This is a genomic window from Enterobacter cloacae complex sp. IR5428 (assembly GCF_049238585.1).
Taxonomy (GTDB): Bacteria; Pseudomonadota; Gammaproteobacteria; order Enterobacterales; family Enterobacteriaceae; genus Enterobacter; species Enterobacter intestinihominis.
On sequence record NZ_JBMKHV010000006.1, the window covers coordinates 112,951 to 333,028 of the forward strand.

Sequence of the window (220,078 nt, forward strand, 5' to 3'; positions counted from 1 at the left end):
CAGAATGGTCATCTCGCTGGCACCCAGATCTTTCGCCGCTTCCAGCATGCGTACGTCGAACCCTTTCAGTCGCGCGTAGACGGTTACCACCACAAACGGCAGGCAGAAGGTGATATGCGAAAACAGCAGCGACCAGAAACCGAGCTGGACGCCCAGCAGCATAAACAGCACCAGCAGTGAAATGGCCATCACGATGTCCGGGGACATCATCACCACAAACAGCATACCGCTGACGAATGGCTTACCGCGAAAACGGTAGCGGTACAGCGCCACGGCGGTCAGCGAGCCAATCAGCGTCGCGAAGGTGGCAGAGAATACCGCCATCGTCAGCGAGTGCTGTGCGGCCTGTAGCAAGCTGTCATTGTTCATCAGCAGGCCATACCATTTGGTGGTAAACCCTTGCCAGTTGATCCCGAAGCGTGAACTGTTAAAGGAGTTCACGATCAAAATGATTATTGGAATATAGAGATAAGCATAAATGGCGGTCATAAAACCGCCGCGAAGCAGTCGACCGATCATTCCAGCTCCACCTTCTTGTTCAGCAGGCGTGAGGCACGCCAGTAAACCAGCAGCATCAGCCCCATTACCACCGTCAGCGTAATGCTGGTGGCCGAGCCGAACGGCCAGTCGCGGATGTTCAGGAACTGGCTCTTGATCACGTTGCCGATCAGCAGGTTTTTCGCCCCGCCCATCAGGTCCGACACGTAGAACAGGCCCATCGCAGGCAACATGACCAGCAGACATCCGGCAATAATGCCCGGCATGGTCAGCGGGATAATGATGCGGATAAAGGTTTGCAGCTTGCTGGCCCCCAGGTCTCTCGCGGCTTCCAGAAGTGGTTTATCAAGCTTTTCAATGCTTGAGTAAAGCGGCATCACCATAAACGGCAGCAGGATATAGACCAGGCCGACGATCACCGCGCTCGGAGTGAACATAATGCGGATCGGCGTATCAATAACCCCAAGCCACAGCAGAAACTCGTTCAGATAACCTTTGGTGCTGAGGAAGATTTTCAGCCCATATATGCGGATTAACGAGTTGGTCCAGAATGGCACAATCAGTAAAAACAGCAGCAGCGGACGCACTTTTTGCGGCAGGCGAGCCAGGAACCACGCGAACGGATACCCCAGCACCAGACAGGCAACGGTGGCAATCAGCGCCATATTGAGCGAGTGCAGCAGCACGTCAAAGTAGAGCGGATCGAGCAGGCGTGCGTAGTTGTCCAGCGTAAAGACCATCGCGACGAAGTTCGCGTCGTCGCGGGTCAGGAAGCTGGTTACGATGATCATCAGGTTGGGAAGAAAGACAAACAACACAAGCCAACCGACGATCGTGGCAATCACCACATTCTGGAACTTACTTGTGTTCTTCATCAGCCAGTACAACCTCCCAGCTTTCTACCCAGTTGATGACCATCTTCTGATCCAGCGAGTGGTCGAAGTCCGGATCGTCCTCGTTGAAGAACTCACTAACCATCACCATTTTGCCGTTTTCCAGTTCCACAACGGACTCGAGGGTCATCCCTTTGTAGTTTCGTTCGCGAACGTAACCGATCAGACCTTCGGCGTCAGCCGTGTCGTGGATCTCATCGACGCGAAGATCTTCCGGGCGCAGCAGAACGTTGAGCCTTTGACCCTTTTCCACGGCAAAGTTTACCGTGATGTTGCATTCGCGGCCTTCCACGTTGGCGCGCACGCGCTGCTCGTTCAGACGCTCAATCACCGTGGCGTTGAAAATATTGATTTCGCCAATGAAGCTGGCGACGAACAGGTTTTTCGGCTCCTCGTAAATTTCACGCGGCGTGCCGTCCTGCTCAATCTTACCCTCACGCATCACCACGATACGGTCTGACATAGTCAGGGCTTCTTCCTGATCGTGAGTGACAAACACGAACGTGATGCCGAGCTTACGCTGAAGCGCTTTCAGCTCGTTCTGCATCTGCTTGCGCAGCTTGTAGTCCAGCGCGGAGAGGGATTCATCCAGCAGGAGCAGGCGTGGTTTGTTGACCACGGCGCGGGCAATAGCCACACGCTGCTGCTGACCACCAGAAAGTTGATGCGGCTTGCGCTGGGCGAATGCCTCCAGCTGCACCATGCGCAGGGCTTCGGTAACGCGCGGCGGGATCTCGCTGGCGGGTGTTTTTTGCATCCGCAGGCCAAACGCCACGTTCTCAAACACGGTCATGTGCGGGAACAGGGCATAGCTCTGAAAGACGGTATTGACGTGGCGATCTTCGGCAGGGACCTGGGTAATGTCCTGGTTCTCAAGATGGATATGGCCGTTATCGACGCTTTCCAGCCCGGCAATAAGGCGCAGGACGGTGGTTTTGCCGCAGCCGGAGGGGCCAAGCAGCGTGAGAAACTCACCGTCATTGATGGTCAGATTAAGATCGGAAATGACATCTTTGCCATCGAAACTTTTACGAATTCGTTCCAGTTGCACCAGCGGTGAAAGGGAACGGGGTTGTGTATTCAATTTTCGCGCTGTCCCATATAGACGCCTCAGGCAGCAGACTGAAGCGGGGTTTGTGTGTAACCACCTTGGTGACTCGTAATGAGGGCGGACATTCTACGGCAAACCCATTGAATCGCCAATCCTTCTCACTTATTCATAAGCTACATTTATTAACGCAGAACGATATAAACGTAAAAAGTTCTCGTTTGCGGGATAAAAGTGACCTGACGCAATATTTGCGTTTTGCTGCTTAATGATAATGTTGTCACAAAAAGTGAGGGTGACTGCATGGATAAACTACTTGAGCGTTTCTTACATTACGTTTCGCTGGATACCCAATCTAAGCCGGGGGTCCGACAGGTGCCAAGCACCGAAGGCCAGTGGAAGCTGCTAAATCTGCTGAAAGAGCAGCTGGAGGCCATGGGGCTGGTTGATGTCACGCTCAGTGAAAAAGGGACCGTGATGGGAACGCTGCCGGCCAACGTTGAGGGAGATATCCCGGCGATTGGCTTTATTTCTCATGTCGATACCTCACCTGATTTTAGCGGTAAACACGTTAATCCGCAGATTGTTGAAAACTACCGCGGCGGAGATATTGCGCTGGGCATTGGCGACGAAGTGCTGTCGCCGGTGATGTTCCCGGTACTGCATCAGCTGCTGGGGCAGACGTTAATCACCACCGACGGCAAAACCTTGCTGGGGGCCGATGACAAAGCGGGTATCGCCGAGATCATGACGGCGCTGGCGGTGCTGAAGGGCAAAAATATCCCGCATGGCGATATCCGCGTGGCCTTCACGCCGGATGAAGAGGTAGGAAAAGGCGCGAAACATTTTGACGTCGAGGCGTTTAACGCTCAGTGGGCCTACACCGTCGACGGTGGCGGCGTGGGTGAACTTGAGTATGAAAACTTTAACGCGGCATCGGTGACGATCAAAATCGTCGGGAATAACGTGCACCCGGGCTCTGCGAAAGGGGTGATGGTGAATGCGCTGTCGCTGGCTGCGCGTATTCATGCGGAAGTTCCTGCCGAAGAGAGCCCGGAGATGACGGAAGGGTATGAGGGTTTTTATCATCTGACCAACATCAAGGGGAACGTGGACAGCGCGCAGATGCACTATATCGTCCGCGATTTTGACCGCAAAGCCTTTGAAGCGCGCAAGCGTAAGATGATGGAGATCGCGAAAAAGGTCGGCAAGGGGCTGCACCCGGATTGCTATATTGAGCTCATCATCGAAGACAGCTATTACAATATGCGCGAGAAGGTGATGGAGCATCCGCACATTCTTGATATCGCCCAACAGGCGATGCGCGATTGTGATATCGAGCCGGTGATGAAACCGATCCGTGGTGGAACCGATGGTTCGCAGCTGTCATTTATGGGCCTGCCGTGCCCGAACCTGTTTACCGGTGGATATAACTACCACGGCAAGCATGAGTTCGTGACGCTGGAAGGGATGGAAAAAGCGGTGCAGGTGATTGTGCGGATAGCAGAGTTAACCGCGAAGCGGTAATGTTTCATGCCGGGTGGCGGCTACGCCTTACCCGGCCTACATTTCGATCGTAGGCCCGGTAAGCGAAGCGCCACCGGGCAATGGGCAAGGAGTGCCAATGTCAAACTACCGCCGCCACTACATCCCCGGTGGGACCTGGTTTTTCACCGTCAATCTGCAAAACCGCCAGAGCGATTTACTTACCCGCCACATCGACAGCCTGCGTTCCGCTACCGCCACGGTTAAGCATGCGAAGCCCTTCACCATTAACGCCTGGGTTATCCTGCCTGAACATATGCACTGTATCTGGACCTTACCGGAAGGGGACAGTGACTTTTCAGCGCGCTGGCGCGACATCAAAAAAATGTTTAGCCGCAACATTGAGATGCGCCACGTCTGGCAACCGCGTTTCTGGGAACACACCATTCGCAATGAACAGGATTACCGGCGGCATATGGACTACGTCTACATCAATCCGCTGAAGCATGGCTATGTCGGGAAAGTCGTCGACTGGCCCTATTCAACGTTTCATCGGGACGTGCGGGAGGGGTTATTTCCGGCAGACTGGGCGGGTGAGATTGAGGATTTTGCGGCGGGGGAGCGGAAGTAAAAAAAGCCCGGTGGCGCATCGCTTACCGGGCCTACGGGAACGGCTTTTGTAGGCCGGGTAAGGCGTAGCCGCCACCCGGCAAACATCATGACTCAGTCCTCAAAAAACCAGTACCCGCTGTTAACCAGCGCGGCCAGCATGGCGAGGAAGGAGGGATCGTCCAGCGCGTCGCCAAAGGTATCCGCAGACAGCACCATATGGCTGGCAATCGCTTCCAGTGCCGGACGGTGTGGAGAGTCCAGGCGCTCGCCGTTGACAAATACCTCTTCGCCAATGCGCAATACACGTAATCCGCCCAGACGAACCAGCTTATCGCCCTGCTGGAGGGCATCATAAATTTCATCTGCCTGATACGGCGGCTCTGGCGGTGCGACGTCCAGTTCGTGACGCGACTGGCTGATAAACTCGCCAAACCACTGTCTGAAGTGCTCCGGTTCGTTGATCAGATCCAGCATCATACCGCGCAGCTTATCCAGCTCCTCTGGCAGAATATCGGCCGGGTGCTCACGCGCCAGAACATCCGGATCGCTGTAACGATGGCTGCCCAGCTCGCGCTGTAAAACATAGTCAGCAAATCCGCTGATCATCTCGCGGCCGCTTGGCGCGCGGAAACCAACCGAATAGTTTAGCGAGTTTTCCAGGGAATAACCTTCATGCGGGAAGCCTGGCGGGATATACAGAATGTCGCCTGGCTCCAGCTCTTCATCAATGATCCCTTCAAACGGATCAACCTGAAGCAGATCCGGGTGCGGGCAGTGCTGCTTCATTGGCACTTTTTCGCCCACTCGCCAGCGACGGCGACCGGTACCCTGAATGATAAACACGTCGTACTGATCAAGATGCGGACCCACGCCGCCACCGGGAACAGAGAAGGAGATCATCAGATCGTCCATTCGCCAGTCTGGGAGGGCGCGGAAGGGACGCATCAAGGCTGCGGTGGGTTCGTGCCAGTTGTTGACCGCCTGCACCAGTAAAGACCAGTTGCTTTCGCCCAGGTGATCGTAGCTTTCAAAGGGACCGTGGCTGACCTGCCATTTCCCGTCCTGATGGCTCACCAGACGGCTGTCTACCTCGTTTTCCATCGCCAGACCAGCGAGTTCGTCAGGAGAAATAGGGTCGATAAAATTGCTGATCCCGCGTTTAAGAACGACCGGGCGTTTTTGCCAGTAACGTTCAATAAATTCGGGCCAGTTAAGCGTTAATTGATAATCCATATTTTTGTATTCCGCAGGCTCTTACTGAGACGGATTATAACGGAAGCACCGACCCCTGGCTGCGAGATCCGCGTATTTTTCACATTTCGGGTTAACTATCGTTCAATCCGGGTTGTTGGCGGCCAAAAATGACTTCCATACGGGCACCGCCCAGCAGACTTTCGCCGGTTTCAATCTTGCCCTCGTACTGATCGACAATTTCCCGGGCGACGGATAATCCGACACCCTGGCCCGGGCGCAGCGTATCGGCGCGCTGACCGCGATCGAATACCACTTCGCGTTTATTATGGGGAATGCCAGGACCATCATCCTCAACGATAATATGCAGTTCGTTATCCGTTACGCGCGCGGACACCTCGACAAACTCCAGACAATATTTGCAGGCGTTATCGAGCAGATTACCCATCACTTCCATAAAGTCATTCTTCTCGCCAACAAAGCTTATTTCCGGTGAGATATCCAGACTGATGTTTACCCCTTTACGCTGGTAAACCTTGTTCAGCGCAGAGGTGAGGTTATCCAGCAGCGGGGCTACCGGGTGCAGTTCACGGCTCAATAAGGCGCTTCCGGAACGCATGCTCGCGCGGTGCAGGTAATAACCAATCTGCTGTGAAATACGGCTGATTTGCTCCAGCATTACCGGCTCGGCGTCATCCACGCTCATTTTCGAACTGCGCATTGAACGCAGTGTACTTTGCATCACTGCCAGCGGGGTTTTCAGGCTGTGCGTAAGATCGGTGAGCGTCGTGCGATACTTGTCGTAACGTTCACGTTCGCTTTTCAGCAGGCGGTTGAGGTTGCGCACCAGGCTGGTCAGTTCGCGCGTAGTTTCAGGGTTAAGCTTCTCGCGGTGATGTTCCTCCAGCTCGCGCACCTCTTTGGCAAGGGATTCAATCGGGCGGAGGCTCCACCACGCAGCAACCCACAGGAGAGGGATCACCAGCAGCAGGTTGGCAGCCAGAACGTACACGAACCAGTTCCAGACCATATACGAACGTTTTAGCTCAACCGGTATGGTATCGATCACTACAATGGTCAGCTGCGGCATGTTCAGAGTGGCGGGATACAGGTTGATGGCCACCGAGTGGGTCATCTCCGTGTCGTCATCTTCAGCGCGGATCTCATTGAGCTTGTTCTGTAACGCCCGATCGTCACGCAGCAGGATGCTGGTAGAGTTGAGGTCGGCTTCTATTTCGTGAAAACCATTGGTTTTAAGCCATTCCGGACGGATGCGCTTTTTCAGCCAGGGGACGTCGCGCTGCGCCCACAGCAATTTTCCTTTTTCATCGTAAATGAGTGCCAGCGTTGGGCTCTGCTGGTTCAGGTTTTCCGGCATCTCGACGGTGATTTGGTTGTTCTCCCATTTCGCCAGGGTATAGAACAGATTACTTTCGCCGCGAAGCAGGCGGAAGGTGGTTTTATCGAAGCTTACGCTGTACCCGACCAACGCCACCATTCCGTAAGAGAGGGACAGCACGAGCACGACGGCGGCGGTTGCCAGCAGAAAGCGAACCCGCAGTGAAAGGGGTAAAATGTGGCGCAAAATCCCTTTCATTTAGCGTAATTCGAACAGGTAGCCCTGACCACGCACGGTGGTAATCACGTCGTGCGGGTACTGTGCCTGAATTTTTTTGCGCAGGCGGCCCATCAGCACGTCAATGGTGTGGCTTTCGCGCAGTTCGGCATCCGGATAAAGCTGAAGCATCAGGGAATCTTTGCTCACCACTTTACCGTTGTTACGGATCAGCGTTTCCATGATGGTGTATTCGAATGCGGTCAGCTTGATTACTTCATCATTTATTGAAAATTCGCGGCGGGAGAGATCCACCTGGAACGGCGGCAGAGAGATCACCTGTGACGCCAGCCCGCTGTTGCGGCGCAGCAGCGCCTGCATACGCGCGGCGACTTCTTCAATATGGAAGGGTTTGGTCACGTAGTCATCTGCGCCTGCGCTCAACACTTCAACCTTGTCCTGCCAGCCTTCGCGAGCAGTCAGCACCAGTACCGGCAGGGAAACGTCATGGCTACGCCAGCGGCGGATAAGAGATAATCCGTCTTCATCCGGCAGCCCTAAATCGACAATGGCGATGTCCGGCAGGTGTTCATTGAGATAATAATCGGCCTCTTTTGCGTCTTCAGCATCGTCCACCTGATGACCCATCTCCTGAAGTTGAACTTTCAGGTGATGACGTAGCAATGCGTTATCCTCAACAACCAGTACGCGCATCATCATTTCTCCCTTTATAAATGGTATGAATAGTTTAACGCTGATTATCCAGGTTGACACCAGCGTTATGAAATTAAATGATTTTTTTCATGCTTCTGAAGACAGGTGGCATTACGCCAGGCATCTGATTATTAAGTATGTTGACCTGATCCTGTTTCATATCGCCCACCCACCTCACATAAGCCTCATACGCCCCCAGAAGGCGCGGGTAATATAAACTGACTTGTTTTCGCACGCTTTCGCTATCCGGATAAAACATCCATCCGTTTATGAACGGTTGAAGGCGAGTCGCTTTTTTGACAGAACGGGCACGCCAGTTTTGTAAAGATTGCCCTTTTTTTTGTAAGGATGTTCTCACTATGTCTGTCTTTGTCTACGCTTATTTTATGGTGCGAAATTAGATTTGCATAAGATGTGCCAGAAAATCAGCATTTTTACACAACAAAACAGCAATATAGCGAGTAAAGAGGATTCTATGGAATGGAAGGTTGTTGAGACTATTGCGAGCCCGGAAAGTGGAACCATCTTTTGCAAAGTTGAAACACAATATGGCCTGAATTATATCCTTTGGCTAAAAGGGGATTATTACGTTCGTGCCGGTGAAATCATCACCACCTCAAACCAGGGTATCCTGATTAACGATCGGCGGCGTAGGGTATGGATAGTGCAGGCAATGCCCTATACATCAATAGGCTGGATGGGGTTCAAACAGAAAAATGCGTGTCCAGGTAACCGGCAGGAGATGGATCGGCCATGCACGGTTGAGACCCCGTGCCAGTTCAGGCTGTGCCCGTTCGGCTTAAAACGATATATTCCGGAAAGTTATTCCACGGCGAAAAATAACAACCAGCCTGACAACAGGTTGTAATCCCGGAAGAGCCTGTAACGGGGTGTGAACGTCGACACGATGATGAAAAGCAGCCCCCTTTCCGGGTGGAAAGGGGGAGGGTGATTACTTCAGCTCGTCAACCATAGTAATGGCGCGGCCAATATAGTTTGCCGGGGTCATCTCTTTCAGGCGCGCTTTTTCTTCTTCGGGCAGCGCCAGACCATCGATAAACTGTTTCATACCCTCAGCATCAACGCGTTTACCGCGGGTCAGTTCTTTGAGTTTCTCGTACGGTTTTTCGATGCCATAACGACGCATCACGGTCTGAATCGGCTCCGCCAGCACTTCCCAGTTGTGATCCAGCTCGTCCAGCAGACGGTCGCGGTTCACCTCCAGCTTGCTCGCACCCTTCAGGGTGGACTGGTAGGCGATCAGCGCGTAGCCAATACCCACGCCCAGGTTACGCAGCACCGTGGAGTCAGTCAGGTCGCGCTGCCAGCGGGAGACCGGCAGCTTACTCGCCATATGCTGCAACACGGCATTCGCCAGGCCCAGGTTACCTTCGGAGTTTTCGAAGTCGATTGGGTTCACTTTGTGCGGCATGGTGGACGAACCGATTTCCCCGGCGATGGTTTTCTGCTTGAAGTGGTTCAGGGCGATGTAGCCCCAGACATCACGATCGAAGTCGATCAGGATGGTGTTGAAACGCGCAATGCAGTCAAACAGCTCGGCGATGTAGTCGTGCGGCTCAATCTGGGTGGTGTACGGGTTCCACTGGATCCCCAGAGACGTCACGAACTCTTCACTGAACTGGTGCCAGTCCACTTCCGGGTACGCCGCGATGTGGGCGTTGTAGTTACCCACCGCGCCGTTGATTTTGCCGAGGATCTCAACCTGCTCCAGCTGACGATACTGGCGTTCCATGCGGTACGCCACGTTTGCCATCTCTTTACCCATGGTGGATGGGGTTGCTGGCTGGCCATGAGTACGGGACAACAGCGGAATATCGCGGTACTCCACGGACAGCGCTTTCACCGCATCGATGATTTTACGCCAGTAAGGGAGTACCACCTCTTTGCGTGCGGTAGAGAGCATCAGCGCGTGAGACAGGTTGTTAATATCTTCAGAGGTACAGGCGAAGTGAATAAATTCAGATACCGCGTGCAGGGCAGGGACGCTTGCCACTTTCTCTTTCAGGAAGTATTCAACCGCTTTCACGTCGTGGTTGGTGGTGCGTTCGATGGTTTTAATACGCGCGGCATCTTCTTCGCTGAACTCAGCAACGATTTTATCAAGGTAATCGTTTGCCTTTGCGTCAAAAGCAGGAACTTCCTTGATTGCTGTCTGGGCGGCCAGCTTTTGCAGCCAGCGCACTTCAACCTGAACACGGAACTTCAGCAGGCCATATTCGCTGAAGATCCCGCGCAGCGCGCTGACTTTATCGCCGTAGCGTCCATCGACAGGGGATACGGCGGTCAGTGAGGATAATTCCATAATTCGCAACTCCGGGAGGTTAACAATGAGCAAGAATTTGTTTTGCCTGAGTCGTCAGGCGATGACGAGAAAACATGAGCTGTAGGCGGCCACCGCCGACCTGTTGCCACAGCACGGCGGCACGGATGCCTGCCAGCAGCGAAGCGCGTACCTTCGCCTGTACCTGTGGGCTTTGCAATACGGCAGGCGAACCGGTGACCTGAATACGCGGGCCGAGCGGGCTAATTACGTCGACGTAGATACCGGCCATCGCGCTCAGCAGGGTCTCAGACTGGAGATCAAAGTGGTCGAGCTGGCGCTGTAGCCCGGCGATGCGATCGCCCAGGGTATTCATTGCGCCTTTCGCCGCGTTCAGCTTACGTTCCAGCACCATCAGGCTTAAGGTGTAGCGTGTCAGTTCCGCGTTCAACCCCTGACGGTTGCTGGCGTTGAGCACGCCGAGCAGGGTTTCAAGACCGAGACGAAGATTGGTTTCACTGCCGCCAAAGACGCCCAGCGTGGAGCCTGGGTTAAGATCGATAACGCTGTTGAGTGAAACGTGCAGGGCATCAGCGTCGCAATGACCCTGATGCGCCAGCTGTTGCACCAGACGGGCTGACTGGCAAATTCCCGCCAGCGCCAGGGTGATGTCGTAATAGTTCTTCGCCACACGGTCTCCTTTATGTGTGCAAACGGTTTAAACAGCAGGCAGCGGCAGGCGCTGTTCAATGATCCCACCGCCGAGGCAAATTTCGCCGCTGTAGAAAACAGCAGACTGGCCAGGGGTAACGGCGGAAACCGGCTCGTCGAAACGCACGTCAATGCGATCGTCATCCAGTGGGGTGACGGTGCAAGGGATGTCGGTCTGGCGGTAGCGCGTTTTCACGGTGCAGCGCAGCGTGCCTTTCAGCGGCTCGCGATCGACCCAGTGCAGCTGTTGCGCGATAAGTCCAACGGACATCAGGCGCGGATGGTCGTGACCCTGAGCCACCACCAGAATATTGTTTTCGACATCTTTGTCGACCACGTACCACGGATCTTCGCTGCCCTCTTTGGTGCCGCCGATACCCAGACCTTTACGCTGGCCGAGAGTGTGGTACATCAGCCCCTGGTGCTGACCAATCTCATCACCGTCAACGGTGACGATTTTGCCCGGCTGTGCAGGCAGGTAGCGCCCCAGGAACTCGCGGAATTTACGCTCGCCGATAAAACAGATACCGGTGGAGTCTTTTTTCTTCGCGGTGATCAGATCCAAATCTTCAGCAATCTTACGCACTTCCGGCTTTTCCAGCTCGCCGACCGGGAACAGACTTTGGGCAATCTGTTCATGGCTCAGCGTGTAGAGGAAGTAGCTCTGATCTTTATTGCCATCCAGACCGCGCAGCAGCTGGCTTTTACCATTCACATCCGCGCGACGCACGTAGTGGCCGGTCGCAATGTAGTCTGCGCCCAGATCTTCCGCGGCGAATTCCAGGAAGGCTTTGAATTTGATCTCTTTGTTACACAGGATATCCGGGTTTGGCGTGCGGCCCGCTTTGTACTCTTCGAGGAAGAGTTCAAAAACGTTGTCCCAGTATTCTGCGGCAAAGTTAACGGTGTGCAGTTCGATGCCGAGCTTATCGCACACGGCCTGCGCATCGGCGAGATCCGCAGCGGCAGTGCAGTATTCCTCGCCATCGTCTTCCTCCCAGTTCTTCATGAACAGGCCCTCCACCTTATAGCCCTGTTGCTGCAACAGGTAGGCGGAAACGGAGGAATCGACACCGCCGGACATGCCGACGATCACTTTTTTCTGGCTGTTATCTGACATGGAATACTCACGACATTGAACTTCAAGGCGGCGTATTCTATCACGCCCCCCCACCATTGACACCCTCTGTAAACGGCCAGTTAAATTCTGCAATGACATCCAGCGGCAGGCGCGCCGCAGACTGCCAGCAGCGGATGCTTTCCGCAACCAGCGGCGAGCGCAGGTTTGGCGCGCTCAGGATCTCGTCTGCGGTCACCCACAGGCAGCGATCGATATCGTCGTCGTGCGGTTCAGTGGCGCACGTTTCGTTAAGCTCAACGGCGAATAAAAAGCGCAGGAAAGGTGTCTGGTCAGGCGCTATCCACTGATGCATACGGATAAAGTGCTGCGGTTCGGCGCGGATACCCGTCTCTTCCCAGAGCTCGCGTTTCGCTGCCTGCAATAAGGTTTCGTTGGCTTCAAGATGCCCGGCTGGCTGATTCCAAAGCGCTTTGCCGTTGATGGTCTCTTCCACCACAAGGAATTTCCCCTGCGCGTGGACCACGCAGGCGACCGTAACATGGGGTTTAAACATCAGTTCTCCTTAGGGGTAACATCCCGCCATTCCCCGTTAGCCAGCGAGTCCAGCGTGTAGCTGCCCATGGCGTAGCGAATGAGTCGCAGGGTAGGGAAGCCCACATGCGCAGTCATGCGCCTGACCTGTCGGTTGCGGCCTTCATAAAGGGTGATTTTAAGCCAGCTGGTGGGAATCGATTTGCGCTCACGAATCGGCGGGTTGCGCGGCCACAGCCACTCGGGTTCATTCACGCGCTCAATACCAGCTGGCAGGGTAGGACCATCGTTCAGCGTTACGCCGTTGCGCAGCTTTGCCAGCGACGCGTCGTCCGGCTCGCCTTCAACCTGCACATAGTAAATTTTTCCGGTACGTTTGCCCGGCTGAGTAAGCCTGGCCTGGAGCACGCCGTCATTGGTAAGCACCAGCAGCCCCTCGCTGTCGCGATCCAGACGCCCGGCCGCGTAGACCCCCTGAACGGGGATAAAATCCTTCAGCGTGCTGCGCCCGGCCTCGTCGGTAAACTGCGGCAATACATCGTAGGGTTTATTGAACAGTATGACCCGCGTTGGCTGGGGTTCTGGCGTTCTTCTGGTGGCTTGTCGTGAGCTGAATCGCTCAACCCGGTGTTTTCTAAAAGAAGTTTTCGTCATGGTATTTTCAGGCGTTATCAATTGCCGCATTATAGCCTAATAACGAAGACCTTTCATGGCGTCGGACAATCAGGTACTATCGGAAGGCTCATTACAATTTATTAACATAAGATCAGTAACAACCAGAAGCGCTCGAAGGAGAGGTTAATGGAAAGCAAAGTAGTTGTTCCGGCGGAAGGTAAAAAGATCACCCTGCAAAACGGCAAGATTAACGTTCCTCACAACCCGATTATCCCGTTCATCGAAGGTGACGGTATCGGTGTAGACGTTACCCCGGCAATGCTGAAAGTGGTTGATGCCGCTGTTGAGAAAGCCTACAAAGGCGAGCGTAAAATTTCCTGGATGGAAATTTACACCGGTGAAAAATCGACTCAAGTTTATGGCCAGGACGTCTGGCTGCCAGCCGAAACGCTGGACCTGATCCGCGACTATCGCGTTGCTATCAAAGGCCCTCTGACCACGCCAGTTGGCGGCGGCATTCGCTCCCTGAACGTGGCGCTGCGTCAGGAACTGGATCTGTATGTGTGTCTGCGTCCGGTGCGTTACTACCAGGGCACTCCAAGCCCGGTTAAGCACCCGGAACTGACCGACATGGTCATCTTCCGTGAAAACTCTGAAGACATCTACGCCGGTATCGAATGGAAAGCGGATTCTGCTGATGCAGAAAAAGTGATTAAATTCCTGCGCGAAGAGATGGGCGTGAAGAAAATTCGCTTCCCTGAGCATTGCGGCATCGGCATCAAGCCGTGCTCCGAAGAAGGGACCAAGCGTCTGGTGCGTGCCGCCATCGAATACGCTATCACCAACGATCGTGACTCTGTGACCCTGGTTCACAAAGGCAATATCATGAAGTTCACCGAAGGCGCGTTCAAAGACTGGGGCTACCAGCTGGCGACCGAAGAGTTCGGCGGTGAACTGATCGACGGCGGCCCATGGCAGAAAATTAAAAACCCGAACACCGGTAAAGAGATCATCATTAAAGATGTGATCGCCGATGCGTTCCTGCAACAGATCCTGCTGCGTCCTGCTGAATATGACGTGATCGCCTGTATGAACCTGAACGGTGACTACATCTCCGATGCGCTGGCAGCGCAGGTCGGTGGTATCGGTATCGCCCCGGGCGCGAACATCGGTGACGAGTGCGCCCTGTTCGAAGCAACTCACGGTACTGCACCGAAATATGCAGGCCAGGACAAAGTCAACCCAGGCTCTATCATTCTGTCCGCAGAGATGATGCTGCGTCATATGGAATGGTTCGAAGCCGCAGACCTGATCGTTAAGGGTATGGAAGGCGCGATTAACGCGAAAACCGTCACCTATGACTTTGAACGTCTGATGGAAGGCGCTAAACTGCTGAAATGCTCAGAGTTTGGCGACGCGATTATCGCGAACATGTAATCCACTCGCTGGGTTAAATGACAACGGGAGCCTGAGGGTTCCCGTTTTTTATGCACACAAGACGGAAAACAACGCTATGACCCATGATATCCCGCTCAAGTATTATGACATCGTCGACGAGTATGCGACTGAAACGGCAAAACCGCCAGAAGAGGCGGAGCGTACGCCACTGGCACACTATTTTCAGCTGCTGCTCACTCGCTTATACAACAATGAGGAAATCAGTGAAGAGGCGCAGCGGGAGATGGCTGTCCAGGCGGAGATAGATGAAGCGCGCATTGACGATATTGCGAACTTCCTGAATCAATGGGGCAATGAATAACGCTTCATCGCGCTGAGTAAGCCAGCAGGCTGGCGAGGTCGTGCCGGGTTAGTGATTTTGAAAAGTACCAGCCTTGCACGAGGGCATCGGGGTATCTCTGCGCGATGAACTGATATTGCGTTTCGCTTTCGACTCCCTCAAACACCAGGGTTTTGTGCAGTTTAGCGAGCGCGTCGCTAAAGATCACCAGGATATCCTGTTTATAATGCTCGTTGATGCCATCCACTAACGACTTATCCACTTTGATTTCGTCATATTTGAGATTGGACAGCCTTGCCAGATTAGAGTTTTGCACGCCAAAATCGTCTATTGAAATTTTGACGCCTGCCGATTTAAGATCCTCACAAAACTCTTCAAGGATGGCCGAGGTGGAAACGCCATTCTCGGATAACTCAACTTTGATTAACGATAAGGGAATAGCGTTCTCTAAGCATGCATGACGTAATACCGCCAGAAATTTGCCGTCTTCAATTTCCGTCCGGCCAACGTTCAGTGAAATCATTAACTGATGTTCGGCCGCCAGCCCGGCAATTTCCGCCAGGGATTTCTTTATCATGTTCTGATAATAAACGTTATACAGACCAATTTTTTTAATTAACGGGATAAACAGCTCAGGAGAAACCTCTTTGTGATTGTTATCCTGCCATCTTGATAACACTTCAACCCCGACGATTTTCTTATCAGCAACCCGAATTATGGGCTGAAAATGAACGCTGATAGTATTCGCTATCACCGCCTTGACCAGCGTTCGCTCAAGAGAAAGTCGATCTTCATAAAGTCGAAGAGAAAACAGCGTCAGGGATACCCAGATAAAGTATAAAAACAGGCACAGGAGCACCATCACTACGCGGGAGAGCGATGCCAGTCCGGCATTGTGGTGGGTGACGGTAACGCACAAATCCCAGCGCGTGCTGCACTGCGTCACGGTCTGCGTGAATAACAGTGACGACAAGCGGCTAAGGTTTTCTGTAGGTGACGTAACGGTAAAAAAGGTTCGGTCGAAATCTTTCGTGGTAGAACGAAGTGAATAGTTGGCGGTGACCGGAGAGAATTTATCGTAGGCTGAACGTGATGTGAAGATAATAAGATGGTTATAAATTGTCGCATTGCCTACAAAAAAATCTTTCTGTGAAAATTGCGCCAGACTGAATCCGTTCAGGGTGTTGTGAAGCTCAGAGGGAAGAGCGATGGGATTTGCCAGCTTGCCCCAAAATGCGGTGCAGGTGATTTTCCCATTTTCAATAAACCCCACATCGGCGAAATAGAGACTCTGCATCTTTAAATTACGGTAGACGTTCAGGCTGGCGTTATCGCATCCCTTCGCGGAGGTATTTTTAAGCGTACTGGCGATATTTTGCGTCAAGTCTTCGGAATAGCGTAAGAGCGTGTGGGAGATCTCCCTCTGCCGGTCCTTTTGCTGCTCAACGATAATGGCGTTAACCGCATACAGCGACAGGACGACCATAAAGGTTGAGATGATAGCAACGGCAATGGCCTTGTTCATTTTCCTGCTGTCCCGCCACGTCCTGAGGTGCAGGGATCTTAACACAGGTCATTAAAGCTACAAGTATGCGCGTTGAGCCCGCACGTAATTGAAAGGAAAGCCACCATGCCGACTCATTACATCTCAGAACCACTCAAACCGTGTTGAGAGCAGTAACAGTAGCGTACTGGCAGAAACAAGATTAAGGCAGATGACGAACTTGCTCGATACGTTCATGTTATCAGATTCACTTTGCTGTTCAGTAGCCACAGAGAATAGCGGTTCACCTCATGGGAAAAAACGCCAGATTTTGGTGGGGTGAGGCAAAAAAAAGCCCACTAAAAAGTGGGCAAGAAATACTGGAAGCAATGTGAGCAATGTCGTACTGAATACCTGAGTGATTTGCTCAACTATTCAGTAATGAGAAAGATAATCTTTCTCAGTAAAAGATGCAACCCCACGATGAGTGTGGAACGGCAATTTTTATTGCTCAGATTTTACTCAAACGAACCGTGTGATTCTTATCACAAATTTCCTTTCTCAGATCCTGTGCTATCCTTTTCTGTGTCGTTGATTTAATGACAAAAACCATACAGAGAGGAAAGCTATGGGAATTTTATCCTGGATTATCTTTGGGCTGATTGCGGGGATCCTGGCGAAGTGGATTATGCCGGGCAAAGATGGCGGCGGTTTCATCGTCACGATCGTTCTGGGGATTGTGGGTGCAGTCGTCGGTGGCTGGATCAGTACCCTGTTCGGCTTTGGCAGAGTTGATGGCTTCAACTTCGGCAGCTTTGTCGTCGCGGTGATTGGCGCGCTGGTTGTTCTGTTTATCTACAGAAAAATCAAAAGCTAAATCTGACCTGTGTTAAAAAAGGCTGCCTGAGGGCGGCCTTTTTACTTTGGGCGTTACCACCAGCCAAACTGCGTACCGGCGACGGCCACGATGGCGACAATCAGCATGATGAGGGTCGTTTTTCTCATTTATGCCCCCGGCGCGGCGTAACCGCCAAGGAAAAACCAGCCTAAAAACACGACTGCCGTGATAAAAATAACCACCGGAAAGAGGATCCCTATTCTCATGCCATCACCTGTTTGAGTTTGTATAAGGCCGTAGAGTGTACGGTTTTAATCTAACGCGACAAAGCCTGTTTTGTTTTTTCCTTTTTTATCCTGATACATCGCGAGGTCTGCGGTGCGCAGGGCACTATCTTCATCTGTGCAGTGAGGATCAACAATAACGACGCCATAGCTTGCACCGGGATAGAGAATAGTGACATTACCTAACCCATATTCACCCGTGATACGGCCGTTGAGGCGGGTTTTGATAGCGTTGACCTCTGTGCTGGCGTCGCCATCATCGCTGTGACTCAGGCTGGCAACCAGAAATTCATCGCCGCCGAGCCGGCCGATAATTTCGTCCTGCGTTTGCTGGTGAGTCAGTCGATTGCCGACCTGAACGAGGAACCGATCGCCCGCTTCATGACCGTACTGATCATTGATTCGCTTGAAATCATCGAGATCAATAAAGGCAATCATGACGTTGCGGTTAAGATGGCGCGCCAGTGAGAACAGGGTGGTAAGGTTTTCAAAAATGGCGCGACGATTCGGCAGGCCGGTAAGGGCGTCGGTGTAAGAGTGGGCAATGAGCGCCGCATTTGCTTCACGAAGCTGAAGCACAAGCGACTCTTTCTGAATGTACTGACCAATTAACCCGGCAAAGAGCCTGATCACCTGCTCGCCACGTTCGCTGAACTGTTTCTGTGCGGTGCTGGCAGCGCAAAGCGTGCCGTACAGAGAACCGTCAGCCAGGTGAACCGGCACGCTCATATAGGTTGTAATACCCAGTGCTTTTGCCGCTTCACACTCCGGCCAGCGGTCGGGCACCTCGTTACTGAACAAGGTGTCGCTATCCATGGCGCGCTTACAGAGCGTTTCGTCCCAGGGCACGCTGAACCCTTCCGGGATCTGCATTTGCTTGCTGTTACGGGCATATAAAATGTGCTGCAAACGCGCGTTGATATCGATTTTGGTCAGGTAGGTTGATTCCATATCCGTCACAATTTCCAGCATTTCCAGTAGCTGACGCACCAGACTGTCGAGAGATTGCTCGGTGGAGAGGGTTTCTGAAACACGGGCAAGAATGATATCTGACATGAGGCAGGTTGACTCCCATGCAGAAGACCTCTGTATCTGCATGTTATGCTGAAAATATAGACTCCGGTCATAGTAAAACATGAACTGGATTAATTTTATAGATTCTTCTGAAAGCGGATGAAGGAGAGGCTAAAAAAAAGCCCCGATGTTGAGATCGGGGCAAAACATCTTGATTACGGAATGATGTTCTCTGGTCAGAGTGAGAACAGACACCACTATAGGGATGAATCGTGCAGGTTTAATGGAGAAATCATGGAGAAAACGGCGATGACCCGTTACTCTGACGTTTTCAACACCCTGAAGGATCATGATAATGAAATATCTTCTCCTGGCGCTGGTTTTACCGCTGGCCGCATGCTCAACAAAGACACCTCCTCCCGATGCGCCTCAACCGCCGCACGCTATTGGTATGGCAAATCCGGCGTCAGTGTACTGTCTGGAAAAAGGGGGAGAGCAAATCCCTGTTCAAAGCCCGCAGGGTGTACGTACCGAGTGTAAATTGCCAGGCGGGGAAGTGATCGATGAATGGGATCTCTATCGACGCGATCATCCGCAACCGACCAGATGACAACGGCAATAAAACTGCGATACACTTCTCTTTAGGATTATTCTTAGCCAGTTTCTGGCGGTACGTTTGCGAGAAGAAGTATGTTTCAGTTAAAACCGGGCAGCATGGCGATAATTGTGGGTGCGCGTACGACGGCGGGCCGTCGAAATATCGGTAAATCCGTAGAGCTGTTTGGCCTTTGTCAGCCGGGCCAGCGTTTTGTTAACCCGGTTAACGGCGTCATGACGCAATTACCTGATACATCAGCGCGTGCGCTGTGGCTGGTCACCGGTGATGTTTACGCCTTTGATAATCAGCACGGTTTTGCGTTTGTTCGCCCGGAACATTTGATGCCGCTTACTCCCGACGAGATGCCACACAACGTGGATGAGCTGGCAATCGGTTAATCACAGTTCACGCAGCCAGTCCGCCAGTACCCGCGCGTGATTCTGCTCCGTATTTTTCGCCCCATAGAGTAGCGTCACGGTCTGCTGTCGGGCGAGGGCCGCCAGGCGTTTGCCTTCATCCTGCTGCTGCGCCAGCTCTTTACGATAGGCTTCACTGAACGCGGTGAAATCGATCGTTTCATTGTGAAAGGCTTTCCGCAGTTCGCTGGACGGCGTTAGCGCTTTACACCACTCATCACAGGCGAGGTCGGTCTTTTTTATCCCTCGCGGCCAGAGTCTGTCTACCAGCACCCGGTAACCATCGTCTGACGTTGCCTGCTCATAGACGCGCTTACATTGAATCATCCGTTTTCCTCCTACCGTTCGACGTTCGGCAAGAACACTATAGCACCCGGCGTTTAACCACCCAATTTAAGGTATTGTGATAATTGCAAAAGATCGGTAGTCTGAGGTTCCTTATGTTATCTGAAAATCCTCCGGCATAAGGAATCTCTCATGGAACTCTCCCCGGTTAAAACGACGCTGCGCATTGCGCTGGTTGGTGATTACAATCCCGATGTTATTGCGCACCAGGCGATCCCGCTGGCGATTGACGACGCCGCTGCGGTTCTGGATCTCACCGCTGATTATGACTGGCTCGCCACGCCTGAGCTGACCAACCCCGAAGACCTGGTCGGGTATGATGCCATCTGGCTGGTACCGGCAAGCCCGTATAAAAACACCGAGGCGGCGTTTATTGCCGCGCGTTACGCGCGTGAAAACAGCATCCCTTTTCTCGGCACCTGCGGCGGGTTCCAGCATGCGCTGATTGAGTATGCCCGTAATGTGCTGGGCTGGCACGATGCAGGCCATGCCGAAACCGATACCGAGGGGAGGATGGTGATTGCGCCGCTGGCCTGCTCGCTGGTGGAAAAAACCGACGCGATTGAGCTGCGGAACAACACGCTGATTGCCAAAGCGTACGGCAAGCCGGAAATTCAGGAAGGTTATCACTGCAATTACGGCGTCTCGTCTGAGTTTGCCAGCCAGCTTGAGCGGGGCGACATGCGCGTAACGGGCTGGGACGAGCAGGGCGAGATCCGCGCGGCAGAGCTGCTGACCCATCCTTTCTTTGTCATCACCCTGTTCCAGCATGAGCGGGCTGCGCTTCAAGGGCGCCCAGTCGTGCTGGTACAGGCCATGCTGCGGGCGGCGCAGGGATAAAAAAAGCAGACCGTCAGGTCTGCCTTGAATGTCAGCGGGGTGTGATCTCCCGGTCACGCCCGGCCAGCATGCCGCACAGGGCCATCACTACCGCTGCCAGCGCGCAGGCCAGCAGCGGAATGCGCCAGTCTCCGGCGGTATCGTGAATTTTCCCCATCAGCGGTGGGCCACAGGCCGCCAGCAGATAGCCAATCGACTGTGCCATGCCGGAGAGCGCGGCGGCCTGATGGGCCGAGCTGGCCCGCAGTCCGATAAACGTCAGGCCGAGGATCATGGTGGCGCCGGATCCAAAGCCAAACACCAGCGTCCAGACGACGGCCAGCCCCGGCGCGAACCAGAACCCGGCCGCACTGACGGCGCACATCAGAGCGACAAGCCCGGCTATGCCACGCTGATCGTTAAGACGGTGCAGGATCAGCGGAATGGCGAGACCGGGAACAGCGGTTGCCAGCTGGAGAAGTCCGTGCATGGAGCCAGCCTGCGTTTCGCTGTAGCCGTGGCTAAGTAAAATCGCGGGTAACCAGCCGATAATGACGTAGTAAATCAGCGAGTTAATGCCCAGAAAAAGCGTCACCTGCCAGGCGAGTGCCGAGCGCCAGATTGCCCGATTGTGCAACGCGCCCGCGCCGGTCAGGGTGGCGGCCGGCCTCTGGCGCCATTGCGGTAACCACAGCAGCAGCGCCACCAGCGGGAAGAACATCAGCATCAACAGCGCCCCGTGCCAGCCACCACTCCCCAGCGACAGCGGGACGATCAGCGCAGACCCTGCGGCAGCGGCGGCCCCCATCGTCAGCGAATAAGCCCCCGTCAGTTTTGCGACCTGGCCCGGAAAATCACGCTTGATTAATCCGGGTAACAGGACATTGCCCAGCGCAATCCCACAGCCCACGATCGCCGTACCGATAAACAGCAGCGAGGCCGACGGCAGCGAACGTACGCCAATCCCGATGCAAATCAGCAGCAGAGCGATAAAAAGGCTGCGCTCCATGCCCAGGCGCCGGGCGACGCCTGCGGCAAGGGGAGAGATAAAGGCGAAGGCCAGCAGAGGCAGCGTTGTGAGCAGGCCGGTTTGCGCCGTGCTTAAGCCATAGTCCTGTCGGATGGTGTCGAGCAGGGGGGCGACCCCGGTAAAGGTGACGCGCAGCGTCGTGGCGATCATCAGGATGCCTGCAACCAGCAGCGCGCCCTGTTTCCCGGAAGGTTGAATAGCAGTAGTCATTATTGTCTCTTACGTTCAGGCGAGCGCATACCATACCGATTTAAGTCGTGGTTGAAATCAGGCTAAAATGACAGTTTATCGCTAATATCGGACAACTTTATGTATGGACTGGGACTCGACGGCTACGATCCCGATAGCCAGCACGACGCGGCGGTGGCCTTTCGCATCCGCGTGGTGGCACAAGAACAGTACATTCCGCTGCATCAGCACCGCAAAGGGCAGCTGATTATGGCGTTGGGAGGAGCGATCACCTGTGAAGTAGAGAACGCGATGCTGATGGTACCGCCCCAGTATGCGGTGTGGATCCCGGGTCAAACGCCGCACAGCAACAAGGCGACGCCCGGCGCGCAGCTCTGCCTGCTGTTTATTGAACCCGGTGCGCTCGAATTGCCGACCCGTACCTGTACGTTGAAAATATCACCCCTGGTGCGGGAGCTGGTGCTGGCGCTCGCGGACAGGTCACAGGCGGAACTGCCTCTTCCCGCTACCGGAAGGCTGGTTGACGTCCTGTTTGATGAACTGCCCCTGCAACCGCAGGAGCATCTCCAGCTGCCGGTATCTCCGCATCCGAAAATTCGTCTGATGAGTGAGACCATGGCAAACGAACCTGCCGCCTGGCAGACGCTGGCGCAGTGGGCCAGCCACTTTGCCATGAGCGAGCGCAATCTGGCGCGACTGGTGGTGAAAGAGACCGGCTTAAGCTTTCGCCGCTGGCGACACCAGCTCCAGCTGATTGTCGCATTGCAGTTTTTGATCGGCGGAAAGTCGGTCCAGCAGGCGGCGCAGGCGCTGGGGTATGACTCCACCACCGCCTTTATCACCATGTTCAAGAAAGGACTGGGACAGACGCCCGCCCGCTATATCGCCAGCCTGTCTACGACTTCCCGATAAACAGCGAAACCAGTCCGGCAGCAATCAGCGGGCCAACCGGCACGCCACGAAACAGCGCCACGCCTAACACGGTGCCCACCAGCAGCCCGGCCACCAGAGAAGGCTGGCTGCTCATCAGCGTCACGCCGCGCCCGCCAAGCCATGAGACAAAAACGCCCACTGCAATCGCCACCAGCGATTTCCAGTTCACAAAGGAGTGCAGCAGCGTTGAGGCCGGTAGCGTTCCGCTGGCAATCGGGGCCATCACACCGATGGTCAAAATAATGATCCCGATGGTAAGCCCCTGTTTTTCTATCCACGGGAAGAAGGTGTTCAACGGTGTGACGCGAACGATGATCAGGACCAAAATGGAAATCGCGACGGTGGTATTGTGGCTGACAAAACCCAGAGCAGCCAGGGCCAGAAGTATGAGTAGTGTAGGGTCGAACATGACGGGATCCTTGCCAAAAATAGTAAGCCTGCTTACTTTACGCGCAAACGCGACGGCAGGCAGGCTTTACTGAAAAAATTGTCTATTTTTGGGCACTTGCCTGACGTCAGTCCACCAGTTGCTGGATAAGCGGACTCCCTTCGCGGATAAACACCGGGATGGTTTCCAGCGCCGCAGGCACCCGGATATGCTCCCCACCGGCGTAGCGCTTACCGTTGAGGGCGATCCAGCTATTGCCCGTCGGCAGCCAGACATCGCGCTCACGCTGACCGGCCTGCATAACCGGCGCCACCAGAAGATCTTCACCAAACAGATACTGATCTTCACACGCCCAGCTCTGCTTATCCTTCGGATAGTGCCAGAACAGCGGACGCATAAGCGGGTCTCCGTGCAGATGAGCCTGCCGGTACAACGCGTCAATATACGGGCGCAGGGTTTCGCGCACGGTAAGCCAGTGCTGCATGATGGCGTAATTCTCTTCTCCGTAACTCCACAGCTCATTAGGCGAACCGCTGTTACACTGAGGAATGCCGTCACGGTAGCGCTCCGGGGGCTGGATCTGCGGTTCGCGATAGCCGTGCATGCGCAGAACCGGTGTAAACACCGCCCACTGGAACCAACGGATCAGCAATTCATGGAACGCCGGGTCGTTAACGTTCCCTCCCTGGAAGCCGCCGATATCGGTCGTCCACCATGGGATCCCCGCCAGCCCCATATTCAGTCCTGCGGCGAGTTGATTGCGAAAAGCATGGAACGATGAGTGGACATCACCCGACCACGCCAGCACGCCGAATCGCTGGCTGCCTGCCCAGGCGCAGCGTACCAGGTTAACAATGTCGGTTTCGCCGTTTGCCTGGAGCCCATCGTAAAAGCCCTGCGCAAAGTCACGCGGGTAGCGATTGCCCACTTCCAGTACCGGACCGGCGTGGTAGCGATAGTTGTCAAAATCATAGGCGCGATATTCCGGCTCCGCTTCGTCCAGCCAGAACAGCTTAATGCCCATGTCGTAGTAATTTTTCTTCACCGTATCCCAGACGAATTTCCGCGCCTCAGGATGGGTCGCATCAAAGAAGGTGGTATTGCCCATAAAATCGAGGTTGACCTGCACGCCGCGCTCACTGCTGACCAGCCAGCCTTTGGCTTTCATCAGCGGGTAGAGGGGGCTGCGCGCCTCTACCGTTGGCCACACCGACACCATCAGCGCAATACCCATTTCGCGCAGCTCGTCGACCATGCCTTCAGGATCGGGCCAGTCTACGGGGTCGAAGCACCAGGTGCCCTGATTCGGCCAGTGGAAAAAGTCGATGACCATCACCGACAGCGGCAGATTACGGCGGCGATACTCCCGCGCAACCTCCAGCACCTCCTGCTGGGTGCGGTATCGCAATTTGCACTGCCACAGCCCGCTGATAAACGCCGGGGCGGGGGGCGGAGTACCGGTGGCTTTCACATACTGGCGGGTGATATCCGCCACCGTGTCAGCGGCGGTGATCCAGTAGTCCATCTCTCCTGTGACGCGGGCGAGCCATTCCGTCTGATTTTTTGCAAAGCTGGCTTCACCAATCGCCGGGTTGTTCCACAGCAGGCCATAGCCAAGGCTGGACTGCATAAAGGGCACGCTGGCCTGGGAGTTTCGCTGAGCCAGCTCCAGCGTACAGCCTTTCAGATCCAGCCACGGCTGTTGATACTGACCCATGCCATAGATGCGTTCATCCGGACGCGATTCAAACCGGACGGTGAGCTGATATTTGCCGCCCATCAGCGGTTTAAATTCGCGGCCATCCAGCTTCAGAGCGCTGACATATTTATCCTGACTCTTCTCGCTGGCACCGATACCCACCGTTGAACGCTGGCGCCACATCTCCTCCAGCAGCAGTTCGCCGCGCTGATTGTAGAAGGCCAACTGACCTTTAAGGTTCAGGGTCGCGGTAATATTGCCGTTGCGCAGCGTCAGGCTTTCCGCTTCGGCGACAATCTCGGCCTGGCAAGGGGTGGCGGGTAACAGTGCCTGTAAGGCGTCATCAAATGCCGGGGAGCAGGTGGCCCTGACGCGAAGACTGTTTTCTCCCCAGGGTTCGATGCGCAGGATCTGGCGTTCAAAACGCCATTCGATACAGTTGGAATGTTGAATCAGCTCACTCATGGATAATGCGTCCTTCTAAACAGGGTGTTTGGCGAGATGGATGGATTGCATTGTGCTGTCGTCGAGCTTGTACCAGCGCAGCGTGGCAAACGCGCAGAGCGACAAGATGCCAGGTACGACGGTGAAGAGGGCGATGATGCAGTACATGGCCGTGGTAGTTTGTTCCGGGGCATTGGCAACATAGCCGCTTAAGCCCAGCGTCCAGCCAACAATCGCGCCGCTGATCGCCATCCCCAGCTTGAGTACGGCGAGGAAGGTGGAGAAGATCACGCCGTCCATGCGTTTGCCCTGTTTCCATTCGCCGTAATCGGCGACATCCGCCATCATCACCCACATTAGCGTGGTGGTGGCCTGGTAAAGGGTGGAGACGATAAACGTCATGGGCACCAGAATAAGCACCGACTTAGGCGCAAAGAACAGGGCGATGCTGAGTACCCCCGCCAGTACGGAACAATATCCAAACATCTGCACTTTGCTGACGTTCTGCGTCAGACGTTTGGCCAGCGCGCTGCCTGCGGCTTTCCCGAGAATATGCGCGCCGAGCATCCACATAAAATAGCTTGCGCTACCGAGATAATAAGTGACGAAATACATCATTGCGCCAAGGCGAATAACGCCAAAACCAATATTGGTTAATACCAGGACGGCGACAACTCGCCATTGGTCGTTTCGTAATAAATCCCGCAGTTCCGCAAGATAATTATTGTGGGTGGCGGGAGCCTTAATACGTTCACGCGTATTCGCGAAGCAGATCCAGAACATGATGACCGCGACGGTCGCCATAATGGCCATCGCCCAGCGGTAGCCCAGTAATTTATCGTCGCCGCCTAAAAACTCTGCCAGCGGCATCATAAAGAATGTCGACAACGCGCCTCCCAGCGTGGCAAGGAAAAAGCGATAAGACTGAAGGGAAATTCGCGCATCGTTGTCGGGCGTAATTACCGCGCCCATGGAGCAATAGGGAATATTGATTGCGGTATACATCAGCATCATCAGGGTATAGCTGACGGTGGCGAAAATCATTTTACCGTGCAGGTCGAGCGACGCCGGCACGGCGTAGGTCAGCAGACAGCTTGCGCCAAAGGGCAGCGCCAGCCACAGCATCCAGGGGCGGAATTTTCCCCAGCGGGTACGCGTCCTGTCTGCGATATAGCCCATCGCCGGATCAATTATGGCATCGGCGGTTCTCGCCAGAAGAAACATAGTGCCCACGAATGCGGCAGGTAACCCCACCACGTCCGTATAGTAAAACGTCAGAAAAATAATGACGTTATCCAGCCCAATATGGCTCGCCATATCGCCTAACCCATAACTGATTTTTTCTTTACGGGTAATTATCTCGGTCATTGTATTCACCTTGCCAGTGTAAGGTTTATTTATGAGGTGCTCCGTAAACAAGGTTAACCATCATGAAAAGGTTAACAATTGCGAGATCTGGCATCGGGGTTACGTAAATTTCTTTTCGTGATACCGGTAACAAATAAAGTATTTAAACAGTGACTTTATACGGGGGAGGGGAGTTAACAGCGAATCGTTTCAGCGAAAAATTGTCATTTCGCGGACGCGTCATTGTCATTTAACTGTCATTTTGCGGGAGTAAAAAAAAAGGGAAATGGGCAAGGCAGAGGGCATCATGAACGATCCTATGTTTGTCGAAACGCTGATTATCTCCTCATCGTTTTTTATCATCGCGATTATTTTGATTGCTTCCGTGCTGCTGCTGGAAAACGGCTGACCGTTAGCCAGCCTCTGTATTTATTGTTTACGGAACGACACCAGTTCAGGACGGGCGATACGCAGATAGTCCTGGGTATCCATAATCACCGATTTTTCCAGCAGACCGGCGTTAAAGGCGATCTCGTCAAAGCGCTCAAACAGCAGCGGATCGGCGACCAGCGTCAGATCCGGGTGAAAGCTGAAGGGGGGAATGGCGCCGAAAACGCAGCCGGTAAGCGCATCCACTTCGGCCGGACTGGCGAGAGATGCCTTAAGCCCTCCGAAATGGCTGGCCAGCAGGCTCAGATCGGCCTGCCGATCGGCGGCGAGGATTGCCAGAATATGTTTCTTAACGCCGTTGCCTTTTACCTTACAGACCAGCGCTTTTGCTCCCTGGCGGAGATCGGTCCCGCGAATTTCACTGACCGCTTCGCATTTCCCTACGGCCTCATGCGCCACCACACGAAAGCGCACCTCCTGCTCGGTTAATAAGCTGATTAGCTGCTGATGGGTTGTCGTCCCGGTCACGTCATCAGACATAACGATTTCACCTGTGATTAGCCAATACGTAGCTTGCTACATTAGCACGGGAGGGAGAGGGCTGAAAGAAAACAGCCAGCGGGAGCGCTGGCTGTTGATTCATGCGTTGCTGGTGGAAGACTGTTTCTGGAACAGTTCCCGGAAGACCGGATAGATGTCATCCTGGTCACGAATATGCTGCATCGCAAAGTTATCAAACATCGCTTGCAGATGCTCATACTCGCGCCACAGCGTCTGGTGGGCGCGACGGGTAATTTCAATGTAACTGTAGTAGCGCACCACCGGCAGGATCTTCTTCGCCAGAATTTCATGACACAGGGGCGAGTCATCCGCCCAGTTATCGCCATCCGATGCCTGGGCGGCGTAGATGTTCCACTGCGCCGGGTCGTAGCGCTCCTTCACCACCTCATCCATCAGCTTCAGGGCGCTCGACACGATGGTGCCACCGGTCTCCTGCGAGTAGAAAAACTCATGCTCATCCACCTCTTTCGCCTGAGTGTGATGGCGGATGTAGACCACCTCCACGTTCTTATACGTTCTGCTCAGGAACAGATAGAGCAGAATATAAAAACGCTTAGCCATATCCTTGGTGGCCTGATCCATTGAACCTGACACGTCCATCAGGCAGAACATCACCGCCTGGCTGGAAGGCTCCGGACGTTTTTCGTAGTTCTTATAGCGCAGGTCGAACGTGTCGATAAACGGTACCCGGTCGATCTTCGCCCGCAGTTCGGCGATCTCTTTTCGCAGGCGCTCCTCTTCCAGTAGTTGCGCCGGTTCGGTGTTTTCCACCACTTTCAGGTTGGTTTCCAGCTCGCGCAGTTCGCGCCGTTTGCCTGCCGTCATCGCCGTGCGTCGCGCCAGCGAGTTTTGCAGTGAACGCACTACGCTGATGTTGGCGGGCACCCCGTTTGCGGTATAGCCCGCACGATGGGTTTTGTATTCGTTGAGCTGACGGTGCTGATTCTTTCTCAGATTCGGCAGGGCCAGATCCTCAAACAGCAGGTCGAGATATTCGTCTTTTGAAATCTGAAAGACGAACTCATCCTGGCCTTCACCGTCCTGGCTGGCTTGTCCCTGACCGCTGCCAGAACCGCCGCCTCCGCCTTGTGGCCGCTCGATTCTGTCATTCTGGACGAAGTGGTCATTACCTGGGTGCACGCGATGGCGAAGACCGCCACGCCCCTGATGAAACATCGGTTCGCTGATGTCATCGTTGGGAATGGAGACGGATTCGCCGCTGTCGACGTCGGTCACCGAGCGTTTGTTGATGGCCTCGGAGATCGACTGTTTAATTTGCGCTTTATAACGGCGCAAGAAGCGCTGGCGATTCACCGTGCTCTTGTTTTTGCCGTTAAGACGCCGGTCAATAAACCAGGTCATATATCCCCCGTACTGCATTTGCCAACTTGCAGCGTCCGTAAGTGCCGGACATTTTGTTGGCCCGGTAAGCGCGTTACCGGGCACTTGTTTTAAGACGATTTACGCACGCGCAGATACCATTCACAAAGCAGGCGGACCTGTTTGCGCGTATAGCCTTTTTCCATCATACGGTCGACAAAATCGTCGTGCTTTTTCTGCTCGTCGGTTGAGGTTTTGGCGTTGAACGAGATAACCGGCAACAGCTCTTCCGTGTTAGAGAACATTTTCTTCTCTATAACCGTGCGCAGTTTTTCGTAGCTGGTCCAGTTTGGATTGCGGCCGTTGTTATGCGCTCTGGCGCGCAGCACGAAGTTCACAATCTCGTTTCGGAAGTCTTTCGGGTTGCTGATCCCGGCCGGTTTCTCAATTTTTTCCAGCTCTGCGTTCAGGGATTCACGGTCAAACAGCTGGCCGGTATCCGGGTCGCGGTACTCCTGATCCTGGATCCAGAAGTCAGCGTAGGTGACGTACCGATCGAAAATGTTCTGGCCGTATTCGGAATAGGATTCCAGGTAGGCGGTCTGGATCTCTTTGCCGATAAACTCGGCGTATTTCGGGATCAGGTAGCCTTTCAGGAACTCCAGGTAGCGTTCAGCCTGCTCCTGTGGGAACTGTTCACGTTCAATTTGCTGTTCCAGCACGTAGAACAGATGAACCGGGTTGGCGGCCACCTCCGCGTGGTCGAAGTTAAAGACGCGGGAGAGGATCTTAAACGCGAAACGTGTCGACAGGCCGTTCATCCCTTCGTCGACCCCGGCGTAATCGCGGTATTCCTGGTACGATTTGGCTTTCGGGTCGGTATCCTTCAGGCTTTCGCCGTCATACACGCGCATTTTGGAGTAAATGCTGGAGTTTTCCGGCTCTTTCAGGCGCGACAGAATCGAGAAGCGCGACAGCGTTTCCAGCGTTCCCGGTGCGCAAGGGGCATGGACCAGCTCACTGTGGTTGAGCAGTTTTTCGTAAATCTTGATCTCCTCGGAGATCCGCAGGCAATAAGGCACTTTGACGATGTACACGCGGTCAAGGAACGCCTCATTGTTTTTGTTGTTACGGAAGGTCACCCATTCAGATTCGTTCGAGTGGGCGAGGATAATCCCGTTAAACGGCAGGGCGGAAATACCTTCCGTCCCGTTGTAGTTCCCCTCCTGGGTGGCGGTCAGCAGCGGATGCAGCACTTTGATCGGTGCTTTAAACATCTCGACGAATTCCATAATCCCCTGGTTGGCGCGGCACAGCGCACCGGAATAGCCGTAGGCATCCGGGTCGTTTTGCGCGTGATGTTCCAGCTTACGGATATCGACTTTACCCACCAGCGCCGAGATGTCCTGATTGTTCTCGTCACCGGGTTCAGTTTTAGCAATGGCGATCTGCTCGAGGATAGACGGCCACACTTTCACGACGCGGAATTTGGTGATGTCCCCACCAAACTCGTGCAGGCGTTTTGCCGCCCACGGCGACATGATCGTACCGAGATAGCGATGCGGAATGCCAAACTCTTTTTCCAGAATTTGCGCATCCTCTTGCGGATTAAACAGGCACAGCGGATGGTCATTGACCGGGCTGCGCTCGCCGTTGGCGCTCAGCACATAGATCGGCACGCGCTGCATCAGCGCTTTCAGCCGTTCAGCCAGGGAGGATTTACCCCCGCCGACGGGACCCAGCAGGTAAAGGATCTGTTTCTTCTCTTCCAGCCCCTGAGCGGCATGCTTCAGGTAGGAGACGATCTGCTCAATGGCATCTTCCATACCATAGAACTCTTCAAACGCCGGGTATCGGGCGACTACCCGATTCGAAAAAAGACGGGAAAGCCGTGGCTCCAGTGCAGTATCAACCATGTTTGGCTCACCGATAGCCATCAATAGCCGTTCTGCCGCATTGGCATAGGCACTGCGATCTTGCCGACAAATGGTAAGAAACTCCTGCAGTGTGAACTCTTCGTCCTTGGCAGCTTCGTAGCGCTGGCGATAGTGATCGAATATATTCATGGCATGCCGTCCTTTCGTTTTTTAGCACAGGATAAGAGCCGTTCGTATGAGTAGTGGAGGCTCCCGGAAGAGAATCTTTCGCACCTCACTGCCAGAGCAGCAACCTGTGTGCCAGGTCGAAGGCTATGAACCGCAGGGTGTTCAGCAAAACCTCTTCTTAAATTAAAGCGTAGATGGCAATTGCAAAACTTGCATACGGATAAAATCTACTTTCAATGACATATCAATAACTCATCCAAAAATTTCCACTGCGGTTATAAGCGAAAAGGGGGTTTTTCATTTATCGGTCACATAAATGAAAGCGGGATGTCATCTGAAAAATGAAAAATAATGGGTTAATCAAATGGATTCGCGCGCAAAAAATTTTGGGATGTACGGGAATGGCGGTTACACTTCACCCGCTGATTATTTGACTACAGGAAAGAATGGATTGTGACCAAACTCAAACTTCTGGCATTGGGCATCCTTGCCGCTACCGCAGCGAGCACCGTACAGGCTGAGAGCCAGTGGACTGTTGGCGCGGGTGCTGGCGTGATCAACAGCCCGTACAAGCAGTATGACCGCGACGTTTATCCTGTCCCCGTTGTCACCTATGAAGGCGATAACTTCTGGTTCCGTGGATTGGGCGGCGGCTACTATCTGTGGAACGATACGGCCGATAAGCTCTCCATCATGGCCTATTACGACCCAACGTACTTTAAACCAGGCGACAGCGACAGCAATGCGCTTCGTCAGCTGGACAAGCGCAGAAGCTCACTGATGGCCGGGCTTTCATATGTGCATAACACCCAGTATGGCTTCCTGCGCACGGCGCTGGCGGGCGATACCCTGGACAACAGCAATGGCTTCATCTGGGATCTGGCGTGGCTTTATCGCTATACCAACGGCGCGGTGACCCTGACGCCGGGTATCGGTGTGCAGTACAGCAGCGAGAATTACAATGACTACTACTATGGCGTGTCTAAGGCTGAGTCTCGCCGCAGTGGTCTGAAGAGCTACAGCGCTGATGATGGCTGGGATCCGTACCTGGAACTCACCGCCTCCTATAACTTCCTCGGCGACTGGAACGTGTACGGTACTGGCCGTTATACCCGTCTGAGCGACGAAGTGAAGGACAGCCCGATGGTCGACAAGTCCTGGTCCGGCATCTTCTCCGTGGGTGTGACCTACAAGTTCTGACCAGAACGTGATGTCTTAAAACGGGGCGCTTGCGCCCCGTTTGTTTTTTATGGTGCCTGATAAATATTAGCGCTTCACAATCTTGATCGTCTGGCCTAAGCGGGACGGTTTTTCTTCGCTGGTTTTCTGCGGGGCGGTCACGCACGCGGTTTCCACACACACGAAGGTCTTGTAACCGTCATCCGGGATATCTGCCATGCTGACGGAAAGGGCAGGGCCCGGGTTCCAGCCCACCACGTTGCTATGGTGGTGGTGAACCACGTCAATGCCGCGGTTCAACGCGCTGTCGTGGATGACGCTACAGGCTTCCGGGTGCAGATACACGCGATCGGTACGGTCCGGGAAGCTCTGAACGCCGTCGTCCAGCCTGCCTTCTTTCGCGTTGTCCACTTTGTCGATAAAGGTATCGCCAAGTCCGCTCACCTTAACGGCCTGAATGTCGCCTACGTTGAAATAGGTGTGCAGGGCGGACGTTGTTTCGAATTCGCCGTGCGCTTCCAGTTCTATCTCGCAGGTTTTACCCAGCTTGAAGCGGGCATAGAGGGTGAATTCATGTGGCCACAGGGCGCGCGTTTCATCATTTGCCTGAAGTTCAAAGGTCAACACCGCGCCGTTATCATCTTCGTTGTGGGCTTTCAGCGTCCACTGCTGGTTACGGGCGAAACCGTGAGACGGCAATCCCTGCTGCGCTGACGGACCAAACCATGGCCAGCAGATCGGTACGCCGCCACGGATCGCCGCCCCTTTTTTGAACGAGGTGGCCTCGCTCAGCCACAGGCCTTCTTCTTCGCCTTCTGGTTTCCAGGAGAGCAGGTGGGCGCCATTGAGCGCTACGGAGGCTTTAACGCGCGGATGATCGACGACGATGATATCGGCGCCGTCAATCTGACGGCGGGAGAGCACAGGGGTAAGTTGTTCGACTACCGGAAGTGCAAAAATTTTATTAATCATTAAGCAATCCTCTGTCTAAAAACAATAAAAAAGGCGACCGAAGTCGCCTTTTAGGATCAAGCACTCATCTCAACTTATTTGGAGATGTGAGCGATCAGGTCCAGTACTTTGTTAGAGTAGCCAGTTTCGTTGTCGTACCAGGAAACCAGTTTCACGAAGTTGTCGTTCAGTGCGATACCTGCTTTAGCATCGAACACGGAAGTGCACACTTCGCCGTTGAAATCGGTAGATACAACGTCGTCTTCGGTGTAACCCAGAACGCCTTTCATCGGGCCTTCGGAAGCAGCTTTAATTGCTTTCTTAATTTCTTCGTAAGAAGCAGCTTTTTCCAGACGAACGGTCAGGTCAACAACGGATACGTTAGGAGTTGGAACGCGGAACGCCATACCAGTCAGTTTGCCATTCAGTTCTGGCAGTACTTTACCTACTGCTTTAGCAGCACCGGTAGAAGATGGGATGATGTTCTGAGCCGCGCCACGGCCGCCGCGCCAGTCTTTGTGAGACGGGCCATCAACGGTTTTCTGAGTAGCGGTGGTAGCGTGAACGGTAGTCATCAGACCTTCGATGATGCCGAAGTTGTCGTTGATAACTTTAGCCAGCGGTGCCAGGCAGTTGGTGGTGCAGGATGCGTTGGAAACGATATCCTGGCCAGCGTAAGTTTCGAAGTTTGCACCGCGAACGAACATTGGGGTGTTGTCTTTGGAAGGACCAGTCAGAACAACTTTCTTCGCACCCGCAGTGATGTGTTTACGTGCAGTTTCGTCGGTCAGGAAGATACCGGTAGCTTCAGCTACAACGTCAACACCGATTTCGTTCCATTTCAGGTTAGCTGGGTCTTTCTCAGCAGTAACGCGGATGGTTTTGCCGTTAACAACCAGGTGGCCGTCTTTCACTTCAACGGTGCCGTCGAAACGACCGTGAGTTGAGTCGTACTTCAGCATGTACGCCATGTATTCAGCGTCCAGGAGATCGTTGATACCAACGATTTCGATGTCAGAACGTTTCTGAGCAGCACGGAAAACAATACGGCCGATACGGCCAAAACCGTTGATACCTACTTTGATAGTCATATATTCCACCAGCTATTTGTTAGTGAATAAAAGGTTGCCTGTAAAATTACAAAAACCTTACGCAGCGTCAAGCGGAATCGTGTCAATCATTGCGACAAATCAATCCTGTGACTAACGTTTGTGCGACTGACTCGCCTCACTTTCCCTTTGAGCTAGCAACCACATGGGGGCTGCGCCCGGAATTTTAAAGGCCTCGCAGGATTAAAATGTGAAATTGATCACAATTGCCTGACCGCCTTTTCGCGACACATAAGTTTAGATCAAAAGTGCACGCGCGGGTGTTAATGTTTTGTTAGAATCTGGGTTAAAAGATGTCTGTTTCAACAGCGAGATGTAAGCATATGTCGAACCAACATAACCCCGACGATTTGAAAAAAAACCTTACAGAGATGCAGTTTTACGTAACGCAAAATCACGGCACGGAACCGCCGTTTACCGGGCGTTTGCTGCACAATAAACGGGAAGGCGTCTACCACTGCCTGGTGTGTGATGCACCGCTGTTTAACTCCCAGACTAAGTACGATTCTGGCTGCGGCTGGCCAAGCTTTTACGAGCCTGTCAGCGATGATGCGATCCGCTATCTGACGGACTCCTCGCACGGCATGGTGCGCACCGAAATTCGTTGTGGGAATTGCGACGCCCATCTCGGGCATGTCTTCCCGGATGGCCCGCAGCCGACGGGGGAGCGTTTCTGCGTAAATTCGGCTTCGATGAGCTTTACCGATGACGAAAACGGCGACCAGACCAAGGGTTGAAAAAACGATTCAGCAAATTATTCCTTTGAAAGGGAGAGATCGTGAATATTGATGACATGATTGCAGGCATGACCCCGGAGGTTTATCAGCGCCTGGTGACGGCCGTTGAGCTGGGAAAATGGCCGGACGGTGTGGCGCTCACACCTGAGCAAAAAGAGAACAGCTTGCAGCTGGTGATGCTGTGGCAGGCGCGTCACAATACCAACGCCCAGCACATGACCATCGACACTAACGGTCAGATGGTGATGAAAAGTAAGCGCGAACTGAAAGAAGACTTCGGCATCACGCCGAAGCCGATTGCAACCTTCAAATAAATCTCCTATGTAGGCCGGGTAAGGCGAAGCCGCCACCCGGCACACTACACCTTAGTGCGGGATCCCAAGCGACTCCGCCAGCTGCTTCGCTAACTGGTTGTTGTCATCCGCGCCATACTCCCAGAACATCGCCCCGGCGAGACCTTTCTCCTTGATATAATCGGCTTTAATCGCCACGGAACGCGGGTTCTCATAGGAGATCGCAAACAGCGCCTTCCCGTCGGCGGATTTTACCGACAGCCACGGCACCTTCGCCTGTTCGTCCCAGTGCTCGGTAAAGCGTTTCTGCGGATCGTTTAGCAGTTTGCGGACGATATCGTTGTATTTCACGTAGGTATCTTTGGTCAGGTCATAGCCAAGCGATTTGAACAGGCCCAGTTCCTGCGGCCCGAAGTAGGGCTGGGTGACCGGATTGTTTTGCGCGTCCGGTTTACTCCAGTCGATACCCGGTTCAACGGCGCGCTTCGGTACACGACCGTAAAAACCGATTCCGAGGTTCATTTGCTGCGGCTTAAGGCCGGCGGCCAGATAGTTATTCACCACAAAATCAACGCTGTATTTGTCTGCGGCAGCCACCGTTGGCCAGGCGCTGGAGTCATACAGATTCGCGTTAAAATACTGCGTCCCGTACGCCATGTCGTAGGTCATCAGGTTGATGTAATCGAGCAGGGGGGCAATGGCCTTCACATCCACCCAGCTTTTCGGACTTTCTGCATTTGCGCCCACCGCAATCGTGACCAGTTTTTTCATACCAAACGCGTCACGCATCTCTTTTAACAGCGCGGTGAAATTATCCCTGTCGGCTGGGGTGCTCTCGACCAGTCCCCACGCGCCGTTGACCGGGAACTCCCAGTCGAGATCGATCCCGTCCAGGCCGTATTGACTGACGATCTGCTGCGCGGAGCGAATAAACACCGCGCGGCTCTCTTTGGTAGCCGCTGCGCCAGAAAAACCACGTGCGCCCCAGCCGCCAACGGAAAGCAGCACTTTTAAATTCGGGTTTTGTTTACGAAGCTGAGGAAGTAACGCCAGGTCGGATGCCACCTTGGGTGATAACCAGATTTGATGCAGTTTTGCCGGATCTTTCAGTGCAGGGTTGGTTTCGTCTTTCTCGTTGTTATAGACCAGACCAAACGAGTAGTTGAGGTGTGTGATCTGGCGGACATCGAGTTTATTGATATCGCCACCCGGTCCGGCGGTAACATCGCCACCGCCATTGAAGTAGCCCACGGACATCAGGGGCGCGGCGGAAGCCAGTGACGCGCAAAGCAAGGGTAATGCTGCCAGCAAGGGCAAACGTTTCATATAAGTTCCTCTTTGACTGAATAAAAATAACCACGCCACAGAAAAGGCGTGGCGAAAAAACAGCCTGAAGAGAATACCATCTCCGCTTCGCTTGTGATGCGAGGGAGTTCACTTTATGGGAGATCGGGGAGGGGGTTTTGCCGGGTGGCGCTGATGCTTACCCGGCCTACAAAACCAGAGAAAGTAGGCCGGGTAAGGCGAAGCCGCCACCCGGCTAACAAAGCTTACGCCTGCGTCTCCATCCAGTCAGCCAGCGTATACAGCGTTGCGCCTTCTGCGGCCATATCCATAAACGCCTGGGCGCTGTCATGCGGCTGAATATTCACCCCGCGACAGCCGTCGGTAATGACATTCACGGTATAGCCCAGCTGGAGCGCATCCAGCACGGTGAACTTCACGCAGTAATCCGTCGCCAGGCCCAGCACAATCAGCTCGGTGATCCCATGATGGCGTAACCATGCGTCCAGCGCCGTCTTCTGGCGGTGACCGTTATCGAAGAATGCGCTGTAGCTGTCGATGGTTGGGTTTTCACCTTTGTGGAACACCGCGTCGATGGCCTTCTGGTTCAGCAGCGGATGCAGCTTAGCGCCTTCCGTCTGCTGCACGCAGTGATCGGGCCAGAAGGTTTGCGCCAGTCCGTCCAGTTCGCCCTGGCTGTAAGGCTCAACGTTGTGCTGGCTGGCAAAGCTGCCGTGGTTTGCCGGATGCCAGTCCTGACTCGCCACCACCGCTTCATCACGAGCCTTACACCACTCAATCAGCGAATTCGCGACGTCTACGGTGCTGTCGCCTTCCGCGACGGCCAGCGCACCGCCCGCACAGAAATCATTTTGCAAATCGACCAGTAACAGGGCGCGTTGCTTCATGGGAACTCCTTATTCGTCCGGCGTAAGTTCACCGCGCAGGTTTTGCATCATGGCGCGGCGAATGGAATCAATATCCAGATCCTGACTCAGTAAATAGTGAAGTTTAGTCAGCGTTGCCTCAACGGTCATATCGAAACCACTGATCACGCCAGCGTGCGCCAGGGCGTTGCCGGTGGCGTAGCCGCCCATATTGACCTTTCCGGACATACACTGGGTGAGGTTGACCACCACAATCCCGCGATCGCTCGCCTCCTGAAGCTCTTTCAGGAACTCACCGTTCTGCGGGGCGTTACCCACGCCATAGGAGCGCAGGATCAGCGCCTTCACCGGTTGGCGCAGGAAGTTGCGCACCACGTCGGCGGAAATACCCGGATAAATCGTCACCACGCCAATCGGCTGCGGGGTGATCGGGTGAACGATCAGCTCGCCTGCAGTATTTGGCGCGGGCGGCGTGCCCAGACGACGGATATGGATCCCCGCTTCCAGCAGCGGTTGCAGGTTAGGTGAGGCAAACGCGTCAAAGCCGTCAGCGTGCGCTTTAGTGGTACGGTTCCCGCGGTACAGTCGGTTGTTGAAGAACAGCGTTACCTCGTTGATCGGGTAATTAGCGGCCACGTACAGGGAGTTAAGCAGGTTGATCTGCCCGTCTGAACGCAGTTCCGCCAGCGGGATCTGCGAACCGGTCACGATGACGGGCTTGCCCAGGTTCTCCAGCATGAAGGAGAGCGCCGAGGCGGTGAACGCCATGGTGTCGGTGCCGTGCAGGATCACGAAGCCGTCGTACTGGTCGTAATGGGCTTTAATATCGTCCGCAATATGCTGCCAGTCTTCCGGCGTCATGTCGGAGGAGTCCATCAGCGGCTCATATTCGTGGATGGTAAAGTCCGGCATTTCCGGACGGTGGAATTCAGGCATCAGCGCCAGCTGGCGCTGCAAGTGGCCAGAAACCGGAATATAGCCATTTTCTGAGCGCTGCATACCGATGGTACCGCCGGTATAGGCGACATATATTGATTTCTTCTGCATGGTAATGAGTTCTTGTTCTTCAAAAGAAAAAATCCCCTCTTAACGGGAAGAGGGGACGGTTTTTAACGCACGTTCGCACAGGTCAGGCAAAACGCGTAACGGCTTTGCGGATCGTTGAAAGTCGCGAGCTTATCGCTCTCCGCTTTCATGGCTTTAGCCGCCGTCGCCACCGGCGCCGGCAGATACGCCTGAAGCGCTTCCGGCAGCATGGCGCGGACGGAGCCGGACATGCTGTCCATGACCATATCGAAGAACGTCGGTTCGTCCTGATAATAGTCAACGTGCCACTGCTTGAGCTTCGCCAGTTCCGCCGCTTTCTTCACGGCATCGTCGAAGTCACCCAGGCTGTCTACCAGACCGTTGCTCTTCGCATCCTGGCCGGTCCAGACGTGGCCCTGCGCGATCTGGTCAATCTGGTCTGGCGTCTTTTTACGGGAATCCGCCACCAGCGTGATGAAGCGCTTATAGCCACTCTCAATGCTGAGCTGCATCATCTCGGACACCTCAGGCGGCAGAGATTTAGTCACGGACACATCCGCCAGCGGCGAGGTGGAAACGCCGTCGGTATGAACGCCGAGATAATCCAGGCTGTTCTCTACGGTGTTGATCACGCCGAAGATGCCAATCGAGCCGGTCAGCGTGCTTGGGTTAGCCACAATGTAGTTGGCTGGCGTCGAGATCCAGTACCCCCCTGAAGCCGCCATGCCCCCCATCGAGACCACGACCGGCTTGCCCGCGGCACGCGCGGCGGCCAGCTCAGCACGGATCACCTCGGAGGCGCTGACGCTGCCGCCAGGGCTGTTCACCCGCAGGACAATCGCCTTCACTTTCGGATCCAGACGCGCATCGCGGATCTGCGACGCGGTGGTGTCCCCGCCGACGTTCCCCGGCGTTTCTTCACCGTCCATAATGGCCCCGTTAGCAAACACCACGGCGATGCTGTCACCGCTGTCATCCGGCTTTTTCGCGGCGTAGTCATACATGCTGATGGCGCTGTAGTTCTTGTCCTCTTTACTCCAGCCGAACTGTTTGGTCAGCGCTTTTTCGATTTCAGCGCTGGAACCCAGCCGATCGACCAGTTTGTTATCAAGCGCGTATTTCGCTGTATCGCCGTCCACTTTGCGCAGGCCCTCCAGCACACCGCGCGCGCCCGGGAAGACCTGCTCAGCGGTCATTTGACGGTTAGCGGCAATGGTGCCGAGATAGTTCTGCCACAGCTCGCCAATCCAGCGGCTGTCCGCTTCACGGGCGGCAGGGGACATATCATCACGGATAAACGGCTCCACGGCAGATTTATAGGTCCCGACGCGGAAGACGTGGGTAGTGACCTTCAGCTTGTCGAGCAGCGATTTGTAGTACAGACCATTTGTGGCGAAGCCATGCAGATCGACCGTGCCCTGCGGAGAGAGCCAGATTTTGTTAGCAAAGCTCGCCAGATAATATTGCCCCTGGGTGTAGCTGTCGCCGACGGCAATGACCGGTTTACCGCTGTCGCGGAATTCCCGCAGCGCTTTCCCGATGTACTGCATCGAAGGCTGATCGGCTCCGGCAAAATCTTTCAGATCCAGCACGATACCGGTAATGTTGCGATCGTCTTTGGCCTGACGGATCGTGTCGACGATATCAAACAGGGAGTTTTCCTGCAGGCGGTCTGAAGTCGCGCCGAACAGCTGGCGGCCAATCACGCCCAGACGGTTGCTGGTCGATGGCTTATCAACAATCACCCCGGTGATATCGAGGAGCAGTGCGCCGCGCGTCGAATTCTGCGCCTGGCTGGCGCTGCTGAGATGCATCCAGATACCTGCGCATACCAGGACCAGGAAGATGAAGAAGATATTCATCACCAGGTTGCGGACGAAGTTGAGCAGTCGCCACGTCCATTTAAAGAAACCGGCAAAGATTCGCCAAAGGGTTCGCATGTATTCTCCCTAACCAGAAAAGGACTGTTTCCGTCGCCACAGGACGGTAATGTGCGGTTATCGTAATGACCCAACCGCCACTTGTCAGCAGGAATCGCCTGCCACGCTGTAACAAATTCTGCTGTCGTGTTAATTTTGTGAGTAAATTTCACGAAAGGAGTTAACCAATGGACGCACTTGAACTGCTTGTTAACCGTCGTAGCGCTTCCCGCCTGGCCGACCCGGCCCCCGTCGGCGAGCAGCTGGAAAACATTCTGCGTGCCGGAATGCGTGCGCCGGACCATGGCACATTGCAGCCGTGGCACTTCTTTATTATTGAAGGCGAAGGGCGCGACCGCTTCAGCCAGCTGCTGGAGCAGGGGGCGGTTGCCGCAGGCCAGGATGAGAAGGGGATTGATAAAGCCCGCAACGCGCCGTTCCGTGCGCCGATGATCATCGCGGTAGTCGCAAAATGCCAGGCCGACCATAAAGTGCCGGTCTGGGAGCAGGAGATGTCTGCCGGTTGCGCGGTAATGGCAATGCAGATGGCCGCCGTCGCGCAGGGCTTTAACGGCATCTGGCGTACCGGGCCGCTGACCGAGAGCGCCGCCGTGCGGGAAGGCTTCTCCTGCGGTGAACACGATAAAATTGTCGGCTTCCTCTATCTCGGCACCCCGCAGCTTAAAGCCTCCAGCACCATTAGCGTGCCGGACACCACGCCTTTCGTCAGCCGTTTTTAATTACACGCGCTAAACTGTCTGGATTCTGAGCATCCGCCGCAGAATTCAGACAGTCATACTTACCTCTTTATGGAATGAGCGCTACCATAGCGCGATTGAGATGACAGGAGACGTCCATGAGCGAGCAAACCATTCGTTTAACGCAATACAGCCACGGAGCCGGTTGCGGTTGTAAAATTTCCCCGAAAGTGCTGGAGACCATCCTGCACAGTGAACAGGCGAAGTTTGTCGACCCGAACCTGCTTGTCGGTAACGAAACGCGTGACGATGCAGCGGTTTATGACTTAGGTAACGGCACCAGCATTATCAGCACCACTGACTTCTTTATGCCGATTGTCGACAACCCGTTCGACTTCGGACGCATTGCGGCCACCAACGCCATCAGCGATATCTTCGCGATGGGCGGTAAGCCGATTATGGCGATCGCCATTCTGGGCTGGCCGATTAACACCCTCCCGCCGGAGATTGCCCGCGATGTCATCGAAGGCGGACGCTTTGCCTGCCAGCAGGCGGGTATTGCCCTGGCCGGTGGTCACTCTATCGATGCGCCGGAGCCGATCTTCGGCCTGGCCGTCACCGGCGTGGTGCCGACCGAACGCGTGAAGCGCAACAGCACCGCGCAGGCGGGCTGCAAGCTGTTCCTCACCAAGCCGCTGGGCATTGGCGTACTGACAACCGCCGAGAAAAAATCCCTGCTGAAGCCCGAGCATATTGGTCTGGCAACGGCAGTGATGTGCCAGATGAACCTTGCCGGTGCGGCATTCGCCAGTATCGACGGCGTGAAGGCCATGACCGACGTGACCGGCTTTGGTCTGCTGGGACACCTCTCTGAAGTCTGTCAGGGCGCGGGCGTGCAGGCGCAGGTCTGGTATCAGGATGTGCCGAAGCTGCCGGGCGTGGAAGAGTACATTGCTCAGGGCGCCGTTCCGGGCGGGACGCAGCGCAACTTCGCCAGCTACGGCCATTTAATGGGCGAAATGCCGGAAGCGTGGCGCAATCTGCTGTGCGATCCGCAAACCTCCGGCGGCCTGCTGCTGGCGGTGACGCCGGAAGCAGAAGCTGACGTTCAGGCAACGGCGGCCGAGTTTGGCATCACCCTGACGGCCATTGGCGAGCTGGTGACCGCCCGCGGTGGCCGCCCGATGATTGAGATCCGTTAATTCGATGCGGTTGTTTATTGCCGAAAAGCCGAGTCTGGCGCGAGCCATCGCCGACGTGCTGCCCAAGCCGCATCGCAAAGGTGATGGCTTTATCGAATGCGGTAACGGGCAGGTGGTCACCTGGTGTATCGGTCACCTGCTTGAACAGGCGCAGCCGGATGTCTACGACAGCCGCTACGCCCGCTGGAACCTCAACGATCTGCCGATCGTGCCGGAAAAGTGGCGTCTGCAACCGCGTCCTTCCGTCACCAAACAGCTCAACGTCATTAAGCGCTTCCTGCATGAGGCGACGGAAGTGGTCCACGCGGGTGACCCGGACAGGGAAGGGCAACTGCTTGTCGACGAAGTGCTCGACTACCTGGAGCTGGCACCGGAAAAGCGCCAGCAGGTGCAGCGCTGTTTAATTAACGACCTCAACCCGCAGGCGGTGGAGCGCGCGATTTCGCGCCTGCGCGCCAACAGCGAATTTATTCCCCTGTGTGTCTCCGCGCTGGCGCGTGCGCGTGCCGACTGGCTGTACGGGATCAACATGACCCGCGCCTACACCATCCTGGGACGCAATGCGGGCTATCAGGGCGTACTCTCTGTTGGGCGTGTTCAAACCCCGGTGCTGGGGCTGGTGGTGCGTCGCGATGAAGAGATCGAAAATTTCGTCGCCAAAGACTTCTTCGAAGTCAAAGCGCATATCGTCACGCCGAAAGACGAACGCTTTACCGCCGTCTGGCAGCCGAGCGATGCCTGTGAGTCATATCAGGACGAAGAGGGGCGGCTGCTGCATCGTCCGCTGGCGGAGCACGTGGTTAACCGCATTACCGGCCAGCCCGCGATCGTTACCAGCTATAACGACAAACGGGAATCAGAGCCCGCACCGCTGCCGTTCTCCCTTTCGGCGTTGCAGATCGAGGCCGCGAAAAAGTTTGGCCTGAGCGCGCAGAACGTGCTCGATATCTGCCAGAAGCTCTATGAAACCCACAAGCTGATCACCTATCCGCGTTCGGACAGCCGCTATCTGCCGGAGGAACACTTCGCCGGACGCCACTCGGTGATGAATGCCATTGGTGTCCATGCGCCGGATCTGTTGCCGCAACCGGCGGTAAACCCGGATACCCATAACCGCTGCTGGGACGATAAAAAAGTCGATGCCCACCACGCGATAATCCCGACGGCGCGCACCAGCAACGTCAACCTGACCGACAACGAAGCAAAGGTCTATAACCTGATCGCGCGTCAGTATCTGATGCAGTTCTGCCCGGACGCGGTTTTCCGCAAGTGCGTTATTGAGCTGGAAATTGCCAAAGGCAAATTTATCGGCAAAGCGCGTTTCCTCGCGGAAGCGGGCTGGCGCACGCTGCTCGGCAACAAAGAGCGTGACGAAGAGAACGACGGCACGCCGCTGCCGGTCGTAGCCAAAGGCGATGAACTGCTGTGCGAAAAAGGCGAAGTGGTTGAACGTCAGACCCAGCCGCCGCGCCACTTCACCGATGCGACGCTGCTTTCGGCCATGACCGGGATCGCCCGTTTTGTGCAGGATAAAGATCTAAAGAAGATCCTCCGCGCCACCGACGGTCTGGGTACGGAAGCAACCCGCGCGGGGATTATCGAGTTGCTGTTTAAGCGTGGTTTTCTCGAGAAAAAAGGGCGCTATATCCATTCGACAGAGCCGGGCCGGGCACTGATTCACTCCTTGCCAGAGCTGGCCGCCAGACCGGACATGACCGCGCACTGGGAGTCGGTGCTGACGCAGATCAGCGAAAAGCAGTGCCGTTACCAGGACTTTATGCAGCCGCTGGTGGGGACGCTTTATCAGTTGATTGATCAGGCGCGCAGCACGCCAGTGAAGCGATTCCGGGGGATGGTTGCCCCGGGTGGCGGGGCGAAGAAACCGTTCAAAAAGAAAAAAAGCGCAGCCAAAAATACCACCGCTTAAACCGTAGGCCGGGTAAGGCGAAGCCGCCACCCGGCAAAAAGCAGCTCTGCGGCCTGAAAAAAGCCCGGTGGCGATAACGCTTACCGGGCCTGCAAGGGCGAGAATGCAGCGAAACTAAATCACACCCTGCCCGATCATCGCATCGGCCACCTTCACGAACCCGGCGATGTTGGCGCCGCGCACGTAGTTGGTCTGTGAAGCCTCACCGCCGTACTCCACGCAGGCATGGTGAATATCAAGCATAATGTGGTGCAGACGGGCATCCACTTTCTCCGCCTTCCAGCCCATTCTCGCGGCGTTTTGTGCCATTTCCAGACCGGATGTTGCCACCCCGCCCGCGTTCGCCGCCTTGCCTGGCGCAAAGAGTACGCCCGCGTCCAGGAACAGATCGGTCGCTTCAATGGTGGTGGGCATATTTGCCCCTTCCGCTACCGCCTTCACGCCATTGCTAATCAGCGTCCGGGCGGCATCCACGTCCAGCTCGTTTTGCGTCGCGCACGGCAGGGCGATATCCACCGGCACACCCCACGGCTGTTTACCTTCCAGATAGGTCAGGCCAAACTCTCGGGCATAATCCGCCACGCGGCCGTCACGGCTGGCTTTGATTTCGCACAGACGCGCCAGTTTTTCTGCTGTGAAGCCAGCTTCATCCACCACGGTGCCGCTGGAGTCGGAGGCGGTCACTACGCGCGCGCCAAACGCCATCGCTTTCTCGATAGCGTACTGCGCCACGTTGCCGGAGCCGGAGACCGCCACGCGCATCCCCTCGAAGCTCAGCCCGTGACGCTTAAGCATCGCTTCAGTGAAATAGACCAGACCGTAACCCGTCGCTTCCGGACGAATCAGGCTGCCGCCAAACGACAGACCTTTGCCGGTAAAGACGCAGGCGCTGTTGTTGGAGAGCTTTTTCATCATCCCGGCCATAAAGCCCACTTCACGACCACCCACGCCGATATCCCCGGCAGGAACGTCGGTGTCCGGCCCAAGGTGGCGATAGAGCTCAGTGACCAGCGCCTGGCAGAAGCGCATCACTTCGCCTTCGCTCTTGCCTTTCGGATCGAAATCACTCCCGCCTTTACCGCCGCCCATCGGCAGGGTAGTGAGCGCATTTTTAAAGGTCTGCTCGAAGCCGAGGAATTTCAGAATCGACAGGTTCACCGAGGGATGGAAGCGCATCCCGCCCTTAAACGGCCCAATGGAGGAGTTAAACTGCACGCGCCACGCGCGGTTGACCTGTACCTGATTGCGATCGTCCACCCACGCCACGCGGAACTGGATGACGCGCTCTGGCTCCACCAGACGTTCAAGCAGCGCCATCTGGCGGTAGCGCGGATTTTCCTCAAGGAAGGGCCACAGGGTGGTCATGACTTCACGAACGGCCTGGGCAAACTCGCTTTGGTGCGGGTCGCGCTGCTGTACATGGGCAAGAAAGCTTTCCAGAGAGCGTGTCTGATCCATAGATATAAGAACCTCTTATAATAATTTGTGCGTGTGGCGGAGATGTTTTGTGTCGTTTTTTTGACTATACCACCCGCACCGCTTTGAGAGGCAAGCAGAAATTTAGGCCGAAAGGGAAATTAATGACAAGCCGCGCGTCATAACCAAAAGCGATGACGAGATAAATTAAAGATCCCGTCAGGATCTACCGTTATAGATATAAACGATGCAAAGGAAATTAAGTCTATGAACCGTTTCGCAATGGCCGCGTTATGTTTGATGGTGTCCGCCGGGGCACAGGCTGATCGCATTCGCCCGGATGTCGAAGTTAACGTGCCGCCAGAGGTTTTTAGCGCTGGCGGACAGCGTGCGCAGCCGTGTAATCAGTGCTGTATCTATCAGGATCAAAACTATTCCGAAGGCGCAGTGGTCAGGGCGGATGGCGTGCTGTTGCAGTGCCAGCGTGATGAACGCACCCTCAGTACAAACCCGCTGGTCTGGCGTCGCGTAAAAGAATAAACGCTTCCAGCAGCGGTATATCCGCCGGGGCTAAATCATACGTGAACGCGTCTTCTGGCGTGCACCACACCAGCGACGAGTGATAATGCGCCTTCAGCTCACCGCTAAATTCAGGCACATGCCAGGCGTGGAGGTGAATCAGCCGCTGCGACACCTCTCGCTGGTGGCTTGCCACATACCGCGCGGGCACGGCTTCAATGCCGAGCTCTTCGTGCAGTTCGCGGATCAGCGCTTCCTGCTGGGTCTCACCGGCTTCAACCTTTCCGCCCGCAAATTCCCACATTCCTGGCTGATCGGCATGTTCGGGACGCTGCGCCAGCAAAATTTTGCCCTCTTTTTCGAGGATGGCCGCAACCACATCGAGTGTTTTCAGCATGTTCGTCAATAATTAATAGCGAAAAACGACATATTATCGTGCCCTGCCAAAGAGTCCAGTCATCAGGAGAATCAGGTGAAAGAGACAGCCGCCTGGGTTGCGCCCATGGAAACCCTTCCCGTCAGCCTCAAGCCCATTGCTGCCATGCAGAAAAAACACTTCGGCGCGGTGCTGAACCCCACGCGCTGGTGGGGGCGTATGCCGCGTCTTTTCTGGCTGGTAGCGCTATTTGTCGGCTATCTGGAGCGGCGCAAGGCGCGTTTGACGCCGGTTCTGCGTTCGTTACTAATGACGCGGGTCTCGCAGATCTGCCACTGCGCATTTTGTATTGATGCCAACAGCCTGCGTCTGGCCGAGCGGAGCGGGGCGCTGGATAAAGTGCAGGCCGTCAACGACTGGCAAAATTCCACCCTGTTCAGCGAAGAGGAGCGCGCGGCGCTGGCCTATGCGGAAGCGGTCACCGCCACGCCGCCTCAGGTGGATGAAAATATCAAAAACCAGCTGAAGCGCCACTTTAGCGAAGAGACTATCACCGAAATGACGGCTCTGATTGCCTTTCAGAACCTTTCCGCCCGCTTTAACGCCGCGCTGGATATCCCGGCTCAGGGCCTGTGTGCCACGTTTAAAGGTAAACCGCATGCTGGATAAACATCTGCATCCACGGCTGAAGCCCGGGTTAAATCAGCTGGCCGCCGCGCTGGATAAACCGTTTATTACGCCTGATGGGTTAACGCTCGCCGGGTTTGCGATTGGCGTACTGGCGTTACCGTTTCTGGCGCTGGGCTGGTATCTGCCAGCGCTGGTCGCCATTGTGCTGAACCGGCTGCTGGATGGTCTGGACGGTGCGCTGGCGCGTCGCCGTGGCCTGACGGACGCGGGAGGATTTCTTGATATCGCCCTCGACTTCCTGTTTTACGCGCTGGTACCGTTTGGCTTCGCGCTGGCCGCTCCGGCTGACAATGCGATTGCCGCCGCCTGGCTGCTGTTCGCGTTTATGGGGACGGGCAGCAGTTTCCTGGCCTTTGCCGCGCTGGCGGGGAAGCATAATATCGACAACCCCGGCTACGCGCACAAGTCGCTTTATTACATTGGAGGATTAACGGAAGGAACGGAGACCATCGCGCTGTTTGTGCTGTGCTGCCTGTTTCCGGCACACTTCACGCTGTTTGCCTGGGCGTTTGGCGCGTTGTGCTGGCTGACCACCACAACGCGCATCTGGAGCGGTTACGTGACGCTGAAGTCACTCCCCCGCTAGCGTGTACTCTCCGGTCCACGCTCCCCGGTGGAGACCGGGTTCTGCGGATGGCTGCTCCATTCGTACCAGCCGCCGTCGTAGACGGCAACGTTTTGCCAGCCCATGGCGCGGGCGTACATGAAGGCTTCAGACGCGCGCCAGCCGGTGCCGCAGTAGAACGCAACGTGCTGCTCCGGCAGGATATTCCACGTCTTCCACATGGCGGCAATATCATCGGCGCTACGCATGGTGCCATCCGGATTGTGGAAATCTTCCATGTGGGTCGCGTCGCTACCCGCATGGCCCCAGCGCGCACCGGCAATGTCACCTTTTGGCTTGATATAACTGTAGCCGCTGGTTTCACCGATAAACTCTGGCCAGGAACGAATGCTCACCAGTGAGGCGTCCTGACGGTGCAGCATTCCCCGGGCCTGTTCCATATCCACCATCAGCCGGGGCTGGCCCGGGATCGGCGCGCCAAAATCAGGGGCTGGCTTCACGTTCTCAGGTGTTCCGCGCTCAACGGGCAGGCTGGCGTCTGACCATGCCTTCCAGCCGCCGTCCAGAATACGCACATCCTTCACGCCCGCGTAGAGCATGATCTGCGCCACGCGCGCGGCGGCATATACGTCGCGACCGTACAGAATGACGGTGGTATCGTGACGGATCCCGTGCTTCGCCAGCATCGCTTTCAACTTTTCGTCAGCGACCTTATTCCACAGCGGTTCGCTTTCCACTTCATTGGTGTCGATGTAGCCCGCGCCGGGAATGTGGCTCAGGAGATAAAGCTTCGGCGCACCCCAGCCAGCCTCGATCACCTTCCACTCTCCGGCTGGTGCGGCGGTAACGGGTTTGCCCTGCTGCAACAGGTGGATCCACTGCGGATAAACCAGCTGTTCAAAATGTGCCAGACGTTGCAAACGGTCGGATTGTTGCAGGGCATCGCTCAGGATGGAAACGTGGGTAAAACCCGCTTTTTCCAGCCGCGTTTTGACGGTCTTGTTGTCATCATCGTTGCCATAGAGCGCAACCGGCATGTCGGGCGTAATCCGATGCTGTTTTGCCCAGCCGCTGAGCTGTTCATCGCTCATTGCCCCAAGCCAGCCTGCAGAGAGATTAAGCGCGGCGGGTTCATGCCCGGACGTTCCGCGCAGCGTCTGCGGCCAGCCGTTAAAGAACGCACTGACGCGCGTATCAATTACCGCGCCGTTTTGCGCCTGGAGCTGGTCCAGCGTGAGGGAGTGGGGCATATCAGCCGCCATGGAGGAGAGTGAGGCGAGGCCGCAGATCAGAGCTAGCGCGGTCAGTTGAGAAACACGTTTCATCGAAAAACCTGACGTCATTAAAAGAGGGTGGCATTGTCGTCTCTCCTGAAGCCAAAAACATTGCGTTAGCACATTATTGCCAGCGAGAAATCTCAAACACCTCTCCGCCGGGCGGGATATCTTCCTCATCATGCGTGACCAGCACCACCGGGATCTTGCGCTGGCGAGTGGTTTCGAATACCCACGCCCGGAATGAGGCGCGGAGCGTTTTATCCAGTCGGCTGAACGGTTCGTCGAGCAGCAATGCCTGCGGCTGGGCGAGAAGGGCGCGCAGCAGGCTGACCCGGGCGCGCTCGCCGCCGGAAAGGGTCGCCGGATCGCTGACATAGTGGTTTGCCAGCCCGGCAGATTCAAGAGCCTGCTCTACCGCGTCGCGCCGCGCGCGTCCGGCAATGTGCGCCGGCAACGCCAGCATCAGGTTTTGCCCCACGCTGAAGGCGTCAAACAGCAGGGCGTCCTGAAACAGAATGCCGATCCCGCGCGTTTCCACGGGGAGCATATCGCAGCGACGATCGTTCAGCCACAGCTCGCCGTGCGCCTTAAAATCAGTGGATAGCGCCCCCACCATCCAGGCGAAAAGGGTCGATTTCCCGCTCCCGGAGGGTCCCATCAGCGTGAGAATCTCCCCTGCCGGGACGCGGAAGTTGACCTCACGTAAGAGTGGCGCAATGGTGAGATTTTTCACGTTCAGCATTAACGTAATCCTTGTCTGTGACGGCCCACGAGCCGGGCGAGCAGCGCGGCAAGGGCAAATACGCTGCTGGTTAACAGCAACAGACCCAGCGCCCGGCTGGCGAGGATCGGAACGCTGCCGCCGCTGCTGAGGGCGACCGCCTCCGTCGTCAGAGTAGTAAAACGACCCGCTCCCAGCCAGAGGGTGGGCATGTACTGGGCCATGCTCACGGAAAAGCCGGTGGCAAAGGCCAGCAGGGCCGGACGAACCATCAGGGGACATTTCACTAACCAGAAAATTTTCGCCTGTCGCCAGCCCAGCGTTCTGGCGGTGAGGATAAGCCGGGGATCGAGCCTGCGCCAGGCCGGTTGCAGCACCAGGAGCATCCACGGGAGAACCCAGAGCATATGGCTCCAGAGCACCGCAGCGTACTGGCCGTCGATGCCCAGCCACAGCGCCACGGCATACTGCCCGGACACGAGGGGCAGCGCCGGGAGGGCAAGCGGCAGCCAGATCCACACCGCGCCGCGCTGGGGTCCCCACTCAAGCCAGATCATGAGGATGGCCAGCGCTGTCAGGCTGGACAGCAGTCCCAGTGAAAGGCTGTCGCTGACGGGGCCGGTGTCGCCCCGGCGTGCCAGCATCAGCAGAACCAGCGCACAGAGCACGCCGCACAACGGCAGTAACCCGCCCAGCGTCCGTGCGGGCAGCGCCGTATGCGAAGCGCGACGTACCCCGGAGGGGTCAGGCTGGGCGCGCCGCCATGCCGTCCAGAGGCTGTATCCCACCGCGGCAAGTGCGGCCAGCAGCAGGAGCAACACCAGACATAGCAACGTTCCTTTTGCCTGCTGCTGCGCATCGCCCTGGGTCAGCCACTGCCAGGCCAGCACCGCCAGCGTAGGTGGGTTGCCCGGCCCGAGCACGATCGCCACATCCACTACGGAAAGCGACCAGGCGAGCACCGCCAGCATCACGGCGCCCAGCGCGGGGGCGATAGCCGGGAGGACGAGCCAGTTAAGCGCCTGCATTCGTCCGTAGCCGAAGGTATGCAGGACAATTTTCTGCTGTGCGAGGCGCTTTTCAGGCAGCGCGGCGTAGATTGCCCACAGAACGAACGCGCTCTCTTTGACCGCAAGCGTCAGGCCAAGCCCGATACCGTAGCGGTCAAGCTGCGGCGAACAGACTGTACAGATCCGGTAAAACTGACCGCCTTCCGCAAACAACAGCAGCGCGCTGGTGGCGAAGGCGACGTGCGGCACGGCTAACAGCCACGGCAGACGGGTGCTCAGGCGCTGCCAGCCATCACCCGGCCAAAGAAGCGCAAGCAGGCTCAGGGCGATAAACAGTGAACCCAGCGTCGCGATGAGGGTTGACACCAGCGTAGCGGCCAGCGCCTGCGGCAGCTGCGGGTCGGCAAACAGCGCCGCCCAGTTACTGAGAGAAAACGCCGGGGCCAGCAGCATGCCGCTGGCGGGAAGCAGTGGCAGATAGATGACCGCCATTGCCGCCCAGACCAGCCCGCTTAGCGGGTTCCGTAGCGGCGAAGCCATTCCTGCTCCAGGGCGTTAACCCAGGCGGCGTGCGGTTCGGGAAGCACATCAGGCGTGCCTGAAGGGGTAAAGGCATGAAGCTGTTTTGCCGCTTTCGCAGGTAGTTTGGCACCATCCAGCACGCTCGGGTCACCCCAGACGGCAGGATCGGCTTTGCGGATCTGCGCCTGCGGTGACAACAGGAAATTTGCCACCACTTTCGCCCCTGCGCTCGCACTGGCATTTGCCGGGATAGCGACAAAATGGACGTTGCCGATCATGCCTTTGAGAAAGCCGAAACTGTAGCTGTCGGCAGGCAGTTCACCGCTCGTCACCTTTTGCATCGCATGGGCGGGGTTAAAGGTGAGCGACAGGTTCAGGCTGCCGCTGGCCAGCAGCGTATCCATGCGCGCAGGCGATGGCGGAAAATCGTTCCCTTCGCGCCACAGCAGGGGATGCAGCGTATCAAGATAGTTCCACAGCGGCGCGGTGATCTCTGCAAAGGTGCCGTCCGGCGCGTTTTTTAACGCCTCCGGATGGGCGGTCAATGCCAGCAGAAGCTGTTCAAGAAACGCCGTGCCGGTAAAATCCGGCGGTCGCGGATAGCTCACCTTGCCAGGGTGCTGCTGAGCGTAAGCCAGCAGCGCGTGGGGATCTGCCGGAGGCGTCGGCATACTCGCTTTACGGGCGATGAAGGTTAACTGCGCGCCGCCCCATGGGGATTCCGCCCCATCGGTCGGGATGGCAAAATCTTCCGTGACCGGTTTACGGGTATCGACGTAACGCCAGTTGGGCAGGGTTTGCGCCCAGCCGGTGAGCAGCAGGTTTGCCTCCTTCAGCGTGCGGAAGTTTTCCCCGTTTACCCAGAGTAGATCCACCGACCCGTTACTGCTACGTCCTGCGGCCTGTTCCGTCTGGATCCGCTTCACCGCATCGGCGGCATCGGCCAGATGAACGATCTTCAGGTTAATGGCATAGTGCGTTTTCATCTCGCCGCTCACCCAGTCGAGGTAGCGGTTAACGGCCTCGTCACCGCCCCAGGCGTTAAACCAGACGGTCTGCCCGGTGGCCTGTTGCTGAATGGATTGCCAGCTTTCTGCGGCGAAGGCAGAGGTTGCCAGCAGCAGACTCGTCAGAAACGCGCAAAAACGCACCCGGCGCATAATGCCTCACTTTTTAATCGAAGGGATGTAACGGGAAAACAGCCAGCGAGTGACCAGCGGTAATAACCCTAATAGTGTAAAGGCGAACAGCAGTCCCGGCGACACAATATCGCGCAGCGTGGTGAGTTTTCCCAGCTCGCGTCCGGCGTTCAGATAAATGACGGTGGCAGGTAGCATCGCAAGCTGGCTGACCCACCAGTAGTGACGCACCTGGATACGTGTTAGCCCCATCAGCAAATTGACCAGAAAGAACGGAAACAACGGCATCAGGCGCAGGGCAAAAAGGTAGCGCGCGCCATCGCGAACCATCCCCACATCGATCGTGTTCATCTGTGCGGCAAAGCGCCGTTGCACCCAGTCACGCAGCAGATAACGGCTGACGAGCATGGCAAGCGTGGCGCCGAGCGTCGAGGCCAATGACACCAACAGCATCGCCTCCCACAGGCTGAAAATCGCCCCGCCGAGCAGCGTCAGAAGCGCGGCCCCGGGTATCGACAGCGCAGAGACCAGAACGTAAACCGCAAAATAGATCAGCGCGCTCTGAAGGGGCGCCTGCTCCACACGATCGAGCAACGTTTGCTGGTGTATTTTTAGCGTGTCGAGGGAGAGCATGCCCGGAGGAAGCAAAACAACGATTAAAAGAAATGCGCCCAGAAGGGCGCACAGGAGACTGATTTTTTTTATATTCACTGAGGATTACAGCTTGAACGTTGCCCATACCGGCGCATGGTCGGACGGTTTTTCCATGCTGCGAATATCATAGTCGATACCGGTTTCGATGCAGCGTTCGGCCAGGGGGGCGCTCGCCAGCAGCAGATCAATACGCAGGCCCCGGTTGTCATCGAAGCCTTTAGAGCGGTAGTCAAACCACGAGAAGCGATCCTGCGTCTCCGGGTTAGCGGTGCGGAAGGTATCCACCAGCCCCCAGTCAAGCAAGCGCTGCATCCACTCGCGCTCTTCCGGCAGGAAGGAACATTTCCCGGTGCGCAGCCAGCGCTTGCGGCTGTCTTCGCCAATGCCAATGTCCAGATCAGTCGGGCTGATATTCACATCCCCCATGATCAGCACCGGATTATCTTTGTTGAGTTCGGTCGTAAGGTAGTTTTGCAGATCCTGATAAAATTTGGCTTTGGCCGGGAATTTGGTCGGGTGGTCGCGGCTTTCACCCTGCGGGAAGTAACCATTAATCACAGTGATGTTACCCAGCGGGGAAGGCAGCTCAGCCATGATGAGACGACGCTGTGCTTCTTCACCGTCACCCGGGAAGCCACGACGCACCGACACCGGCGTATCTTTGGTCAGCAGCGCAACGCCGTAGTGGCCTTTCTGACCGTGGTAAAAAACGTTATAGCCCAGCTTCGCTACCTCTTCGAGCGGGAACATATCGTCGTGAACTTTTGTCTCCTGCAAGCCGATCACATCTGGCTGATGTTGCTCAACAATCGCTTCGAGCTGGTGAGGGCGGGCACGCAGGCCGTTGATATTAAAAGAGACAAATTTCATAGTCGCTGCCAATGCAAGGTGAATAGTGCAAGGATGGTAGCAGAATTTACGTCGTCTGTTATCCGCTTCGCCCAATTACTGCGACAGATAATGCCGACGGTGCAATATTTGCACCATTTCGACGCGTTTTGCCCTCGAACAGGGCGTAAAGGACCGATAAATTTCGCGAGCGATCACAATTCCAGAATTATATTTGGCATGTGCATACTCTTTCTTGTTTTCGTGCGGCAAAGCGCCGCTTGCTGTAAAAATATTCACTATTTATGCATTAACAGTGAATAACTCCATATTGTAACTCATTGATATTCTGTTACCCAAATCCGTTTATGCATTTTTATCGCTGGCTGGCACGAACGCTGCAATCTACATTCACAGTGCAAACACTCAATTATTTAACATTTAAACAACCTTTTATTTACCGGATGAGGTCGCTATGTCTCTGTCAGTTACGCGTGAAAAATTTGATGAATGGATGATGCCGGTATACGCTCCGGCGGCTTTTATTCCGGTACGTGGGGAAGGCTCTCGCCTGTGGGATCAGCAGGGCAAAGAGTATATCGACTTTGCGGGTGGGATTGCGGTGAATGCGCTGGGGCATGCAAACCCGGCGCTGCGGCAGGCGCTGAATGATCAGGCGGCGAAATTCTGGCATACCGGCAACGGTTATACCAACGAACCGGCGTTGCGTCTGGCGAAGAAGCTGATCGACGCCACTTTCGCAGAAAAAGTCTTTTTCTGTAACTCCGGCGCGGAAGCGAACGAAGCGGCGCTGAAGCTGGCGCGCAAATATGCGCACGATAAATTCGGCCCGCACAAGAGCGGCATCGTAGCCTTTAAAAATGCCTTCCATGGCCGCACGCTGTTTACCGTCAGTGCGGGTGGTCAGCCCTCATATTCTCAGGATTTTGCGCCGCTGCCGCCGGATATCCGTCATGCGGCGTATAACGATTTACACTCTGCCAGCGAGCTGATTGACGACACCACCTGTGCGGTGATTGTCGAGCCCATGCAAGGGGAAGGCGGCGTCATGCCCGCCCAGAAAGCGTTCCTGCAAGGGCTGCGCGAGCTGTGCGATCGGCATAACGCGGTCCTGATTTTTGACGAAGTCCAGACCGGCGTGGGCCGTACGGGTGAGCTGTACGCCTACATGCACTATGGCGTGACCCCGGATGTGCTCTCAACAGCTAAAGCGCTCGGCGGCGGCTTCCCGGTGGGGGCGATGCTGACCACCGATACATTCGCCAGCGTGATGACCGTGGGCACCCATGGCACCACTTACGGCGGTAACCCGCTGGCAACCGCTGTCGCCGGACAGGTGCTGGATATCATCAACACTCCTGAGGTGCTTAGCGGCGTGAAGCAGCGTCACCAGTGGTTTGTTGAGCGTCTTACCGCCATCAATAACCAGACCGGCATGTTCAAAGAGATCCGCGGTCTGGGGCTGTTGATAGGTTGTGAGCTTGCCCCTGAGTTTGCTGGCAAAGCGAAGCTGATTTCACAGGAAGCGGCAAAGCAGGGCGTGATGGTGTTGATTGCCGGCGCTAACGTGGTGCGGTTTGCCCCTGCGCTGATCGTCAGTGAGGAAGAGGTCAGAACCGGGTTAGATCGTTTTGCGCTGGCCTGCGAACAGGTGAAGTCCGGGGTGTCATCATGATGGTCATCCGTCCCGTTGCGCACGGCGATCTCGCCGGGCTTATGCAGCTTGCCGGTAAGACAGGGGGCGGGCTGACCTCGCTGCCTGCCGATGAAAAAACGCTGTCGGCGCGCATTGAGCGCGCCCTGCAAACCTGGCAGGGGACGTTGCCAAAAAGCGAACAGGGCTATGTGTTCGTGCTGGAAGAGACCGACACGGGAACCGTGGCGGGGATTTGCGCCATCGAGGTGGCTGTCGGGCTCAACGATCCGTGGTACAACTACCGCGTCGGCACGATGGTCCACGCCTCGAAAGAGCTGAACGTCTACAACGCGCTGCCGACGCTCTTTCTCTGTAATGACCATACCGGCGCCAGCGAACTCTGCACCCTGTTTCTCGATCCGGACTGGCGCAAAGAGGGTAACGGTTATCTGCTCTCCAAATCGCGCTTCATGTTTATGGCCGCCTTTCGCGACCGCTTCAACGAAAAAGTGGTCGCGGAGATGCGCGGCGTAATTGATGAGACGGGCTACTCGCCGTTCTGGGAGAGCCTGGGCGAACGCTTCTTCTCCATGGAATTCAGCCGGGCGGATTACCTGTGCGGTACCGGTCAGAAGGCGTTTATCGCCGAGTTAATGCCGAAGCATCCTATTTATACCCATTTCTTAACGCCGGAAGCGCAGGCGGTGATCGGCGAAGTTCACCCGCAAACCGCCCCGGCCCGTGCAGTGCTGGAGAAAGAGGGTTTTCGCTACCGTAATTACGTCGACATCTTTGACGGCGGTCCGACGCTGGAATGCGATATTGACCGCGTACGCGCCATCCGAAAAAGCCGCCTGGTTGAGGTTTCAGAAGGCCAGCCCGCGCCGGGCGAGTGGCCAGCCTGCCTGGTCTCGAACGAGAATTACGCCAACTTCCGCGCCATGCTGGTGCAAACCAACCCAACATGCGAGCGTCTGGTACTGACGGCTGCGCAACTGGATGCCCTGAAATGTAACGCTGGCGACACGGTTCGCCTGGTGCGGCTCTGCCCTGAGGAGAAAACAGCATGACTCTATGGATTAACGGTGACTGGGTAACGGGCGAAGGTGATGCGCGGACAAAAACTAACCCGGTCGGCCAGGAGGTGCTCTGGTCGGGGAGCGACGCCAGCGGCGGGCAGGTTGAGCAGGCCTGCCAGGCTGCACGCCGCGCGTTTCCGGCATGGGCGAAACGGCCATTCTCCGAGCGCCAGGCGCTGGTTGAGAAATTTGCTGCGCTGCTGGAGGCCAATAAAGTCGAGCTGACCCGCATCATTGCCTGCGAAACCAGCAAGCCGCGCTGGGAGGCAACAACCGAAGTGACGGCGATGATCAATAAAATCGGTATATCGGTGAAGGCGTACCATGCCCGCACCGGTGAGCAGCATACCGGGATGCCGGACGGCGCCGCCACGCTGCGCCACCGTCCGCACGGGGTGTTGGCGGTGTTTGGCCCGTACAACTTCCCCGGGCATCTGCCGAACGGGCATATTGTGCCTGCGCTGCTGGCGGGAAATACCGTTATCTTCAAGCCGAGTGAGTTAACCCCCTTAACCGGAGAAGCGGTGGTAAAACTCTGGGAGCAGGCAGGGCTGCCGCCGGGCGTGCTGAATCTGGTGCAGGGCGGGCGTGAAACCGGTCAGGCGCTGAGTGCGCTGAGTGACATTGACGGTCTGCTGTTTACCGGCAGTGCCGGAACGGGTTATCAGCTGCATCGTCAGTTGGCGGGGCAGCCGGAAAAAATTCTGGCGCTGGAGATGGGTGGCAACAACCCGCTGATTGTGGAAGATCCGGATGATATCGATGCTGCGGTCCACCTGACCATTCAGTCGGCATTCATTACCGCCGGACAGCGCTGCACCTGCGCCCGCCGCCTGTTGGTTAAACGCGGCGCGCAGGGGGATGCGTTTCTTAAGCGTCTGGTGGAGGTGAGCGGGCGTCTGGTTCCCGCGAAATGGGATACCGAGCCGCAGCCGTTTATCGGCGGGCTGATCTCCGAGCAGGCGGCGCTGAACGTGCTGAAAGCGTGGCAGGAGCACGTGGCGCGCGGGGCGAAAACCCTGCTGGAGCCAAAGCTGGTTCAGCCGGGCACATCGCTGCTGACGCCGGGGATTATTGAGATGAGTGCGACGAGCAACGTGCCGGATGAAGAGGTCTTTGGCCCGCTGCTGTGCGTCTGGCGCTATGACGATTTTGCATCGGCGATCGAGATGGCCAACAACACCCGCTACGGCCTGTCGAGCGGCCTGATATCCCCGCATCGCGAGAAATTCGACCAGCTGCTGCTGGAAGCGCGCGCCGGGATCGTGAACTGGAACAAACCGCTGACCGGCGCGGCGAGCACCGCGCCGTTTGGTGGCGTAGGGGCATCGGGCAACCATCGCGCCAGCGCCTGGTATGCCGCCGATTACTGCGCGTGGCCGATGGCAAGCCTGGAAACCCCGGCGCTGACGCTGCCGGAGACGTTGAATCCGGGGCTGGATTTTACAGAGGGTGACGCCCATGAAAGCGCGTGAGGTTAACTTTGACGGACTGGTGGGGCTGACGCACCACTATGCCGGGCTGTCGTTCGGCAATGAAGCTTCGACGAAGCACCGTTTCCAGGTCTCGAACCCGAAGCTGGCGGCCAAGCAGGGGCTATTGAAAATGAAGGCGCTGTCCGATGCCGGTTTCCCGCAGGCGGTAATCCCGCCGCAGGAGCGGCCGAACGTGGCCGTGCTGCGCCAGCTGGGCTTCAGCGGTACGGATGAACAGGTGGTTGAAAAAGCCGGTACGCACTCCCCACAGCTGCTTTCCGCGGCCAGTTCAGCCTCTTCAATGTGGGTAGCGAATGCCGCCACCGTCGCGCCGTCGGCGGATACGCTGGACGGCAAAGTGCATCTGACCGTCGCTAACCTGAACAACAAATTCCACCGCGCCAGCGAAGCGGAGACCACCGGGCGCGTGCTGCGCGCCATTTTTAATCATGATGCGCATTTTGAGGTGCATTCAGCGCTGCCGCAGGTCGCGATGTTTGGCGACGAAGGGGCGGCAAACCACAACCGTCTGGGTGGCGATTACGGCGATCCAGGCTTGCAGCTGTTTATCTATGGACGGGAAGAGGGCGGCCACGCCGCGCCGGTTCGTTATCCGGCGAGACAAACCTTAGCCGCAAGCCAGGCGGTTGCACGGCTGAACCAGGTTAATCCTACTCAGGTGATTTTTGCCCAGCAAAATCCGCAGGTGATCGACCAGGGCGTGTTTCATAACGACGTGATTGCCGTTTCCAACCGTCAGGTGCTGTTCTGCCACGAGCAGGCGTTTGCCCAACAGGAAAAGTTGCTGGCCACGCTGCGCGAACGCGTGCCGGGATTTATGCCGATTCAGGTGCCCACGCAGGCGGTAAGCGTGCAGGATGCGGTCGAAACGTATCTGTTCAACAGCCAGCTGCTGAGCCGGGATGACGGCAGCATGATGCTGGTGCTGCCGCAGGAGTCCCGCAACCATCAGGGTGTCTGGCGCTATCTCAGCGAACTGGTGCAGGCGGATAACCCGATTGATGAACTGCGCGTGTTTGATCTGCGGGAAAGTATGGCCAACGGCGGGGGACCGGCGTGCCTGCGACTGCGCGTGGTGTTAACGCCGGAGGAAATGCAGGCCGTGAATCCGTCGGTGATGATGAACGACACGCTGTTCAATACCCTCAATGACTGGGTGGACCGCTACTATCGTGACCGTCTGGTTCAGGCCGATCTGGTTGATCCGCAGCTGCTGCGCGAAGGCCGCGAGGCGCTGGATGCATTATCAACCATCCTGCAACTGGGATCGGTTTATCCGTTCCAGCGCTAAGGAGACGATATGGAAAACTTTCTGGCGCTGACGCTGGCTGAAGAGACACCGGAGCGGCACGAGGGGGAAGGCCCCTCGTTCCACTGGCGATGGCTGGGGCCGGGCGTGCTTGAACTGACGCCGACGGGGCAATATAACCTGTCGCTGCTGCTTTCTACCGGCATTCACGGGAATGAAACCGCGCCCGTGGAGATTGTCGATCTGTTGCTGCGAGCGCTGTATCGCGCAGAGATCACGCTGCACTGCCGTCTGCTGGTGGTACTGGGAAATCCGCCTGCGCTGGCGCAAAACAAACGGTATCTCGTGAGCGACATCAACCGAATGTTTGGTGGCCGCTGGGCGCAATTTCCACAGAGTGATGAAACGACACGTGCGCAATGGCTGGAGAAGGTGGTCACGGCGTTTTTTGCCGGGGCGGGGGAAACGCGCTGGCACCTCGATCTGCATACCGCCATCCGCGCCTCGTACCACGTACGTTTTGGCGTGTTACCGCAGCGCCATCAGCCGTGGGATGAGGCGTTTCTGACCTGGCTTGGCGACGCGGGACTGGAAGCGCTGGTTTTCCACCAGACGCCGGGCGGCACGTTTACCCACTTCACCTGCGAGAATTTCGGCGCGCTGTCCTGCACGCTGGAGCTGGGAAAAGCGCTGCCGTTCGGGCAAAACGACCTGACGCGTTTTGCCCCTACGCATCAGGCGCTTCGGGCGTTGTTCGCAGGGGTTGCACCGGAACCCACCCGGGAACCCGTCGTGCGCTATCGGGTCGTACAGCAGATCACGCGTCAAAGCGAAGCTTTCCAGCTTCATATGGCGCCCCATACGCTGAACTTCACGCCGTTTCGCCAGGGCGTCCTGCTGGCGGAAGATGGTGAGACGCGCTATGCGGTACAGAACCCCACGGAATATGTTTTATTTCCTAACCCGTCAGTCGCGTTTGGTTTACGAGCCGGGTTGATGCTGGAAAAAATGCCCTGATCGTCTCCCCTCGCGCAGACCGGAGGGGAAACAAAGAATTAATTTCTTAACGTTAAAAGCGCTCTGGTAGTGTTTGCGGAATATTCCTGGAGAATTGCTTTATTATTAAACGGCACTTCGCTATACTCCTCCATAATCTCTTTAAAATCATCCTGTTGAATATTGTTGTTTCATCTCTCCACGCTTTTTCCTTAATTTCTCCATATTTGGCGAAAACGTGTTTTTTATACTTTCATTGTTTTACCGTTGCTCTGACTAATTGACGATAAACCCCGTAAAGTTAATCTCGTCAACACGGCATAGCGCCGAAGAATAACTGAAAGTAAGGAAAGACATTATGCGTAAATTAACTGCACTGTTTGTTGCCTCTACCCTGGCTCTGGGCGCTACCAGCATGGCGTTCGCCGCCGATACCGCGACCACTACCGCCGCGCCGGCAGAAGGCAAAATGATGATGCATCATAAAGGCAAGCCGGGTATGCATCATGAGATGATGATGTTTAAAGATCTGAACCTGACCGATGCGCAGAAGCAGCAGATCCGCGACATCAGGAAAAGTCAGCGTGACCAGATGAAACGTCCTCCGCTGGAAGAGCGCCGCGCGATGCATGACATCATTGCCAGCGACAGCTTCGACAAAGCAAAAGCAGAAGCGCAGATCGACAAAATGGCCGAGCAGCATAAAGCGCGCATGCTGGCCCACATGGAAACCCAGAACAAGATTTACAACATTCTGACGCCGGAACAGAAAAAGCAATTTAATGCCAATTTTGAGAAGCGTCTGACAGAACGTGCAGCGCCGGAAGGTAAAATGCCTGCACCAGCCGAATAATCGGTTCACTCTCTTAAGACCGCCGGGCTCCTGTCTACACAAGCGAAAACGCTGTGGACAGGACCGGCGGTTTTTCTTTTGCCCCATGCCTAAGGTCTGGCCTTACCGTTGCCGATAATACGTCTGTGAAATGCCCTGGCGCACGGTGCGTCCTTCAGGAGTGGTCATGGAATTCTTTGATATCCGTAAAATACCCGTCAGTCTCTGGCGTAACGGCGCGGGCGAGACGCGTGAGATTTGCTGTTTCCCTCCCGCGACGCGGGATTTTTCCTGGCGGGCCAGCATCGCCTCCATCGCCAGTAACGGCGAATTCTCCGCGTTTCCGGGCGTTGACCGGGTGATTACGCTGCTGGAAGGCGGCGAGGTGACGCTGGATGCGGGGAGGGCGTTTTGCCATACCCTGAAACACCATCAGCCTTACGGCTTTGCGGGCGATTTGACGGTGAAAGCCGTGCTCACGGAGGGGCAGATGTCGATGGATTTCAATGTCATGACCCGACGGGAGCACTGCCAGGCAAAGGTGCGAGTTGCTACCCGAACGTTCACTACCTTCGCATCACGCGGTGGCGTGGCGTTCGTATTAAGCGGCGCCTGGCAACTGGGCGATAAATTACTGACCGCCGATCAGGGCGCCAGCTGGCAAGAGGGCAGCCATACCCTCCGTCTACTGGAAACGAAGGGGTCGCTGCTGTTCAGTGAAATTACCTGGCTGCCGGGTCATTGAGCATGACTATCTCATATTTACCGGTTAACAGCGGCTTACAGAGAATTTTGTAGCCATCCTGATCGAACCCGGCAGGTGTGCGCAGCAGGGCGGCAGCGTCATCCAGACTTTCAACCGCGCCAAGCCAGAGCCAGTTGCGGATGACGTGATAGTGCGTCATCGCATCGCGGGTCTCTTTCAACGCCACCGCGCCTTCCCACGGCCAGCAGTTGACGCTGATTGAGGCCAGGCCAGCCATAAACCGGGCATGATGTTCTTCAACGCTCTCTTTTCCACAGCACGCCCCGGCGCAGCGTTTCAACGCGGAGCGGAAACAGGCGCGACCGCGGGTAGTCGCTTCCAGTCCTAACAGGCCGTAACAAAGCTGTAATTCATCAGCAAGGGATTGCAGAGTTTGCAGTGCGGCACGTTTGTTGGCAAACAGACCGTAAAGATTCGGTTCATGCGAAAAATCCACTTCCCGGGCATAAACGACCTGCGGTTTTCCCGCGTTAACCTGCAAGGAACACAGCTGGCGGTTGCGGCGCAGGCGTTTGTTAAACAGCGGCTGTTGTTCCTTGATGAGCCGGGCTTCGAGCAGAAGCGCGCCCAGTTCACCTGCCGTCTCGATCCAGGTGATCCGCCGGGACTGTCTGAGCATCGACGCTTCGTCCGGCGTACGCAGGTGCGACATCACCCGACTGCGGATATTTACGCTTTTGCCGATATAGAGCGGCATGGTGTCGCTGTCGCCGTGGAAGAAATAGACGCCAGGCTGTTTAGGCAGCGCCTCAAGCCAGGGGCGAAGATGCTCGGGATATTCGTAGATAGCCGCCGCTTCAAACTCAAGACGCGGGGCGGATTGACGCCTGCTCACATACTGCTCCATATACTGTTCAGGCATACAGTGTAGCAGGTGTTTGGTGGTTAAAAAAGAGCCGGGTGGCGGCTACGCCTTACCCGGCCTGCAAAACTGAGTTACCGTTTTGCTTTTACTTTTTCCAGAAATCATCAAACACCGTAATGGGTGGACGGCGTTTGTGCTCGGTTTTCAGATACCAGCCTTCAATAATTTTTGCGGTACCTTCGTCGAGCATTTTGCCTTCCAGATAATCATCGATGTTGTCATAGGTCACACCCAGCGCGGCTTCATCCGGCAGGGAAGGGCGATCGTCTTCCAGGTCTGCCGTTGGCGCCTTCTTATACAGGTGCTCCGGGCAGCCCAACGCCGCCAGCAGTTGCTTACCCTGACGCTTGTTCAGGCGGAAGAGGGGGTTGATGTCCGTGCCGCCATCGCCGTATTTGGTGAAGAAACCGGTGATGGCTTCCGCGGCGTGGTCGGTGCCGACGACGACCCCTTTGGTCATCCCTGCGATACTGTACTGCGCTTTCATGCGCTCACGGGCTTTCTCGTTGCCACGAACAAAATCGCTCAGTTCAATACCGGCTTCACGCAAGGCCTGCTCGCTTGCCAGTACCGAACCTTTGATGTTTACGGTAAGAACACGGTCCGGCTGAATAAAGGCGATCGCATCCTGACAGTCCTGCTCGTCGGCCTGCACGCCATACGGCAGACGTACGGCAATAAATTGCAGTGCGATGTCACCGGTCTCGTCACGCAGCTCGGTGATGGCCATCTGGCTTAGTTTACCGGCCAGAGTGGAGTCCTGACCGCCGCTGATACCCAGTACCAGCGTCTTCAGGAAAGGGTGTGCGGACAGGTAAGCTTTCAAAAAATCAACGCTACGACGGATCTCTTCTTTGGCATTAATCGCAGGTTTCGCGCCCAGCGCCTGAATAATTTCTTGTTGCAGAGCCATTACGCCCTCCCTATGCAGAACCAAACAGAAAGTGTGATCTGTTAAAACTAACCCTTTGTCGGGGAAACGACAAGGATCACAGTTTTGAGTGTACTGTTTTACAGCGATTTAGCAGCTTATCGTTGTTTTATTAGAATTTTCCGAAATTCGTCTGGCGTAACTCGCAAAGTTGAACAATAGTAATTTTTATCCCATGCTTAGTTAACACGCTGATAAACAAGAGGACGGAATATGAACAAGAACGTAGCAGGAATTTTAAGCGCAGCGGCGGTACTGACTATGCTGGCTGGGTGTACAGCTTACGATCGCACCACAGATCAGTTCACACAGCCAGTGGTAAAAGACGTCAAAAAAGGCATGACGCGTTCCCAGGTTGCAGCCATTGCCGGTAAACCTTCTTCAGAAGTCACTATGATCCACGCGCGTGGCACCTGCCAGACCTATATTCTGGGTCAACGTAATGGTAAGGCAGAAACCTACTTTGTCGCCCTGGATGATACCGGTCACGTGATCAATTCGGGCTACCAGACCTGCGCTGAATACGACACCGATCCACAGGCACCTAAGGCGCAGTAACCGCGCTTGCCTGAAAGTGTTAACAAACCGGCCTGATGGCCGGTTTTTTTATGCATACGTAAATCTTATTTCTTAGCGCGAAATATTTGCCTGAAATGTGAAGGTAGTCAACAAGCCAGGTCAATGAGAGACAATTTGAGTCTATCCAGAATTATCCCCTCCCTGTACCATTGCGTATACTCACTTCAACGACAAACAATGTTCAGCACACTGCCCGTCAGCCAGGATAGCGAGTCGATTGATAGCGCGACGGCGGTCAGTCCAATAAGAGGGAAATTATCATGGAAAAGAAACATATCTACTTGTTCTGCTCTGCGGGCATGTCCACTTCGCTGCTGGTTTCAAAAATGCGCGCGCAGGCCGAAAAATATGAAGTCCCTGTGGTGATTGAGGCGTTTCCGGAAACGCTGGCGGGCGAAAAGGGCCAGACAGCAGATGTAATTTTACTCGGGCCACAAATCGCTTATATGCTGCCAGAAATTCAACGTTTGCTCCCTAATAAGCCGGTCGAAGTGATCGATTCCGTTTTATACGGCAAGATTGATGGTTTAGGTGTATTAAAAGCTGCTGTTGCGGCGATTAAAAAAGCTGCTAATTAATTTTTTATTTTTCCCGTCAAAGAGTTATTTCACACACAATACGCCGTAACGGTCGTTGCGGCATTTAAGGGTATTTTCCTATGAGTAAAGTCATCGCTTCACTTGAAAAGGTACTCCTTCCTTTTGCTGTTAAAATAGGAAAGCAGCCTCACGTTAATGCCATTAAGAACGGCTTTATTAAATTAATGCCGTTGACATTAGCCGGGGCAATGTTCGTTTTAATTAACAACGTTTTTCTCAGCTTTGGAGAAGGTTCCTTTTTTTATTCATTAGGAATTAGGTTAGATGCTTCCACTATTGAAACCCTTAATGGTTTAAAAGCCATTGGCGGCAACGTATACAATGGTACGTTGGGTATTATGTCGCTAATGGCGCCTTTCTTTATTGGAATGGCGCTGGCGGAAGAGCGTAAGGTGGATCCGCTGGCGGCAGGCTTACTGTCCATTGCCGCGTTTATGACCGTCACGCCGTACAGCGTGGGCGACGCTTACGCCGTGGGCGCCAACTGGCTGGGTGGGGCAAACATCATTTCCGGTATTATTATCGGACTGGTGGTGGCCGAAATGTTCACCTTTATTATTCGCCGCAACTGGGTTATCCGCTTGCCGGATAGCGTTCCGGCCTCCGTTTCTCGTTCATTTTCCGCGTTGATACCGGGCTTCATTATTCTCTCCATCATGGGGATTATTGCCTGGGCGCTCTCTCACTGGGGGACTAACTTCCACCAGATCATTATGGACTCTATCTCAACGCCGCTGGCGTCGATGGGTAGCGTGGTCGGTTGGGCGTATGTCATCTTTACCTCCCTGCTGTGGTTCTTCGGCGTGCATGGTTCACTGGCACTGGCGGCGCTGGACAGCGGTATTATGACCCCGTGGGCACTGGAAAACGTCGCGCTTTACCAGCAGTACGGCTCCGTCGATGCGGCGCTGGCGGCCGGTAAAACCTTCCATGTGTGGGCGAAGCCGATGCTTGACTCCTATATCTTCCTGGGCGGTACCGGGGCGACGCTGGGTCTGATCATCGCGGTCTTTATTGTCTCTCGCCGCGCCGACCATCGTCAGGTTGCGAAGCTGGCCCTGCCGTCAGGCATCTTCCAGATTAACGAGCCGATCCTGTTTGGTCTGCCAATTATCATGAACCCGGTGATGTTCATTCCATTCATCCTGGTTCAGCCGCTGCTGGCCGCGATTACGCTGACGGCGTATTACCTGGGCATTATCCCGCCGGTGACCAACATTGCGCCGTGGACGATGCCAGCTGGTCTGGGCGCGTTCTTCAACACCAACGGTAGCGTGGCCGCCTTCCTGCTGGCGATATTCAACCTCGGGATTGCAACCCTGCTCTACATGCCGTTCGTGGCGATTGCGAACAAGGCTGCAACGGTTATCGATGAAGAAGAGAGCGAAGAGGATATCGCCCTCGCACTGAAATTCTAAAATTGCACGGCGCGGGGCAACCCGCGCCAGCGTAAAGGAGCTTAAAGATGTTAGATTTAGAGAGTATCGTTGTCGAAGAAACCGCAGTGAACGATCTGGAAGAGGTGGTGATGGGGCTCATCATCAATTCCGGGCAGGCGCGAAGCCTGGCGTATGCGGCGCTTAAGCAGGCTAAGCAGGGCGATTTTGTTGCCGCGAAAACCATGATGGAGCAGTCCCGTACGGCGTTAAACGAAGCGCATCTGGTGCAGACGAAACTCATCGAAAGCGACCAGGGCGAAGGAAAGATGAAAGTGAGTCTGGTGCTGGTACATGCGCAGGATCACCTGATGACCTCCATGCTGGCGCGCGAGATGGTAGCGGAGCTCATCGAGCTTCACGAGAAGATGCAGTAAGTCTGAACAGGCACCAGGAGGTCAGCACGATGGAAATCAAAACCGCACATGAGCAGCAGCTGTTTAATGGCAAGAATTTTCACGTGGTGATTTACAACAAAACGGAGAGCGCCAGCGGTCTGCACCAGCATGACTACTACGAGTTCACGATTGTTCTGACCGGCCGCTACTATCAGGAGATTAACGGTAAGCGCGTCCTGCTTGAGCGTGGCGATTTCGTCTTCCTGCCGATGGGGTCCTATCACCAGAGCTTTTATGAGTTTGGTGCGACGCGCATTCTTAACGTAGGGGTGAGCAGGCGTTTCTTCGAGAAGCACTATCTGCCGCTGGTTCCGTTCTGCTTTGTGGCGTCACAGGTCTATCGCGTTAAAAATGAGTTTATGACCTGGATTGAAACGGTTATCGCCTCGCTGAATTTCCGCGACAATGAATTTGATGAATTTATTGAAACCGTGACGTTCTACGTCATGAACCGTCTTCGCCATCACCGTGAAGAACAGCAGGTGGTGGATGATATTCCTCAGTGGCTGCGCAGTACCGTGGAGCTGATGCACGACAAAGGACAGTTCAGCGATAACGCCCTGGAAAACATGGTGGCGCTGTCGGGTAAATCGCAGGAATATTTAACGCGTGCCACGCAGCGCTATTACCGTAAAACGCCTGTTCAAATTATTAATGAAATCCGCATCAATTTTGCCAAAAAACAGCTGGAAATTACTAACTACTCTGTCACCGATATCGCTTACGAATCGGGTTACAGCAGCCCCAGCCTGTTTATTAAAACCTTTAAGAAAATGACTTCATTCACACCGAACAGTTACCGCAAAAATTTAACGGTAATTAATTAACTTTCGGCGGTTATCCGCCAGGAATATTGACGTAATGGCTTGCCCAAATAGCGGGAAGAGTACGCTATACCTTGCAGGCGATTACCCTGATAAGCTAAGGGAGAGTTTATGCAAAAGAAATTAAAAGTCGTAACCATTGGTGGCGGCAGCAGCTATACCCCGGAATTACTTGAAGGTTTCCTGAAACGTTATCATGAATTACCGGTCAGCGAATTATGGCTGGTGGATGTTGAAGAAGGTCAGGAGAAGCTAAATATTATTTTTGAACTGTGCAAACGCATGGTTGAAAAAGCAGGCGTGCCTTTAACCGTGCATAAAACGCTGGATCGCCGCCTGGCGCTGAAAGATGCTGACTTCGTGACCACCCAGCTGCGCGTCGGCCAGCTGAAGGCGCGTGAGCTGGACGAGCGTATTCCGCTGAGCCACGGTTATCTGGGCCAGGAAACCAACGGGGCTGGTGGCCTGTTTAAAGGCCTGCGTACTATTCCGGTCATTTTTGACATCATTAAAGACGTGGAGGAGATCTGCCCGAACGCGTGGGTGATTAACTTTACCAACCCGGCCGGGATGGTCACCGAGGCAGTCTATCGTCACACCGGTTTCAAACGCTTTATCGGCGTCTGCAATATTCCGATCGGCATGAAGATGTTCATCCGCGATGTGCTGGCGCTAACCGATAACGATGAATTGTCCATTGACCTGTTCGGCCTGAACCACATGGTCTTTATCAAAGATGTGATTGTGAACGGGCAATCGCGCTTTGCGGAACTGCTTGATGGCGTTGCCTCTGGTCGCCTGACCGCGGCCTCGGTGAAAAACATCTTCGATCTGCCGTTCAGCGAAGGGCTGATCCGCTCCCTGAATCTGCTGCCGTGCTCGTATCTGCTTTACTACTTCAAGCAGAAAGAGATGCTGGCGATTGAAATGGGCGAATACTACAAAGGTGGCGCACGCGCTCAGGTTGTACAGAAAGTAGAGAAGCAGCTTTTTGATTTGTATAAAGATCCGAACCTGAACGTCAAACCGAAAGAGCTTGAGCAGCGCGGTGGGGCATACTATTCAGATGCCGCGTGTGAAGTGATCAACGCCATTTACAATGACAAGCAGGCCGAGCACTATGTGAACGTTCCGCATCATGGGCACATCGACAATATCCCGGCAGACTGGGCCGTGGAGATGACCTGCATCCTTGGGCGCGAGGGTGCAAAACCGCATCCCCGCATTACCCACTTCGACGATAAGGTGATGGGCCTGATTCATACCATCAAAGGCTTTGAAGTGGCGGCGAGCAATTCGGCCCTGAGCGGCGAGCTGAATGACGTGCTGCTGGCGCTGAACCTGAGCCCGCTGGTGCATTCTGACCGTGACGCTGAAAAACTCGCGAGTGAGATGATCCTGGCGCATGAGAAATGGCTGCCAAACTTTGCTGCAACGGTTGAGAAACTGAAACTCACACACCGTTAAGAGGAGGCGCGATGGAAAACCTGCTGATCGTCAATGCCGATGATTTCGGCCTGTCAAAAGGGCAGAACTACGGCATTATCGAAGCCTGTCGCCGGGGCGTCGTGACCTCTACAACAGCGCTCATCAACGGTGAGGCGGTGGAACATGCGGCGCAGCTAAGCCGTGAGCTGCCCGAACTGGGCGTGGGCATGCACTTTGTGCTGACGCTTGGGTTGCCCCTTTCACCGATGCCGGGGCTGACGCGCGACGGGCAACTGGGTAAATGGATTTGGGAAATGGCGGAGCAGGACGCTTTGCCACTTGATGAGATTGCCCGCGAGCTGGATTGCCAGTTTAACCGCTTTGTGGATGTGTTTGGCCGCGAGCCCACCCATATCGACAGTCATCATCATGTGCATATGATCCCGGCGATTTTCCCGCTTGTGGCAGAATTTGCCAAACGTAAAGGCGTGGCGATGCGCGTGGATCGGGAGGTGCGCGGACTGCCGGACGTTGCGGTGACGTCAACGGAGGGGTTCAGCAGCGCATTTTATGGCGACGATATCGACGAAGCGCTGTTCCTGAAGGTGCTGGATGCCTCCGCCGCAAAAGGGGAGCGCTCGCTTGAGGTAATGGCGCATCCGGCGTTTGTCGATAACATCGTACGTAAGAGCGCCTACTGCTGGCCGCGTCTGGCGGAACTGGACGTGCTAACGTCGGCGTCGTTGAAGTATGCGATTGCCGAGCGTGGGTATCGTCTGGGGACGTTCAGGGATTTGTGAGCAAAATAAAGCCCGGGGACGGCTTCGCCTTACCGGGCCTACAACATCAGTCGAAATATAGGCCGGGTAAGCGTAGCGCCACCCGGTTTTTTTTACGCCGGTATCTGGTCAATCTTGCTGCTGCGCGACCACACGCGGTGCGCGGCGAGCAGGTCAAACAGCCGGGTCATAAACGCATCGTCAATGTTATCACCTTCGACAATGCCTTCTTCCCCTTGATCCGGTACCTTCAGCAGCGATTTAAACTTCCGCGCATCGCCTGCGAGGGCGATTGGCTTCAGGTGCTTATAGGCTTCCAGCAGATAATAGGCGGCATCACCGTTACCGAGCAAACTCTCAACGTCGCCGCACGGCATAATCACCGCATCAACCGTCAGGGACGGTGCCCCGGCAAAGGTCGCGGCAATCGGCAGGACGGAGCCATCATCGGCCGTCACTTCACCCATGCGTGAGTAAAGCAGTTTGGCATGTACGCCCTGAGTCTTGAGCGCCCTCATGATCCCCAGCACGTCGCTGGCGCGCGGTTTATCGTTCAGCAGGATAGCCACTACGCGGCCTTTGATCGACCCGCCAGGTACCGCGTACAGGCTCAGGGACGGATCCTTCTTCAGCCCGTTCACGTCTTTAGGCGGTGCAGCATGGCATTGCTCGTCAGTCAGCGTAATGCCGAGATTATTCGCCACGCCCTGAGCAAGCTGGATATCAATATGCGCCAGATGGTCGACCACGCGCTCGCGAATGTAGGTACGCACCACTTTGCTCAGCTCGAAGCTGAAGCCGCCGATAATGTGCTGCTGTTCGATCGGGGTCTGGCTGTTCCAGAACAGGCGAGGCTGAGCGTAATATTCGCCGAATGACGGGCTGCGCTCGCGAATTTTTGTTCCGTCCACGCGCTCCTGATACGACTCGAATCCGCCACGTTTAGGCCCCGGCGGGGTTTCACGCGGCCAGTTATCGTTAATGGAGTTCGGCTCGTAGTTCGCCGGGTTGGTATCGATATCCTGGCGATGCATCCCGTCACGCTGGAAGTTATGGTACGGACAGGTCGGACGGTTGATTGGGAGCTCATGGAAGTTAGGTCCACCAAGACGGCTGATCTGCGTATCGGTGTAAGAGAACAGACGACCCTGCAGCAGCGGATCGTTGGTGAAGTCCAGCCCCGGCACAATATGGCCCGGGTGGAACGCTGCCTGCTCATTTTCCGCGAAGAAGTTATCCGGGTTGCGGTTAAGCACCATTTTACCCACCAGCTGAACCGGCACCAACTCTTCAGGAATAAGCTTGGTCGGGTCGAGCAGGTCGAAGTCGAATTTGAACTCGTCTTCTTCCGGGATCAGCTGTAACCCCAGCTCGTATTCCGGGAAATCACCGGCTTCAATGGATTCCCACAGTTCGCGACGGTGGAAGTCCGGATCGCGTCCGGTCAGCTTCTGCGCTTCATCCCACACCAGCGACGCTTTCCCCGCGACCGGTTTCCAGTGGAAACGCACAAACGTCGCTTTACCTTCAGCGTTAATCAGACGGAAGGTATGAATACCAAAGCCTTCCATGGTGCGATAGCTGCGCGGGATCCCCCGGTCAGACATCGCCCACATCACGTTGTGAAGGGTTTCCGGTTGCAGGGAGACGTAGTCCCAGAATGTGTCATGCGCACTTTGTCCCTGCGGTATGGCCCAGTGTGGTTCTGGTTTTACCGCATGGACAAAGTCAGGGAACTTATGCGCGTCCTGTATGAAGAAAACCGGGGTGTTATTCCCGACGAGGTCGAAAATGCCCTCTTCGGTATAGAATTTGGTGGCGAAGCCGCGGATATCACGCACCGTGTCGGCCGAACCCGCGCCGCCCTGTACGGTAGAGAAACGCACAAACACCGGTGTGATTTTGTTCGGATCGGAAAGGAAATCTGCTTTGGTGAGCTCCTTCAGGCTCTTGTACGGCTGGAAATAACCGTGCGCCGCGGAGCCGCGAGCGTGGACGATACGCTCAGGGATACGCTCATGGTCGAAATGGGTGATTTTTTCGCGCAGGATGAAATCTTCCAGCAGCGTCGGGCCGCGCGTTCCGGCGCGCAGGGAGTTCTGATCATCGGCAATGCGAACGCCCTGGTTCGTGGTCAGCGCATGGCCTTCACCGCCCTTGCGGTGAGGATCGAGCGATTTCAGCTTTTCGTTTTCCGTTTCCGGGGCTTTCATGCTGCCCGGGGCGGTAGGCTGTTCACCCGGTGCGGAAGGACCCGGTGATGGTTTGTGTGAGCCGTCGGCTGGGGCAAGTGAGTCCATTCCCGGTTGAGATTCTTCAGTCCCATGAATGGGTGACTGATGTGGTTTATCATTGTTCGACATTGCACGCTTCTCCTTTGTTCATTCCTAAAAACCCTATTAAGGATAGAACAATGTTAAGAATTAGCAGGCGAACTAAGCGTTTTCAGATATTGATTAGCGAAAGGAGCCATCTGCGATACGTCAGGCGCGACGGGCGGGGGGAGAATCGGCTATGATAGAAATTTCCTGCTTTAAGAATTTGCTTTAGTGAACCCGTCGCTTATGAAACCTCTTCGTCAACAAAACCGCCAGGTTATTAGCTATGTACCCCGCGTTGAGCCCGCGCCGCCAGACCATGCCCTGAAGGTGGATGGTTTTCGCGATGTCTGGATGCTGCGGGGTAAATACGTTGCCTTCGTGCTGATTGGCGAGCACTTCCGTCGCTCACCTGCGTTTACGGTGCCGGAATCGGCGCAGCGATGGGCAATGCAGACCCGCCAGGATGAAGAGGTTGAAGAATAACAGCCATAAAAAAACCGCCCGATGGCGGTTTTTTTATTTCAGCAGTGATTAACGATGTGCCAGTTCGGCATCATCTTCACTGTCGAGAATCGTTTTGTCGGTCTGCTTCAGCCACTGGCTGGTCAGGGTACCGGCGGTCATTGAACCACTCACGTTCAACGCGGTACGACCCATATCGATCAGTGGTTCAACAGAGATCAGCAGGGCAACCAGCGTTACCGGCAGCCCCAGCGCAGGCAGAACGATCAGCGCAGCGAAGGTCGCGCCGCCGCCCACGCCCGCAACACCGGCGGAGCTAATGGTCACGATACCGACCAGCGTCGCAATCCAGACCGGATCCAGCGGGTTAATACCTACGGTTGGGGCAACCATCACGGCCAGCATCGCCGGGTAGAGACCCGCACAGCCGTTCTGCCCGATGGTGGCGCCAAAGGAGGCCGAGAAGCTGGCGATAGACTCGGGTACGCCCAGACGACGTGTCTGTGCTTCCACGTTCAGCGGAATCGATGCCGCGCTGGAACGGCTGGTGAAGGCGAAGGTCAGCACCGGCCAGACTTTGCGGAAATATTTCAGCGGGCCAACGCCGTTCACCGCCAGCAGGATGCCGTGCACAACAAACATGATGCCCAGACCGAGGTACGAGGCAATCACAAAGCTGCCAAGCTTGATGATGTCTTGCAGGTTAGAACCTGCCACGACTTTGGTCATCAGCGCCAGGACACCGTACGGCGTCAGCTGCATGACCAGACGCACCAGCTTCATTACCCAGCTTTGCAGGGTATCGATGGCAGTCAGAACCCGCTCGCCTTTCGGCGCATCGTCCTTCAGCAGCTTCAGCGCAGCCACGCCCAGGAACGCAGCGAAGATCACTACGCTGATAATGGAGGTTGGGCTTGCACCGGTCAGGTCAGCAAACGGGTTTTTCGGAATGAAGGAGAGCACCATCTGCGGAACGGTCAGATCGGCCACTTTACCCACGTAGTTGGTCTCAATCGCCGTCAGACGCGCGGTTTCAGCGCTACCCTGCACCAGACCTTCAGCAGTCAGGCCAAACAGATTGGTAACCAGCACACCCACCAGCGCCGCAATCAGCGTGGTGAAGAGCAGGGTGCCAATGGTCAGGAAACTGATTTTACCCAGTTGAGAAGCATTATGCAGGCGGGCTACGGCGCTCAGAATTGAGGCGAATACCAGCGGCATAACGATCATTTGCAGCAGCTGTACATAGCCGTTACCGACAATGTTGAACCACTGAATGGAATCTTTCAGTACCGGGCTGTCGGAGCCGTAAATAGCGTGTAAGGCCAGGCCAAACACCACGCCCATGACCAGACCAACCAGTACCTTTTTCGCCAGGCTCCACTGTTTGTGGCGAGCCTGGGCGAGAAGCAATAGCAATACGACGAACACAACAATGTTCGCGATGAGTGGAAAATTCATCCCCGTTCTCCTGATTTATTATACGGTCGGTTTTTACCGAACCTGTTGGCGCAAGGTTATCAGAAGTGTGATGTGGCGCTTATATCCATATGGAATGGTTTATGACAAAAGTGATTGTATTGCCGGTTTAATGCTCAATCTGGTGATTAATAAAACGATTGAACTGAAATTGCAGCGAGTTGATCATCTGCGATGACCAGCGCACTGCACCATTTTCGGGCAATGTCTGCGGCATCCAGACGGCATAGGCAAACAGCGCCATGCACAGAACGCGCTCCAGCTGGTTGCCTTTTTGCGGCACGAGGATTGGCAGGCGGAAACGCCAGCGGCAGGGCCAGAGCAGCGGAACGCCCGCTGGCGTCAGCATATCGGCGAGGATATGGCTTAAGTAGCCGAGCACCATGCCCTGAATGGCATCCGCCGGGACTATCCAACTCTCGGGAACCTTCAAATAGAAGAGTGTAAGCAGGCCAAATACGGCCAGCAGGCTGTGGGTAAACCCGCGATGACCAAAGGCTCTGGCGATGGGTTTTGAAATCCACTTCAGCCGCTGACCAAGGAATGATTTTGGATGATCGATGTCCGGCAGCAGGCAGGTCAGCACGGCAGAAGGGACAATATGCCACCAGTCCCCCTGGGCCAGCACAGGGGTCAGTTCAGCGTTTTTAGCAAACACTGCACAGGCAAGTGAAAAAAGCAGGTGGCCTTCCGCCGTCATGATAAAACCCGGTAAACTGTCAATCCATACAGTATAGGGTTTTTATACAGTGTGTGAAAGAGGTGACGGTGTAACTCTTTGTCACAAACCGGCGGTTAGCGCGCCAGCCAGCCACCGTCTACGGCAAGGGTATGGCCGTTAACGTAATCCGACGCCGCCGAGGCCAGAAACACCACCGGACCCTGTAAATCCTCCGGAAGTCCCCAGCGGCCCGCCGGAATACGGTCGAGGATCGCCTGGCTGCGCTGCTCATCATCGCGAAGTTGTTGGGTGTTATTTGTCGCCATATAACCCGGCGCGATAGCGTTCACGTTAATACCTAGCGGCGCCCATTCGTTTGCCAGCAAGCGGGTGAGCCCGAGGACGCCGCTTTTCGAAGCCGTATAGGACGGCACCCGAATGCCGCCCTGGAAGGAGAGCATGGAGGCAATGTTAATGATCTTGCCGCCCTGACCCTGCACGATAAACTGTTTCGCTACTGCCTGAGAGAGGAAAAAGACCGATTTCAGATTGAGATCGATGACCTCGTCCCAGTCCTTCTCGCTAAATTCCAGCGCATCGCACCGACGAATGGTGCCGGCATTGTTAACCAGAATATCGATGCGGCCCATCTCTGTGACGGCGGTATCCACGACGCTCTGAATACTCTCATGCTTGCCGAGATCGGCGCGAATTGCGATAAAGCGCCGTCCCAGCGCCGTGACGCGCGCTGCCGTTTCGTCAGGAACCTTGCGGTTTACCCCCACGATATCGCATCCTGCCTGGGCGAGGGCAATGGCCATGCCTTGCCCCAGACCGGTATCGCACCCGGTCACCATCGCCACTTTTCCTGCCAGAGTAAAAGCATCCAGTATCATACGCGCCTCAGAAGTCAGGTTATTGTCATTCTGCACGTAAGGATAGGAGTCTGGAATGAGAAAAGCAAATAAAGTAAAACGTTGTTTTGATTTTGTGATACAGGCAGCCGAAGCTGCCTGAAAGAGCGTTACTCTCCGCGCAGATGGCGGGCAGTCAATTCTTCAAGAGACGTCAGCCTGACATCCGCGAGGGCAAAGCGGGGATCGTGTCGGCCTTCTTCAGCCGGCACAACGATGGAGCGCATACGTGCGGCTTTGGACGCCACCATGCCGTTAACCGAATCTTCCAGCGCCACACAGGTAAGCGGATCCAGCCCCAGTTTCGCGGCGCAGTCCATATACACCTGCGGATGTGGCTTGCTGTAAGGAAGCTTTTCGGCCGAGGCCAGCGCGTCGAAGCTGTCGCGCAGCCCGAACATCGTCAGCACTTTTTCCAGCATATGCAGAGGTGAGGCAGAGGCAAGCCCCACTTTCAGCCCTTGCGCCTTGCACAGGGCGATAGCGTCGCGTACGCCCGGTAACAGAGGCTTATTCTCTTCTACAAGGGAGATAGCACGGTTGATAATGCGCGCCGTAACTTCGTCGCGATCCGGGCCAACCCATGGCTGGTGGGCATACCAAAGGTCAACCACCATATCGATGCGCAGCCCCAGGGTATCGGGAAGCTCATTACGACGACTGATATCGACGCCGAGGCTGGCCATCACGTCCAGTTCAGCCCGATCCCACAGGGGTTCGGAATCAATCAACAATCCATCCATGTCAAAAATAGCGGCAAGTATCTGGCGCGGTGTCGACATTACAACATCTCCTTATCTTGGGGGTAAGACGAACGGTGCTAAGCACAAGCAATTTAGCATATTGCATTCAAAGATCGGGCGAAAATGACCGACAGCAGGTAGACTTAGGCACAAATAACGCGTCTTTATGAAGAGGAACTAATGACGTATCAACAAGCTGGACGCATCGCAGTCTTAAAACGTATTGCTGGTTGGGTTATTTTCATTCCCGCCCTGATTTCAACGCTGATCTCCGTACTTAAATTTATGTACGATCACAGCGAAAAACAGCCGGGCATTAATGCCGTCATGCTTGATTTTGCCCACGTCATGATTGAGATGATGCGGTTTAACACCCCATTCCTGAACGTCTTCTGGTTCAACTCGCCCACCCCGGATTTTCACCACCAGCTGAATGTCGGGTTCTGGATAATCTATGCGTTGATCTTTATCGCGATGGCGTTGCAGGCCTCCGGCGCGCGCATGAGTCGCCAGACCCGCTTTTTACGCGAAGGGGTGGAAGATCAGCTGATACTTGAGAAGGCGAAAGGCCCTGACGGGATGAGCCGCGAGCAGATCGAATCGCGCATTGTCGTTCCGCGTCATACCATTTTTGTGCAGTTTTTCCCGCTCTATATCCTGCCGGTTATTATCATTGTGGCCGGGTATTTCTTCTTTACGCTGCTCGGCTTCCTGTAATGTCAAAGGGGGCGTATTGCCGCCCCCTCCCGCTATGCCGCCAGGATACGGTCCAGCGCCCGCTGGGCATTCACCAGATGACTCCCGTCAAACAAAATCGCCCGGTTTAGCAAGGTGTACAGCTGATAAACCGGCTGACGTTCAAGGAAACCCGCAGGTAACGGCGAGACAGACTGATAGCCATCATAAATTTGCGGCGGCTGTTCAGGGTGCAACGGCAGCATCGCCAGGTCACATTCTCTGTCGCCCCAGTAGCAGGCCGGGTCAAATATATAGGGACCATCAGGCCCAAGCGCGCAGTTGTTCGACCATAAATCACCGTGCAGAAGGGAAGCCTGAGGCTGATGCGAAGCCAGACGCTGCTGAATGTGTTCAACAATCGCGTCGATGTTGCCGAACGCTAGTCCCTTTTCAGCGGCCAGCTCCAGCTGCCAGCCTATGCGCTGCTCGGCAAAAAAAGTCGACCAGCGGCGTTGCCACGCGTTTGGCTGTGGGGTGGTTGAGAGGTCGTTATCGAAATCGAGCCCAAACTGAGGTTGATCGCTCCACTGGTGCAAACGGGCGATCTGTTGGCCGAGAATAAAGGCGTTGTGCGCATCCAGAGGGCGCGCCGGAAGATAGTTCATCACCAGAAAGCTGTAGTCACGATCGCTGCCAACGGCTAAAACCTGTGGAACGTTGACTGTTTTACTGCGCGATAACAACTCAAGCTGATCGGCTTCGGCCGTAAAAATGGGGAGCAATTCGCGCTCATCACATTTTACGAAGAGATCGCGCCCGGCGTAACGTAAATGCCATGCGGCATGGATCTCTCCGCCTGGCAGTTCGTTACGCAGTTCAATTTCACCTTCACCCAGTTGCTCACTTAAAAGATGACTGATAGCCTGCCACATGATGTCTCTCCCATGTTGTCTGCCAGATCATAAAGTTAGCGCAAAACGGCTATAAAAAAACAGGAACTAACGCACAACTGAGCGGTTTAATTTTGTACAGGGCACTTATTGTTCTTTTTTATGCCAGTTTTCCCAGCTATCCACATCAATTTCCGTGGCTTTGTCAGTCACGCTTTCCACCAGGCTACTGGCCAGCGCCTTCACCTCCTCCTGACTCAGCGGGCTTATCAGGCCAAAGGCCAGCGAGCCGAGATCGTGAATATTGCCCTCATCGTCCGTCAGCGTGAGCAGAAAATTCGCCCGCGTGAAAGCGTTGTTGAGTTCATTCAGTTCGGTCAGCGATGCTTCATGAATATTGACGGTTACGACGTAGCGGGTGATATCACCACTGCTCATAATTCACCTCGTTGTTATCCTGAAAGTTTTCTTAGCATAGTCGATAAGCCATATTTGGCGACTTCCCCCTCCACGGGAAGGGGAAGCACGTTCAGCTTCTCGCCAGGTAATCGACAATTTTCTGAGTATCCGCAAGCGAACACAGACGGGTTCCCTGATTGATGGTGGCAGCGCTCCCTGCCGCGACGCCATAGCGTGCCATCTCCAGAAGCGAAGCGCCCTGCGCCAGCTTCAGCACCATCGCGCCAACCATACTGTCACCGGCACCCACGGTACTCTGACTTTTCATCGGCGGTGGAACAACCTGCACGCAGCCCGTCTTGTCGACGGCCAGCGCACCCTGAGGACCGAGAGAGACTACAACGCGATGCGCTTTGCCCGTGCGTACCAGCTCTTCTGCGGCAGTACGCACGTCATCAGGCTGGTTGAGCTCGCGATTGACAAGTGCACTGAGCTCTTTCTGGTTAGGTTTGACAAGTTCAAGTTGTCCGGGCTCTAACGCCGCCTTCAGGGCATCGCCTGAGCTATCGACAATGCAGCGGATGCCGCGCTGGAGCACCGCCTGAACCAGTGCCGTCAGCTTTTCTGTTTTGACGCCCGGCGGCAGGCTACCGCTGATCACCAGCAATGAGCCGCTTTCAATGGTCAGCACTTTCTCTTCCAGTTGACGAAACTCATCATCGCTCAACTTCGCCCCTGGCATCACAAAACGATATTGCTCGCCGCTGGATTCAACATGAACATGCAGGTTTTGCCGGGTCCAGTCTCTGGCGTCAACGGTATCTACTGCAACCTGTTCATCTGCCAGCAGCGCAACCAGATGCTCACCCGTGGCGCCGCCAGCGGGGAAGATGGCGGTTGCTTTTCCGCCGAGATGGGTAATTGCGCGCGCCACGTTAATGCCGCCGCCGCCCGGCTCAAACACCGGCGCGCTACAGCGCAGCTTACCTTCCGGATAGATTTGCGGCGTCATGGTCGCAGAGTCGAGGGAAGGGGAGAGCGTCAGCGTGTAAATCGAAGCCATCATGACCTCCTTTTATCATGGGTTATTTTAAGCCTGGCACCGTTTGGCAGGAAGGCAACGTAAATAACAGTATGATTTTAAAAATGAATGCTGACAAAAAACCTTGGCCGGGTATATACATTAAATCGCGTTTTGGGATCGTTCTTATTCAAAAAATGAAAGAAGAAATTATTGCTATGTTATTTGCGGCTTTTTATAATTTGTTACCTTTCTATGGTCGCCTTGTCATTGATCCGCAAGAAAGTTTCCGAGACCGTGACGGTCTCTTTTTATGTTGTACGGACTCCTAAAATAAATGAAGCTTTTGAAGACAGTACCCGCAGCACTGATGCTGGCGGGTGGCGTATTTGCGTCACTGAATGCAACCGCCGATGATACCGTTTTTACTGTCATGGACGATCCCTCCACTGCCAAAAAACCCTTTGAAGGTAACGTGAATGCCGGGTATCTGGCGCAATCCGGTAACACGAAAAGCTCCTCCATGACCGCAGACAGCACCCTGACCTGGTACGGCAACACCACGGCCTGGTCGCTGTGGGGCAATGCCAGCAACACGTCTGCTAACGATGAACGCTCCTCTGAGAAATACGCGGTAGGTGGGCGTAGCCGTTACAACATGACAGATTATGACTACCTGTTCGGGCAGGCGAGTTGGCTTACTGACCGCTACAACGGCTATCGCCAGCGCGATGTCATGACTGCGGGTTATGGTCGTCAGTTCCTGAATGGACCGGTGCACAGCCTCCGTTTTGAATTCGGTCCGGGTGTCCGTTACGACGAGTACACCAACGGCGAAGATGAAACCCAGCCGCTGGGTTATGCATCGGGCACCTACGCATGGCAAATGACTGACAACGCTAAATTCACCCAGGGTGTGTCGGTGTTTGGTGCTGAAGATACAACGCTGAACTCTGAAAGTGCGTTGAACGTGGCTATCAACGAACACTTTGGACTCAAGGTGGCGTACAACGTAACCTGGAACTCTTCACCGCCTGATTCCGCGCCGGAACATACCGATCGCCGAACCACGATTTCTTTAGGTTATAAAATGTAATTTCTTTGGGCCGGGACTATTTTCGGCCTGTTTTTTATTTTTTGAAACTGTGCTTATTTATATTAAACGGCGTTTTGAAATAATAGGCATGGTTTCGTCTTCATAATTTCTCCATAATTAGGCGGCCAGGCCTTATTCAGTTTATTTGACACGATTTGATAAATAATTTGACTAGGCAAAAGTGTGATCCAGATCTACACTTACGGCACAGGCAAAAAACTCGCCTCAGGCATTTCTGCATTAATTAAGTATGAGAACAGAATTATGAAAAAAATCAAAACCGCTACAGCAGCGATGGTGCTTTCCGCACTTTCATTTGGCGTATTTGCTGCTGATAATATGACGCAACCTGCCAGTGACGTAAACAGCCCAGTCGGGATCGCTAAAGCCTCTGATGTTGAAGCAGGCTCCAACATTGCCCCTGGCTCCCAGTCTACCGGCCAGTCAATGAATGATGCATTTGATGTACACAAGCTGGTGGCGGGTGAGTGGTCCTGATATTTCAACTGCCGCATGTGATGGAATATATACGCTGTCACAGCCTGGCGAAAACCGGATTATGACGTACCGGTTTTGGACCATAAATTATCGTAAAGATAGTTAAGATTTATTCAGTAAATTCACGGCACGTTTTCGCTGACATAATATTAGCCCCAGATCATCGCGGCCCAACGCAGCAGCAACATCGCGCCGCAAATAGCGATTAACACCACGACCATTTTCCAGTGCTTAACGGCAAATCTTTTTGTTGGCATAACCCAATCCTTGTCAGTTGATACCCTTAGTCTACCAAAGTCTGCGCCAGAAAGCGCTTTACCCGGGACAACAGGTTATGCCAGAACAGCGGTTCGGCTTAAAACCAGTGGAATCTGTCGGCCAGTATCAATACCAGACCAGCAGCGGAAAGTAGATTCAATATCACAACGGTTCTGCTCGATACATTCATGTGATACCCCTTCGATGTTTAAGGACCAGATCAAGAATAGCTCAGCACTTTCGGATTGCGAGCCCCCGTCAACAAAAGTTCATGAACGCAGACATAAGGATGAGCGGTTCAAATCGGTCGCGGGAAGGTGCATTCGCCCTGTTAATAGTGTTACCATTACGCTGCTTGCCGTAAATCCGCATTTATCTGAATCGGCAGGTGCATGATGACGAACCAATTTGACGATTGTTGGTCAGATGGTTTCGTAATCTACTGTTTAATCACGATTATTTTCTTTGTATATGCTCTTATGTGTGGGGCATCACTGCAAATAAGGATATAAAATGCCTGTAATTACTCTTCCTGATGGCAGCCAACGCCATTTCGACCACGCTGTAAGCCCAATGGATGTTGCACTGGATATCGGTCCTGGACTCGCAAAAGCAACCATTGCAGGCCGCGTAAACGGTGAGCTGGTAGACGCGTCCGATCTGATTGAAAGCGATGCAACGCTTGCGATCATCACCGCGAAAGACGAAGAAGGTCTGGAGATCATTCGTCACTCCTGTGCGCACCTGTTAGGTCATGCTATTAAGCAGCTGTGGCCCAACACCAAAATGGCGATCGGCCCGGTTATCGACAACGGCTTCTACTACGACGTTGACCTTGACCACACCCTGACACAGGAAGATATCGACGCGCTCGAAAAACGTATGCATGAGCTCGCCGAAACGAACTATGACGTCATCAAGAAGAAAGTCAGCTGGCATGAAGCGCGTGAAACCTTCGTGAAGCGCGGCGAGAGCTATAAAGTCTCGATTCTTGATGAAAACATCGCTCATGATGACAAGCCTGGCTTGTACCATCACGAAGAATATGTCGACATGTGCCGTGGACCGCACGTGCCGAATATGCGCTTCTGTCATCACTTCAAACTGATGAAAATCGCAGGCGCCTACTGGCGTGGCGACAGCAACAATAAAATGTTGCAGCGTATCTATGGTACCGCGTGGGCCGATAAGAAAGCCCTGAACGCGTACCTGCAACGCCTGGAAGAGGCGGCTAAGCGTGACCACCGTAAAATCGGTAAGCAGCTTGACCTGTATCATATGCAGGAAGAAGCGCCGGGGATGGTGTTCTGGCATAACGACGGCTGGACAATCTTCCGTGAACTGGAAACGTTCGTGCGCTCCAAGCTGAAAGAGTACCAGTATCAGGAAGTGAAAGGCCCGTTCATGATGGACCGTGTGCTGTGGGAAAAAACCGGCCACTGGGACAACTACAAAGATGCGATGTTCACCACTTCGTCTGAGAACCGTGAATACTGCATCAAGCCAATGAACTGTCCGGGCCACGTTCAGATCTTCAACCAGGGTCTGAAATCCTACCGCGATCTGCCGCTGCGTATGGCGGAGTTCGGTAGCTGCCACCGTAACGAGCCATCAGGTGCGCTGCACGGTCTGATGCGTGTTCGTGGCTTTACTCAGGATGATGCGCATATCTTCTGTACTGAAGATCAGGTACGTGATGAAGTTAACGCCTGTATTCGTATGGTCTACGATATGTACAGCACCTTTGGCTTCGAGAAGATCGTGGTCAAACTCTCAACGCGTCCGGAAAAACGTATCGGTAGCGATGAGACATGGGATCGCGCAGAGGCGGATCTCGCCGTGGCGCTGGAAGAGAACGGTATTCCGTTCGAATACCAGCTGGGCGAGGGCGCATTCTACGGTCCAAAAATTGAATTTACCCTGTATGACTGCCTCGATCGCGCATGGCAGTGCGGAACGGTACAGCTGGACTTCTCCCTGCCGCAGCGTTTAAGCGCCTCTTATGTTGGCGAAGACAACGAGCGTCAGGTGCCGGTTATGATTCACCGTGCGATTCTCGGTTCACTGGAGCGCTTCATCGGCATCCTGACTGAAGAGTTCGCGGGCTTCTTCCCAACCTGGCTTGCGCCAGTGCAGGTAGTTGTGATGAACATTACCGATTCTCAGGCGGATTACGTTAAAGAATTGACGCAGAAACTACAAAATGCGGGCATTCGCGTAAAAGCAGACTTGAGAAATGAGAAGATTGGCTTTAAAATCCGCGAGCACACTTTACGTCGTGTCCCGTATATGTTGGTCTGTGGTGATAAAGAGGTGGAAGCAGGCAAAGTTGCCGTTCGCACCCGCCGTGGTAAAGACCTGGGGAGCCTGGACGTAAGTGAAGTGATTGAGAAGCTGCAACAAGAGATTCGCAGCCGCAGTCTTCAACAACTGGAGGAATAAGGTATTAAAGGCGGAAAACGAGTTCAAACGGCACGTCCGAATCGTATCAATGGCGAGATTCGCGCCCAGGAAGTTCGCTTAACAGATCTTGAAGGTGAACCACTGGGGATTGTGAGTCTGAGAGAAGCGATCGAAAAAGCTGAAGAAGCTGGAGTAGATTTAGTTGAAATCAGCCCTAACGCCGAACCGCCAGTTTGTCGTATTATGGACTACGGCAAGTTCCTTTATGAAAAGAGTAAATCTTCTAAGGAACAGAAGAAGAAGCAAAAAGTTATCCAGGTTAAGGAAATCAAATTCCGTCCTGGTACCGACGATGGCGATTATCAGGTAAAACTCCGCAGCCTGATTCGCTTTCTGGAAGATGGCGATAAGGCCAAGATCACGCTGCGTTTCCGCGGTCGTGAGATGGCCCACCAACAGATTGGTATGGAAGTGCTTAACCGCGTCCGTGAAGATCTGAGTGAACTGGCAGTAGTCGAATCCTTCCCAACGAAGATCGAAGGCCGCCAGATGATCATGGTGCTCGCTCCTAAGAAGAAACAGTAAGGCCTTCAAGCAGCAAAATCTGTGGAGCCTTCGGGCCCCATAGGTTTTGTTCGCCTATGTTTCGTTTATTTAACAATGCGAAGTGGAAGTTATTAAAATGCCAAAAATTAAGACCGTACGCGGTGCTGCTAAGCGCTTCAAAAAAACCGGTAAAGGTGGTTTTAAGCACAAGCACGCTAACCTGCGTCACATTCTGACTAAGAAAGCTACCAAGCGTAAACGTCACCTGCGTCCAAAAGCCATGGTTTCTAAAGGCGATCTGGGCCTGGTCATCGCGTGCCTGCCGTACGCATAAGTCGTTAACGTTTAACTTTTTTAACTTAGAATAGATACAGGAGAGCACACATGGCTCGCGTAAAACGTGGTGTAATTGCACGTGCACGTCACAAGAAAATTTTGAAACAAGCTAAAGGCTACTACGGTGCGCGTTCACGCGTATACCGCGTTGCCTTCCAGGCTGTTATCAAAGCAGGTCAGTACGCTTACCGTGACCGTCGTCAGCGTAAGCGTCAGTTCCGTCAACTGTGGATTGCGCGTATCAACGCAGCAGCACGTCAGAACGGTATTTCTTACAGCAAATTCATCAACGGCCTGAAAAAAGCCTCTGTTGAAATCGACCGTAAGATCCTGGCTGACATCGCAGTATTCGACAAAGTAGCGTTCACCGCTCTGGTCGAAAAAGCGAAAGCAGCACTGGCATAAGCCAGTTGAAAGAGGGGGCTTTGCTCCCTCTTTTCATATCGCCTTATCAGAAGATTGACATTTACCCGTCCAGGCTTTTCAATAAGGTCTTAACGGTTTTTACCCTACAAGGTAACGCAAGCATGAATGCTGCTATTTTCCGCTTCTTCTTTTACTTTAGCACCTGACTTCAGGAGGCTAGCGCGTGAAAGATGAAACGAAAAACAGCGCCAGATAAGCCTCCCGATGGAGGCTTTTTTTGTGCCTGAATTTGAGAGATTACGTCCAACAATTCGGTGTCTGCACCGACATAATGAGGAAAACCATGTCACATCTCGCAGAGCTGGTTGCCAGTGCAACGGCCGCCATTAACCAGGCCTCAGATGTTGCCGCGTTAGACAATGTCCGCGTCGAATATCTGGGCAAGAAAGGGCATCTGACCCTTCAGATGACTACCCTGCGTGAACTGCCAGCAGAGGAGCGCCCGGCAGCAGGTGCAGTGATTAACGAAGCCAAAGAGCAGGTACAACAGGCGCTGAACGCACGTAAAGCCGAGCTGGAAAGCGCAGTATTGAATGCGCGTCTGGCGGCAGAAACGATTGACGTTTCTCTGCCGGGTCGCCGTATCGAAAACGGCGGTCTGCATCCGGTTACCCGTACTATCGATCGTATTGAAAGTTTCTTCGGTGAGCTCGGCTTTACCGTGGCGACTGGCCCGGAAATTGAAGATGACTACCACAACTTCGATGCCCTTAACATTCCTGGCCATCATCCGGCACGCGCTGACCACGACACTTTCTGGTTTGACGCCACCCGTCTGCTGCGTACTCAGACATCTGGCGTTCAGATCCGTACCATGAAGGAGCAGGCTCCACCGATCCGCATCATCGCGCCGGGTCGCGTATACCGTAACGACTACGATCAGACCCACACCCCAATGTTCCACCAGATGGAAGGTCTGATTGTTGATAAAAACATCAGCTTCACCAACCTGAAAGGCACACTGCACGATTTCCTGAACAACTTCTTTGAGGAAGATTTGCAGGTTCGTTTCCGTCCGTCCTACTTCCCGTTCACTGAACCTTCTGCGGAAGTTGACGTGATGGGTAAAAACGGTAAATGGCTGGAAGTGCTGGGCTGCGGCATGGTGCATCCAAACGTACTGCGCAACGTAGGTATCGATCCGGAAGTATACTCCGGCTTTGCGTTCGGTATGGGCATGGAGCGTCTTACCATGCTGCGCTACGGCGTAACCGACTTACGTGCGTTCTTCGAAAACGATCTGCGTTTCCTCAAACAGTTTAAATAAGGGCAGGAAAGAACAATGAAATTCAGTGAACTGTGGTTACGCGAATGGGTTAACACCACGCTGGACAGCGACGCGCTTTCTAACCAGATCACCATGGCGGGTCTGGAAGTTGATGGCGTGGATCCTGTTTCTGGCGCCTTTACCGGCGTCGTGGTAGGTGAAGTGGTTGAGTGTGGTCAGCACCCTAACGCCGACAAACTGCGCGTAACAAAAGTCAATGTGGGCGGTGACCGTCTGCTGGATATCGTCTGCGGTGCGCCAAACTGCCGACAGGGCCTGAAGGTAGCCGTGGCGACCGTCGGCGCGGTACTGCCGGGCGATTTCAAAATCAAAGCGGCTAAGCTGCGCGGTGAGCCGTCTGAAGGCATGCTGTGCTCCTTCTCCGAGCTGGGCATTTCCGACGATCACTCCGGGATTATCGAGCTGCCGCAGGATGCACCAGTGGGTACCGATATCCGCGAATACCTGAAGCTTGATGACAACACCATCGAAATCAGCGTGACGCCAAACCGTGCCGACTGCTTAGGTATCATCGGTGTAGCCCGCGACGTGGCCGTGCTGAACCAGACCGAACTGAATGAGCCGGAGATCGCTCCGGTTGAGGCAACCATCAGTGATGTGCTGCCGATTCAGGTTGACGCGCCTGAGGCCTGCCCGCGCTACCTCGGTCGTGTGGTGAAAGGTATTAACGTTAAAGCGCCAACCCCGCTGTGGATGAAAGAGAAACTGCGTCGCTGTGGTATCCGTTCTATCGACGCTGTGGTTGACGTGACCAACTATGTTCTGCTGGAGCTGGGCCAGCCAATGCACGCCTTCGATAAAGATCGTATCGAAGGGGGTATTGTTGTGCGCATGGCGAAAGAGGGCGAAACCCTGGTTCTGCTGGACGGCAGCGAAGCGAAACTGAACGCCGACACTCTGGTAATTGCCGATCACAACAAAGCGCTGGCGATGGGCGGGATCTTCGGCGGCGAGCACTCTGGCGTCAACGACGAAACGCAAAACGTCCTGCTGGAATGCGCGTTCTTCAGCCCGCTCTCCATCACCGGCCGCGCACGCCGTCACGGTCTGCACACTGACGCTTCTCACCGCTATGAGCGTGGGGTGGATCCTGCGCTGCAATACAAAGCGATGGAGCGTGCGACTCGCCTGCTGATCGACATCTGCGGCGGCGAAGCGGGTCCGGTTATCGATGTGACCAACCAAGCGGCGCTGCCGAAGCGTGCGACCATTACTCTGCGCCGCAGCAAGCTGGATCGTTTGATTGGTCACCACGTTGCCGATGCGCAGGTGACCGACATTCTGACGCGTCTGGGCTGCGAAGTGACTGAAGGTCAGGATGAGTGGAAAGCCGTTGCGCCATCCTGGCGTTTCGACATGGAGATCGAAGAAGATCTGGTGGAAGAAGTGGCCCGCGTGTACGGCTACAACAATATCCCTGACGAGCCGGTGCAGGCGGGTCTGGTGATGGGCAGCCATCGCGAAGCCGATCTGTCACTGAAGCGTGTGAAAACCATGCTGAACGACAAAGGCTACCAGGAAGTGATCACCTACAGCTTCGTTGATCCTAAGCTGCAACAGCTGATCCACCCGGGTCAGGAAGCGCTGATCCTGCCAAGCCCGATCTCCAGCGAGATGTCAGCGATGCGTCTGTCCCTGTGGACGGGACTGCTGGGTACTATCGTTTATAACCAGAACCGTCAGCAGAACCGCGTGCGTATTTTCGAAAGCGGTTTGCGCTTTGTACCGGATACTCAGGCCAATTTAGGCATCCGTCAGGATCTCATGCTGGCCGGCGCCATCAGCGGTAACCGCTATGAAGAGCACTGGGACCTGGCAAAAGGGACGGTTGATTTCTACGATATGAAGGGCGATCTGGAAGCGATTCTCGATCTGACCGGTAAATTATCCGAAATTGAATTCCGCGCAGAAGCGATTCCAGCCCTGCATCCGGGCCAGAGTGCGGCGATCTATTTAGACGGCAAACGTGTTGGTTTTATTGGGGTTGTTCACCCGGAGCTGGAACGTAAGCTGGATCTGAATGGCCGTACCATCGTATTCGAGCTGGAGTGGAACCCGGTTGCAGACCGCGTCATTCCTCAGGCAAAGGACGTCTCACGCTTCCCGGCAAACCGCCGTGATATCGCGGTTGTGGTCGCTGAAAATGTGCCCGCAGCAGATATTTTGGCCGAATGTAAGAAAGTTGGCGTAAATCAGGTAGTTGGCGTAAACTTATTTGACGTGTACCGCGGCAAGGGCGTAGCAGAAGGTTTCAAGAGCCTCGCTATTAGCCTTATCCTTCAGGATACCAGCCGTACACTCGAAGAAGAGGAGATTGCCGCTACCGTCGCCAAATGTGTAGAGGCATTAAAAGAGCGATTCCAGGCATCATTGAGGGATTGAACCTATGGCGCTTACAAAAGCTGAAATGTCAGAATATCTGTTTGATAAGCTTGGGCTTAGCAAACGGGATGCCAAAGAGCTGGTAGAGCTGTTTTTCGAAGAGATCCGTCGTGCTCTGGAAAATGGTGAGCAGGTTAAACTCTCCGGCTTTGGCAATTTTGATTTGCGAGACAAAAACCAACGTCCGGGCCGTAACCCGAAGACGGGGGAAGATATTCCCATTACAGCCCGCCGCGTGGTGACCTTCAGACCCGGACAGAAGTTAAAAAGCCGTGTCGAAAACGCAACGCCCAAAGCAGAGTAATATGAACTAACTAAAAAGGCCGCTCACGCGGCCTTTTTTCTTTGCGCTATTTGCTAAACCCGCCGTAAAATCAATGATATCTCAACCGGATAACCTATCGTCTATGCTTGATCTTGCCCGTCTTCAGCACCGCTCCGATCTCCGCCGCCTGTGTCTGCTCGGGGTGCTGATGATTGTCGCCACCACCGTCAGCCTGTGTGCGGGCGATCGGTGGCTGGGACCGGAAAGCTGGTTTACGCCTGAGGGACAGCTCTTTGTCTGGCAGATCCGCCTGCCACGGACGCTGGCTGTGCTTTTAGTCGGCGCTGCGCTGGCGCTGTGCGGCACGATCATGCAGGCATTATTTGAAAACCCTCTGGCGGAACCCGGACTTCTCGGGGTGTCGAATGGCGCAGGCGTCGGGCTTATCGCCGCCGTGATGCTGGGGGGAGGCGAGCTCTCCGCCTGGGGGATTAGCCTCAGCGCCATCCTTGGCGCGCTGTTGATAACCCTTATCCTTCTGCGCTTTGCTCGTCGCCATTTATCCACCAGCCGGCTGCTGCTTGCCGGGGTAGCGTTGGGGATCATCTGTAGCGCGCTGATGACATGGGCCGTCTACTTCTCCACCTCTTTCGATCTGCGCCAGTTAATGTACTGGATGATGGGGGGATTTGGTGGCGTTGACTGGCGTCAGGGGTGGCTGATGGTGCTCCTGATCCCGGTCATCCTGTGGACGGCGTTCCAGGCGCAGCCGCTTAATATTCTCGCGCTGGGCGAAACGTCTGCTCGCCAGCTCGGGATGCCGATTGGCTTCTGGCGCAACGTGCTGGTTATCGCTATCGGCTGGATGGTGGGCGTAAGCGTGGCGCTGGCGGGGGCGATTGGCTTTATTGGGCTGGTGATCCCGCATATGCTGCGCCTGTGCGGTATTACGGACCACCGAACCCTGCTTCCTGCCTCGGCGGTTGCCGGGGCGGCAACGCTGCTGATTGCCGATATTATCGCCCGGCTTGCGCTGACGGCCGCTGAGTTGCCGATAGGCGTGGTGACCGCAACGCTGGGCGCACCGGTCTTTATCTGGCTACTATTAAAAGCTGGACGTTAAAACACAACCTGTAAGTCAACCTGAGGGAATGCTATGCAGTCTGATATTCTGAATACCGAAGTGACTACCATTGACGGCGAGAAAACCACGCTGGAAGGCTACAAGGGCAAGGTACTGCTCATCGTGAACGTGGCATCGAAATGTGGCCTTACGCCGCAGTATGAACAGCTGGAAAACATTCATAAAGCCTGGGAAAAAGACGGCTTTACCGTACTCGGCTTCCCGTGCAACCAGTTCCTGGGCCAGGAGCCGGGCAGCGAAGAGGAGATTAAGACCTTTTGCAGCACAACCTATGGTGTGACGTTCCCGATGTTCAGCAAAATTGATGTGAACGGGGAAAATCGTCATCCGCTGTATGCCAAACTGGTGGCTGCGGCGCCGACCGCCGTTGCGCCTGAAGAGAGTGGTTTCTATGAGCGTATGGCGAGCAAAGGTCGCGCGCCGCTCTATCCGGACGATATTCTGTGGAACTTCGAAAAATTCCTGATTGGCCGTGACGGTCAGGTCGTGCAGCGTTTCTCGCCTGACATGACGCCTGAAGATCCTATCGTGATGGAATCAATCAAGCTGGCGCTGGCGAAATAATGACGCTGCTGATGCAGCTCACAGGCGTTGCCGGGAAGGGACGTCTTGAGCCTGTTACCGCCGCAGTCAACGCAGGTGAAATCCTTCACCTGGTTGGGCCTAACGGCGCCGGAAAAAGCACGCTGCTGGCGCGCATGGCGGGGCTGACCCGCGGGGAAGGGGAGATTACCTTTCTCGGGCAATCGCTCGTCAACTGGCTACCCTCTACACTCGCCTCCCGTCGAAGCTATCTGGTTCAGCAGCAGGTTCCGCCCTTTGCAATGCCCGTCTGGCACTACCTGACGCTGCACCTGCCTGATAAAAATCAGGTAGCATTGCTCCATGACGTTGCTGCGGCGCTCGGGTTAGACGATAAGCTCACCCGACAGGCCAGCCAGCTTTCCGGTGGCGAATGGCAGCGCGTGCGTCTGGCCGCCGTCATCCTTCAGGTTCATCCGGTGGGAAATCCTCACGGGCGGTTGCTGCTGCTGGACGAGCCGATGAGCGGACTGGACGTTGCCCAGCAGGCAGCGCTGGATACTCTGCTCAGCGCGCTGTGTCGCAAGGGCATCGCCATTGTGATGAGCAGCCATGATTTAAACCATACGTTGCGCCACGCGCATCGGGTGTGGTTGCTGGCGCGTGGCAAACTGATTGCCAGCGGAACGCGCGACAGCGTGCTGACGGCCCCCAATCTTGCGAGTGCTTACCACATGTCGTTCCGGAGGCTGGATATTGAAGGCCACAAGATGCTCATTTCCACGACGCAGGAGTAACCTTTCTTGCACAGCCGCATAGATGCACGCTAAATTACCGAAAGAACAAAAAAAGCAGAGGATTCGTCTGAAATGCGATTCTGGTTTCTCCTTGTTGCGGCGCTATTTCTTGCAGGATGCAGCAGCCATCGTGCACCTCCGCCTAACCCACGGCTTTCTGACTCCATTACGGTCATTGCCAGCCTGAACGATCAGCTCAGCAACTGGCGCGGCACCCCTTATCGCTACGGCGGGATGAGCCGGGGCGGGGTGGATTGCTCGGGATTTGTGCTAATGACTTTCCGCGATAAATTTGACCTACAGCTTCCGCGTGAAACGCGTATGCAGGCGAAAATCGGCACTGAAATTGATAAAGACGAGCTCCTGCCCGGCGATCTGGTCTTTTTTAAAACAGGTTCCGGTGAAAGCGGCCTTCATGTCGGCATTTATGACACCGATAATCAGTTCATTCATGCCTCGACCAGCCGCGGCGTGATGCGCTCCTCTCTCGATAATGTTTACTGGCGTAAAAATTTCTGGCAGGCCAGGCGTATTTAACCGCTGCATAAAGATGCAGTGCGGAGGGCCTGGCGGTGAAAATAGACGTCAGGCTTTTCTTGCGGGTGGATTAAAGTAAAATTTTTGCCCACTTATTTTTGTCAGCATGTGCCTGTTTTATCTAAAACTGGCTATTATTCAATAACCAGGATAAGATTATTTTAGATTCAGGGAAAAATCTGAAAATTAATACGGAAAGAATGAAATTAATCTTATTAAAATCAAGACAGTGGAATTGTGCCTGCAATTGCTCCAGGATGTTCTCTCTCATCTTTAATGCAGGACAAGGGCGATGATTATTACGCTAGATAATGCTTACCAGTCTGAACTTTTACTCCTTCCGGCGCGTGATAGTGCAGGTTTGCTTAAAGGTTTAGAGATTTTGGTTAACTTTACTGGCGTGGGTACGGACGTACGAATCCCGACTGAACTGGTTATCCCTCATCTTTCTCAGGAAGATGAATTAGTGCTGTTTCAGGAAAAACTGCAATTACTCGATACCTGTAAGCTATTTTTTATTCAGCATCAGTTAATTGCATGGATCAATATTACACCTGCAATTGTTGAGTTTTTATTAACTAATGAGAACGCTGTTTCAATCCTTGATCGTTATCCGTTTCTTGAGTTTACTGTTAATGAGAACTATCCAGGTTTAAATAACGGGAAAGACGATCTTACGCTTGCAAGAATGGCGATCCATTTCCCCTTAGTGCTGGCTAACTTTGGTGCAGGGGCTGCATCCCTTAAACCGGTTTATGATGGTCTGTTCAAACGGGTGATTCTGGATAAAAACTTTATTCATCAGCGCGTCTCGGCGCTCTCTTACGAGCCATTTATGCGCGCCATTCTCTGGCAGATCGCGCCGCATTGTCAGTCGGTCATGGTCTCGGGAATTGACGATCACGGCATCTTACAACGCGTGCTGCCCTTCAATTTTGGCGCAATGCAGGGAACCCTGTGGCCTGCCGTCCCGGCAGAACGCGTAACGACCCTCGTTCAGCAATAACCCCTTTCTTCGCCCGTGTTTACGTCAAGGGAAACCCTCTACACTTAAAGCAGGAGGACTTATGACCCTGTCTTTTACTGCTCACTGGCACGATGAATTACCCGGCTTTTACACCGCGCTTAAGCCCACGCCTTTACAGAACGCGCGTCTTATCTGGCATAACGATGCATTAGCGGATTCGCTTGGCATCCCTTCGACACTTTTTCAGTCAGAAAAGGGCGCCGGTGTCTGGGGCGGCGAAACGCTGCTTCCGGGCATGAAGCCTCTGGCTCAGGTCTACAGCGGACATCAGTTTGGCGTCTGGGCGGGACAGCTCGGCGATGGTCGCGGCATCCTGCTGGGTGAACAGGTTCTGCCGAATGGCGAAACGCTCGACTGGCACCTGAAAGGGGCAGGGTTAACACCGTACTCACGCATGGGGGATGGCCGCGCGGTGCTGCGTTCAACCATTCGTGAAAGTCTGGCTTCCGAGGCGATGCATGCCCTGGGGATCCCCACCTCACGCGCGCTGTCCATTGTCACCAGCGACACGCCGGTGGCCCGTGAGACGATAGAGCAGGGGGCGATGCTGATCCGCGTGGCGGAAAGCCATCTGCGTTTTGGCCATTTTGAACACTTCTACTATCGCCGCGAGCCGGATAAAGTCCGCCAGCTTGCCGATTACGCCCTTCGACGTCACTGGCCGCACCTGCAAAACGAACCGGACCGCTATGTTCTCTGGTTCCGTGATATTGTCGCGCGCACCGCCTCAATGATTGCCCGCTGGCAGGCCGTCGGCTTTGCCCACGGGGTGATGAATACCGACAACATGTCCCTGTTAGGGCTGACGTTTGACTACGGTCCGTACGGCTTCCTTGATGACTATCAACCGGGTTACATCTGTAACCATTCGGACTATCAGGGGCGTTACCGTTTCGACAACCAGCCTGCGGTGGGGCTGTGGAACCTTCAGCGGCTTGCGCAAAGCCTGTCGCCGTTTATCGACGTCGATGCCCTGAACGATGCGCTCGACACCTATCAGGAGGTCTTGCTGCGGGAATATGGTGTGTTAATGCGCAACAAGCTGGGGCTGATGACGCAGGAAAAAGGCGATAACGCGCTGCTGAATGGGCTGTTTGCCATCATGGCGCGTGAAGGCAGCGACTATACCCGAACCTTCCGTATGCTGAGCCAGACTGCGCAGCAGAGCGCCGCTTCACCGCTGCGTGACGAGTTCATCGATCGACAGGCGTTTGATGACTGGTTTGCCACTTACCGGGCGCGTTTACAGCAGGAACAGATTGATGACGATACCCGCCAGACGCGGATGAAGGCGGTTAACCCGGCGATGGTGTTGCGCAACTGGCTGGCGCAGCGGGCTATTGAGCAGGCAGAGCAGGGGGATTATGCCGAGCTGCATCGGCTGCATATCGCCCTGCGCACGCCGTTTGCTGACCGGGAGGATGACTATGTCAGCCGCCCGCCGGACTGGGGCAAGCGACTGGAAGTGAGCTGCTCAAGCTAAGGGGCGAGAAAAACCTGCGGCGCGGCGTGCGCCGGATGTCTGCCGACGTGCACCTGCGCACCGTACCAGCGCGCCAGCGCGTCGGCCTGCAATACCGTCTCCGGTATGCCCTGAGAAACAATCCTGCCGTTGTGTAACAGCAGGATCCGGTCCGACCATAACGCGGCGAGATTAAGATCGTGCAGCACCACGCAGACGTGAAGATGACCCAGACGGGTCAGCGATTTCAACAGGCGCAGCAGATGCTGCTGGTGGTAGAGATCCAGCGCTGAAGTGGGTTCGTCGAGAAACAGCCAGCCGCGCGGCGTTCCCTCACGCCACAGCTGCGCCAGCGCGCGGGCGAGCTGGATGCGCTGCTGCTCGCCGCCCGAGAGGGAATGGTAACGTCTGCCAGCCAGCGGCAGGCAACCGGTCAGCTGCATCACCTCACGCACAATCGACGGTTCAGGTTGACGCGACCAGGGCGCACGCCCCATTCCAACGATCTCCTCTACCAGCCAGTCAAATCCAGGCTGAGTATGCTGACGCATCACTGCCCGATAGCGGGACAGCGTCTCCGGGTGCCATTCATCCAGCGCTTTCCCCGCCAGCGAACAGCCGCCGCTGTCGGGTTTCAGGTAGCCGGTCAGCAGTCGCAGCAGCGTGGATTTCCCCGCGCCGTTGGGACCGATCAATGTAACCAGCTCTCCCTGCGACAGTGACAGCGAAACGTTATCTGTCAGCGTGCGGCCAGACCGGGTAAAAGTCAGATTTTCAGCCGTATAACGTTCAGCCATGCTGTTCTCCACGACGAAAAATGAGCCATAAGAACCAGGGGGCGCCAAGGATGCTGGTGAGCAACCCGACCGGCATTTCTGCCGGGGCGACCAGAGTGCGGGCTACCGTATCCGCCACCAGCAGCAGAAAAGCGCCCGCGAGAACCGTGCCGGGGAGGGTTGCCCGGTGATCGGCGCCCAGCCACATGCGCATCAGGTGCGGCACCACGAGTCCGACAAAGCCAATCACGCCGCTGACGGCGACAGCCGCAGCGACCAGCAGAGCGCTGCATAACAGTAATATTCGCTGTACAAGGGCAACGTCCACGCCGAGGTAATGCGCTTCCTCTTCACCCAGTTGCAGTAAATTTAATGCACTGGCACAACGCCAGATCGCCAGAGCGGCAGGCACCATCAGCGAGATCACGGCGAGCAGCGTTGACCACTGCGCCTGACCGAGACTTCCCATTCCCCAGAGTGAAAGCTGACGCAACTGGGCGTCATTGCTGACCCACGAAAGCACACCCACTGCCGCACCGCACAGGGCATTGATGGCGATACCCACCAGCAACAGACGTGACAGAGAGGTGTCACGCTGCTTGCTGAGCAGGAAGATCACACCTGTGGCTGCCAGCGCCCCAAAAAATGCCGCCAGCATCGGAGCATAAAGCATCACCAGCGCGGGCAGCGAGAGCGGGAGCACCACCCACAGGGCGACGGCCAGCGCCGCACCGCTGCTGATCCCGAGCAGACCCGGGTCGGCCAGCGGATTGCGGAACAGCCCCTGCATGACGCAGCCGGCGAGCGCCAGCGACCCGCCAATCACCAGCGCCAGCAGCACGCGGGGCAGACGGATGGTGAGCCAGATCTGGCGTAGCGTCTCATCGCTGCCGCTCCACAGCACGTTCACCGGCAGGCGTAACGCCCCAAAACCGGTAGCCATGAACGTCATGACGGTAAGCAACCCCGCCAGAAGCCATAACGATAACGTGATGCGCCGGGACATCAGGGCAGTTGCTCCGCTCTGGCACGCAGCTGTTGTATGGCTTTCGGCGTGCGGACGCTGAAGCCCAGCAGGGCCATGTCATCAATAGCCAGCACCTGCTTGCTTCGCCCCGCTGGCGTTTGCGCCAGGCCGGGCAGTTTCCACAGATTTTGTTCGCCGCCCAGCGCGTTAAGGCCGTCCTGCGAAATCACCACCAGATCCGGCTGGCTGGCCATTACCCCCTCCTGGGAGAGCGGCTGATAGCGGGTAAAGCCCTGCATGGCGTTCTGCAACCCGGCGGCGCGTATTGCCGCATTCGCGCCGGTCTGTTGCCCGGCCGCCATTGCGGTCATTCCGCCGTGGCTGAGGATAAACAGCACCCGCTTGTTGAGCGGTGTTGAGGGCAGAGCCGCCAGCGCCTGACGCAGCGAGTTGCGCAGGGTTTCCCCTTGCACCTCATGATGCGTCGCCTGAGCTATCACTCGCACTTTTTCGTCAATCGTGCGCAGGTCAGGCGTGCCGGGAACGGTAACTACCCGGACGTGGCTCTGTTCAACCTGTTTCAGCGCCAGAGAGGGTTGCGCCTGGTCGCTTGCCAGCACCAGCGTCGGGCGTACGGACAGAATTCCCTCCGCATTCAGCTGGCGGAGATACCCCACGTCAGGCAGCGCGTTTGTCGCCTGCGGCCACTGGCTGGTACTGTCGCGCGCAACCAGAGAAGACTCCGCGCCGAGGGCGTAGACGATCTCCGTCACGTCGCCGCCGAGGGCGACAATTCTCTCCGGCGCGGCGACGGTGACCAGCGGCAGGGCGCAGAGCAGGGCAAACCAGTTTTTCATGCGGCCAGCCCTTCTGGCGTCAGAGCGTCAATCTGGCGGCGCCACTGGCTCTGCTCCGGCTCGCCTTCGGTACGCTGCCCATAGAGCTGGGCGATCTGAGTTCCATCCGCAGCAAACAGCTCCAGGCTGGTAACGTGTCCGTCTGCCGTGGGCTTACGCGTAACCCACGTCTCCGCGATAGTCTCCTCCAGCAGATGCAGGGTAAAGGTTGGGTTGAAGATGTTCAGCCAGCCCTTCATGGGCGTCAGTTTTTCCACCACACCGGTGAAGATCTGCACGCAACCGCGGTTGCCGACGAAGATCATGATTTCGTTTCCGTCCTGTTGCGCCCTCTCCAGCAGTTGTGCCAGCGCGCTGTTATCCACCTTACAGGCCAGATCGTCACTCACCAGACGAAACGCCTGCTGGCGGCTCAGGTTATGGCGCTTCAATAAGCTAAAGAATTGATGCACGTCGGTCATGGCGCGCCACTCTTTCTCCACCGAGCCTGCATCTGCACCGTCGGAATGCGCGGGGGCTTCGACAGCCTTCAGCGCCAGAGCGGGGTTATCGGCAATGATAAAACGGGTCAGGACGTCGCCCCAGGCAGCAACGTCGGTGTGATCCGTGGTGTAGACCTTCAGTAAAGCGTCGCCCTGATGATCGAAGAACTGAATGCTCTGACGTTCGCCGCGGGAGGTCGTTTCGCTAATGTGAAACGCGCTCGCCCACTGGTTGAGGAACAAACGCAGATCCAGCGCGCGCGGATTCAGCACCAGCCCGGCATGACCGCCGAGGTGCTGGTGAGTAAACGCTCCAACCTGTTCGTGAACGGCGTATTCGTTACGGCAGATGCATTTGGTTTCCCCCACGGACTCCAGCGCTGCCAGAATCTCGCGGATTTCACCGCGCAGCCGCCAGGCGTCGTGTCCAACGCGCGCAAATGCCAGCTCTGCTTCGCTGATGTGCATTAATCCGGCGATATCACGGGCGTACTTACCCGGATGTTCTTCTTTAAGCTCAAGCCAGCGTGTGTAGTGACCCATAATCTTATCCTTCTGAATCGTTGCCCCGAAGGGAATTACCATTGATAACTGACGAAGATCTTGCCGTTGCGGCCATCCTGCGGGATGCCCTGCGGTGACCAGTAGGCTTTGTCGAAGGCGTTCCCCAGCACGAGGGTGGTGGTGATGCCTTTGAACTGCTGCTGGCCTTTATAACTGACGTAGAAATCATTTACTGCGTAGCCAGGCTGCTCGCTGTAGCTGCTGCTGATGTGCGTTGAACGTTCGACGAAGGTGCCGATCCAGCCCACGGAGAAGCCGCTTTGCGCCACCGGGATATCCAGCTTGCTGGTGACGGTGTCCGGGTTGATGCTGGAGATATATTCACCCGTGTCGGTATCTTTCCCGCGCGTGCGGTTGTAGGCCACGTCGAGGTTGAACAGGCTGGTCGAGTAGGTCGCCATCATGTCCCAGCCCCAGATTTTGGCATTTGGTACGTTATAGGACATGGTAGTGGCCGCCGCAAAATCGACGGTGGTAGAGATGTAATCTTTCGCTTTGGTGTCGAAGTAGCTGGCTTTGAACTCCAGCGCGTCGTTGGCGAGTAGCAGATCGTCAAAACGCAGCCCAAAACCGAACTCCTGGGTTTCGTTGGTCTCCGGACGCAGGTTCGGGTTCGGCACCCAGTAGTTAGTGTAGAAGCTGCCGATAGAGAAGTGCTTTGAGTCGTTATACATCTCGCCCATCGTTGGCGCGCGGAAGGCCTGGGCGTAAGAGCCGAAGAGCATCAGCCAGTCGGTTGGACTCACGGTTAACCCGGCGCGTGATGACCATTTATCCGCATCCACGTCGTCGTAACCGTCGCTGCTGCCGCGGTAGTTGTCGTAACGCGTCCCGCCGAGAAGCGTTACCGGCAGGTCGCGCAGGGTGATCTCATCCTGCAACCAGCCGGAGCTGAAGTCGATTTTAGCGTCCGGGAAGCCGGTGGTCGCGCCGCCAGGGTGTTGCTCCTGACGGTAGTATTCCCCGCCGTAGGTCAGCAGGTGCGAGGCGAAGGAGTCGCTGAACAGGCGGGTGCGGTTTTCCACTTTGCCGCCTTTGGTGGTCTGCTTACGGAACTCGCCGCTGGCGTCGATGTTCTGGGCGTTGATCCGCGCTTCGGACCAGTAAATTTTCGCATCGGCGTTCAGCCAGTCGTTTCCGGCTGGCGCAATGCGGTAGCCAAGCTGGGCATCGCGCTGAATGGTGGAACGATCGGTCATCGGGTTACTGCTGCTGGCATCCGTGGTCTGCGGGTTTTTCGGCTCCTGCGTGTCGTTGTTGTAGTAGCGCAGGGAGCCGCTCAGCGTCTGAGCCGGATCAATTTTCCAGCTGCCTTTCGCCAGCATATTGTTGATGGATTCGTCGTTTGGCGCCCTCGCGCCGTCACTCTGGCGAATGTCGCCGCGATCGCGACTGGACCAGGAGACCACACCGTCCAGGGTATCGGTGCGGCCATAGGCGCTGGCGCCCATCCCGATGCTGTGATCGCCTGTTGCACCGGTAGCAAATACGCGATAGCCGCTATTTTTACCTGCGTCCAGCAGATCGCTGGCGTCGACGGTGTCATATGAAATTACGCCGCCCAGCGCGCCGCTGCCGTACAGCAAGGCGGAAGGGCCACGTACCACTTCGATACGTTTGATCAGCGCCGGATCGAGGAACGTGCTGTTCAGGTGTCCGGTATCGGTGCCCTGGCGTACGCCATCCACCAGCACCAGCACGCCACGTCGGTCGTAACCGCGCAGGTTAACGTCCTGACCGTTGGTGCGCCCGGTGCCGTCCAGCGTCAGGCCGGGCACCTTGCGCAGCAGGTCGGCGGCGGAGCTGGCGGTCTGGTTTTCCGGCGCGGTGGCGTCAATCACGCTTACCATCATGGGGGCTTCGAAGGCGCTGCGGGCGTTGCCGGTGGCGGTAACGGTGATATCGTCTGTGGCGGCAAACGCAACGCCCGGCAGGGTGCTGACAATTGCCAGCGCCAGAAGAGACGGGCGTAAAGACACGGATTGCAGGTGTGGCATAGCAACTCTCCATAAGAATTGAAAAGCGCTGGCTGCCTGGGGATCACCTGGGTGGCTGGCGAATGTGTTGTCTGGATTATTTAGTCAGGATCAGTTTTCCGGCATTGGTCTGGCGCAGCAGGTAGTGCTGGCCGTCATGCTCGATAATGACCCGTCCCTCCTCACCCAACAGGCTTTTGCTGTCGATTCGGCGATCGGTGGGAGCAGGGGACGGCGCTGTGTGTGTTTTTACTGGCGTTGCCGCGCTGTTATCGGTCGGTGACATAATGTTTATAAATAACAATCAATGTAACAATGATAATCATTATCAATAAACTGCAAATTCACGGCAAGCGTTTTTATGAAAATTGTGTGAGGGGATCAAATTTGGGGGAGAGGTGCGGTCTGATGCCCTCACCCCAACCCTCTCCCACGGGGAGAGGGAGAAGGGCACGTACCGTAGGCCGGGTAAGCGCAGCGTCACCCGGCAGGATTTTAAAAGCGCGTGTCCACGGCTGAAGCCAGCTTCTCCAGCAGCAGCTCGCTGTCTTCCCAGCTCAGGCACGGGTCGGTAATCGACTGGCCGTACACCATTTGCTGTCCGGCGACGATCTTCTGCGTGCCTTCTTTGATAAAGCTCTCCGCCATAATTCCTGCAATGGCGGTCGAGCCGCTGCGGATCTGCTGGCAGACTTCATCGCAGACGTCCAGCTGGCGGCGGTGCTGTTTCTGGCAGTTGCCGTGGCTGAAATCCACCACCAGATGCTCCGGCAGGTCAAATTCCGCCAGCGTTTCGCAGGCGGCGGCAATATCTTCTGCATGGTAATTCGGTTTTTTACCTCCACGCATAATGATATGTCCGAACGGGTTGCCGCTGGTCTGGTAGATGGTCATCTGGCCGTTTTTATCCGGGGAGAGGAACATATGGCTGGCGCGTGACGCGCGGATGGCATCAACGGCGATGCGGGTATTGCCGTCCGTTCCGTTTTTGAAGCCCACCGGGCAGGAGAGCGCCGACGCCATTTCACGGTGGATCTGGCTTTCGGTGGTACGCGCGCCAATCGCGCCCCAGCTAATGAGGTCGGCAATAAACTGTCCGGTCACCATATCCAGAAATTCGGTAGCGGTCGGCACGCCCAGCTCGTTAACCTGTAGCAGCAGCTTACGCGCCAGCGCAATGCCGTGATTCACCCGGTAACTACCGTTCAGATCGGGATCGGATATCAATCCTTTCCAGCCCACGACGGTACGCGGTTTTTCAAAGTAGGTACGCATCACGATCTCCAGGCGATCCTGATACGTGCCGCGCAGCGTCTGAAGGCGTTGTGCATAATCCATCGCCGCGTCCAGGTCGTGGATGGAGCAGGGGCCAATTACTACCAGAAGACGTTTGTCTTCACCATTGAGAATTTTTTCGATGCGGCGACGGGAGGCCGTCACATGGTCCGCCACCTCGGCGGAAACGGGGTGCAGCCGGGCCAGCTCAGCCGGGGTGACCAGGCTATCAATGCGCGCGGTGCGCAGTTCGTCGGTTTTGTTCATGGAATGTCTCAGAAATTTTTTGCTTCATCGGCAGACTACCGGGAAGTGATGGGCATCACCTTAAACCAATCCCTGCTGATTTCAAGTTCGGGGCACGTCGCCCCGAGGATGGCATGATAATAACTGAAACTGGATTAATGTACTAGCATATTAGTACATGCGGCGATTCAGTCCCATGATATCGAGGATCTTGGTGGCAATTTCTTCTACTGAATAGTTGGTACTGTTCAGCCAGGGAATTTGATTTTTCCGGTACAGCGCTTCGACTTCGGAGACTTCCATTCGACACTGGCGCATCGAGGCGTAGCGGCTGTTCTCGCGACGTTCTTCGCGGATCGCCGCCAGGCGTTCCGGGTTGATGGTCAGCCCAAACAGCTTATGCTGGAGCGGCTTGAGCGCGGCGGGCAGCACCAGGTTATCCATATCATCGGCAATAAAGGGGTAGTTGGCGGCGCGAATGCCAAACTGCATGGCCAGGTAAAGGCTGGTGGGGGTTTTACCGCAGCGCGACACACCTAGCAAAATGACCTGCGCCTGGTCCAGATTGCGCAGCGAGATCCCGTCGTCGTGCGCCAGAGTGTAGTCAATGGCGGCAATACGCGCATCGTATTTGGTCAGGTTGCCGGGGTTCAGCCCGTGGGTACGGTGAGCGATCGGCGTCGGGTCGAGCTTCAGCTCGCTTTGCAAGGGAGCAACCAGCGCCTGCACGATGTCCTGACAGAAGCCCTCGCTTTGCAAAATGATGTTGCGGATCTCAGGGATCACAATGGAATAGAACACCAGCGGACGAACGCCGGTCTGCTGGTAAATGGCGTCGATCTGGTCCTTGACCGCTTTGGCCCGGCTCTCATTTTCCACGAACGGCAACGTGATGCTGTTTATCGATACCGGAAACTGCGACATCACCGCGTGTCCCAGCACCTCGGCGGTAATCGCCGTCCCATCAGAAATATAAAAAACGTGGCGATCGACAGCATTATCCATTTTATCCACCCTGAATAGCGTACGTAATTGCCTGAAAGCATAAATTAAAAAAGTTAATTGCACAGCAAAGAACTTATCTGAATTTAAAATGAAATGGTGTTTTTGATTTTCCTGAAAAGTGGATTTCATTTTCTGATTAGCGGCGTTATTTCTATGGTTTTTGACGGAATCTATAGGAATCATCGGGTTAGCGAGTGCGGGGAAACTGTCCGAAAAGTTGAAAATTTAAATTGCTTACACGATTCACCGTTTTTTTAGCGGAAATAAATATGCCAGTATAAATACGTAGTCAGGTGTTTCTTACTCCGATCAAATATCACAAAAGGATTGTTTCGATGTCCAACAATGGCTCGTCACCGCTGGTGCTTTGGTATAACCAACTCGGCATGAATGATGTAGACAGAGTTGGGGGCAAAAATGCCTCCCTGGGTGAAATGATTACAAATCTGTCCGGTATGGGTGTCTCCGTACCAAACGGGTTTGCCACAACCGCCGATGCGTTTAACCTGTTTTTAGACCAGAGCGGTGTAAACCAGCGCATTTACGACCTGCTGGATAAAACGGATATTGATGATGTCACCGAGCTTGCCAAAGCCGGCGCGCAAATCCGCCAGTGGATCATCGACACACCTTTCCAGCCGGAACTGGAAAAAGCCATCCATGACGCCTACAACCAGCTCTCCGCTGACGACGCGCAGGCCTCCTTTGCCGTGCGCTCTTCCGCTACCGCGGAAGATATGCCGGATGCCTCTTTCGCCGGACAGCAGGAAACCTTCCTCAACGTCCAGGGTTACGAGGCGGTACTGGTGGCGGTGAAGCATGTGTTTGCTTCCCTGTTCAACGACCGCGCCATCTCCTATCGCGTGCATCAGGGCTATGACCACCGCGGCGTCGCGCTCTCCGCAGGCGTACAGCGCATGGTGCGCTCCGACGTGGGCTCTTCCGGCGTGATGTTCTCTATCGATACTGAATCCGGCTTCGACCAGGTGGTGTTTATCACCTCCGCATGGGGTCTGGGCGAGATGGTGGTGCAGGGGGCGGTGAACCCTGACGAATTCTACGTGCACAAGCCTACGCTGGCGGCTAACCGTCCGGCAGTGGTACGCCGCACCATGGGCTCGAAAAAAATCCGCATGATCTATGCCCCGACGCAAGAGCATGGCAAGCAGGTCACCATTGAAGATGTGCCGCAGGAGCAGCGGGATCGCTTCTCGCTCACCGACGCCGAAGTGGAAGAGCTGGCAAAGCAGGCGGTGCAGATTGAAAAACACTATGGCCGTCCGATGGACATCGAGTGGGCCAAAGACGGACACACCGGCAAGCTGTTTATCGTGCAGGCGCGTCCGGAAACCGTCCGTTCGCGCGGTCAGGTCATGGAGCGCTACACCCTGCACGCGCAGGGCAAAATTGTCGCGGAAGGTCGTGCGATTGGTCACCGCATCGGTGCCGGTCCAGTGAAAGTGATCCACGACATCAGCGAGATGAATCGCATTCAGCCTGGCGACGTGCTGGTGACCGACATGACCGACCCGGACTGGGAGCCGATCATGAAGAAAGCGGCTGCTATCGTCACCAACCGCGGTGGCCGTACCTGTCACGCGGCTATCATTGCCCGTGAGCTGGGGATCCCGGCGGTAGTCGGCTGTGGTGACGCGACCGAACGCATGAAGGACGACCAGAACGTGACGGTCTCCTGTGCCGAAGGCGATACCGGTTACGTGTATGCCGATATCCTCGACTTCAGCGTGAAGAGCTCCAGCGTGGATACCATGCCGGACCTGCCGCTGAAAATCATGATGAACGTCGGTAACCCGGATCGCGCGTTTGACTTCGCCTGCCTGCCGAACGAAGGCGTGGGCCTGGCGCGTCTGGAATTCATCATCAACCGCATGATCGGCGTTCACCCGCGCGCGCTGCTGGAGTTTGACGACCAGGACGCGAAGCTGCAAAACGAAATCCGCGAGATGATGAAGGGTTACGACTCGCCGAGAGAGTTCTATGTCGGTCGTCTGACGGAAGGCATCGCCACGCTCGGCGCGGCCTTCTACCCGAAACGCGTGATCGTGCGTCTGTCGGACTTTAAGTCCAACGAATATGCCAACCTGGTGGGCGGCGAACGCTACGAGCCGGAAGAAGAGAACCCGATGCTGGGCTTCCGCGGCGCCGGACGCTACGTGTCGGAAAGCTTCCGCGACTGCTTCGCGCTGGAGTGCGAGGCGGTAAAACGCGTGCGCAACGACATGGGGTTGACCAACGTGGAAATCATGATCCCGTTCGTCCGTACCGTGGATCAGGCGAAAGCGGTGGTGGATGAGCTGGCGCGTCAGGGGCTGAAGCGCGGCGAGAACGGGCTGAAGATCATCATGATGTGTGAAATTCCGTCCAACGCCCTGCTGGCCGAGCAGTTCCTGGAGCACTTCGACGGCTTCTCCATTGGTTCGAATGATATGACGCAGCTGGCGCTCGGCCTGGACCGCGACTCCGGCGTCGTCTCTGAGCTGTTTGATGAGCGTAACGAGGCGGTGAAAGCGCTGCTCTCCATGGCCATCCGTGCGGCGAAGAAACAGGGTAAATATGTCGGGATCTGCGGGCAGGGTCCTTCTGACCATGAAGACTTTGCGGCCTGGCTGATGGATGAGGGGATTGATAGCCTCTCCCTGAACCCGGACACCGTGGTGCAAACCTGGCTGAGCCTGGCAGAGCTGAACAAGTAAAACCTGCATAACCTGAAAAAGGCGAGGATATCTGTCCTCGCCTTTTTTATTTTCCTGCGAATATGCTCACCATCACAAATAAAGCAAAAAACCAAATATCATAATTTATCTGTTAATTTAGACAATTGTTAGTGGGCAGGGCGTTGCTAATACTTGAGCCTTACCGCGTACATCCGTCGGGATGATGCGCGACTGGTTGAAATACGTTTTAACCTGAAAAAAAGGCAAATAACAATGACAATCTCCTCTGTATTACGTACCAAAGATAAAATAGGTTATGGCCTCGGTGATATGGCCAGCGCGCTGGTCTGGCAAACGGCAACGTTATTTCTCGCGTATTTCTATACGGACGTATTCGGTTTGCCGGCGGCCATTATGGGCACCATGTTTTTAGTGGTGCGCGTGATCGATGCGTTTGTCGATCCGTGCATTGGCGCGCTGGTGGATCGCACTCAGACCCGCCACGGTCGTTTTCGTCCCTGGCTGCTCTGGTTTGCCATTCCGTTTGGCGTGAGCTGCCTGATTACCTTCTACGTACCGGATGCCGGGCAGACGGCGAAAATTGTCTATGCCTGCGTAACCTATGCCATCCTGAGCCTGATCTACTCCGCGATTAACGTCCCATACTGCGCCATGCCCGGCGCGCTGACGCTCGACCCGCGCGAGCGCCACTCGCTGCAATCCTGGCGCTTTGGCCTGTCGTTTATCGGCGGGTTGATTGTAACGGTCATCGCGCTGCCGCTGGTCTCATTATTAGGTCAGGGGAATGTGCAAAAAGGTTATTTCTATGCCATGAGCCTGATGGGGCTGCTGGGTATTATTTTATTCTTCTGCTGCTTCTTTATGACCCGGGAGCGTTACTCGCCACGCAATGTCACCTCCGGCTCGATGCTGACGGATTTAAAACTGCTGGCCGCCAACAACCAGTGGCGAATTGTTTTTCTGTTTAATATTTTACTGTTAACCGCCGTCGTGACGCGTGGCTCTGCGACCATGTATTACGTTAACTATGTTCTGTTACGTCCTGAACTGGTCTTTGCCTTTATTGTTTCCGGCATGGTGGCATCCTTAAGCGGCGCATTATTATCTGAACGCCTGCTGGGGAAATTTGATCGCGTACGTGCCTATCAGTGGACCATTATTTCTTTCGTTATTTTTGGCGCGTTGATTTTCTTCATTCCTCCTTCGCAGGTGTGGCTGATATTCGGTCTGAATATTGTGTTTAGTTTTATTCAGAACCTGACCACGCCGCTGCAATGGACCATGTTCTCCGATGTGGTGGACTACGAAGAACACCGCAGCGGCCGCCGTCTGGACGGGCTGGTCTTTTCTACCGCCCTGTTTGCCATCAAGTTTGGGTTGGCGCTGGGTGGGGCGGTAGTCGGTTGGGTGCTGGGCATGGTGGATTACGCGCCCGGACAGGCAAACCAGGCGCCTCACGTCCTCGCAACCATCAATGCCCTGTTCACCCTGATCCCCTGCGGGCTGTTCCTCTGCATGGTGGCGCTCCTTGCTATCTACAAACTCAACAGCCGACTGGTGGATTCCATTGCCCGTGAGCTTGCCAGCAAGCGACACATTCGAAACGATGCGGGGCAGCTCAGCCCGGTAACCCAATCCGCACTACAGGAGTAAACCATGACTGTGATCTACAAGGACGCGGGACGTCCCGTACACGAGCGTGTCGCTGATTTACTGGCGCGTATGACGCCGGAAGAGAAATTTGCCCAGATGCACGCGTACTGGCTGATCCTCGATGAACACGGCAACCACCGCGAGCGTAGCGATTTGAGCGATGAGTTCGCCGGCGTGAGCGAACAGGCGTCCCTCAGCGAAAGGCTGAAGCTGGGCGTCGGGCAGATCACCCGTCCGCTCGGCACGCACATTGTTGATGCAAAAACCGGCGTGCGTGCCGCTAACCGCCTGCAACGTATGATGATGGAGGAGACCCGGCTCGGCATTCCGGCGCTGTTTCATGAGGAGTGTCTGGTGGGGCTGCTGTGCAAAGATGCAACCCTGTTCCCGTCGTCGCTGAACTACGGTTCCACCTGGGACCCGGCGCTGGTGCAGCGCGCGGCGGAGCAGATTGGCAACGAGGCCCGGTCTGTCGGGTGCCAGCAGGGGCTGGCCCCGGTGCTGGATGTCTCGCGCGATGTGCGCTGGGGACGGACGGAAGAGACCTTTGGGGAAGATCCGTGGCTGGTAGGGGTGATGGCGACGGCGTACGTGAAGGGGTTGCAGGGCGATAAGCGCGATCTGCTGGCGACCCTGAAACATTACGTGGGGCACTCCTTCAGCGAAGGGGCGCGCAATCATGCGCCGGTCCATCTGGGTTTCAGCGAGCTAAACGATACCTTCCTGCTACCGTTTGAGATGGCGGTGAAGCTGGCCAACGCCGGTTCGGTGATGCCAGCCTATCATGACATTGATAATCAGCCAGGGCACAGCGACCATTTCCTGCTCACCACCGTGCTGCGTGATCAGTGGGGCTTCGACGGCATTATTGTCGCGGATTACGGCGGCGTCAGCCTGCTGCACCAGCACCACGGGATTTCTCACGATCCAGCAGAATCGGCGGCGCTGGCGTTTAACGCCGGGCTGGACGTGGAATTGCCGAAGGATGACTGCGCGCGTCATCTGGCGGAAGCGGTAGAGCGTGGGCTTATCTCCATGGCGAAGGTGGATGAGATTGTGGCGCGCGTGCTAAGTGAAAAATTCCGTCTCGGGCTGTTTGAAAAACCGTACGCCGACGAAAAAGGTATCGATTTGCAGAATGAGGCGACCCGGCAGGTGGCGCGCGAGGTGGCAACAAAATCGATCACGCTGCTGGAAAATAACGGCATTTTGCCCCTCGGCGGAAAACCCCGTGTAGCGGTAGTGGGGCCGACGGCGGACGATCCGCTGGCGTTGCTGAGCGGCTACAGCTTCCCGGTTCACCTGATCATCAGCGATATGGTTGAAGAGACCTCGCAGGTGACAACCCCGCGCGCAGCGCTGGAACAGTACCTTGGTGCATCGCAGATACGTTACGCCAAAGGGTGCCACATTATCGAAAAACGGATGGCGGGTGCGCCGGTGTTCCCGGGCGACAGCGGCGGTAAACCGATGCAGCAATCGCCGGTTTCACAACGCACGGATTTGATCCCCGAAGCCGTGAGCGCGGCAAAAGAGAGTGACGTGGTGGTGGCCTGCGTGGGCGACCTCGCCGGGCTATTCCAGAGCGGCACCGTGGGGGAAGGATCGGATACCGATTCGCTGAATCTGCCGGGCATGCAGCAACAGCTGCTGGAGGAGCTGGTGGCAACCGGCAAGCCGGTAATTGTCGTCATGACGGGTGGGCGTCCTTATAACCTTCAGGGGCTGGAAGAGAAGGTGGCCGCGCTGATGATGGCCTGGGCGCCGGGGCAGGAAGGGGGCTGGGCGATTGCCGATATCTTAACCGGCCGCGCGGAGCCGCAGGGCAGGCTGGTAGTCAGCGTGCCGAAAAACGCCGGGGCGATGCCGTACTACTATAACCACAAGCTGAAAAGCGGCGGCACGCCGTTTGCGTTCCATTTCGGCGCACTTTACCCGTTCGGTTACGGTCTTGGCTGGACGCAGTTTCACTGGAGTGCGGCGCGTCTCGCTGAAAGCCACGTCCCGGTCGACGGAGAGGTGGTGTTAAGCGTCGATGTCAGCAACATCGGGGAGCGCAGCGGCAGCGAAGTAATACAGGTGTACGTGCGTGACAAAGTCGCGACGCAGGTTCGTCCGCTTCAGGAGCTGAAAGCGTTTCAACGCGTTACGCTTTCACCGGGAGAAACCGCCACCCTGACCTTTACCTTGCCGGTGGAGATGTTTAATTTCACCCGCCGGGACGGGAAGCGGATTGTCGAGCCAGGTGAATTTGAGCTACAGGTTGGCGCGTCCTCGGCGGATATTCGCGAGGTGGTGAACGTGCAGGTGACCGGGGAGACGCGGGTGCTGGAGGGGGAATGGCAGATGTTGAGTAGGAGTGAAATTTGTAAAAATTAATATTCAGGACTCGCCTGGCCACAAAGGCGAGTCCTCTTTCAAGCAATCAAAAGAGGAAAATGAACTTACAAAGCACTAATAACTTAAAAAAATAGTTCGCATAAGAATAGTCTTAGCCGCCTTGCTCTGAGCCTGGAACTGATATAGCTACTCCTCACCGTCTGCTGGTTGCAGGACTGCGCCAGATAGCCTGATAGGTTTGATGAGCTATAAAAGATGAAATTTAAATGAATATACGGACTCTGTCTGATTTAAGTTCCCTGTGCAACGGCTACATGACAACGCAATGCAGGGAAAACGAAGAACTACAGTGCATAGCGTCAGAACTCAGGATTCAATAAGTAACTGGAGAGGTTAAGTGGTTGTAGATATTTCGGTGTTATTCATTATTCTTTTAATGATTGTGTGCGCCCTGATTTATCGCCTTTCTGTCATGGAAGATAAGTTGTTAGCAATGGAGTTAAGACACGCTACGGAAGTCAACGCAGCGCGTAGAGAAGGGTATATAAACTGCATGAATCTTCATGCTCAGGTTGAAAAAAGTATAAAAGATAAAGCTAAATGATGGCGTTTTTAGGAACGCCAATTGGCTGTTGGTACGAGAAAGATATTCAGTTGATAGTGAAATGGCATATGCTTATGACGAATGGAACTAAACAGTAAAACTCTTTCATCGCTATTCATCCGTCTGTAATGAACGGTTGTTTCGTTTAAAACACGCCTAAATCCTGTGCGCTCAGCATAAGGTAAATAAAAAAAAAGCCCATCGTGGGAGATGGGCAAAGACTACACACAGCAATTCGTTGTTTCACTCAGGGGATTTCCATGCTTATAAATCAAGGTGTTGATTTATAACCGTGTCTTAATAGTAGGCATGCCAACTTTATGAGTCGATCGGATTCGTCTCAATAGTTAAAGGGAGGTAAAGATTTCTTGAAGAGAATGACGGTTTTAGGCATGAAAAGGCGGGTCTGACCAGTGCGCAGAGAATAAATAGTTTAGCAACGTTTAAGTATTCCTGCGAAGAGTGTAGGCCGGGTAAGCGTTAGCGCCACCCGGCAAAGGTTATTACTGCGCGTTCTTATCTTCCAGCTCTTCAAGTTCGCTTAAGATGAGGTCCGGATCGGTTCCGGGTGACGGCACTTCATGCACCCAGGCAGAGAAGAGACGCCAGGTTACCGCAAGCAGCACCGGACCGATAAACAGGCCAATCATGCCGAAGGCAATCAACCCCCCGATCACCCCGGACAGGATCAGAATCAGCGGCAGATCAGCGCCCATGCGGATGAGGAGAGGACGAATCACGTTATCCATGGTGCCCACCACGCAACTCCAGACCAGCAGCACCGTGCCCCAGGTCGTGTCCCCCGTCCAGTAAAGCCAGATAATGCAGGGAACCAGCACCAGCAGCGGACCAAGCTGTGCCAGACAGGTCATCAGCATGACAACGGTGAAAATGGTGGCATAAGGTACGCCGGAAACCGCCAGCCCGATACCGCCAAGCACCGCCTGCACCAGCGCTGTGACCACCACGCCGAGCGCCACCGCGCGAACGGCCTGGGCTGCCAGCAGCACGGCCGCATCGCCGCGTTTACCTGCCAGCCGGGTGGCGAAATGGCGTACCCCCAGCGCAACCTGCTCGCCGCGCCAGTACAGCAGGGCGCTGAAGACCAGCATCAACGTACAGTGCATCATGAAGCGACCAATATGCGCAGCCTGCCCGACAAACCAGGTGGTAGTTGTGCCGATGTACGGGCGCACTTTGGCCATCAGGGCGCTACCGCCCATCTCCAGCAGGCTGTGCCAGCCGCTGTATAGTTTTGCGCCCACAACAGGAATGCTGTTCAGCCACGCGAGATCCGGCAGCGTCATGTCACCGCTGGTGACCGCGCGAATAACCGGGCCGCTGCTGTCAACCAGGCTGTTAACCAGCAGCGCAATGGGAATAATAAACAGCAGGAACAGCAGCAGCGTCATCACCAGCACGGCAAGGCCGCGGCGACCAAACAGCAGTTTCTGCAAACGTAAGAGTAAAGGCCAGGTTGCGACCACGACGGTCGCGGCCCAGGCAAATCCGAGCACGAAAGGACGAACAATCCACAGACACGCAATAATCATAATGGCTAAGAACAGCACCGACAGCAGTATCTGTGCGACATCCCTGGGCTGACGAAGATTGACCATAAACGAAACTTTCCTTAAATGAACACCAGCAAGGCTGATGGGAATATAAACCGCATCTCTCTAATCATTAGTGATTTCAGCGATTTTTGACAGGCGGATTTTGCCCGTAATTCTACGAAGCACATAAGAAAAAAATGTGATAAAACTTTCCAGACACAACGCAAACGATTTCACACTATTCTCATTAGGGTCGACAGCAATGATCCCACAGATTTCTCAGGCACCGGGCGTCGTTCAACTGGTGCTTAATTTTTTGCAGGCACTGGAGCAACAGGGTTTTACAGGTGATACCGCCACCGATTATGCCGACAGGCTGACGATGGCAACCGATAACAGTATTTACCAGCTTCTTCCCGATGCTGTCGTTTTTCCGCGCTCTACCGCCGATGTGGCCCTCATCGCCCGTCTGGCGTCGCAGGAGCGTTTCAGCTCCCTGGTCTTTACCCCGCGCGGCGGCGGGACGGGCACCAATGGGCAGGCGCTGAACCAGGGCATCATCGTTGATATGTCCCGCTATATGAATCGCATCATTGAGATCAACCCGGAAGAGGGGTGGGTGCGTGTGGAAGCGGGGGTAATCAAAGATCAGCTGAATCAGTTTTTAAAACCGTATGGCTATTTTTTTGCGCCCGAGCTTTCCACCAGTAACCGCGCAACCCTTGGCGGGATGATCAACACCGATGCCTCAGGGCAGGGCTCGCTGGTCTACGGCAAAACCTCCGATCACGTCATGGGTGTGCGGGCGGTGCTGCTGGGGGGCGATATTCTCGATACCCAGCCGTTGCCGGTCGAACTGGCTGAAACGCTGGCAAAAGAGAGCACCACCAGCGGACGGATTTATCGCACCGTGCTGGAGCGCTGCCGCGAAAATCGCGAACTGATCCTCGACAAATTCCCGAAGCTCAATCGCTTCCTGACGGGCTACGATCTGCGCCATGTCTTTAATGACGATCTGAGCCAGTTCGATCTTACCCGCGTACTGACCGGGTCAGAAGGGACGCTGGCCTTTATCACCGAAGCGCGTCTGGATATCACCCCGCTGCCGAAGGTGCGCCGTCTGGTGAACGTCAAATACAACTCCTTTGACTCCGCGCTGCGTAATGCCCCGTTTATGGTGGAGGCGCGGGCGCTGTCGGTGGAAACCGTTGATTCAAAAGTACTGAACCTGGCCCGGGAAGATATTGTCTGGCATTCGGTGAGCGAACTGATTACCGACGTGCCGGATAAAGAGATGCTCGGTCTGAACATCGTCGAGTTCGCCGGGGATGACGCAGAGCTGATTGAGAGCCAGGTGAGCACGCTCTGCCAGCGTCTGGATGAGCTGATTGCACAGGGGGAAGGCGGCGTCATTGGCTGGCAGCTGTGTAACGACCTCTCCGGCATCGAGCGAATCTACGCGATGCGTAAAAAGGCGGTGGGGCTGCTCGGTAACGCGAAAGGGGCGGCGAAGCCGATTCCGTTTGCGGAAGATACCTGCGTGCCGCCGGAGCATCTGGCGGATTATATTGTGGAGTTTCGTGCGCTGCTCGACAGCCATGGTCTGAGCTATGGCATGTTCGGGCACGTTGACGCGGGTGTGCTACACGTGCGCCCGGCGCTGGACATGTGTGATCCGCAGCAGGAGATCCTGATGAAGGAGATCTCCGACGAAGTCGTGGCCCTTACGGCCAAATATGGCGGTTTGTTATGGGGAGAGCATGGCAAAGGATTCCGCGCCGAGTACAGCCCGGCGTTTTTTGGCGAACAACTCTACGCCGAGCTGCGTAAGGTGAAAGCCGCTTTTGATCCTGATAACCGTCTTAACCCGGGTAAAATCTGCCCGCCAGAGGGCGTTGATGCGCCGATGTTGCAGGTAGACGCCGTCAAGCGCGGCACCTATGACCGACAAATTCCGATTGCGGTTCGCGCTTCCTGGCGCGGCGCGATGGAGTGCAACGGCAACGGGCTGTGCTTCAACTTCGATGTGAAAAGCCCGATGTGTCCGTCGATGAAAATCACCAGCAACCGCATCCACTCCCCAAAAGGACGTGCGACGCTGGTGCGCGAATGGCTGCGCCTGCTGGCTGACCGCGGCATTGACCCGCTCAAGCTGGAACTGGAGCTGCCGGAAAAACGCACCAGCCTGCGCAGGCTCATCGAACGGACCCGCAACAGCTGGCATGCGAATAAAGGCGAATACGATTTCTCGCATGAGGTGAAAGAGGCGATGTCCGGCTGCCTGGCGTGCAAGGCGTGTTCAACCCAGTGCCCGATTAAAATTGACGTGCCGGAATTCCGTTCCCGCTTCCTCCAGCTGTACCACACGCGTTATCTGCGCCCGATGCGCGATCATCTGGTGGCAACGGTGGAGAGTTACGCGCCGCTAATGGCTCGTGCGCCAAAAACCTTTAACTTCTTTATCAATCAGCCGCTGGTGCGCAAACTGTCTGAAAAACATATCGGCATGGTGGATCTGCCGCTGCTGTCGGTGCCATCGCTCCAGCGTCGGCTGGTGGGGCACCGCTCGGCGAACATGACCCTGGAACAACTGGAAGCATTAAGCCCTGAGCAGAAAGCGAAGGTGGTGCTGGTGGTGCAGGATCCGTTTACCAGCTATTACGATGCGCAGGTGGTGGCTGATTTTGTCCGTCTGGCAGAGAAAATTGGCTACCAGCCGGTGGTACTGCCGTTCTCGCCGAACGGCAAGGCGCAGCACATTAAAGGTTTCCTGACCCGCTTCGCGAAAACCGCGCAGAAAACTTCAGATTTCCTGAATCGCGTGGCGCAGCTCGATATGCCAATGGTGGGCGTCGATCCGGCGCTGGTGCTCTGTTACCGGGATGAATATAAGCAGACGCTCGGCGATAAGCGCGGTGATTTTCAGGTCTTACTGGTGCATGAGTGGCTGCCTTCGGTGCTGAAGCAAACGGCCCCTCAGGAGGTCAGCGGAGAATCCTGGTACCTGTTTGGGCACTGCACTGAAGTGACCGCGCTGCCGACGGCGCCTACCCAGTGGGCTTCTATCTTCGCCCGCTATGGCGCGAAGCTGGAAAGCGTCAACGTGGGTTGCTGCGGTATGGCCGGAACCTACGGTCATGAAGTCAAAAACCACGCTAACTCGCTCGGCATTTACGAGCTGTCGTGGCACCAGGCAATGCAGCGCCTGCCGCGTAACCGCTGTCTGGCGACGGGCTACTCCTGCCGCAGCCAGGTGAAACGGGTGGAAGGTAACGGCGTTCGCCATCCCTTGCAGGCTTTACTGGAGATTATCGGATGATCTGGAAACGTGCGGTCACTCTGCAGGCCTTAAATGCCATGGGTGCGGAAAACATGGTCGGTTTGCTGGATATCCAGTTTACGCGCATTGGCGATAATGAACTTGAAGCGACGATGCCAGTAGACAGTCGTACTCATCAACCGTTTGGCCTGCTGCACGGCGGTGCGTCCGTCGTGCTGGCCGAAACGCTGGGGTCGGTCGCGGGTTACCTGTGTACGGAAGGGGAGCAGAAGGTGGTCGGGCTGGAGGTCAATGCCAACCACATCCGCTCCGTTCGCAGCGGACGCGTGCGCGGTGTTTGCCGCGCACTGCACGCCGGAAGTCGTCATCAGGTGTGGCAGATTGATATACTGGACGAGCAGGATCGCCTGTGTTGTTCATCCAGACTGACGACGGCCGTTGTGTAAAGTTTCCGAATGTCTTGCTTTTGGTCAAAAATTAGCCGCCTGATTGTGATATACTGGTCACGTTTTGAACATAAGCGAGGACATCATGGATACTGAAATAACCCCAACACAGCTGGCAATTGAATATTTACGTCGCGATAAAAGCAATCTGTCTCCGGCGCAGTACCTGAAAAAGCTGAAACAACTTGAGCTGGAATTTACGGATTTGCTGGCGCTCTCTTCAAACGAGCTGAAAGAAGAGATCTACTTTGCCTGGCGGTTGGGCGTTCACGTCCATTGAGCAGTGAAGAAAAGGCCGCCCGCGCGGCCTTTTTTGTGTCTGAAACTCAGTATTTGGCAGGCAGTTTGTTAATTTTAATGAGCCGGCCTTCTTCCATTTCGATGAACCCGCCCGTTTTCAGGTCAGCCAGTATCCGCATTACGCCGCTGCGGGAAAGCCGGGTTTTATCCCGGATGTACCTTTCCGCCGTCACGCTGCGTCGGTAGCTGTCATCTTCCTGCATCAGCATCATGAGCTGCTGACGAATCATCTCGTAAGCCGTTGGCGCACCTTTCGGCATGACGTTATGATAAAGGCGGTTATAGACAAACATCAGATGATTAGAAAGCAGCCCCCATAACGCCTTCTCTTTGATAACTTCTGCCACCCGATCGGTTGGTAGCACGCCGATCAGGCATGGCGTCACCGTTTTGAGATAATCGTTAAAATATATGTCCGTCAGATTAGCGAGACCAAACAGGGCGGGGCTGCGCGCGGTGGTAAGCATCATGTCGTCGCTTCTTCTGTATATCGCGATTGTGCCCTCGAGAATTAAATAACACATACTCTGCCCGTTAACCTGCAGATCAAGTTGCTCACCGGGATCGGTTTTATACGTGGCGCAGTGCGGCTGTAAGTGGGAAATCAGTTCCTGGGCATAGGGAGAGCCGCGATGCGATGGTTTGTCAGAAGACATAGCGTTAACCTGGAAAGAGACTGTACTTTCTATAGTGTCGCTCTTATTTTCCACCTTCTCCAGAGATAAAAACAGCCTCAGTACTTGCGGGGTAAGTGATGGATCTCGATTAGCACGCCGCGCTCCATAGTGATGTATTTCCCCGTCCGCAACTCCGCCAGGATCCGCATAATGCCGCTGCGTGAAAGATAGGTGCGGCTTTTGATATAGGCTGCGGCGGTAATGCTTTGTCTTATGGCTTCCGGCTCCTGCATCAGTTCTACCAGCTGAAAGCGGATAATGTCGTAAGCCGACATCTGCGATATCTGGGCACAATGTTCGTAAACGCGCGATGCGGTATAGATCAGCAGGTTCGAGAAGGACTCCCATAAATTCTGTTGTGCGACTACGTGATTAAAACGCTCCAGCGTAACGCTAGCCACCTCTGAAGTTTCCAGCGCTCTTACGTAGAGGTGCTCAGAAGAAAACTGGCTGCTCACGCCGAGTATAAAAGGTGCGGATTCGGAATTTAAGACGATACCGTCACCTCGACGATGCAATGCCACGCTGCCATGTAACAGTAAAAAGCACTGGCGGATATCACCGGAATAATAATGGATGACTTCACCTTTAGCCATGATGCATCTTTCCGTATGCGGCAAAACATTATCGATTATTTTTTCAATGTGCTTAAGAGGCTTAGCGCCAAGCACTGTTGTTATTTCATTGCCTGAAACGGGCGCAATACGGGTGTTCATAAGAGGCCTCATACACTGACGCGATCATTTTTTGATCGACATAAAGAATTATCTTAAAAAACAGTTAGTCAGGGAATATTTTCGTCGAGTCTAATTATAGACTTGCCTATTAATGAGTGTTAATTAGTTGAATTTGAAACATTTTTGACTTAGGTCTAAAAGTAGACCGGGGACTTTATTGTTAAGATATTTCCAAAGTAATTTGTTTTGTTTTTGTTAAAAGAGAGTCTACAGCTAGACCCTAAAATCGATTGTGCGTAGAAAAAGAGTTGTATAAATTTTGATTCGTCGAAAGGGGTTTTATTTCTGCAACTGAATATCGGTAATAAATAAAGTAATACAGGAAAGAGAATTATGAATAAAAAATTGATGATGGCAATGTTAGCGGCAGGTTCTGTACTCACCATGACCAATGCATTTGCAGCGGCAGGTACCGTTAATTTTAACGGAAATATTCTGGATTCTGCCTGCGACGTAGATGTGGCATCTCAGAACCAGGTGGTGGTATTGGGCGATTATTATAAAACGGAATTCCCGACGGCGGGAGCCAGAACGGCTGCGACGCAGTTTAATATTATTTTGAAAAACTGTCCTGTGACGGTCACTAATGCAAAAGTCCGTTTTGACGGTACGCCGGATTTAACCAACGCCAGCCTGCTGGCGATTGATACGTCCGTGGCGGGGGCGGCCACAGGGGTAGCGATTAACCTGATGACTGCAGATAAAGCCGATCTGCCGCTGTACGGCAGCAACAGCTATACCTACGCGCTCAGCAGTACGGCTGATAATACACTGAACTTCTACGCGCAGTATATCTCCACCGCAGCGTCCGTGACCGCGGGCCCGGCTAACTCGGTCGCGAACTTCTCAGTGGTTTACAACTAAGTCATTGGCAGTAATTAGCAGGGGGCTTCCCGGCCCCTTGTTTTATGAGGTATTGAAATGCGTTTTATAACGACAACTGGCCTGGCGATGGCGCTGTTATCGCTGACGTTAACATCCGCCAGTGCTGGAGTAGTTATTGGCGGCACCCGCATTATTTTCGATGGGGCAAAAAAAGAAGCGTCAATAAGTATCACCAATCCTGATGACGTTCCTTATTTAATCCAGTCGTGGATTGATGTTCAGGATGGGCAATCCGGTAAAGCGCCTTTTATTATTACGCCTCCGCTGTATCGGCTGGATGGCGGGCAAAAAAACCTTGAGCGTATTGTCATGACAGGCTCGCTGCCTCAGGGGCAGGAGAGTTTATTCTGGCTGAACATTAAAGCTATTCCATCAGCTTCAAAGCAGATGAACTCGCTGCAAATTGCCGTCAAAACGCGCATTAAACTTATTTATCGGCCAGAGAGCCTTCGTGCGTCTACCCCTGAGGAACAAACCAACAAATTAACCTGGCATCGTGCGGGAAATGCTCTGCAGGTAAATAACCCAACGCCGTACGTTATCAATTTCAATGAAATAACGGTCGGGGGTAAAAAACTTGACGATGTCACGTACGTAATGCCTTCAGGCTCAGTTCGTTTCCCGTTACCGAATGGGACCAATGGCAATACGCTGACGTTTAAAGTCATTAACGATTATGGCAATCCTGGCGAATTACACCGGGCCAGTTTGTGATCCCTTTGCATTAATCGGGTGCTCGTCATGACAACGGCATTTAATACAGTGCAGCCTGCGCGCCTGGCAATATTCATTGCCCTCGCGCTTGCGGGTTTCTCTCCCACACTGTGGGCCAGTGAGACGTTTAATACGGAACTGGTAGAACTGGATAATCCCGGAATGGGAAAAGCGGATTTATCTGCCTTTGAATCCGGCTCGCAGGCGCCCGGGACGTACCTCGTTGATATTATTCTTGACGATCGGCTGCTGGAAACGCGGGATATTCGTTTCATGGCAGTGAAGGATGCTAACGGCAGTGAAACGTTGCAGCCGTGCCTGAGTATCAGGCAGTTAAAAGCGTGGGGCGTGAAAACGGCGCTTTTCCCGCAGCTCGACGCCGGGCAAGGAGAATGCGCCGATCTCAAGGCGATTCCACAGGCCAGCGCGGACTTCCAGTTTGGCGCCCAGCGTCTGGCAATCAGCATCCCACAGGCTGCCATAGATCTGCCAGCGAGAGGTTACGTTCCGCCGGAGATGTGGGATGAAGGCATTACCGCGGCCATGCTCAACTACAGCCTGAGCGGCGCGAACAGCCGGGCAAGAAGCGGGGCAGGCACCCGCAGCGACAGTCAGTATGCAAACCTGCGACCGGGGATCAACGTCGGTCCCTGGCGGTTACGCAACTACACCACCTGGTCCCGCGATGCGTCCGGCCAGGATAAGTGGGACAATGTCTATACCTTGATGCAGCGCGCGATTATTCCCCTGCAAGCCCAGCTTACGCTCGGAGACAGTTCCGCCCCTGCCGATGTCTTTGACAGCATGCCTTTTCGCGGCGTCCAGCTGGCGTCCGACGACGACATGCTACCGGATTCCCTGAAAGGCTATGCGCCGGTGGTGCGCGGTATTGCGCGAACTAACGCGCAGGTCGTGGTGCGTCAGAATGGCTATCAAATCTACCAAAGCTATGTGGCGCCGGGCGCGTTTGAGATCGCGGATATGTATCCCACCGGCGGCGCGGGCGATCTTGAAGTCACGATCGTCGAAGCCGATGGCAGTGAGCAACATTTCACCCTGCCGTACGCTTCGCTGCCGGTCCTGCAACGGGAGGGGCGCCTGAAATATGCCCTTACCGCCGGGCAGTATCGATCGTATAACCGTAGCGTGGAGAAAACCCCCTTCGGGCAACTGACCGGAATCTACGGCCTCCCTTACGGCCTCACGCTCTATGGCGGCGTTCAGGGGGCAGATAAGTACCAGTCGGCGGCTCTGGGGGTGGGCAAGAACATGGGCGATTTCGGGGCGATATCCGCAGACCTCACCCAGGGCTGGTCAACGCCGGAGCATGCCGCGAAAACAAGCGGTCAGTCGTGGCGGGCCCGATACAGCAAGAATTTTATTAATTCCGGGACGAACTTTTCGATTGCCGGGTATCGCTACTCGACCCGCGGCTATTACGGGATGCAGGAGGTCCTCGATTCGTACGGCGACAGCAGCGCGCTTCAGGACAGGCGACGTAACCGTGCCGAGCTGACAATGAGCCAGACGCTGGGGGACAACCTGGGCGCGCTTACCCTCAGTGCGGCGCAGGAAGATTACTGGAATGACGGTAAGTCGATGGCTTCGTGGAGCGTCGGCTATAGCAACTACTGGCACAACATCAGCTATGGCCTGACATGGACCTACAGCAAAAATGTCCGCTCAGCGTCAGAAACCCGCGACAACCAAAAAAACGCTGATCACGACCAGCTTCTGGCGTTCAACATCAGCATTCCGCTGGATAAATTTTTGCCGCAGACATGGGCGAACTATGGCATGAACGCCAGCAGGAATAACGGGACGACACACAGCATCGGTCTGAACGGGGTGGCACTCGAAAACCGAGCCCTGAACTGGAACGTGCAGCAGGGATACGGCACAGAGGGCGTGGGCTATACCGGCAACGTTAACGCGAACTACAGAGGCACCTATGGCGAAGCCACGGCGGGGTATGGTTATGACAAAAACAGTGAACGCCTGAATTACGGGCTACAAGGCGGCATTCTCGCCCATGCTGATGGCATCACGCTTTCTCAGCCGCTGGGGGAGACCAACGCCTTAATTAAAGCTCCTGGCGCCCACGGCGTGGATATCCGCAATCAGCCCGGTGTACGGACAGATGTTCGCGGTTATACGGTCGTGAGCAACCTTTCGGTCTACCGAAAAAACGATCTCACTCTCGATCCGGAAAATATGCCGGAGGATGTCGAACTGGAGATCAACACCCGCACGGTAACGCCGACACGGGGAGCGGTGGTGAGAGCCGATTATTTGCCGAAGTCAGGTCGCCGGGTGCTGATGACCTTGACCGACAACGAACGCGCCGTTCCGTTTGGGGCGGTGGTCACCCTTGTCGGTGATGAGAGCAGCAGTTTTATTGTGGGCGATCGCGGTCAGGTTTATTTAACCGGTATGCGCGAGGAGGGGACGTTAGTCGCGACATGGGGGAGTCAGCCCAGCCAGCAATGCCGCGCTGATTTCAGCCTGCCGACACACTCAACATTCGGTGGGATCGCTGACATGCGCGCCTCCTGCCGTCAGGAACGTTAACATGAAATGGCTTATCGTGATTTTGCTTCTCTGTTTGCTCGCGGCGGGAAACCTCGCCCGTGCCGGTACGTGCACCACCATCACGCCGCAGCTGTCAACCCTGTCCGTGGGGACGATTAACGTGCAGCGTGATGCGCCTGTCGGCACGGTGGTCTTTTCCGGCGCGGCGACAGCCACCGGTTCCTATCTTACTGGATGTGCTAATCCGCTGATGCTGGGATTCAGCATGCGCTACAACAGCGCCACGTTGAGCAGCTACGGCAATCATGTTTACAACACTAACGTCAGCGGGATAGGCATACGCTTTTCCTCCAACGCCTATTTTGAAAACCCGAGCAATACGTTCTCGTACAATGCGCAGACCTCCTATGTCGACTGGTATGGCGGGAGGATTGAGCTGGTGGTGACTGGCCCGGTCTCATCGGGGGCGTTAACCCCGGGGGCGATCGGCGTCGTGACGCTTCAGGGGAGCGACGGCATCTATCGTGACGGCCTGACCACGCAGCTCACCGCCGGAACCATTAATGCCATGGCGTGCACGGTGAATACGTCACAGCTGACGTTTCCGATCGGGGATATCCCCGCCTCGGCGTTCGGCACTGTGGTGGGCACCACGCCAGCGGGAGCACAGAACACGCAAAACCTGGGCTTAACCTGCGCCGCCGGAACCAATATTACGGTCTCGCTCAGTGGAATACAGAATCCGGACAGCGCCAATACCAGCGTGATGGCCTTAACCGGGCAGGGAAATGCCGGCACCGCAAAAGGGGTTGGGGTGCAGCTTATCTATAACGGTGCGCCGCTGGTGATGAACAGCCGACTATTCTTGCGGCAGTCTGCCGGCGGGCAAGAGACGTTGCCGTTAACGGCCCGATATTACCAGACGTTGAACCGCGTGGAGTCAGGTTCAGCAAATGCCTCCGCCACCCTTAATTTGACCTATCAGTAGCAGGTACGAAGATGAAAATAATATACGGGACACTGCTGTTACTGGCTTTACTCAGCGGGAAGGCTTTCACCGCTGATAGCGTCAACATCGGTGTGACGGGAAATATCGTTGCGTCGCCGTGCATATTTAATGGCGGGAGTAACAGCCTCGATGTCAATCTGGGCAATATTCAGGCATCCAATATGGCGACGCCGGGCTCAACATCGGATCCGGTGCCATTTAGTCTGCTGTTCACCCAGTGCCCAACGGGAACGCAAAGTGTGACCGTCTCTTTTACCGGCAGCCCCGATCCCGCGGCGGGCGCGGACTATTTTATGAACAGCGGTTCGGCCACGCACGTGGCGATAGCCATGCGCGATGCCCAAACGGGTACGCTTAAAGGAACAGGCTCTGGCATGACTCAAACTATTGGTGCCGACAGAACCGCGACAATGGCTATGCAGGCCTCGGTTAAATCCGTGACGGGTGGCGTCACGCCGGGAAGCATCAGTGCAGTTGTGGTGATGACGATGCAGTACAACTGAGCGCCGGTGATATGCCTTTTTTAAAGACGTTGGTATGAGCTATGTTAAATATTCTTATTCAGGAAACCGATCTATTTTTTCAGGCTGGGCTACATGAATTTTTCGAGGATTTTTTTAAACATAACTTTCATCGTGCCATCACATTTAACCTGGCGCTGACCCATGAAAACGTCAGTCAGGCCGATATTATTGTCCTGTCATTATGCCAGGGTGAAACACTGACCTGTTTTCCCGAGTTACTCGCCCGGCAAAAAGGGATTGTGCTAGGGTTTGTCGACGATGAACTGCGCTTTTCGGCGTTGCCCTCCTGCTTTCAGGACATTATTTTTCTCCCTCGCCGTGCATCGCTTGATCGTATCAGTGGCGTATTGTTTATCGCGTGGTTCAGGACGCAATTACCGGGTTATACATGGACTAAACATAACTGCTTCGACTGCCAGCATAAAGGGTTATCCCGGCAACAAATTCGTATTCTGGTCAATTTTTACCGAGGGCTGTCGGTAGTGCAGACCGCTCAGACGCTGGAGATGAGCCAGAAAACGGTCTTTACCCATAAATATATGCTGATGCAAAAATTTAATCTGCGAAGCGATTACGAGCTGATCGTACTGTTGAGAAGGTTGATGGAGAAAAAGAGCCGTCCGAACCTGCTTCGCGATTACCTGGAAAATAATTATGCAGAACAGATAGCGTAAAACGCCAGCGGATAGCTGGCCGGGCAGTGATAGCCACCACCCGGCAATGCATTTAAACGTTAACCGCAGCGATCAACCTCGTCTTCATGGTCTGGTACGCAGAAGCCGCAAAATCCTCCGCCCAGCGCTGGTCCTCGATCGCCTCCATCTGCACGGCGCAATATTTCGTTTCAGGCGTTCTGGAGATCGGGTCTAGATTATCCTGCGTCAGCTCATTACAGGCGCCAATCCACCACTGGTAGGTCATATAGATTGCTCCCGCATTGATGCGCTCGCTGATGCTGGCGCGCGTGATCACTTTACCCCGGCGTGAACGTACCCAGACCAATTGGCCGTCGGCGATCCCACGCTCATCAGCGTCGGCCGGGTTCATTTGCACCCGGCCCGGCTCGTCGGCCAGGCTTTGCAGCGCCGCGCAGTTCCCGGTCATTGAGCGACAGGAGTAGTGACCGACTTCGCGCACCGTGCAAAGTACCAGCGGGTAATCCGTATCCGGTGTCTCGGCCGGAGCGCGCCAGGGGGCAGCAAACAGCTGGCCTTTGCCAGTGGGTGTGTCGAACTGATTATCCCTGTACAGATAGGGTGTGCCGGGATGATCAAGGGTTGGGCAGGGCCACTGGACATGGCCCATCTCGCCCATTTTTTCGTAGGTCACGCCGTAGAAGAGGGGGCACAGCTCGCGCATTTCGTCCCAGATCTGCTGGTTATTCTCGTAATGCATGGGATAGCCCATCTCCGTGGCCAGCAGGCTGATGATCTCCCAGTCGCGCTTGACGTTGCCGCTGGCCTCAATGGCCTTGCCAAAACGCTGGAAGCCGCGATCGGCACAGGTGAACACGCCAGCATGTTCTCCCCATGACGTGGCAGGGAGCAGTACGTCAGCCACCTCTGCCGTTTTGGTCATAAAGATGTCCTGAACCACCACAAAATCGAGGGACTCAAAGCCGCGGCGGACCAGGCCCAGATCGGCTTCTGTCTGAAGCGGATCTTCCCCCATGATGTAATAGGCTTTGATCTTACCTTCCAGCGCGAGATGCGGCACTTCGGTGATACGCGTCCCGACGCGATCGTCCATCCGGCTGACATTGATTTTCCACGCATCGGCAAATTTCAGTCTGACTGCCGGGTCAGTGACATCCTGGTAGCCGGGGAACATATTGGGCAAAACGCCCATATCGCAGGCACCCTGAACGTTATTTTGCCCGCGAATCGGACCTACGCCGACGGCAGGGCGGCCCAGGTTGCCGGTGAGCAGCGCCAGGCTGGAGAGACCTTTCACCACATCAACCGCCTGACCAAACTGCGTAACGCCCATTCCCCACATTACCGTTGCTGAAGGCGCCGCCGCGAACATGCGCATTGCCTGACGAACATCCCGCGCGGGAATGCCCGTCAGATGTTCAACCTGCTCGGGTGCGTAATCTTTTACCGTCAGTCGGTAAGCCTCAAGCCCTTCTGTGAAGCGGGCAACGTAGTTTTTGTCGTACAGTTCCTCTTCAAGCAGGACATAGCCAAAGGCATTGACCAGCGCCATGTTACTGCCGTTTTTCAACTGAAGATGAAGATCGGCAATGCGTGCCGTTTCAATATGACGCGGATCGCAGACGATGATTTTTGCGCCATTTTCACGTGCTTTAAGCACGCGTCGGGCGACGATGGGGTGAGAGTCGGCGCAGTTATAGCCGAACACCAGCAGGCATTTTGAGTTTTCAATATCGTTAATGGAATTGCTCATGGCACCGTTGCCGAGGGTCTCCTGTAAACCGGCAACGGACGGACCGTGACAGACGCGGGCGCAGCAGTCGACGTTGTTAGTGTTCAGCACCGCACGGGCAAATTTTTGCATCACATAGTTGGTCTCATTGCCCGTTCCCCGCGAGGACCCCGTGGACATAATGGATCGAGGGCCGTACTGATCTTTGATGCTTTTAAGCATGTGAGCAGTATAGCGAATGGCCTCTTCCCAGGTAACAGGGGTAAAGGACTCGCCTTTGCTGTAGCGGATCATGGGCTGCGTCAGACGGGGGGTAAGCAGCCGTGTGTCGTTAAGAAAGTCCCAGCCGTAGAATCCTTTCAGGCAAAGCGTGCCCTGATTGGTTACGCCATCAGCGGCTTCGGCACGGATAATCCGGTTATTTTTAACGACGAGGTTTAGTTTGCAGCCTGCACCACAGTAAGGGCAGACGCTGGCGATTTTTTTCATCAATAACAGACCTGTTAAGAAATGAAGCAATGTTTACTGGAAAGCCCAGTCCCTTAGCGGACTAAGCAGGATCCATGCCACATTCAGCGTGCTTGATTAACAGGGCGTCAGGGAAGAGAGGATGTGTCATCGTCAGTCTGTTCGTCAGTATTGACGATGACACGCTATCCGTAAGGATGGGAAGGGAGAGGCGTTAAAGATCGTCCATGGTATAACCGACAACAATTTCCAGCGTCTTGCGGATCACATCCGCCTTAACGACATCGTCGGTAGTTTCCAGCGTCTGGATCAGCCAGAGAATGATCGCTTTGTTGGTCAGATGACCTTCAGAAGCGAGAACACAACGAACCGCAGTCGAAAAAATGGCAGACTCTTCAGCAAAGCGATCGCCTGCGTGACGGAAATACTCCGACAACGCGCTATCTAAAAAGGCGGAGTGGTATTCGGGTTGAAGCTGAATATTTTGTCTCATTTGTTCTCACCGTTGCTGTAAAGTTGTAGTCAATGCATCTTTTTGGGATCGGACGGTTTTCCATTTCCAAATAACGGCACTACATTGTCTCGATTATTTTTGAGAGATCCCTCTCTCTGTATTCGTCCTTGTGCGGTTCTGCGACCTTTAAAAGCGACAGTGCCTGTGCTGATTTCAGCTATCACCCTCGCTAATGTCTCCCGCCGCTGGGGATCCGTCTCACAGGCTTGCATGTTACGCAGACGCTGAACCAATCCCTCGGTCGTCACGGGACCGCGCTCCTTCAAAAGTGAAAGAGCGGCTTCTCCAATAAGCTGGTCGATCAGTCGGTCCGCATCACTGCTGTTCATAACATTAACGTTCGAAGAGCAGACCAAGAAGCAGGTGATAATGATGTTCCTCTTCCGGACCATTGGCCCTTTCAAGGCGACTCAACAGTTTTGTGCAGAGCGATTTGCGATTCAGATTCCGCCCATCGCTAAGGATTTCAACAACAACCTGACCCAGGGTTTCCTGTTGGGTTGGAAGCGCGGCTTTTTCGAAGTATTGCGCAATCGCTGTTGCTGAGTCTGCGAGGTTTCCGTTCTGCTGCATGTTTCGCTCCTGTAAAATTCTGTAATCAGTAACGTTACATTTAAGGTATACATAATTTTCAAATCTGTACATTTAAAATGTACAATTTTTTAAATATTTTATAATATATTTTATAAAATCATTATTTATCAGATGCTTATTCTTATACGATTTACTGCGGTATTCACAAGATATATTGTACAATCCGAAGCGGCGTCGCAGAGTTGTACAAGCCCGTAAATGACGCAAAAAAGCCGTGTAAATCGTTGAGATGTAAATTATTTGTTGGGCAATTAATGTGCTATAACAGAGTTTTCCCCACGTGTTTTCGTGGTCACCCCCTCAATCTTCAGGATTAGCATGCTCACAACCATCATTTACCGCAGTCATATCTGCGAGGACGTTCCAGTGAAAGCGCTGGAAGACATGGTCGCTGCTGCAAATTGTAGAAATCGCCAGTTCGATGTGACGGGGATTTTGCTGTTTAACGGCACACACTTTTTTCAGTTACTTGAAGGGCCCGCTGATAACGTTAAGGAGATCTATGAGCTCATCTGCCGTGACCCACGGCATCACAACGTGGTCGAATTGTTAAGCGATCACGGGCCTTCAAGACGTTTTGGCAACGTGGGTATGGAGCTCTTTGACCTTCGTCAGTACGACACCAACGAAGTGCTGCAACAGGTTCTTGATAAAGGCACAAGCCGCTATCAGCTAACCTATAACGATCGCGCCCTGCAATTTTTCCGCACCTTCGTTGAGGCCACTGAAAAAGCCAACTACTTTGAGCTGCCTCCTGCTGACGCCTGGGAGTTTGTCACCGAAAACACGCCGTTATCCTCCCAGCCGACGGTAGTGGCAAAGGGCGCGGACTGTAGTTTCGCGTTTCAACCTATCGTCGATCCGTTTATGCAGCAGGTTGTTTCCTGGGAAGCCCTGATCCGCACGCCGTCCGGTGAGTCTCCGGAAAGCTATTTTGCCAACCTGTCGCGTGAGGCGCTGTACGAATCGGATCTGAAGAGTAAACAGGTGGCTTTGTCGATGGCCAGCGCGCTGGGCCTACAGACTCAAACGTTGTCCATTAATCTGCTGCCGATGACGCTGGTCAATGTTCCTGGCGCCGTCGATTTTTTACTGACGGCAATTGAGGCGAACGGTTTTGTGTCGGAGCAAATTGTAGTCGAGTTCACCGAGAGCGAGGCCATCTCGCGCTTTGAAGAGTTCACCAGCGCGGTCAAACAGCTTAAAAGCGCCGGGATCAGCGTGGCCATCGATCACTTTGGCGCGGGATTCGCCGGTCTGCAACTGCTGGCCCAGTTCCAGCCGGACAGAATCAAGATCAACCGTGATTTGATTGCCAACGTGCACAAGAGCGGCCCGCGTCAGGCGATCATTCAGTCGATCATTAAATGCTGTGCGTCCCTGGAAATTCTGTTCTGTGCGGTTGGCGTAGAGCTGGCTGAAGAGTGGATGTGGCTGGAATCCGCCGGGATTTCTCAGTTCCAGGGACACCTTTTCGCCAGCCCGCGTCTGGGGGGCATTCCGGCGATTGCCTGGCCCGAGAAAAAGTACGATTTATAAAAACCTGTACGTAACTCTTAATAGTGACCTGTACGTACGGCTAAATTTATACAACAATATATTAACGAGTGAGTGGTTCTTTGAGCCATTCACTTGTCTCAGAACGAGGAGTTAGTTATACAAATGATTTGTACAATCTGATAAGGTTGGTTTGGTTAGGTATGGAAGTATTGTGCGTGAGGGAGTTAATGGCCTATTACAGTATCGGCGAAGTGGCCGAACGATGCGGTATCAACCCCGTTACGTTGCGTGCCTGGCAGCGCCGTTATGGATTGTTGAAGCCGCAGCGAAGCGAAGGGGGCCATCGTCAGTTTGACGATGAAGATATCCTGCGTATCGAAGAGATCAAACGCCTGATGAAAACGGGTGTTTCGGTCGGTAAAGTAAAAGCGCTTCTTGAAAATACAGAAGTGATGACGCATGGGAACTGGGCATCGTTTCAGGAAGAGATGTTAACCGTTCTGCGCTATGCCAATCCGGCAAAACTGCGCGCCAAAATCAGTGAGTTCCGCCGCGACCATGCGATGGATGTTCTGATAGATAACATCATCACCCCTGTGCGTCAGCGAATGAATCAGGATCAGAATACGGTGCGTCATATGGCGAGCCTGCTCGACGGTGTCCTGATTGAGTTTGCCGTTACTAGCCTGGTTGAATCACGAAAAAAAGCAGGTAAAGATGCGCTACTGGTTGGATGGGAGTGCGACGACCGTACGCATTTGTGGCTGGAAGCGGCCCGTCTTGCCTACAAGGGCTGGCATATCGACGTGCTGGCTGAACCCATTGATTCTCCACGTCCGGAACTTTTCCCTGGACAAAAAATTTTCGTCTGGACCGGTAAAGCACCTACGCCTCGTCAACAGGAGCAGCTCGACCACTGGCGTGAACAGGGTTTCGCCGTTTCGTTCCATCACTGATGTTAAGGGGGCCAACGGTAAACCGCCAGCGCGGGTTTTTAGCCTTCTGGCGATACGACAGGGGTATCCGCGAAGATGCATAGCATCAGTACCCCTGTCATATCGTCGGTTTATTCCATCATCAGGTTGTCTGAAATATTCATACTGGCCACGGATTCAACTTTCCACACGCCATCTTCCTTGACCATGCAGTCAATTACGGTGTGATCCCGCTTTTTGCCGAATGAGATATAAACCTGCATACAGGCGGCATCGTAATCCAGCGCCCGGGCACTGACGATGTCCCAGTCATCTTCATATCCCTGAGCCTTGATGAACAAATCGACGTCAGGCACGTCATATTCATCTGGATCCAACTTATCCATGGCTTTGAGTTTGCTGATGGTTTCGCGGGTCACATATGGCCTCAGCGCTTCATAGTTTTTCAGGGGCTCTTTCCCGGTAATAATTTGCGAGATGTACCACTTATTAAACTGAAGGGCAGCGGATACCTCAGGGGGTAACTTCTGTGCAGCGGATGCGAGAGTGGGCAGAAGCAGGATCGCCAGAATTAAATTGCTTTTCATATCCTTAGCATAATGTGTGTTCTGTAGATTAGCACCGCCGGCGCGAATGAATTTTGAAACAAATTCTGCACATCTTTTCTGGCTATACTGACCTGCATGCTGGCGAGCATGAACTGCGGCTTTATGGGCACTCCACATAATTTAATCCCTTACTGAATAAATGGTTAACAAGGGAAACATTACGCCGAAAAGGGACGAGTTTATGTAATTAATCATGATCGGAATTTAACCACTATCAGACTGATAAATAATGGTTAACTTATCCATCAAACGTCTTTATGCGCGCCCAGGTAAGGCAAAAAAGAATTAAAAAGAACCTGGCTTAAGGGGGAGGCATACGTAAAAAATGTATATGATGCCTGGGCGTACTTTAGCTATCTCAAAAATAGGTATTTTCAATACAATTTTTATTATTGCCCGCCACCTTACCGCCTTTCTTATGAAATGCATTATTTATCAATGCATTGAACAAAGCTAACCCTCCCATCCGCATCCCGTCACAGGGTCTATGCTTAATGAAAGTAGCCAAAAAGGGCGGTTTAGCCCAAAGCCCCTGCTCGCAGGGGGTTGAAGTGATAATCGTTATCACTAACATGGTGTTATGCCCTGGTGGCTTATCAGATGAGGTGGACCTATGGAACTGCATTCAGAAACCTTCAATCCGGCCGATTTTGCCTGGCGTGGCTTAACGCTGACGCCCGCGGCGGCGGCGCATATTCATGAGCTGGTGGCAAAAAATCCCGACATCCTCGGCGTACGCTTAGGCGTTAAGCAGACGGGCTGCGCGGGATTTGGCTACGTGCTGGATACCGTAACCGAACCCAAAAAGGACGATCTGGTCTTTGAAACCGACGGTGCAAAGTTATACGTCGCGCTACAGGCTATGCCGTTTATTGATGGAACCGAAGTCGACTACGTTCGGGAAGGTTTAAACCAGTTATTCAAATTTCATAACCCGAAAGCCCAGAACGAATGCGGCTGCGGCGAAAGCTTTGGGGTATAGGCGGTACTATGTCTCGTAATACTGAAGCAACGAGTGATGTAAACACCTGGAGCGGCGGACACCTCAACTATAAAGAGGGTTTCTTCACGCAGCTGCAAACCGATGAGCTGGCGAAAGGCATCAATGAAGAGGTCGTACGCGCCATTTCGGCCAAACGTAACGAGCCGGAGTGGATGCTGGAGTTTCGTCTGAGCGCATTCCGCGCGTGGCTGGAGATGGAAGAACCTCACTGGCTGAAAGCGCATTACGATAAGCTGAACTATCAGGATTACAGCTACTACTCCGCGCCCTCATGCGGCAGCTGCGATGATACCTGTGCCTCGCAGCCCGGCGCGGTACAGCAAACCGGTGCCGAGAACAGCTTCCTGAGTAAAGAGGTGGAAGAGGCCTTCAATCAGCTCGGCGTGCCCGTGCGCGAAGGTAAAGAGGTGGCGGTGGACGCCATTTTTGACTCCGTCTCGGTGGCAACCACCTACCGTGAAAAGCTGGCGGAGCAGGGGATAATTTTCTGCTCCTTTGGGGAAGCCATTCACGATCACCCGGAGCTGGTGAAAAAGTACATTGGCACCGTGGTACCCAGTAACGATAACTTCTTCGCGGCACTGAATGCGGCGGTGGCGTCAGACGGCACCTTTATCTACGTGCCTAAAGGTGTGCGCTGCCCGATGGAGCTCTCGACCTATTTCCGCATCAACGCGGAAAAAACCGGCCAGTTTGAACGCACCATCCTGGTGGCCGATGAAGGCAGCTACGTCAGCTATATCGAAGGCTGTTCGGCGCCGGTGCGCGACAGCTACCAGCTGCACGCGGCGGTGGTAGAGGTGATCATCCATAAAGACGCGGAAGTGAAATACTCTACGGTACAGAACTGGTTCCCGGGCGATGGCAACACCGGTGGTATTCTGAACTTCGTCACCAAGCGTGCGCTGTGCGAAGGTGAAAACAGTAAGATGTCCTGGACGCAGTCAGAAACCGGCTCTGCCATTACCTGGAAATACCCGAGCTGTATTCTGCGCGGCGACAACTCCATCGGTGAGTTTTACTCCGTGGCGCTGACCAGCGGTCATCAGCAGGCCGATACCGGCACCAAGATGATCCACATCGGTAAAAACACCAAATCGACCATCATCTCCAAAGGGATCTCTGCCGGTCACAGCCAGAACAGCTATCGCGGGCTGGTGAAAATCATGCCGACAGCCACCAACGCACGTAACTTTACCCAGTGCGACTCCATGTTGATTGGTGCGGACTGCGGGGCGCATACCTTCCCCTATGTCGAATGCCGCAATAACAGCGCCCAGCTCGAGCATGAGGCGACTACGTCACGTATTGGTGAAGATCAGCTGTTCTACTGCCTGCAACGCGGGATCAGTGAAGAAGATGCGATTTCAATGATTGTTAACGGCTTCTGTAAGGACGTGTTCTCTGAACTGCCGCTGGAATTTGCCGTTGAAGCCCAGAAACTCCTCGCCATTAGTCTTGAACACAGCGTCGGTTAAGGAAAGCACATGTTAAGCATTAAAGATTTACAGGTTAGCGTGGAAGAGAAAGAGATCCTTCGTGGGCTCAATTTTGACGTCAAACCGGGTGAAGTTCACGCCATCATGGGGCCAAACGGCTCCGGGAAAAGTACGCTTTCAGCGACGCTGGCAGGACGCGAAGATTATGAGGTCACCAGCGGCTCCGTTGAGTTTAACGGCAAGGATCTGCTGGAGATGTCGCCTGAAGAGCGTGCCGGTGAGGGCATCTTTATGGCCTTCCAGTATCCGGTGGAAATCCCGGGCGTCAGCAACCAGTTCTTCCTGCAAACCGCGCTGAACGCGGTGCGCAAGTATCGCGGACTTGAGGCGCTGGATCGCTTTGACTTCCAGGATCTGATGGAAGAGAAAATCAAGCTGCTGAAAATGCCCGAAGATCTGCTCACCCGCTCGGTGAACGTGGGTTTTTCTGGCGGTGAGAAAAAACGTAACGATATTCTGCAAATGGCGGTTCTTGAGCCGGAGCTGTGCATTCTCGATGAAACCGATTCAGGGCTGGATATTGATGCCCTGAAGATCGTTGCCGACGGCGTAAACTCTCTGCGTGACGGTAACCGCTCATTTATTATCGTGACTCACTACCAGCGTATTCTGGACTACATCAAACCGGACTATGTCCACGTGCTTTATCAGGGGCGCATTGTGAAATCCGGTGACTTTACGCTGGTTAAACAACTGGAGGAGCAGGGTTATGGCTGGCTTACCGAACAGCAGTAATGCACTCCAGCAGTGGCACCGACTGTTTGAAGCCCAGGGTGGAGCGCGCTCTGAACAGGCTCAGCACCATCTCCAGCAGATGCTGCGTCTCGGTTTACCGACGCGTAAGCATGAGAACTGGAAATATACCCCGCTGGACGGCCTGCTGAACGGCGAGTTTGTCACCCGTCTGGCGCAGGTTAGCCCCGGCCAGCGCGATGTGCTGGCGCTGAGCGTGGATGCCGTGCGTCTGGTGTTTGTAGACGGGCAGTTTCGTGAGGAACTCAGCGACAGCGTACAGGAGAGCGGGTTCGATATCGCCATTAACGACGAGCGCCAGTCGTTGAGTGCTCCGGTCCAGCCTGACGTCTTTCTGCACCTCACAGAGAGCCTGTCTAAGTCTGTCACCCATATTCACGTTAAGCGTAACCAGCGCCCGGCGAAACCGCTGCTGCTGATGCATATCACCCAGGGTGTTGAGGGCGGCGAGATCAACACCGCCCACTATCGCCACCATCTCGAGCTGGCAGAAGGGGCAGAAGCGACGGTAATTGAACATTACGTTAGTCTGAACGACACCCGCCATTTTACCGGCTCGCGTCTGACGATGAACGTGGCGGCCAACGCCCAGCTGCACCATATCAAGCTGGCGTTTGAGAATCCGCTCAGTCACCACTTCGCCCACAACGATATTCTGCTGGGCCAGGATGCCGCGGCTTACAGCCACAGCTTCCTGCTTGGCGGCGCGGTGCTGCGCCACAATACCAGCACCCAGCTGAACGGTGAGAACACTACGCTGCGTATTAACAGCCTGGCGATGCCGGTGAAGTCAGAAGTGTGCGACACGCGCACCTGGCTTGAGCATAACAAAGGCTACTGCAACAGCCGTCAGCTGCACAAAACCATCGTCAGCGACAAAGGACGTGCGGTGTTTAACGGCCTGATCAATGTGGCGCAGCACGCCATCAAAACTGACGGGCAGATGACCAACAACAACCTTTTGCTGGGACGTCTGGCAGAGGTGGACACCAAACCACAGCTGGAAATTTATGCGGACGACGTGAAATGCAGCCACGGCGCAACGGTCGGGCGTATTGACGATGAGCAGATGTTCTACCTGCGCTCTCGCGGGATAGACCAGCAGGCCGCGCAAAAGATGATTATTTACGCCTTTGCGGCTGAGCTGACGGAAGCGCTGCCCGATGGCGGACTTAAACAGCAGGTGCTGGCCCGTATCGGTCAGCGGCTGCCTGGAGGCGAAGCATGACATTTCCCGTAGAGAAAGTCCGGGCAGATTTTCCGGTACTGACCCGTGAAGTGAACGGTCTGCCGCTGGCCTATCTCGACAGTGCGGCCAGCGCGCAAAAACCGAATCAGGTGGTGGATGCGGAAGCCGAGTTTTACCGCCACGGTTATGCTGCGGTCCATCGCGGGATCCACACTCTGAGCGCCGAGGCGACCCAGCGCATGGAAAACGTGCGCACGCAGGTTGCGGCGTTTCTCAACGCGCGTTCGCCGGAAGAGCTGGTGTTCGTGCGTGGCACCACCGAAGGGATCAACCTGGTGGCTAACAGCTGGGGCAATGCGCAGGTGCACGCGGGGGATAACATCATCATCACCCAGATGGAGCACCACGCTAACATCGTGCCCTGGCAGATGCTCTGTGAGCGTGTGGGGGCGCAACTGCGGGTGATCCCGCTAAACGAAGACGGTACGCTTCAGCTTGAACAGCTGGACGCCCTGCTTGACGACAGAACGCGGCTGGTAGCGGTGACCCACGTTTCAAACGTGCTGGGGACGGAAAATCCGGTGGCGCTGATCGTCGACAAAGCCCATCAGGCCGGTGCGAAAGTGTTGATTGATGGTGCCCAGGCGGTGATGCACCATGCGGTTGACGTTCAGACCCTGGACTGCGATTTCTACGTCTTCTCCGGGCACAAGCTGTATGGTCCGACGGGCATCGGCGTGTTGTATGTGAAGGAGGATATTCTCCAGGCCATGCCGCCGTGGGAAGGGGGCGGGTCAATGATTGCCACCGTCAGCCTGACGGAAGGCACAACCTACGCCCGGGCGCCCTGGCGCTTCGAGGCGGGCACGCCAAACACGGGCGGGATCATCGGGCTGGGCGCGGCCATTAGCTACGTCTCTGAAACGGGGCTGGCGGCGATTCAGGAGTACGAACAGCTGCTGATGCAATATGCCTTGCAGGAGCTTGCCGGCGTCCCGGATCTGACCTTATATGGCCCTGCTGACCGTCTGGGTGTGATAGCCTTCAACCTCGGCAAGCATCACGCTTATGATGTGGGCAGTTTCCTGGATAATTACGGCGTCGCCGTACGTACCGGGCATCACTGCGCGATGCCACTGATGGCGTATTATCAGGTACCGGCCATGTGCCGCGCATCGCTGGTGATGTACAACACAACGGAAGAGGTCGACAGACTGGTGGCGGGACTAAAACGTATTCACCAGCTGCTTGGCTAACGGAGAGGCGAGAGATGGCAGATTTGCCGGACAGAGATAAATTGCTGCGTAACTTTGGGCGTTGCGCAAACTGGGAAGAGAAATACCTTTATATTATCGAGCTAGGTCAGCGCCTGCCGCCGCTCAGCGAAGAGGCGCATAACCCGGACAACATCATTCAGGGCTGCCAGAGCCAGGTCTGGATCCAGATGCAGCAGACGGATGATGGCGTAATCGATTTACAGGGTGACAGCGATGCGGCCATTGTGAAGGGGCTTATTGCCGTCGTATTTATTCTTTATCACCAGATGTCGGCGCAGGATATTGTCGCCTTTGACGTTCGCCCGTGGTTTGAAAAAATGGCCTTAACCCAACACCTCACCCCGTCCCGCTCCCAGGGACTGGAAGCGATGATCCGCGCCATACGCGCCAAAGCCGCAATCCTTAGCTAAACTGACAGAACAGCATTCATTCTGTTTCGCGGGGTGGTTTCCACCTCGCTGGTTTTTCAGCTTTCTGACGTTTGGTCAGTGAATAAGGAATCTCAGCATGAAGCGCGCGTCTCTAATAACTCTATTACTCCTTGGTTCGCTCAGTGCTGTTAATTCAGCCAGGGCGGTTGATTATCCTTTACCGTCCGCAGGCAGCCGCCTGATTGGGCAAAATCAGACATACACCATTCAGGAAGGCGACAATAAGCTCCAGGCTATCGCTCGTCGGTTTAATACCGCCGCACAGCTTATCCTTGAAACCAATAATACCATTGCACCTGTAAACCCTGCGCCAGGAACGGTCATTACCATTCCTTCCCAGATGCTGCTCCCGGACACCGAGCGTGAGGGCATTGTGGTGAATCTGGCGGAGCTGCGTCTTTACTTCTATCCGCCTGGCGAAAATATCGTGCAGGTCTATCCGCTGGGTATTGGTCAGCTTGGGCTGGAAACACCGGTAAGCACCACCCGTGTGAGTCAGAAAATCCCTAACCCTACCTGGACCCCCACAGCGGGCATCAGAGCGCGCTCACTGGCGCAGGGCATTAAACTGCCGCCTGTGGTACCCGCAGGGCCAAATAACCCGCTGGGGCGCTTTGCGCTGCGTCTGGGCATCGGGAATGGGGAATATCTTATTCATGGCACCAGCGCGCCGGACAGCGTAGGGCTGCGGGTCAGCTCGGGCTGTATGCGAATGAACGCGCCGGATATCAAAGCGTTGTTTGAACAAGTGCGCGTCGGCACGCGGGTGCAGATTATCAATGAGCCGGTTAAGTTCTCCGTCGAGCCGGACGGCAAACGTTATATCGAGGTGCACAGGCCGCTGGCGCAGGCTGAGGGCGAAAACCCACAGACGGTGCCGTTCACGCACTCGGCGGCGTTTACTGCCTTCGCAGCGGAATCAGGTAGCGATAAAACGCTAATCGACAAAGCTCTGGCGCGCAGAGCCGGGATCCCGGTTGCCGTTTCAGCAGGCAATGGTTCGTCAGCCAGCAATTCTGTCCTGTCGGTTCAGAACAGTCGTGTCTCAGCGGCGGTGACGGAAGGCGAGGGAGAGAAAGCGCTTCAGTAGAGGTTTGACGAAGGCAAAAAAAATGGCGCACAATGTGCGCCATTTTATTAACAGGTACTATTACTTACGGTATTTAGTAGCCTGGTTGTCCAGACGCTGGTTAGCGCGAGCTGCGTCGTCTTTAGCAGCCTGAACGTCGGAACGCATTGCGTTCACGTCGTTGCTCAGCTGGTCAACTTTAGCGTTCAGAGTCTGAACATCAGAAGACAGCTGATCGATTTTAGCGTTGCTGGAGCAACCTGCCAGCAGAGTAGAACCCAGGATTACCGCGCCCAGTACCAGTTTAGTACGATTCATTATTAATACCCTCTAGATTGAGTTAATCTCCATGTAGCGTTACAAGTATTACACAAAGTTTTTTGGGTTGAGAATATTTTTTTGATGGGATTACGCCTATTTTTGATCGTTCGCTCAAAGAAGCAACGAAATCGGCAATTTTGACGAAAAAGCTATGTTAAAAAAGGCATTTTTCATCGGATTCATCTTAGATAAATCGCGATTAAATAGAAAAACCCGATTTGCTTTTTGAATAGTTCTGGTTAATGGCGGGAATAAAAAAAGCGCCCCGAAGGACGCTTTTTAACAAAACAATAATTTGTTCGTGAAATATTACAGTACGTGGACAGATGCAGTGTTGGTTGTACCGCTTGGTACCAGTGCACCAGAAACCATAACCACCACGTCGCCTTTCTGAGCCAGGCCACAATCAACCAGTTCCAGAGCCACTTCTTTACCCAGACGATAGAAATCATCGGTAGAGGCAATCTCTTTCACCAGGTGTGGGATCACACCTTTGCTCAGCACCAGCTGACGCGCGGTAGTTTCGTTGGTGGTCAGCGCCAGAATGGTCGCATCCGGGAAGTATTTACGGACGGCACGCGCAGATTTACCGCCCTGGGTCGCCACGACAATCAGTGGGGCTTCCAGTTTCTCAGCGGTTTCTACCGCACCACGGCACACGGCTTCGGTGATGCGCAGTTTACGGCTGTCGTTGTTGTAATCCAGACGGCTTTTCATCACGCGGTCGGTACGCTCACAGATGGTCGCCATGATGCCGACCGCTTCCAGAGGGTATTTCCCTTTTGCAGATTCGCCAGACAGCATAACGGCATCGGTACCGTCGAGGATGGCGTTTGCTACGTCGCCTGCTTCAGCGCGGGTAGGGCGTGGGTTTTTGATCATGGAGTCCAGCATCTGCGTTGCGGTGATAACCACTTTACGCGCGCGAACACATTTCTCGATCATCATCTTCTGCGCGAAGATCACTTCTTCAACCGGGATTTCAACGCCCAGGTCGCCACGCGCTACCATGATACCGTCAGAAGCTTCGAGGATTTCGTCGAAGTTGTTCAGGCCTTCCTGGTTTTCGATCTTGGAGATGATCTGAATGTTCTCGCCGCCGTGCGCTTTCAGGTGCTCACGGATCTCAACCACGTCAGAACGTTTACGGATAAAGGAGGCAGCAACGAAGTCCACGCCTTGTTCGCAGCCGAAGATCAGGTCTTGTTTGTCTTTTTCAGCCAGCGCTGGCAGAGCAATGGACACACCCGGCAGGTTAACGCCTTTGTTTTCGCCCAGATCGCCGTTGTTCAGCACTTTACAGATAACCTTGTTACCTTCGATCGCCGTAACTTCCATGCCGATCAGGCCGTCATCTACCAGCACGGTGTTGCCAACGGACAGATCGCTGGTGAAGCCTTCGTAGGTCACGGCAACGATTTCGTTATTACCTACAACGGATTTGTCGGTGGTGAAGGTGAAGGTCTGGCCCGCTTTCAGGGAAACGTCGTTACCGCCTTCCAGTTTGATGGTGCGGATTTCAGGACCTTTGGTGTCGAGCAGAATTGCCGCTTTTTTCCCGGTCTTGCTCATCACGTTGCGCAAGTTCTGAATACGCTGACCGTGTTCAGCATAGTCGCCGTGGGAGAAGTTCAGACGCATCACGTTCATGCCGGCATCCAGCATTTTGCTCAGCATCTCTTCGGATTCGGTTTTCGGGCCGATAGTACAAACAATTTTCGTCTTTTTCATGACAGTCTTAGTCTTTAAGTTGGGAAGGATATGGAAATCTCGCTCCGGGGGCGCACCGCCGCGGAGTCAAACCTGTGTTGCGAAAGAGTATATGACACGCACTAAGAATAGGTGACATCAAATGAGCGTGCAGAAGAAAGTGTGCCTGAGTGCCAGCCCAACGAAGGAGAGGAGAAGTTGTACGTTGTTTTTTGTATTCCAAGCGCTGAAACCATTCACCAGGGATTTGGCGCGCATTATACGCTGATTCACAGTAAAAAGGAAAATGGAAACAGCGTTTCAAAAACATTCTGTGCAGATTCACATAAGTTTGTTATCAAGGCGTTAAGGCCTAATGTCATCTTATGACGGCAGGCGCAACGCCCGCCGTTTTTTGCTCACTTTTCCAGCGCCTGTTGAAGGTCGGCGATCAGATCCTTCGCATCCTCAATCCCCACCGACAGGCGTATCAGCTGCGGCACAATGCCGTTTGCAAGACGCTGCGCCAGTGGAATGGAGGCGTGGGTCATGCTGTAGGGCTGGCTCACCAGACTCTCCACCCCGCCCAGGCTTTCCGCCAGGGTAAAGAGCGCAAGATGACGAATCACCTCTGTCGCGCGTTGCGCATCGCCTTTTATCACGACAGAGATCATGCCTCCCGGCAAAGCCATTTGTCTGCGGGCAAGCGCATACTGGGGGTGTGACTCCAGCCCGGGATAGAGCACGCTCTCTATCTGCGGATGCTGCTCCAGCCATTGCGCAATCTCCAGCGCGTTGGCACTGTGCTTCTCAACGCGCAGGGAGAGGGTGCGAATCCCCCGTAGCGTCAGGAAGCTGCTGAACGGATCCAGAACGCCGCCAACCGCGTTTTGCAGATAGCCCAGACGCTCCGTGAGATCCTTATTTGCCCCGACAACAGCCAGCCCGGCAACCACGTCTGAATGACCGTTGAGATATTTGGTGGCGGAGTGAACCACAATGTCGAACCCCGCCTCCAGCGGCCGGTGAATGACCGGGGAGGCGAAGGTATTATCCGCCACGCTGATCGCATTATGGCGCCGGGCAATGTCTGCGATGGCCTCCAGGTCGGCCAGTTTCAGCAGCGGGTTCGTCGGCGTTTCCACCCAGATCATGCGGGTGTCCGGGCGAATGGCGGCCTCAAGTCCGGCTACATCGTCCGGCTTAACCCAGCTCACCTGTAACCCGGTGCTGCGCTTGCGCACGTTTTCGATCAGGCGATACGTACCGCCATACACGTCGTCAATGGCAACGATATGGCTGTCTTTATCCAGCAGTTCGAGCACGGTGGAAATGGCCGCCAGCCCTGACGCGAAGGCGTACCCGCGCGTGCCGCCTTCCAGTTCGGAGATGGCGGTCTCCAGCGCATGGCGGGTTGGGTTGCCGCTCCGGGAGTATTCGTAGCCGGTATGTTCACCCGGTGCCGGTTGCGCAAACGTCGACGTGGCGTAAATTGGCGGCATCACGGCGCCGTGCGTGTCGTGATACTCACCGCTGTGAACGCTGAGGGTGGCCAGGTTTTTCATCTTTTGCTCCTTTTATTTCGTCAGGCGGTTACGCCAGGTGGTGAGTACGTCACTGCGTGTGATCAGACCCAGAAAGCGGTCTTCGTCATAAATAATCGCCACCAGGCCACGGTCAAAGATGGTGTACAGGGCGCTCTCCGGGGCCTGCTTATCCAGATATTCGACCTGACGCGTCATGGCCGCCGTCACGGGGAGAGAGAAGCGATCGGCATCTCCCTCAATGTGTCGCAGCAGGTCCCACTCGTCGATGATGCCGACGACCTTGTTGTTATCGAGCACCGGCAGCTGGGAGATGTCGTACAGGCGCATGCGGGCCAGCACGGTGGAAAGCGTGTCGTCCGGGGCGGCAGTCACCGTCGCGCCTTCATCGTGGCGCAGGGCAATATAGTCCGAGAGATCACCTGCCTGCGGACGCGAAATCAACCCCTGCTGGCGCATCCAGTCGTCGTTGAACATCTTCGAGAGGTATTTATTGCCGCTGTCGCAGGCGAAGGTGACCACACGTTTTGGCGTAGTCTGCGCCTGGCAATATTTCAGCGCCGCCGCCAGCAGCGTGCCGGTGGAGGAGCCTGCCAGGATCCCTTCCGTTTTTAGCAGATCGCGGGCGGTGGTGAACGCCTCGCGATCGGTAATGCGCCAGGCGCGGTTAACCCCTTCGATGTGCGCCAGCGGAGGGATAAAGTCTTCGCCAATCCCTTCAACCAGCCACGATCCGGCATCGTGATGGCGTCCGGTCTCAACCTGGTCCGCCAGCACCGACCCGGCCGGATCGGCAAGCACAAATTCCGTCTGCGGCGAATGTTCTGCAAACCACGCCTGTAAGCCACCCAGCGTACCGCCGGACCCCACGCCGACGACGATGGCATCGATATGGCCGTCAAGCTGTTCAAACAGTTCCGGTGCGGTAGTGGTGCGGTGCGCCAGCGGATTGGCCGCGTTATTGAACTGGTCGATATAAAACGCGCCTGGCAGTTCGTTCGCCAGCCGCCGGGCATAATCCTGGTAGTAGGCCGGATGCCCTTTATTCACATCTGAACGGGTCAGCACGACCTGCGCTCCTAACGCGCGCAGGTGGAAAATCTTCTCGCGGCTCATTTTGTCCGGCACAACCAGGATCAGCGAGTATCCCTTTTGCGCCGCAATCAACGCCAGCCCCAGGCCGGTGTTCCCCGCCGTGGCTTCAATAATGGTGCCGCCGGGCCGTAGCTGCCCCATACGCTCGGCTTCGTTAATCATCGACAGCGCGACGCGGTCTTTAATCGAGCCGCCTGGATTCTGATTTTCCAGCTTCAGAAACAGCGAGCAGGGGCCGGTATCCAGCTTGTGCAGCTGGATGAGTGGCGTATGGCCAATTAGTTCGGTGACGGAGTGGTAAAGCGTCATGGTCATGTCCTGTGAAGAGGTGATGACCGGATGATAGGACCATGAAATTTTCTCAATAAAGAACGTTTCACTGGGTTTTAGAACAGAAAGGAATAATCCTTATGTTTTTGGATTGAAAGACAGCAAGACGTAAAGGTGCCCGGATGTGAGGATGGCTATATCAGTACATAGTGCTGAAAAATTAACCAATTTCGTCGGATGAATGAGACCTGATATGCAAAAGGCAGATAATTATTGCAGATATTCATCTAAATGCTTTTCACCCGCCAGTTCGCTGCTTATTCCGCCGCATTATAAGAAATTCTTTTTTGGTCATTTAAAAGCTGATAACGGCTGTTTACTATCTTTTGGACATCCATACTGCTAAACCGCTATATGCGTAACGGATAACGAATAAGAATGATCGTACTCAGTAATATTTCGAAGGTTTTTGACAACGGGAAGCTGGCGCTGACAGCCGTTGATAACGTCAACTTGACGATAGAGCAGGGACAGATTTACGGGATCATTGGTTACAGCGGGGCCGGGAAAAGTACGCTTATCCGTCTGCTGAACGGTCTGGAAAAGCCCAGCGCCGGCAGCGTCACCATTAACGGTCAGGATATCTCCGCCGCGAAAGGAGAAGCGCTGCGTCAGGCACGCCTGAAAATCAGCATGGTGTTCCAGCACTTTAATCTGCTCTGGTCGCGCACGGTGAAGGAAAACATCGCCTTTTCAATGCAAATTGCCGGTGTGCCAAAAGCGCAAATTCAGGCTCGCGTTGCCGAGCTGGTGGAGCTGGTCGGCCTGAAGGGGCGCGAGAATGCCTACCCGTCGCAGCTGAGCGGCGGGCAAAAACAGCGTGTGGGCATTGCCCGCGCGCTGGCCAATCATCCGGACGTACTGCTGTGTGACGAAGCCACCTCGGCGCTGGATCCGCAGACCACCGATCAGATCCTCGATCTGCTCCTGGACATTAACCGTCGTTTTAACCTGACCATCGTACTCATTACGCATGAGATGCACGTGGTGCGCAAAATCTGTGACCGCGTGGCGGTAATGGAGAACGGCAAGGTGGTGGAAGAGGGGGAGGTACTCAGCGTGTTTACGCATCCTCAGCAGCCGATCACCCGGCAGTTTGTCCGCCAGGTGAGCCAGTACGCGGAGGAAGAGACCTTCAATACCGAACTGGCAAATGAGCTGGAGGGCGCGGTCATCAAGCTCACCTTCACCGGGCACAGCACGCACAGGCCGATCGTCGGTGAACTGACCCTGCGCTACGGCCTGCCGTTTAACATCCTGCACGGCAAAATGACGCAAACCGCCCACGGTGTTTTCGGGCAGCTCTGGGTGCACGTGGTGGCATCGGATGAACAACTGAACAATATCCTCGCCGACCTGAAGCAAAGCGATATTGAAGGCGAGGTAATCAAGCATGGCTGAAGAACTCTTTCCGCACCTGAAGTGGGATCAACTTTGGGCTGCAACCCAGGAGACGCTCTACATGACCGCGCTTTCCGGCGTGGCGACGTTTGTTCTGGGGATCGCGCTCGGTCTGGCGCTGTTTTTAACCGCCCGCGGCGGGTTATTCCACAACCGCACGGTCTACAGCGTGATGTCGATTGTGGTGAACGTGTTCCGCTCGATTCCGTTCATCATTCTCATTGTTCTGCTGATCCCGTTCACCAAGACCGTTGTGGGGACCATTCTCGGCGCTAACGCTGCGCTGCCCGCCCTGATTGTGGGCGCCGCGCCGTTCTACGCCCGTCTGGTCGAGATTGCCCTGCGGGAAGTGGATAAAGGGGTAATTGAAGCCACGCGTTCGATGGGCGCGCGGCTGAGCACGTTAGTGTTTCGGGTTTTACTGCCGGAATCTTCACCCGCACTGGTTTCAGGTATGACGGTGACGCTGATTGCGCTGGTGAGCTACAGCGCAATGGCGGGGGTGATAGGTGCCGGCGGTTTGGGAAATCTGGCTTATCTGGAGGGTTTCCAGCGCAACCATGGTGACGTCACGCTGGTGGCAACGGTGACCATTCTGATCATCGTGTTCATTATCCAGTTCTGCGGCGATGCCATTACTTCACTGTTAGATAAACGCTAATAAATACACACAGGAACCACATCATGAAAAAGACACTGACACTGATCGCCGCAGCCACCCTGAGCGCCCTGAGCTTTGCCTCCTGGGCGGACACGCTCACCGTGGGGGCGTCCAACACCCCGCACGCGGAAATTCTGGAGCAGGCTAAGCCGATTCTGGCAAAGCAGGGGATCGATCTGGAGATTAAACCGTTCCAGGACTACATTCTGCCAAACACGGCGCTGGCAGGGCATGACATTGATGCCAACTATTTCCAGCACATCCCTTACCTGAACAGTGTGCTTAAAGACCATGCGGGCGATAAGGATTATGATTTTGTCAGTGCAGGCGCAATCCACATTGAGCCGATCGGTATCTATTCAAAAAAATACAAATCGCTGAAGGATCTGCCGGAAGGCGGCAAAATCATCATGCGTGATGCGGTTTCCGAGGAAGGGCGTATTCTCTCCATCTTCGAAAAAGAGGGCGTGATCAAGCTGAAGCCAGGCATCGATAAAGTGACCGCGCGCATCAGCGATATTGTGGAGAACCCGAAAAAGCTGCAATTCACCCCTAACGTCGAGGCATCTCTGCTGCCGCAGATGTACAACAACGACGAAGGTGCTGCGGTGGTGATCAACGCCAACTACGCAATTGATGCCGGTCTGGATCCGGTCCACGATCCAATTGCGGTTGAAAGCGGTGAGAATAACCCGTACGCCAACATCATTACCGTTCATCGCGGTGATGAGAAGAAGAAGGATATCGTCGCGCTGGTGAACGTGCTGCACTCCAAAGAGATTCAGGACTGGATCCGCACCAAATACAAAGGCGCGGTCATCCCGGTAAACAACTAATCGCCTGATTTTCCAGACGAAGCCCGGCGAACAACACGCCGGGCTTCTTTTTTGTATCCAGCCGACGAATGATTTAAGCTGACGGTTTAGGGCAACGGAGTGATGGCAATGGGCAATGTGACCAAAGACGAAGCGCTGTACCAGGAGATGTGTCGGGTGGTAGGCAAGGTCGTTCTGGAGATGCGTGACTTAGGGCAGGAGCCCAAGCATATCGTGATTGCCGGGGTACTACGTACCGCGCTGGCGAACCAGCGCGTTAAGCGCAGTGAGTTGACCACCAAAGCGATGGAAACGGTGGTTAAAGCGCTGGCCGGTTAGGACGAAGCGTCTCGCGAGTTTTTCAGATCCCGCATATCAACAGTCATTATTGTTATTTCCTCTTCATGATGAAGGCGTGTTTAACTGAGTCCAGGTTAAGCGAGAAGGGTAATGACGATGAAAAAATGGATAAGCACGTTACGGCGGTTTTTTGCGCCCCGACCAGCGAATGCGAAGAACAGCGCGCAACGTGTTCTTGAGTCAATACTGCCTGTCGCCAGCCTCTATGGCGTGGACGTAGCCAACATCGACCCGGAGTGGTTCTATGTTAAAACGTCACGCTGAACTTCGCCGGACGCGCGAAATGTACTGGAATGAGCTGTGCGTGATGCGTGTAAAGTGAGAATGAAGGGAAAAATGCCCTGGCTAATCCTCGGTAAACGATAGCCGTTTTGTTACCACTATCTCCTTTCTCAGATGGAGATGATAATGAAACGGACAGTATTAACCCCCGCGCTTTCTGCCACCGTGCTATTGCTTGCCATGCAGGCGGCACACGCTGGTCCACAGGCGCATGTTGTATGCAGTTATTCCCATACCCTCGGCGATGATGCCATTATGATGTACGGCATGCCCAACGAGGCCATGCTGCACGATTTTTTTGGTAACGTGCAAACGGATGCTTACTCCAGCCATGAATCGCTGCGTACCCAGGAAAAGACCACCTGCGATAACAAAGCAGACAGCTCGGCCTACTGGGCTCCGTCGCTAAAATTACCGGACGGAACGGTGGTCAAACCCGCCTATCAAAAAAACCTATTATCAGGCATCGAACGTTGACGCCTGGCCACTGCACCCGTTCCCGGCGGGGCTGTCGCTGCTGGCGGGCGATCATCACGGCACCGCGCCAAATCCACATATCACCTTTTTATGCGCCAACGGCAAGGGCTACACCACCAGAACGGGTGAAGTCTGCGGTTTACGCAAGGCGAAGGATGCCGTGCAGTTTAATATCGGCATTCAGTTCCCGAACTGCTGGGACGGGGTCAACCTGAAGCCCGCCCACGGCCTGGCTAACGCCACCTACGATACGAAAGGACAGTGTCCGTCCGCCTTCCCGGTGAAGATCCCGACGGTGAACATGAATATTGCGTACGTGCTTCCGACAATTAGCTCTCTGGATACCAGTAAAGTCCAGCTTTCCCTCGACCCCACCATGCATGGCAGTGAACGTGAAGAGCGATGGGGGAGCCTGTATACGGCGCATGCTGACTTCATGAACGGCTGGACGGAAGATGCCGCGCGCTTTATGACCGACCTGTGCATGAACCGCGGAATGGATTGCGGCACCACCGTGCCGTATGGTTATTCAAAAGCGAAGGCCAACGTCTGGCTCAGCAGCATGGAACCCGCACTTTCACAACCCGATCCCCAGGTCTTACTGGTGCAGGACAACTGGAAGAACGGCGGAAGGATGAAAAACAGCGAAACATTGTCGCTGGTGAAGTTCAACATTCCTCCGCTGCCTGCCGGACAGGATCCTGCCCAGTTTAAATACCGCGTGAGAATTTATGGCGGGAAAGTGGAAACCAACGGCGCGGATCAAATCTTCTTCTATCCGGCGAGCAACGACTGGGATCCGGCCACCGTGAGCTGGCATTCACGGCCGCGCTGCAACTATCGCTCAGATGCGGTGCTTTACCTGAACCACTCCCGCGAATACCGGATGGTGGACGTGGATAAAGCGGTGCGCAAGGCGCTGGCAGAAGGGAAAACCGAAATTTCGTGGTATATCGGCGGCGATCGTCAGGGAAACCACTATCAGTTTGAGACGGGGTCATCTCAACAAAGCCTGATCCTGATGCTGACCGGGTTTAGCAAAACGCCGGAGATCTGATAACGCCCGCGTTTTTTTGTTCTCAACAGCGTTAACTGGTAATGTCGACAGCCTGAATGACTGCGCCCGTTAACGCTATGAGCTTAAATAAGATGATAAAGCGCAGCATCGCTGCATGGGTGGCGGTCTGCCTGATAAGCGGTATGCTGCTTTATGCGGAACAGATACGTCGCCAGTACTGGGAGCGCGATCGCGAGTTTACGGCACGCTATTCGGCGATCGGCGCGGTGCTGACGCAAAACGAATCGGTGCTTCCGCTTCTGAGCGGCGATGAAGATATTACCGCGTTACGCAAAAAGTTTCCTTCTGTCCTGGCCCTGGAAAAAACCGCGGGGCGTGCGCTGGACGCCCCGCGTGTGGAGCCGTTTCGCGGGGTGCAGTACTGGTTATATAATCCCTGGCGGCAGATACGCGTGCTGGTCGATCTAAGCGCGCTGATTCCCGCGCGCCATAGCTTTGCGCAGCTGCATCTTAACGTCACGAACGGCGATGGTCCGCCATCCTCCGGCGCTTTCTGGCGCTGGCAGCGCGCTTTCCCGCAGCATACCCAGCCCTTCGTTCTTACAGCCGAGGCAGAGCCTGACTGGTTCAGCGTTTCCCTGCTGCCTTACCTGCTGCTCTTTCTGACGTGGGGGGGAGCGATTGCGGGCGTGGGAAGCGTGCTCTGGCAGCGCAAACAGCGGCAGCAGGCCGAGCAGCGCGCCCGCTATTATCAGCATGCCAGGCTTAACACGCTGGGGGAGATCACCGCGGGCATTGTCCATGAAATTAACCAGCCTCTTACCGCCGTGCAAACCTGGATCCAGGGGGCGCAGCGACAGCTCGAGGCTAATCCGCAGGCCGTGCCGCAGGCGCTTGCGGCCGCGCTGCTGCAAACGCAACGCATCAGCGCCCTGCTGACGCGCTTTCGCGAGCATGTGGTACAGGAGAAGGTGACTCTGCGCGAAACCGATCTGGTGCAGTGCTGGCAGCAGGTTGAGAGCCTGCTGGAGCACGAGCGCAAATCGAACCGTATCGCGGTCATCCACGCGTTTGCAGCGGACGCCACGACCGTGCTGGCAGACAGGCTCTGGCTGGAGCAGATACTGCACAACCTGCTCAGCAATGCGATTCAGGCTCAGCAGGAGAGCACGCACGGCTGGGTGCGAATCGACAGCCAGAAAAACGAGAAGGGCATTCTGGTCACGCTTACTGACGGCGGGCCGGGATTTAGCCCGGAGGCCCTGCAAAACGCTTTTATGCCCTTCTTTAGCGGATGCCCCGGCGGAACGGGGCTGGGGATGACGTTAACCGAAACGCTAATAACCCGCATGACCGGCTCGATTGCCCTGGGCAACGCCCCGCAGGGTGGGGCGCAGATCCGGTTGCAGCTCGCAGAAGGTAAGGAGACAAAGCATGGATAAGGTGGTCTGGCTCATTGATGACGATGAGTCCATCAGGGAATCATTGACGTTTTTACTCTCCGGAATGGGCTGGCAGGTTAAGGCATTCGAGAGCGTCGATGCCTTTACGCTGGCGCACGGCGGCGAAACGGCGCTTGTCGGCTGTCTGCTTCTGGATATGCGCATGCCGGGCAAGAGCGGGCTTGCCTGGCTGGAAGAGGGTGAATGGCCCTGGCCGCTGCTGCCAGTCGTTATCATGACCGGGCACGGAACGGTCGACGCCTGCCGTCGCGCGTTTCGCAACGGCGTGTTTGAGTTCTTCACCAAACCCCTGGATGCCGACAGGCTTATCGAAACGGTTGGCATGGCTTTCGAAGAGAGCCTGCGGCGATCTGCCGCCTGGCAGGATATCTCGCGGATTAAAGCGCGATTCGAACAGCTAACCGCGCGGGAGCACGAGGTGTTGACCGTGCTGATGGAAGGATGCAGCAATAAAGAGGCGGCTGCGCGTCTTAACCTCTCCCCGAGGACCGTGGAAGCGCACCGCGCGGCGGCGTTTGCCAAGCTTGGCGTCAGCAGCCTGGTTCAGGCGAGCCGGGATTATGACAAATTGCAATCCGTATAACTACCAGGTGAAGTGCGTAATCAACCGAATTACGCGTAAACGCGCGCTTCAGTAATCTCGGGTTGTCTCCCAACACTCGAGGAAGTGCAATGAAAAAAGTATTGATGGTGGCAGCGCTGGTTGCAGGTAGCGTAAGCCTGGCTGCACGGGCGGATGCGCTGAATCAGAAAAGCCTCTCTCTGGCACAGGCTAACGCGCTGGCAACGTCTGCTGTTAAGGCCTGTATGGCAAAGAACTATCAGGTTACGGTGACCGTGGTTGACCGCGCAGGGGTAGTTAAGGCGGTGCAGCGCACGGATAACGCTGGTCCACATACGGTAAAAGCCAGCGAAATGAAGGCATATACCGCGCTGAGTACGAAAAACGCGTCAGGCAAGGTAATGGAAGCTGCACAGACTAACGCGGGCGCGCAGAATATGCGTGATGTTCCCGGCTTCCTGCTGCTGGCGGGTGGTTTACCGGTAAAAGAGGGCGATGAGGTGATTGGGGCGATTGGCATCGGCGGTGCGCCGGGCGGTCATCTTGATGAAGCCTGTGCCCAGGCGGCCATTAACGGGGCCGGACAGTAATTCATAAAAAAAGCACCGGCATGGCCGGTGCTCTGTATTCAGATCTTGCAGGCATCGCCGCAGTCGTCATCGGCGACAATCGCCTGGGCTTTTTTATCCGCATCGTCGAGACGTTCCGCGTTGCGCTCTTCTGCTTCATCCAGCCCGTTAAAGACTAAGTTATCGAGATCAATTTCCATGTGCCACCTGCGTTATTCAGTTTTTGATACTGGCACAGTATAAGTCAAAAAAAGCGGGCCAGGCACCCCTCAGCACATATGGATAATCCCTGCCATACTCAGTGCTTTATTGCTGAGGAAAGCCGATGATTACACTCTGTAAAACCTGCGGTACCGCTTACGATGAACAGCCCAAAAACTGCCCGATTTGCGACGATGAGCGCCAGTATGTCCCGGTGACGGGCCAGGCATGGACGGACTTCGACAGCCTTACGACCACGCACACCAACAAATGGCAACAGCTGGAGCCGCAGCTGTTCAGCATCAAAACCGTTCCCGCTTTTGCCATCAACCAGCGGGCGCTTCTGCTGAGTACGCCGCAGGGCAATGTTCTGTGGGACTGCATCGCCAATCTTGACCTGGCGACCAGAGCGTTAGTTGACGCGCTCGGGGGCATCAGCGCGATCGCGATTTCGCACCCACATTACTACACCACCATGCAGGAGTGGGCCGCCGCGTTTAACGCGCCGATCTATCTGCACGCCAGCGATCGGCAGTGGGTGATGCGTGACAGTCCGGCGATACGCTTCTGGGAGGAGGACGCCCTGGAGATTATGCCGTCGGTGACGCTGCTGCGTCTGGGCGGGCATTTTGCAGGCGGCACGGTGCTGCACTGGCAGTCAGGCGACGGCGTGCTGCTGGCCGGTGATATTTTGCAGGTTACGCCTGGTAAGGACGCCGTGTCGTTTATGTGGAGTTATCCGAATATGCTGCCGCTGCCTGCCCGCACCGTTGAGGCGGTGATCGGTCGACTGACCGGGAAAACGTACCAGCGACTGTACGGGGCCTTTGAAGGGCAAAACATCCCGGCGAACGCAGATGAGATTGTGCAGCGGTCGGGCCAGAAATATATTGCTTGTCTCCGCTAAGGCACGGTGGTTAAATTTTACGAGTGTGATCGCGATCATACCTAAACTAAAACAGATAAAAGAGAAATGGCTATGCAACATATCATTGAAGGTTTTCTCAGCTTTCAAAAAGAGATTTTCCCGCAACGTAAAGAGCTTTTTCGTAGTTTAGCGTCCAGTCAGAATCCCAAAGCGCTGTTTATCTCCTGCTCCGACAGCCGTCTGGTTCCGGAACTGGTCACGCAGCAGGAGCCAGGACAGCTCTTTGTCATTCGAAACGCGGGCAACATTGTGCCACCGTTCGGGCCGGAGCCTGGCGGTGTCTCTGCAACCATCGAATACGCGGTAGTGGCCCTTGGCGTGACCGATATTGTTATTTGCGGCCACTCCAACTGCGGCGCGATGAAGGCGATTGCTGACAACGCCGATCTGGAGCCGATGCCAGCCGTTTCCCACTGGCTGCGCTATTCTGATGCGGCAAAAGCGGTGGTTGAGAAGAAAACCTGGGATCAGCCAATCGATAAAGTGAATGCGATGGTGCAGGAGAACGTCTTTGCTCAGCTGAGCAACATCAAGACCCATCCGTCGGTGGCGGTAGGCCTGCGCAACAACGCCATTCGCCTGCACGGCTGGGTGTATGACATCGAAAGCGGCAAAATCCTTGCCCTGGACAAGAACACTAAATCCTTCGTGTCGTTGTCGGAAAACCCGGAAGTCTTCTTCGAGTAATCCGACACCGCAGGGCAGGGAAGCCCTGTTAAAACTCCGTGTAAGGTAACTTCCGTCGCACGCCAGATGCAGGATTCCCCGCCGCTTTCGCCATCGCTTTACCAATTTCAGCGCACTCAGACAAACCCTGAACAAACGGATGATCGTGCATCAGCCAGGGGATCGCCCCAAAAGCGATACGTCCGCGCAGAGACGCAGGTGACAGCAACGTGTAGTCTTCCCCCACGTCCGGTATCTCATCCCCCGTTTCCTCAAGCTGTTTGCGCAGCGTCGGGAAGGGAATATCCTTATTTTTGAGCGGTTTCTGCCCGCGGGCATCGATAAAGACGTCGAAGCGATAACGCTTTTCTTTCGTGGTGATGACGGTCTGATCGCTGCCGATATCCAGGTCGTAATCATCACCGAGTGCGACTACGCTAATGATCCCTGCCTCGCGCAGTGCCAGTAACCGGCGGATAGACTGCGGTGGAATGGCGGCATAGTTATCAATAAACACACGCTCCAGCCCGGATTTAAACCGTTCTCTGTCACGTTCATTGAGTGAAGGGACAATGGCCTGAACTACTTCATGCAGACGAAGCACGGTATAGCGCCAGGCAACGGTGCGTTTCTCGCACTTGTTGCGCTCCACTTCTTTCAGATTCGCTTCGGCCCAGGTGAAAGGACCATGCTTTTTACGATCCTCAAACCAGACATCACGAAGCGTGTCAGCATTCAGCGTGCCGATCGCTATCGCCTGGCACCAGCGCGGATCGGCCAGCTCAAGCTCTTTCACCATCAGCGCAAAGATGCGGTCAAGCAGCCCGTCAGGGCCTTTGGCAATTTCGCTTTCTGCCACAGACTCCGTTAACACCGACAGCGGTTCATAAGGGATAGGGCAGTAAAAGTCGGCCTCCGGGAGAACGCCCGAGCGGGACATCAGCGTGATGTTTAGCCCCTCACTACCTTTATTGACAACGAACTGCTTCCCGCTAAACCGACCATGCTGCATTACTACCGCCATAGCAGCGTCCAGTCCGCTGAGGGAGGTACCCATAATCCCCACCTCACAGGCTCGGATATCCGCGTCCATCAGCCCCGACCATGGGCTTGGGAAATAGTCGCGGGTGGATTCATCTTCATCAGGCCAGACGTGACCGGTGGCGACCACTGCAAGATCAAACCGCCTTGAGAAAGGGGCATCGTTCACTGACAGGGCCACGCCGTCTGCATCAGCCTTAATATCAGTGACTTCTGCGTTGGGGTGAACCTCGATATGAAACCCAGCCTTTTTCGCCTCGGCAACGACGGCGAGAAAACGGTCGTGAAAATATTCACCCAGCAGAATACGCGGCAGAAACTGCCGGTCATTCAGTCTGTCTTTGTCGACGTTATAGCGGGCAAGATGGGCTTCACTCTGCTGTTTGAGCCAGTCGAGGTAGGTGATAAAAATGGGCGGGATTTCGATACTGGCGATATTCGCCAGCATCAGCCGGGAGTTATCCTCGTCGCTGTAGGGCATCCCTACGCCGGGTTGGTCTGCTTTTTCGAACACGGTGACCGACAGCGGTGCTGCGTTGTTAAGAAGTGAGTAAAAGGTGTAAATCCCTGTTGGGCCTGAGCCGATAATGGCGATTTTTTTCATCGAAAGCGTTCCTGCGTTTCTGAACCATAGAATAAGCGTAGCAGGAGAAAGGTTAAGTCATTCAATGAAGGGAAAAATTAAGACGTTCAGAAGAGGATTTTTGCACCATTTCAGGACTGAAATGGTGCGTCCGAGTGGACTCGAACCACCGACCCCCACCATGTCAAGGTGGTGCTCTAACCAACTGAGCTACGGACGCAGAATGGTGCGTTCAATTGGACTCGAACCAACGACCCCCACCATGTCAAGGTGGTGCTCTAACCAACTGAGCTATGAACGCATTGTGTTGTCGGTGACAACGGGGACGAATATTAGCGGCACAGCACCAAGGTGGCAAGAGGGAAAATGCATTTTTCTCTCTGATTTCACGCGATTGCTTCATTACCGCGCAAAGTGAAGAGAAAGTAGCCGCCAGCCGGCGGCTACTGTGTCATTAACGCGCAGCGCGTTGCAAAATGACCGCAGACGACTGACGTTGCAGGAAGCGCATGCGCAGCATCATCATAATGGCTGCAGACGTTAAGCCGATGATAAAGCCCATCCAGAATCCGGCTGGCCCCATGCGATCCACCACCAGATCCGTGAGCGCCAGAATATACCCACTCGGCAGGCCCAGAACCCAGTAAGCGATAAAGGTGATAAAGAAGATGGAACGCGTATCTTTATACCCACGCAGCACGCCGCTGCCAATTACCTGGATGGAGTCAGAGATCTGGTAAATGGCCGCAAGCAGCATCAAATGCGAGGCCAGGGTCACTACTTCCGGGTTGTCGTTATAGAGCAGGGCAATTTGCTCACGCAACAGCACGGTAAAGAGCGCGGTACAGACTGCCATGCAGACGCCGACGCCCAGCCCGGTGCGGGCTGCCGTTTGCGCATCCAGCGTCGAGCCTTGCCCCAGACGGAAGCCCACGCGAATCGTCACCGCAGCAGCCAGGGACATCGGCAGGACGAACATCAAAGAGCTGAAGTTCAGGGCGATCTGGTGGCCTGCCACGTCAATAATCCCTAACGGCGAGACTAGCAGGGCGACAACGGCAAACAGCGTCACTTCAAAGAACAGCGCCAGCGCAATGGGCAGACCCAGTTGGGTAAGGCGGCTCATCATCGACCAGTCAGGCGTGCTAAAGGCGGTGTCGTTACGAATGTCGCGCATGGATCGCGCATGTTTAACGTAGGTGAGCATACAGCCGAACATCACCCAGTACACCGCAGCCGTCGCCACGCCACAACCCACGCCGCCGAGTTCCGGCATGCCAAAATGACCGTAGATGAAGATGTAGTTCACGGGAATGTTCACCAGCAAGCCGATAAAGCCCATCACCATGCCCGGCTTGGTTTTTGCCAGCCCTTCACACTGGTTACGAGCCACCTGGAAGAAGAGATAACCGGGCGCGCCCCAGAGCAGGGCGCGCAGATAACCGACTGCTTTATCTGCCAGCGCCGGGTCGATATTATGCATGGCGCGAATAATATACCCGGCGTTCCACAGGACGATCATAATCAGGACGGAGACACCCCCGGCCAGCCAGAAGCCCTGGCGCACCTGATGGGCTACGCGGTCGCGTCGACCGGAGCCGTTAAGCTGCGCGATAACGGGCGTCAGCGCCAGCAGCAGGCCGTGACCAAACAGAATGGCCGGGAGCCAGATTGAGGTTCCGATCGCCACGGCGGCCATATCGGTGGCGCTGTAACCACCGGCCATTACCGTATCCACAAATCCCATTGCGGTTTGGGCTACCTGAGCGACGATCACCGGTATGGCCAGTGCCAATAACTGACGCGCTTCGATCATATACTTCTGCACGTGAACACCTTTGTATTGTAGTTATTTGAGAGACTAAAAAGGCCGCCGTTACTGGCAGCAAGAAGAAAAAACAGAGGGATGCCAGCTATTGTAGCGGGGTTTAACTAATTATCTAGTGAAAAAATCGCCAGAAATTGCGCATCACTGGCAACCTGTTTTTTCAACTGTTATTGTGGTGGGATTATACGGTGTCATCGCCGTTCGGAATGAACAGGAGCTGTAAGCATGTTTACTGGTATTGTGCAGGGCACTGCCAAAGTGGTGTCCATTGATGAAAAACCGAATTTCCGCACTCACGTAGTTGAGCTGCCTGAATATATGCTCGACGGCATTGAAACCGGGGCGTCGATAGCGCATAACGGCTGCTGCCTGACGGTGACCGAAATTAACGGTAACCAGATAAGCTTTGATTTAATGAAAGAGACGCTGCGCATCACTAACCTGGGTGAGCTGGTGGTGGGGGATACCGTCAACGTTGAACGCGCGGCGAAATTCAGCGATGAGATTGGCGGGCATCTGATGTCGGGCCATATTATGACCACCGCAGAAGTGGCGAAAATCGTGACCTCGGAAAATAACCGTCAAATCTGGTTTAAGGTGCAGGATCCGTCATTAATGAAATACATCCTTTATAAAGGATTTATTGGCATCGATGGGATTAGTCTGACCGTCGGTGAAGTGACGCCAACGCGTTTTTGCGTGCATTTAATTCCTGAAACGCTGCAACGTACTACGCTTGGCGCAAAAAAACTGGGGCAGCGCGTAAATATCGAAATTGATCCGCAGACCCAGGCGGTCGTGGATACCGTTGAGCGCGTGCTGGCGGCGAAAGAGGCGGCGATAATAAAGGCCGTGGAAGAAGAATAAAAAAAAATAACCCCGGTTACCCGGGGTTATTTTTCAGCGGGCCACGCGCAGGCCGTGCTCAATCCCACGACTAAACACCACCTGCCACAGCTGTATATCCCGCGCGCGGAACGCACCCGCGCAGGCATTAAGATAATAGCTGAACATCCGTTTGAATCGTTCCGAATAGTTGTCGGCGATTTCAGGCCATGCAGCCTGGAAACGTTCATGCCAGGCCATCAGCGTGGTGTCGTAATCTGCGCCGAAGTTATGCCAGTCTTCCACAATAAAATGCGGTTCGCTGGCGTTCGCAATCTGGCGAACAGAGGGTAAACAACCATTCGGGAAGATATATTTGTTGATCCAGGGATCCACATTGTTATCGGTGCGTTTAGAGCCGATGGTGTGTAGCAGGAAAATTCCGTCAGGCTTCAGGTTATGGTCGGCGACGTCGAAATAAGTCTTGTAGTTCTTTGGCCCCACGTGCTCGAACATACCCACGGAAACAATCCGATCGAACTGCTCATTCAGGTCGCGGTAATCCTGAAGCCGAATATCGACATCCAGACCCAGACACCGTTCCTGTGCCATCTTCTGCTGTTCAGCTGAAATCGTGACGCCGACTACGCTGACACCGTAATGTTTCGCCATAAACCAGGCAAGGCCGCCCCAACCACAGCCGATGTCCAGCACGCGCATGCCGGGCTGCAACTGCAACTTATCGCAAATCAGCTGTAGCTTATCCTGCTGCGCCTCTTCCAGGGTTGTCGCTTTTTTCCAGTATCCGCAGGAATACTGCATTAACGGGTCGAGCATACGGCTGAAAAGATCGTTGCCCAGGTCATAATGCTCTTTACCGACGATCCACGCGCGCTTTTTACTTTGCAGATTGAACAGGCGGGCGGAAGCGATACGTAACGTATCTTTGAAATGACGAGGGAGCTGATTTTCAAGACCGGCGCGTAAAACGCTGGAGAAGAACATATCCAGCCGCTCACACTCCCACCAGCCGTCCATATAGCTTTCACCCAGCCCTAACGATCCCTCCTGTAACACGCGTTTGAAAAAATCGGGATGTTTAATCTGGGGGTCGGAGGGGGATGAGCCATTAATCGTAATGCCCGCACGTCCCAACAGTTCACTGACGATCCGGGACCAGTTATCGTCCGGAACGCTGACTTCTTCTATACACGATGAACTCATAGCTTCTCCATCACCTTGCTGTGATCAGAACCTTAAAACAGCGTAGACGCTTTTTTGGTTTGTGAGAAATCTCACGGTAAATGCCCGCGAGGCTAATATCCGACGTAGAACAGAGGAAGGGAGATAACCCTTGCCGAAATGCCTTCCATGGTAAAACGGGAGCGCTCCGGCTCCCGTTAACACTTAATATTTATCGTATTTAATCGAACCAAATTCAGTATAGGCCGCAAAATTTGGTGATTCAACAGAAAATTGTTAGCAACCTAATCACTGGTTTTTAACATAGTTTCCCGCGTAATCAGGCGTGCGACGTTTCTGTCTGCGCGTTTTCACTCTGCTCGCGATGGGCGGAGGACTGCATGCGATAACCCAATCCTGCCAGCACAACGGTGACCAGCATCACGCTGGTGGTGGTGAGCAGCGGGGTTGCAATCAATGCAGAGACCACGAGACTTGCCAGGAAGCACAGGCCAAGTTGCAGGGTATTTTGCAGCGCGGCAGCGCGGCCTGTCGCCTGAGGGAATGGACGCAGCGCCTGGGCTACAACAATAGGGTAAATGGCCCCGTTAGCGATCGCCATGACGCAGAACGGAATCAAAATTTCTGCAAGCCCGGCGCCGGGAATAAAGCCGACAGCCCAGGTCGCAATCACGCTTAGCGCATACAGCACCAGCAGCCAGGGCAGCATCTGCTGGCCTTCCCATTTTTGCAGCGCGGCGCGACAGCCATAGCCACCCACCAGGAAGGCGATGGTCTGTGGTACATAGCTCAGGCCGATAGCCGCCGGGCTGTAGCCCATGTCATGCAAAATGAACGGCGAACCGGTCAGCCAGGCAAAGAAGCTGGCAGAGCAGGCGGCATAAATCAGCACGTTACCGCGATAGGCTTTCGACCGCAGTAAAGAGGTAAAGGTGATGGGCTTCGCGTCCGGATGCGTCTCTTTTTTATGCGCAGGTTTAAGCCCGAACGCGGGCAGCATCAGGACCAGCGTGATCGCAAAGAGCGTGGCGAAAATGGCCTGCCAGTCGAAATGCGCCAGGATCCAGCTGCCCAGCAGCGGAGCGAGCGCCGGAGACAGGCCGACCAGCGGCATGATGGTGGCGAAAATGCGGTTAGTGCGTGAGGCGGGGTAGTAATCGGTCACCAGCGCCTGCCAGGTGACCGCTGCGGCACAGACGCCGACCGCCTGAATAAAGCGCAACACCAGTAACCAGGCGGCATCGCGGACCCACAGCATGCCCAGACAGCCTACGGCAAAAATCGCCAGTCCCAGCAACAGAACGGGCTTACGGCCAAAACGATCAGAGAGCGGTCCCCAGAGTAGTTGCGCAAAAGCAAAACCTGCAAGGAATAAACTCAAACTGGCGCTGATGGCGGCGGCAGGAGTTTGCAAATCTTCCTGCATCGCGGCGAAGGCGGGCAGATACATGTCGGTCGCCAAAAAGCCCAGCACGCTTAAGCCGCCGAGCCAGACTAAAAATCCTTTCCTGGGTTGCACTGTTTTTTCTCCTGAGGAGGCAGGTGTACGTTGGCGCAGAGTGTAGGGAGTGCAAAGCGGCTTGTGAAACGCTAATATTTGGCGGGTGCATTCAAAAAATTTGCAGGCTAAAGATGTGGTCAGATTATTCCCTTGAAGTGGTTGATGCGGTGGCGCGTAACGGCAGCTTTACTGGTGCCGCCCAGGAGTTGCACCGCGTTCCCTCGGCTATCAGCTATACGGTGCGCCAGCTGGAAGCGTGGCTGGCGGTCCCGCTGTTCGAGCGGCGTCATCGCGACGTGGAGCTCACGCCTGCCGGCGCGTGGTTTTTGAAGGAAGGCCGGTCTGTTATCAAAAAAATGCAGATCACCCGTGAGCAGTGCCAGCAGATCGCCAACGGCTGGCGCGGGCATCTCGCTATCGCGGTGGATAACATCGTTAAGCCGGAGCGGACCCGGCAGATGATCGTCGATTTCTATCGTCATTTTTCCGACGTCGAACTGCGTGTGTCGCAGGAAGTGTTCAACGGCGTATGGGATGCGCTGGCGGACGGCAGGGCGGAGATGGCGATTGGTGCAACCCAGGCGATCCCGGTTGGCGGGCGCTACGCGTTTCGCGACATGGGCATGCTGAGCTGGACCTGCGTGGTCGCGCGCGATCACCCGCTGGCGGCGCTGGACGGGCCGCTGAGTGATGACACCTTACGCAACTGGCCCTCGCTGGTGCTGGAAGATACCTCCCGCTCGCTGCCCAAGCGCATTACCTGGCTGCTGGATAATCAGCGCCGCGTGGTTGCGCCGGACTGGGAGTCGTCAGCCACCTGTCTGAGCGCGGGGCTGTGCGTTGGCATGGTGCCGGTGCATTTTGCGCGCCCGCGCATCGACGCGGGAGAGTGGGTGGCTCTGACGCTGGAAAATCCTTTCCCGGATGCTGCATGCTGTCTGACGTGGCAGCAAAACGACGTCTCGCCCGCCATGGCCTGGCTACTGGATTATCTGGGAGACAGCGAAACGCTTAACCGGGAGTGGTTGCGGGGACCAGCGTAGCTGGCCCCGTAAAGAGATTAACGTCGGTAGTCGCGGAACGGACCGTCGGCAACGGAACGGCGTTCAATCAGGCGCGGGTGGACCTCAATGGACTGGGACTGTTCTCGCTTGTTGACGATCCTGTCCATCAGCATATTGAAGGCCGTTTCACCCAGCGAATCTTTCGGCTGGTGAATGGTGGTCAGCGCCGGGGTAAAGAAACGGGCGTTGCGAACGTTATCATAGCCGATCACCGAGATGTCCTGCGGAACGCGCAGGCCGAGTTCATCCGCCGCGCAGAGCGCGCCCATTGCCATGATATCGCCGCCGCAGAACACAGCGGTAGGGCGATGCGGCTGGGAGACGATCTGCTGCATGGCGCGATAGCCCGACTCCGGCTCGAAATCGCCCTGGACAATCCAGTTTTCTGGCACGGTAATCAGCGCCTCTTCCATCGCTTTCATGAAACCGGCCAGACGGCCAGCACCGGTGTTACGCTCCAGCGGGCCCGGGATCACGCCAATTTCACGATGCCCGCGTTCTACCAGATAACGCCCGGCCATGTAGCCGCCTTCAAAGGCGTTATCAATAACAGAGTCGGTGAAGTCTGCGCGCGCCTCGCCCCAGTCCATCACTACCATCGGAATGTGGCGATACTCTTCCAGCATGGAAAGCACCGACTCAGGGTATTCAGAACACATGACCAGCAGGCCGTCGACGCGCTTTTGCGCCATCATCGACAGGTAAGCGCGCTGTTTTTCAATGTTGTTCCACGCGTTGCCCAGAATCAGGGTATAGCCTTTCTGAAAGCAGTTTTTTTCAACGGCTTCGATGATTTCAGCAAAGTAAGCCGCTTCACTGCTGGTGGCCAGCAGGCCAATCGATTTGGTGTGATTAACCTTCAGGCTACGGGCGACCGCACTTGGCGAGTAGTGCAGTTCTTTGATTGCCGCCCAAACGGCATTACGCGTCTCTTCTGCGACGAAACGCGTTTTGTTAATAACATGTGATACGGTTGTAGTGGAAACGTTTGCGCGTTTTGCTACGTCTTTAATTGTTGCCATTAAATGTCACTCCAGACCATATCCTAAGCTCCTGAAAAAAATGAAGGTAAACGTTTGCCTTCTCTCACCCTTATTACGCAAACATGAGTTGCGACACGCCGGGAAAACGACACAGGACGTCAGGAGGGGGTCAGTGGCCGGTACGCTAATAAATTTAGCGTGGAATTTTGTCCTATCTTGATGAAAAGGGGAAGAGGTAAAGTGGATATCCGTTTAAATCCTGGAAGATTTTTGACCTGAACTGTGTAAAAATGAGCAAGCTCACTTTTCGTAGGGTGAATAAAAGGAGAAAAATTGATGAGTACCGATCTGAAGTTTTCGCTGTTTACCACCATTGTTGTTCTTGCCCTGATTGTTGCGGGTGGTTTAACCGCTGCGCTGCACTGATTTAGGTGGAGGGAGAGTCTTCTCCCTCCCTTGCCGCTATTGTTACCTCTCCGGCAAAAATCTTTTGCCAAAATGTTAACTTCTCATTTTTTGTGATTAATGTCATGCTTTTGCCTTCTTAGTCTGTGCCGGGTAACGGCACGGTATCCGGAGTCTTTTCATGAAAATCAATTTTCCCCTGCTGGCCCTGGCGATTGGCGCCTTTGGGATTGGCACCACTGAATTCTCCCCGATGGGGTTATTGCCTGTTATCGCCCGGGGTGTGGACGTCTCTATCCCTGCGGCCGGTATGTTGATTAGCGCCTATGCGATCGGCGTGATGGTGGGCGCACCGCTGATGACGCTGCTGCTTTCGCACCGCGCGCGACGCAATGCGCTGATTTTCCTGATGGCAATTTTTACTCTCGGAAATGTGCTTTCCGCGATTTCGCCGGATTACACCACGCTGATGCTTTCCCGTATTCTGACCAGCCTGAACCACGGCGCTTTCTTCGGGCTGGGCTCGGTTGTTGCCGCAAGCGTAGTGCCAAAACATAAGCAGGCCAGCGCGGTAGCCACTATGTTTATGGGCCTCACTATCGCTAATATCGGTGGCGTTCCCGCTGCCACCTGGCTCGGAGAAGCCATCGGCTGGCGTATGTCTTTCCTCGCAACCGCCGGACTGGGCGTGGTCGCGATGGTCGCGCTGTTCTTCTCGCTGCCGAAAGGAAGTGCGGGAGAACGTCCGGAAGTACGTAAAGAGCTGGCGGTGCTGATGCGTCCTCAGGTGTTGTCCGCGCTGCTCACCACGGTGCTGGGGGCAGGGGCGATGTTTACGCTCTACACCTATATCTCCCCGGTGCTGCACGACATAACCCACGCAACGCCACTCTTTGTTACCGCGATGCTGGTGCTGATTGGTGTCGGGTTCTCGATTGGCAACTATCTCGGCGGGAAATTTGCCGACCGCTCCGTCAGCGGGACGCTGAAAGGTTTTTTAACGCTGCTGATTGTCATCATGGTGGCGATCCCGTGGCTGGCGCGAAACGAAGTGGGCACCGCGATTGCCATGGTGGTGTGGGGCGCCGCAACCTTTGCCGTGGTGCCACCGTTGCAGATGCGTGTAATGCGCGTTGCGCACGAAGCACCGGGGCTTTCTTCGTCCGTGAATATCGGTGCGTTTAACCTGGGCAATGCGTTGGGGGCCGCAGCGGGCGGGGCGGTGATCTCCAGTGGTTTGGGTTACAGCTTTGTGCCGGTGATGGGGGCGATCATTGCCGCACTCGGCTTGCTGCTGGTGTTGATGTCCGGGCGTAAACAGCCAGAAGCGGTGTGTACGGCGGAATAAATAAAAACGCAGAAGGGTTGCCCCTTCTGCGTGTCCCTTATGCGGCGAAGTTCTTCGCAACAAATTCCCAGTTAACCAGTGCCCAGAAATGTTCCAGGTAGTTCGGGCGCGCATTACGGTAATCAATGTAATAGGCGTGTTCCCATACGTCCACGGTCATCAGCGGCGTTGCGCTGGTGGTCAGAGGGGTACCCGCATTAGTGGTGGAAACGATAGCCAGTTTGCCATCAGCCTCTTTTACCAGCCAGGTCCAGCCGGAGCCAAAGTTTTTAACGGCTGCGTCAGTAAATTTCGCTTTGAATTCCGCGAATCTGCCGAACGCGGCGTTAATCGCTGCGGCCAGCTCACCGGTAGGTTCTCCGCCTGCATTTGGAGCCAGGCAGTGCCAGTAGAAGGTGTGGTTCCACACCTGAGCGGCGTTGTTGAATACGCCACCGTCTGAACTGCGCACAATCTCTTCCAGCGTTTTGCCTTCAAAATCGGTGCCCTTGATCAGGTTATTCAGGTTGGTGACATAGGTCTGGTGATGCTTGCCGTAATGATACTCCAGGGTTTCCGCGGAAATGTGCGGAGCCAGGGCGTCTTTTGCATACGGTAGTGCAGGTAATTCGAACGACATTGCTACTCTCCTTATAGTTTTATACGTTGCCAATAACCCTACAGACAACAAGGACAGAATAGCAAATTGAAAGGGTATGCAAAAGAGGAACTTACCCCGCCACGGAGGCGGCAGGGCAGGGTCTAGCGAATGGTTTTTGGCGTCATCACTCGGCGCGCACCCACATAGTGGCGCACCCAGTAATCTTCACTGAGGGAGGTGATCTGAATGTCCTGACCGCTGCGCGGTGACTGGATAAATTTACCGTTACCCACATACACCCCAACGTGATCGGCCGTGCCGCGTCCCTGGGTGCGGAAGAACACCAGGTCGCCATTTTGCAGTTCGCCACGGTTTACAGGCGCGGCGTCGCGCAGATGGTACATCTCATTGGCGGTGCGTGGAATGCGAAACTTCACCAGATCTTTATAGGCATAATAAACCAGCCCACTACAGTCAAAACCGGTGCGCGGAGAGGTGCCACCCCAGCGATATGGTTTACCTATTTGCCCCATCAGTTTATTCATCGCCGTTTTTTGCGCTTTCTGCATACGCGCTTTATGCACGTCAGCCAGCTTCGTCACTTTTGCGCATTTCGTTTTATGGCCTTTGCGCACGGTGCATTTATCATTCACCAGGCTGGCGGTCGTGCGAGTGGTTTTGTGCGTGCCGGAACGGAGAGTTTTGGTTTTACTGGAGGCGGTCTTTTTGGTGTGAGCGGTGGTTTTCTTCTTTACTGTTTTGCTGGTGGTTTTTTTCTTACGTTCTGTGGTTTTTGCCAGATGCGTTTTTTGTACAGCAGAATGCCGCGCCTGTTCGGAGGCGTTCGCCGCTGGCGTAAATGAGAGTGTGGTAAACAGTAAAGCACAGAGCGTCATCGAGATTTTAGTTATCCGCGCCACTGGGCAGTCCCCTGATAAGTGCGAGCCAAAATACATACCCGCATGAGATTTACAAAACCAGTCGATTCTAATCCATAAAATCGGAATAAGTTAATAGCATTTTTCATTCAAAAAATGTGTTTCGTTAGCAAGTGCAAAAAAATTCACCATTCTGTCGCACTCTTGTTCGCTCCTTAAGCAAAACCGCACGGCGCGCAGCCTTAAACGTCATTATCAATGCAACTTTACGCGATAGCGGATAAAATAATGAGACGTGACAAAAATGTTATTTTCCGATGTCGGCCTGACCCGCTACAATGTCAGACTGATGCCGTAACAGAAGTTAAAGGAAGCAAGACATGAGCACCACTATTGAAAAAATTCAGCGCCAGATCGCTGAAAACCCGATTCTCCTGTACATGAAAGGTTCTCCGAAGCTGCCAAGCTGCGGCTTCTCCGCGCAAGCGGTTCAGGCGCTGTCCGCCTGTGGTGAGCGTTTTGCTTACGTTGATATCCTGCAAAACCCGGACATCCGCGCTGAGCTGCCAAAATACGCAAACTGGCCGACCTTCCCACAGCTGTGGGTTGACGGTGAACTTGTTGGCGGCTGTGATATTCTGATTGAAATGTATCAGCGCGGCGAACTGCAACAGCTGATCAAAGAGACTGCGGCGAAGTATAAAACCGAAGAGCCGGACGCAGAATAAGTTTTCTGCGGATATAAAAAAGCGACCACATTATGTTGGTCGCTTTTTTTTGTCCTGTGGGGCTGTTGATTACCCAGTCTACGATTGAAGATCGGCCTCGCCGCCCATCGGCAGCGGCCAGCCACCCAGACGTTTCCAGCGGTTGACGATCTCACAGAACAGCTCCGCCGTACGCTCGGTATCGTATAACGCGGAATGCGCCTGGGTGCCGTCAAACGCAATACCCGCCGTGATGCAGGCTTTAGAGAGCACGGTTTGCCCCAGCGCCAGGCCGCTCAGCGCGGCGGTGTCGAAGGTCACAAACGGATGGAATGGATTACGCTTTAGCGAGGCGCGCTCGGCGGCAGCCATGGTGAAGCTGTGATCGAACGTAGCGTTGTGGGCCACCATGATGGCGCGGCTACAGTCATTCTCTTTCATGCCTTTGCGCACCATTTTGAAAATGGCGTGCAGCGCCTCGTATTCGCTTACCGCCCCGCGCAGCGGGTTTGTCGGATCGATACCGTTAAAGGCCAGCGCCTCTGGCTGTAAATTTGCCCCTTCAAAGGGTTCAACGTGGAAATGCAGCGTGGTGTCCGGTACAAGCCAGCCCTGTTCATCCATCTTCAGCGTGATGGCGGCAATCTCAAGCAGCGCATCGGTTTTAGCGTTAAATCCGGCTGTTTCTACATCAATGACAACGGGATAAAAACCACGAAAACGGTCGCACAGACCGGTAAATTGAGCGTTATCGGACATCAGGGTCTCTTACAAGGGGGAAAAAGCAGTGCGCATTATGGCAAATTTTGAGAGGGGATGCAGCAAAACAACGGGCGCATAGTGCGCCCTGCGGGATCAATTGCCCAGACCGCGACCAGCGTCTTTAGCTTCGATCAGTTCGATTTTATACCCGTCCGGATCTTCAACAAACGCAATCACGGTGGTGCCGCCTTTAACCGGACCGGCTTCACGGGTGACGTTACCGCCATTGCTGCGGATACGTTCGCAGGCTTCAGCCGCATTGTCCACTTCCAGCGCGATGTGGCCGTAAGCCGTACCCAGCTCGTAGCTGTCCACGCCCCAGTTGTAGGTCAGCTCGATGACCGCTTCTTCAGATTCCGGGCCGTAACCGACAAACGCCAGAGAGTATTTATATTCCGGATTTTCGCTGGTGCGCAGCAGCTTCATGCCCAGAACGTTAGTGTAGAAATCGATGGAACGTTGCAGGTCGCCAACGCGCAACATGGTGTGAAGTAGGCGCATAATTTCCTCATTAACCAGTGGAATGGATTATCTTTTTGAACAGAAACGATGTTTTAGTATAGCGGCGAAAGGTCGCCGCTATCAATGTACAAAGCGGGATTACAGTGAAGGGTAGTCGGTATAACCTTCCGCGCCGCCGCCATAGAAGCTTTCAGGGCGCTGCGGGTTCAGTTCGGCTTTCTTCTGCAAACGGGCAACCAGATCCGGGTTAGCAATGTAATCACGGCCAAAGGCCACGGCGTCGATCAGACCTTTACCGATCAGAGCCTCGGCTTTCTCTGCCGTATAAGCGCCCGCCCCGATAATCACGCCGTGGAAGCGCTCGCGAACTTTCTGGCGGAAGGCTTCGCTGTAGGGCTTGCCGCCTGCCCAGTCCGGCTCGGACATGTGCAGATACGCGATACCGCGTTTAGCCAGCTCTTCAATCAGATACAGCGCATCCGCTTCTTCGTTCGGACCGTTGTCGACGTTCTGGAAGGTACCAATTGGGGAAACTCGAATACCAATGCGATCTGCGCTCCACTCATTACACACGGCATCTACCACTTCAAGCACCAGACGCGCGCGGTTTTCAACGCTGCCGCCGTACTGGTCGGTACGCTGATTGGAAGACGGTGACAGGAACTGGTGCAGCAGGTAGCCGTGCGCAGAGTGCAGCTCAACCAGGTCGAAGCCCGCTTCACGGGCGTTGGCGACGGCCTGACGGAAATCATTCACGATACCCGGGATCTCGTCCAGCTCAAGCGCGCGTGGCGTGGTGGTGTCGACGCGAATAGCATTACCGTTTTCATCGCGCAGGGAAGTGCGGGTATTCGCATTCAGGGCAGAGGCAGAAACGGGCGCCTGACCGCCAGGTTGGATGCTGCTGTGCGAGATACGACCGGTGTGCCACAGCTGAACCGCAATACGGCCATCTTCAGCATGAACGCCTGCGGTGATTTTTTTCCACGCGGCGATCTGTTCCGGGCTGTGCAGACCCGGCGCACCGGCGTAGCCTTTAGCCTGGGCAGAAATCTGCGTGGCTTCGGAAATAATCAGGCCCGAGCTGGCGCGCTGACGGTAATACTCACCCATCAATGGCGTTGGGATATCTCCCGGCTCGATGCTGCGCAGACGGGTAAGTGGGGCCATAAACACGCGGTTTGGGGCAGTAACGGCACCCACTTTCAGTGGGGTAAATAGCTTTTCAGCGGACATAATGGCTCCTGAGTAGACCAGTCGACTAGTAAAAGGGTAAATAAAAACGCCGGCTACACGCCAGGCGCGGTAATACAGTTTTTCACATGCGCCAGCGCGCTTTCGAGCGGCACGGCGCTGCGAGACATTTTTGCCTGCAGGTTGGCGCCTAACCAGAGGGAATAGAGCACCTGTGCCTGCGTGAGCGGATCGCCGGAGAAGGAGAGCGTTGTTTCATCGCGGCCTTTTTCCAGCGCCTGAGCCAGCAGAGCGATTACGCCGCTGGCCCCTTTATCCATGGCGGTGCGCATATCTTCGGAGAGATCGCACACTTCGGCAGACAGTTTTACCGTCAGGCACCCGCTGATGATGCCCTGCTGACAGAACTGCGTCAGCGTTTCCTGATAGTAGTTCAGAACACGATCCCGGTAGTCACCTTCGCCGCTGGCGAAGTGGGCTGCCAGGCGCTGATGGTAGCTGGCGTAGTGCCGCTCCAGCATGGCTACGCCAAACGCCTCTTTGGATCGAAAATAGTGATAAAACGATCCCTTAGGCACTTCAGCGGTTTTTAATAACTCGCTCAGCCCCATACCGGTAAACCCGCGATGCATGCAAAGGCGCTCGCCGGTAGCCAGCAAATGTTCTCGTGTATCGTGTTCTGTATGTCTGCTCATGCTCTTACTCTAATAGACCGTTCGGTCTAATGCAAGCCCGCTTAGCGACGACATTGCGACAAAATATCCAGCTGCGGCTGATAAACCACTGATTTCACGTCCATCATACCCAGAACCGTGGCAAACAAATTGTCCTGTGAAACTGCCTCTTTTGCAGCATGGTTACGCAGGCAATCCGTGTTTACGCCGAAGTTTTTCGCATAGTCCGGGGAGAGCCAGAACATAAACGGAATATGCGTTTGCTGCTCCGGGGCCAGCATATACGGCGTACCGTGCAGGTAAATTCCGCTTTCGCCCAGCGATTCGCCGTGATCGGAGAGGTAAATGAGCGCTGTGTTCATACTGGCCTTCCGGGCTTTTAGCGCGTCGATGGTTCGGCTGAGCACGCTATCGGTATACAGAATCGAGTTGTCATAGGTATTGATCAGCGACTGATGATCGCAATCCTGAATTTCATTGGTATCGCAGGTTGGGGTGAATTTCCGGAAGCGGTCCGGGTAACGGTTGTAATAAGCCGGACCGTGGCTGCCCATCAGGTGTATAACCAGTACGGTATCCTGCTTTATTCCGTCCAGCACGTTGTCCAGGCGGTACAGGTTGACGTCGTCGATACAGGATTTGTCCTTACAGAACTGTTCCAGTTTCCACTGGGTCATATCCGTGTGCGGCACGCGGTCGCAGGCACCTTTACACCCGCCGTCATTGTCGCGCCACAGCAGGTTGAACCCGGCGTGGTTAAGCACATCGAGCAGTCCTTCCTGATGATGGGCGAGGTCCGCGTCATATTTTTTTCGCGTCATGCCGGAGAACATGCAGGGGACGGAAACGGCGGTTTCCGTGCCACAGGAGGAGGCCTGTGGGAAGTTGATGACATCCCGCTTTTTCAGCTCGGGGTTGGTTTCACGGGGGTAACCATTTAACGAATAGTTTGCAGCGCGGGAGGCTTCACCCACCACCAGAACCAGCACGGTTTTCTTACGTTGGCCGGAAATCAGCGCCCCTTTATGGGCATCCTCGCCAATGCGGACCAGCGTCTGGTCGCCGGCAAACCAGCGCATTTTGCTGTACTTCACAACGGCGCTCACGTAGTTCGCCGGAGTGACCATTTTGACGATGCTTTTGTTATTGCGGAACAGCGAAGCATAGTCTTTATAGAACACTGCCGCGACGAGAATGATCACCAGCAGCGCACCCAGTATAGCGGCGAAACGTGTTAGCAGGGCATACCACCATTTTCCGGTTCGAATGCGCGTCAGGGCTAAGATGACGGAAGGGACCAGACCCGCGACGGCCAGCCACAGGATCAGCTGCGGCGTTACCAGGGCTGTCGCTTCCTGGGAGTTAGTCTCAAACACGTTCACAATCATGTTTTGATCGATAACCGCGCCATAGGTGTACATAAACCAGGTCGCGGCGGCGCATCCTATGGTCAGGGCAATCATGAGCGGCTTGCGAATAAAGGGAATATTCAGCAGGCTAAAAACAATGACCCAGCCGCAGAACAGAACCAGCGGCACACTGGCGGCAAAAAGCATGTCATGCAGACGGGCAGGTGCGATAATTGACCAGCTGCGCTGGATAAACAGCGCATTGAACACGGTGAAGAAAAGCGCACAGGCGAGGGTAAATTTCGTATCGTTACAGTGTAACTTTTTAGTGAGCCACATGATGACCAGACCATTCGTTATATCAATGCGGCGAGTATAAGAAGGGAAGATTAGCGAAACCTTAATGCCCTGTTTGTGACGGACACTCCTTGCATGCAGGCCATTTAGGGTCTTCACTGTAGGGAATAATGACGTTCTGGAGGTAGGTGTGGCAGAGCAACTGGAATTTTTCCCTGTCCAGAGCCCGTGCCGGGGTATTTGCCAGGTTGATGAACGAGGATACTGCCGTGGCTGCATGCGCACACGCGATGAACGTTTTAACTGGCAAAATTTCAGCGACGCGCAAAAGCAGGAGGTCTTACGGCTCTGCCGACAACGTCTGCTGCGCAAAATTCGTGCAAACAAAGCGGTTGAAACCGAAGAACCTCAGCAACCTTCACTGTTTTAGCAGGGTAATTGCGTATACTGGTGACATGACTTCCTTGAGGAAAATGTTATGGTTCAGCGTATTACCCTTGCCCCGCAGGGCCCGGAATTCTCCCGATTCGTTATGGGCTACTGGCGCCTTATGGAGTGGAATATGTCTCCGGTCCAGCTGGCGGACTTTATAGAAGAGCATCTCGATCTCGGGATCACCACCGTCGATCACGCTGATATTTATGGTGGCTATCAGTGCGAGGCCGCTTTTGGCGAAGCGCTGAAGCGTGCGCCAGCGCTGCGTGAACGTATGGAGATTGTGACCAAATGCGGTATTGCCACCACAGCAAAACCGGAGCATGCACTTGGGCATTACATCACTGACAGCGCGCATATTGTTAAAAGCGCTGAGCAGTCACTGGTCAACCTGGCCACCGATCGTATCGACCTGCTGCTGATCCACCGTCCCGATCCATTGATGGATGCTGATGAGGTTGCGGAAGCGTTCCTGACGCTACACCAGAGCGGCAAAGTGCGTCATTTTGGCGTGTCTAACTTCACCCCGGCACAGTTTGCGCTATTGCAGTCTCGCCTGCCGTTTACGCTGGCGACGAATCAGGTGGAGATTTCGCCTGTTCACCAGCCGCTGCTGCTGGACGGAACGCTCGATCAGCTGCAACAGTTACGCATTCGTCCGATGGCCTGGTCTTGTCTCGGCGGCGGTCGCCTGTTTAACGATGAGGCCTTCCAGCCGCTGCGTAACGAGCTTGAAACCGTGGCCCGCGAACTGAATACGGAAAGCATCGAGCAGGTGGTTTACGCCTGGATCCTGCGCCTGCCGTCTAAACCGCTGCCAATTATCGGCTCCGGCAAAATTGAGCGCGTACGCGCTGCGCTGGTGGCTGAAGAGCTGGATATGTCGCGTCAGCAGTGGTTCCGCATCCGCAAGGCGGCTCTGGGCTACGACGTACCCTGAGTGCGTGGAGTCTGACTTTCCGGTGAAATCTGCGCCTCTGGTATAGACTTAAGGTGCAAAAAATAACCCGTGGAGGTCATATGAAGCGTTTTGCTCTGGCAGTGGTCACGCTGGTTGTTTGCGCAGGAGCGCAGGCAGCCAGCGAAGAAGTTGAAATGAATCTCGTCACTTCTCAGGGAGTAGGCCAGTCCATCGGGACGGTGAAAATCACCGAAACCGATAAAGGGCTGGAATTTGCTCCCGATCTCAAGGCCCTTCCACCCGGTGAACATGGTTTTCACGTTCATGCCAAAGGCAGCTGTCAACCTGCAATGAAAGAGGGGAAACCTTCAGCCGCTGAGGCCGCTGGGGGGCATCTGGATCCGCACAACTCTGGTAAGCATGAAGGCCCGGAAGGTATGGGGCACCTCGGCGATCTGCCGGTGCTGGTGGTGAATAACGACGGTAAAGCCACCGATCCGGTTGTTGCGCCCCGGCTGAAAAAGATTGACGAGGTCAAAGGCAAGGCGCTGATGGTCCATGTGGGCGGCGATAACATGTCCGATCAACCTAAACCGCTTGGCGGCGGCGGGGCGCGCTATGCCTGCGGGGTGATCTGATCGCCAATTGTTCCGGGTGGCGGCGCCTGTTCAAGCTGTGACAGGGAGCAGTGCAGCCGCCAGATAATGGACGCCAGATCGCGGGCCGCAGGCTGATGGTGGTGCGCCAGAGCGTCGCAAATACGCTGAAGCTCGGCGAGCGTGACGCTCAGGGGGCGTTGCTGAACTCCGCGCTCGCTCATCACATCGCGGAGCATGGAAATACAATTATCGCGGACCTGCGAAAGCGGGTCGGAACGCGTCTCCCAGGCACGCAGCTGCCACACCACGTGCGAACAGTTCAGCAGCACCACGCCCCAGCGCAGTAGCCAGCGACGGGAGAGGGAATCCTGGCTGTTGTTCAGCTGGCTGACATGATGGTAAACCAGCGATTCATACTCGCTTTCACGCAGATGCGGGCTGCGACTCAGTTGATCGACAAAACCCCTGCGCAGCTCACGAATATGCCTGCGGCTTTTACGCGCATCTGAGCCCGGGCGTAGCACGGCGAAAGCCAGCCACGCCAGCCCCACGCCGAGGATCTTCGCCAGGTTATCGTTGAGAAAATCAGCGTAATCGTAAACCGGAGGATTCGTTACAGAGATAAATGAGCCCATAAAAACAATCAACTGCCCCCACAGACCGGCCAGTTTTGGCATTTGCAGTTTGAGCAACTGCATGGTGGTTAATAGCGGGAAGAGAAACAGCAGAAATTGCCAGAGGTCGGTTATCTGCACCATCAAACCAAATTTCACCACGAAGCTGAACAGCGACAGCAGTACCAGCGTACGCAGCAGAAGCGTCAGGGAATTAAACGGGGAAGCTGCGACGGAATAGAGCACGCAGCTGATTGCCGCAAGCGTCAGGGCTGCACTGCCCGCATCCCATTGCGTGGTGATGGCCCATGCGCCCACGGCCGTCAACGCGCAAAACGTACGAAAACCGCTCCACAGCGCCTCCATTGCGTCGGTATGGCGTGCCAGAGCTGGGCTACCGGGAACGGAAAATTCGGTGACGGGCGTGGCATTTTCGACGGCTTTTAACCAGCGGCTGCTGCGCAGATACAGGCGGCAGAAATAGTTCAGACGCTGCCAGAAGGCGCGGTGCCGGTAATCATATTCATCCGTTGGGGTGAGCGGCGCGATAATACGGGCCACGGTATAGATATCGGCATCCGGACGCGCAAGGGCGGCGAGCAGCGCCTCGATAACTTCCCGGGTATGGGCTGGCGGCGCAGGCCAGTTCAGCAACATCCGGCGAAGGCTTGAGATCGCACTCGTCATCCGCAATTGCTGGTGTAGTAAATAGTTCAGGAGCGTGTTCTGGCGACGAAAACGGTAGTGGCTCCAGAAAGCCTGGATGCGCAGCAGATTCATGGTCAGGATCTGGCCGATGACCTTTTCGTGTGCTAGACGGATGTTATCGCTGCTATCAGGCTGCCAGAGCAGGCTGGCATGTTCCAGCAAACGCGCGTGCATCGTTTTAAGGGCGGTGATAAGCGTAGTGCCATCCGAGGTGCTGGGCAGGATCATCATCATGACGCCGCCGCACAGAATGCCGACCATCACTTCACATACGCGTGCCTGGGCGATATCCCATAGCTCGGTGGTATCCAGCACGTTGACGACCGGAAAGGCGATAATGGCTGCGGTGTAACCTGCCAGTTGAAACGCGTACGCAACGTTGTTGGTAAAATGGGCGCAGGCCCAGGTGCACAGCCCCAGCCATGCCGACATGCTTAACAGAAAGAGCCAGGGATCGTTCAGGGTATGGCCGGCAAGAAGCAGTGCAGCGGTCGCACCCAGCAGGCTACCCGCCACGCGCCCGAGGCTTTTACTGATAACGCCCCCGACGGTAGGGAAGCTGACGACCGCCGCAGAGGTCATCGCCCAGTAAGGCTCATCAAGATTCAGATAATAGGCAACCGTAAGCGCAAGGCACATGGCGATGCCGTTACGCAGCGCGTAACGCCACTGCGGCCGTGTCGCTTTTATCCACGGCGTATTGCGCCAGGAGAAAGCTCCCAGGTTCATCATCGCGATCCGATGGCGACGGTGCAGGTTGTGCCAGAGACCAGAGTAATGTCTTTCGGCAGTTGCTCTAACTCGACGCGAACAGGCACCCGCTGAGCCAGACGCACCCACGGTACGTTGGGTTTGATGTCAGGCACCAGACCAGAATCGGTTTCCACGCTCTGATCGTAAATCGCCCGACCTATGCTACTAACGTGACCCTGTAACGTTTCTGCACCGCTGTAAAGCGTGATCCGGGCAGGCGCACCCTCGCGGATATGCCGCAGCTTGGTCTCTTCAAAATAACCTACAACATAGAAAGAGTGGCTATCTACCAGGGCAAAGACCGGCTGGCCTGTGGTGGCGTAATCCCCCACACGAGTCGACAGGCTCGTGATCCATCCATCCACCGGAGCTTTGACAACGGTCTGGGTCAGTTGCCACTCGGCCTGTTTCAGCGTTGCCTCTGCAACCTTCAGGCTGGCCTGCATGGCTTTTACATTGATATTGGCGGTATCGAGATCTTCCGCAGAGATGTAATTCCTCGACAGATGTCGGCGACGTTCGGCTTCGTTATTGGCTTTTGCCAGATCTGATTGAGCTTTTGCGAGCTGCGCCTGGGCATTGAGCACCGCAATGTGGAAAGGGGTCTCATCGATGCGGAATAACACATCGCCCGCATGAACGAACTGGTTGTCCTTCACCAGCAGCGCGCTGATACTGCCGGACACCTGTGGCGTGATGCTGACCTGTTCTGCGCGGATCTTGCCGTCACGCGTCCAGGGCGACTGCATGTAATAATTCCAGAGCCACCAGCCGGCCATAAGCGCCAGCGCTAAAACGAAAAGAGTGGAAAAATATTTTAACGTTTTCAATGCTATTCTCACCACAAGGTTAACGCGGCAAGGCCAAGACAGACGGAAAGGGTAAACAGGGAGAGATCCATTAACATCGGGTGCCAGATTTCACCGGAATACATCCAGTCGCGCAGCAGACGATGCGCAATGAGCCAGATCACAAAACCGACCATCACGGCTTTAAACAGTGGCGGAAAGTAGACCGATGCGCCGACAATCAGATCCTGGAGGGGCAACCCTGCGGAGAGGGAAAAGAACGTCACAAGCAGTGATCCTTTGCAGTGGGGTGAGGGCCACAATGGCATATTTCAATGCGATGGCGCATTACCGTTCAGTGTAAATCATCCTTTCAGGAATGATGAATACCGTGATTGCATTTGTTTTGGCAATACAAATACTGCAAACTATTCTAAAATCACTATAATCACTTAGCAAGCTAATTATAAGGAGATGAAATTGGAATCGCCATTAGGTTCTGATCTGGCAAGGTTGGTACGCATCTGGCGTGCTCTGATTGACCATCGCCTGAAACCTCTGGAACTCACGCAGACGCACTGGGTTACGCTGCATAACATTCATCAGCTCCCGCCCGACCAGTCACAGATCCAACTGGCAAAAGCGATTGGCATTGAGCAGCCGTCACTGGTGCGCACTCTTGACCAACTGGAAGAGAAGGGACTTATCTCCCGACAAACCTGCGCCAGCGACCGTCGCGCCAAGCGGATCAAATTGACGGAAAAAGCGGCCCCGATTATTACTGAGATGGAAGCTGTCATCAGTAAAACGCGTGGGGAGATCCTTGAAGGTATTTCCCCCGCTGAGCTGGAGATGCTGATAGGACTCATCGCCCGTCTTGAGCAGAACATCCACGATCTGCAGTCTCGCGACTGACCGAACGTAAAGGCCTTGCGAAATCAAGGCCTTTCTTATTATCTGAACACCACCACCCGGTTGCGCCCTGTCTCTTTTGCCTCATACATGGCTTTATCCGCGCTCTCCACGCAGGTTTCCGCACTGGTTTCCGGCGAGGTTGCGGTGAATACGCCCATGCTGATGGTAATGGGTTCCGGCAGATGACCGCCGCTGCTGGCTTTATCAAACCCGCTCAGCTTGAGGCGAATGCGCTCGGCCACCTGCCGCGCGGCGTCTGAAGGGGTATTTGTCAGCATCAACACAAACTCTTCACCACCGATTCGGGCCGCGATATCCTGGGGGCGCACGGAATCCGTCAGCAGATTAGAGACGAACTGTAATACCTTATCGCCCTGCAAATGCCCGTAACAGTCGTTGATACGTTTGAAACGGTCAAGGTCGCTTACCACCACCGATACCGGGTGTGCCTCCGTTGCAGAGCTGAGGGCATAGTTTAATGAATCATAAAAATAGCTGCGATTATAAAGACGGGTAAGCGGGTCGCGGATTGAATTTTGATATGACTGCTGGTATTTGACGTGCGAGTCACGATACAAATTAAAGACGTCGGAAAGCAAAATGAAAATAATCATTAATGTCGCGACAGTTTCGAATAACCGGGCGCGGTACCATGATACATCTTCTACGTATCCACCTAACAACAGCATTAACAGCGTGACGACATAACAGACGCATAAAAAATTGCCGCCCGCCCAGAACAAATTTCTTATCCGGGTCACGACCATCAGGGTGATTAATGTGACAACCCAAAGAATGACCAAAATGATGTTGATGGTCTGGCTCCAGAGAATCATGAACTGCCGGGTTTCATTATCCACAAGATCCAGGGTTAACGTCGTGGAATGGCTGGAATAGAACCACGCCAGCCAAAGCATGCAGCCCGTAAAGAGAGCCGATCCGACAACAATACCGATGTGGGTGCTTCGTGAAAGGGGGGAAACGCGAAGCGTATAAAGTAAGGCTGAGGCCATCATGAGCACCGCCATTAAGAGGTGTCGGAACATATAAAAGATCATCGCGTCATTGTAGTTCGCCTCGTTGAACTGATAGAGATCCAGCCAGCCTGGAAAACTGGATAGCGTACCCACCATCAGCAGTGCTGAACCGGCAAAGGCTGACGCAATCGGAACGAGATATAGCCGTTTTTTATCACACCAGTATTTCATTGCCATAAAACAGGCGATAAACAGATGGAATACCAGAAGAAAAATAGTGAGCGTAGGGAAAAATAGCGGAGAGAATGAAGGAACCCATTCAACAAGTTTTATAAAACAACCTTGTAACACGGCAATGATAAAAATGCACCCAAGTGCAAAGGCCACAAAGCGGTTCATTACAAATCGACAGTTCGCAAGCATAGAATGTTAAAAAATTAAAAAGAGGAAAAAGAGAATCAGACGAGTCTAAAGGAGGGAAATAAAAAATACTTTGCGCAGGAACAATATCAGAGGGAATTAATTATACGCCGTGTGAATGTATTTTTATAAATACATTTTTTAAAATGATAGTTTTTGTAAATGGATGCGGCCCGAAAGGACCGCATCCGTCGGGATATTAACGCGGGGAGACGGTGACCTGGCTACCGTTGCTTGCCAGTACAACACGCTGGCCTGCAGAAAAGCGAGTATTACCCTGTTTCTGCACAACCATAATGGTGCTGCCATCGTCTTTACGGATTTCCAGCTCAACGCCCTGAGTTTTGTTCATCGCACCCTGAACGCCCTGACCCGCTACGCCGCCTGCAACTGCGCCTGCTGCGGTAGCCAGAGAGCGACCGGTGCCGCCACCAATGGTGTTACCCAGGAAACCACCCAGCACAGCACCACCGATTGCGCCCACGACGTTCGTGTCATCACCACCCTGAATCTGAACAGGACGGGCATTAACGATAGTACCGTAGGTCACGTTCTGTACCTGTTTAGCTTCAGAAGCACTATATACGTCGCCGGAGAGTGAATTGTCGTTCACACAACCCGCCAGTGTTAAACCAATCAGCGAAACGCCCAGTACACGTAAAATCATTTGACTCTCCTGTTCACCAAAAAACGCCCGGTTGGGGCATCCGTTATGGCTAAATTATATGGCATTCCTGACCACAGTTCATATCTTTGCATGCCGAATAGATAAATTTTACCTGAACGGGGCTTAACGGGACATAAACAAAAACCGTCTGTGCTACAGGTCTGAGATTGTTAAAAAATATTATCACCGGATAGCAAAGCAGCGTTATTTATGATGGAGTGGTTGCACTTAGCCCATGTAACGTAAGGAAAGCGCATGAAATCGGGTCGCTATATCGGTGTGATGTCTGGTACCAGTCTTGACGGTGTGGATGTCGTTCTGGCCGCCATTGATGAAAACATGGTGGCGCAGCAGGCAAGCCTGACCTGGCCTATTCCGGTCTCGTTAAAAGAAGAGATCCTGAGCATCTGCCAGGGGCAACAGCTGACGCTTTCCCAACTGGGCCAACTGGATGTGCGTCTGGGGGCGCTGTTTGCTGATGCGGTACTGGCCCTGATGCAGCAAGAAAGACTTCATCCGCAGGATGTCGTGGCAATAGGCTGCCATGGGCAGACCGTCTGGCATGAACCTGTCGGCGAGGCGCCGCACACGATGCAAATTGGCGATAATAACCAGATTGTGGCAAAAACCGGCGTGACGGTGGTGGGGGATTTCCGTCGTCGCGATATGGCCCTCGGCGGGCAGGGGGCGCCGCTGGTTCCGGCATTTCATCAGGCGCTGCTGGCGCACCCGGTGGAGCGCAGAATGGTTCTGAACATTGGCGGGATTGCCAACCTGTCAATGCTCATTCCCGGGCAGCCCGTGCGTGGATACGATACCGGGCCCGGTAATATGCTGATGGATGCCTGGATCTGGCGTCAGAACGGTAAACCCTACGACAAAGACGCGCAGTGGGCCAGCCAGGGGAAAGTGATCCTTCCCTTGCTGCAAGCCCTGTTAAGCGATCCATTCTTTGCCCTGCCCGCGCCGAAAAGCACGGGGCGAGAGTATTTCAACTACGGCTGGCTTGAACGTCATCTGGCACGCTTCCCCGGCCTTGCGCCTCAGGATGTGCAGGCTACGCTGACTGAGCTTACCGCCGTGTCGATTTCTGAACAGGTGTTGCTCAGCGGCGGGTGCGAGCGTCTGCTGGTATGCGGAGGCGGAAGCCGCAACCCGCTCCTGATGGCACGCCTCGCCGCCCTGCTGCCGGGCACCGAAGTCACGACCACTGACGAAGCCGGGATCAGCGAAGACGACATGGAAGCGCTGGCCTTCGCCTGGCTTGCCTGGCGTACGGTTGCCGGTCTGCCCGGGAATTTACCCTCCGTAACCGGTGCGCGGGAGGCGAGCGTCCTCGGTGCTATTTTCCCGGCAAATCCGCGCCATAATCAGAGTTAACTGAAATTCAGCGGGAGGCATAACCCGTAAAATAGGGAAAAACAGGAGGGCGGTTAGGCCCTCCAGGACCAGGATAGTCTTCGGAATCTGCCCATGAAAAAACTTCTTCTCATTGCTGTACCTTTTCTTATGACCGGATGCAGCGTCTATAACCAGTTCGTTGAGCGTATGCAAACCGATACGCTGGAATATCGTTGTGATGAAAAACCGCTGACGGTGAAGCTGAACAACACTCGCCAGGAAGCCAGCTTTGTTTATGACAATAAGTTGTTGACGCTGAAGCAGGGGATGTCCGCCTCCGGGGCGCGTTACACGGATGGGATCTACGTCTTCTGGTCAAAAGGTGACAGCGCCACCGTCTATAAGCGAGACCGCATTGTGCTGAACAATTGTCAGCTGGAAAATCCGAAGCGTTGAGATTTTTGAAGGGGACGCGCACAATAGCGCCACCCAATCTCACTTTCAGCTAACGCCATGTCAGATAACGACGAACTACAGCAAATTGCGCATCTGCGCCGTGAATACACCAAAGGCGGTCTGCGCCGCCAGGATCTTCCCGCCGAACCGCTGGTGCTTTTTGAACGCTGGCTGAAACAGGCCTGCGAAGCGAAACTGGCCGACCCGACGGCTATGGTCGTTGCCACGGTTGATGAAAACGGTCAGCCGTATCAACGCATCGTTCTTCTTAAGCATTATGACGAGAAAGGGCTGGTGTTCTACACCAACCTTGGCAGTCGTAAAGCGCATCACCTGGAAAATAATCCGCGTATTAGCCTGCTCTTCCCGTGGCATATGCTTGAGCGCCAGGTGATGGTTACCGGCAAGGCAGAGCGCCTCTCTACGCTCGAAGTGGTGAAATATTTCCACAGCCGACCGCGCGACAGTCAGATTGGCGCCTGGGTTTCTAAACAGTCCAGCCGAATCTCGGCCCGCGGCGTACTTGAAAGTAAATTCCTCGAACTCAAACAGAAGTTTCAGCAGGGTGAAGTGCCGCTGCCGAGTTTCTGGGGCGGGTTCCGCATCCCCATTGAGCAGATGGAATTCTGGCAGGGCGGTGAGCACCGCCTGCACGACCGCTTTTTATACCAGCGCGACAACAGTGGCTGGAAAATAGACCGACTGGCACCGTAATCCCCAAAATTTGTTGATTTAAGCGCTAGCGCACACCGCGCTGGCGCTTTATTCTATGGTCCTTTCGCATCAGGCGAAAAGTCGTGTACCGGCAAAGGTGCAGTCGTTTATACATGGAGAATTTGATGGCAAGCAGTAACTTGATTAAACAATTGCAAGAGCGGGGCCTGGTGGCCCAGGTGACGGACGAGGAAGCGTTAGCAGAGCGACTGGCGCAAGGCCCGATCGCGCTCTATTGCGGCTTCGATCCCACCGCTGACAGCTTGCATTTGGGGCATCTTGTTCCATTGTTATGCCTGAAACGCTTCCAGATGGCGGGTCATAAGCCTGTTGCCCTGGTTGGCGGTGCGACTGGTCTGATTGGCGACCCAAGTTTCAAAGCCGCTGAGCGTAAGCTGAATACCGAAGACACCGTGCAGGAGTGGGTGGATAAGATCTGTAAACAGGTTGCACCGTTCCTGGATTTCAACTGTGGTGACAACGCTGCGATTGCGGCGAACAACTACGACTGGTTTGGTGGCATGAACGTGCTGACGTTCCTGCGTGACATCGGCAAACACTTCTCTGTTAACAAGATGATTAACAAAGAAGCGGTCAAGCAGCGTCTTAACCGTGACGATCAGGGTATCTCTTTCACCGAGTTCTCCTACAACCTGTTGCAGGGGTATGACTTCGCCTGCCTGAACAAGCTGCACGGCGTGTCGCTGCAAATTGGCGGTTCTGACCAGTGGGGTAACATCACCTCCGGTATCGATCTGACCCGTCGTCTTCACCAGAATCAGGTGTTTGGTCTGACCGTGCCGCTGATCACCAAAGCAGACGGTACCAAGTTTGGTAAAACCGAAGGCGGCGCAGTATGGCTGGATCCGAAGAAAACCAGCCCGTACAAATTCTACCAGTTCTGGATCAACACGGCGGATGCCGACGTTTATCGCTTCCTGAAATTCTTCACCTTTATGGATATCGAAGAAATCAATGCGCTGGAAGAAGAAGACAAGAACAGCGGTAAAGCACCGCGCGCCCAGTATGTGCTGGCCGACGAAGTGACTAAACTGGTTCACGGTGAAGAAGGTCTGGCAGCGGCGAAACGCATTACGGCGAGCCTGTTCAACGGGACCCTGAGCGATTTAAGCGAAGCGGACTTCGAACAGCTTGCTCAGGATGGCGTGCCGATGGTGGAGATGGAAAAAGGCGCCGATCTGATGCAGGCGCTGGTGGACTCCGAGCTCCAGCCGTCTCGCGGTCAGGCGCGTAAAACCATCGCCTCTAACGCGATCACCATTAATGGCGAAAAACAGGCCGATCCGGAATACACCTTTACCGAGAACGACCGTCTCTATGGTCGCTACACGCTGCTGCGTCGCGGTAAGAAAAATTACTGCCTGGTCTGCTGGAAGTAATTAAAAGTACGCAGGGGCGTGGGAAACCACGCCCCTTTTGTTTTGACAGGGTTTGGTAAGTACAACATGAAGAACATCCTCGCCATTCAGTCCCACGTTGTTTTTGGACATGCTGGCAACAGCGCTGCGGAATTCCCGATGCGCCGCCTCGGGGCCAACGTCTGGCCCCTCAATACCGTTCAGTTTTCAAACCACACGCAATACGGCAAATGGACCGGCTGCGTGATGCCGCCATCGCATCTGACGGAGATCGTTCAGGGGATTGCGGATATCGACCAGCTTAAACGCTGCGATGCCGTACTGAGCGGTTATCTGGGTTCGGCGGAGCAGGGGGAACATATCCTCGGCATTGTGCGCCAGGTGAAAGCGGCAAACCCCGCGGCGAAATATTTCTGCGATCCGGTGATGGGGCATCCGGAAAAAGGCTGCATCGTCGCGCCGGGCGTTGCGGAGTTTCATGTCCGTCATGCATTGCCCGCCAGCGATATTATTGCGCCAAATCTGATTGAACTTGAGATCCTGTGCGAGCATCCGGTCAACAGCGTAGAAGAGGCTGTACGCGCCTCTCGCGAGCTCCTCGCCCAGGGGCCAGAGATTGTGCTGGTTAAGCACCTGGCACGCGCAGGGTTGAGCCAGGACCGTTTTGAAATGCTGTTGGTGACGAAGGATGAAGCCTGGCACATCAGTCGACCGCTGGTGGATTTCGGTACACGTCAGCCTGTCGGGGTCGGGGATGTGACCAGTGGTTTGCTGCTGGTGAAGCTATTGCAGGGCGCGAGCCTGCGCGATGCGCTGGAGCACGTAACCGCAGCCGTTTATGAAATCATGATTGCGACGAAGACGATGCAGGAATATGAGCTCCAGGTGGTCGCGGCGCAGGATCGCATCGCGAAGCCCGAGCATTATTTCAGCGCAACCCAATTGTAAGAGCAGGGATAGTGTAGGCCGGGTAAGCGCAGCGCCACCCGGCAATACAGCGCGCTCGGATTAATTCAACCCTTCTGCCTTCAGCGCCGCTGCAACCGCAGGGCGTGCCGCTACGCGTTCCATATACGACGCAATATGATCTAATCCTTCCAGGTTCAGCTTCACCGCGCGCGCCCAGCGCAGAACGGTAAACAGATACGCATCAGCAATGGTGAAACGCGCACCGCAGATCCACTGATCGTCTTTCAGTGATTCATTAATGTACTGCATCTTTTTCTCAAGTAACGCACGTACGGTCGGTTTGTACTCTTCCGGAGTATCCGGGCGGAACAGCGGCGTAAAGCCTTTGTGCAGCTCGGTCGCGATGTAGTTAAGCCACTCAAGGGTTTTATAGCGAGAGATACTGCCTGTTGGTGCCAGCAGCTGACGATCAGGCACGTTGTCGGCCAGGTACTGCATTATCGCCACGCCTTCGGTCAGCAGCGTACCATCATCCAGCAGCAGGGCCGGAACCTGCCCTTTTGGGTTAATCGCAAAAAAGTCACCCCCGTTTTCCAGGCGCTTTTTCATCAGGTCAACGCCGTCCAGCGTGAAATCCTTACCGCTCTCGCGAAGGGTGATATGCGAAGCAAGAGAGCAGGCGCCCGGTTTATAGAACAGTTTCATCGGTAACTCCTTTTTGCTGAGGTTCCCGCTATGTTAGTGCGCGTTCAGATAAAAAAAAAGCCGCTAATCAATTAGCGGCTTCTGTTCAGTCGTTTCCCGATGACATTACGCGTTCGCGGTGTTGATCGCTTTAGCGGATTTGTCGTCGTCCTGCGTCATACGATTGAGTTTTGGTGCGGTGAGCAGCATCAGCACGGCAATTACGGCTGTCGCGATACCAATTTGCATGAACACGGTGCCGTAGACGTTCAGGGAGACCAGCGGGTCGGTAACGTTGTCCGGTACCGCCATCAGGTTCGCAATCTTACCTGCAATGATGGCTGCGCCAGCGGTCGTCAGGAACCAGCTACCCATGATGAAGCCCATCAGACGCTGAGGGACCAGCTGTGCAACCATCGCCAGGCCAAGACCGGAGATCATCAGTTCACCGATGGATTGCAGCGCATAGCTCAGGATCAGCCAGTTAACAGACACGATACCCGCGTCGGTCGCGAATTTCGTCCCCAGCGGCAGCACCAGGAATGCGCCAGAGCACAGCACCATACCGATAGCGAACTTGTGCGGCATCGGCAGACGGTCGCCCATCTTGTTATAGATAGCGGCCAGAATCGGGCTACCAATCATGATCCAGAACGGGTATCAGTGCCTGATACTGCTCCGGCTCGAACGCGATACCCAGGATGGAGTGCTCAACGTTGCGGATTGCGAAGAAGTTCAGGGACGTCGGCATCTGGCTGTACAGGACGAAGAAGATAATCGCTTCCAGCATCAGGATGAACGCCACAATCATCTTACGACGTGCCGCACCCTGCATCGCGAAGGCTTCTTTAGCGAAGATAATCACGATACCCAGCGCAACCACGGCCAGTACTGCACGTGCAATACCCTGGTTGTGCAGCAGCCAGGTCGCGACAGCGGCCAGGATCACAATGCCGACGATGGTTGCCAGCAGTTTGCCCATATGCACGGGTTCGAAGTCTGGTTTAGAACCATAATCTTTAACCCAGCTGCGACAGAACAGGAAGTTCACAACGGTGATCAGCATACCCACGAAGCTCAGCGCAAACGCTACGCTCCAGCCGAATTTCGCGGCCAGCCATGGGGTTGCCAGCATAGAGAAGAATGAACCGATGTTGATGGACATGTAGTACATGGTAAATGCACCGTCCAGACGCGGATCATCTTTGTTGTAGCAGGTAGAAAGCAGGGAGGAAGGGTTAGCCTTAAAGAGGCCGTTACCTACCGCGATGGTAGCCATGCCCATGTATACCACGCCCGCATCGTGCCCGGACCATGCAACCAGACCATAGCCAATCGCCAGAACCACGGCGCCCAGCATAATGACACGTTTCGTACCGAGAACTTTATCGCCTAACCAGCCGCCGATGGCGACCAGGCCATAGACCAGAGCGCTGAAGGACGAGAACAGCGTGATGGAATCGGCTTCGGACATACCCAGTTGCTTAACCAGGTAAACGGCCATAATCCCTTGCAGGCCGTAGTAGCCAAAACGCTCCCATAATTCGATAGAGAAAATGAGATAGAACGCTTTAGGCTGTTTGAAAGCGTTAAGACTTACGCTCTCATCTGTTGGTTTATTGTTTGCAGTAGACACATATACCTCTTTTTTTACATCCCATATTAACGGGGGTGTTCATAGCGTGATGACCGTAGTCCATCCGCTTTATAGTTATATTGGGAGGGGAAACGGCGGGTAATGTTCACTATCCAGCCCCATCTGGCAATACGTTTGTAATAATCTGTTACATATAACTGTGGCGGTATAATCATCGGTTCACTCAAATGTTATGCAGCGTTAAATTTCATCCGTTGAGAATTGGTGGTTTTTTTCACTGTAAATGACCCTGGTGAATGGCTGTATGGCGATATGTTCTGCTATTTTGGGTGAAAGGCAGTGATATAGCCCATATTCTGAAAAATGACTGGTCTTATATGCGGTGAGTAATGGATGAGATCTTGTCTGGCAAAGGCGTGGAGAGGGTTTTAACAACAAAAATCCAACATCAAGTTATCAGAGTGATCGCGATCACAGATGTATAGAAATTTTTGGTGATGAAAAAACTATTAACCTGTTTGAGTGTTAAATATCCGCAGAATCGACAACACTTTATGGACAATGAGAGGGAAAATTACGGCCAAGGGAGAAGATATCAGAGCCCTTGTTTAATCTAAGGGCTTGAACAGTAACAAGTGGATGTACCTTCAGGGATAGACTTTTTCTTTGTATTCACAGAGATCTTCGATAATGCAGGAGCCGCAGCGTGGCTTACGTGCAATACAGGTATAGCGCCCGTGAAGGATTAGCCAGTGATGGCAATCCACCTTAAATTCCGCAGGGACCACTTTTAATAGCTTTTCTTCCACCTCTTCCACGTTTTTACCCGGCGCGAACCGGGTGCGATTAGAAACGCGGAAGATGTGAGTGTCCACGGCGATCGTCGGCCAGCCAAAAGCCGTGTTGAGCACGACATTTGCCGTTTTACGCCCGACGCCTGGCAACGCTTCCAGCGCTGCGCGATCTTCCGGGACTTCACCGCCGTGCTGCTCAAGCAGGATCCGGCAGGTCTTAATGACGTTTTCGGCCTTACTGTTAAACAGGCCGATGGTCTTGATATAGGATTTTACCCCTTCAACCCCCAGCTCCAGCATGGCCTGCGGCGTATTGGCGACAGGGTAGAGCAGGGCCGTGGCTTTGTTGACGCTCACGTCAGTGGCCTGCGCAGAGAGCAGCACCGCGATCAACAGTTCAAACGGCGAGTTAAAATTCAGCTCTGTCGTTGGATGAGGATTCTCATCGCGCAGGCGCGTCAGGATCGCAATGCGTTTCTCTTTATTCATACTGCTTTCTCGGGGATCCCTTCCTGTACGCTGCGTTCAGCGGCGCGGCGTTTACGTTTTTCATCAATCAGGTATTTTAACGCCAGCATCATCCCAAGGCCAATGAAGGCGCCTGGCGGTAGCATGGCCAGCAGGAATGGGGTGTCCGTATGGAACACCTCGATACGCAGCGATTTCGCCCAGCCGCCAAGCAGCGCGTCCGCACCGTCGAAGAGCGTACCGTTGCCCAGAATTTCACGCAGAGAGCCGAGGACGAACATGGCGGCAGTCGCGCCCATGCCGATGGAAAACCCATCCAGCGCGGAAATTGCCGGGTTGTTTTTCACCGCGAAGGCTTCAGCGCGTCCCACGACAATACAGTTAGTCACGATAAGCGGAATGAAGATCCCAAGCGACTGGTACAGGCCAAATGCGTAGGCGTTAATTAGCATTTGCACGACGCTGACCACCGATGCAATGATCATGACATAAATCGGAATACGGATTTCCGATGGCGTCCAGCGGCGCAAAACAGAAATGGAGAAGTTGGTCAGGGTCAGCACCAGCGTGGTCGCCAGCCCCAGCCCGAGCGCGTTGGTGGCGGTAGACGTCACCGCCAGCAGCGGGCACAATCCCAACAGCTGTACCAATGCCGAGTTGTTCTTCCAGAGTCCCTGGACGATAACCTCTTTAATCTGGCTCATGGTCACTCCTCACAGGCGGAAAGATGATTGATCTGCGCGGGCAGCGTTTCGGCATACAGACCGGCGCGTTTGACGGCGTTGACGACCGCGCGGGGCGTAATCGTGGCGCCCGTGAACTGGTCAAACTCACCGCCATCTTTTTTCACCGCGAAAGCAGGATCGTCCTCGCCATGAATCATCTTACCGGCAAAGTGTAAAATCCAGTCGCTCAGGCGTGTTTCAATTTTGTCGCCAAGGCCCGGCGTTTCGTGATGTTCCGTCACGCGCGTACCCAGCACAGTGCCGGAAAAATCGCTGCCTACCAGCAGCTGAATTGCGCCAGAGTAACCGTCCGGCGCGGTGGCTTCCATGATGGCACCCACCGGGTTCTCGCCCTTACGGGCAATATAAACGCGGTGGCTTCCTTTACCGAGCTGCGGGGCCTGCACGACAAAGCAGCTTTTTTGCATGTTATTATCATAGAAGTCTGATGGGATCACCTGATCGAACAACGCCTTTTGCTGCTTCATTGCCTGCTCTTCAATGGTGCTTTTCGTCAGTTCATTTACCAGCGCGGTCAGCCCGGTGAGGGCGGCGGCGAAGATCGCCAGCGTGACGCCGTGTTTTTGCATAGTCTTTAGCATGGCGTAACCCTTAGCGATGACCGTACACGCGTGGACGCGTGTAGTAGTCGATGAGCGGAACGGTGATGTTAGCCAGCAGTACGGCAAATGCCACGCCGTCCGGATAGCCACCAAAGCTGCGAATAAGCCAGACCAGCAAGCCCGCCAGCGCGCCGAAAATCAGACGACCTCGGTTGGTGGTAGAGGCGGTGACCGGATCGGTCAGAATAAAGAATGCCCCGAGCATGGTCGCGCCGGAGAGCAGATGGAGCTGCGGGCTGGCCAGTGACTCAGGTGAGATGACCCAGCCGAGTGTTGAACAGACGGCCAGCGTCACCAGGAAGCTCACCGGAATATGCCAGCGGATCGCTTTTTGTTGCAGCAGGAAGGCACCGCCCAACAGGTAGGCCAGATTGACCCACTGCCAGCCCGCACCCGCCAGTACGCCGCTGTAAATAGACGATTTCATCACCTGCTCGACGCTGTGGCCGGCACGCAGGGAGGTTTTGAAGGTATCGAGCGGGGTGGCCTGGCTGATGCCATCCACGCCCATGCGAAGCGCGTTCATATCCGCGCCCATCGCGGTGTGGCCAGTAAAGATAACGTTCAGGGCATCCATAAAGCCGGGCACCGTGGCGGCGATCTCATGCGGCGGCAGCCAGCTGGTCATCTGTACCGGGAAGGAGATCAGTAGCACCACGTAACCAATCATTGCCGGGTTAAACGGGTTATGGCCCAGCCCACCGTACAGCTGCTTGGCGATGATCACCGCAAATACCGTTCCCAATACTACCATCCACCACGGGGCGAACGGGGGAATGCTGATGGCCAGCAACAGGCCGGTCAACAGGGCGGAGTTATCGCTCAGGATGCGAGTCACCTCCATTTTGCGCAGCTTCAGGATCGCTGCTTCCGCTGCGACGGCACTGGCGCAACCCAGAACTAACTGGAAAAGCGTACCCCAGCCGAAAAACCAACACTGTACGGCAATACCTGGCAACGCGGCCAGGCACACCAGCATCATAATACGCGATGTCTGGCGCTGGTTATGGGTATAAGGGGAACTTGCAATTCTGAAAACCATTTAATCCTCGTTAACGGCTTGCTGCGCGGCTTTCTTTGCCTGAACACGCGCAATCGCGGCGGCGACTGCGGCTTTGCGTGGATCGTCGTTGGCGGCCGCAGGCCGTTCGTCCTGCTGTGCCGCTTTTCGTGCTTTGGCACGGGCGATGGCCGCTTCAACGGCGGCTTTACGTGGGTCGACAGGCGCTTCACTCTCTTCGGCAGGCTGAAGTTGTGCCGCTTTACGTGCTTTGGCGCGGGCGATAGCGGCTTCAACGGCCGCCTTGCGCGGATCGGTCGCTTCCTGTTCAACCACCACTGTCTGCTGACCGGCTTTACGGGCTTTTGCCCTGGCGATAGCCGCTTCCACCGCCGCTTTACGCGGGTCTGTGTTGGCTTCCGGTTTGGCGTTTTGCGCCTTCTCCGCCTGACGTGCGCGCGCTTCGGCTTTACGCGCTTCGCGGGCGGCAATCGCTTCGCTATTGTCCGGCTTTTGGCCAGACACGATCGCTACCGGCTGAGCGGCAGTCGCGTTCTTCTCCCGCACACGGGCGAGGGCAGCGTTAATCGCATCCTGATCTTTCGCCGCAGGCTGCACGGCAGCCTGCTTATGGCGTTCCTGACGGGCTTGTTTCTCGCGCTCCAGTCGCGCCTGGCGCGCTTCAAAGCGAGCCTTCGCTTCAGCGGCACGTTTTTCTTCCATGGAGATAGCGTAGATTTCGGCTTTCTCCTGACGGAAGTACTGCACCAGCGGAATATTGCTTGGGCAGACCCAGGCACAGGCACCGCATTCAATACAGTCAGCCAGGTTATGCGCCTGGGCTTTATCGTGCAGCTGGCCTTTGCTGTACCAGTACAACTGCTGCGGTAGCAAGTCTGCCGGACACGCATCCGCGCAGGCGCTACAGCGTATACAACCTTTCTCTTCCTGCGTTCCGCCCATCTCCGTTGGGGAAGGGGCGAGCAGGCAGTTGGTAATCTTCACCACTGGCACATCCAGCCACGGCAGGGTAAAGCCCATCAGCGGGCCGCCCATAATGACCATCTGCTCGCTCCCCGGGCAGAAGCCAGCCTGTTCCAGCAGATGATGCACCGGCGTACCCAGACGCGCCCAGACGTTGCCGGGACGGGAGACGGACTCGCCGGTCAGCGTGACGACGCGTTCGGTCAATGGCTCGCCGTCAATCACCGCACGTTTCACCGCGTAGGCAGTACCCACGTTTTGCATCAGCACGCCGATATCGGACGAACGGCCCCCGTGGGGAACCTGTTTTCCGGTCAGGATCTGCGTCAGCTGCTTCGCCCCGCCGGATGGGTATTTGGTCGGGATCACGCGCAGGGCGATATCATGGCTGTCCGCCAGTACCGCACGTAGCATCGAAATGGCCTGCGGTTTGTTGTCCTCAATACCGATCAGCACTTCGCGGGGTTGCAGGATATGCGCAAGAATGCGAATACCTTCCACCACCTGCGCGGCACAGTCCTGCATCAGACGATCATCGGCGGTGATGTACGGTTCGCACTCGGCGGCGTTAATAATCAGCGTTTCGATTTTATCGCCGCCGCCGTGAAGTTTGGCGCCGGTCGGGAAGCCAGCGCCTCCAAGACCTGCTACACCAAACTGATGAATGCGTTCAATCAGCGCTTCACGGCTGCGGGAACGGTAGTCGCTCCAGCCGTCACGATCGATCCAGAGATCTTCCCCGTCGGCTTCAATGATGACGCTCAGCTCAGACAACGCCGAGGGATGGGCAACGGTATGGGGGGCAACAGCCACCACCTTGCCCGAAGTCGGGGCATGTATCGGCAACATACGTCCACGACCAAAGGTCAGCGGCTGGCCGCGAAGGACGGTATCGCCTTCTTTCACGCACAGCTCGCCTTCCGCGCCGATGTGCTGTTTCAATGGCATCACGTAGCGGGTCGCCAGCGGAATTTGACGCAGCGGCGTACCGTTTGACTGGGTTTTCATTTCCGGGGGATGGATACCGCCGTCGAAGTCCCAGATCTTCTCTTTTCTGAAAGCAGAAAATAACTTAAGCATGTTGTTCCACAGGAATATTGCGAACCGGAATGGTCTGAAGATCCCATTTCCAGCTTTCGGTCGTCGTTTCAACCGGGCGGAGTTCTATACACTGCGTCGGGCAGGGGGCCACGCAGAGGTTACAGCCGGTGCACAGGTCCGCCACAACGGTGTGCATGGCGCGGGTTGCGCCTACAATGGCGTCGACAGGGCACGCCTGAATACATTTGGTGCAGCCGATGCAGTTGGCTTCGTCGATAACAGCAAGGGCACGAACGGGCTCCTGCGCCTGTTCATCGCCGTCGACAGGCTGCGGATCGACGTTCAGCAGGGCAGCTATTTTAAGCATGACCGCTTCGCCACCCGGCGCGCAGCGGTTGATCTTTTCTCCCTGCACGCCCACAGCCTCAGCGTAAGGACGGCAGCCAGGGTAGCCGCACTGCCCACACTGGCTCTGCGGCAAAAGCTCATCAATTTTTTCTACCACCGGATCGTCCTCTACCGCAAACCGGCGGGAGGCATAACCCAGAATGATGCCAAAGACGAGTCCCAGTACGCTGATGGACGCGATGGCAATCCAGATAGCACTCATTACAACTTCACCAGACCACTAAAGCCCATAAAGGCCAGAGACATTAAACCTGCGGTCACCAGAGCGATGGCGTTACCGCGAAACGGCGCGGGAATATCCGCCGCTGCCAGACGCTCGCGAATCGACGCGAACAGGACCATAACAAAAGAGAAACCGACCGCCGCGGAAAAACCGTACAGCGCCGACTGCATGAAATTATGCCCAAGGTTGATGTTGAGCAGCGCCACGCCCAGCACAGCACAGTTGGTGGTGATGAGGGGCAGAAAAATACCCAACAGGCGATACAGGGCAGGGCTGGTTTTACGCACTACCATTTCGGTAAATTGCACCACCACCGCAATGACCAGAATAAAGGACAAGGTGCGCAGGTAGAGCATGTCCAGCGGGATCAGGATCCAGGTATCAATCAGCCATGCGCAAATGGAGGCCATCGTCATCACGAAGGTGGTGGCCAGCCCCATGCCCATTGCCGTCTCCAGCTTTTTGGAGACCCCCATAAACGGGCACAGGCCAAGGAACTTCACCAGTACGAAGTTATTAACCAGCACAGTTCCGACAAAGAGCAGTAAGTAATCGGTCATTATTTAGCCTGAAATAAAAGAGCCGCCTATTATCGGATAAACGACAACAGGCCACAACAGGTTAACTGTAAGGTTATTACGGGTTAACGAAGGTTTTCTTAACACGCGTCGACCGCTTGAAATAGGGCACCAGAAGCGCCGTTGCAAGCAACGGAAAGAGTAGCTGGCGAACCGCCAGTGTGTCAGAAACTGGCGAAAAAGCGAACGCTTTGACGGCGAGCAGCACGGAGACCAGCAGCCAGATAATGTAATGTTTCGGCACGCTTTTGCGGCGTTTGAAGAAGGCGATGGTCAGCCAAAGCGTGTAGTACCACATCGCGATTGCGAAAACGAACGACACAAACCACGTCGCAATATTGAGCGCGCTCTGAGACATCAGTGTCTGGATAGCATGAGGAGTAACCAGTGCAGTGGTGTAAAGCAACAGCGCCAGCGAAGCGCTTAATAAAGCCACCAGCAGCCATGCCAGCGGGGCGATTAACCAGCCCCCAATTCTCTCTCCAGGCAATGCGGTCATACGCTCTCCCATAGTCTGCGCGAAATGTTATACAGAAATTTGCAGGGCGGAAAGTATATAACATTTCACGCCGAAGGCTACTTTCTTATACAACGTAACGCCAGACAGATTTAGGTACTTCCCCCACGTTGAACAGACGACCGCCAGAGACGAGTTCGGCGCGACGATGGTCAGCCGCGCGGTACATATTGATGATGTCCTGATTATCCGACAGCGTGTAGTTCAGATGGTCAAACAGTTTTTCCAGGCTTTCGAGGGAATTGATCTTGCGAAATTTTAATAAATAGTCCTGAACTGTCATATTAATAAGTTTCCATATAAAAGGGTAATACCCATAAAGGTAATGCGTTCGAATAATAAACGGATTAATAAAGACGTAAACTGTCCACTCGGGTAACGCGACGAAATTAGGAGTTTTCTTTGCGAAGATTCAGGCATCAGCAGATGCCTGGAAGAGAAGGGTAACCCCGTTCATTACGGCTGGCAATACGTTCCATGACGTAATGTGTCACGCTTTATGACGATGTGGCTTACTTTTGTTGAGCAACAGTAACAGGCTCCGGCGGCTGGTAGTTATCGATATGGCTGGCAATGCCGAGCAACACGACTGAAACGCCAAGGACAATCCATCCCGCTAATTCAATGATTCGATTAATTATTGATGACATATTTTGTGTTTGTAATTTATCCATAAATACAGATTACAAATGTTACAGCGGCCTTTTCGACAGAGCAAGCGCTTTGGGAACGATTCCCGGGCCCCATATACACACTTTAATGCGAGGTAACAAAAAAAGCCTTCGCGAGATGCTATTTTAACTCACAGGGCACATTATTAATCTGTGCGTTAAGCACAAGGCCAGTGATAAATAAGCGCACAGCGAGGGGGCATACGATGAGTGAAAACATCCGCGTCGGTCTTATTGGCTACGGGTACGCAAGCAAAACCTTTCATGCGCCGCTGGTTGCCGGCACGCCGGGAATGGAACTGGCGGCTATCACAAGCAGCGATGAAACCAAAGTCCATGCCGACTGGCCAGCCGTGCCGGTGGTAACGGAGCCTAAGCATCTGTTTAACGATCCTAATATTGACCTTATTGTCATTCCCACCCCTAACGACACCCATTTCCCCCTGGCGAAAGCGGCGCTGGAGGCTGGCAAACATGTCGTTGTCGATAAGCCTTTTACCGTGACGTTGTCACAGGCGCGCGAGCTGGATGCGCTGGCGCGAAGCCTGGGTCGGTTATTGTCGGTCTTTCACAACCGGCGCTGGGATAGTGATTTCCTGACGATCAAAGCGCTGATAAACGAAGGCACGTTGGGCGAAATTGCTTTTTTTGAGTCTCACTTCGATCGTTATCGTCCGCAGGTGCGAGATCGCTGGCGCGAGCAGGCGGGACCGGGCAGCGGCATCTGGTATGACTTAGCGCCGCATCTTCTCGATCAGGCCGTTCATCTGTTTGGTCTGCCTGTAAGCATGACGGTCGATTTAGCGCAGCTCAGGCCGGGGGCGCAGACCACCGACTATTTCCACGCCGTTTTGAGTTATCCGCAGCGGCGCATTGTGCTGCACGGGACAATGCTTGCGGCGGCGGAATCGGCCCGCTATATCCTTCACGGGGCGCGCGGCAGCTATGCGAAGTTCGGCCTGGATCCGCAGGAAGAGCGCCTCAAAAATGGCGAACGCTTACCGCAGGAGGACTGGGGCTACGACATGCGGGACGGGGTGGTGACGCGTGCGGAGGGTGAGGTACTGGTTGAAGAGACGGTGTTGACCCAGCCTGGGAACTATCCGGCGTATTACGCCGCAATTCGTGACGCGCTGAACGGTTCAGGTGAAAATCCGGTTCCGGCGAGCCAGGCAATCCAGATTATGGAGCTCATCGAGCTGGGGATCGAATCCGCCAAACATCGCGCAACGCTCTGTCTGGCATAAGTGCCAAACGCTTTCGTAGGCCGGGTAAGCGCAGCGCCACCCGGCAGAAAAGAGGACTACTGAGCAACTTTATCGCGCAGCGCCTGTTTCTCTTCAGGCGTCAGGAAGGCGATCTCCAGCCCGTTGATTTGCGCCTGACGGATCTGCTCGCGGCTCAGCCCGGCCTGCGGCGCGGCGATGTTGTATTCGTGAATAATATCCACGCCCTGAACCGCCGGATCGTCCGTGTTCAGTGAAGCCAGCACCCCGTGTTCAAGGAAGGTTTTCAGTGGGTGTTGCGCCAGCGACGCCACTGTACTGGTCTGAATATTGGAGGTCAGGCAGGATTCGATTCCAATACGTTGTTCGGCGAGGAAATCCATCAGCGCGCGATCTTCAATGGCTTTCACACCGTGACCAATACGTTCCGCACCCAGTTCACGAATGGCCTGCCAGATGCTTTCCGGCCCCGCGGCTTCGCCAGCATGAACGGTAATATGCCATCCTGCATCACGTGCGCGGTTGAAATGAGACAGGAACAGGCTGCCCGGGAAGCCCAACTCATCACCGGCCAGGTCGATGGCGGTGATCTGGTCGCGATGCGCCAGTAACGCTTCCAGCTCCTGAAGACAGGCCGCTTCACCGAAGGTACGGCTCATAATGCCGATCAAACGCGCCTGAACGTCAAAGGTTTTGCAACCTTCACGCACGCCCTCAATGACCGCTTCAACCACGCCCGCTACGGGGAGACTGTGGGTCATCGCCATATAGCCCGGAGAGAAACGCAGTTCGACATAGTGCAGGCCGTTGCGAGCGGCATCTTCGATGTTTTCAAAGGCGACACGGCGACAGGCATCGAGCGAGGCCAGCATCTTCACGCCCCAGTCAAGTTTGCTCAGAAAACTTACCAGATCCGGCTCGTTCGACGTCACCTGGACATGGGGGATCAGGGTTTCAAGCGTTTCGGCAGGGAGCGTTAAATTGAACTGGCGACCAAGATCGAGAATAGTTTGGGCACGAATGTTCCCGTCGAGGTGGCGGTGAATATCAGTTAAAGGCAGGCGTGTATCAATCATGGTCGCACTCTTTGCTGGTTAAAGTGCGCCATATTATAAAAACAAAACGGGGGAAAAAGCTATTTGCGCAAGGGAATATTCCGTTGCGCAAATTATTTACAGCAGAGTGTTGATACCCGCAATAAGGCGCTTAACGCCCTGTTCGAGCTTACTGCGAGGACAGCCAGCGTTCAGTCGCACATAGCCTTTACCTTCATCCCCATAAGTATATCCCGGCATGATGGCCACTTTTTGCTGTTCAATCAGCACGTTTTGCAGCGTATTGTCATCAATACCGAGTGGGCTGAGATCAATCCAGGCCAGATAGGTGGCCTCTGGCGGTTGCCAGTTGAGTGTCGGAAATGCAGCATTCAGTTCGTCAGCAATGTAGCGCAGGTTTTCTTCGAGATAGGTCCGCAGCGCGTCCAGCCAGGGTTCGCCCTGCCGGTAAGCAGCAATGTGCGCGGTCAGCGCCAGCACGGAAGGGGAAGAGAGTCCGTCCCGCCCTTTTAATGCATTCAGATAGGCGTTACGGCTGTCGTCATCGGCGATAAGCCCCCAGGCGCCCGTCAGTGCCGGAATATTGAAGCTTTTGGAACCGGAGGTCAGCAGCGCCCATTTACCGCGTGCAACCTCATTCCACGGGGTATGGCGATGCGTGCCCCATACCATGTCCATATGAATTTCGTCGCTGATTACCGCCACATCATGACGGCTGCAAAGCGTTGCAATAGTGGCCAGCTCTTCCCGCGTCCAGACTTTGCCGGTCGGATTTTGCGGGCTACACAGCAGCAGAACCGTGTTTTCCGGTTTTGCCAGCGCCGCTTCCAGCGCGGCCATATTGCCGTCCCAGCCACGCGCCGTTTTCTGCATCGGCACGGAAACAACGGTACGCTGGTTGCCTTCAATGGCTTTATAAAAGGCATCGTAAGCCGGGGTATGAACCACCACGCCGTCGCCAGGCGCGGACCATATGCGGATCAGCTCCGAGACCATATAAATGACCGACGGCCCATACACTACGGTTTCGGTATCAATCTGACTGTTAAAGCGTTGCCGGAACCAGTGCGCCACGGCAGCCAGAAATTCGTCATTTTTCCAGCGGCTGTAGCCAAACACGCCGTGGTTGATGCGCTGGTGCAGCGCATCGGTAATACAGGGAGCGGTGGCGAAATCCATATCAGAGATGGTGAAGGGCAGCAGGTCGGCAGCCCCAAAACGGTCAGCGACATAATCCCACTGGGTACACCAGGTGCCGTGTCGATCCACGACGGTAGAAAAATCAAACATGACGGTGCTCCGTAAAGTAAAACCCCCTCATGACGAGGGGGGCGAGGCATCAGGCTTCGACGGTTCGCATCAGGGTTGCCAGCTCATCCTTCACTGACTGTACCTGCGGGCCAATGACGACCTGCAAATTGTGTTGATTTAACTGTACCACGCCGATAGCCCGGTTAGCTTTAAGTGCGTTGGTATCCACTTTGGACATGTCCGCCACCGACAAACGCAGGCGGGTGATGCAGTTATCCAGAGAGGTAATGTTATCCGCACCGCCCAGCGCCGCCAGAATAGCCGGCGTGTTATATCCGGATTTCCCAACGGTACCGGCCACTGCCTGTTCAACGCTGGTGGCCGTATCGGTATCGCGGCCAGGCGTTTTCAGGTTAAAGCGGGTGATGGCGAAGCGGAAGATCCCGTAGTAAACCGCGAACCAGATGGCGGCCACAACCGGCACCAGGTACCACTTGGTGGACAGGCCGTGCAGGATACCGAATACCACGAAGTCAATCACGTTACCGTCAGTGTTACCGATGGTTACACCGAGCACAGCCATCACGGTGAAGCCCAGGCCTGTCAGTACGGCGTGGATGAGGTATAACACCGGTGCCACGAACAGGAACAGGAACTCGATAGGTTCTGTCGTACCGCCCACCACGCAGGCAATAACGCCGGAGATCAGCAGGCCTTTAATTTTATGACGATTTTCCGGGCGGGCGCAGTGGTACATCGCCAGCGCAGCGCCCGGCAGGCCGCCGAGGAAGGCAGGCATTTTCCCCTGAGAGAGGAAACGCGTCGCACTTTCAGAGAAGCCGTGCGTGGTCGGGCAGCTCAGCTGGGCCTGGAAGATGGTCAGCGCGCCGCTAACGGAATGACCGCAAACGTCCATAGTGCCGCCTGCTTCAGTAAAGCGGATCAGGGCAACCAGGATATGCTGTAAACCAAATGGCAGCAGCAGACGTTCACCCGTACCGAAAATCATCGGGCCGAAATCACCCGCGCCGTTGATAATGCGGCCAATACCGGTGATCCCCATGGCAAAAACCGGCCAAATCAGAGGGATGATCAGACCAAACAGACCCATCACAACCAGCGTAATGATTGGCACAAAGCGGGTGCCGCCGAAGAAGGCCAGCGCATCGGGCAGGCGGATGTTATGAAAGCGCTCGTGCAGCATCCAGATGATCACTCCCGCGATCACGGCTCCAAGGATCCCGGTATCGATGGACTGAATTCCAATCACGCTCTGAATGTTATTGGCTTTCAGTACCGCCGCGTCGGTCGTGGGCAGGATCCCTTTGGCGGTCAGCCAGAAGTTAACCGCAAGGTTCATGACCGCATAGCCAACGAAGCCCGCAAACGCCGCCACGCCTTTGTTTTCGCGCGCCAGACCCAGAGGAATGGCGATACAGAACATTACCGGCAGGAAGCTAAAGGCAAAAGAGCCGACCTTGCTCATCCAGATGAATCATGATTGAAGTGATATTAATTTGTTAAATCAGATAATTAAGGTTATGCGGTTTTTCTATGGGGCATCAGTGGGGCATTTTGAGTAAATGATGCGTTCAAAATGCCCACCTGGTCATGGTTATTCTCGGTCATCCATTTACCGTAAACCGTGAATAGCATTTGCGCTGACGAATGGCCCATCTGGTGCGCAACGAAATTTGGGTTCGCTCCGGCGACCAGTGCCCAGCACGCATATGTGTTCCTGGTTTCATAAGACCGTCTTTGTCGGACGCCTGCACGACGCAGGGCAGTGCGCCAGGCTGAATTAATGGATCCGGGGACGTAGCACATCGTCTTCTTACCGTTCATTGAAGTAATGGACGGCGAGAATATAAAGGTGCATTCATCGGTTCTCTTTTTTTTGTATTCCCGTAGGCTGACGCTTACCTTGTGGGATGCCATCATTCTGGTCAGTGGCATTTGCGCCTTGAGTGCATCAATTGCTGGCTGGGTCAGCTGTATTGTTCGAATCCCGGCGTTGGTTTTTGGCAGGGTGAAGTTTCCCTTCAGGGAATAGTTACGTGACACTGTAACAGTCCAGTTGACAGTATCCACATCCTCCCAGGATAACGCGCTTAGTTCGCCATGCCTGACGCCTGTATTTACCGCAAAGATAACCATATTCTGAAACTGTAGCGTTGGGCAGGCCGCAACCACTCTCTGATACTCATCAGAAGTAAGAGGATCTGGAATGGGTCTTTCTTTTGCGAGAGGGGTAATACCTGCCATCAGATCGGTTTTCAGGTAGCCACTTTTGAAAGCAAAGCTCAGCATCCCGCCAAGGCATGCCATATAGCTATTGACTGTAGGAACGCTTCTTCCCTTTTTGGGTGGATGATTTAGGCCATGTCTGGTCTTCTGCCAGCCGTTCAGTAGCTCCTTCCTGGCACTAAGGATATCTTCAGTGTTCAGGCTGCCGATATACCTGTGCTCACCAATTGTTTCGATAGTGGTTGTGAGGTGGCAATCGTAACGCCTCAATGTCCCGAGGCTAAGCTCCATCTCTTTAAGCCCAAGCCATTTCGATTTCAGTTCAAGTAGTGAGATTTGCTTTCTGACAGTGCTGAATTTCTCTGCGTTCGATGAATCAGGGAATTGCGAGGCATAATTGAATGTGCCTGTCTTTATCGCAAAGCAGACTGAAGCCCGAAGTTCGCCTGCCATTTTCCTGTTTTTTGGCGTGTCAGGAACGCCGAGATTTTCCCTGACACGCTTCCCCTGATATATGAACCATATGCGTAACGATTCGCCATGAACCTCTACGCCTGTTGGGTATGCTGCCATAATCATTCCTCGTTTGATGTGCCAAAGGACATTTAAGCAGATATTCTCCGGCGTTTCGCTGGGCTTTGGTGCTCGATCCAGTGGTTTATCTCATCGCGGTTATACATGATTGGGCTGTTTTGCTTAGGTGCCATATCAGGGGCAACATGGCGATAATGCTTTCCCTCCATCCAGGTAGACCGGCGGGCATGCTGAATCATGTGCTTTGACATGCCGGTTGTCGCAGTTAAAAGTTCCTCTGTGACCCATTTATTCGGTACCAACTGAATAATGTCGCTCATGGTTTTCTCCAGGCAAAAAGAAGCCGCCCGTAGGCGGCAATAACATCAAGGGATGTGAGGCAGTGCTTTCGCACCCAATAGCCAGCTCATAACTGGCTATCAGTTGCGTCAGTCGTCTTCCTGCACCAGAACGGTGTCATCTGGGACCTGAATAGTAAGGACAACGCTATATCCCTTCTCGTGAGTGCTGAACGATGTTTCCCATTGTGGGATTGGCACATCTTCATCAATCTGACAGATGCCGATGGACCAACAGAAGCTGTCGGTGTAAGTGGCGATGACTTGCATTTCGCCTTCAGCTGATTTCAGGTGATAAATGCCTGGGTGGCTGTAACAGCCGATCTCCTCTCGAATGGCACCTTCACATTCAAATAGGTCATCGCTTGCGCCGTAAAAACGTAATTCCTTCATAATCTCTCCTCATGCCGCCCGCATAGCGCGGAGGCGCTTTAAGTGTTCTGCTGTTTCGATTTCTTCGGCGATCCGCTCGGCCTGTGCTTTGGTCAGCGGCTCGAATTCATGTTGAAAGCGGCCCATGCTGGCGATGCAGGTGCGACCGTTGCGGATGTAGTGTATGACTTCGTGGGTAGCGCGGAGGATTTTGCAGGGCGCACCGTGGGGATCGGCATACCAGGTATTAGGCTGGATTATCCTGAACATTGGCTGACTCCTGTAGAGTAAGGAATACGACCATCGCTGCTCTAAGTGGGTTCGCGTGAACATGCCCATCGCCGGAATAAATCATCTGAACATCGTCGCCAGTGGTCCCATCAACCGCGGTATCATCAGGAACGCAAAGCCACTCGTTGTCCGCATTGATCAGGCTTAGCTTGTGACCAACAATGATCGGCCATGCGTCAGCTACGTTGTTGCACGGGTCGAAGAAGAATTTGTTACCTGATTTATTCTTTGGCTTCTCGAATTCATACCGGCGCTCATCGCTCATGAAAATATCAGGAACGACTTCTTTGCAGCCTAATGCGAATGCCACCAACTTATTAATTTCTTTGTCACTCAGCTTGCTGTAATCCATCACATCCCCCTCTGCTTATTCTTGAGTTCGATCTCTTCCTGGCAGCTGGAACACGTTTTGCATCCGGGAACGGCAGCGCGCCGCGGAGCCGGGATATCCTCGCCGCATTCCGCGCAATGCTCAGCTGATACGGCGTTACGGTCGATGCGGTGAGCGGAAAGGGCAGCGTTACGCTGAAGCTCTTCAATCTCTGCTGCTGTATCGATAATGTCCATGGTCAATGCTTCCGGAACTGTCGGTTAATTCGGTTGAAGGTGAACGCCAGCAATAAAAAGGGCCGACTAAGCGGCCTGGTGATCAGTGCCTTCATGCTGCACCGCCATCATTCTTTTCTGCTTTGACCGCCATCAGCTCAAGCCGTCGCGATAACTCGGCGGCCAGAGTCTGGAATTCTTCCTCGGTCGCCACCGGGATCGGCACGAAGCGAATCCCGATATGCGCGAGGTTGTTGGCGATTTCGAGGCTTTTCCTCAAATCAACTGGTGAGGCTCTCTTCATGCGGCGCGTTCCTCTTCCTGGAAGATAATTTCCATTTCAAGCTTCTCGGCCAACGCATTCTCCGCTCGGGCACCAGCGGAGTGCTCCCAGCCTTCAAGCATGTAGATAGCATCAGCACAGCGAAGCATAGACAGGCAGATGTCCATGTACTCGGCCTGGGTTAATCCATCTGGTAGACGGGCGGGATTCAGAACAATATGACCTTTCGACCAGAGATGAAAATGCGCATGGTTGAAAGCTGCGCGGTTAAAATCAGGTAGGCCGCTCATTGGCCCGGCGATGTATATTTTCACTATTCAACTCCGAAGCGGCGATTAAGCCTCCCTGTGTATACGACGAACTCCAGGAGGCTAACTCCCAGAGCTTCAATTTTCTTGTGATGCTTGTTGATGATGGGTGGCACCGTTTCGTTCCAGTTTGGCTTTGGCTTCTTACGCATGGCCTGCTGGATTTCCTCGGTGCAGCGGCGGCAGGCGGCGCGGATGGCGTTTTCATTTGCTGGTGTCATGACTTGCCACCATGATTTGCAAATTCTCCATGGACTTGCTCGCGGAGTGCCCTGATTGCCACCTCAGCATCTGCAATTTCCTTGAAGTGTCCGGCAGTGAAATACTTGCCGTTAATAATCACCCTGGCGCGCCACCGCTTACGATGCTTATCCCAATTAACCCCTTTCACACCGCTCGTGTTATTGCTGCGCAGTGGCATATTTAATTGATTAAGTTGGTGGGTGACTTCACGTAGGTTGCCGATGGAGTTGTTGAGCTTGTTATTGTCGATATGGTCAATCTCTGTGGGCCAAACCCCATAACAGAAGAACCAAGCCAGCCGATGGGCGAGATAGCACTTCTTGCCGCAAGCTATTCGCCAGTAACCCTTGTTGTGCATCCTGCCGATCGGGTTTCCACTTTTCCTTCCAAAGAACTGGCCGGTAAATTTGTTGTACGCAAGCCCGGGAAACTCGTCGTTATAAATAAGCTGATCAATACCTTCGGTCATGCAGCCTCCCGCCTAGCTAGTAGCTTTGTACCAAACTCCATCAACACATCTCGCTCAACCGTAGTGAACTCACAATGCGTGCGGGGGTATGGCCGCCAAATAATCAGGATGGATCCTTTGCTATTGCCCGATACTGGCTTACCGGTGACCGGGTTGATAAATGCCAGCCGCCCGGCGGTGATGAAGCGAACCTCGCTGGCGGTCTGGATAGCCTCCTTAAACCAGCCAACAGATGTGTCTGCCGGAACCAGCATGACCGTGCCGATCTGATTTGCGCTTTCGGTAGCAGCCTTCTTAACGAACGGTGTGATGTCGCTGTATGGCGGGTTCATCCAGACGTAGCCAGGTACATTCAGGTAATCAGCCCAGGGAGTCTCCAGTGTATTCTGCTCGGCGGTGATGAACTTCCGGCACAGTGCGTTATGAGGCGCCGCGGCGGCATCCAGCTGGAAGCAGAACTCAGCATCAAGGGAGGCGAAGATGGCTGGTGGAGTGCGCCAGAGGTCGCGCTGATCCGCTGGCGTGTTGCTGCCGGTGTAATCGGTCATACATCCTCCCGCTCCGGATCGTTAACATCCCAGCCATTACGCTCAATATTGGTTTGCAGCCGCTTATCTCCTACCTCTTCAATGCAGCGGCCGGTAATCTCAGCGACTTCAGCGTTTGAGTGTCGCCACAGCAGCGCCAGCTCTTCGAGAGACCACGCTTTCATAGCACTGACTCCATTTCGTCGATGTAGAGGCCCTGAGCAATGAGGCGGCGACGGCGGGCGGCACGCGCTATGCACTCCTGCCGTCTACCTTCCTGTGATTGCTCAATAGCACGCCGGGTGAACAGCCGCGATTTACCTTGCGGAGTTACGACTTTTGGCTTCGTGACCAGGTCGAATGCCCGGTCGCAGATGCCGTCCTCGTTGATCCACTTTTCCGACTCAACGATCTGCGCAATCTGTCCGGAGCCGCGGGTAATGCCGTTGGCGACCCGGTTAAACTCGATGAGCGTTACGCCAAACTTCTCGGCTATTTCGCTACCGGTGACCGGGCGGCCGCGCGTCTGAATCATCCAGATAACGCGCTCACGAAGGCCGGAGAATTGCCCGGTGCGACCTGGCCTGCGGTAGAAGGGTGTGCGTTTCATTTCCACTGCTCCCCGAACGTGAAGCCGATTTCCGCCAGCGCTTCGTCCATCTTCTCGATAAACTCCGGCACCATTTCATTGAAATCGGTCATGTATTGCGGATCCCGCTCAACGACGACGTGGTGAATACCTTCGCGTTTCATGCGCGGGTCGTAGTTGGCAAAGAACCAGGCGTCTCTTCCGGTCACCCACATGCTGTACTGTACCTGAGCCATGTACTCGGACTTAATGGCTTCGAATCCACCCAAGCGGAATTTCATGAAGTCGCGGGAGGTGAACGGGCATTTCAACTCGAGGCCGAAATTGTTACTGCAAAGGCCGTCAGGGGAGCACGCGGTGCGCATGCTCTCGTCACGGAACAGGATCGGAGACTCCGTAACTTTCACGTCAGTGGTGAACTCGAAGAGGGTGCGGGCGTCTTCCTCGTACTGCTTGCCCCAGGCCAGCGCTTTGGCGTTAACCTCTGACGCGACGCCGGTGCATACCTCGGCGAGTAGGGTGTGGAAGTAGGACATCTTCATGCCCGTCCATTTGGTGCCGGAGCGCGGCTTGGAAATGACGTTGTGCACTTCAGAGGCGGTGATAACGCCGAGGCGCAGCCGGTGCCACGCCTCATCACCCTGTTGGATAGTTGTTACGTCAATACCGGTCCGGGCCAGGATAATTTCTGGTGTCATGCTGCCGCCTTAGCCCTTTTCTGAAGGAAGCCAAACCCTTTCTGCGCCTCTTCCTCAGTGAGGTCTGAAGCCACAAGAATTGGTCGCTTGAAGATGTCGCTGCAGAGTGGGAGGAAGTCTTGCTCCCAATCTTTATCCAGGGTCGTTAAGAGATCGGTGATCGCCTGAAGCGTTTCTTCGCTTGCTGCTGGTGGAAGTGCTTCCGTTGTGCTGCGCGGCGTGACGTCACGGATATCAACGTCCAGTGATTTGCCTTCCATTTCTTCGGCGGTAGGCTGCTGTCCAATTTCAGGCCAAGCCTTACGCAACGCCTGGGCTTCTGCGCATTTCGCCAGCTGTCCGTATGGGCGCTTTTTCCACATCGCGTTCGGCGCCGTGGTGTCGCGGCCGCCGGTGGCATAGTTCTCAATCCAGTATTCTTTGGCGCTGAACTCGACGATCTCTCCACTGGGCATGCGCTTGTAGACGGTGTATTTGCACCACTGAGGGAAGGTCACCTCGACACCAGTAAGCGTCTGAGTTACGTCGGGCCCGAACTCTGGTTCGCGGGCACCGGCATAATCGCCAGAACGGTCTGCCTGAATACGGTAAAGCCCGATTCCCGGCATGACCACGTCGCGCCAGTCGCCTTTACCTGTTTTCGAGTCTTTGACGTACATCGGAACGAGGTGGACAGGTTTTAGCAACGGATCCAGCTGGCGTGCGCGGCAGTAGTCAAGCGCCATCATTACCGATTCGTCTTTGGCGCCAGGGTAGATGCTATTCTTCAGCGCGCTCCAGGTGGAGACATCGACACCTATCTCCTGAAGTGACGTCGCTGTGATTGTTAATTCGTTTGCCATCGTTAATCCCCTTAAAAATTAAAACGGGCAGCCGGTACGGTGTTCCCAGTCGTATTCCGCCTGGGCGTAAGCAACTGCCGAAATGAAATCGTTGTAGGCTTCGCCAACTTTATCGCTGCGAAGTCCTTCGTATGGGCTGGAGTCAATCGGGACCGAGAAGTGGAAGAGGCCGGACGGCTCTTTTGGCATCATGTCGATGATTTGCTGTGCCCGGTCGTCGATCCACTTCTCTTTCTCGTCGTCGAGCTGCTGCTCAACCCAGCGCCGCTCTTCGATTCGGTCGTAAGTGAGATATGCGTTCATGGTTGCCTCAGTAATGAATTTTTGCGCAGGGGATCAGGTCATCTTTCAGGGCGGTAAACACTTCGAAAGCCTGTTCGCGGGTTAAGCTGGTGTTGCTGGTGAGCGCGTTAACGATGTTGGTGCCGACCGTTTTGCGGTGCTTCACATCGGCTTCACGTTTTGCCTGCTCATCGGCGATTCGCTTCTCTTCTGCCAGGCGTTTCTCTTCTGCCTGCTTTGCCTTAAGGCGCTCGGCTTCCACTGCCGCGGCTTTTTCGCGTTCCGCCCGGGCTTCCGCTTCCTGCTTCTCGCGAGCTGCACGCTGTTCCGCTTCGACGCGCTGGCGTTCAGCCAGCTCTGCACGTGCTTTCTCTTCAGCTTCACGGCGCGCTGCGGCTTCAATCTCCGCTTTGTGCTTCGCTTCGGCATCGCGGCGTGCTTGTTCTGCCGCTTCCTGCTTCAGCCGCTCGTCACGTTCACGTTGAGCCTGTTCCGCCAGGCGTCGCTGTTCTTCGCGGTCGCGGTCAATATCCTTGTTCATCAGCAGGGCCATTTCATGGTCTGCTTCGATCTTGGCAGCCAGTTCCTGATCGAACTTGATGTTCATTTCCAGAGCTTCGGCGTGCAGCGCGTTCATGGCTTCCTCAGCCTTAATGCGTTCCTGCTCGGCTTCCCATTCGGTGAGTGGGCGACGGGTTGCATCGCGCAGCTCGTCGCAGGCATCAACGAACCGCTTAATTTCGGCCTCAGCAGGGCGGACAGCCTCTTTCAGTCGCTTCAGATACTCACGGCCCGGCTTTTCGATTGCCGTCTTACTGCGGGACACCTGCGCCGCCAGAGAGGCGACACGGTCACGGCCTTTCTTCGTGGACAGGTCCGGCACTTCGTTTACTGCCTGGCGGATTTGCTCAAGGTAAGCATCAAGTCCACCTGCCACATACAGCACCGGTGCCTGCTCCGGCTTGATTTCGATGACAGTTAAGTCCGTTACTTCGCTCATGGTTTCTCCTGAAATTTGGATGTGCAGATCCCGCCCGCTTAATGCCAGGCCGAACGGTTGAATTGGGGGGTTAGGTATCAGTGAACCATCGGCTCGCCGCGCTCATTCAGCAGCACAACGACGGAATCACTTTTGATGATGGTTTTTTCGAAGATGTTGAAGGCGTACAGGCCTTTCTCAACGTTCGCAGAGGCGCGATAAGTTTTGCCGTGGTGTTGCAGCATTGTGCCCGGTAAAACCTCGCTACGTGGCACTGATGCGGTGCCGTAGTGCATTCCAATCATACCTTCACCTCAACCTGTTCCAGGAGGCCAGCCAGCTTCATCTGCCAGCGGTTAAGCACCAGCTTTTCACGCGGGTTCGATACCGACGTCAGTTGCCACTCGTTATCGTTGAGCTTTTTGGCGGTGTACTGCTTGCGGTTGTGGGTGACTGTCATAAATCCTCTTGGCCTTATCGCGGCGAACGGAACAGTTAATACAAGACTTCTGCGCATGCGCTACATTCAAACAATTTTGGCGGTGGATGGCCGCCGGTTGTCATAAATGGGCAGACTCGAAAATCTGCCTATGTATGGCCGATAAAAAACCCGCCGGAGCGGGTCTATCGTGATAAGTCTCTGTAGAGCTGCTTCGCTCTCGTTCTGGCAAACTTCTTGGTGTGACCAGCCCTGATGAGAGATGCCACTTTGCTATCAAGCCAGTCGCGCTTATGTTCTTGCGAGCTTCGGCTATCCAAACTCCAGGTTGAAAATCGCCTTTCTTCCATACCCTTACCCTCTGTAGTTACCCGCGTAAAAAAGGCCGCCGGAGCGACCTATTTGATTTCGTTGTAGCCCCACTCCATGCGCTCCCACGCTACTTCCCGCATGGTTTCCTGCTGCTCTTCGTCAGACATGTCATCCCACTCTTCTGACGTGATACCGAAGTCATCCAGGTCAACCTCTGTTTCGTAGCAGCTGTGGATGTTCGCCCCAGAATCCAGGTAAACTTTGAACTTCCTGCCCATATCATCACCCCTTTGTTTATTCACCGCAGGCCACTCGACCCATTGAAATGCTTTGGTGGTGAAGGCCGGACGTTACCCCGGCGATGTGTTCCGATCCGCTCATCCGCGCTATCGTGGGCCACCTTCCTACCCAATCCCGTGATTCAGTGTGTACGGGTCGCCACTGTGCGTGTCACCGATTTCCCACGCCGCTTCACCCCAAAGCATTCCTTTCTTTGGCCAGCGCCAACTCACTGCCAGTGTTGCCCATTCTCACGCCGTTCTCGCTCTCGCGCGGGGATAACCTCACACCGGCCGGATCGCGCCCGGTGCTACGCCACGTTTTCGTGTAGGGGTCTAAACAGGTCATTGACGCTGTAAATCTGCATGTTGTTAAAAAGCAGGCGACTTACTGTCCGCCGCTGGCTAACTTCGCTCAGCTGTCGATGTTTCGTTTCGATGGAGTAATTAAACATCATGTGGATTTATAGGTCAACACCTTGTGGATTTATTTTGTTGATTTAATTGTTTCTTGTTGATTTTTATGTTGATTTATTTTTTGGTGGTACAAGTGATATGCTGCAAAAAACATCAAAAAGGGATTGGGTAATGGAATTGGATGAGGAAAGGGTGAACATGATGGCTCATGCCGCCGGGCGCGCGGTGATGGAGTTATCGCTGGCGGATCTGCCTGTAACTCAGCAAGCCATCATCGACAAGCTGGAGCAGTACCGAAAGGAGACCGGTAATGTGATCGGGAAAGGTATTAACAGAGATGCTGCGGAGATCGTAAGGAGTGGCAGGAGAGCGTTAAAGTGAAGACACCCGACCTTAAGGCCGGGCGTTGAAAGTGATGGTTGTTAATCAGCCCATCCTGATTTTGTATTAATCGCTGATTCGGCCATGGTGTATTTCTGGACCTTGTCATCTTTGAAGAGGATGGTCAGCTCTTTCTTGGTGCCATTCGTTCCGTTATGGAAAAGCCCATAGAACGGTATGAAAGTAGTGCCGTTAACTTTAACTTTGGCGAAGGCATACTTCCAAATCTCATTGCCGCCATCAGTGTATGACACTGCATCAGGTGATCCAAAGTAGGACTTAACTTCTGCCTTGGTGGTTTTTCCTTCCTGAATTTTAGTCTGAACACTGGTTTCAGTTTCGTTTTTCAGTTGCTGATTTCCAGAAGATGCGCAGCCAACAAGGCCTGTGGCAATAATCACTGCAAGAGCTATTTTTTTCATGTTTCATTTCCATTGATTGCAATCAGAAACATCTTAACATCACATGTAGTTGAGTGAAATATGATTGGTTTTGTTATCTTCTGTATCGCAAAACAGAATACCAAAATACAAACCCGATTATCTCCACATCGGACTCTTCAGCCTCTTCATCGTCATAATCGCGATTGATGCTTCGTATTAATAGCTTTCCACCAGGCTTTCGATAAAGCTGCTTTATGCGCTTTAAATCGCCCTGGTTAATAGCATAGAGTTCGCCGTCAATAATCCGCTTGTTGCCTGTATCGACTGCTACCGTTGCGCCGTCAGGAATAACGGGCTCCATGCTGTCACCAGAAGCGGGAAAGCAAAGCACTCCAGAACCATCACTATTTGCACCCACCCTTCTGAGCGTTGCCTTAGAGAATCTCAGCTTAAATCCATTGTGGTCTTCGCACTGAACTCGACCATCACCACACGCAAATTCAATATCCTTAAGAAATGGCACTTCAACCTCATCAACAGGAAGCGGGGTGTCTTTATCCCATGCATCAACAACTCCCCACTCGGACTCCGGCGGGATGTTGCTCTCCAGATCCTTCTTTGGAGAACCCTCTCCATTTAATAACCAGTCAAGAGAATAACCGAATTTTTCAGATATTTGTTGCGCCGCCTCACGACTTAACGCGTCTCTTTTTATCCAGTTGTTGACGGTCTGTGGGCTAGTCGACAAAGCCTCAGCCAAATCCCGCTGCTTCAAGCCTTCCCTTGCCAGTAAAAATTTAATTCTTTCAGAAATGCTACTCATAAAACCCTCCGCTCCATGCATGGTAAACAACATGTGGATTTTTTCCATCACCATAATGTTGATTTAATCCACATCATGAATTAACATGGTGTTGATTACACATGAGCGGAGCAAAACATGATCAACAAAAAATCCAACGCCAGCACCCCGCTTGAGAAAGCCATTAATGCAGTGGGCGGCTCTCAAAAGGTGCTTGCTGAAAAGGTCGGCGTAACGCCTCAGGCCATCAATATGCTCAAAAAGCGAGGTGGCAGCCTTCCAGTAACAAAAATGCGTAAGTACGAAGAAGTAACGGGACTTCCTCGCGAAGTTCTATATCCAGGTATCTTTGCCGCCTAACCGGCGGCCCTAACCACGAAAGGGAAAGCAATGCATTCACTTGCGTATCAACAGAGTACCGGACTTGAACAACGTCCGTTGATTTCGATTTATCAAAGTGTTCCGCGTAATAACCGTAAGCTAACTCGAATACGGGAGGCAGTTAAGGCCTGGCAAAAAGCTACGCCGGGCCAGTCTCAGGTTCACATTTCTCAGCTGGTTGCGAAAGAGTGGCTGGCGCGCGGCGGGAAGGGGTTGTTACTGGCAGGTTCTGAACACAACACGAAGCAGAACTTCTTCCGGATGATTAACGATCCGGGCCCGAAGAACGACAAGGGGTTGATGCTACTGATCCCCGTCATTATCGACGTGATGGCGCGGGATAACGAGAAAGTGGCGAGAGAGTTCGGTCTGGTCGCAAAGACTGAGGCCGAACTGATAGCCGAGGCCATGAAAGAGTGCACTGAAGCGCATCAGGCGAAGTTACTTGGTCAGCCGATACAACGCCTTGAGAAAGAGGTGAGAGAAGCTGCTGAAGCACTGCTGCGCTTCCTGCCAACTGAATCAATCGCTGCGGTGGTGACAAGTCTGGCCGCTATGGCGCCGGGAGTTATGTGATGGGTACTACCAAAAAAGCGAAAGCCCTTGAAGCGGTCACTTCAAAGGCCTTCCAAACACTGTGTCACGTCAACAACACAATTATTCAGGAGTAATTATGAGTTCACTATCCCAGCTTTACAAGCAGAAAGACAAGAATGGCACCGAGACCACTGTGAAGAAAACGTTTCTGGTTCCATTGTCAGAAATCTACGTCGAACCGGGCTTTAACGTTCGCGAAATTGACCAACTTCATGTTGAAGAGTTCCGTGATGCGTTTATTGCCGGTGAGTTTGTTCCTCCCCTGGCAGTTCAGGTCACTGAGCAGGGCATCAAGATCATCGACGGTCACCACCGCTACTACGGCGCGCTGGCTGCAACAGCAGCTGGAACGGAGGTGGCCCGTATCGAGTGCAAAGACTTTATCGGGTCTGAAGCAGATCGCATCGCCTTCATGATCACCAGTAGCCAAGGCAAAGCTCTGTCTCCGCTTGAGCGTGCTGCGGCCTACCAGCGTCTGGTCAATCAGGGCCGCACCCCGGCTGAAATCGCGAAGATGGTGAAGCGCTCGTTAGGCGATGTCGATCACCACCTGCAACTCCTTTCCTGCGGCGATGAGCTGATCGACATGGTGAAAGCCGGTGAGGTTTCAGCCTCCACTGCTGTGGCCCTTTCCCGGGAGCATGGCGCTCAGGCACCAACCGTAGCGGCCCGTCAGATGGACAAGGCCAAGGCAGCAGGTAAAAGGAAACTCACCCGCAGCGCTGCCATCCCGCAGCTATCCCCGGCACGTTCCCGTCGCCTGGCTGAGTTGCTGGTTGATGCGGAAATCGAAAATAACCGCCTCACAGTGCCCTCTACGGCGATTGAAGAGGTGCTTGCCATCATCGGCGAGCAGAAAACCTTAATGCGTGACAGCGGCTGGGAGGAAGAGTGAATACAGCAGAAATTCTCAAATTCCCGGGCACCGCCCCGGGGCAACTCAGGAGCAACAGGATGGAAAACCAGAAATCTGGCTACATCCCGTTGTACCGGAGCGTGCTGAAGCAAGCATGGGCTAAAGACGTCTACCTCAGAACCCTCTGGGAAAACTTGCTTCTTAACGCCGCTAGAAAGCCCTTCATGGCCCGCTTCAAAGGTCATGACTGGCATCTTCAACCCGGGCAACTGGTAGTCACAGCAGCTGATTTAGGCCTTCAGTTATGCGATCGAAAGGGCAACCCGACAAGCCGCGATGCCGTGGAGCGCATGCTGGCGGTTTTCGTCAGGGAGGGGATGATCACCATCGAAGGTGAGAAGCAAAAAGGCAGGGTGATCACCATCACAAATTACTCTGAATATGCTCAAAAAAACGACGATTTACCCGCACATAAAGCCGCACATGAGGCCGCACATACATCCGCACATTGCGATACCAGTAATGGCGCGGCTTTGAAGGTGGTAGCCGCACATGATGGCGCACATGGGTCCGCACATACATCCGCACAACATGAACAAGAAGGTAATAACAAGAATATAAATAACTCTACGTCCGAGAATTCTGACGAATCCTCTGACAAGCTCGGAAAGAAACCGCCTGTCATGAAACCTGAAGCGGCAATCCAGAGCGGCACGAAGTGGGGTAACTCTGAAGACCTGCGCTGCGCTGAATGGCTGTTCACCATGGTGCAAAGCATTTCACCATCTGCCAAAAAACCAAATTATGCATCCTGGGCTAACGACATCCGCCTGATGCGCGAGCGTGACGATCGCACCCATTACGAAATCGCCGCCCTGTTCAAATGGGCCTGTAACGATAAGTTCTGGAAGGGGAATGTGCTGTGCCCGGCAACGCTGCGCGACAAGTGGACTCAGCTCGATATCAAACGCAACAAGCAGCAGACAGGCGAAGAGCCTGGCAAGCCGGATCTGGACTTCAACAACACTGACTGGGCCTATGAGGTGCTTCGATGAAATCTCTTGCAGAGCAGATGCGTAACCACGACCGCGAGCAGATGAGTCGCATGGCTCATAACCTGCCAGAGCAGTATCAGGAACGCGCCCCGGTCGAGCAGGTGGCTCAGGTATTCAACAAGCTGTTCAACGAGCTGCGCGCCGCGTTCCCGGCCAGCATGGCGAACTTCCGCACCCAGGACGACCTGAACGAATTCCGTCGTCAGTGGCTGCTGGCGTTTCAGGAGAACGGGATTCACTCCATGGCGCAGGTCGATGCCGGCATGCGCATTGCCCGCCGCCAGGAGCGCCCATTCCTGCCGTCGCCGGGCCAGTTCGTCGCCTGGTGCAAGCAGAGCGGCGGGGCGCTGGGCGTCAACGTTGACCAGGTGATCGCCGAATACTGGGACTGGCGTAACCGTTCGTTTGAATTCACCTCCAGTGAGCATTTCCCCTGGTCGCAGCCTGTCATGTACCACATCTGCGTTGAACTGCGTCATCGCAGCACAGAGCGCCAGTTGACTCATGGTGAACTGGCACGCGAGGCGGGCGATCTGCTGGACATGTGGGAGAAGCGCGTCACCGAGGGTAAGCCAGTACCGCCGGTACGCCGGGCGATTGCAGCACCGGCTGCCGAGCATGGGCCTACGCCAATCCAGTTGCTTCAGGCGAAGTACAACCGCAACAAGTCGAACGGGATGGTGTGACATGACCATAACAATTCGTGGGCAGATTCTTGCAGCCCTGCGTAATAACCCGGGCCTGAACAGCGCTCGTATTGCCAGCATGATCGGCATGACCACTAAAAAGATTTCCGGCCCGCTAAGCACGTTGTTTGCAGACGGCCTGATCGAGTTCGAAGGTAAGCATGGCCAGCGGCTGTATCGGCTGACCAGCTACGGAATGAAATACGCACCGGAAACCATACCTGCCATGCCGAAGGGTAATTCGAAGCTGGTGCAGCGCACAGAGACAAACGTGATCTGCCAGGAGTGCCGCAACAGCGCGGCGATGAAGCGAGTATTGATGGTTTGGGGGAGGGTAGGGGTATGAAAATTTACATCGCTGGACCTATGACGGGTTATGAAAATTACAACCGTCCTATGTTTAACGCAGTAGCACAGCAGATGTTATCAGGTGGTCATGTGGCATTAAATCCGGCCACGCTCCCGGATGGTTTATCTCAGCGTGAGTATATGGACATCTGCCTGGCGATGCTTCGCTGCGCCGACGCCATTCACATGCTGCATGGGTGGCAAGAGTCGGAAGGTGCCGTCGCTGAGCATGCCATGGCTAAAAAGCTGGGAATTAAAATTTCTTACCAATTTGAAGGAGCCGCCCAATGAGCAACATCGACAAACGCGCATTACGTGAAGCGGCCAATGCGGCAAACGCAGCATCTTGGGGGGGTTGGGAATCTTACAAGCCACACAAAGGTGCGCGCGGATATGAGGTGAAGGTTGGTGTGAAAGCGGTAGCACAACATTGCCTCAAGGTCGATTCAGTTTTCATCGCCGCAGCCAACCCCGCCACCGTACTGGCGCTGCTGGATGAGCTGGAAGCCGCAGAGAAGCTGATTGCTGAACTGGAAGTAGTGAATGAGCTATTTCTGCGTGCAAAAGCTCTTATGTACCAATCAGGCGGCACGCCAATCGATAACTCGTTGAATCCGATTGATGCATGGCTCTATGACGCAGAGCGCGCCGCCGCAGCCTGTAAAGGAGAGTGATATGGCTAACTTGCTCGACTTACTAGGCATAGATTCCCGGCGCTGCAGCATGACGCTTGTTGAGTACAAATATGACCCGAAGGAGCGGGAGCGAATTTCAAAGTATCTCGTCAGGCATTCATCCAGCGTTAGCCGTACAACCCTGGAGCAATACATTACCGTTGAGCGAGACCGTTATGGCGCATTCAAACCCGTTGTCGCATTGGACGATTTCCCCAGCGGACTAAGCGACAGGGAATCAATGCTTAAACTGGCTGACTGGCTGCATCGCCTTGGCGTGGCGATTGAAGATGAATGGAGCAACCCATGACATTAACCAAAGAATGGCTCCAGCAGACAATCGCGGAGCTTGAAGAAGAGCGCGATGCTGTGCCAGGCGCAGTAAACGAAGATGCGGCGATGGCGCTCGCTGCGATGAAGCTGGCGCTGGCATCGCTTGAAGCGGAGGCTGTTGGCGAGGTCGTCCTGGGCGAATATGACGATTGCGGATGCCACCCGAATGCAAGGGTGGCGTGCATAGCCGCTGATGGTCAGGCTGACTGGGAGAATTTCAAGGATGGAACTCGCTTATACACCGCCCCGCCAGCGCCGGTAGTGCCTGATGAAGCTACACCTGACAATATCCAGATTCTTGCCAGCACCTACGCACCACGCGGCGTTACCTACCAGTGGGATAGTGATGAGTGCAATGCAGCGGCTGATTCATGGAACGCCTGCCGCACCGCCATGCTTCAGGGTGCAGAACCTGTAAGTAATCGTGATGAGTTGACAGACGGTTGGGTGGCTTGCAGTGAGCGGATGCCTGAGGACGAACAGGAAGTTCTAACCAGGAACAGGATGGGGCATTGCTTCGTATCGTTCTTTGATGAACATTCAGGGCTGTTTTTCGACAGGATTGACGTAGCTGCCGCATGCTGTATCGAGCACATATTGGTTACACACTGGATGCCACTGCCAGCAGCACCGAAGCAGGAGGTTATTCAGGCTCTTGCCAAAGGCATGGAGAGCTATGGCGATGCAATGAAGGAGTTGGCGAAAAGGGAGGTGAAGCATGGACGATAAATCGAAAGTGCTTCAGGTTATGCGCGATCGGGCTGCTCAGGAAGAGAAAGTCTTCGGCGGAAGGTATCCAGTTAGAATGGCCACATGGAGTCTTCGCCTGGCAATGGAGGATAGATTCCCAGATGAAGAGTGGAAGTCAGCAGAGCTTCGCAAGATTTTAACCGAGATGGCTAAGGAAGGGCTCGTAACAAAAGACTTAGGCCACAGCAGGATAGGTCAGGCTGTATGGAGACTTGAGAAGCGCGACGCCTAAACAATTCGCCGCATAACAAAACGTCAAGCAACGTTTGATTTCCAATAATCATCCATCCATAATTAAGTCATCGGAGCCTGAACAACTTCGATGACTTCTGCGCATTTAAGGGGACTTAAATGCGACCACAATCTGAACTCCTCACCTTGTCACAGATGCAGAAATGCACCTGCGATTTTCTGCATTCTGCGGTTTCCGTTAAGGAGGCCGTATGAACCTGAACAAAGACGGCATCCGTCTTCACAAATCCAACTTCTCTGCTATCGGTCAACAAATACAGCCAATGCTGGAGTCTGGGGACTGCTATCGCCTCATCATTAAGCCTTGGAAGGATAAGCGCAGCCTTTCCCAGAATGCCCTTCTCTGGATGTGGAATGGCGACGTTGCATCTGCCGTAAACCATCACTCAGCAAGCAAACTAACAGAGGAAGACCTTCATGAGTTTCTGAAGGATATGTTCTGTCCTGCCAAGCCAGTAACCGTTCTTGGTGATACCAAGATGGTGAAGTCAACAAAGCTACTCGACACCGAAGAGATGACCTTTTACCTACGCCGCATCGAAGTCTGGTGCGCAGAACGCGGCATCAAGCTCCGGATTCCCGCTAATTCCGAATATCACGATAAAGGACATGATCATGTTTGAGAATGAAATATGGAAGCCGGTTCCGGGGTATGAAGGCCGCTTTGAGGTTAGCTCACTTGCTCGCGTCAGAAGCTTGCCTCGTAAAGTGAATACATGCGGAAAAGACAAGAAGACATGGACAACCAGAACAATTGCAGGCCGCATTTTAAAAGGATGCACATCATCCCAGTACGTTCGAGTGTCGTTGTCTAATAAGCATGAATTGCTCCACAGATTTGTGGCATTGGCATTTATTCCAAACCCTCATGGCTATCCACATGTAAACCATATAGACGGCAACAAGCACAATAATCTGCCAGAAAACCTTGAGTGGTGCACACATGCGATGAACATGAAGCATGCTAATGAAACCGGCCTTTCAAATAAGAATAAAAGGCCTGTAATCGCAGAAGGGAATGGGTTCGGATATTGGTTCCCTTCAATGCAGTCGACTAAGCATTACGGATGCAACCCTGCACTGGTTCATGCCTCAATTAACGGTCACCAAGGTGAGCATAGAGGTATGAAATGGAGTTATTGCCAGCCCACTTCCGGCTGCGAGTTTCAGCAGCTGCGCGACAAGCAGGAGGCATGATGCATAGTCCTCTCGCTAAAGTCATTGAGCGCGCAATCTTCCGCATGCCAGCGCGCCGACGCAAAACTGCGTTGGCACCCTCCGAAATCCCAACCCTTAAGGGCTACACCGCCCGTCTCGTCGATCAGAAATGGCTGCGCCTGGCAGCGAGGAGAAAATCCGCATGAGCATGTATCAACGCATTAATGGCGCTGACTGGCGCAATATCTATGTAGTCGGTGATCTGCATGGGTGCTACACATTGCTGATGAGTGAACTCGATAAGGTTTCGTTTGACCCGTCCTGCGATTTGCTGATCTCGGTTGGTGACCTTGTTGACCGCGGCACGGAAAACGTCGAGTGCCTGGAACTGATTACTATGCCGTGGTTCCAGGCTGTACGCGGAAACCATGAGCAGATGATGATTGATGGACTATCGGAGTATGGGAACGTCAATCACTGGCTGGTAAATGGTGGCGGTTGGTTCTTCAATCTCGACTATGACAAAGAAGTGCTGGCTAAGGCTCTGGTTCACAAAGCGGCTGATCTGCCATTCGTCATCGAATTGGTTACCGCTGAACGGAAGGTCGTTATCTGCCACGCTGACTACCCGCATAACGAATATGCGTTCGACAAGCCGGTCCCGAAAGACATGGTCATCTGGAATCGCGAACGGGTTAGCGACGCTCAGGACGGCATTGTCTCGCCGATAGCCGGTGCTGATCTGTTTATCTTCGGGCACACCCCAGCGCGCCAGCCCCTGAAGTATGCCAACCAGATGTACATCGATACCGGTGCCGTGTTCTGCGGAAACCTCACGCTGGTACAGGTTCAAGGTGGTGCCCATGCGTAAACCATCCCGCCGTAAGTGCAAAGTATGCGGTGAATACTTCGTACCGAAATTCAACGATATCCGTATCCGCTGGTGCTGCCCGGAACACGGAGCAATCCTCGCAATGGAAGAACGCGAGAAGGAGAAGGTGAAAGCCGCGGCGAAGCGCATCAAGGAGCTGAAGGAAGCCGAGAAAGCAGGGCGACAGCGCCGCGCAGAACGCCGTAATGAGCTGAAGCCGATCCGTCACTGGGTGCAGATGACTCAGCGCGCCTTCAACGACTGGCGTCGCGAAATGCTGCTTGCTGCCGGCTATGGCTGCATCTCATGCGGCACTAAGAGCGCTTTTGTGTGGCATGCCGGACATTACCGCACCACAGCGGCTGCACCTCAGCTGCGCTTCAACCCAGATAATTTGTGGTTACAGTGTCCAGTCTGCAACGTTCATAAATCAGGGAATATCGAGGCCTATCGTGCAGCCTTGGTCGAGCAGATCGGTGAAGAACGCGTACTGGCCCTCGAATCCAACAACGAAAACCACCGATATACCCGCGAAGAACTGGACGACATCCGCGCCAAAGCTAGGGCAGATCTTCGTGCACTAAAACAGCAGGAGGCAGCATGAAACCAGAAACGCTTGAGATACTCCGCACGCGCTGGCAGCGCCTACGGATTTACCGCCGCCCGGGCTCCGTGCTGGTGGATTACCGCATCCTCCGTAACTTCGTTCGCATCTATCACCCAGCAGGAGCCGCACAATGAACAGCCAGCAACTGGAATACGTACGTCAGCAGCTCATTGTGGCGACCGCAGACCTGAGCGGGGCGACGAAAGGGCAGCTGGTAGCTTTCGCCGAGAACGCACAATTCACCGCGACGGCGCGCAGCCGGGGACGCAAGAAAATCACTGACCCGGTCACCGGTCGGAAAGTTAACCCGGACGGCCCGGCGATGAGCGGCAGCCAGTCCCGTGCCAAAGGCTCATCCATCGCGCTGGTGGGCCCGGTTGAGTTCGTGACCGCATCCTGGCGCCGGGCTGTCCTGTCGCTGGAGGACCACCAGAAAGCCTGGCTGCTGTGGAACTACAGCGAGAACGTTAGCTTTGAGCACCAGGTGGCGATCACTCAGTGGGCGTGGGCGGAGTTCCGGGAGAAGCTCGGCGCGAAGAAGGTGGCCGGCAAGACGATGGATCGCCTGAAGAAGCTAATTTGGCTGGCGGCGCAGGACGTCAAAGCGGAGCTAGCGGGTAAGGAGATGTATCAGCACCAGGACTTGGCGGCGCTGTGTGGCGTTAAACCTGATAACTGGTGCCATAACTACTCCGACTACTGGCGGGCCATGTGCACCATCTTTAAGCGGCTTGATAGCGATTCTCTTCTTTGCACTGTGAGAACACGATCACAACAAAAGTCGACTTTTTCGCAGCAGGGTATTGCAAAAGTCAATTAAATAGCATACATTTCATGTAAATCTGATATCGTCGCCATAGCTTCATAGGTCGACAAAAAATTAAGAGCCCGAGGTTAAAGCCTTGGGCTTTTTTATTTCCAAATTTCACAAGCGCACCGCAATGCGCTCTCAACTACGTCGAATCCAAAACCCTTTGAAATGAGCCTTTGAGGAAGTCAGTTAGTGCTGGCGAGCCTCGACGGGCTGATTTCCATTGCGGCAAAGGTTCATTTCAAAGCAAGGAAAACGCATGAGCTCAAAAACAATCCCTTTACCAATCGCAAAGGCTAGACAGTTTTTGGAAGTTGATGGCAGTAGTGAAAGTGGGTTGAGGTGGAAGGTTGATGCTAGCACCAGAGCAAAAAAAGGCGCCAGGGCTGGAAGTCTTGATAACCACGGTTACTACTACGTCAAAATAGACGGCGTGAAATATAAAGCGCATCGACTTGTCTGGGCCATAGCAAATGGTGAAATCCCAGATGGCATGACAATTGATCACATTGATAGAAATACTAAAAACAATTCCTTAGAAAACCTGAGGATTGCAGATTATAAGCTCCAGGCTGAAAATCGTAGCCGTGACTACCTTAAATTACGCACGAATTGCGGCTCCCTAACTGTCAGGAAATCTGGGCGAATTGACGCCTCGATCTGTATAAACTCCAAGAGATTTTATAAAAGCGGGCGAGATAAAGCTGAGCTTATTAAATGGATGGAGGAAGTGCAGAGTAACAAGATGGCTCATCTACTTGACTAATTTCGCCGGTCTAGTTCAGTGGCAGAACGGCAGCCTTGTAAGCTGCGCGTCAGAGGTTCGATTCCTTTGCCCGGCACCAGAACCCACTACCTGGGACCATTCGGCCAGAGAGCCGACATTGCCTTACCCTCATCTTCCTGGCTTGTCGCCAGGTTTTTTATTCCAGGCCCCGGGAACCATCCTCGACATGCCTTCTTGTTAAATCGTCCCGAGGGCCTGAACCAACTACACACGGAATAAATATGTCTGAGACCTTCACTATCGTAGGCGTTGGTCTTACATCGTCATCAGTCGGTGTAACCTTTGCCACGCTGTTTCCGGAGGCGACTCCAGCAGTGATGCTCGGATCACTCGCCGGAACGGCGCTATACGTTCTGACCTCAGATCCCCATCAACTTTGGAAGCAGGCTATCTTTGCGCTGATATCGTTTATCAGTGGCGTGTTCTTCTCCGTACCCATGGCGAAAATCATGGCCGGAATCATCAACACGCCGTTAAGCCTGATGAAGCCACCGGCCAGCATTGAGGTATCGCCAGCTGTCGGTGCAATTGTCACTGCTTCCATTTCCGTGGCAGTCCTGCTGCGTATTCTCCGCAAATCCAAAAGCGGGAAGATGCCGGGGCTGGGGGAGGAAGATAAATGACATGGCAGCTTCTTCTGATGGATGCAAACGCCATAGTTTGCCTGTTAATCATGGTCAGGCTGATGTTTTTCCGGAAAGAGGGAAAGCGTCATCGCCTGAGTGTCGCGGTACTGGCCTATCTGGTCATTCTTGCCGCCGGATTCAATGCCTTCAACATTCTGCTCGGCCACTACGTTCAGGTTAACCTCGGCGATCTGCTGCTTAACTCCGTCATCTGCATGGCGGTGTGGCTGGCGCGCGGTAACCTGGCGAAGGTCGTCATTACGGAATAGCCATGACCAAAGACGATATCTTTAACACCATCCTCGGCAAAGAGGGCGGTTATGTTGATCACCCGAATGATAAGGGCGGACCAACGAACTGGGGAATTACTCAGGCAACTGCCCGAGCGCATGGTTATACCGGTGATATGCGAAACCTTACACGTGAGCAGGCTCTGGCGATCCTTGAGTCTGATTACTGGTATGGCCCGCGCTTTGACCAGGTGGCAGAAGTATCCCCTTCTATTGCCGCCGAACTTTGCGATACCGGTGTGAACATGGGGCCATCGGTGCAGGTTAAATGGTTCCAGCGTTGGCTGAACGTTTTCAATAACCAGCAGCATTACTATCCGGATCTGATCGCCGACGGGCAAATTGGCCCACGTAGCATCAGCGCGCTAAAGTCCTTCCTGGAGAAACGAGGCGGCGAAGGGGAAATCGTATTGCTTCGCGCACTGAACTGTAGCCAGGGCCAGCGTTATCTTGAGCTGGCAGAACAGCGGCCGGCTAACGAGTCATTCGTTTATGGCTGGATGCGCGAGCGGGTGAGCCTATGACGACACTCAAATCTGTACTGGCGGCAATCGGAGTTGCGATCCTGATGGTGCTTGGTGCGTTTGGTGTGGGCCGTTTTCGCGGGCGTGAACAGGCTGAAGAAAAAGCAGACCGACAGCGCACAGAAGAAAAGGCCTCGGCCATTGAGTCAGCAGCCGAACGCCGGGTAGAAGCAACGAAAGAGGCCAGCAATGTACAGCAGAATGTTAACCGCATGCCTGATGACGATGTTGATCGCGAGCTGCGTGACACGTGGAAGCGTCCCGGTGGTGGTTGATACAGCCTGTGACTGGGTAAAGCCAATCTACCTTACTGATCACGACATTGATTTTCTTGACCGCCAGACGAAGCGCGACATCCTGGCCCATAACAAAGCGTGGCAGGCAAACTGCCAGAAAACAAAAGAATCGGGGGCAAAGTGACGAAAACCAACCAGTGCAGTGAAGGTTTCGACAACCCATCCAAGTTCCGCGAGGAATGGGATAAGCAGACCGAAAATAAGTAGGCCGTTACAGAAGCTCTTCTCTGAGGGGCTTCGATAATGATCTGTGTAACCCCGCAAGGATGGTGATCACATCTTGCTGACGGGTAAGCCGTAAGTGGC

Annotated in this window: 248 protein-coding genes, 3 tRNA genes, 1 other RNA gene, 4 pseudogenes and 1 other annotated feature (1 of these 257 cut by a window edge); of the genes and pseudogenes, 127 read left to right on the top strand and 129 right to left on the bottom strand. The window is 54.7% G+C overall.

Annotated elements, in window-relative coordinates; genetic code table 11:
* The 3 genes in view from potC to potA are tightly spaced (each overlapping or abutting the next) and all read right to left on the bottom strand, a layout consistent with a single transcriptional unit that may run on beyond the window.
* Positions 1–519, bottom strand: the 5' portion of a protein-coding gene (gene potC / locus ACOTXC_RS10585) for a spermidine/putrescine ABC transporter permease PotC (RefSeq protein WP_015570805.1). 273 nt of this gene lie to the left of the window's left edge; only the first 519 of its 792 coding nucleotides appear in the window; the start codon lies at positions 517–519; its stop codon lies beyond the left edge, outside the window.
* The gene (gene potB, locus ACOTXC_RS10590) at positions 516–1,373 is read right to left on the bottom strand and encodes a spermidine/putrescine ABC transporter permease PotB (protein WP_022647763.1); all 858 of its coding nucleotides are present in this window, start codon (positions 1,371–1,373) and stop codon (positions 516–518) included. The genes potC and potB overlap by 4 nt, the downstream gene beginning before the upstream one ends.
* Positions 1,357–2,505, bottom strand: coding sequence for a spermidine/putrescine ABC transporter ATP-binding protein PotA (gene potA / locus ACOTXC_RS10595; protein ID WP_421767701.1), 1,149 nt, complete (start codon positions 2,503–2,505; stop codon positions 1,357–1,359). The genes potB and potA overlap by 17 nt, the downstream gene beginning before the upstream one ends.
* Positions 2,506–2,742: 237 nt before the next feature.
* On the opposite strand from potA, the gene pepT reads away from it, so the two are divergent.
* Both pepT and ACOTXC_RS10605 read left to right on the top strand, forming a co-directional pair.
* Positions 2,743–3,966: a peptidase T gene (gene pepT / locus ACOTXC_RS10600; RefSeq protein ID WP_022647765.1), complete on the top strand. Its 1,224-nt coding sequence runs from the start codon at positions 2,743–2,745 to the stop codon at positions 3,964–3,966.
* Positions 3,967–4,063: 97 nt separating this feature from the next.
* Complete coding sequence (locus ACOTXC_RS10605; RefSeq protein WP_250116582.1) at positions 4,064–4,555, top strand: REP-associated tyrosine transposase; 492 nt, start codon at positions 4,064–4,066, stop codon at positions 4,553–4,555.
* Positions 4,556–4,647: 92 nt separating this feature from the next.
* On the opposite strand, the gene ACOTXC_RS10610 is transcribed toward ACOTXC_RS10605, so the two are convergent.
* From ACOTXC_RS10610 to phoP, 3 genes are all read right to left on the bottom strand, one after another.
* Positions 4,648–5,769, bottom strand: a complete 1,122-nt coding sequence (locus tag ACOTXC_RS10610) for a cupin domain-containing protein (RefSeq protein ID WP_063152012.1) — start codon at positions 5,767–5,769, stop codon at positions 4,648–4,650.
* Positions 5,770–5,860: 91 nt separating this feature from the next.
* The gene (gene phoQ, locus ACOTXC_RS10615) at positions 5,861–7,324 is read right to left on the bottom strand and encodes a two-component system sensor histidine kinase PhoQ (RefSeq protein WP_023299812.1); all 1,464 of its coding nucleotides are present in this window, start codon (positions 7,322–7,324) and stop codon (positions 5,861–5,863) included.
* Entirely contained in the window at positions 7,325–7,996 is a 672-nt protein-coding gene (gene phoP / locus ACOTXC_RS10620) for a two-component system response regulator PhoP (protein WP_026094318.1), read from the bottom strand. It abuts the gene before it with no gap.
* A 475-nt stretch (positions 7,997–8,471) separates the two neighbouring features.
* Here phoP and ACOTXC_RS10625 point away from each other — a divergent pair, with 475 nt between their 5' ends.
* A complete protein-coding gene (locus tag ACOTXC_RS10625; RefSeq protein WP_421767626.1) occupies positions 8,472–8,864 on the top strand; it encodes a hypothetical protein in 393 nt (130 codons plus the stop codon).
* An 84-nt stretch (positions 8,865–8,948) separates the two neighbouring features.
* Here the strand turns inward: ACOTXC_RS10625 and purB are convergent, their stop codons facing one another.
* The 5 genes from purB to rluE are packed head-to-tail and all read right to left on the bottom strand — an operon-like array spanning position 8,949 to position 13,284.
* A complete protein-coding gene (gene purB, locus ACOTXC_RS10630; protein WP_421767627.1) occupies positions 8,949–10,319 on the bottom strand; it encodes an adenylosuccinate lyase in 1,371 nt (456 codons plus the stop codon).
* A gap of 19 nt (positions 10,320–10,338) precedes the next feature.
* Positions 10,339–10,968: a high frequency lysogenization protein HflD gene (gene hflD / locus ACOTXC_RS10635; protein ID WP_006809213.1), complete on the bottom strand. Its 630-nt coding sequence runs from the start codon at positions 10,966–10,968 to the stop codon at positions 10,339–10,341.
* A 27-nt stretch (positions 10,969–10,995) separates the two neighbouring features.
* A complete protein-coding gene (gene mnmA / locus ACOTXC_RS10640; RefSeq protein ID WP_058647124.1) occupies positions 10,996–12,108 on the bottom strand; it encodes a tRNA 2-thiouridine(34) synthase MnmA in 1,113 nt (370 codons plus the stop codon).
* A gap of 40 nt (positions 12,109–12,148) precedes the next feature.
* Positions 12,149–12,622: an NUDIX hydrolase gene (locus ACOTXC_RS10645; RefSeq protein ID WP_032624461.1), complete on the bottom strand. Its 474-nt coding sequence runs from the start codon at positions 12,620–12,622 to the stop codon at positions 12,149–12,151.
* On the bottom strand, positions 12,622–13,284 hold the full coding sequence (gene rluE, locus ACOTXC_RS10650) for a 23S rRNA pseudouridine(2457) synthase RluE (RefSeq protein WP_022650805.1): 663 nt from the start codon (positions 13,282–13,284) through the stop codon (positions 12,622–12,624). Before rluE ends, ACOTXC_RS10645 begins: the two co-directional genes overlap by 1 nt.
* Positions 13,285–13,401: 117 nt before the next feature.
* Between rluE and icd the strand changes: the two genes are divergently transcribed.
* Together icd and ACOTXC_RS10660 are read left to right on the top strand one after the other, a co-directional pair.
* On the top strand, positions 13,402–14,652 hold the full coding sequence (icd, locus tag ACOTXC_RS10655; protein ID WP_003857898.1) for an NADP-dependent isocitrate dehydrogenase: 1,251 nt from the start codon (positions 13,402–13,404) through the stop codon (positions 14,650–14,652).
* Positions 14,653–14,728: 76 nt separating this feature from the next.
* A complete protein-coding gene (locus ACOTXC_RS10660; RefSeq protein ID WP_022647773.1) occupies positions 14,729–14,974 on the top strand; it encodes a DUF2543 family protein in 246 nt (81 codons plus the stop codon).
* Positions 14,975–14,978: 4 nt separating this feature from the next.
* On the opposite strand, the gene ACOTXC_RS10665 is transcribed toward ACOTXC_RS10660, so the two are convergent.
* Together ACOTXC_RS10665 and yncL (ACOTXC_RS10670) are read right to left on the bottom strand one after the other, a co-directional pair.
* Positions 14,979–16,478 (bottom strand): EAL domain-containing protein, encoded by a 1,500-nt coding sequence (locus ACOTXC_RS10665; RefSeq protein ID WP_023305887.1) that lies wholly within the window; start codon positions 16,476–16,478, stop codon positions 14,979–14,981.
* Positions 16,479–16,601: 123 nt separating this feature from the next.
* Positions 16,602–16,694 (bottom strand): stress response membrane protein YncL, encoded by a 93-nt coding sequence (gene yncL / locus ACOTXC_RS10670; protein ID WP_071524166.1) that lies wholly within the window; start codon positions 16,692–16,694, stop codon positions 16,602–16,604.
* A gap of 370 nt (positions 16,695–17,064) precedes the next feature.
* On the opposite strand from yncL (ACOTXC_RS10670), the gene ACOTXC_RS10675 reads away from it, so the two are divergent.
* Entirely contained in the window at positions 17,065–17,313 is a 249-nt protein-coding gene (locus tag ACOTXC_RS10675) for a GlsB/YeaQ/YmgE family stress response membrane protein (protein WP_022647775.1), read from the top strand.
* A 53-nt stretch (positions 17,314–17,366) separates the two neighbouring features.
* Here the strand turns inward: ACOTXC_RS10675 and yoaJ are convergent, their stop codons facing one another.
* From yoaJ to ACOTXC_RS10690, 3 genes are read right to left on the bottom strand one after another with little or no spacing between them, the layout of a single operon-like run.
* Positions 17,367–17,441 (bottom strand): protein YoaJ, encoded by a 75-nt coding sequence (gene yoaJ, locus ACOTXC_RS10680; protein WP_071841870.1) that lies wholly within the window; start codon positions 17,439–17,441, stop codon positions 17,367–17,369.
* Positions 17,442–17,540, bottom strand: a complete 99-nt coding sequence (locus ACOTXC_RS10685; RefSeq protein ID WP_015570793.1) for a YoaK family small membrane protein — start codon at positions 17,538–17,540, stop codon at positions 17,442–17,444.
* A gap of 45 nt (positions 17,541–17,585) precedes the next feature.
* Positions 17,586–18,614, bottom strand: coding sequence for a sensor domain-containing diguanylate cyclase (locus ACOTXC_RS10690; RefSeq protein ID WP_045621398.1), 1,029 nt, complete (start codon positions 18,612–18,614; stop codon positions 17,586–17,588).
* 313 nt (positions 18,615–18,927) lie between these two features.
* Here ACOTXC_RS10690 and ACOTXC_RS10695 point away from each other — a divergent pair, with 313 nt between their 5' ends.
* The gene (locus tag ACOTXC_RS10695; RefSeq protein ID WP_022647777.1) at positions 18,928–19,182 is read left to right on the top strand and encodes a DUF333 domain-containing protein; all 255 of its coding nucleotides are present in this window, start codon (positions 18,928–18,930) and stop codon (positions 19,180–19,182) included.
* Between the two features lie 80 nt (positions 19,183–19,262).
* Positions 19,263–19,568, top strand: coding sequence for a hypothetical protein (locus ACOTXC_RS10700; protein WP_022647778.1), 306 nt, complete (start codon positions 19,263–19,265; stop codon positions 19,566–19,568).
* Here the strand turns inward: ACOTXC_RS10700 and ACOTXC_RS10705 are convergent, their stop codons facing one another.
* Positions 19,569–19,913: a DUF488 domain-containing protein gene (locus tag ACOTXC_RS10705; protein WP_193543241.1), complete on the bottom strand. Its 345-nt coding sequence runs from the start codon at positions 19,911–19,913 to the stop codon at positions 19,569–19,571.
* 150 nt (positions 19,914–20,063) lie between these two features.
* Between ACOTXC_RS10705 and ACOTXC_RS10710 the strand changes: the two genes are divergently transcribed.
* Positions 20,064–20,771, top strand: a complete 708-nt coding sequence (locus tag ACOTXC_RS10710; protein ID WP_022647780.1) for a CTP synthase C-terminal region-related (seleno)protein — start codon at positions 20,064–20,066, stop codon at positions 20,769–20,771.
* 31 nt (positions 20,772–20,802) lie between these two features.
* Here the strand turns inward: ACOTXC_RS10710 and ACOTXC_RS10715 are convergent, their stop codons facing one another.
* Positions 20,803–21,990 carry a CynX/NimT family MFS transporter gene (locus tag ACOTXC_RS10715; RefSeq protein WP_023305888.1) on the bottom strand — a complete coding sequence of 396 codons (1,188 nt, stop codon included), beginning with the start codon at positions 21,988–21,990 and terminating at the stop codon, positions 20,803–20,805.
* 99 nt (positions 21,991–22,089) lie between these two features.
* Between ACOTXC_RS10715 and ACOTXC_RS10720 the strand changes: the two genes are divergently transcribed.
* Entirely contained in the window at positions 22,090–22,881 is a 792-nt protein-coding gene (locus ACOTXC_RS10720; RefSeq protein WP_193543240.1) for an AraC family transcriptional regulator, read from the top strand.
* On the opposite strand, the gene ACOTXC_RS10725 is transcribed toward ACOTXC_RS10720, so the two are convergent.
* The 3 genes from ACOTXC_RS10725 to ACOTXC_RS10735 form a co-directional block, all read right to left on the bottom strand.
* The gene (locus ACOTXC_RS10725) at positions 22,865–23,311 is read right to left on the bottom strand and encodes a DUF441 domain-containing protein (protein ID WP_003857881.1); all 447 of its coding nucleotides are present in this window, start codon (positions 23,309–23,311) and stop codon (positions 22,865–22,867) included. The genes ACOTXC_RS10720 and ACOTXC_RS10725 overlap by 17 nt on opposite strands.
* A 106-nt stretch (positions 23,312–23,417) precedes the next feature.
* The gene (locus ACOTXC_RS10730) at positions 23,418–25,454 is read right to left on the bottom strand and encodes a TIM-barrel domain-containing protein (protein ID WP_421767628.1); all 2,037 of its coding nucleotides are present in this window, start codon (positions 25,452–25,454) and stop codon (positions 23,418–23,420) included.
* A gap of 15 nt (positions 25,455–25,469) precedes the next feature.
* Complete coding sequence (locus tag ACOTXC_RS10735; RefSeq protein WP_023305891.1) at positions 25,470–26,801, bottom strand: glycoside-pentoside-hexuronide (GPH):cation symporter; 1,332 nt, start codon at positions 26,799–26,801, stop codon at positions 25,470–25,472.
* Positions 26,802–27,087: 286 nt separating this feature from the next.
* On the opposite strand from ACOTXC_RS10735, the gene yoaI reads away from it, so the two are divergent.
* Complete coding sequence (gene yoaI, locus ACOTXC_RS10740) at positions 27,088–27,189, top strand: small membrane protein YoaI (RefSeq protein WP_017384693.1); 102 nt, start codon at positions 27,088–27,090, stop codon at positions 27,187–27,189.
* Between the two features lie 20 nt (positions 27,190–27,209).
* Here yoaI and ACOTXC_RS10745 read toward each other — a convergent pair whose 3' ends face one another.
* From ACOTXC_RS10745 to yeaG, 3 genes are all read right to left on the bottom strand, one after another.
* Positions 27,210–27,710: a YbaK/prolyl-tRNA synthetase associated domain-containing protein gene (locus ACOTXC_RS10745; RefSeq protein WP_180242947.1), complete on the bottom strand. Its 501-nt coding sequence runs from the start codon at positions 27,708–27,710 to the stop codon at positions 27,210–27,212.
* A 99-nt stretch (positions 27,711–27,809) separates the two neighbouring features.
* Positions 27,810–29,093 carry a YeaH/YhbH family protein gene (locus ACOTXC_RS10750; protein WP_032676323.1) on the bottom strand — a complete coding sequence of 428 codons (1,284 nt, stop codon included), beginning with the start codon at positions 29,091–29,093 and terminating at the stop codon, positions 27,810–27,812.
* A gap of 89 nt (positions 29,094–29,182) precedes the next feature.
* Positions 29,183–31,117 carry a protein kinase YeaG gene (gene yeaG / locus ACOTXC_RS10755; protein ID WP_006809140.1) on the bottom strand — a complete coding sequence of 645 codons (1,935 nt, stop codon included), beginning with the start codon at positions 31,115–31,117 and terminating at the stop codon, positions 29,183–29,185.
* Between the two features lie 432 nt (positions 31,118–31,549).
* Between yeaG and ACOTXC_RS10760 the strand changes: the two genes are divergently transcribed.
* On the top strand, positions 31,550–32,296 hold the full coding sequence (locus tag ACOTXC_RS10760) for a MipA/OmpV family protein (RefSeq protein ID WP_023299885.1): 747 nt from the start codon (positions 31,550–31,552) through the stop codon (positions 32,294–32,296).
* 66 nt (positions 32,297–32,362) lie between these two features.
* Here ACOTXC_RS10760 and ACOTXC_RS10765 read toward each other — a convergent pair whose 3' ends face one another.
* On the bottom strand, positions 32,363–33,247 hold the full coding sequence (locus ACOTXC_RS10765; RefSeq protein WP_022647789.1) for a D-hexose-6-phosphate mutarotase: 885 nt from the start codon (positions 33,245–33,247) through the stop codon (positions 32,363–32,365).
* Between the two features lie 74 nt (positions 33,248–33,321).
* A complete protein-coding gene (gene gapA / locus ACOTXC_RS10770) occupies positions 33,322–34,317 on the bottom strand; it encodes a glyceraldehyde-3-phosphate dehydrogenase (RefSeq protein WP_006809136.1) in 996 nt (331 codons plus the stop codon).
* 341 nt (positions 34,318–34,658) lie between these two features.
* On the opposite strand from gapA, the gene msrB reads away from it, so the two are divergent.
* Together msrB and ACOTXC_RS10780 are read left to right on the top strand one after the other, a co-directional pair.
* A complete protein-coding gene (gene msrB / locus ACOTXC_RS10775) occupies positions 34,659–35,072 on the top strand; it encodes a peptide-methionine (R)-S-oxide reductase MsrB (protein WP_022647790.1) in 414 nt (137 codons plus the stop codon).
* 41 nt (positions 35,073–35,113) lie between these two features.
* Positions 35,114–35,386 (top strand): YeaC family protein, encoded by a 273-nt coding sequence (locus ACOTXC_RS10780; RefSeq protein WP_022647791.1) that lies wholly within the window; start codon positions 35,114–35,116, stop codon positions 35,384–35,386.
* Positions 35,387–35,437: 51 nt separating this feature from the next.
* Here ACOTXC_RS10780 and ACOTXC_RS10785 read toward each other — a convergent pair whose 3' ends face one another.
* From ACOTXC_RS10785 to sppA, 4 genes are all read right to left on the bottom strand, one after another.
* Entirely contained in the window at positions 35,438–36,691 is a 1,254-nt protein-coding gene (locus ACOTXC_RS10785) for a glycoside hydrolase family 18 protein (RefSeq protein WP_421767629.1), read from the bottom strand.
* Between the two features lie 224 nt (positions 36,692–36,915).
* Positions 36,916–37,557 (bottom strand): bifunctional nicotinamidase/pyrazinamidase, encoded by a 642-nt coding sequence (pncA, locus tag ACOTXC_RS10790; RefSeq protein ID WP_421767630.1) that lies wholly within the window; start codon positions 37,555–37,557, stop codon positions 36,916–36,918.
* Between the two features lie 9 nt (positions 37,558–37,566).
* On the bottom strand, positions 37,567–38,583 hold the full coding sequence (gene ansA, locus ACOTXC_RS10795) for an asparaginase (protein WP_023305945.1): 1,017 nt from the start codon (positions 38,581–38,583) through the stop codon (positions 37,567–37,569).
* A gap of 62 nt (positions 38,584–38,645) precedes the next feature.
* Complete coding sequence (gene sppA / locus ACOTXC_RS10800) at positions 38,646–40,502, bottom strand: signal peptide peptidase SppA (RefSeq protein ID WP_023299888.1); 1,857 nt, start codon at positions 40,500–40,502, stop codon at positions 38,646–38,648.
* Positions 40,503–40,669: 167 nt separating this feature from the next.
* Between sppA and ACOTXC_RS10805 the strand changes: the two genes are divergently transcribed.
* The 3 genes from ACOTXC_RS10805 to ACOTXC_RS10815 all read left to right on the top strand — a co-directional run bounded on the left by ACOTXC_RS10805 (position 40,670) and on the right by ACOTXC_RS10815 (position 44,308).
* On the top strand, positions 40,670–41,221 hold the full coding sequence (locus ACOTXC_RS10805) for an NAD(P)H nitroreductase (RefSeq protein ID WP_045621414.1): 552 nt from the start codon (positions 40,670–40,672) through the stop codon (positions 41,219–41,221).
* Positions 41,222–41,337: 116 nt separating this feature from the next.
* The gene (gene selD, locus ACOTXC_RS10810; RefSeq protein WP_038415874.1) at positions 41,338–42,381 is read left to right on the top strand and encodes a selenide, water dikinase SelD; all 1,044 of its coding nucleotides are present in this window, start codon (positions 41,338–41,340) and stop codon (positions 42,379–42,381) included.
* A 4-nt stretch (positions 42,382–42,385) separates the two neighbouring features.
* Positions 42,386–44,308 carry a DNA topoisomerase III gene (locus ACOTXC_RS10815; RefSeq protein WP_421767702.1) on the top strand — a complete coding sequence of 641 codons (1,923 nt, stop codon included), beginning with the start codon at positions 42,386–42,388 and terminating at the stop codon, positions 44,306–44,308.
* Positions 44,309–44,422: 114 nt separating this feature from the next.
* Here ACOTXC_RS10815 and gdhA read toward each other — a convergent pair whose 3' ends face one another.
* Positions 44,423–45,766, bottom strand: coding sequence for an NADP-specific glutamate dehydrogenase (gdhA, locus tag ACOTXC_RS10820; protein ID WP_421767631.1), 1,344 nt, complete (start codon positions 45,764–45,766; stop codon positions 44,423–44,425).
* Positions 45,767–45,991: 225 nt separating this feature from the next.
* Between gdhA and ACOTXC_RS10825 the strand changes: the two genes are divergently transcribed.
* Positions 45,992–46,264: a YnjH family protein gene (locus tag ACOTXC_RS10825; RefSeq protein ID WP_022647799.1), complete on the top strand. Its 273-nt coding sequence runs from the start codon at positions 45,992–45,994 to the stop codon at positions 46,262–46,264.
* Here ACOTXC_RS10825 and ACOTXC_RS10830 read toward each other — a convergent pair.
* Positions 46,224–46,640: a pyrimidine (deoxy)nucleoside triphosphate diphosphatase gene (locus tag ACOTXC_RS10830; RefSeq protein WP_421767632.1), complete on the bottom strand. Its 417-nt coding sequence runs from the start codon at positions 46,638–46,640 to the stop codon at positions 46,224–46,226. The two genes, ACOTXC_RS10825 and ACOTXC_RS10830, sit on opposite strands and share 41 nt — an antisense overlap.
* 75 nt (positions 46,641–46,715) lie before the next feature.
* Between ACOTXC_RS10830 and ACOTXC_RS10835 the strand changes: the two genes are divergently transcribed.
* On the top strand, positions 46,716–47,288 hold the full coding sequence (locus tag ACOTXC_RS10835) for a carboxymuconolactone decarboxylase family protein (RefSeq protein WP_023299893.1): 573 nt from the start codon (positions 46,716–46,718) through the stop codon (positions 47,286–47,288).
* Positions 47,278–47,895 (top strand): CDP-alcohol phosphatidyltransferase family protein, encoded by a 618-nt coding sequence (locus ACOTXC_RS10840; protein ID WP_023299894.1) that lies wholly within the window; start codon positions 47,278–47,280, stop codon positions 47,893–47,895. The genes ACOTXC_RS10835 and ACOTXC_RS10840 overlap by 11 nt, the downstream gene beginning before the upstream one ends.
* Here ACOTXC_RS10840 and ACOTXC_RS10845 read toward each other — a convergent pair.
* The 6 genes from ACOTXC_RS10845 to xthA all read right to left on the bottom strand — a co-directional run bounded on the left by ACOTXC_RS10845 (position 47,892) and on the right by xthA (position 54,067).
* Positions 47,892–49,199, bottom strand: coding sequence for a sulfurtransferase (locus ACOTXC_RS10845; protein ID WP_421767633.1), 1,308 nt, complete (start codon positions 49,197–49,199; stop codon positions 47,892–47,894). The genes ACOTXC_RS10840 and ACOTXC_RS10845 overlap by 4 nt on opposite strands.
* Positions 49,200–49,272: 73 nt before the next feature.
* The gene (locus ACOTXC_RS10850; RefSeq protein ID WP_171932094.1) at positions 49,273–49,893 is read right to left on the bottom strand and encodes an ATP-binding cassette domain-containing protein; all 621 of its coding nucleotides are present in this window, start codon (positions 49,891–49,893) and stop codon (positions 49,273–49,275) included.
* Entirely contained in the window at positions 49,893–51,422 is a 1,530-nt protein-coding gene (locus ACOTXC_RS10855) for a thiamine ABC transporter permease (RefSeq protein WP_421767634.1), read from the bottom strand. Before ACOTXC_RS10855 ends, ACOTXC_RS10850 begins: the two co-directional genes overlap by 1 nt.
* Complete coding sequence (locus ACOTXC_RS10860) at positions 51,395–52,555, bottom strand: ABC transporter substrate-binding protein (protein ID WP_063147663.1); 1,161 nt, start codon at positions 52,553–52,555, stop codon at positions 51,395–51,397. Before ACOTXC_RS10860 ends, ACOTXC_RS10855 begins: the two co-directional genes overlap by 28 nt.
* A 15-nt stretch (positions 52,556–52,570) precedes the next feature.
* Complete coding sequence (locus tag ACOTXC_RS10865; RefSeq protein ID WP_108367699.1) at positions 52,571–53,254, bottom strand: TVP38/TMEM64 family protein; 684 nt, start codon at positions 53,252–53,254, stop codon at positions 52,571–52,573.
* A gap of 6 nt (positions 53,255–53,260) precedes the next feature.
* Positions 53,261–54,067: an exodeoxyribonuclease III gene (xthA, locus tag ACOTXC_RS10870; protein ID WP_023299900.1), complete on the bottom strand. Its 807-nt coding sequence runs from the start codon at positions 54,065–54,067 to the stop codon at positions 53,261–53,263.
* Between the two features lie 433 nt (positions 54,068–54,500).
* Here xthA and astC point away from each other — a divergent pair, with 433 nt between their 5' ends.
* The 7 genes from astC (at position 54,501) to ves (ending at position 62,079) form a co-directional block, all read left to right on the top strand.
* Complete coding sequence (gene astC / locus ACOTXC_RS10875) at positions 54,501–55,721, top strand: succinylornithine/acetylornithine transaminase (protein WP_421767635.1); 1,221 nt, start codon at positions 54,501–54,503, stop codon at positions 55,719–55,721.
* A complete protein-coding gene (gene astA, locus ACOTXC_RS10880; RefSeq protein WP_023305955.1) occupies positions 55,718–56,752 on the top strand; it encodes an arginine N-succinyltransferase in 1,035 nt (344 codons plus the stop codon). The genes astC and astA overlap by 4 nt, the downstream gene beginning before the upstream one ends.
* A complete protein-coding gene (astD, locus tag ACOTXC_RS10885; RefSeq protein WP_421767636.1) occupies positions 56,749–58,236 on the top strand; it encodes a succinylglutamate-semialdehyde dehydrogenase in 1,488 nt (495 codons plus the stop codon). Before astA ends, astD begins: the two co-directional genes overlap by 4 nt.
* A complete protein-coding gene (gene astB, locus ACOTXC_RS10890; RefSeq protein WP_421767637.1) occupies positions 58,223–59,548 on the top strand; it encodes an N-succinylarginine dihydrolase in 1,326 nt (441 codons plus the stop codon). Before astD ends, astB begins: the two co-directional genes overlap by 14 nt.
* Positions 59,549–59,557: 9 nt before the next feature.
* Positions 59,558–60,523, top strand: a complete 966-nt coding sequence (gene astE / locus ACOTXC_RS10895) for a succinylglutamate desuccinylase (RefSeq protein WP_421767638.1) — start codon at positions 59,558–59,560, stop codon at positions 60,521–60,523.
* 337 nt (positions 60,524–60,860) lie between these two features.
* Positions 60,861–61,355: an ATP-independent periplasmic protein-refolding chaperone Spy gene (gene spy / locus ACOTXC_RS10900; RefSeq protein WP_022647814.1), complete on the top strand. Its 495-nt coding sequence runs from the start codon at positions 60,861–60,863 to the stop codon at positions 61,353–61,355.
* 166 nt (positions 61,356–61,521) lie between these two features.
* Positions 61,522–62,079, top strand: coding sequence for an environmental stress-induced protein Ves (gene ves, locus ACOTXC_RS10905; protein ID WP_022647815.1), 558 nt, complete (start codon positions 61,522–61,524; stop codon positions 62,077–62,079).
* Here the strand turns inward: ves and cho are convergent.
* The gene (cho, locus tag ACOTXC_RS10910; RefSeq protein WP_032624399.1) at positions 62,057–62,935 is read right to left on the bottom strand and encodes an excinuclease Cho; all 879 of its coding nucleotides are present in this window, start codon (positions 62,933–62,935) and stop codon (positions 62,057–62,059) included. The genes ves and cho overlap by 23 nt on opposite strands.
* A gap of 115 nt (positions 62,936–63,050) precedes the next feature.
* Positions 63,051–63,878, bottom strand: a complete 828-nt coding sequence (gene nadE / locus ACOTXC_RS10915; protein ID WP_421767639.1) for an ammonia-dependent NAD(+) synthetase — start codon at positions 63,876–63,878, stop codon at positions 63,051–63,053.
* Between the two features lie 231 nt (positions 63,879–64,109).
* Between nadE and osmE the strand changes: the two genes are divergently transcribed.
* The 7 genes and pseudogenes from osmE to chbG all read left to right on the top strand — a co-directional run bounded on the left by osmE (position 64,110) and on the right by chbG (position 69,960).
* Positions 64,110–64,454 (top strand): osmotically-inducible lipoprotein OsmE, encoded by a 345-nt coding sequence (osmE, locus tag ACOTXC_RS10920; RefSeq protein ID WP_022647818.1) that lies wholly within the window; start codon positions 64,110–64,112, stop codon positions 64,452–64,454.
* Between the two features lie 269 nt (positions 64,455–64,723).
* Positions 64,724–65,053, top strand: a pseudogene (locus ACOTXC_RS10925) (PTS sugar transporter subunit IIB); the annotation flags it as partial.
* Between the two features lie 80 nt (positions 65,054–65,133).
* Entirely contained in the window at positions 65,134–66,492 is a 1,359-nt protein-coding gene (gene chbC / locus ACOTXC_RS10930) for a PTS N,N'-diacetylchitobiose transporter subunit IIC (RefSeq protein WP_017384664.1), read from the top strand.
* Between the two features lie 47 nt (positions 66,493–66,539).
* Positions 66,540–66,887 (top strand): PTS N,N'-diacetylchitobiose transporter subunit IIA, encoded by a 348-nt coding sequence (gene chbA / locus ACOTXC_RS10935; protein WP_126314787.1) that lies wholly within the window; start codon positions 66,540–66,542, stop codon positions 66,885–66,887.
* A 2-nt stretch (positions 66,888–66,889) separates the two neighbouring features.
* Positions 66,890–67,735 carry a transcriptional regulator ChbR gene (gene chbR / locus ACOTXC_RS10940; RefSeq protein ID WP_255248587.1) on the top strand — a complete coding sequence of 282 codons (846 nt, stop codon included), beginning with the start codon at positions 66,890–66,892 and terminating at the stop codon, positions 67,733–67,735.
* Positions 67,736–67,843: 108 nt separating this feature from the next.
* Positions 67,844–69,199 (top strand): 6-phospho-beta-glucosidase, encoded by a 1,356-nt coding sequence (locus ACOTXC_RS10945; protein ID WP_421767640.1) that lies wholly within the window; start codon positions 67,844–67,846, stop codon positions 69,197–69,199.
* Between the two features lie 11 nt (positions 69,200–69,210).
* The gene (gene chbG / locus ACOTXC_RS10950; protein WP_038415892.1) at positions 69,211–69,960 is read left to right on the top strand and encodes a chitin disaccharide deacetylase; all 750 of its coding nucleotides are present in this window, start codon (positions 69,211–69,213) and stop codon (positions 69,958–69,960) included.
* Positions 69,961–70,052: 92 nt separating this feature from the next.
* Here chbG and katE read toward each other — a convergent pair whose 3' ends face one another.
* The gene (gene katE, locus ACOTXC_RS10955; RefSeq protein WP_155019526.1) at positions 70,053–72,302 is read right to left on the bottom strand and encodes a catalase HPII; all 2,250 of its coding nucleotides are present in this window, start codon (positions 72,300–72,302) and stop codon (positions 70,053–70,055) included.
* 186 nt (positions 72,303–72,488) lie between these two features.
* On the opposite strand from katE, the gene cedA reads away from it, so the two are divergent.
* Complete coding sequence (gene cedA / locus ACOTXC_RS10960) at positions 72,489–72,743, top strand: cell division activator CedA (RefSeq protein WP_071785203.1); 255 nt, start codon at positions 72,489–72,491, stop codon at positions 72,741–72,743.
* 48 nt (positions 72,744–72,791) lie between these two features.
* Here cedA and tcyP read toward each other — a convergent pair whose 3' ends face one another.
* The 4 genes from tcyP to hxpB form a co-directional block, all read right to left on the bottom strand.
* Positions 72,792–74,183 (bottom strand): cystine/sulfocysteine:cation symporter, encoded by a 1,392-nt coding sequence (gene tcyP, locus ACOTXC_RS10965; protein ID WP_022647826.1) that lies wholly within the window; start codon positions 74,181–74,183, stop codon positions 72,792–72,794.
* Positions 74,184–74,310: 127 nt separating this feature from the next.
* Entirely contained in the window at positions 74,311–74,901 is a 591-nt protein-coding gene (locus tag ACOTXC_RS10970; protein WP_015570742.1) for a metal-dependent hydrolase, read from the bottom strand.
* Between the two features lie 95 nt (positions 74,902–74,996).
* On the bottom strand, positions 74,997–75,758 hold the full coding sequence (gene kduD, locus ACOTXC_RS10975; RefSeq protein ID WP_023299906.1) for a 2-dehydro-3-deoxy-D-gluconate 5-dehydrogenase KduD: 762 nt from the start codon (positions 75,756–75,758) through the stop codon (positions 74,997–74,999).
* A 128-nt stretch (positions 75,759–75,886) separates the two neighbouring features.
* Positions 75,887–76,558, bottom strand: coding sequence for a hexitol phosphatase HxpB (gene hxpB, locus ACOTXC_RS10980; protein ID WP_022647828.1), 672 nt, complete (start codon positions 76,556–76,558; stop codon positions 75,887–75,889).
* A 141-nt stretch (positions 76,559–76,699) separates the two neighbouring features.
* Here hxpB and ACOTXC_RS10985 point away from each other — a divergent pair, with 141 nt between their 5' ends.
* Positions 76,700–77,236, top strand: coding sequence for a YniB family protein (locus ACOTXC_RS10985; RefSeq protein ID WP_015570741.1), 537 nt, complete (start codon positions 76,700–76,702; stop codon positions 77,234–77,236).
* A gap of 32 nt (positions 77,237–77,268) precedes the next feature.
* Here ACOTXC_RS10985 and ACOTXC_RS10990 read toward each other — a convergent pair whose 3' ends face one another.
* The 3 genes from ACOTXC_RS10990 to pfkB all read right to left on the bottom strand — a co-directional run bounded on the left by ACOTXC_RS10990 (position 77,269) and on the right by pfkB (position 79,549).
* Complete coding sequence (locus tag ACOTXC_RS10990; protein WP_421767641.1) at positions 77,269–78,129, bottom strand: fructosamine kinase family protein; 861 nt, start codon at positions 78,127–78,129, stop codon at positions 77,269–77,271.
* 105 nt (positions 78,130–78,234) lie between these two features.
* Positions 78,235–78,525 (bottom strand): type V toxin-antitoxin system endoribonuclease antitoxin GhoS, encoded by a 291-nt coding sequence (gene ghoS / locus ACOTXC_RS10995; protein ID WP_003857822.1) that lies wholly within the window; start codon positions 78,523–78,525, stop codon positions 78,235–78,237.
* Positions 78,526–78,616: 91 nt separating this feature from the next.
* Complete coding sequence (gene pfkB / locus ACOTXC_RS11000) at positions 78,617–79,549, bottom strand: 6-phosphofructokinase II (protein WP_022647831.1); 933 nt, start codon at positions 79,547–79,549, stop codon at positions 78,617–78,619.
* Positions 79,550–79,566: 17 nt separating this feature from the next.
* Here pfkB and ACOTXC_RS11005 point away from each other — a divergent pair, with 17 nt between their 5' ends.
* The 3 genes from ACOTXC_RS11005 to ACOTXC_RS11015 all read left to right on the top strand — a co-directional run bounded on the left by ACOTXC_RS11005 (position 79,567) and on the right by ACOTXC_RS11015 (position 81,101).
* Positions 79,567–79,839, top strand: a complete 273-nt coding sequence (locus ACOTXC_RS11005; RefSeq protein ID WP_022647832.1) for a hypothetical protein — start codon at positions 79,567–79,569, stop codon at positions 79,837–79,839.
* 5 nt (positions 79,840–79,844) lie between these two features.
* Entirely contained in the window at positions 79,845–80,603 is a 759-nt protein-coding gene (locus ACOTXC_RS11010; RefSeq protein ID WP_022647833.1) for a DUF481 domain-containing protein, read from the top strand.
* Between the two features lie 264 nt (positions 80,604–80,867).
* On the top strand, positions 80,868–81,101 hold the full coding sequence (locus ACOTXC_RS11015) for a hypothetical protein (RefSeq protein WP_032622263.1): 234 nt from the start codon (positions 80,868–80,870) through the stop codon (positions 81,099–81,101).
* Between the two features lie 149 nt (positions 81,102–81,250).
* On the opposite strand, the gene yniD is transcribed toward ACOTXC_RS11015, so the two are convergent.
* On the bottom strand, positions 81,251–81,358 hold the full coding sequence (yniD, locus tag ACOTXC_RS11020; RefSeq protein WP_003857815.1) for a small membrane protein YniD: 108 nt from the start codon (positions 81,356–81,358) through the stop codon (positions 81,251–81,253).
* Positions 81,359–81,456: 98 nt separating this feature from the next.
* Entirely contained in the window at positions 81,457–81,549 is a 93-nt protein-coding gene (gene yncL / locus ACOTXC_RS11025; protein ID WP_071785204.1) for a stress response membrane protein YncL, read from the bottom strand.
* 323 nt (positions 81,550–81,872) lie between these two features.
* Here yncL (ACOTXC_RS11025) and thrS point away from each other — a divergent pair, with 323 nt between their 5' ends.
* From thrS to selO, 14 genes are all read left to right on the top strand, one after another.
* Entirely contained in the window at positions 81,873–83,801 is a 1,929-nt protein-coding gene (gene thrS / locus ACOTXC_RS11030) for a threonine--tRNA ligase (RefSeq protein WP_006809077.1), read from the top strand.
* Between the two features lie 3 nt (positions 83,802–83,804).
* Positions 83,805–84,347, top strand: a complete 543-nt coding sequence (gene infC / locus ACOTXC_RS11035) for a translation initiation factor IF-3 (RefSeq protein WP_059443439.1) — start codon at positions 83,805–83,807, stop codon at positions 84,345–84,347.
* Positions 84,348–84,444: 97 nt separating this feature from the next.
* A complete protein-coding gene (gene rpmI / locus ACOTXC_RS11040; RefSeq protein ID WP_001124225.1) occupies positions 84,445–84,642 on the top strand; it encodes a 50S ribosomal protein L35 in 198 nt (65 codons plus the stop codon).
* A 50-nt stretch (positions 84,643–84,692) separates the two neighbouring features.
* Positions 84,693–85,049, top strand: coding sequence for a 50S ribosomal protein L20 (gene rplT / locus ACOTXC_RS11045; RefSeq protein ID WP_000124850.1), 357 nt, complete (start codon positions 84,693–84,695; stop codon positions 85,047–85,049).
* Positions 85,050–85,166: 117 nt separating this feature from the next.
* Positions 85,167–85,291: a sequence feature (Phe leader region), on the top strand.
* Positions 85,172–85,216, top strand: a complete 45-nt coding sequence (gene pheM / locus ACOTXC_RS11050; protein WP_001386830.1) for a pheST operon leader peptide PheM — start codon at positions 85,172–85,174, stop codon at positions 85,214–85,216. Its footprint overlaps the feature before it by 45 nt.
* A 62-nt stretch (positions 85,292–85,353) precedes the next feature.
* On the top strand, positions 85,354–86,337 hold the full coding sequence (gene pheS, locus ACOTXC_RS11055) for a phenylalanine--tRNA ligase subunit alpha (RefSeq protein WP_022647837.1): 984 nt from the start codon (positions 85,354–85,356) through the stop codon (positions 86,335–86,337).
* 15 nt (positions 86,338–86,352) lie between these two features.
* Entirely contained in the window at positions 86,353–88,740 is a 2,388-nt protein-coding gene (gene pheT / locus ACOTXC_RS11060) for a phenylalanine--tRNA ligase subunit beta (protein WP_063849310.1), read from the top strand.
* 4 nt (positions 88,741–88,744) lie between these two features.
* Entirely contained in the window at positions 88,745–89,044 is a 300-nt protein-coding gene (gene ihfA / locus ACOTXC_RS11065) for an integration host factor subunit alpha (protein WP_003857805.1), read from the top strand.
* Between the two features lie 103 nt (positions 89,045–89,147).
* Complete coding sequence (gene btuC / locus ACOTXC_RS11070; RefSeq protein ID WP_023305965.1) at positions 89,148–90,128, top strand: vitamin B12 ABC transporter permease BtuC; 981 nt, start codon at positions 89,148–89,150, stop codon at positions 90,126–90,128.
* 33 nt (positions 90,129–90,161) lie between these two features.
* Positions 90,162–90,713 (top strand): glutathione peroxidase, encoded by a 552-nt coding sequence (locus ACOTXC_RS11075; protein ID WP_022650905.1) that lies wholly within the window; start codon positions 90,162–90,164, stop codon positions 90,711–90,713.
* Positions 90,713–91,468 carry a vitamin B12 ABC transporter ATP-binding protein BtuD gene (gene btuD / locus ACOTXC_RS11080; protein ID WP_046618262.1) on the top strand — a complete coding sequence of 252 codons (756 nt, stop codon included), beginning with the start codon at positions 90,713–90,715 and terminating at the stop codon, positions 91,466–91,468. Before ACOTXC_RS11075 ends, btuD begins: the two co-directional genes overlap by 1 nt.
* 72 nt (positions 91,469–91,540) lie before the next feature.
* Entirely contained in the window at positions 91,541–92,005 is a 465-nt protein-coding gene (locus ACOTXC_RS11085) for an NlpC/P60 family protein (protein ID WP_015570730.1), read from the top strand.
* 292 nt (positions 92,006–92,297) lie between these two features.
* Positions 92,298–93,011 (top strand): EAL domain-containing protein, encoded by a 714-nt coding sequence (locus ACOTXC_RS11090; RefSeq protein ID WP_421767642.1) that lies wholly within the window; start codon positions 92,298–92,300, stop codon positions 93,009–93,011.
* Positions 93,012–93,072: 61 nt separating this feature from the next.
* Positions 93,073–94,515, top strand: a complete 1,443-nt coding sequence (selO, locus tag ACOTXC_RS11095; RefSeq protein WP_421767643.1) for a protein adenylyltransferase SelO — start codon at positions 93,073–93,075, stop codon at positions 94,513–94,515.
* Here the strand turns inward: selO and ACOTXC_RS11100 are convergent.
* The 8 genes from ACOTXC_RS11100 to ppsR all read right to left on the bottom strand — a co-directional run bounded on the left by ACOTXC_RS11100 (position 94,512) and on the right by ppsR (position 102,642).
* Positions 94,512–95,291, bottom strand: coding sequence for a heme ABC transporter ATP-binding protein (locus tag ACOTXC_RS11100; protein ID WP_417929909.1), 780 nt, complete (start codon positions 95,289–95,291; stop codon positions 94,512–94,514). The two genes, selO and ACOTXC_RS11100, sit on opposite strands and share 4 nt — an antisense overlap.
* The gene (locus tag ACOTXC_RS11105) at positions 95,284–96,276 is read right to left on the bottom strand and encodes a FecCD family ABC transporter permease (protein WP_023299913.1); all 993 of its coding nucleotides are present in this window, start codon (positions 96,274–96,276) and stop codon (positions 95,284–95,286) included. Before ACOTXC_RS11105 ends, ACOTXC_RS11100 begins: the two co-directional genes overlap by 8 nt.
* Positions 96,276–97,094 carry a heme/hemin ABC transporter substrate-binding protein gene (locus ACOTXC_RS11110; protein ID WP_421767644.1) on the bottom strand — a complete coding sequence of 273 codons (819 nt, stop codon included), beginning with the start codon at positions 97,092–97,094 and terminating at the stop codon, positions 96,276–96,278. Before ACOTXC_RS11110 ends, ACOTXC_RS11105 begins: the two co-directional genes overlap by 1 nt.
* Complete coding sequence (gene chuS / locus ACOTXC_RS11115) at positions 97,091–98,119, bottom strand: hematinate-forming heme oxygenase ChuS (protein ID WP_038417025.1); 1,029 nt, start codon at positions 98,117–98,119, stop codon at positions 97,091–97,093. Before chuS ends, ACOTXC_RS11110 begins: the two co-directional genes overlap by 4 nt.
* A 35-nt stretch (positions 98,120–98,154) precedes the next feature.
* Positions 98,155–100,137 (bottom strand): TonB-dependent hemoglobin/transferrin/lactoferrin family receptor, encoded by a 1,983-nt coding sequence (locus ACOTXC_RS11120; protein WP_421767645.1) that lies wholly within the window; start codon positions 100,135–100,137, stop codon positions 98,155–98,157.
* Between the two features lie 76 nt (positions 100,138–100,213).
* On the bottom strand, positions 100,214–100,402 hold the full coding sequence (gene hemP / locus ACOTXC_RS11125; protein WP_022647850.1) for a hemin uptake protein HemP: 189 nt from the start codon (positions 100,400–100,402) through the stop codon (positions 100,214–100,216).
* A gap of 209 nt (positions 100,403–100,611) precedes the next feature.
* Positions 100,612–101,658, bottom strand: a complete 1,047-nt coding sequence (aroH, locus tag ACOTXC_RS11130) for a 3-deoxy-7-phosphoheptulonate synthase AroH (protein ID WP_045309066.1) — start codon at positions 101,656–101,658, stop codon at positions 100,612–100,614.
* 150 nt (positions 101,659–101,808) lie between these two features.
* Entirely contained in the window at positions 101,809–102,642 is an 834-nt protein-coding gene (gene ppsR, locus ACOTXC_RS11135; protein WP_017384644.1) for a posphoenolpyruvate synthetase regulatory kinase/phosphorylase PpsR, read from the bottom strand.
* Positions 102,643–102,977: 335 nt separating this feature from the next.
* Between ppsR and ppsA the strand changes: the two genes are divergently transcribed.
* The 4 genes from ppsA (at position 102,978) to ACOTXC_RS11155 (ending at position 109,935) form a co-directional block, all read left to right on the top strand.
* Entirely contained in the window at positions 102,978–105,356 is a 2,379-nt protein-coding gene (ppsA, locus tag ACOTXC_RS11140) for a phosphoenolpyruvate synthase (RefSeq protein WP_023305974.1), read from the top strand.
* Between the two features lie 234 nt (positions 105,357–105,590).
* A complete protein-coding gene (locus ACOTXC_RS11145) occupies positions 105,591–106,991 on the top strand; it encodes an MFS transporter (protein WP_421767646.1) in 1,401 nt (466 codons plus the stop codon).
* 3 nt (positions 106,992–106,994) lie between these two features.
* Positions 106,995–109,370, top strand: a complete 2,376-nt coding sequence (locus tag ACOTXC_RS11150) for a glycoside hydrolase family 3 N-terminal domain-containing protein (protein ID WP_421767647.1) — start codon at positions 106,995–106,997, stop codon at positions 109,368–109,370.
* Positions 109,371–109,728: 358 nt separating this feature from the next.
* Positions 109,729–109,935: a hypothetical protein gene (locus ACOTXC_RS11155; protein WP_022647855.1), complete on the top strand. Its 207-nt coding sequence runs from the start codon at positions 109,729–109,731 to the stop codon at positions 109,933–109,935.
* A gap of 186 nt (positions 109,936–110,121) precedes the next feature.
* On the opposite strand, the gene rprA is transcribed toward ACOTXC_RS11155, so the two are convergent.
* Together rprA and ydiK are read right to left on the bottom strand one after the other, a co-directional pair.
* An RNA gene (gene rprA / locus ACOTXC_RS11160) (antisense sRNA RprA) lies at positions 110,122–110,229 on the bottom strand.
* Between the two features lie 209 nt (positions 110,230–110,438).
* A complete protein-coding gene (gene ydiK, locus ACOTXC_RS11165; protein WP_421767648.1) occupies positions 110,439–111,554 on the bottom strand; it encodes an AI-2E family transporter YdiK in 1,116 nt (371 codons plus the stop codon).
* A 199-nt stretch (positions 111,555–111,753) separates the two neighbouring features.
* Here ydiK and ydiJ point away from each other — a divergent pair, with 199 nt between their 5' ends.
* The 3 genes from ydiJ (at position 111,754) to ACOTXC_RS11180 (ending at position 115,497) form a co-directional block, all read left to right on the top strand.
* Complete coding sequence (gene ydiJ, locus ACOTXC_RS11170; protein ID WP_421767649.1) at positions 111,754–114,810, top strand: D-2-hydroxyglutarate dehydrogenase YdiJ; 3,057 nt, start codon at positions 111,754–111,756, stop codon at positions 114,808–114,810.
* Positions 114,807–115,217 (top strand): 1,4-dihydroxy-2-naphthoyl-CoA hydrolase, encoded by a 411-nt coding sequence (menI, locus tag ACOTXC_RS11175; protein ID WP_023305978.1) that lies wholly within the window; start codon positions 114,807–114,809, stop codon positions 115,215–115,217. The genes ydiJ and menI overlap by 4 nt, the downstream gene beginning before the upstream one ends.
* Positions 115,218–115,302: 85 nt before the next feature.
* Positions 115,303–115,497 carry a YdiH family protein gene (locus ACOTXC_RS11180; protein WP_003857766.1) on the top strand — a complete coding sequence of 65 codons (195 nt, stop codon included), beginning with the start codon at positions 115,303–115,305 and terminating at the stop codon, positions 115,495–115,497.
* Between the two features lie 46 nt (positions 115,498–115,543).
* On the opposite strand, the gene ACOTXC_RS11185 is transcribed toward ACOTXC_RS11180, so the two are convergent.
* A complete protein-coding gene (locus ACOTXC_RS11185) occupies positions 115,544–116,173 on the bottom strand; it encodes a helix-turn-helix domain-containing protein (RefSeq protein WP_180243813.1) in 630 nt (209 codons plus the stop codon).
* Positions 116,174–116,250: 77 nt separating this feature from the next.
* Positions 116,251–116,910, bottom strand: coding sequence for a winged helix-turn-helix transcriptional regulator (locus ACOTXC_RS11190; RefSeq protein ID WP_022647860.1), 660 nt, complete (start codon positions 116,908–116,910; stop codon positions 116,251–116,253).
* Between the two features lie 354 nt (positions 116,911–117,264).
* On the opposite strand from ACOTXC_RS11190, the gene ACOTXC_RS11195 reads away from it, so the two are divergent.
* Genes ACOTXC_RS11195 through ACOTXC_RS11220 form a run of 6 tightly spaced genes read left to right on the top strand, consistent with a single transcriptional unit; the run spans position 117,265 to position 123,269 of the window.
* Complete coding sequence (locus tag ACOTXC_RS11195; protein WP_022647861.1) at positions 117,265–117,795, top strand: fimbrial protein; 531 nt, start codon at positions 117,265–117,267, stop codon at positions 117,793–117,795.
* A gap of 57 nt (positions 117,796–117,852) precedes the next feature.
* On the top strand, positions 117,853–118,530 hold the full coding sequence (locus tag ACOTXC_RS11200; RefSeq protein WP_022647862.1) for a fimbrial biogenesis chaperone: 678 nt from the start codon (positions 117,853–117,855) through the stop codon (positions 118,528–118,530).
* 27 nt (positions 118,531–118,557) lie between these two features.
* Positions 118,558–121,101 (top strand): fimbria/pilus outer membrane usher protein, encoded by a 2,544-nt coding sequence (locus tag ACOTXC_RS11205; RefSeq protein ID WP_421767650.1) that lies wholly within the window; start codon positions 118,558–118,560, stop codon positions 121,099–121,101.
* 1 nt (position 121,102) lies between these two features.
* Positions 121,103–122,050 carry a fimbrial protein gene (locus tag ACOTXC_RS11210; RefSeq protein ID WP_058677986.1) on the top strand — a complete coding sequence of 316 codons (948 nt, stop codon included), beginning with the start codon at positions 121,103–121,105 and terminating at the stop codon, positions 122,048–122,050.
* Positions 122,051–122,061: 11 nt separating this feature from the next.
* On the top strand, positions 122,062–122,574 hold the full coding sequence (locus ACOTXC_RS11215) for a fimbrial protein (protein ID WP_421767651.1): 513 nt from the start codon (positions 122,062–122,064) through the stop codon (positions 122,572–122,574).
* Between the two features lie 41 nt (positions 122,575–122,615).
* On the top strand, positions 122,616–123,269 hold the full coding sequence (locus ACOTXC_RS11220; protein WP_032624380.1) for a helix-turn-helix transcriptional regulator: 654 nt from the start codon (positions 122,616–122,618) through the stop codon (positions 123,267–123,269).
* A gap of 52 nt (positions 123,270–123,321) precedes the next feature.
* Here ACOTXC_RS11220 and fdhF read toward each other — a convergent pair whose 3' ends face one another.
* The 4 genes from fdhF to ycgZ form a co-directional block, all read right to left on the bottom strand.
* On the bottom strand, positions 123,322–125,472 hold the full coding sequence (fdhF, locus tag ACOTXC_RS11225) for a formate dehydrogenase subunit alpha (protein ID WP_421767652.1): 2,151 nt from the start codon (positions 125,470–125,472) through the stop codon (positions 123,322–123,324).
* A gap of 193 nt (positions 125,473–125,665) precedes the next feature.
* Positions 125,666–125,944: a biofilm/acid-resistance regulator YmgB/AriR gene (locus ACOTXC_RS11230; protein ID WP_022647868.1), complete on the bottom strand. Its 279-nt coding sequence runs from the start codon at positions 125,942–125,944 to the stop codon at positions 125,666–125,668.
* Between the two features lie 29 nt (positions 125,945–125,973).
* Positions 125,974–126,294, bottom strand: a complete 321-nt coding sequence (locus tag ACOTXC_RS11235; protein WP_032622175.1) for a hypothetical protein — start codon at positions 126,292–126,294, stop codon at positions 125,974–125,976.
* A gap of 4 nt (positions 126,295–126,298) precedes the next feature.
* Positions 126,299–126,538, bottom strand: coding sequence for a regulatory protein YcgZ (gene ycgZ / locus ACOTXC_RS11240; protein WP_421767653.1), 240 nt, complete (start codon positions 126,536–126,538; stop codon positions 126,299–126,301).
* 339 nt (positions 126,539–126,877) lie between these two features.
* Between ycgZ and ACOTXC_RS11245 the strand changes: the two genes are divergently transcribed.
* Positions 126,878–128,098 (top strand): diguanylate phosphodiesterase, encoded by a 1,221-nt coding sequence (locus ACOTXC_RS11245; protein ID WP_421767654.1) that lies wholly within the window; start codon positions 126,878–126,880, stop codon positions 128,096–128,098.
* A 188-nt stretch (positions 128,099–128,286) separates the two neighbouring features.
* The gene (locus tag ACOTXC_RS11250) at positions 128,287–129,015 is read left to right on the top strand and encodes a MerR family transcriptional regulator (RefSeq protein WP_023299929.1); all 729 of its coding nucleotides are present in this window, start codon (positions 128,287–128,289) and stop codon (positions 129,013–129,015) included.
* A gap of 110 nt (positions 129,016–129,125) precedes the next feature.
* Here ACOTXC_RS11250 and ACOTXC_RS11255 read toward each other — a convergent pair whose 3' ends face one another.
* Positions 129,126–129,719: a DUF3828 domain-containing protein gene (locus tag ACOTXC_RS11255; RefSeq protein ID WP_421767655.1), complete on the bottom strand. Its 594-nt coding sequence runs from the start codon at positions 129,717–129,719 to the stop codon at positions 129,126–129,128.
* Positions 129,720–130,215: 496 nt separating this feature from the next.
* Between ACOTXC_RS11255 and sufA the strand changes: the two genes are divergently transcribed.
* The 7 genes from sufA (at position 130,216) to ldtE (ending at position 136,844) form a co-directional block, all read left to right on the top strand.
* On the top strand, positions 130,216–130,584 hold the full coding sequence (gene sufA, locus ACOTXC_RS11260) for a Fe-S cluster assembly scaffold SufA (RefSeq protein ID WP_022647873.1): 369 nt from the start codon (positions 130,216–130,218) through the stop codon (positions 130,582–130,584).
* A gap of 8 nt (positions 130,585–130,592) precedes the next feature.
* Entirely contained in the window at positions 130,593–132,083 is a 1,491-nt protein-coding gene (gene sufB, locus ACOTXC_RS11265) for a Fe-S cluster assembly protein SufB (protein ID WP_003857739.1), read from the top strand.
* 9 nt (positions 132,084–132,092) lie between these two features.
* Positions 132,093–132,839: a Fe-S cluster assembly ATPase SufC gene (gene sufC / locus ACOTXC_RS11270; RefSeq protein ID WP_022647874.1), complete on the top strand. Its 747-nt coding sequence runs from the start codon at positions 132,093–132,095 to the stop codon at positions 132,837–132,839.
* Positions 132,814–134,085: a Fe-S cluster assembly protein SufD gene (gene sufD, locus ACOTXC_RS11275; RefSeq protein WP_022647875.1), complete on the top strand. Its 1,272-nt coding sequence runs from the start codon at positions 132,814–132,816 to the stop codon at positions 134,083–134,085. The genes sufC and sufD overlap by 26 nt, the downstream gene beginning before the upstream one ends.
* The gene (gene sufS / locus ACOTXC_RS11280) at positions 134,082–135,302 is read left to right on the top strand and encodes a cysteine desulfurase SufS (RefSeq protein WP_038415917.1); all 1,221 of its coding nucleotides are present in this window, start codon (positions 134,082–134,084) and stop codon (positions 135,300–135,302) included. Before sufD ends, sufS begins: the two co-directional genes overlap by 4 nt.
* Positions 135,303–135,316: 14 nt before the next feature.
* Positions 135,317–135,733 carry a cysteine desulfuration protein SufE gene (gene sufE, locus ACOTXC_RS11285; RefSeq protein ID WP_003857730.1) on the top strand — a complete coding sequence of 139 codons (417 nt, stop codon included), beginning with the start codon at positions 135,317–135,319 and terminating at the stop codon, positions 135,731–135,733.
* A gap of 97 nt (positions 135,734–135,830) precedes the next feature.
* Positions 135,831–136,844 (top strand): L,D-transpeptidase LdtE, encoded by a 1,014-nt coding sequence (gene ldtE / locus ACOTXC_RS11290; RefSeq protein ID WP_063842008.1) that lies wholly within the window; start codon positions 135,831–135,833, stop codon positions 136,842–136,844.
* A 60-nt stretch (positions 136,845–136,904) separates the two neighbouring features.
* Here the strand turns inward: ldtE and lpp are convergent, their stop codons facing one another.
* The 5 genes from lpp to ACOTXC_RS11315 all read right to left on the bottom strand — a co-directional run bounded on the left by lpp (position 136,905) and on the right by ACOTXC_RS11315 (position 141,781).
* Positions 136,905–137,141, bottom strand: coding sequence for a murein lipoprotein Lpp (lpp, locus tag ACOTXC_RS11295; RefSeq protein ID WP_001082307.1), 237 nt, complete (start codon positions 137,139–137,141; stop codon positions 136,905–136,907).
* A gap of 312 nt (positions 137,142–137,453) precedes the next feature.
* A complete protein-coding gene (gene pykF / locus ACOTXC_RS11300) occupies positions 137,454–138,875 on the bottom strand; it encodes a pyruvate kinase PykF (protein ID WP_015570703.1) in 1,422 nt (473 codons plus the stop codon).
* 7 nt (positions 138,876–138,882) lie between these two features.
* Entirely contained in the window at positions 138,883–139,164 is a 282-nt protein-coding gene (locus ACOTXC_RS11305; protein WP_418517247.1) for a hypothetical protein, read from the bottom strand.
* A gap of 88 nt (positions 139,165–139,252) precedes the next feature.
* The gene (locus ACOTXC_RS11310) at positions 139,253–140,398 is read right to left on the bottom strand and encodes a trans-sulfuration enzyme family protein (protein ID WP_199159692.1); all 1,146 of its coding nucleotides are present in this window, start codon (positions 140,396–140,398) and stop codon (positions 139,253–139,255) included.
* 12 nt (positions 140,399–140,410) lie between these two features.
* The gene (locus ACOTXC_RS11315) at positions 140,411–141,781 is read right to left on the bottom strand and encodes a pyridoxal-phosphate dependent enzyme (protein ID WP_199159693.1); all 1,371 of its coding nucleotides are present in this window, start codon (positions 141,779–141,781) and stop codon (positions 140,411–140,413) included.
* 399 nt (positions 141,782–142,180) lie between these two features.
* On the opposite strand from ACOTXC_RS11315, the gene ACOTXC_RS11320 reads away from it, so the two are divergent.
* From ACOTXC_RS11320 to ACOTXC_RS11360, 9 genes and pseudogenes are all read left to right on the top strand, one after another.
* Positions 142,181–143,203 (top strand): methionine ABC transporter ATP-binding protein, encoded by a 1,023-nt coding sequence (locus ACOTXC_RS11320; RefSeq protein WP_023299939.1) that lies wholly within the window; start codon positions 142,181–142,183, stop codon positions 143,201–143,203.
* Positions 143,196–143,864 (top strand): methionine ABC transporter permease, encoded by a 669-nt coding sequence (locus tag ACOTXC_RS11325; protein ID WP_017384621.1) that lies wholly within the window; start codon positions 143,196–143,198, stop codon positions 143,862–143,864. Before ACOTXC_RS11320 ends, ACOTXC_RS11325 begins: the two co-directional genes overlap by 8 nt.
* 23 nt (positions 143,865–143,887) lie before the next feature.
* Positions 143,888–144,700 carry a MetQ/NlpA family ABC transporter substrate-binding protein gene (locus ACOTXC_RS11330; protein ID WP_003857677.1) on the top strand — a complete coding sequence of 271 codons (813 nt, stop codon included), beginning with the start codon at positions 143,888–143,890 and terminating at the stop codon, positions 144,698–144,700.
* A 108-nt stretch (positions 144,701–144,808) separates the two neighbouring features.
* A complete protein-coding gene (fumD, locus tag ACOTXC_RS11335; RefSeq protein ID WP_003857676.1) occupies positions 144,809–145,018 on the top strand; it encodes a fumarate hydratase FumD in 210 nt (69 codons plus the stop codon).
* 117 nt (positions 145,019–145,135) lie between these two features.
* The gene (locus ACOTXC_RS11340; RefSeq protein WP_421767656.1) at positions 145,136–145,303 is read left to right on the top strand and encodes a hypothetical protein; all 168 of its coding nucleotides are present in this window, start codon (positions 145,136–145,138) and stop codon (positions 145,301–145,303) included.
* Between the two features lie 144 nt (positions 145,304–145,447).
* Positions 145,448–146,855: pseudogene (locus tag ACOTXC_RS11345) on the top strand (DUF1996 domain-containing protein).
* Between the two features lie 92 nt (positions 146,856–146,947).
* Positions 146,948–148,258 carry a sensor histidine kinase gene (locus ACOTXC_RS11350; protein ID WP_421767657.1) on the top strand — a complete coding sequence of 437 codons (1,311 nt, stop codon included), beginning with the start codon at positions 146,948–146,950 and terminating at the stop codon, positions 148,256–148,258.
* Positions 148,251–148,862 carry a response regulator transcription factor gene (locus ACOTXC_RS11355; RefSeq protein WP_022647886.1) on the top strand — a complete coding sequence of 204 codons (612 nt, stop codon included), beginning with the start codon at positions 148,251–148,253 and terminating at the stop codon, positions 148,860–148,862. Before ACOTXC_RS11350 ends, ACOTXC_RS11355 begins: the two co-directional genes overlap by 8 nt.
* 89 nt (positions 148,863–148,951) lie before the next feature.
* On the top strand, positions 148,952–149,431 hold the full coding sequence (locus ACOTXC_RS11360) for a GlcG/HbpS family heme-binding protein (protein ID WP_022647887.1): 480 nt from the start codon (positions 148,952–148,954) through the stop codon (positions 149,429–149,431).
* A gap of 38 nt (positions 149,432–149,469) precedes the next feature.
* Here the strand turns inward: ACOTXC_RS11360 and ACOTXC_RS11365 are convergent, their stop codons facing one another.
* Positions 149,470–149,610 (bottom strand): hypothetical protein, encoded by a 141-nt coding sequence (locus tag ACOTXC_RS11365; RefSeq protein WP_003857665.1) that lies wholly within the window; start codon positions 149,608–149,610, stop codon positions 149,470–149,472.
* A 125-nt stretch (positions 149,611–149,735) separates the two neighbouring features.
* On the opposite strand from ACOTXC_RS11365, the gene ACOTXC_RS11370 reads away from it, so the two are divergent.
* Both ACOTXC_RS11370 and ACOTXC_RS11375 read left to right on the top strand, forming a co-directional pair.
* Positions 149,736–150,518: an MBL fold metallo-hydrolase gene (locus tag ACOTXC_RS11370; protein ID WP_023305998.1), complete on the top strand. Its 783-nt coding sequence runs from the start codon at positions 149,736–149,738 to the stop codon at positions 150,516–150,518.
* Positions 150,519–150,590: 72 nt separating this feature from the next.
* Positions 150,591–151,226: a carbonic anhydrase gene (locus tag ACOTXC_RS11375; RefSeq protein ID WP_022647889.1), complete on the top strand. Its 636-nt coding sequence runs from the start codon at positions 150,591–150,593 to the stop codon at positions 151,224–151,226.
* A 28-nt stretch (positions 151,227–151,254) separates the two neighbouring features.
* Here the strand turns inward: ACOTXC_RS11375 and ACOTXC_RS11380 are convergent, their stop codons facing one another.
* From ACOTXC_RS11380 to mdtK, 4 genes are all read right to left on the bottom strand, one after another.
* Positions 151,255–152,850, bottom strand: a complete 1,596-nt coding sequence (locus ACOTXC_RS11380; RefSeq protein WP_421767658.1) for an FAD-NAD(P)-binding protein — start codon at positions 152,848–152,850, stop codon at positions 151,255–151,257.
* Positions 152,851–152,972: 122 nt separating this feature from the next.
* A tRNA-Val gene (locus ACOTXC_RS11385) sits at positions 152,973–153,049 on the bottom strand.
* Positions 153,050–153,053: 4 nt separating this feature from the next.
* Positions 153,054–153,130, bottom strand: a tRNA-Val gene (locus ACOTXC_RS11390).
* A 153-nt stretch (positions 153,131–153,283) separates the two neighbouring features.
* Complete coding sequence (gene mdtK / locus ACOTXC_RS11395) at positions 153,284–154,657, bottom strand: MdtK family multidrug efflux MATE transporter (protein ID WP_032622176.1); 1,374 nt, start codon at positions 154,655–154,657, stop codon at positions 153,284–153,286.
* A gap of 225 nt (positions 154,658–154,882) precedes the next feature.
* Here mdtK and ACOTXC_RS11400 point away from each other — a divergent pair, with 225 nt between their 5' ends.
* A complete protein-coding gene (locus ACOTXC_RS11400; RefSeq protein WP_022647892.1) occupies positions 154,883–155,524 on the top strand; it encodes a riboflavin synthase in 642 nt (213 codons plus the stop codon).
* A gap of 33 nt (positions 155,525–155,557) precedes the next feature.
* Here ACOTXC_RS11400 and cfa read toward each other — a convergent pair whose 3' ends face one another.
* Both cfa and punC read right to left on the bottom strand, forming a co-directional pair.
* Positions 155,558–156,706 carry a cyclopropane fatty acyl phospholipid synthase gene (cfa, locus tag ACOTXC_RS11405; RefSeq protein WP_022647893.1) on the bottom strand — a complete coding sequence of 383 codons (1,149 nt, stop codon included), beginning with the start codon at positions 156,704–156,706 and terminating at the stop codon, positions 155,558–155,560.
* Positions 156,707–157,004: 298 nt separating this feature from the next.
* Positions 157,005–158,204, bottom strand: coding sequence for a purine nucleoside transporter PunC (punC, locus tag ACOTXC_RS11410; RefSeq protein ID WP_023299943.1), 1,200 nt, complete (start codon positions 158,202–158,204; stop codon positions 157,005–157,007).
* A 113-nt stretch (positions 158,205–158,317) separates the two neighbouring features.
* On the opposite strand from punC, the gene punR reads away from it, so the two are divergent.
* A complete protein-coding gene (gene punR, locus ACOTXC_RS11415; RefSeq protein WP_022647895.1) occupies positions 158,318–159,229 on the top strand; it encodes a DNA-binding transcriptional activator PunR in 912 nt (303 codons plus the stop codon).
* A 17-nt stretch (positions 159,230–159,246) separates the two neighbouring features.
* Here the strand turns inward: punR and purR are convergent, their stop codons facing one another.
* Positions 159,247–160,272 carry an HTH-type transcriptional repressor PurR gene (gene purR / locus ACOTXC_RS11420; RefSeq protein ID WP_006809011.1) on the bottom strand — a complete coding sequence of 342 codons (1,026 nt, stop codon included), beginning with the start codon at positions 160,270–160,272 and terminating at the stop codon, positions 159,247–159,249.
* Between the two features lie 297 nt (positions 160,273–160,569).
* Between purR and ACOTXC_RS11425 the strand changes: the two genes are divergently transcribed.
* Both ACOTXC_RS11425 and ACOTXC_RS11430 read left to right on the top strand, forming a co-directional pair.
* Positions 160,570–160,659, top strand: a complete 90-nt coding sequence (locus tag ACOTXC_RS11425) for a YnhF family membrane protein (RefSeq protein WP_003857632.1) — start codon at positions 160,570–160,572, stop codon at positions 160,657–160,659.
* 160 nt (positions 160,660–160,819) lie between these two features.
* On the top strand, positions 160,820–161,986 hold the full coding sequence (locus ACOTXC_RS11430) for an MFS transporter (protein WP_421767659.1): 1,167 nt from the start codon (positions 160,820–160,822) through the stop codon (positions 161,984–161,986).
* A 37-nt stretch (positions 161,987–162,023) separates the two neighbouring features.
* Here ACOTXC_RS11430 and sodB read toward each other — a convergent pair whose 3' ends face one another.
* On the bottom strand, positions 162,024–162,605 hold the full coding sequence (sodB, locus tag ACOTXC_RS11435) for a superoxide dismutase [Fe] (RefSeq protein ID WP_421767660.1): 582 nt from the start codon (positions 162,603–162,605) through the stop codon (positions 162,024–162,026).
* A gap of 122 nt (positions 162,606–162,727) precedes the next feature.
* Positions 162,728–163,486 (bottom strand): C40 family peptidase, encoded by a 759-nt coding sequence (locus tag ACOTXC_RS11440; RefSeq protein WP_023299947.1) that lies wholly within the window; start codon positions 163,484–163,486, stop codon positions 162,728–162,730.
* Positions 163,487–163,824: 338 nt separating this feature from the next.
* Between ACOTXC_RS11440 and grxD the strand changes: the two genes are divergently transcribed.
* Positions 163,825–164,172, top strand: a complete 348-nt coding sequence (gene grxD, locus ACOTXC_RS11445) for a monothiol glutaredoxin 4 (RefSeq protein ID WP_003832760.1) — start codon at positions 163,825–163,827, stop codon at positions 164,170–164,172.
* A 78-nt stretch (positions 164,173–164,250) separates the two neighbouring features.
* On the opposite strand, the gene rnt is transcribed toward grxD, so the two are convergent.
* The 5 genes from rnt to eptA all read right to left on the bottom strand — a co-directional run bounded on the left by rnt (position 164,251) and on the right by eptA (position 168,931).
* Positions 164,251–164,910, bottom strand: a complete 660-nt coding sequence (rnt, locus tag ACOTXC_RS11450; protein ID WP_126314813.1) for a ribonuclease T — start codon at positions 164,908–164,910, stop codon at positions 164,251–164,253.
* Between the two features lie 96 nt (positions 164,911–165,006).
* Positions 165,007–165,414 carry a lactoylglutathione lyase gene (gene gloA, locus ACOTXC_RS11455; protein ID WP_022647898.1) on the bottom strand — a complete coding sequence of 136 codons (408 nt, stop codon included), beginning with the start codon at positions 165,412–165,414 and terminating at the stop codon, positions 165,007–165,009.
* Between the two features lie 99 nt (positions 165,415–165,513).
* On the bottom strand, positions 165,514–166,611 hold the full coding sequence (locus ACOTXC_RS11460) for an alkene reductase (protein ID WP_421767661.1): 1,098 nt from the start codon (positions 166,609–166,611) through the stop codon (positions 165,514–165,516).
* A 53-nt stretch (positions 166,612–166,664) separates the two neighbouring features.
* Positions 166,665–167,264: a TetR/AcrR family transcriptional regulator gene (locus tag ACOTXC_RS11465; RefSeq protein WP_022647900.1), complete on the bottom strand. Its 600-nt coding sequence runs from the start codon at positions 167,262–167,264 to the stop codon at positions 166,665–166,667.
* Between the two features lie 41 nt (positions 167,265–167,305).
* Entirely contained in the window at positions 167,306–168,931 is a 1,626-nt protein-coding gene (eptA, locus tag ACOTXC_RS11470) for a phosphoethanolamine transferase EptA (protein WP_421767662.1), read from the bottom strand.
* A 148-nt stretch (positions 168,932–169,079) separates the two neighbouring features.
* Here eptA and ACOTXC_RS11475 point away from each other — a divergent pair, with 148 nt between their 5' ends.
* The 3 genes from ACOTXC_RS11475 (at position 169,080) to sodC (ending at position 170,863) form a co-directional block, all read left to right on the top strand.
* The gene (locus ACOTXC_RS11475) at positions 169,080–169,319 is read left to right on the top strand and encodes a DUF1289 domain-containing protein (RefSeq protein WP_023299951.1); all 240 of its coding nucleotides are present in this window, start codon (positions 169,080–169,082) and stop codon (positions 169,317–169,319) included.
* Positions 169,320–169,367: 48 nt separating this feature from the next.
* Positions 169,368–170,264: an aldo/keto reductase gene (locus ACOTXC_RS11480; protein WP_421767663.1), complete on the top strand. Its 897-nt coding sequence runs from the start codon at positions 169,368–169,370 to the stop codon at positions 170,262–170,264.
* An 80-nt stretch (positions 170,265–170,344) separates the two neighbouring features.
* Positions 170,345–170,863 (top strand): superoxide dismutase [Cu-Zn] SodC, encoded by a 519-nt coding sequence (gene sodC, locus ACOTXC_RS11485; protein ID WP_022647904.1) that lies wholly within the window; start codon positions 170,345–170,347, stop codon positions 170,861–170,863.
* On the opposite strand, the gene ACOTXC_RS11490 is transcribed toward sodC, so the two are convergent.
* From ACOTXC_RS11490 to ACOTXC_RS11500, 3 genes are read right to left on the bottom strand one after another with little or no spacing between them, the layout of a single operon-like run.
* A complete protein-coding gene (locus tag ACOTXC_RS11490) occupies positions 170,842–172,875 on the bottom strand; it encodes an FUSC family protein (protein WP_032676447.1) in 2,034 nt (677 codons plus the stop codon). The genes sodC and ACOTXC_RS11490 overlap by 22 nt on opposite strands.
* Positions 172,875–173,735, bottom strand: coding sequence for an HlyD family secretion protein (locus tag ACOTXC_RS11495; RefSeq protein WP_046620168.1), 861 nt, complete (start codon positions 173,733–173,735; stop codon positions 172,875–172,877). Before ACOTXC_RS11495 ends, ACOTXC_RS11490 begins: the two co-directional genes overlap by 1 nt.
* 2 nt (positions 173,736–173,737) lie before the next feature.
* A complete protein-coding gene (locus ACOTXC_RS11500) occupies positions 173,738–173,974 on the bottom strand; it encodes a DUF1656 domain-containing protein (protein ID WP_421767664.1) in 237 nt (78 codons plus the stop codon).
* 187 nt (positions 173,975–174,161) lie between these two features.
* On the opposite strand from ACOTXC_RS11500, the gene slyA reads away from it, so the two are divergent.
* On the top strand, positions 174,162–174,602 hold the full coding sequence (gene slyA, locus ACOTXC_RS11505; RefSeq protein WP_032623345.1) for a transcriptional regulator SlyA: 441 nt from the start codon (positions 174,162–174,164) through the stop codon (positions 174,600–174,602).
* A gap of 38 nt (positions 174,603–174,640) precedes the next feature.
* On the opposite strand, the gene ACOTXC_RS11510 is transcribed toward slyA, so the two are convergent.
* Positions 174,641–176,002, bottom strand: a complete 1,362-nt coding sequence (locus ACOTXC_RS11510; protein ID WP_045308479.1) for a sensor domain-containing diguanylate cyclase — start codon at positions 176,000–176,002, stop codon at positions 174,641–174,643.
* A gap of 196 nt (positions 176,003–176,198) precedes the next feature.
* Complete coding sequence (gene slyB, locus ACOTXC_RS11515; RefSeq protein ID WP_022647910.1) at positions 176,199–176,666, bottom strand: outer membrane lipoprotein SlyB; 468 nt, start codon at positions 176,664–176,666, stop codon at positions 176,199–176,201.
* 255 nt (positions 176,667–176,921) lie between these two features.
* On the opposite strand from slyB, the gene anmK reads away from it, so the two are divergent.
* From anmK to pdxY, 5 genes are all read left to right on the top strand, one after another.
* Entirely contained in the window at positions 176,922–178,046 is a 1,125-nt protein-coding gene (anmK, locus tag ACOTXC_RS11520; RefSeq protein ID WP_421767665.1) for an anhydro-N-acetylmuramic acid kinase, read from the top strand.
* Positions 178,047–178,139: 93 nt separating this feature from the next.
* Positions 178,140–178,463 (top strand): C-type lysozyme inhibitor, encoded by a 324-nt coding sequence (mliC, locus tag ACOTXC_RS11525; protein WP_022647912.1) that lies wholly within the window; start codon positions 178,140–178,142, stop codon positions 178,461–178,463.
* A 57-nt stretch (positions 178,464–178,520) separates the two neighbouring features.
* A complete protein-coding gene (pdxH, locus tag ACOTXC_RS11530) occupies positions 178,521–179,177 on the top strand; it encodes a pyridoxamine 5'-phosphate oxidase (RefSeq protein WP_193147052.1) in 657 nt (218 codons plus the stop codon).
* A gap of 125 nt (positions 179,178–179,302) precedes the next feature.
* Positions 179,303–180,577 (top strand): tyrosine--tRNA ligase, encoded by a 1,275-nt coding sequence (gene tyrS, locus ACOTXC_RS11535; RefSeq protein ID WP_421767666.1) that lies wholly within the window; start codon positions 179,303–179,305, stop codon positions 180,575–180,577.
* A gap of 66 nt (positions 180,578–180,643) precedes the next feature.
* Positions 180,644–181,504 (top strand): pyridoxal kinase PdxY, encoded by an 861-nt coding sequence (gene pdxY / locus ACOTXC_RS11540; RefSeq protein ID WP_063137521.1) that lies wholly within the window; start codon positions 180,644–180,646, stop codon positions 181,502–181,504.
* Positions 181,505–181,564: 60 nt separating this feature from the next.
* Here pdxY and gstA read toward each other — a convergent pair whose 3' ends face one another.
* The 12 genes and pseudogenes from gstA to blr form a co-directional block, all read right to left on the bottom strand.
* Positions 181,565–182,170, bottom strand: coding sequence for a glutathione transferase GstA (gene gstA, locus ACOTXC_RS11545; RefSeq protein ID WP_045308481.1), 606 nt, complete (start codon positions 182,168–182,170; stop codon positions 181,565–181,567).
* 105 nt (positions 182,171–182,275) lie between these two features.
* A pseudogene (gene dtpA, locus ACOTXC_RS11550) lies at positions 182,276–183,785 on the bottom strand (dipeptide/tripeptide permease DtpA).
* Between the two features lie 608 nt (positions 183,786–184,393).
* Positions 184,394–185,029 carry an endonuclease III gene (nth, locus tag ACOTXC_RS11555; protein ID WP_015570668.1) on the bottom strand — a complete coding sequence of 212 codons (636 nt, stop codon included), beginning with the start codon at positions 185,027–185,029 and terminating at the stop codon, positions 184,394–184,396.
* Positions 185,026–185,712, bottom strand: a complete 687-nt coding sequence (locus tag ACOTXC_RS11560) for an electron transport complex subunit E (RefSeq protein ID WP_421767667.1) — start codon at positions 185,710–185,712, stop codon at positions 185,026–185,028. The genes nth and ACOTXC_RS11560 overlap by 4 nt, the downstream gene beginning before the upstream one ends.
* 2 nt (positions 185,713–185,714) lie before the next feature.
* The gene (rsxG, locus tag ACOTXC_RS11565) at positions 185,715–186,335 is read right to left on the bottom strand and encodes an electron transport complex subunit RsxG (protein ID WP_421767668.1); all 621 of its coding nucleotides are present in this window, start codon (positions 186,333–186,335) and stop codon (positions 185,715–185,717) included.
* Positions 186,336–186,345: 10 nt separating this feature from the next.
* Entirely contained in the window at positions 186,346–187,398 is a 1,053-nt protein-coding gene (gene rsxD / locus ACOTXC_RS11570; RefSeq protein ID WP_022647918.1) for an electron transport complex subunit RsxD, read from the bottom strand.
* Complete coding sequence (gene rsxC / locus ACOTXC_RS11575) at positions 187,399–189,420, bottom strand: electron transport complex subunit RsxC (RefSeq protein ID WP_421767669.1); 2,022 nt, start codon at positions 189,418–189,420, stop codon at positions 187,399–187,401. It abuts the gene before it with no gap.
* Positions 189,413–189,991 carry an electron transport complex subunit RsxB gene (rsxB, locus tag ACOTXC_RS11580; RefSeq protein ID WP_015570664.1) on the bottom strand — a complete coding sequence of 193 codons (579 nt, stop codon included), beginning with the start codon at positions 189,989–189,991 and terminating at the stop codon, positions 189,413–189,415. The genes rsxC and rsxB overlap by 8 nt, the downstream gene beginning before the upstream one ends.
* Positions 189,991–190,572 carry an electron transport complex subunit RsxA gene (gene rsxA, locus ACOTXC_RS11585; RefSeq protein WP_022647920.1) on the bottom strand — a complete coding sequence of 194 codons (582 nt, stop codon included), beginning with the start codon at positions 190,570–190,572 and terminating at the stop codon, positions 189,991–189,993. The genes rsxB and rsxA overlap by 1 nt, the downstream gene beginning before the upstream one ends.
* Before the next feature lie 76 nt (positions 190,573–190,648).
* On the bottom strand, positions 190,649–191,089 hold the full coding sequence (locus ACOTXC_RS11590; protein WP_063853896.1) for a DUF2569 domain-containing protein: 441 nt from the start codon (positions 191,087–191,089) through the stop codon (positions 190,649–190,651).
* Between the two features lie 85 nt (positions 191,090–191,174).
* Positions 191,175–191,390, bottom strand: coding sequence for a transcription modulator YdgT (gene ydgT / locus ACOTXC_RS11595; RefSeq protein WP_000217941.1), 216 nt, complete (start codon positions 191,388–191,390; stop codon positions 191,175–191,177).
* 229 nt (positions 191,391–191,619) lie between these two features.
* Entirely contained in the window at positions 191,620–191,745 is a 126-nt protein-coding gene (gene blr / locus ACOTXC_RS11600; RefSeq protein WP_151884424.1) for a division septum protein Blr, read from the bottom strand.
* 239 nt (positions 191,746–191,984) lie between these two features.
* Here blr and ACOTXC_RS11605 point away from each other — a divergent pair, with 239 nt between their 5' ends.
* Entirely contained in the window at positions 191,985–193,025 is a 1,041-nt protein-coding gene (locus tag ACOTXC_RS11605; protein ID WP_421767670.1) for an oxidoreductase, read from the top strand.
* Between the two features lie 56 nt (positions 193,026–193,081).
* Here ACOTXC_RS11605 and add read toward each other — a convergent pair whose 3' ends face one another.
* The 23 genes and pseudogenes from add to ACOTXC_RS11720 all read right to left on the bottom strand — a co-directional run bounded on the left by add (position 193,082) and on the right by ACOTXC_RS11720 (position 205,887).
* Positions 193,082–194,080, bottom strand: a complete 999-nt coding sequence (gene add / locus ACOTXC_RS11610) for an adenosine deaminase (protein ID WP_022647922.1) — start codon at positions 194,078–194,080, stop codon at positions 193,082–193,084.
* 96 nt (positions 194,081–194,176) lie between these two features.
* A complete protein-coding gene (locus tag ACOTXC_RS11615; RefSeq protein ID WP_171936047.1) occupies positions 194,177–195,349 on the bottom strand; it encodes a MalY/PatB family protein in 1,173 nt (390 codons plus the stop codon).
* A 49-nt stretch (positions 195,350–195,398) separates the two neighbouring features.
* Positions 195,399–196,805: pseudogene (malX, locus tag ACOTXC_RS11620) on the bottom strand (maltose/glucose-specific PTS transporter subunit IIBC); the annotation flags it as partial.
* 44 nt (positions 196,806–196,849) lie between these two features.
* Positions 196,850–198,130: a site-specific integrase gene (locus ACOTXC_RS11625; protein ID WP_022650950.1), complete on the bottom strand. Its 1,281-nt coding sequence runs from the start codon at positions 198,128–198,130 to the stop codon at positions 196,850–196,852.
* Between the two features lie 32 nt (positions 198,131–198,162).
* Positions 198,163–198,411, bottom strand: a complete 249-nt coding sequence (locus tag ACOTXC_RS11630) for an excisionase family protein (protein ID WP_022650951.1) — start codon at positions 198,409–198,411, stop codon at positions 198,163–198,165.
* 108 nt (positions 198,412–198,519) lie between these two features.
* A complete protein-coding gene (locus ACOTXC_RS11635) occupies positions 198,520–198,822 on the bottom strand; it encodes a hypothetical protein (protein ID WP_421767671.1) in 303 nt (100 codons plus the stop codon).
* 9 nt (positions 198,823–198,831) lie between these two features.
* Positions 198,832–199,071, bottom strand: coding sequence for a DUF4222 domain-containing protein (locus tag ACOTXC_RS11640; RefSeq protein ID WP_063858994.1), 240 nt, complete (start codon positions 199,069–199,071; stop codon positions 198,832–198,834).
* Positions 199,049–199,444: a phage protein NinX family protein gene (locus ACOTXC_RS11645; protein ID WP_333031339.1), complete on the bottom strand. Its 396-nt coding sequence runs from the start codon at positions 199,442–199,444 to the stop codon at positions 199,049–199,051. Before ACOTXC_RS11645 ends, ACOTXC_RS11640 begins: the two co-directional genes overlap by 23 nt.
* Positions 199,444–199,659 carry a TraR/DksA family transcriptional regulator gene (locus ACOTXC_RS11650; RefSeq protein ID WP_421767672.1) on the bottom strand — a complete coding sequence of 72 codons (216 nt, stop codon included), beginning with the start codon at positions 199,657–199,659 and terminating at the stop codon, positions 199,444–199,446. Before ACOTXC_RS11650 ends, ACOTXC_RS11645 begins: the two co-directional genes overlap by 1 nt.
* A 91-nt stretch (positions 199,660–199,750) precedes the next feature.
* Positions 199,751–199,942, bottom strand: coding sequence for a DUF1382 family protein (locus ACOTXC_RS11655; protein WP_421767673.1), 192 nt, complete (start codon positions 199,940–199,942; stop codon positions 199,751–199,753).
* The gene (locus tag ACOTXC_RS11660; RefSeq protein WP_063929264.1) at positions 199,939–200,235 is read right to left on the bottom strand and encodes a DUF4406 domain-containing protein; all 297 of its coding nucleotides are present in this window, start codon (positions 200,233–200,235) and stop codon (positions 199,939–199,941) included. The genes ACOTXC_RS11655 and ACOTXC_RS11660 overlap by 4 nt, the downstream gene beginning before the upstream one ends.
* Positions 200,235–200,450: a hypothetical protein gene (locus tag ACOTXC_RS11665; protein WP_094948507.1), complete on the bottom strand. Its 216-nt coding sequence runs from the start codon at positions 200,448–200,450 to the stop codon at positions 200,235–200,237. Before ACOTXC_RS11665 ends, ACOTXC_RS11660 begins: the two co-directional genes overlap by 1 nt.
* Positions 200,447–200,941 (bottom strand): HNH endonuclease, encoded by a 495-nt coding sequence (locus tag ACOTXC_RS11670; protein WP_047359559.1) that lies wholly within the window; start codon positions 200,939–200,941, stop codon positions 200,447–200,449. Before ACOTXC_RS11670 ends, ACOTXC_RS11665 begins: the two co-directional genes overlap by 4 nt.
* Positions 200,938–201,489 carry a phage N-6-adenine-methyltransferase gene (locus ACOTXC_RS11675; RefSeq protein ID WP_421767674.1) on the bottom strand — a complete coding sequence of 184 codons (552 nt, stop codon included), beginning with the start codon at positions 201,487–201,489 and terminating at the stop codon, positions 200,938–200,940. The genes ACOTXC_RS11670 and ACOTXC_RS11675 overlap by 4 nt, the downstream gene beginning before the upstream one ends.
* Positions 201,486–201,653, bottom strand: coding sequence for a hypothetical protein (locus ACOTXC_RS11680; protein WP_176692005.1), 168 nt, complete (start codon positions 201,651–201,653; stop codon positions 201,486–201,488). Before ACOTXC_RS11680 ends, ACOTXC_RS11675 begins: the two co-directional genes overlap by 4 nt.
* Positions 201,650–202,078, bottom strand: a complete 429-nt coding sequence (locus ACOTXC_RS11685; protein ID WP_100148683.1) for a regulator — start codon at positions 202,076–202,078, stop codon at positions 201,650–201,652. Before ACOTXC_RS11685 ends, ACOTXC_RS11680 begins: the two co-directional genes overlap by 4 nt.
* Entirely contained in the window at positions 202,075–202,755 is a 681-nt protein-coding gene (locus tag ACOTXC_RS11690) for a lambda exonuclease family protein (RefSeq protein WP_421767675.1), read from the bottom strand. The genes ACOTXC_RS11685 and ACOTXC_RS11690 overlap by 4 nt, the downstream gene beginning before the upstream one ends.
* Positions 202,752–203,597: a phage recombination protein Bet gene (gene bet, locus ACOTXC_RS11695; protein WP_104446657.1), complete on the bottom strand. Its 846-nt coding sequence runs from the start codon at positions 203,595–203,597 to the stop codon at positions 202,752–202,754. The genes ACOTXC_RS11690 and bet overlap by 4 nt, the downstream gene beginning before the upstream one ends.
* Before the next feature lie 18 nt (positions 203,598–203,615).
* Positions 203,616–203,900, bottom strand: coding sequence for a host nuclease inhibitor GamL (gamL, locus tag ACOTXC_RS11700; protein ID WP_421767676.1), 285 nt, complete (start codon positions 203,898–203,900; stop codon positions 203,616–203,618).
* Between the two features lie 7 nt (positions 203,901–203,907).
* On the bottom strand, positions 203,908–204,879 hold the full coding sequence (locus ACOTXC_RS11705; protein ID WP_421767677.1) for a hypothetical protein: 972 nt from the start codon (positions 204,877–204,879) through the stop codon (positions 203,908–203,910).
* A gap of 77 nt (positions 204,880–204,956) precedes the next feature.
* Entirely contained in the window at positions 204,957–205,163 is a 207-nt protein-coding gene (locus ACOTXC_RS11710; RefSeq protein ID WP_001752704.1) for a cell division protein FtsZ, read from the bottom strand.
* On the bottom strand, positions 205,160–205,318 hold the full coding sequence (locus ACOTXC_RS11715) for a hypothetical protein (protein ID WP_421767678.1): 159 nt from the start codon (positions 205,316–205,318) through the stop codon (positions 205,160–205,162). The genes ACOTXC_RS11710 and ACOTXC_RS11715 overlap by 4 nt, the downstream gene beginning before the upstream one ends.
* 377 nt (positions 205,319–205,695) lie before the next feature.
* Complete coding sequence (locus ACOTXC_RS11720; protein ID WP_421767679.1) at positions 205,696–205,887, bottom strand: DUF7167 family protein; 192 nt, start codon at positions 205,885–205,887, stop codon at positions 205,696–205,698.
* A 504-nt stretch (positions 205,888–206,391) separates the two neighbouring features.
* On the opposite strand from ACOTXC_RS11720, the gene ACOTXC_RS11725 reads away from it, so the two are divergent.
* The gene (locus tag ACOTXC_RS11725; protein ID WP_235174312.1) at positions 206,392–206,685 is read left to right on the top strand and encodes a hypothetical protein; all 294 of its coding nucleotides are present in this window, start codon (positions 206,392–206,394) and stop codon (positions 206,683–206,685) included.
* Positions 206,686–206,726: 41 nt separating this feature from the next.
* On the opposite strand, the gene ACOTXC_RS11730 is transcribed toward ACOTXC_RS11725, so the two are convergent.
* Positions 206,727–207,107: a hypothetical protein gene (locus ACOTXC_RS11730; protein ID WP_032634788.1), complete on the bottom strand. Its 381-nt coding sequence runs from the start codon at positions 207,105–207,107 to the stop codon at positions 206,727–206,729.
* A gap of 73 nt (positions 207,108–207,180) precedes the next feature.
* Positions 207,181–207,891: a S24 family peptidase gene (locus tag ACOTXC_RS11735; RefSeq protein WP_032671516.1), complete on the bottom strand. Its 711-nt coding sequence runs from the start codon at positions 207,889–207,891 to the stop codon at positions 207,181–207,183.
* Positions 207,892–208,008: 117 nt separating this feature from the next.
* Here ACOTXC_RS11735 and ACOTXC_RS11740 point away from each other — a divergent pair, with 117 nt between their 5' ends.
* The 25 genes from ACOTXC_RS11740 (at position 208,009) to ACOTXC_RS11860 (ending at position 219,896) form a co-directional block, all read left to right on the top strand.
* On the top strand, positions 208,009–208,230 hold the full coding sequence (locus ACOTXC_RS11740; RefSeq protein WP_000608751.1) for a helix-turn-helix domain-containing protein: 222 nt from the start codon (positions 208,009–208,011) through the stop codon (positions 208,228–208,230).
* A gap of 30 nt (positions 208,231–208,260) precedes the next feature.
* Complete coding sequence (locus tag ACOTXC_RS11745; RefSeq protein ID WP_001514165.1) at positions 208,261–208,827, top strand: toxin YdaT family protein; 567 nt, start codon at positions 208,261–208,263, stop codon at positions 208,825–208,827.
* A gap of 97 nt (positions 208,828–208,924) precedes the next feature.
* Positions 208,925–209,743 carry a ParB/RepB/Spo0J family partition protein gene (locus tag ACOTXC_RS11750; RefSeq protein ID WP_421767680.1) on the top strand — a complete coding sequence of 273 codons (819 nt, stop codon included), beginning with the start codon at positions 208,925–208,927 and terminating at the stop codon, positions 209,741–209,743.
* A 59-nt stretch (positions 209,744–209,802) separates the two neighbouring features.
* Positions 209,803–210,759 carry a replication protein gene (locus tag ACOTXC_RS11755; protein ID WP_421767681.1) on the top strand — a complete coding sequence of 319 codons (957 nt, stop codon included), beginning with the start codon at positions 209,803–209,805 and terminating at the stop codon, positions 210,757–210,759.
* A complete protein-coding gene (locus ACOTXC_RS11760) occupies positions 210,756–211,445 on the top strand; it encodes a replication protein P (protein WP_421767682.1) in 690 nt (229 codons plus the stop codon). The genes ACOTXC_RS11755 and ACOTXC_RS11760 overlap by 4 nt, the downstream gene beginning before the upstream one ends.
* 1 nt (position 211,446) lies before the next feature.
* Positions 211,447–211,791 carry an ArsR/SmtB family transcription factor gene (locus ACOTXC_RS11765; RefSeq protein WP_048702388.1) on the top strand — a complete coding sequence of 115 codons (345 nt, stop codon included), beginning with the start codon at positions 211,447–211,449 and terminating at the stop codon, positions 211,789–211,791.
* On the top strand, positions 211,788–212,084 hold the full coding sequence (locus ACOTXC_RS11770) for a DUF4406 domain-containing protein (protein WP_017693170.1): 297 nt from the start codon (positions 211,788–211,790) through the stop codon (positions 212,082–212,084). Before ACOTXC_RS11765 ends, ACOTXC_RS11770 begins: the two co-directional genes overlap by 4 nt.
* On the top strand, positions 212,081–212,467 hold the full coding sequence (locus tag ACOTXC_RS11775; protein WP_072210282.1) for an ead/Ea22-like family protein: 387 nt from the start codon (positions 212,081–212,083) through the stop codon (positions 212,465–212,467). The genes ACOTXC_RS11770 and ACOTXC_RS11775 overlap by 4 nt, the downstream gene beginning before the upstream one ends.
* A gap of 1 nt (position 212,468) precedes the next feature.
* Positions 212,469–212,777, top strand: a complete 309-nt coding sequence (locus ACOTXC_RS11780; protein ID WP_058687039.1) for a hypothetical protein — start codon at positions 212,469–212,471, stop codon at positions 212,775–212,777.
* Positions 212,774–213,529, top strand: a complete 756-nt coding sequence (locus tag ACOTXC_RS11785) for a DUF551 domain-containing protein (RefSeq protein WP_421767683.1) — start codon at positions 212,774–212,776, stop codon at positions 213,527–213,529. Before ACOTXC_RS11780 ends, ACOTXC_RS11785 begins: the two co-directional genes overlap by 4 nt.
* Positions 213,519–213,782, top strand: coding sequence for an eaa protein (locus tag ACOTXC_RS11790; RefSeq protein WP_421767684.1), 264 nt, complete (start codon positions 213,519–213,521; stop codon positions 213,780–213,782). Before ACOTXC_RS11785 ends, ACOTXC_RS11790 begins: the two co-directional genes overlap by 11 nt.
* 211 nt (positions 213,783–213,993) lie before the next feature.
* Positions 213,994–214,425: a hypothetical protein gene (locus tag ACOTXC_RS11795; protein ID WP_421767685.1), complete on the top strand. Its 432-nt coding sequence runs from the start codon at positions 213,994–213,996 to the stop codon at positions 214,423–214,425.
* Positions 214,418–214,999, top strand: a complete 582-nt coding sequence (locus tag ACOTXC_RS11800; protein WP_421767686.1) for an NUMOD4 domain-containing protein — start codon at positions 214,418–214,420, stop codon at positions 214,997–214,999. The genes ACOTXC_RS11795 and ACOTXC_RS11800 overlap by 8 nt, the downstream gene beginning before the upstream one ends.
* Entirely contained in the window at positions 214,999–215,166 is a 168-nt protein-coding gene (locus tag ACOTXC_RS11805; protein ID WP_421767703.1) for a NinE family protein, read from the top strand. Before ACOTXC_RS11800 ends, ACOTXC_RS11805 begins: the two co-directional genes overlap by 1 nt.
* On the top strand, positions 215,163–215,831 hold the full coding sequence (locus tag ACOTXC_RS11810) for a metallophosphoesterase (RefSeq protein WP_421767687.1): 669 nt from the start codon (positions 215,163–215,165) through the stop codon (positions 215,829–215,831). The genes ACOTXC_RS11805 and ACOTXC_RS11810 overlap by 4 nt, the downstream gene beginning before the upstream one ends.
* Entirely contained in the window at positions 215,824–216,435 is a 612-nt protein-coding gene (locus ACOTXC_RS11815; protein WP_421767688.1) for a recombination protein NinG, read from the top strand. The genes ACOTXC_RS11810 and ACOTXC_RS11815 overlap by 8 nt, the downstream gene beginning before the upstream one ends.
* The gene (locus ACOTXC_RS11820) at positions 216,432–216,572 is read left to right on the top strand and encodes a YlcG family protein (RefSeq protein ID WP_045332081.1); all 141 of its coding nucleotides are present in this window, start codon (positions 216,432–216,434) and stop codon (positions 216,570–216,572) included. The genes ACOTXC_RS11815 and ACOTXC_RS11820 overlap by 4 nt, the downstream gene beginning before the upstream one ends.
* On the top strand, positions 216,569–217,258 hold the full coding sequence (locus ACOTXC_RS11825; RefSeq protein WP_421767689.1) for a bacteriophage antitermination protein Q: 690 nt from the start codon (positions 216,569–216,571) through the stop codon (positions 217,256–217,258). The genes ACOTXC_RS11820 and ACOTXC_RS11825 overlap by 4 nt, the downstream gene beginning before the upstream one ends.
* A gap of 250 nt (positions 217,259–217,508) precedes the next feature.
* Positions 217,509–218,015 (top strand): HNH endonuclease, encoded by a 507-nt coding sequence (locus tag ACOTXC_RS11830; RefSeq protein ID WP_050595449.1) that lies wholly within the window; start codon positions 217,509–217,511, stop codon positions 218,013–218,015.
* Between the two features lie 4 nt (positions 218,016–218,019).
* Positions 218,020–218,094 (top strand) — tRNA-Thr (locus ACOTXC_RS11835).
* Positions 218,095–218,257: 163 nt separating this feature from the next.
* Positions 218,258–218,659 carry a putative holin gene (locus ACOTXC_RS11840; protein WP_001514183.1) on the top strand — a complete coding sequence of 134 codons (402 nt, stop codon included), beginning with the start codon at positions 218,258–218,260 and terminating at the stop codon, positions 218,657–218,659.
* The gene (locus ACOTXC_RS11845) at positions 218,656–218,931 is read left to right on the top strand and encodes a phage holin family protein (RefSeq protein WP_001514184.1); all 276 of its coding nucleotides are present in this window, start codon (positions 218,656–218,658) and stop codon (positions 218,929–218,931) included. Before ACOTXC_RS11840 ends, ACOTXC_RS11845 begins: the two co-directional genes overlap by 4 nt.
* A 2-nt stretch (positions 218,932–218,933) precedes the next feature.
* Positions 218,934–219,476 carry a glycoside hydrolase family 108 protein gene (locus ACOTXC_RS11850; protein ID WP_421767690.1) on the top strand — a complete coding sequence of 181 codons (543 nt, stop codon included), beginning with the start codon at positions 218,934–218,936 and terminating at the stop codon, positions 219,474–219,476.
* On the top strand, positions 219,473–219,751 hold the full coding sequence (locus ACOTXC_RS11855; protein WP_045898244.1) for a hypothetical protein: 279 nt from the start codon (positions 219,473–219,475) through the stop codon (positions 219,749–219,751). The genes ACOTXC_RS11850 and ACOTXC_RS11855 overlap by 4 nt, the downstream gene beginning before the upstream one ends.
* The gene (locus tag ACOTXC_RS11860) at positions 219,702–219,896 is read left to right on the top strand and encodes a hypothetical protein (protein WP_045898245.1); all 195 of its coding nucleotides are present in this window, start codon (positions 219,702–219,704) and stop codon (positions 219,894–219,896) included. The genes ACOTXC_RS11855 and ACOTXC_RS11860 overlap by 50 nt, the downstream gene beginning before the upstream one ends.
* Positions 219,897–220,078 lie beyond the last annotated feature (182 nt).

Bases quoted from the DNA above. Each gene is read 5' to 3' on its own strand.
- potB (WP_022647763.1), bottom strand. From the start codon at position 1,373: ATGAAGAACACAAGTAAGTTCCAGAATGTGGTGATTGCCACGATCGTC.
- pepT (WP_022647765.1), top strand. From the start codon at position 2,743: ATGGATAAACTACTTGAGCGTTTCTTACATTACGTTTCGCTGGATACC.
- ACOTXC_RS10605 (WP_250116582.1), top strand. From the start codon at position 4,064: ATGTCAAACTACCGCCGCCACTACATCCCCGGTGGGACCTGGTTTTTC.
- ACOTXC_RS10610 (WP_063152012.1), bottom strand. From the start codon at position 5,769: ATGGATTATCAATTAACGCTTAACTGGCCCGAATTTATTGAACGTTAC.
- phoQ (WP_023299812.1), bottom strand. From the start codon at position 7,324: ATGAAAGGGATTTTGCGCCACATTTTACCCCTTTCACTGCGGGTTCGC.
- phoP (WP_026094318.1), bottom strand. From the start codon at position 7,996: ATGCGCGTACTGGTTGTTGAGGATAACGCATTGCTACGTCATCACCTG.
- ACOTXC_RS10625 (WP_421767626.1), top strand. From the start codon at position 8,472: ATGGAATGGAAGGTTGTTGAGACTATTGCGAGCCCGGAAAGTGGAACC.
- purB (WP_421767627.1), bottom strand. From the start codon at position 10,319: ATGGAATTATCCTCACTGACCGCCGTATCCCCTGTCGATGGACGCTAC.
- mnmA (WP_058647124.1), bottom strand. From the start codon at position 12,108: ATGTCAGATAACAGCCAGAAAAAAGTGATCGTCGGCATGTCCGGCGGT.
- ACOTXC_RS10645 (WP_032624461.1), bottom strand. From the start codon at position 12,622: ATGTTTAAACCCCATGTTACGGTCGCCTGCGTGGTCCACGCGCAGGGG.
- rluE (WP_022650805.1), bottom strand. From the start codon at position 13,284: ATGCGGCAATTGATAACGCCTGAAAATACCATGACGAAAACTTCTTTT.
- icd (WP_003857898.1), top strand. From the start codon at position 13,402: ATGGAAAGCAAAGTAGTTGTTCCGGCGGAAGGTAAAAAGATCACCCTG.
- ACOTXC_RS10660 (WP_022647773.1), top strand. From the start codon at position 14,729: ATGACCCATGATATCCCGCTCAAGTATTATGACATCGTCGACGAGTAT.
- ACOTXC_RS10665 (WP_023305887.1), bottom strand. From the start codon at position 16,478: ATGAACAAGGCCATTGCCGTTGCTATCATCTCAACCTTTATGGTCGTC.
- yncL (WP_071524166.1), bottom strand. From the start codon at position 16,694: ATGAACGTATCGAGCAAGTTCGTCATCTGCCTTAATCTTGTTTCTGCC.
- ACOTXC_RS10675 (WP_022647775.1), top strand. From the start codon at position 17,065: ATGGGAATTTTATCCTGGATTATCTTTGGGCTGATTGCGGGGATCCTG.
- ACOTXC_RS10685 (WP_015570793.1), bottom strand. From the start codon at position 17,540: ATGAGAATAGGGATCCTCTTTCCGGTGGTTATTTTTATCACGGCAGTC.
- ACOTXC_RS10690 (WP_045621398.1), bottom strand. From the start codon at position 18,614: ATGTCAGATATCATTCTTGCCCGTGTTTCAGAAACCCTCTCCACCGAG.
- ACOTXC_RS10695 (WP_022647777.1), top strand. From the start codon at position 18,928: ATGAAATATCTTCTCCTGGCGCTGGTTTTACCGCTGGCCGCATGCTCA.
- ACOTXC_RS10700 (WP_022647778.1), top strand. From the start codon at position 19,263: ATGTTTCAGTTAAAACCGGGCAGCATGGCGATAATTGTGGGTGCGCGT.
- ACOTXC_RS10705 (WP_193543241.1), bottom strand. From the start codon at position 19,913: ATGATTCAATGTAAGCGCGTCTATGAGCAGGCAACGTCAGACGATGGT.
- ACOTXC_RS10710 (WP_022647780.1), top strand. From the start codon at position 20,064: ATGGAACTCTCCCCGGTTAAAACGACGCTGCGCATTGCGCTGGTTGGT.
- ACOTXC_RS10715 (WP_023305888.1), bottom strand. From the start codon at position 21,990: ATGACTACTGCTATTCAACCTTCCGGGAAACAGGGCGCGCTGCTGGTT.
- ACOTXC_RS10720 (WP_193543240.1), top strand. From the start codon at position 22,090: ATGTATGGACTGGGACTCGACGGCTACGATCCCGATAGCCAGCACGAC.
- ACOTXC_RS10725 (WP_003857881.1), bottom strand. From the start codon at position 23,311: ATGTTCGACCCTACACTACTCATACTTCTGGCCCTGGCTGCTCTGGGT.
- ACOTXC_RS10730 (WP_421767628.1), bottom strand. From the start codon at position 25,454: ATGAGTGAGCTGATTCAACATTCCAACTGTATCGAATGGCGTTTTGAA.
- ACOTXC_RS10735 (WP_023305891.1), bottom strand. From the start codon at position 26,801: ATGACCGAGATAATTACCCGTAAAGAAAAAATCAGTTATGGGTTAGGC.
- yoaI (WP_017384693.1), top strand. From the start codon at position 27,088: ATGAACGATCCTATGTTTGTCGAAACGCTGATTATCTCCTCATCGTTT.
- ACOTXC_RS10745 (WP_180242947.1), bottom strand. From the start codon at position 27,710: ATGTCTGATGACGTGACCGGGACGACAACCCATCAGCAGCTAATCAGC.
- ACOTXC_RS10750 (WP_032676323.1), bottom strand. From the start codon at position 29,093: ATGACCTGGTTTATTGACCGGCGTCTTAACGGCAAAAACAAGAGCACG.
- yeaG (WP_006809140.1), bottom strand. From the start codon at position 31,117: ATGAATATATTCGATCACTATCGCCAGCGCTACGAAGCTGCCAAGGAC.
- ACOTXC_RS10765 (WP_022647789.1), bottom strand. From the start codon at position 33,247: ATGATTAATAAAATTTTTGCACTTCCGGTAGTCGAACAACTTACCCCT.
- gapA (WP_006809136.1), bottom strand. From the start codon at position 34,317: ATGACTATCAAAGTAGGTATCAACGGTTTTGGCCGTATCGGCCGTATT.
- msrB (WP_022647790.1), top strand. From the start codon at position 34,659: ATGTCGAACCAACATAACCCCGACGATTTGAAAAAAAACCTTACAGAG.
- ACOTXC_RS10785 (WP_421767629.1), bottom strand. From the start codon at position 36,691: ATGAAACGTTTGCCCTTGCTGGCAGCATTACCCTTGCTTTGCGCGTCA.
- pncA (WP_421767630.1), bottom strand. From the start codon at position 37,557: ATGAAGCAACGCGCCCTGTTACTGGTCGATTTGCAAAATGATTTCTGT.
- ansA (WP_023305945.1), bottom strand. From the start codon at position 38,583: ATGCAGAAGAAATCAATATATGTCGCCTATACCGGCGGTACCATCGGT.
- sppA (WP_023299888.1), bottom strand. From the start codon at position 40,502: ATGCGAACCCTTTGGCGAATCTTTGCCGGTTTCTTTAAATGGACGTGG.
- ACOTXC_RS10805 (WP_045621414.1), top strand. From the start codon at position 40,670: ATGGACGCACTTGAACTGCTTGTTAACCGTCGTAGCGCTTCCCGCCTG.
- selD (WP_038415874.1), top strand. From the start codon at position 41,338: ATGAGCGAGCAAACCATTCGTTTAACGCAATACAGCCACGGAGCCGGT.
- ACOTXC_RS10815 (WP_421767702.1), top strand. From the start codon at position 42,386: ATGCGGTTGTTTATTGCCGAAAAGCCGAGTCTGGCGCGAGCCATCGCC.
- gdhA (WP_421767631.1), bottom strand. From the start codon at position 45,766: ATGGATCAGACACGCTCTCTGGAAAGCTTTCTTGCCCATGTACAGCAG.
- ACOTXC_RS10825 (WP_022647799.1), top strand. From the start codon at position 45,992: ATGAACCGTTTCGCAATGGCCGCGTTATGTTTGATGGTGTCCGCCGGG.
- ACOTXC_RS10830 (WP_421767632.1), bottom strand. From the start codon at position 46,640: ATGCTGAAAACACTCGATGTGGTTGCGGCCATCCTCGAAAAAGAGGGC.
- ACOTXC_RS10840 (WP_023299894.1), top strand. From the start codon at position 47,278: ATGCTGGATAAACATCTGCATCCACGGCTGAAGCCCGGGTTAAATCAG.
- ACOTXC_RS10845 (WP_421767633.1), bottom strand. From the start codon at position 49,199: ATGAAACGTGTTTCTCAACTGACCGCGCTAGCTCTGATCTGCGGCCTC.
- ACOTXC_RS10850 (WP_171932094.1), bottom strand. From the start codon at position 49,893: ATGCTGAACGTGAAAAATCTCACCATTGCGCCACTCTTACGTGAGGTC.
- ACOTXC_RS10855 (WP_421767634.1), bottom strand. From the start codon at position 51,422: ATGGCTTCGCCGCTACGGAACCCGCTAAGCGGGCTGGTCTGGGCGGCA.
- xthA (WP_023299900.1), bottom strand. From the start codon at position 54,067: ATGAAATTTGTCTCTTTTAATATCAACGGCCTGCGTGCCCGCCCTCAC.
- astC (WP_421767635.1), top strand. From the start codon at position 54,501: ATGTCTCTGTCAGTTACGCGTGAAAAATTTGATGAATGGATGATGCCG.
- astA (WP_023305955.1), top strand. From the start codon at position 55,718: ATGATGGTCATCCGTCCCGTTGCGCACGGCGATCTCGCCGGGCTTATG.
- astD (WP_421767636.1), top strand. From the start codon at position 56,749: ATGACTCTATGGATTAACGGTGACTGGGTAACGGGCGAAGGTGATGCG.
- astB (WP_421767637.1), top strand. From the start codon at position 58,223: ATGAAAGCGCGTGAGGTTAACTTTGACGGACTGGTGGGGCTGACGCAC.
- astE (WP_421767638.1), top strand. From the start codon at position 59,558: ATGGAAAACTTTCTGGCGCTGACGCTGGCTGAAGAGACACCGGAGCGG.
- spy (WP_022647814.1), top strand. From the start codon at position 60,861: ATGCGTAAATTAACTGCACTGTTTGTTGCCTCTACCCTGGCTCTGGGC.
- ves (WP_022647815.1), top strand. From the start codon at position 61,522: ATGGAATTCTTTGATATCCGTAAAATACCCGTCAGTCTCTGGCGTAAC.
- nadE (WP_421767639.1), bottom strand. From the start codon at position 63,878: ATGGCTCTGCAACAAGAAATTATTCAGGCGCTGGGCGCGAAACCTGCG.
- osmE (WP_022647818.1), top strand. From the start codon at position 64,110: ATGAACAAGAACGTAGCAGGAATTTTAAGCGCAGCGGCGGTACTGACT.
- chbC (WP_017384664.1), top strand. From the start codon at position 65,134: ATGAGTAAAGTCATCGCTTCACTTGAAAAGGTACTCCTTCCTTTTGCT.
- chbA (WP_126314787.1), top strand. From the start codon at position 66,540: ATGTTAGATTTAGAGAGTATCGTTGTCGAAGAAACCGCAGTGAACGAT.
- ACOTXC_RS10945 (WP_421767640.1), top strand. From the start codon at position 67,844: ATGCAAAAGAAATTAAAAGTCGTAACCATTGGTGGCGGCAGCAGCTAT.
- chbG (WP_038415892.1), top strand. From the start codon at position 69,211: ATGGAAAACCTGCTGATCGTCAATGCCGATGATTTCGGCCTGTCAAAA.
- katE (WP_155019526.1), bottom strand. From the start codon at position 72,302: ATGTCGAACAATGATAAACCACATCAGTCACCCATTCATGGGACTGAA.
- tcyP (WP_022647826.1), bottom strand. From the start codon at position 74,183: ATGAATTTTCCACTCATCGCGAACATTGTTGTGTTCGTCGTATTGCTA.
- ACOTXC_RS10970 (WP_015570742.1), bottom strand. From the start codon at position 74,901: ATGACGGCGGAAGGCCACCTGCTTTTTTCACTTGCCTGTGCAGTGTTT.
- kduD (WP_023299906.1), bottom strand. From the start codon at position 75,758: ATGATACTGGATGCTTTTACTCTGGCAGGAAAAGTGGCGATGGTGACC.
- hxpB (WP_022647828.1), bottom strand. From the start codon at position 76,558: ATGTCGACACCGCGCCAGATACTTGCCGCTATTTTTGACATGGATGGA.
- ACOTXC_RS10985 (WP_015570741.1), top strand. From the start codon at position 76,700: ATGACGTATCAACAAGCTGGACGCATCGCAGTCTTAAAACGTATTGCT.
- ACOTXC_RS10990 (WP_421767641.1), bottom strand. From the start codon at position 78,129: ATGTGGCAGGCTATCAGTCATCTTTTAAGTGAGCAACTGGGTGAAGGT.
- ghoS (WP_003857822.1), bottom strand. From the start codon at position 78,525: ATGAGCAGTGGTGATATCACCCGCTACGTCGTAACCGTCAATATTCAT.
- pfkB (WP_022647831.1), bottom strand. From the start codon at position 79,549: ATGGCTTCGATTTACACGCTGACGCTCTCCCCTTCCCTCGACTCTGCG.
- ACOTXC_RS11005 (WP_022647832.1), top strand. From the start codon at position 79,567: ATGGGTTATTTTAAGCCTGGCACCGTTTGGCAGGAAGGCAACGTAAAT.
- ACOTXC_RS11010 (WP_022647833.1), top strand. From the start codon at position 79,845: ATGAAGCTTTTGAAGACAGTACCCGCAGCACTGATGCTGGCGGGTGGC.
- ACOTXC_RS11015 (WP_032622263.1), top strand. From the start codon at position 80,868: ATGAAAAAAATCAAAACCGCTACAGCAGCGATGGTGCTTTCCGCACTT.
- yniD (WP_003857815.1), bottom strand. From the start codon at position 81,358: ATGCCAACAAAAAGATTTGCCGTTAAGCACTGGAAAATGGTCGTGGTG.
- yncL (WP_071785204.1), bottom strand. From the start codon at position 81,549: ATGAATGTATCGAGCAGAACCGTTGTGATATTGAATCTACTTTCCGCT.
- thrS (WP_006809077.1), top strand. From the start codon at position 81,873: ATGCCTGTAATTACTCTTCCTGATGGCAGCCAACGCCATTTCGACCAC.
- rpmI (WP_001124225.1), top strand. From the start codon at position 84,445: ATGCCAAAAATTAAGACCGTACGCGGTGCTGCTAAGCGCTTCAAAAAA.
- rplT (WP_000124850.1), top strand. From the start codon at position 84,693: ATGGCTCGCGTAAAACGTGGTGTAATTGCACGTGCACGTCACAAGAAA.
- pheS (WP_022647837.1), top strand. From the start codon at position 85,354: ATGTCACATCTCGCAGAGCTGGTTGCCAGTGCAACGGCCGCCATTAAC.
- pheT (WP_063849310.1), top strand. From the start codon at position 86,353: ATGAAATTCAGTGAACTGTGGTTACGCGAATGGGTTAACACCACGCTG.
- ihfA (WP_003857805.1), top strand. From the start codon at position 88,745: ATGGCGCTTACAAAAGCTGAAATGTCAGAATATCTGTTTGATAAGCTT.
- btuC (WP_023305965.1), top strand. From the start codon at position 89,148: ATGCTTGATCTTGCCCGTCTTCAGCACCGCTCCGATCTCCGCCGCCTG.
- ACOTXC_RS11075 (WP_022650905.1), top strand. From the start codon at position 90,162: ATGCAGTCTGATATTCTGAATACCGAAGTGACTACCATTGACGGCGAG.
- btuD (WP_046618262.1), top strand. From the start codon at position 90,713: ATGACGCTGCTGATGCAGCTCACAGGCGTTGCCGGGAAGGGACGTCTT.
- ACOTXC_RS11085 (WP_015570730.1), top strand. From the start codon at position 91,541: ATGCGATTCTGGTTTCTCCTTGTTGCGGCGCTATTTCTTGCAGGATGC.
- ACOTXC_RS11090 (WP_421767642.1), top strand. From the start codon at position 92,298: ATGATTATTACGCTAGATAATGCTTACCAGTCTGAACTTTTACTCCTT.
- selO (WP_421767643.1), top strand. From the start codon at position 93,073: ATGACCCTGTCTTTTACTGCTCACTGGCACGATGAATTACCCGGCTTT.
- ACOTXC_RS11100 (WP_417929909.1), bottom strand. From the start codon at position 95,291: ATGGCTGAACGTTATACGGCTGAAAATCTGACTTTTACCCGGTCTGGC.
- ACOTXC_RS11105 (WP_023299913.1), bottom strand. From the start codon at position 96,276: ATGTCCCGGCGCATCACGTTATCGTTATGGCTTCTGGCGGGGTTGCTT.
- ACOTXC_RS11110 (WP_421767644.1), bottom strand. From the start codon at position 97,094: ATGAAAAACTGGTTTGCCCTGCTCTGCGCCCTGCCGCTGGTCACCGTC.
- chuS (WP_038417025.1), bottom strand. From the start codon at position 98,119: ATGGGTCACTACACACGCTGGCTTGAGCTTAAAGAAGAACATCCGGGT.
- ACOTXC_RS11120 (WP_421767645.1), bottom strand. From the start codon at position 100,137: ATGCCACACCTGCAATCCGTGTCTTTACGCCCGTCTCTTCTGGCGCTG.
- hemP (WP_022647850.1), bottom strand. From the start codon at position 100,402: ATGTCACCGACCGATAACAGCGCGGCAACGCCAGTAAAAACACACACA.
- aroH (WP_045309066.1), bottom strand. From the start codon at position 101,658: ATGAACAAAACCGACGAACTGCGCACCGCGCGCATTGATAGCCTGGTC.
- ppsR (WP_017384644.1), bottom strand. From the start codon at position 102,642: ATGGATAATGCTGTCGATCGCCACGTTTTTTATATTTCTGATGGGACG.
- ppsA (WP_023305974.1), top strand. From the start codon at position 102,978: ATGTCCAACAATGGCTCGTCACCGCTGGTGCTTTGGTATAACCAACTC.
- ACOTXC_RS11145 (WP_421767646.1), top strand. From the start codon at position 105,591: ATGACAATCTCCTCTGTATTACGTACCAAAGATAAAATAGGTTATGGC.
- ACOTXC_RS11150 (WP_421767647.1), top strand. From the start codon at position 106,995: ATGACTGTGATCTACAAGGACGCGGGACGTCCCGTACACGAGCGTGTC.
- ydiK (WP_421767648.1), bottom strand. From the start codon at position 111,554: ATGGTCAATCTTCGTCAGCCCAGGGATGTCGCACAGATACTGCTGTCG.
- ydiJ (WP_421767649.1), top strand. From the start codon at position 111,754: ATGATCCCACAGATTTCTCAGGCACCGGGCGTCGTTCAACTGGTGCTT.
- menI (WP_023305978.1), top strand. From the start codon at position 114,807: ATGATCTGGAAACGTGCGGTCACTCTGCAGGCCTTAAATGCCATGGGT.
- ACOTXC_RS11180 (WP_003857766.1), top strand. From the start codon at position 115,303: ATGGATACTGAAATAACCCCAACACAGCTGGCAATTGAATATTTACGT.
- ACOTXC_RS11185 (WP_180243813.1), bottom strand. From the start codon at position 116,173: ATGTCTTCTGACAAACCATCGCATCGCGGCTCTCCCTATGCCCAGGAA.
- ACOTXC_RS11190 (WP_022647860.1), bottom strand. From the start codon at position 116,910: ATGAACACCCGTATTGCGCCCGTTTCAGGCAATGAAATAACAACAGTG.
- ACOTXC_RS11195 (WP_022647861.1), top strand. From the start codon at position 117,265: ATGAATAAAAAATTGATGATGGCAATGTTAGCGGCAGGTTCTGTACTC.
- ACOTXC_RS11200 (WP_022647862.1), top strand. From the start codon at position 117,853: ATGCGTTTTATAACGACAACTGGCCTGGCGATGGCGCTGTTATCGCTG.
- ACOTXC_RS11205 (WP_421767650.1), top strand. From the start codon at position 118,558: ATGACAACGGCATTTAATACAGTGCAGCCTGCGCGCCTGGCAATATTC.
- ACOTXC_RS11210 (WP_058677986.1), top strand. From the start codon at position 121,103: ATGAAATGGCTTATCGTGATTTTGCTTCTCTGTTTGCTCGCGGCGGGA.
- ACOTXC_RS11215 (WP_421767651.1), top strand. From the start codon at position 122,062: ATGAAAATAATATACGGGACACTGCTGTTACTGGCTTTACTCAGCGGG.
- ACOTXC_RS11220 (WP_032624380.1), top strand. From the start codon at position 122,616: ATGTTAAATATTCTTATTCAGGAAACCGATCTATTTTTTCAGGCTGGG.
- fdhF (WP_421767652.1), bottom strand. From the start codon at position 125,472: ATGAAAAAAATCGCCAGCGTCTGCCCTTACTGTGGTGCAGGCTGCAAA.
- ACOTXC_RS11230 (WP_022647868.1), bottom strand. From the start codon at position 125,944: ATGAGACAAAATATTCAGCTTCAACCCGAATACCACTCCGCCTTTTTA.
- ACOTXC_RS11235 (WP_032622175.1), bottom strand. From the start codon at position 126,294: ATGAACAGCAGTGATGCGGACCGACTGATCGACCAGCTTATTGGAGAA.
- ycgZ (WP_421767653.1), bottom strand. From the start codon at position 126,538: ATGCAGCAGAACGGAAACCTCGCAGACTCAGCAACAGCGATTGCGCAA.
- ACOTXC_RS11245 (WP_421767654.1), top strand. From the start codon at position 126,878: ATGCTCACAACCATCATTTACCGCAGTCATATCTGCGAGGACGTTCCA.
- ACOTXC_RS11250 (WP_023299929.1), top strand. From the start codon at position 128,287: ATGGCCTATTACAGTATCGGCGAAGTGGCCGAACGATGCGGTATCAAC.
- ACOTXC_RS11255 (WP_421767655.1), bottom strand. From the start codon at position 129,719: ATGTGGAGTGCCCATAAAGCCGCAGTTCATGCTCGCCAGCATGCAGGT.
- sufA (WP_022647873.1), top strand. From the start codon at position 130,216: ATGGAACTGCATTCAGAAACCTTCAATCCGGCCGATTTTGCCTGGCGT.
- sufB (WP_003857739.1), top strand. From the start codon at position 130,593: ATGTCTCGTAATACTGAAGCAACGAGTGATGTAAACACCTGGAGCGGC.
- sufC (WP_022647874.1), top strand. From the start codon at position 132,093: ATGTTAAGCATTAAAGATTTACAGGTTAGCGTGGAAGAGAAAGAGATC.
- sufD (WP_022647875.1), top strand. From the start codon at position 132,814: ATGGCTGGCTTACCGAACAGCAGTAATGCACTCCAGCAGTGGCACCGA.
- sufS (WP_038415917.1), top strand. From the start codon at position 134,082: ATGACATTTCCCGTAGAGAAAGTCCGGGCAGATTTTCCGGTACTGACC.
- sufE (WP_003857730.1), top strand. From the start codon at position 135,317: ATGGCAGATTTGCCGGACAGAGATAAATTGCTGCGTAACTTTGGGCGT.
- ldtE (WP_063842008.1), top strand. From the start codon at position 135,831: ATGAAGCGCGCGTCTCTAATAACTCTATTACTCCTTGGTTCGCTCAGT.
- lpp (WP_001082307.1), bottom strand. From the start codon at position 137,141: ATGAATCGTACTAAACTGGTACTGGGCGCGGTAATCCTGGGTTCTACT.
- pykF (WP_015570703.1), bottom strand. From the start codon at position 138,875: ATGAAAAAGACGAAAATTGTTTGTACTATCGGCCCGAAAACCGAATCC.
- ACOTXC_RS11305 (WP_418517247.1), bottom strand. From the start codon at position 139,164: ATGTTTTTGAAACGCTGTTTCCATTTTCCTTTTTACTGTGAATCAGCG.
- ACOTXC_RS11310 (WP_199159692.1), bottom strand. From the start codon at position 140,398: ATGAAAAACCTGGCCACCCTCAGCGTTCACAGCGGTGAGTATCACGAC.
- ACOTXC_RS11315 (WP_199159693.1), bottom strand. From the start codon at position 141,781: ATGACGCTTTACCACTCCGTCACCGAACTAATTGGCCATACGCCACTC.
- ACOTXC_RS11320 (WP_023299939.1), top strand. From the start codon at position 142,181: ATGATCGTACTCAGTAATATTTCGAAGGTTTTTGACAACGGGAAGCTG.
- ACOTXC_RS11325 (WP_017384621.1), top strand. From the start codon at position 143,196: ATGGCTGAAGAACTCTTTCCGCACCTGAAGTGGGATCAACTTTGGGCT.
- ACOTXC_RS11330 (WP_003857677.1), top strand. From the start codon at position 143,888: ATGAAAAAGACACTGACACTGATCGCCGCAGCCACCCTGAGCGCCCTG.
- fumD (WP_003857676.1), top strand. From the start codon at position 144,809: ATGGGCAATGTGACCAAAGACGAAGCGCTGTACCAGGAGATGTGTCGG.
- ACOTXC_RS11340 (WP_421767656.1), top strand. From the start codon at position 145,136: ATGAAAAAATGGATAAGCACGTTACGGCGGTTTTTTGCGCCCCGACCA.
- ACOTXC_RS11350 (WP_421767657.1), top strand. From the start codon at position 146,948: ATGATAAAGCGCAGCATCGCTGCATGGGTGGCGGTCTGCCTGATAAGC.
- ACOTXC_RS11355 (WP_022647886.1), top strand. From the start codon at position 148,251: ATGGATAAGGTGGTCTGGCTCATTGATGACGATGAGTCCATCAGGGAA.
- ACOTXC_RS11360 (WP_022647887.1), top strand. From the start codon at position 148,952: ATGAAAAAAGTATTGATGGTGGCAGCGCTGGTTGCAGGTAGCGTAAGC.
- ACOTXC_RS11365 (WP_003857665.1), bottom strand. From the start codon at position 149,610: ATGGAAATTGATCTCGATAACTTAGTCTTTAACGGGCTGGATGAAGCA.
- ACOTXC_RS11370 (WP_023305998.1), top strand. From the start codon at position 149,736: ATGATTACACTCTGTAAAACCTGCGGTACCGCTTACGATGAACAGCCC.
- ACOTXC_RS11375 (WP_022647889.1), top strand. From the start codon at position 150,591: ATGCAACATATCATTGAAGGTTTTCTCAGCTTTCAAAAAGAGATTTTC.
- ACOTXC_RS11380 (WP_421767658.1), bottom strand. From the start codon at position 152,850: ATGAAAAAAATCGCCATTATCGGCTCAGGCCCAACAGGGATTTACACC.
- ACOTXC_RS11400 (WP_022647892.1), top strand. From the start codon at position 154,883: ATGTTTACTGGTATTGTGCAGGGCACTGCCAAAGTGGTGTCCATTGAT.
- cfa (WP_022647893.1), bottom strand. From the start codon at position 156,706: ATGAGTTCATCGTGTATAGAAGAAGTCAGCGTTCCGGACGATAACTGG.
- punR (WP_022647895.1), top strand. From the start codon at position 158,318: ATGTGGTCAGATTATTCCCTTGAAGTGGTTGATGCGGTGGCGCGTAAC.
- purR (WP_006809011.1), bottom strand. From the start codon at position 160,272: ATGGCAACAATTAAAGACGTAGCAAAACGCGCAAACGTTTCCACTACA.
- ACOTXC_RS11425 (WP_003857632.1), top strand. From the start codon at position 160,570: ATGAGTACCGATCTGAAGTTTTCGCTGTTTACCACCATTGTTGTTCTT.
- ACOTXC_RS11430 (WP_421767659.1), top strand. From the start codon at position 160,820: ATGAAAATCAATTTTCCCCTGCTGGCCCTGGCGATTGGCGCCTTTGGG.
- sodB (WP_421767660.1), bottom strand. From the start codon at position 162,605: ATGTCGTTCGAATTACCTGCACTACCGTATGCAAAAGACGCCCTGGCT.
- grxD (WP_003832760.1), top strand. From the start codon at position 163,825: ATGAGCACCACTATTGAAAAAATTCAGCGCCAGATCGCTGAAAACCCG.
- rnt (WP_126314813.1), bottom strand. From the start codon at position 164,910: ATGTCCGATAACGCTCAATTTACCGGTCTGTGCGACCGTTTTCGTGGT.
- gloA (WP_022647898.1), bottom strand. From the start codon at position 165,414: ATGCGCCTACTTCACACCATGTTGCGCGTTGGCGACCTGCAACGTTCC.
- ACOTXC_RS11460 (WP_421767661.1), bottom strand. From the start codon at position 166,611: ATGTCCGCTGAAAAGCTATTTACCCCACTGAAAGTGGGTGCCGTTACT.
- ACOTXC_RS11465 (WP_022647900.1), bottom strand. From the start codon at position 167,264: ATGAGCAGACATACAGAACACGATACACGAGAACATTTGCTGGCTACC.
- eptA (WP_421767662.1), bottom strand. From the start codon at position 168,931: ATGTGGCTCACTAAAAAGTTACACTGTAACGATACGAAATTTACCCTC.
- ACOTXC_RS11480 (WP_421767663.1), top strand. From the start codon at position 169,368: ATGGTTCAGCGTATTACCCTTGCCCCGCAGGGCCCGGAATTCTCCCGA.
- sodC (WP_022647904.1), top strand. From the start codon at position 170,345: ATGAAGCGTTTTGCTCTGGCAGTGGTCACGCTGGTTGTTTGCGCAGGA.
- ACOTXC_RS11490 (WP_032676447.1), bottom strand. From the start codon at position 172,875: ATGAACCTGGGAGCTTTCTCCTGGCGCAATACGCCGTGGATAAAAGCG.
- slyA (WP_032623345.1), top strand. From the start codon at position 174,162: ATGAAATTGGAATCGCCATTAGGTTCTGATCTGGCAAGGTTGGTACGC.
- ACOTXC_RS11510 (WP_045308479.1), bottom strand. From the start codon at position 176,002: ATGCTTGCGAACTGTCGATTTGTAATGAACCGCTTTGTGGCCTTTGCA.
- slyB (WP_022647910.1), bottom strand. From the start codon at position 176,666: ATGATTTTACGTGTACTGGGCGTTTCGCTGATTGGTTTAACACTGGCG.
- anmK (WP_421767665.1), top strand. From the start codon at position 176,922: ATGAAATCGGGTCGCTATATCGGTGTGATGTCTGGTACCAGTCTTGAC.
- mliC (WP_022647912.1), top strand. From the start codon at position 178,140: ATGAAAAAACTTCTTCTCATTGCTGTACCTTTTCTTATGACCGGATGC.
- pdxH (WP_193147052.1), top strand. From the start codon at position 178,521: ATGTCAGATAACGACGAACTACAGCAAATTGCGCATCTGCGCCGTGAA.
- tyrS (WP_421767666.1), top strand. From the start codon at position 179,303: ATGGCAAGCAGTAACTTGATTAAACAATTGCAAGAGCGGGGCCTGGTG.
- pdxY (WP_063137521.1), top strand. From the start codon at position 180,644: ATGAAGAACATCCTCGCCATTCAGTCCCACGTTGTTTTTGGACATGCT.
- gstA (WP_045308481.1), bottom strand. From the start codon at position 182,170: ATGAAACTGTTCTATAAACCGGGCGCCTGCTCTCTTGCTTCGCATATC.
- nth (WP_015570668.1), bottom strand. From the start codon at position 185,029: ATGAATAAAGAGAAACGCATTGCGATCCTGACGCGCCTGCGCGATGAG.
- ACOTXC_RS11560 (WP_421767667.1), bottom strand. From the start codon at position 185,712: ATGAGCCAGATTAAAGAGGTTATCGTCCAGGGACTCTGGAAGAACAAC.
- rsxG (WP_421767668.1), bottom strand. From the start codon at position 186,335: ATGCTAAAGACTATGCAAAAACACGGCGTCACGCTGGCGATCTTCGCC.
- rsxD (WP_022647918.1), bottom strand. From the start codon at position 187,398: ATGGTTTTCAGAATTGCAAGTTCCCCTTATACCCATAACCAGCGCCAG.
- rsxC (WP_421767669.1), bottom strand. From the start codon at position 189,420: ATGCTTAAGTTATTTTCTGCTTTCAGAAAAGAGAAGATCTGGGACTTC.
- rsxB (WP_015570664.1), bottom strand. From the start codon at position 189,991: ATGAGTGCTATCTGGATTGCCATCGCGTCCATCAGCGTACTGGGACTC.
- rsxA (WP_022647920.1), bottom strand. From the start codon at position 190,572: ATGACCGATTACTTACTGCTCTTTGTCGGAACTGTGCTGGTTAATAAC.
- ACOTXC_RS11590 (WP_063853896.1), bottom strand. From the start codon at position 191,089: ATGACCGCATTGCCTGGAGAGAGAATTGGGGGCTGGTTAATCGCCCCG.
- ydgT (WP_000217941.1), bottom strand. From the start codon at position 191,390: ATGACAGTTCAGGACTATTTATTAAAATTTCGCAAGATCAATTCCCTC.
- ACOTXC_RS11605 (WP_421767670.1), top strand. From the start codon at position 191,985: ATGAGTGAAAACATCCGCGTCGGTCTTATTGGCTACGGGTACGCAAGC.
- add (WP_022647922.1), bottom strand. From the start codon at position 194,080: ATGATTGATACACGCCTGCCTTTAACTGATATTCACCGCCACCTCGAC.
- ACOTXC_RS11615 (WP_171936047.1), bottom strand. From the start codon at position 195,349: ATGTTTGATTTTTCTACCGTCGTGGATCGACACGGCACCTGGTGTACC.
- ACOTXC_RS11625 (WP_022650950.1), bottom strand. From the start codon at position 198,130: ATGGCAGCATACCCAACAGGCGTAGAGGTTCATGGCGAATCGTTACGC.
- ACOTXC_RS11630 (WP_022650951.1), bottom strand. From the start codon at position 198,411: ATGAGCGACATTATTCAGTTGGTACCGAATAAATGGGTCACAGAGGAA.
- ACOTXC_RS11635 (WP_421767671.1), bottom strand. From the start codon at position 198,822: ATGAAGGAATTACGTTTTTACGGCGCAAGCGATGACCTATTTGAATGT.
- ACOTXC_RS11640 (WP_063858994.1), bottom strand. From the start codon at position 199,071: ATGTTCAGGATAATCCAGCCTAATACCTGGTATGCCGATCCCCACGGT.
- ACOTXC_RS11645 (WP_333031339.1), bottom strand. From the start codon at position 199,444: ATGGATTACAGCAAGCTGAGTGACAAAGAAATTAATAAGTTGGTGGCA.
- ACOTXC_RS11650 (WP_421767672.1), bottom strand. From the start codon at position 199,659: ATGGACATTATCGATACAGCAGCAGAGATTGAAGAGCTTCAGCGTAAC.
- ACOTXC_RS11655 (WP_421767673.1), bottom strand. From the start codon at position 199,942: ATGAAGAGAGCCTCACCAGTTGATTTGAGGAAAAGCCTCGAAATCGCC.
- ACOTXC_RS11665 (WP_094948507.1), bottom strand. From the start codon at position 200,450: ATGACACCAGCAAATGAAAACGCCATCCGCGCCGCCTGCCGCCGCTGC.
- ACOTXC_RS11670 (WP_047359559.1), bottom strand. From the start codon at position 200,941: ATGACCGAAGGTATTGATCAGCTTATTTATAACGACGAGTTTCCCGGG.
- ACOTXC_RS11675 (WP_421767674.1), bottom strand. From the start codon at position 201,489: ATGACCGATTACACCGGCAGCAACACGCCAGCGGATCAGCGCGACCTC.
- ACOTXC_RS11680 (WP_176692005.1), bottom strand. From the start codon at position 201,653: ATGAAAGCGTGGTCTCTCGAAGAGCTGGCGCTGCTGTGGCGACACTCA.
- ACOTXC_RS11685 (WP_100148683.1), bottom strand. From the start codon at position 202,078: ATGAAACGCACACCCTTCTACCGCAGGCCAGGTCGCACCGGGCAATTC.
- ACOTXC_RS11690 (WP_421767675.1), bottom strand. From the start codon at position 202,755: ATGACACCAGAAATTATCCTGGCCCGGACCGGTATTGACGTAACAACT.
- bet (WP_104446657.1), bottom strand. From the start codon at position 203,597: ATGGCAAACGAATTAACAATCACAGCGACGTCACTTCAGGAGATAGGT.
- gamL (WP_421767676.1), bottom strand. From the start codon at position 203,900: ATGAACGCATATCTCACTTACGACCGAATCGAAGAGCGGCGCTGGGTT.
- ACOTXC_RS11705 (WP_421767677.1), bottom strand. From the start codon at position 204,879: ATGAGCGAAGTAACGGACTTAACTGTCATCGAAATCAAGCCGGAGCAG.
- ACOTXC_RS11710 (WP_001752704.1), bottom strand. From the start codon at position 205,163: ATGATTGGAATGCACTACGGCACCGCATCAGTGCCACGTAGCGAGGTT.
- ACOTXC_RS11715 (WP_421767678.1), bottom strand. From the start codon at position 205,318: ATGACAGTCACCCACAACCGCAAGCAGTACACCGCCAAAAAGCTCAAC.
- ACOTXC_RS11720 (WP_421767679.1), bottom strand. From the start codon at position 205,887: ATGGGCAGGAAGTTCAAAGTTTACCTGGATTCTGGGGCGAACATCCAC.
- ACOTXC_RS11730 (WP_032634788.1), bottom strand. From the start codon at position 207,107: ATGAAAAAAATAGCTCTTGCAGTGATTATTGCCACAGGCCTTGTTGGC.
- ACOTXC_RS11735 (WP_032671516.1), bottom strand. From the start codon at position 207,891: ATGAGTAGCATTTCTGAAAGAATTAAATTTTTACTGGCAAGGGAAGGC.
- ACOTXC_RS11740 (WP_000608751.1), top strand. From the start codon at position 208,009: ATGATCAACAAAAAATCCAACGCCAGCACCCCGCTTGAGAAAGCCATT.
- ACOTXC_RS11745 (WP_001514165.1), top strand. From the start codon at position 208,261: ATGCATTCACTTGCGTATCAACAGAGTACCGGACTTGAACAACGTCCG.
- ACOTXC_RS11750 (WP_421767680.1), top strand. From the start codon at position 208,925: ATGAGTTCACTATCCCAGCTTTACAAGCAGAAAGACAAGAATGGCACC.
- ACOTXC_RS11755 (WP_421767681.1), top strand. From the start codon at position 209,803: ATGGAAAACCAGAAATCTGGCTACATCCCGTTGTACCGGAGCGTGCTG.
- ACOTXC_RS11760 (WP_421767682.1), top strand. From the start codon at position 210,756: ATGAAATCTCTTGCAGAGCAGATGCGTAACCACGACCGCGAGCAGATG.
- ACOTXC_RS11765 (WP_048702388.1), top strand. From the start codon at position 211,447: ATGACCATAACAATTCGTGGGCAGATTCTTGCAGCCCTGCGTAATAAC.
- ACOTXC_RS11770 (WP_017693170.1), top strand. From the start codon at position 211,788: ATGAAAATTTACATCGCTGGACCTATGACGGGTTATGAAAATTACAAC.
- ACOTXC_RS11775 (WP_072210282.1), top strand. From the start codon at position 212,081: ATGAGCAACATCGACAAACGCGCATTACGTGAAGCGGCCAATGCGGCA.
- ACOTXC_RS11780 (WP_058687039.1), top strand. From the start codon at position 212,469: ATGGCTAACTTGCTCGACTTACTAGGCATAGATTCCCGGCGCTGCAGC.
- ACOTXC_RS11785 (WP_421767683.1), top strand. From the start codon at position 212,774: ATGACATTAACCAAAGAATGGCTCCAGCAGACAATCGCGGAGCTTGAA.
- ACOTXC_RS11790 (WP_421767684.1), top strand. From the start codon at position 213,519: ATGGACGATAAATCGAAAGTGCTTCAGGTTATGCGCGATCGGGCTGCT.
- ACOTXC_RS11795 (WP_421767685.1), top strand. From the start codon at position 213,994: ATGAACCTGAACAAAGACGGCATCCGTCTTCACAAATCCAACTTCTCT.
- ACOTXC_RS11800 (WP_421767686.1), top strand. From the start codon at position 214,418: ATGTTTGAGAATGAAATATGGAAGCCGGTTCCGGGGTATGAAGGCCGC.
- ACOTXC_RS11805 (WP_421767703.1), top strand. From the start codon at position 214,999: ATGCATAGTCCTCTCGCTAAAGTCATTGAGCGCGCAATCTTCCGCATG.
- ACOTXC_RS11810 (WP_421767687.1), top strand. From the start codon at position 215,163: ATGAGCATGTATCAACGCATTAATGGCGCTGACTGGCGCAATATCTAT.
- ACOTXC_RS11815 (WP_421767688.1), top strand. From the start codon at position 215,824: ATGCGTAAACCATCCCGCCGTAAGTGCAAAGTATGCGGTGAATACTTC.
- ACOTXC_RS11820 (WP_045332081.1), top strand. From the start codon at position 216,432: ATGAAACCAGAAACGCTTGAGATACTCCGCACGCGCTGGCAGCGCCTA.
- ACOTXC_RS11825 (WP_421767689.1), top strand. From the start codon at position 216,569: ATGAACAGCCAGCAACTGGAATACGTACGTCAGCAGCTCATTGTGGCG.
- ACOTXC_RS11830 (WP_050595449.1), top strand. From the start codon at position 217,509: ATGAGCTCAAAAACAATCCCTTTACCAATCGCAAAGGCTAGACAGTTT.
- ACOTXC_RS11840 (WP_001514183.1), top strand. From the start codon at position 218,258: ATGTCTGAGACCTTCACTATCGTAGGCGTTGGTCTTACATCGTCATCA.
- ACOTXC_RS11845 (WP_001514184.1), top strand. From the start codon at position 218,656: ATGACATGGCAGCTTCTTCTGATGGATGCAAACGCCATAGTTTGCCTG.
- ACOTXC_RS11850 (WP_421767690.1), top strand. From the start codon at position 218,934: ATGACCAAAGACGATATCTTTAACACCATCCTCGGCAAAGAGGGCGGT.
- ACOTXC_RS11855 (WP_045898244.1), top strand. From the start codon at position 219,473: ATGACGACACTCAAATCTGTACTGGCGGCAATCGGAGTTGCGATCCTG.
- ACOTXC_RS11860 (WP_045898245.1), top strand. From the start codon at position 219,702: ATGTTGATCGCGAGCTGCGTGACACGTGGAAGCGTCCCGGTGGTGGTT.